This is a genomic window from Janthinobacterium sp. P210006 (assembly GCF_036231885.1).
Lineage (GTDB): Bacteria > Pseudomonadota > Gammaproteobacteria > Burkholderiales > Burkholderiaceae_D > Janthinobacterium > Janthinobacterium violaceinigrum.
Genome location: NZ_JAZARD010000005.1, coordinates 1 through 230,686, shown reverse-complemented (window position 1 = coordinate 230,686; position 230,686 = coordinate 1). Strand labels below are relative to the sequence as shown.

172 protein-coding genes, 3 tRNA genes, 2 pseudogenes and 1 other annotated feature are annotated in these 230,686 nt (G+C 60.7%); of the genes and pseudogenes, 63 read left to right on the top strand and 114 right to left on the bottom strand.

From position 1 onward, the window contains the following. Positions 1–894 precede the first annotated feature (894 nt). The 4 genes from VPH41_RS24250 to VPH41_RS24235 all read left to right on the top strand — a co-directional run bounded on the left by VPH41_RS24250 (position 895) and on the right by VPH41_RS24235 (position 5,837). Positions 895–2,031, top strand: a complete 1,137-nt coding sequence (locus VPH41_RS24250) for a hypothetical protein (protein ID WP_328571773.1) — start codon at positions 895–897, stop codon at positions 2,029–2,031. Beyond that, positions 2,028–2,519 (top strand): three component ABC system middle component, encoded by a 492-nt coding sequence (locus tag VPH41_RS24245; RefSeq protein ID WP_328571772.1) that lies wholly within the window; start codon positions 2,028–2,030, stop codon positions 2,517–2,519. Before VPH41_RS24250 ends, VPH41_RS24245 begins: the two co-directional genes overlap by 4 nt. Next, positions 2,516–4,531, top strand: a complete 2,016-nt coding sequence (locus tag VPH41_RS24240) for a DUF3732 domain-containing protein (protein WP_328571771.1) — start codon at positions 2,516–2,518, stop codon at positions 4,529–4,531. Before VPH41_RS24245 ends, VPH41_RS24240 begins: the two co-directional genes overlap by 4 nt. 514 nt (positions 4,532–5,045) lie before the next feature. Next, positions 5,046–5,837 carry a hypothetical protein gene (locus tag VPH41_RS24235; RefSeq protein ID WP_328571770.1) on the top strand — a complete coding sequence of 264 codons (792 nt, stop codon included), beginning with the start codon at positions 5,046–5,048 and terminating at the stop codon, positions 5,835–5,837. A gap of 252 nt (positions 5,838–6,089) precedes the next feature. Here VPH41_RS24235 and VPH41_RS24230 read toward each other — a convergent pair whose 3' ends face one another. Continuing rightward, the gene (locus VPH41_RS24230) at positions 6,090–6,572 is read right to left on the bottom strand and encodes a hypothetical protein (RefSeq protein ID WP_328571769.1); all 483 of its coding nucleotides are present in this window, start codon (positions 6,570–6,572) and stop codon (positions 6,090–6,092) included. Between the two features lie 362 nt (positions 6,573–6,934). Between VPH41_RS24230 and VPH41_RS24225 the strand changes: the two are divergent. From VPH41_RS24225 to VPH41_RS24205, 5 genes and pseudogenes are all read left to right on the top strand, one after another. Continuing rightward, positions 6,935–7,752: pseudogene (locus VPH41_RS24225) on the top strand (IS3 family transposase); the annotation flags it as partial. Continuing rightward, positions 7,179–7,284: a sequence feature (AL1L pseudoknot), on the top strand. (Overlaps the previous pseudogene by 106 nt.) A 258-nt stretch (positions 7,753–8,010) precedes the next feature. Next, positions 8,011–9,849 carry an Eco57I restriction-modification methylase domain-containing protein gene (locus VPH41_RS24220; protein ID WP_328571768.1) on the top strand — a complete coding sequence of 613 codons (1,839 nt, stop codon included), beginning with the start codon at positions 8,011–8,013 and terminating at the stop codon, positions 9,847–9,849. 50 nt (positions 9,850–9,899) lie between these two features. Beyond that, positions 9,900–12,719: a hypothetical protein gene (locus VPH41_RS24215; RefSeq protein ID WP_328571767.1), complete on the top strand. Its 2,820-nt coding sequence runs from the start codon at positions 9,900–9,902 to the stop codon at positions 12,717–12,719. Next, complete coding sequence (locus VPH41_RS24210) at positions 12,712–16,866, top strand: DEAD/DEAH box helicase family protein (protein ID WP_328571766.1); 4,155 nt, start codon at positions 12,712–12,714, stop codon at positions 16,864–16,866. The genes VPH41_RS24215 and VPH41_RS24210 overlap by 8 nt, the downstream gene beginning before the upstream one ends. 1 nt (position 16,867) lies before the next feature. Beyond that, positions 16,868–19,087, top strand: coding sequence for a hypothetical protein (locus tag VPH41_RS24205; RefSeq protein WP_328571765.1), 2,220 nt, complete (start codon positions 16,868–16,870; stop codon positions 19,085–19,087). 200 nt (positions 19,088–19,287) lie between these two features. Here the strand turns inward: VPH41_RS24205 and VPH41_RS24200 are convergent, their stop codons facing one another. The 7 genes from VPH41_RS24200 to acs form a co-directional block, all read right to left on the bottom strand. Then, the gene (locus VPH41_RS24200) at positions 19,288–19,494 is read right to left on the bottom strand and encodes a helix-turn-helix transcriptional regulator (protein WP_328571764.1); all 207 of its coding nucleotides are present in this window, start codon (positions 19,492–19,494) and stop codon (positions 19,288–19,290) included. Positions 19,495–19,630: 136 nt separating this feature from the next. After that, a complete protein-coding gene (locus VPH41_RS24195) occupies positions 19,631–20,497 on the bottom strand; it encodes a phage integrase N-terminal domain-containing protein (RefSeq protein WP_328571763.1) in 867 nt (288 codons plus the stop codon). A 997-nt stretch (positions 20,498–21,494) separates the two neighbouring features. Beyond that, positions 21,495–21,848 carry a hypothetical protein gene (locus tag VPH41_RS24190; RefSeq protein WP_328571762.1) on the bottom strand — a complete coding sequence of 118 codons (354 nt, stop codon included), beginning with the start codon at positions 21,846–21,848 and terminating at the stop codon, positions 21,495–21,497. A gap of 33 nt (positions 21,849–21,881) precedes the next feature. Then, positions 21,882–22,133, bottom strand: a complete 252-nt coding sequence (locus VPH41_RS24185) for an Arm DNA-binding domain-containing protein (RefSeq protein ID WP_328571761.1) — start codon at positions 22,131–22,133, stop codon at positions 21,882–21,884. Then, a complete protein-coding gene (locus VPH41_RS24180) occupies positions 22,126–23,436 on the bottom strand; it encodes a tyrosine-type recombinase/integrase (RefSeq protein ID WP_328571760.1) in 1,311 nt (436 codons plus the stop codon). The genes VPH41_RS24185 and VPH41_RS24180 overlap by 8 nt, the downstream gene beginning before the upstream one ends. A gap of 231 nt (positions 23,437–23,667) precedes the next feature. Next, positions 23,668–23,758 (bottom strand) — tRNA-Ser (locus tag VPH41_RS24175). Between the two features lie 185 nt (positions 23,759–23,943). Further along, complete coding sequence (acs, locus tag VPH41_RS24170; protein WP_328571759.1) at positions 23,944–25,950, bottom strand: acetate--CoA ligase; 2,007 nt, start codon at positions 25,948–25,950, stop codon at positions 23,944–23,946. Positions 25,951–26,258: 308 nt separating this feature from the next. On the opposite strand from acs, the gene VPH41_RS24165 reads away from it, so the two are divergent. The 4 genes from VPH41_RS24165 (at position 26,259) to VPH41_RS24150 (ending at position 29,642) form a co-directional block, all read left to right on the top strand. Continuing rightward, positions 26,259–26,873 carry a YqhA family protein gene (locus VPH41_RS24165; RefSeq protein ID WP_077400355.1) on the top strand — a complete coding sequence of 205 codons (615 nt, stop codon included), beginning with the start codon at positions 26,259–26,261 and terminating at the stop codon, positions 26,871–26,873. A gap of 106 nt (positions 26,874–26,979) precedes the next feature. After that, positions 26,980–28,521: a fumarate hydratase gene (locus VPH41_RS24160; protein WP_034784516.1), complete on the top strand. Its 1,542-nt coding sequence runs from the start codon at positions 26,980–26,982 to the stop codon at positions 28,519–28,521. Positions 28,522–28,587: 66 nt separating this feature from the next. Next, positions 28,588–29,433, top strand: a complete 846-nt coding sequence (murI, locus tag VPH41_RS24155) for a glutamate racemase (protein ID WP_328571758.1) — start codon at positions 28,588–28,590, stop codon at positions 29,431–29,433. A 133-nt stretch (positions 29,434–29,566) separates the two neighbouring features. Beyond that, positions 29,567–29,642, top strand: a tRNA-His gene (locus tag VPH41_RS24150). A 157-nt stretch (positions 29,643–29,799) separates the two neighbouring features. Here VPH41_RS24150 and VPH41_RS28485 read toward each other — a convergent pair. After that, entirely contained in the window at positions 29,800–29,955 is a 156-nt protein-coding gene (locus VPH41_RS28485; RefSeq protein ID WP_289918121.1) for a DUF4113 domain-containing protein, read from the bottom strand. Further along, complete coding sequence (locus VPH41_RS24145) at positions 29,934–30,185, bottom strand: hypothetical protein (protein WP_328571757.1); 252 nt, start codon at positions 30,183–30,185, stop codon at positions 29,934–29,936. The genes VPH41_RS28485 and VPH41_RS24145 overlap by 22 nt, the downstream gene beginning before the upstream one ends. 309 nt (positions 30,186–30,494) lie before the next feature. On the opposite strand from VPH41_RS24145, the gene VPH41_RS24140 reads away from it, so the two are divergent. The 3 genes from VPH41_RS24140 to VPH41_RS24130 all read left to right on the top strand — a co-directional run bounded on the left by VPH41_RS24140 (position 30,495) and on the right by VPH41_RS24130 (position 33,033). Next, positions 30,495–31,172: a hypothetical protein gene (locus tag VPH41_RS24140; RefSeq protein WP_289918117.1), complete on the top strand. Its 678-nt coding sequence runs from the start codon at positions 30,495–30,497 to the stop codon at positions 31,170–31,172. Positions 31,173–31,376: 204 nt separating this feature from the next. Beyond that, a complete protein-coding gene (locus VPH41_RS24135) occupies positions 31,377–31,655 on the top strand; it encodes a hypothetical protein (protein ID WP_328571756.1) in 279 nt (92 codons plus the stop codon). Between the two features lie 19 nt (positions 31,656–31,674). After that, positions 31,675–33,033 carry a family 43 glycosylhydrolase gene (locus tag VPH41_RS24130; RefSeq protein ID WP_328571755.1) on the top strand — a complete coding sequence of 453 codons (1,359 nt, stop codon included), beginning with the start codon at positions 31,675–31,677 and terminating at the stop codon, positions 33,031–33,033. A 9-nt stretch (positions 33,034–33,042) separates the two neighbouring features. Here the strand turns inward: VPH41_RS24130 and VPH41_RS24125 are convergent, their stop codons facing one another. After that, complete coding sequence (locus VPH41_RS24125; RefSeq protein WP_193317653.1) at positions 33,043–33,489, bottom strand: response regulator; 447 nt, start codon at positions 33,487–33,489, stop codon at positions 33,043–33,045. A gap of 287 nt (positions 33,490–33,776) precedes the next feature. On the opposite strand from VPH41_RS24125, the gene VPH41_RS24120 reads away from it, so the two are divergent. From VPH41_RS24120 to VPH41_RS24110, 3 genes are all read left to right on the top strand, one after another. After that, positions 33,777–35,888: a TonB-dependent receptor family protein gene (locus VPH41_RS24120; protein ID WP_328571754.1), complete on the top strand. Its 2,112-nt coding sequence runs from the start codon at positions 33,777–33,779 to the stop codon at positions 35,886–35,888. A 326-nt stretch (positions 35,889–36,214) separates the two neighbouring features. Next, positions 36,215–36,874: an FxDxF family PEP-CTERM protein gene (locus VPH41_RS24115; protein WP_328571753.1), complete on the top strand. Its 660-nt coding sequence runs from the start codon at positions 36,215–36,217 to the stop codon at positions 36,872–36,874. Positions 36,875–37,134: 260 nt separating this feature from the next. Beyond that, the gene (locus VPH41_RS24110) at positions 37,135–37,584 is read left to right on the top strand and encodes a hypothetical protein (protein WP_328571752.1); all 450 of its coding nucleotides are present in this window, start codon (positions 37,135–37,137) and stop codon (positions 37,582–37,584) included. A gap of 427 nt (positions 37,585–38,011) precedes the next feature. Here the strand turns inward: VPH41_RS24110 and VPH41_RS24105 are convergent, their stop codons facing one another. From VPH41_RS24105 to VPH41_RS24075, 7 genes are all read right to left on the bottom strand, one after another. Next, complete coding sequence (locus VPH41_RS24105; RefSeq protein WP_152258985.1) at positions 38,012–38,395, bottom strand: hypothetical protein; 384 nt, start codon at positions 38,393–38,395, stop codon at positions 38,012–38,014. Positions 38,396–38,557: 162 nt separating this feature from the next. After that, positions 38,558–39,130, bottom strand: coding sequence for a hypothetical protein (locus tag VPH41_RS24100; RefSeq protein WP_328571751.1), 573 nt, complete (start codon positions 39,128–39,130; stop codon positions 38,558–38,560). Between the two features lie 167 nt (positions 39,131–39,297). After that, a complete protein-coding gene (locus tag VPH41_RS24095) occupies positions 39,298–39,624 on the bottom strand; it encodes an energy transducer TonB (RefSeq protein WP_152258987.1) in 327 nt (108 codons plus the stop codon). Between the two features lie 139 nt (positions 39,625–39,763). Further along, positions 39,764–41,530, bottom strand: a complete 1,767-nt coding sequence (locus tag VPH41_RS24090) for a methyl-accepting chemotaxis protein (RefSeq protein WP_226941565.1) — start codon at positions 41,528–41,530, stop codon at positions 39,764–39,766. 520 nt (positions 41,531–42,050) lie between these two features. Beyond that, entirely contained in the window at positions 42,051–42,512 is a 462-nt protein-coding gene (locus VPH41_RS24085; RefSeq protein WP_328571750.1) for a hypothetical protein, read from the bottom strand. After that, positions 42,512–43,531 carry a tRNA dihydrouridine(20/20a) synthase DusA gene (gene dusA, locus VPH41_RS24080; RefSeq protein WP_328571749.1) on the bottom strand — a complete coding sequence of 340 codons (1,020 nt, stop codon included), beginning with the start codon at positions 43,529–43,531 and terminating at the stop codon, positions 42,512–42,514. Before dusA ends, VPH41_RS24085 begins: the two co-directional genes overlap by 1 nt. Before the next feature lie 293 nt (positions 43,532–43,824). Continuing rightward, complete coding sequence (locus VPH41_RS24075) at positions 43,825–44,697, bottom strand: LysR family transcriptional regulator (RefSeq protein WP_328571748.1); 873 nt, start codon at positions 44,695–44,697, stop codon at positions 43,825–43,827. A gap of 283 nt (positions 44,698–44,980) precedes the next feature. On the opposite strand from VPH41_RS24075, the gene VPH41_RS24070 reads away from it, so the two are divergent. After that, on the top strand, positions 44,981–45,865 hold the full coding sequence (locus tag VPH41_RS24070; protein WP_328571747.1) for an endo alpha-1,4 polygalactosaminidase: 885 nt from the start codon (positions 44,981–44,983) through the stop codon (positions 45,863–45,865). A gap of 115 nt (positions 45,866–45,980) precedes the next feature. Here VPH41_RS24070 and typA read toward each other — a convergent pair whose 3' ends face one another. The 14 genes from typA to VPH41_RS24000 all read right to left on the bottom strand — a co-directional run bounded on the left by typA (position 45,981) and on the right by VPH41_RS24000 (position 66,089). After that, positions 45,981–47,813 (bottom strand): translational GTPase TypA, encoded by a 1,833-nt coding sequence (gene typA / locus VPH41_RS24065; RefSeq protein WP_230538709.1) that lies wholly within the window; start codon positions 47,811–47,813, stop codon positions 45,981–45,983. Positions 47,814–48,020: 207 nt separating this feature from the next. Beyond that, positions 48,021–48,956, bottom strand: coding sequence for a tRNA pseudouridine(55) synthase TruB (truB, locus tag VPH41_RS24060; protein WP_328571746.1), 936 nt, complete (start codon positions 48,954–48,956; stop codon positions 48,021–48,023). A 2-nt stretch (positions 48,957–48,958) separates the two neighbouring features. Beyond that, the gene (gene rbfA / locus VPH41_RS24055) at positions 48,959–49,375 is read right to left on the bottom strand and encodes a 30S ribosome-binding factor RbfA (protein ID WP_099665290.1); all 417 of its coding nucleotides are present in this window, start codon (positions 49,373–49,375) and stop codon (positions 48,959–48,961) included. A 111-nt stretch (positions 49,376–49,486) separates the two neighbouring features. Further along, positions 49,487–52,345, bottom strand: coding sequence for a translation initiation factor IF-2 (infB, locus tag VPH41_RS24050; RefSeq protein WP_152284884.1), 2,859 nt, complete (start codon positions 52,343–52,345; stop codon positions 49,487–49,489). 46 nt (positions 52,346–52,391) lie between these two features. Further along, positions 52,392–53,957, bottom strand: coding sequence for a transcription termination factor NusA (gene nusA, locus VPH41_RS24045; protein ID WP_086144982.1), 1,566 nt, complete (start codon positions 53,955–53,957; stop codon positions 52,392–52,394). After that, positions 53,954–54,442 carry a ribosome maturation factor RimP gene (gene rimP, locus VPH41_RS24040; RefSeq protein ID WP_035828693.1) on the bottom strand — a complete coding sequence of 163 codons (489 nt, stop codon included), beginning with the start codon at positions 54,440–54,442 and terminating at the stop codon, positions 53,954–53,956. The genes nusA and rimP overlap by 4 nt, the downstream gene beginning before the upstream one ends. A 343-nt stretch (positions 54,443–54,785) precedes the next feature. Next, the gene (gene rluB, locus VPH41_RS24035; protein WP_328571745.1) at positions 54,786–56,855 is read right to left on the bottom strand and encodes a 23S rRNA pseudouridine(2605) synthase RluB; all 2,070 of its coding nucleotides are present in this window, start codon (positions 56,853–56,855) and stop codon (positions 54,786–54,788) included. Then, entirely contained in the window at positions 56,848–57,642 is a 795-nt protein-coding gene (scpB, locus tag VPH41_RS24030) for an SMC-Scp complex subunit ScpB (RefSeq protein WP_131688802.1), read from the bottom strand. The genes rluB and scpB overlap by 8 nt, the downstream gene beginning before the upstream one ends. A gap of 397 nt (positions 57,643–58,039) precedes the next feature. Continuing rightward, positions 58,040–59,059 (bottom strand): glucokinase, encoded by a 1,020-nt coding sequence (locus tag VPH41_RS24025; protein WP_152281594.1) that lies wholly within the window; start codon positions 59,057–59,059, stop codon positions 58,040–58,042. Between the two features lie 390 nt (positions 59,060–59,449). Then, the gene (locus VPH41_RS24020; RefSeq protein ID WP_152258920.1) at positions 59,450–60,412 is read right to left on the bottom strand and encodes a VTT domain-containing protein; all 963 of its coding nucleotides are present in this window, start codon (positions 60,410–60,412) and stop codon (positions 59,450–59,452) included. Positions 60,413–60,439: 27 nt separating this feature from the next. Further along, positions 60,440–62,131 (bottom strand): ABC transporter ATP-binding protein, encoded by a 1,692-nt coding sequence (locus VPH41_RS24015; protein WP_328571744.1) that lies wholly within the window; start codon positions 62,129–62,131, stop codon positions 60,440–60,442. Between the two features lie 9 nt (positions 62,132–62,140). Beyond that, positions 62,141–63,259, bottom strand: coding sequence for an ABC transporter permease (locus tag VPH41_RS24010; RefSeq protein WP_152281596.1), 1,119 nt, complete (start codon positions 63,257–63,259; stop codon positions 62,141–62,143). A 6-nt stretch (positions 63,260–63,265) separates the two neighbouring features. Next, positions 63,266–64,204, bottom strand: a complete 939-nt coding sequence (locus VPH41_RS24005) for an ABC transporter permease (RefSeq protein ID WP_131374152.1) — start codon at positions 64,202–64,204, stop codon at positions 63,266–63,268. Positions 64,205–64,232: 28 nt separating this feature from the next. Next, positions 64,233–66,089 (bottom strand): ABC transporter substrate-binding protein, encoded by a 1,857-nt coding sequence (locus VPH41_RS24000; RefSeq protein ID WP_287774807.1) that lies wholly within the window; start codon positions 66,087–66,089, stop codon positions 64,233–64,235. Between the two features lie 622 nt (positions 66,090–66,711). On the opposite strand from VPH41_RS24000, the gene VPH41_RS23995 reads away from it, so the two are divergent. From VPH41_RS23995 to VPH41_RS23985, 3 genes are all read left to right on the top strand, one after another. Further along, positions 66,712–69,492, top strand: coding sequence for a TonB-dependent receptor (locus VPH41_RS23995; RefSeq protein ID WP_152281597.1), 2,781 nt, complete (start codon positions 66,712–66,714; stop codon positions 69,490–69,492). 179 nt (positions 69,493–69,671) lie between these two features. Next, a complete protein-coding gene (locus tag VPH41_RS23990; protein ID WP_328571743.1) occupies positions 69,672–72,344 on the top strand; it encodes a TonB-dependent receptor in 2,673 nt (890 codons plus the stop codon). Positions 72,345–72,701: 357 nt separating this feature from the next. Beyond that, positions 72,702–75,548 carry a TonB-dependent receptor gene (locus tag VPH41_RS23985; protein WP_328571742.1) on the top strand — a complete coding sequence of 949 codons (2,847 nt, stop codon included), beginning with the start codon at positions 72,702–72,704 and terminating at the stop codon, positions 75,546–75,548. 77 nt (positions 75,549–75,625) lie between these two features. Here VPH41_RS23985 and aroG read toward each other — a convergent pair whose 3' ends face one another. Next, positions 75,626–76,690 (bottom strand): 3-deoxy-7-phosphoheptulonate synthase AroG, encoded by a 1,065-nt coding sequence (gene aroG / locus VPH41_RS23980; protein ID WP_319633281.1) that lies wholly within the window; start codon positions 76,688–76,690, stop codon positions 75,626–75,628. Positions 76,691–77,198: 508 nt separating this feature from the next. Here aroG and VPH41_RS23975 point away from each other — a divergent pair. Beyond that, a complete protein-coding gene (locus VPH41_RS23975; protein WP_328571741.1) occupies positions 77,199–80,045 on the top strand; it encodes a TonB-dependent receptor in 2,847 nt (948 codons plus the stop codon). A gap of 193 nt (positions 80,046–80,238) precedes the next feature. Here VPH41_RS23975 and tldD read toward each other — a convergent pair whose 3' ends face one another. From tldD to VPH41_RS23960, 3 genes are all read right to left on the bottom strand, one after another. Further along, positions 80,239–81,699 carry a metalloprotease TldD gene (gene tldD, locus VPH41_RS23970; protein ID WP_328571740.1) on the bottom strand — a complete coding sequence of 487 codons (1,461 nt, stop codon included), beginning with the start codon at positions 81,697–81,699 and terminating at the stop codon, positions 80,239–80,241. A gap of 68 nt (positions 81,700–81,767) precedes the next feature. After that, entirely contained in the window at positions 81,768–82,568 is an 801-nt protein-coding gene (locus VPH41_RS23965) for a carbon-nitrogen hydrolase family protein (RefSeq protein WP_328571739.1), read from the bottom strand. Between the two features lie 43 nt (positions 82,569–82,611). Then, entirely contained in the window at positions 82,612–86,781 is a 4,170-nt protein-coding gene (locus tag VPH41_RS23960) for a YhdP family protein (protein ID WP_328571738.1), read from the bottom strand. 260 nt (positions 86,782–87,041) lie between these two features. Here VPH41_RS23960 and glnE point away from each other — a divergent pair, with 260 nt between their 5' ends. The 3 genes from glnE to VPH41_RS23945 all read left to right on the top strand — a co-directional run bounded on the left by glnE (position 87,042) and on the right by VPH41_RS23945 (position 90,914). Continuing rightward, entirely contained in the window at positions 87,042–89,795 is a 2,754-nt protein-coding gene (gene glnE / locus VPH41_RS23955; protein ID WP_442906314.1) for a bifunctional [glutamate--ammonia ligase]-adenylyl-L-tyrosine phosphorylase/[glutamate--ammonia-ligase] adenylyltransferase, read from the top strand. 13 nt (positions 89,796–89,808) lie between these two features. Beyond that, positions 89,809–90,588 carry a YoaK family protein gene (locus VPH41_RS23950; protein WP_152281603.1) on the top strand — a complete coding sequence of 260 codons (780 nt, stop codon included), beginning with the start codon at positions 89,809–89,811 and terminating at the stop codon, positions 90,586–90,588. 137 nt (positions 90,589–90,725) lie between these two features. Then, positions 90,726–90,914 (top strand): hypothetical protein, encoded by a 189-nt coding sequence (locus VPH41_RS23945; RefSeq protein ID WP_328571736.1) that lies wholly within the window; start codon positions 90,726–90,728, stop codon positions 90,912–90,914. A gap of 59 nt (positions 90,915–90,973) precedes the next feature. On the opposite strand, the gene gap is transcribed toward VPH41_RS23945, so the two are convergent. Further along, a complete protein-coding gene (gene gap / locus VPH41_RS23940; RefSeq protein ID WP_152258909.1) occupies positions 90,974–91,984 on the bottom strand; it encodes a type I glyceraldehyde-3-phosphate dehydrogenase in 1,011 nt (336 codons plus the stop codon). 102 nt (positions 91,985–92,086) lie between these two features. After that, positions 92,087–94,084 carry a transketolase gene (tkt, locus tag VPH41_RS23935; RefSeq protein ID WP_152281605.1) on the bottom strand — a complete coding sequence of 666 codons (1,998 nt, stop codon included), beginning with the start codon at positions 94,082–94,084 and terminating at the stop codon, positions 92,087–92,089. Between the two features lie 188 nt (positions 94,085–94,272). On the opposite strand from tkt, the gene VPH41_RS23930 reads away from it, so the two are divergent. Beyond that, positions 94,273–94,998 carry a 16S rRNA (uracil(1498)-N(3))-methyltransferase gene (locus VPH41_RS23930; protein WP_152281606.1) on the top strand — a complete coding sequence of 242 codons (726 nt, stop codon included), beginning with the start codon at positions 94,273–94,275 and terminating at the stop codon, positions 94,996–94,998. A 122-nt stretch (positions 94,999–95,120) separates the two neighbouring features. Here VPH41_RS23930 and VPH41_RS23925 read toward each other — a convergent pair whose 3' ends face one another. Together VPH41_RS23925 and VPH41_RS23920 are read right to left on the bottom strand one after the other, a co-directional pair. Beyond that, the gene (locus VPH41_RS23925; RefSeq protein ID WP_152281607.1) at positions 95,121–97,901 is read right to left on the bottom strand and encodes a TonB-dependent receptor plug domain-containing protein; all 2,781 of its coding nucleotides are present in this window, start codon (positions 97,899–97,901) and stop codon (positions 95,121–95,123) included. Positions 97,902–98,760: 859 nt separating this feature from the next. Then, positions 98,761–101,694, bottom strand: coding sequence for a TonB-dependent receptor (locus VPH41_RS23920; protein ID WP_328571921.1), 2,934 nt, complete (start codon positions 101,692–101,694; stop codon positions 98,761–98,763). Between VPH41_RS23920 and VPH41_RS23915 the strand changes: the two genes are divergently transcribed. Both VPH41_RS23915 and VPH41_RS23910 read left to right on the top strand, forming a co-directional pair. Then, positions 101,624–102,004: a hypothetical protein gene (locus VPH41_RS23915; protein WP_328571926.1), complete on the top strand. Its 381-nt coding sequence runs from the start codon at positions 101,624–101,626 to the stop codon at positions 102,002–102,004. The genes VPH41_RS23920 and VPH41_RS23915 overlap by 71 nt on opposite strands. Before the next feature lie 847 nt (positions 102,005–102,851). Continuing rightward, the gene (locus tag VPH41_RS23910) at positions 102,852–104,483 is read left to right on the top strand and encodes an NAD(P)/FAD-dependent oxidoreductase (RefSeq protein WP_328571735.1); all 1,632 of its coding nucleotides are present in this window, start codon (positions 102,852–102,854) and stop codon (positions 104,481–104,483) included. Between the two features lie 78 nt (positions 104,484–104,561). Here the strand turns inward: VPH41_RS23910 and VPH41_RS23905 are convergent, their stop codons facing one another. The 7 genes from VPH41_RS23905 to glnA all read right to left on the bottom strand — a co-directional run bounded on the left by VPH41_RS23905 (position 104,562) and on the right by glnA (position 115,009). After that, on the bottom strand, positions 104,562–107,378 hold the full coding sequence (locus VPH41_RS23905; protein WP_328571734.1) for a TonB-dependent receptor plug domain-containing protein: 2,817 nt from the start codon (positions 107,376–107,378) through the stop codon (positions 104,562–104,564). A 305-nt stretch (positions 107,379–107,683) separates the two neighbouring features. Continuing rightward, positions 107,684–109,057: a GAF domain-containing sensor histidine kinase gene (locus VPH41_RS23900; protein WP_328571733.1), complete on the bottom strand. Its 1,374-nt coding sequence runs from the start codon at positions 109,055–109,057 to the stop codon at positions 107,684–107,686. Between the two features lie 134 nt (positions 109,058–109,191). Further along, positions 109,192–110,157 carry a magnesium/cobalt transporter CorA gene (corA, locus tag VPH41_RS23895; RefSeq protein WP_131374183.1) on the bottom strand — a complete coding sequence of 322 codons (966 nt, stop codon included), beginning with the start codon at positions 110,155–110,157 and terminating at the stop codon, positions 109,192–109,194. A 139-nt stretch (positions 110,158–110,296) separates the two neighbouring features. Next, entirely contained in the window at positions 110,297–111,784 is a 1,488-nt protein-coding gene (gene ntrC, locus VPH41_RS23890) for a nitrogen regulation protein NR(I) (protein ID WP_328571732.1), read from the bottom strand. Positions 111,785–111,832: 48 nt separating this feature from the next. Next, positions 111,833–112,921 (bottom strand): nitrogen regulation protein NR(II), encoded by a 1,089-nt coding sequence (glnL, locus tag VPH41_RS23885; protein ID WP_287774009.1) that lies wholly within the window; start codon positions 112,919–112,921, stop codon positions 111,833–111,835. A gap of 7 nt (positions 112,922–112,928) precedes the next feature. Continuing rightward, complete coding sequence (locus VPH41_RS23880) at positions 112,929–113,411, bottom strand: DUF4124 domain-containing protein (protein ID WP_152281710.1); 483 nt, start codon at positions 113,409–113,411, stop codon at positions 112,929–112,931. Positions 113,412–113,593: 182 nt separating this feature from the next. Further along, a complete protein-coding gene (gene glnA / locus VPH41_RS23875; RefSeq protein ID WP_029496182.1) occupies positions 113,594–115,009 on the bottom strand; it encodes a type I glutamate--ammonia ligase in 1,416 nt (471 codons plus the stop codon). 385 nt (positions 115,010–115,394) lie between these two features. Here glnA and VPH41_RS23870 point away from each other — a divergent pair, with 385 nt between their 5' ends. Further along, the gene (locus tag VPH41_RS23870; RefSeq protein ID WP_328571731.1) at positions 115,395–115,856 is read left to right on the top strand and encodes a rhodanese-like domain-containing protein; all 462 of its coding nucleotides are present in this window, start codon (positions 115,395–115,397) and stop codon (positions 115,854–115,856) included. Between the two features lie 85 nt (positions 115,857–115,941). Here the strand turns inward: VPH41_RS23870 and VPH41_RS23865 are convergent, their stop codons facing one another. Further along, entirely contained in the window at positions 115,942–117,288 is a 1,347-nt protein-coding gene (locus VPH41_RS23865; protein WP_152281616.1) for a TAXI family TRAP transporter solute-binding subunit, read from the bottom strand. Positions 117,289–117,419: 131 nt separating this feature from the next. Between VPH41_RS23865 and VPH41_RS23860 the strand changes: the two genes are divergently transcribed. Next, on the top strand, positions 117,420–118,025 hold the full coding sequence (locus VPH41_RS23860) for a glutathione S-transferase family protein (protein ID WP_328571730.1): 606 nt from the start codon (positions 117,420–117,422) through the stop codon (positions 118,023–118,025). Here the strand turns inward: VPH41_RS23860 and VPH41_RS23855 are convergent. The 7 genes from VPH41_RS23855 to VPH41_RS23825 form a co-directional block, all read right to left on the bottom strand. Continuing rightward, positions 118,022–118,408, bottom strand: a complete 387-nt coding sequence (locus VPH41_RS23855; protein ID WP_328571729.1) for a hypothetical protein — start codon at positions 118,406–118,408, stop codon at positions 118,022–118,024. The two genes, VPH41_RS23860 and VPH41_RS23855, sit on opposite strands and share 4 nt — an antisense overlap. A 55-nt stretch (positions 118,409–118,463) precedes the next feature. Then, complete coding sequence (locus VPH41_RS23850) at positions 118,464–121,580, bottom strand: transglycosylase domain-containing protein (protein WP_328571728.1); 3,117 nt, start codon at positions 121,578–121,580, stop codon at positions 118,464–118,466. Between the two features lie 364 nt (positions 121,581–121,944). Next, the gene (locus VPH41_RS23845) at positions 121,945–122,730 is read right to left on the bottom strand and encodes a competence/damage-inducible protein A (RefSeq protein ID WP_328571727.1); all 786 of its coding nucleotides are present in this window, start codon (positions 122,728–122,730) and stop codon (positions 121,945–121,947) included. A 31-nt stretch (positions 122,731–122,761) separates the two neighbouring features. After that, positions 122,762–123,589: an EI24 domain-containing protein gene (locus VPH41_RS23840; protein ID WP_152281621.1), complete on the bottom strand. Its 828-nt coding sequence runs from the start codon at positions 123,587–123,589 to the stop codon at positions 122,762–122,764. Further along, complete coding sequence (locus tag VPH41_RS23835) at positions 123,589–124,620, bottom strand: sterol desaturase family protein (protein ID WP_328571726.1); 1,032 nt, start codon at positions 124,618–124,620, stop codon at positions 123,589–123,591. Before VPH41_RS23835 ends, VPH41_RS23840 begins: the two co-directional genes overlap by 1 nt. Further along, the gene (locus VPH41_RS23830) at positions 124,617–125,537 is read right to left on the bottom strand and encodes a polysaccharide deacetylase family protein (protein ID WP_328571725.1); all 921 of its coding nucleotides are present in this window, start codon (positions 125,535–125,537) and stop codon (positions 124,617–124,619) included. The genes VPH41_RS23835 and VPH41_RS23830 overlap by 4 nt, the downstream gene beginning before the upstream one ends. A gap of 10 nt (positions 125,538–125,547) precedes the next feature. Beyond that, the gene (locus VPH41_RS23825) at positions 125,548–126,519 is read right to left on the bottom strand and encodes a YVTN family beta-propeller repeat protein (protein WP_034760259.1); all 972 of its coding nucleotides are present in this window, start codon (positions 126,517–126,519) and stop codon (positions 125,548–125,550) included. A 197-nt stretch (positions 126,520–126,716) separates the two neighbouring features. Between VPH41_RS23825 and VPH41_RS23820 the strand changes: the two genes are divergently transcribed. The 3 genes from VPH41_RS23820 to VPH41_RS23810 all read left to right on the top strand — a co-directional run bounded on the left by VPH41_RS23820 (position 126,717) and on the right by VPH41_RS23810 (position 128,042). Continuing rightward, positions 126,717–127,073, top strand: coding sequence for an FKBP-type peptidyl-prolyl cis-trans isomerase (locus VPH41_RS23820; protein ID WP_034782471.1), 357 nt, complete (start codon positions 126,717–126,719; stop codon positions 127,071–127,073). Positions 127,074–127,269: 196 nt separating this feature from the next. Beyond that, positions 127,270–127,524 carry an acyl-CoA-binding protein gene (locus tag VPH41_RS23815; protein ID WP_034782468.1) on the top strand — a complete coding sequence of 85 codons (255 nt, stop codon included), beginning with the start codon at positions 127,270–127,272 and terminating at the stop codon, positions 127,522–127,524. Positions 127,525–127,571: 47 nt separating this feature from the next. After that, a complete protein-coding gene (locus VPH41_RS23810) occupies positions 127,572–128,042 on the top strand; it encodes a GNAT family N-acetyltransferase (protein WP_328571724.1) in 471 nt (156 codons plus the stop codon). Positions 128,043–128,133: 91 nt separating this feature from the next. Here the strand turns inward: VPH41_RS23810 and proX are convergent, their stop codons facing one another. The 4 genes from proX to VPH41_RS23790 form a co-directional block, all read right to left on the bottom strand. Next, on the bottom strand, positions 128,134–129,186 hold the full coding sequence (gene proX, locus VPH41_RS23805; protein WP_287775783.1) for a glycine betaine/L-proline ABC transporter substrate-binding protein ProX: 1,053 nt from the start codon (positions 129,184–129,186) through the stop codon (positions 128,134–128,136). 9 nt (positions 129,187–129,195) lie between these two features. After that, positions 129,196–130,299 (bottom strand): glycine betaine/L-proline ABC transporter permease ProW, encoded by a 1,104-nt coding sequence (gene proW, locus VPH41_RS23800; protein ID WP_328571723.1) that lies wholly within the window; start codon positions 130,297–130,299, stop codon positions 129,196–129,198. Beyond that, on the bottom strand, positions 130,296–131,531 hold the full coding sequence (proV, locus tag VPH41_RS23795) for a glycine betaine/L-proline ABC transporter ATP-binding protein ProV (protein ID WP_328571722.1): 1,236 nt from the start codon (positions 131,529–131,531) through the stop codon (positions 130,296–130,298). The genes proW and proV overlap by 4 nt, the downstream gene beginning before the upstream one ends. A 592-nt stretch (positions 131,532–132,123) precedes the next feature. Then, entirely contained in the window at positions 132,124–132,408 is a 285-nt protein-coding gene (locus tag VPH41_RS23790; protein WP_152281626.1) for a polyhydroxyalkanoic acid system family protein, read from the bottom strand. Between the two features lie 199 nt (positions 132,409–132,607). Between VPH41_RS23790 and VPH41_RS23785 the strand changes: the two genes are divergently transcribed. From VPH41_RS23785 to VPH41_RS23770, 4 genes are all read left to right on the top strand, one after another. Then, the gene (locus VPH41_RS23785) at positions 132,608–134,008 is read left to right on the top strand and encodes a hypothetical protein (RefSeq protein WP_328571721.1); all 1,401 of its coding nucleotides are present in this window, start codon (positions 132,608–132,610) and stop codon (positions 134,006–134,008) included. Positions 134,009–134,103: 95 nt separating this feature from the next. Beyond that, positions 134,104–134,391: a protealysin inhibitor emfourin gene (locus VPH41_RS23780; protein ID WP_328571720.1), complete on the top strand. Its 288-nt coding sequence runs from the start codon at positions 134,104–134,106 to the stop codon at positions 134,389–134,391. A gap of 332 nt (positions 134,392–134,723) precedes the next feature. Further along, positions 134,724–135,047, top strand: coding sequence for a ferredoxin FdxA (gene fdxA, locus VPH41_RS23775; RefSeq protein WP_010395176.1), 324 nt, complete (start codon positions 134,724–134,726; stop codon positions 135,045–135,047). Positions 135,048–135,322: 275 nt separating this feature from the next. Then, on the top strand, positions 135,323–136,543 hold the full coding sequence (locus tag VPH41_RS23770; protein ID WP_152281629.1) for a polyhydroxyalkanoate depolymerase: 1,221 nt from the start codon (positions 135,323–135,325) through the stop codon (positions 136,541–136,543). Positions 136,544–136,597: 54 nt separating this feature from the next. On the opposite strand, the gene VPH41_RS23765 is transcribed toward VPH41_RS23770, so the two are convergent. The 3 genes from VPH41_RS23765 to VPH41_RS23755 all read right to left on the bottom strand — a co-directional run bounded on the left by VPH41_RS23765 (position 136,598) and on the right by VPH41_RS23755 (position 140,812). Then, positions 136,598–137,293 carry a DOPA 4,5-dioxygenase family protein gene (locus tag VPH41_RS23765; protein WP_328571719.1) on the bottom strand — a complete coding sequence of 232 codons (696 nt, stop codon included), beginning with the start codon at positions 137,291–137,293 and terminating at the stop codon, positions 136,598–136,600. Between the two features lie 42 nt (positions 137,294–137,335). After that, complete coding sequence (locus tag VPH41_RS23760) at positions 137,336–139,900, bottom strand: TonB-dependent receptor plug domain-containing protein (protein WP_328571718.1); 2,565 nt, start codon at positions 139,898–139,900, stop codon at positions 137,336–137,338. A gap of 126 nt (positions 139,901–140,026) precedes the next feature. Further along, positions 140,027–140,812 (bottom strand): substrate-binding periplasmic protein, encoded by a 786-nt coding sequence (locus tag VPH41_RS23755; protein WP_328571717.1) that lies wholly within the window; start codon positions 140,810–140,812, stop codon positions 140,027–140,029. A 319-nt stretch (positions 140,813–141,131) separates the two neighbouring features. Between VPH41_RS23755 and rsxB the strand changes: the two genes are divergently transcribed. Further along, positions 141,132–141,863 (top strand): electron transport complex subunit RsxB, encoded by a 732-nt coding sequence (gene rsxB, locus VPH41_RS23750; protein WP_328571716.1) that lies wholly within the window; start codon positions 141,132–141,134, stop codon positions 141,861–141,863. After that, positions 141,860–142,507, top strand: coding sequence for an endonuclease III (gene nth / locus VPH41_RS23745; protein WP_328571715.1), 648 nt, complete (start codon positions 141,860–141,862; stop codon positions 142,505–142,507). Before rsxB ends, nth begins: the two co-directional genes overlap by 4 nt. Before the next feature lie 54 nt (positions 142,508–142,561). Here the strand turns inward: nth and proB are convergent, their stop codons facing one another. From proB to rplU, 5 genes are all read right to left on the bottom strand, one after another. Further along, positions 142,562–143,680, bottom strand: coding sequence for a glutamate 5-kinase (gene proB / locus VPH41_RS23740; protein ID WP_328571714.1), 1,119 nt, complete (start codon positions 143,678–143,680; stop codon positions 142,562–142,564). A gap of 27 nt (positions 143,681–143,707) precedes the next feature. Then, entirely contained in the window at positions 143,708–144,058 is a 351-nt protein-coding gene (locus VPH41_RS23735; protein WP_226941111.1) for a hypothetical protein, read from the bottom strand. Positions 144,059–144,130: 72 nt separating this feature from the next. Next, the gene (gene obgE, locus VPH41_RS23730; protein ID WP_152281640.1) at positions 144,131–145,240 is read right to left on the bottom strand and encodes a GTPase ObgE; all 1,110 of its coding nucleotides are present in this window, start codon (positions 145,238–145,240) and stop codon (positions 144,131–144,133) included. Positions 145,241–145,354: 114 nt separating this feature from the next. Beyond that, entirely contained in the window at positions 145,355–145,627 is a 273-nt protein-coding gene (rpmA, locus tag VPH41_RS23725) for a 50S ribosomal protein L27 (RefSeq protein WP_070219281.1), read from the bottom strand. A 40-nt stretch (positions 145,628–145,667) separates the two neighbouring features. Further along, a complete protein-coding gene (rplU, locus tag VPH41_RS23720) occupies positions 145,668–145,979 on the bottom strand; it encodes a 50S ribosomal protein L21 (protein WP_034754730.1) in 312 nt (103 codons plus the stop codon). A 304-nt stretch (positions 145,980–146,283) separates the two neighbouring features. Between rplU and ispB the strand changes: the two genes are divergently transcribed. Beyond that, on the top strand, positions 146,284–147,273 hold the full coding sequence (gene ispB, locus VPH41_RS23715; RefSeq protein ID WP_322427377.1) for an octaprenyl diphosphate synthase: 990 nt from the start codon (positions 146,284–146,286) through the stop codon (positions 147,271–147,273). 66 nt (positions 147,274–147,339) lie between these two features. Here the strand turns inward: ispB and arsH are convergent, their stop codons facing one another. From arsH to VPH41_RS23700, 3 genes are read right to left on the bottom strand one after another with little or no spacing between them, the layout of a single operon-like run. Further along, on the bottom strand, positions 147,340–148,077 hold the full coding sequence (arsH, locus tag VPH41_RS23710) for an arsenical resistance protein ArsH (RefSeq protein ID WP_328571713.1): 738 nt from the start codon (positions 148,075–148,077) through the stop codon (positions 147,340–147,342). Position 148,078: 1 nt separating this feature from the next. Continuing rightward, entirely contained in the window at positions 148,079–148,501 is a 423-nt protein-coding gene (arsC, locus tag VPH41_RS23705; RefSeq protein WP_328571712.1) for an arsenate reductase (glutaredoxin), read from the bottom strand. After that, on the bottom strand, positions 148,498–148,872 hold the full coding sequence (locus VPH41_RS23700) for an ArsR/SmtB family transcription factor (protein ID WP_328571711.1): 375 nt from the start codon (positions 148,870–148,872) through the stop codon (positions 148,498–148,500). The genes arsC and VPH41_RS23700 overlap by 4 nt, the downstream gene beginning before the upstream one ends. 122 nt (positions 148,873–148,994) lie before the next feature. Here VPH41_RS23700 and VPH41_RS23695 point away from each other — a divergent pair, with 122 nt between their 5' ends. The 3 genes from VPH41_RS23695 (at position 148,995) to VPH41_RS23685 (ending at position 152,765) form a co-directional block, all read left to right on the top strand. Beyond that, a complete protein-coding gene (locus VPH41_RS23695) occupies positions 148,995–151,088 on the top strand; it encodes an AsmA family protein (protein ID WP_328571710.1) in 2,094 nt (697 codons plus the stop codon). A gap of 54 nt (positions 151,089–151,142) precedes the next feature. Further along, positions 151,143–151,219 (top strand) — tRNA-Pro (locus VPH41_RS23690). A gap of 151 nt (positions 151,220–151,370) precedes the next feature. Then, positions 151,371–152,765 carry a GntP family permease gene (locus VPH41_RS23685; protein ID WP_328571709.1) on the top strand — a complete coding sequence of 465 codons (1,395 nt, stop codon included), beginning with the start codon at positions 151,371–151,373 and terminating at the stop codon, positions 152,763–152,765. Between the two features lie 13 nt (positions 152,766–152,778). Here the strand turns inward: VPH41_RS23685 and VPH41_RS23680 are convergent, their stop codons facing one another. The 4 genes from VPH41_RS23680 to VPH41_RS23665 all read right to left on the bottom strand — a co-directional run bounded on the left by VPH41_RS23680 (position 152,779) and on the right by VPH41_RS23665 (position 156,546). Next, positions 152,779–154,182 (bottom strand): sodium:solute symporter family protein, encoded by a 1,404-nt coding sequence (locus VPH41_RS23680; RefSeq protein ID WP_287775765.1) that lies wholly within the window; start codon positions 154,180–154,182, stop codon positions 152,779–152,781. A gap of 104 nt (positions 154,183–154,286) precedes the next feature. Continuing rightward, positions 154,287–155,102, bottom strand: a complete 816-nt coding sequence (pcaD, locus tag VPH41_RS23675; RefSeq protein WP_328571708.1) for a 3-oxoadipate enol-lactonase — start codon at positions 155,100–155,102, stop codon at positions 154,287–154,289. A gap of 33 nt (positions 155,103–155,135) precedes the next feature. Beyond that, the gene (gene catC / locus VPH41_RS23670) at positions 155,136–155,426 is read right to left on the bottom strand and encodes a muconolactone Delta-isomerase (RefSeq protein ID WP_287775763.1); all 291 of its coding nucleotides are present in this window, start codon (positions 155,424–155,426) and stop codon (positions 155,136–155,138) included. Between the two features lie 10 nt (positions 155,427–155,436). Further along, positions 155,437–156,546, bottom strand: a complete 1,110-nt coding sequence (locus tag VPH41_RS23665; protein ID WP_152281649.1) for a muconate/chloromuconate family cycloisomerase — start codon at positions 156,544–156,546, stop codon at positions 155,437–155,439. A gap of 102 nt (positions 156,547–156,648) precedes the next feature. Between VPH41_RS23665 and VPH41_RS23660 the strand changes: the two genes are divergently transcribed. Next, positions 156,649–157,563 carry a LysR family transcriptional regulator gene (locus VPH41_RS23660; RefSeq protein ID WP_328571707.1) on the top strand — a complete coding sequence of 305 codons (915 nt, stop codon included), beginning with the start codon at positions 156,649–156,651 and terminating at the stop codon, positions 157,561–157,563. Between the two features lie 10 nt (positions 157,564–157,573). On the opposite strand, the gene VPH41_RS23655 is transcribed toward VPH41_RS23660, so the two are convergent. The 14 genes from VPH41_RS23655 to VPH41_RS23590 form a co-directional block, all read right to left on the bottom strand. Next, positions 157,574–157,960, bottom strand: a complete 387-nt coding sequence (locus VPH41_RS23655; protein WP_328571706.1) for a hypothetical protein — start codon at positions 157,958–157,960, stop codon at positions 157,574–157,576. Positions 157,961–158,049: 89 nt separating this feature from the next. After that, positions 158,050–159,393 (bottom strand): PepSY-associated TM helix domain-containing protein, encoded by a 1,344-nt coding sequence (locus tag VPH41_RS23650; RefSeq protein WP_328571705.1) that lies wholly within the window; start codon positions 159,391–159,393, stop codon positions 158,050–158,052. An 8-nt stretch (positions 159,394–159,401) separates the two neighbouring features. After that, the gene (locus tag VPH41_RS23645; RefSeq protein WP_328571704.1) at positions 159,402–161,513 is read right to left on the bottom strand and encodes a TonB-dependent receptor family protein; all 2,112 of its coding nucleotides are present in this window, start codon (positions 161,511–161,513) and stop codon (positions 159,402–159,404) included. Between the two features lie 77 nt (positions 161,514–161,590). Continuing rightward, positions 161,591–161,983 carry a DUF2946 domain-containing protein gene (locus VPH41_RS23640; RefSeq protein ID WP_152281653.1) on the bottom strand — a complete coding sequence of 131 codons (393 nt, stop codon included), beginning with the start codon at positions 161,981–161,983 and terminating at the stop codon, positions 161,591–161,593. Positions 161,984–162,036: 53 nt separating this feature from the next. After that, positions 162,037–162,633: a PqiC family protein gene (locus tag VPH41_RS23635; protein WP_287775758.1), complete on the bottom strand. Its 597-nt coding sequence runs from the start codon at positions 162,631–162,633 to the stop codon at positions 162,037–162,039. Continuing rightward, positions 162,630–164,261, bottom strand: a complete 1,632-nt coding sequence (locus VPH41_RS23630; RefSeq protein WP_328571703.1) for a PqiB family protein — start codon at positions 164,259–164,261, stop codon at positions 162,630–162,632. The genes VPH41_RS23635 and VPH41_RS23630 overlap by 4 nt, the downstream gene beginning before the upstream one ends. Then, positions 164,254–165,549 carry a paraquat-inducible protein A gene (locus VPH41_RS23625; RefSeq protein ID WP_442906313.1) on the bottom strand — a complete coding sequence of 432 codons (1,296 nt, stop codon included), beginning with the start codon at positions 165,547–165,549 and terminating at the stop codon, positions 164,254–164,256. Before VPH41_RS23625 ends, VPH41_RS23630 begins: the two co-directional genes overlap by 8 nt. A gap of 127 nt (positions 165,550–165,676) precedes the next feature. Continuing rightward, positions 165,677–167,035 carry an amidase gene (locus tag VPH41_RS23620; protein WP_328571701.1) on the bottom strand — a complete coding sequence of 453 codons (1,359 nt, stop codon included), beginning with the start codon at positions 167,033–167,035 and terminating at the stop codon, positions 165,677–165,679. A 4-nt stretch (positions 167,036–167,039) separates the two neighbouring features. After that, positions 167,040–167,717: a DUF2848 domain-containing protein gene (locus VPH41_RS23615; RefSeq protein WP_152281658.1), complete on the bottom strand. Its 678-nt coding sequence runs from the start codon at positions 167,715–167,717 to the stop codon at positions 167,040–167,042. Positions 167,718–167,724: 7 nt separating this feature from the next. Next, a complete protein-coding gene (locus VPH41_RS23610; protein WP_328571700.1) occupies positions 167,725–169,059 on the bottom strand; it encodes an MFS transporter in 1,335 nt (444 codons plus the stop codon). A 108-nt stretch (positions 169,060–169,167) separates the two neighbouring features. After that, positions 169,168–169,842, bottom strand: coding sequence for a hypothetical protein (locus VPH41_RS23605; protein ID WP_328571699.1), 675 nt, complete (start codon positions 169,840–169,842; stop codon positions 169,168–169,170). A gap of 158 nt (positions 169,843–170,000) precedes the next feature. Continuing rightward, positions 170,001–170,927, bottom strand: a complete 927-nt coding sequence (locus VPH41_RS23600) for a LysR family transcriptional regulator (protein ID WP_328571698.1) — start codon at positions 170,925–170,927, stop codon at positions 170,001–170,003. Positions 170,928–170,995: 68 nt separating this feature from the next. Next, positions 170,996–172,231: a M20/M25/M40 family metallo-hydrolase gene (locus VPH41_RS23595; protein WP_328571697.1), complete on the bottom strand. Its 1,236-nt coding sequence runs from the start codon at positions 172,229–172,231 to the stop codon at positions 170,996–170,998. Further along, positions 172,228–173,460, bottom strand: coding sequence for a urate hydroxylase PuuD (locus VPH41_RS23590; protein ID WP_328571696.1), 1,233 nt, complete (start codon positions 173,458–173,460; stop codon positions 172,228–172,230). The genes VPH41_RS23595 and VPH41_RS23590 overlap by 4 nt, the downstream gene beginning before the upstream one ends. Before the next feature lie 131 nt (positions 173,461–173,591). Here VPH41_RS23590 and VPH41_RS23585 point away from each other — a divergent pair, with 131 nt between their 5' ends. Further along, positions 173,592–174,530 carry a LysR family transcriptional regulator gene (locus VPH41_RS23585; RefSeq protein ID WP_034754583.1) on the top strand — a complete coding sequence of 313 codons (939 nt, stop codon included), beginning with the start codon at positions 173,592–173,594 and terminating at the stop codon, positions 174,528–174,530. A gap of 73 nt (positions 174,531–174,603) precedes the next feature. Further along, positions 174,604–176,361 carry an allantoate amidohydrolase gene (locus VPH41_RS23580; protein ID WP_328571695.1) on the top strand — a complete coding sequence of 586 codons (1,758 nt, stop codon included), beginning with the start codon at positions 174,604–174,606 and terminating at the stop codon, positions 176,359–176,361. Between the two features lie 310 nt (positions 176,362–176,671). Here the strand turns inward: VPH41_RS23580 and VPH41_RS23575 are convergent, their stop codons facing one another. From VPH41_RS23575 to VPH41_RS23540, 8 genes are all read right to left on the bottom strand, one after another. Then, on the bottom strand, positions 176,672–178,012 hold the full coding sequence (locus tag VPH41_RS23575; protein WP_328571694.1) for a sulfatase-like hydrolase/transferase: 1,341 nt from the start codon (positions 178,010–178,012) through the stop codon (positions 176,672–176,674). Between the two features lie 582 nt (positions 178,013–178,594). Then, positions 178,595–179,830: a Zn-dependent hydrolase gene (locus tag VPH41_RS23570; RefSeq protein WP_328571693.1), complete on the bottom strand. Its 1,236-nt coding sequence runs from the start codon at positions 179,828–179,830 to the stop codon at positions 178,595–178,597. Positions 179,831–179,840: 10 nt separating this feature from the next. Then, positions 179,841–181,232: a dihydropyrimidinase gene (gene hydA, locus VPH41_RS23565; RefSeq protein ID WP_328571692.1), complete on the bottom strand. Its 1,392-nt coding sequence runs from the start codon at positions 181,230–181,232 to the stop codon at positions 179,841–179,843. A 33-nt stretch (positions 181,233–181,265) separates the two neighbouring features. Continuing rightward, complete coding sequence (locus VPH41_RS23560) at positions 181,266–182,750, bottom strand: NCS1 family nucleobase:cation symporter-1 (RefSeq protein WP_152281667.1); 1,485 nt, start codon at positions 182,748–182,750, stop codon at positions 181,266–181,268. Positions 182,751–182,892: 142 nt separating this feature from the next. Continuing rightward, positions 182,893–184,173 (bottom strand): NAD-dependent dihydropyrimidine dehydrogenase subunit PreA, encoded by a 1,281-nt coding sequence (gene preA / locus VPH41_RS23555; RefSeq protein WP_328571691.1) that lies wholly within the window; start codon positions 184,171–184,173, stop codon positions 182,893–182,895. Continuing rightward, entirely contained in the window at positions 184,173–185,540 is a 1,368-nt protein-coding gene (locus VPH41_RS23550; RefSeq protein WP_328571690.1) for an NAD(P)-dependent oxidoreductase, read from the bottom strand. The genes preA and VPH41_RS23550 overlap by 1 nt, the downstream gene beginning before the upstream one ends. Positions 185,541–185,587: 47 nt before the next feature. Beyond that, a complete protein-coding gene (locus VPH41_RS23545) occupies positions 185,588–187,090 on the bottom strand; it encodes a CoA-acylating methylmalonate-semialdehyde dehydrogenase (protein ID WP_328571689.1) in 1,503 nt (500 codons plus the stop codon). Positions 187,091–187,172: 82 nt separating this feature from the next. Continuing rightward, positions 187,173–188,489: an aspartate aminotransferase family protein gene (locus VPH41_RS23540; RefSeq protein WP_328571688.1), complete on the bottom strand. Its 1,317-nt coding sequence runs from the start codon at positions 188,487–188,489 to the stop codon at positions 187,173–187,175. A 203-nt stretch (positions 188,490–188,692) separates the two neighbouring features. On the opposite strand from VPH41_RS23540, the gene VPH41_RS23535 reads away from it, so the two are divergent. The 6 genes from VPH41_RS23535 to VPH41_RS23510 all read left to right on the top strand — a co-directional run bounded on the left by VPH41_RS23535 (position 188,693) and on the right by VPH41_RS23510 (position 193,611). Continuing rightward, positions 188,693–190,150, top strand: a complete 1,458-nt coding sequence (locus VPH41_RS23535) for an aminotransferase-like domain-containing protein (protein ID WP_328571687.1) — start codon at positions 188,693–188,695, stop codon at positions 190,148–190,150. 10 nt (positions 190,151–190,160) lie between these two features. Next, the gene (locus VPH41_RS23530) at positions 190,161–190,838 is read left to right on the top strand and encodes a TetR/AcrR family transcriptional regulator (protein WP_152281673.1); all 678 of its coding nucleotides are present in this window, start codon (positions 190,161–190,163) and stop codon (positions 190,836–190,838) included. Positions 190,839–190,929: 91 nt separating this feature from the next. Continuing rightward, positions 190,930–191,445 (top strand): hypothetical protein, encoded by a 516-nt coding sequence (locus tag VPH41_RS23525; RefSeq protein ID WP_328571686.1) that lies wholly within the window; start codon positions 190,930–190,932, stop codon positions 191,443–191,445. A 140-nt stretch (positions 191,446–191,585) separates the two neighbouring features. Next, positions 191,586–191,855, top strand: coding sequence for a hypothetical protein (locus VPH41_RS23520; protein WP_328571685.1), 270 nt, complete (start codon positions 191,586–191,588; stop codon positions 191,853–191,855). Positions 191,856–192,013: 158 nt separating this feature from the next. After that, entirely contained in the window at positions 192,014–192,436 is a 423-nt protein-coding gene (locus VPH41_RS23515) for a VOC family protein (RefSeq protein ID WP_328571684.1), read from the top strand. An 11-nt stretch (positions 192,437–192,447) separates the two neighbouring features. Beyond that, complete coding sequence (locus tag VPH41_RS23510) at positions 192,448–193,611, top strand: dipeptidase (RefSeq protein WP_328571683.1); 1,164 nt, start codon at positions 192,448–192,450, stop codon at positions 193,609–193,611. Here VPH41_RS23510 and VPH41_RS23505 read toward each other — a convergent pair. The 7 genes from VPH41_RS23505 to xapA form a co-directional block, all read right to left on the bottom strand. Next, positions 193,608–194,819: a nucleoside deaminase gene (locus tag VPH41_RS23505; RefSeq protein WP_328571682.1), complete on the bottom strand. Its 1,212-nt coding sequence runs from the start codon at positions 194,817–194,819 to the stop codon at positions 193,608–193,610. The genes VPH41_RS23510 and VPH41_RS23505 overlap by 4 nt on opposite strands. 7 nt (positions 194,820–194,826) lie before the next feature. Then, positions 194,827–195,237 carry a cytidine deaminase gene (locus VPH41_RS23500; RefSeq protein ID WP_086145111.1) on the bottom strand — a complete coding sequence of 137 codons (411 nt, stop codon included), beginning with the start codon at positions 195,235–195,237 and terminating at the stop codon, positions 194,827–194,829. Positions 195,238–195,343: 106 nt separating this feature from the next. Continuing rightward, a complete protein-coding gene (gene deoA, locus VPH41_RS23495; RefSeq protein ID WP_328571681.1) occupies positions 195,344–196,666 on the bottom strand; it encodes a thymidine phosphorylase in 1,323 nt (440 codons plus the stop codon). A 137-nt stretch (positions 196,667–196,803) separates the two neighbouring features. Further along, positions 196,804–199,185: an aldehyde dehydrogenase family protein gene (locus VPH41_RS23490; RefSeq protein ID WP_442906312.1), complete on the bottom strand. Its 2,382-nt coding sequence runs from the start codon at positions 199,183–199,185 to the stop codon at positions 196,804–196,806. 12 nt (positions 199,186–199,197) lie between these two features. Then, a complete protein-coding gene (deoC, locus tag VPH41_RS23485) occupies positions 199,198–200,157 on the bottom strand; it encodes a deoxyribose-phosphate aldolase (protein WP_152281680.1) in 960 nt (319 codons plus the stop codon). Beyond that, positions 200,154–201,347: a phosphopentomutase gene (locus tag VPH41_RS23480; protein ID WP_152281681.1), complete on the bottom strand. Its 1,194-nt coding sequence runs from the start codon at positions 201,345–201,347 to the stop codon at positions 200,154–200,156. Before VPH41_RS23480 ends, deoC begins: the two co-directional genes overlap by 4 nt. A 120-nt stretch (positions 201,348–201,467) precedes the next feature. Then, the gene (gene xapA / locus VPH41_RS23475; RefSeq protein WP_287775683.1) at positions 201,468–202,307 is read right to left on the bottom strand and encodes a xanthosine phosphorylase; all 840 of its coding nucleotides are present in this window, start codon (positions 202,305–202,307) and stop codon (positions 201,468–201,470) included. 390 nt (positions 202,308–202,697) lie between these two features. Here xapA and VPH41_RS23470 point away from each other — a divergent pair, with 390 nt between their 5' ends. The 7 genes from VPH41_RS23470 to VPH41_RS23440 all read left to right on the top strand — a co-directional run bounded on the left by VPH41_RS23470 (position 202,698) and on the right by VPH41_RS23440 (position 210,808). Next, complete coding sequence (locus VPH41_RS23470) at positions 202,698–203,855, top strand: carbohydrate kinase (RefSeq protein WP_152281683.1); 1,158 nt, start codon at positions 202,698–202,700, stop codon at positions 203,853–203,855. Positions 203,856–203,858: 3 nt separating this feature from the next. Further along, positions 203,859–204,788 carry a pseudouridine-5'-phosphate glycosidase gene (locus tag VPH41_RS23465; protein WP_405002783.1) on the top strand — a complete coding sequence of 310 codons (930 nt, stop codon included), beginning with the start codon at positions 203,859–203,861 and terminating at the stop codon, positions 204,786–204,788. 79 nt (positions 204,789–204,867) lie between these two features. Next, positions 204,868–205,770 (top strand): LysR family transcriptional regulator, encoded by a 903-nt coding sequence (locus VPH41_RS23460; protein ID WP_152281684.1) that lies wholly within the window; start codon positions 204,868–204,870, stop codon positions 205,768–205,770. 379 nt (positions 205,771–206,149) lie between these two features. Continuing rightward, entirely contained in the window at positions 206,150–207,145 is a 996-nt protein-coding gene (locus VPH41_RS23455) for a BMP family lipoprotein (RefSeq protein WP_086145103.1), read from the top strand. A gap of 81 nt (positions 207,146–207,226) precedes the next feature. Next, on the top strand, positions 207,227–208,756 hold the full coding sequence (locus tag VPH41_RS23450) for an ABC transporter ATP-binding protein (RefSeq protein WP_328571680.1): 1,530 nt from the start codon (positions 207,227–207,229) through the stop codon (positions 208,754–208,756). Beyond that, positions 208,753–209,832 (top strand): ABC transporter permease, encoded by a 1,080-nt coding sequence (locus VPH41_RS23445; protein ID WP_034754518.1) that lies wholly within the window; start codon positions 208,753–208,755, stop codon positions 209,830–209,832. The genes VPH41_RS23450 and VPH41_RS23445 overlap by 4 nt, the downstream gene beginning before the upstream one ends. Before the next feature lie 4 nt (positions 209,833–209,836). Then, on the top strand, positions 209,837–210,808 hold the full coding sequence (locus VPH41_RS23440) for an ABC transporter permease (RefSeq protein WP_328571679.1): 972 nt from the start codon (positions 209,837–209,839) through the stop codon (positions 210,806–210,808). A gap of 426 nt (positions 210,809–211,234) precedes the next feature. Here VPH41_RS23440 and VPH41_RS23435 read toward each other — a convergent pair. After that, positions 211,235–211,819: pseudogene (locus VPH41_RS23435) on the bottom strand (NUDIX domain-containing protein); the annotation flags it as partial. Between the two features lie 85 nt (positions 211,820–211,904). Here VPH41_RS23435 and VPH41_RS23430 point away from each other — a divergent pair. Beyond that, positions 211,905–212,669 (top strand): DeoR/GlpR family DNA-binding transcription regulator, encoded by a 765-nt coding sequence (locus tag VPH41_RS23430; protein WP_152256609.1) that lies wholly within the window; start codon positions 211,905–211,907, stop codon positions 212,667–212,669. A gap of 46 nt (positions 212,670–212,715) precedes the next feature. Here the strand turns inward: VPH41_RS23430 and VPH41_RS23425 are convergent, their stop codons facing one another. From VPH41_RS23425 to puuE, 10 genes are all read right to left on the bottom strand, one after another. Next, positions 212,716–213,786, bottom strand: a complete 1,071-nt coding sequence (locus tag VPH41_RS23425; RefSeq protein WP_328571678.1) for a S1/P1 nuclease — start codon at positions 213,784–213,786, stop codon at positions 212,716–212,718. A gap of 8 nt (positions 213,787–213,794) precedes the next feature. Continuing rightward, positions 213,795–215,024, bottom strand: a complete 1,230-nt coding sequence (locus VPH41_RS23420; RefSeq protein WP_328571677.1) for a phospholipase D-like domain-containing protein — start codon at positions 215,022–215,024, stop codon at positions 213,795–213,797. A 19-nt stretch (positions 215,025–215,043) separates the two neighbouring features. After that, positions 215,044–216,732 (bottom strand): bifunctional metallophosphatase/5'-nucleotidase, encoded by a 1,689-nt coding sequence (locus tag VPH41_RS23415; RefSeq protein ID WP_328571676.1) that lies wholly within the window; start codon positions 216,730–216,732, stop codon positions 215,044–215,046. A 156-nt stretch (positions 216,733–216,888) separates the two neighbouring features. Then, positions 216,889–220,338 (bottom strand): TonB-dependent receptor, encoded by a 3,450-nt coding sequence (locus VPH41_RS23410; RefSeq protein ID WP_328571675.1) that lies wholly within the window; start codon positions 220,336–220,338, stop codon positions 216,889–216,891. A gap of 792 nt (positions 220,339–221,130) precedes the next feature. Beyond that, positions 221,131–222,633, bottom strand: coding sequence for an adenosine deaminase family protein (locus VPH41_RS23405; RefSeq protein ID WP_328571674.1), 1,503 nt, complete (start codon positions 222,631–222,633; stop codon positions 221,131–221,133). Between the two features lie 43 nt (positions 222,634–222,676). Continuing rightward, the gene (gene guaD / locus VPH41_RS23400; protein WP_328571673.1) at positions 222,677–223,993 is read right to left on the bottom strand and encodes a guanine deaminase; all 1,317 of its coding nucleotides are present in this window, start codon (positions 223,991–223,993) and stop codon (positions 222,677–222,679) included. A 9-nt stretch (positions 223,994–224,002) separates the two neighbouring features. Next, on the bottom strand, positions 224,003–225,070 hold the full coding sequence (xdhC, locus tag VPH41_RS23395; protein ID WP_328571672.1) for a xanthine dehydrogenase accessory protein XdhC: 1,068 nt from the start codon (positions 225,068–225,070) through the stop codon (positions 224,003–224,005). Positions 225,071–225,079: 9 nt separating this feature from the next. Beyond that, entirely contained in the window at positions 225,080–227,425 is a 2,346-nt protein-coding gene (gene xdhB / locus VPH41_RS23390) for a xanthine dehydrogenase molybdopterin binding subunit (RefSeq protein ID WP_328571671.1), read from the bottom strand. Between the two features lie 10 nt (positions 227,426–227,435). Further along, a complete protein-coding gene (xdhA, locus tag VPH41_RS23385) occupies positions 227,436–228,902 on the bottom strand; it encodes a xanthine dehydrogenase small subunit (protein ID WP_328571670.1) in 1,467 nt (488 codons plus the stop codon). A 99-nt stretch (positions 228,903–229,001) separates the two neighbouring features. After that, the gene (gene puuE, locus VPH41_RS23380) at positions 229,002–229,955 is read right to left on the bottom strand and encodes an allantoinase PuuE (protein WP_328571669.1); all 954 of its coding nucleotides are present in this window, start codon (positions 229,953–229,955) and stop codon (positions 229,002–229,004) included. Between the two features lie 121 nt (positions 229,956–230,076). Here puuE and uraH point away from each other — a divergent pair, with 121 nt between their 5' ends. Beyond that, on the top strand, positions 230,077–230,430 hold the full coding sequence (uraH, locus tag VPH41_RS23375) for a hydroxyisourate hydrolase (RefSeq protein ID WP_287775697.1): 354 nt from the start codon (positions 230,077–230,079) through the stop codon (positions 230,428–230,430). Positions 230,431–230,686: the final 256 nt, after the last annotated feature.

Genomic DNA, 230,686 nt, shown 5'->3' with positions numbered 1-230,686 from the left:
GAAACCTAATTAGAACCACGAACGCGCGCTGCAGGCGCGCGGGGCTGCCGCGCAGCGGCAGCAGTTGGTAGATTCGGAGAGGGCCGGTAGGCCCGGCCCTTCGAATCCCCCGCGCAGGGCGCGCAGGCGCCCTGCTTCTCTCCGCCGGGCACAAAAACAAAAAGGCCACCCGAAGGTGGCCTTTTGCTTTTGTGTCTATGGCGAGAGGGGGATTCAAATCCTAGGTCAGAACTCGCATATATCATAGATTATGGCAATTTGAAATTTCCACATAACCCCAAACATCCCCCTTCTGACATATGCGTCAGCTACTTGGGAAGCTTCTGCTCTACCATTGAGCTACACTCGCGAAGCCTGCATTTTACGCGGGATTCACCGCTGTTGGCAACGTCGCAGCACGTTGCTGTGATCGAAAATGCGATGGCCGATTTCTCCGAGGTGTGATGGCCTGCAGGGGTCCTGCTCCAAAAATCCTATGCTAGGCTATCGGCGGATGCATTCAACTGTAACGAAGTTTTGAGAAAACTTGGTGAAACAGACAAATCCCGAAAATGGATGATTCGTCTTTCGGATTGTATCTTGGCCTTCTTCAAGGCCGACTCACAAGAATGATGAGCGTTCGGATTGCTGGTCGCAGCCTCTGGTCGGCTTGACCTCATAGCATGTGCCACCTACTTTTCACCGTGCATAGTTGTGGCACGAACGGCAAATACTGCCCCTGTTCTACCTTTTTTAATCAATATGAACGAATTTGTGTAGCAAAGAGAATCTTGTTCGTGAACATCTATCTCTGAACTCGATTACATCTTGCAATCAGCTGGGTATTTACACAGTAACCATCAAGTTCATTTCCAGAATACAATTGTTGCTGGCTTCTTAATATCTTTTTCCAACATGGCTACTACTCGTGGGGATGCTACTGCATCCATTGATGCTATCGTCTATCAGCTCGGCGTAGCGGTATCGAAGTGCTTTGAGCTAGACGAAGGCCAAGTTCTGGTGATTGAAGAGCTAGGGGACGTGACAATCGAGGACGTCGTTCAGATCGAAGTGAAGTGCTATGTCGATTCGCTGACGGACGGTCATAAAAACTTCTGGAACACCCTTACCAACTGGATGGACGCTGGCTTCAATCACGCAAAGTATCAGTCTTTAATCTTGTACACGACCCAAGAATTCGGTCCCGAAGGCAACATTTCCAAATGGAACCAGTTCAACGTGGAAGAACGCCTTGCATTCCTAGAGACGGTAAACGTGGATTTTGAGAAAGGATTAAATGACAGGCTGTCCAAGAATCCGAAATCAGAGCCCAGCGCAACGTTACTGCAACAACGCGAATTGCTTATAGCAGAAAAGCGACAGAAGCTTGAGTCTATCGTATCGAAAATTGCAATCGAAGCCAGCTCCCAATCGAAATCTGAACTTTACAGGCATCTGGAAAAGGTGAAATCGAAAGGGATACTACCGAAAAATAAGTCGATGTTTGTTAATGCCTTGATCGGCTTCATCTCCAGGATGGGCCGAGACAAGGGAGTTCGTTGGGAAATTTCGTACGACGATTTTGATAAAGAACTACAGGACCTATATAGTCGGCTTTCAGTTGAGTCTCAGGCGTTTCCGGCCACCTACTACGACTCGTTTAAACCAGAGGACCATACGAAGAAAGATGATCTTTTCATCAAGAAAATCCGTGATATCGACCATAGCAAACATCTCCCACAAGCGATAAAAGAATTTTATTCATCGCTACTGACAACAGGATATGTTTTAGAAAAACACGTAATTTTCAATTCAAGCTTAAATAAATACAGAGATTTAGTAACTAAGAATTTTGAGATGCTGTACGAAAATGCGTGCCTAAAAGGTGATCACTCCCCTGCTGCCACAAAGATATTTTATAATACGACCTGTACTAATTCTCCGCCGGCATTTATTGGATTTGATGATTCACCACATTGGTTTAGAAACGGAATATTACATATCTCAATGAATGATCCTGCTGGTGATTATGAATGGAAATTAAAACCATGACTGAAAAATTATTGGATGAAGAGCGTGAAAGAATAGACCCAATTCGTCACCTTACAACACTACATAACAATCCATTCATATTTTCAAAAGCTTTTTTTGAATTTTATTCCACATTGGGATTAAAAGAAAATTCACTCCTACTGTCATACCTAGTACTTCCACTTACCTTACATAAACCTTGCCGGGACTTTTTGTCGTCTGCCCGTTCAACAAGTAACTTCCATACCATGTCTGAGCGTCAAGGGCTTCTAAATGGTATGCAGCAAAGAGTCTACGAGTACAAAGACCTAACTAATGTAACCCTCCAGTATCTACGAGGATCAAACAAAGTTGAAATCTCCAATCGAATGGTTACTGTCATCAAGGGGGCTAGCGAGGAAGCGCCAAACCCTCAAAAGATGGTCAAGGCTGCCCAACGGCTTGCAGTTTTCTGCCGAATTCCGGAAGTACCAATGATTTACAAGAAACTAGGGATTTACACATTATGAGAGCTAAAATTTTGTTCATTGGTGTGCTTGCTGAAGAAGAAAACGGCGTACATTATGTGGAGTTCAAAGATGGGGTGAACATCGTTACGGGCCGCTCCTCGACCGGTAAAAGCGCATTAATCGAAATCTTCGACTACTGCCTAGGAAGCTCGGATTTTTCAGTCCCGGTTGGAGTAATTACAGAAAATGCAATACTCTATTTCACCGTTATCCAGGTCGAAAATACTGCATTGGTACTCGCACGCCGTCCAGATTCTAAACACGCATTCGTCCGTGAAGAATTCAATTTGGAAATGGTGAAGGCTTTGGACTGGGCAACGATGTCTTACTTTGGTCCAAGCGAATTCTATCCGTTACGAGATTTTTTAAAGATACTGCAGCGTTATTTCAATATAGCTGTTACAGATGTCGATGAAGATCTGGACGAGCGTGAGCGCCGTAATCGACGCGCATCTACACCTAGTATTCGAAGCTTCGCCTCGTACATGCTTCAACATCAGAATCTCATAGCAAACAAGCATGCAATATTTTATCGATTCGATCAAAAAGAAAAACGCGAACAGGCTATCGACCACGCGAAAATTTTCTTTGGCTTTGTTAATCAGCGATATTTCATACTTAAACAACGAGAAAACGAATTGGAGACCCTTATTCGAAGGATTACACGATCTATTCCCAAAGCTGAGCAGGAAGTTAAGGCAAAGAGGACGAGATTGGAGGAAGCAGTTTTCGATTATGTCTCCATCAGCGGGCGGCCGCTCGAAATTGATATTGAACAGGCAATGACAGCGCCGCAGATTCAATTGAACAAACTGCGTAATACAAAAGTGCGTTTTGCATCGGACTCAGATATGCATGTGAAGCTAATGCAGGAAGAGCAAGATAAAAAAGCCATCTTAACCGGCGAACTTAGGGATCGCCAACTTGAGCTTGCCGAAATTGACTCTTCTTTATCTTACGCCCAGAAATATGCAAACTATCGTTCCGAAATTGTGGTACCTAGTAGCGCAAATATCTCACACGCGTCTTGTCCATTTTGCGATGCGGAAACTGACTTAGTAGAGACTAGTGCAAATGATCTTACCGATGCAATTCTTTGGTTGAACTCTGAGTTGGAACGGTCTAGTTATCGTAATTCAGCCCTGGACGAATTGCGTGCTGTGAAAGTTAAAGAAGTCGATGAAGCCAGGAAATTACTGAGGGACTGCACTACTAGGATAGACCGCATATCGAAGCAGATTGCCGACCTTAAAAAAGTTCGCAGCCAATACGAGCTTTCAGTAGGTGCAAAAATGCAGGTGGAAACTGTGCTTCAGGAGATTGTAGATCTAAAAAAACCTGCGAGTGACTTGGACTTGGAGAAGCTAGAAAAAGAACTGAAAGATGTCATTGCCGAACTCAAGGACAAATACAATATTGAAAGCAAGATTCGCAAAGCTGAGGATAGGATCGCTTATTGGATGAAGCATTATAGCGGGAAATTTGACTTCGAAAAATCCTATAGGCCCATTAATCTTAAATTTTCCCTCGAGACGTTTGACCTGTGGCATCAGACTGACGACCGACGCGTATATTTACGTGCGATGGGAAGTGGCGCAAACTGGCTCGCTTGTCATTTAGTTCTGTTCCTGAGTCTACAACGGTATTCGTGCGAGTTGCGTGGAGAATCATCTATACCGTCTATTCTATTTTTCGACCAGCCAAGTCAAGTCTATTTCCCCACCATGCTTGATGGGGCGAAGCAGTTTGCTCCGGAGGACCTTGCCGCTAAAGATACAAGCCGAAATGGCCGTACGGTTGATGAAGATATGCGTGCCGTGACAAACATGTTTGATCAGTTAGTTACGTTCTGCAAAGAGACGCAGCGTGATACGGACATCATGCCTCAAATTATCGTTACCGATCACGCAGATTACTTGCAGTTGACCAGTGGTGTGACGTTTGACTCTTTAGTTCGAAAGCGCTGGCGCGAGGATGATGATGGATTCATCAATATGCGAGGTATAGCTTAACGGGTCTTCTAAAACTGCGTACAGTGCGATCTGCAACCACACTACAAGGAAAATACATGACCACGTATAAAGAATACACCGCAAAAATCGCCGAACTGCAGCAGCTTACGGAAGAAGCACGTAAGAACGAACTCGCAGGTGCAAAAGCATAAATCGCTGGAATCATGAAGCAGTATGGTCTGAGCATCGGCGACCTCCGGGAGACCAAAACGAAGGCTGTTAAAGTTCCAAGTACAGTCGCAGTGAAGTATCGCGATAATGCTACTGGCGAGACTTGAACAGGTCGTGGCCGTCAACCAAGGTGGCGGGAAGATAAGGATAAGAATCATTTTTTGATCAAATAGTTCAATGGGACTGATCAGACTTCATCTGACATCGACTGTAAGATGAAATCTAAAACTGGCTGCTGCCAATTTATTTTTTGTCGACAACGATTATTATTTGATACTTTCCAAAAACAAATTTTAAATATTTTACCATAATCCAAAAAATACAAACCAAATAAAACATTATTATGAAACATATTGGATCCATAAAAAAAGACACCCTTGTTTCAATAATGAATTGGATTGGAATTCCGTTAATTATCTCTTATTTATTTTGCATGATAATTTTCCCATTTTTCGCAGGATGGGGAAATTGGGATTATGTCCAGAAGGTTTGGGATCGCTGGCAAACTATTAATACCGGTTTTTTGGCATTAATTTCAAGCATTATTGCATTCAACATTTCAAAATTTAGTGAGAATCAGCAAAGACAACGTCAATTTTTGGCAGCTCGATCATTTTTGCCGCACGCTCTAAGCGAACTAACAACTTATTGCAGAGATAGCTCAGGAATTTTACGTGAGGCATTAAATAGAACCACAGAGGAGGATTCGGAAAGAGAAACTCCATTATCATCTAAAGCTCCCGATTTGCCAATTGACTATAAAGATATATTTCGTCAATGTATAACATTTGCAGAATCAAATGTGGCAGACAATCTGGCAAATATTCTAGTGCTATTACAGGTTAACAATTCGAGATTAAAAAATCTTGAAAATTCATTTTCCCCTAATAGTCACACGGTACTTTCTCAAATAAACATCATGACATACATATTTAAGCTCGGCGAAATACAAGCAATAATTAATAAAATATTTGATTTTTCCCGAGGTGAAAATGATTTCGATGATTCTTCCCTCATTTTGGATGACTACAGAAATGCATATTCTAATCTTGACTTTAGGATTGACACTATCAATGGGCTAGAAGAATTTACGAAACGTGCAATACTCGCGAAAACGAACATTAACGTTAAATAGATTTTTATATTCAAATATATTCAATATTTTTCGAAAATTTTACTCATTATATATAGCACATATCTAGTCAATATTTTTTCTTAATTTTCAAAAACGCTAGAAACCTATTTTAATGCGTCTAGAATCAATTTAATTCTAAAATCAACACCAAATGCTTCCCTATCAGGTTCCATACGTTAGGGACGTTTCTAGTCGTTTCTAGAGCATGGAAAGGTGCTCTCTACTATTAGATAAAAGATTTGTCGATTTAAATTATCGCAAAGCTCCGGTAAATATAGATTTCACCTTACTTAGTTTACCTACCGAGCTCTTAGATGTAATGGAATGTATTGTAACGTTGCGTTCGCCGCTGTATAAACGCGTAATTTCTGGGATTATCAGTTTTGCATTTCCACACCATTTACTCTCCAAGAGCAACATTTCTATCTTATCACCTTTGAATAAATTATGAAGAATTTCGATGGAATTGTTATTTGGTTCTTTCGTTGGACAAAAAGCTGAAGCGATGTACTTAGCTTTACCATTTATTTTTTCAAATTTTTGCAGTCTATCGAGAAATTCTTTCTCGTACCTGTCTTGATGAAGGTCGTCGTTCGATTGTGGCATCACAAGGAATTGATGCTTTCCGTAACATTGTGGTATTTTCTTATGAAACGTCTTTGTTTCAAATAAATTAGAAAGTAATGTAGTTTTACCCCAATTATTAAACCCGGTGACGAGGAAAACTTTACGCATCGATACTCCAAAAAATAATTAACTATTAATTTACACGACTGATTATGTAGAGATCAAGGAATATAGCATCATTTCCTCGTCAAAACATCACGAAAAATCACTGCTCTACGTTATTAGACAATGCGAAGCAACAAAAGCAGCATTTATTCATCTTGCCGCTCAAAAATCACGTGGATGATGTTGGTAAAAATATCCACGTTGGATGGAGATAGCCTCGCGAGCATATCGGCGATACGCTGAAACGCATTACCAACATGCGGTACGATGCCTAACGACTGAATCGCCCCGGGTTTGAAGGAGGCTCCGACATTTGAGAAAATGGAGCCACCGGGAAAAAATCAGTCCGATATTCCCTCGAAGTGATGGAGCGCGCCGTGCGCATGGTTCAAGAGGACAGCAGCGAGCACGAGTCGCAGTGGGCGGCCATCACGTCCATCGCAGCCAAGATAGGCTGTACCGCCGAAACTCTGCGTCGTTGGGTGCGCCAGCGTGAGCGTGACACAGGTCAGCGTGAGGGCACCACCACCGCCGAAAGTGAACGCCTCAAAGCGCTGGAGCACGAATTCAAGGAGCTACGCAGGCGAACGAAATCCTACGCCTAGCCAGTGTGTTTTTCGCCCAGGCGGAGCTCGACCGCCGCTTCACGTTCATCGACCAGCACAGCCAGGCGTACGAGGCCGAGTCGATTTGCAAAGTCTTGCAGATCGCCCCGTCCGGCTATTGGCGTTACGCCGCGTAGCGGCATAATCCGGCTTTGCGCTGTGCGCGCGCAAAGAGCGATGCGGTGCTGGCTGCTCAAATTGAACGCGTCTGGCAAGCCAATATGCAGGCTTATGGCGCGGAGAAGGTCTGGCGCCAGCTGCGCCGCAAAGGCATAGAGATCGCCCGCTGCACCGTCGAACGCTTGGTGCGCCGCGCCGGCCTGCGCGGCGTGATACGGGGCAAGGTCGTAAAGACCACCGTCGCCAATGTGGCCGCACCTTGCCCTCTGGATCCTGTCCATTGCAAGTTCAAGGCACAGCGGCCCAATCAACTCTGGATGTCCGATTTCACCTACGTCTCGACCTGGCAAGGCTTTGTCTATATGGCATTTGTGATTGATGTCTTTGCACGACGCATCATTGGATGGCGCGTCAGCAGTTCGATGCGCACCGACTTCGTCTTGAATGCCTTGAAACAGGTGCGGTAAGCCCGCCCAGCAGCCGATGATACCAACTCCAACGTTCACTTTGACGGCCGCTCGCGTCGTGCAGCTAGTGCATCGATGTACCAGTTCTGCGTTGTGCAGGTCATTGCCCCTCGGTGAGAATTGGTGTATTTTCCACATGAGCAAGATGCTATCCTTAACAACATTGTTTTAATTCAGCCGAGCAAAAGAATTATTACTTTAAAGAATCGAATTTAAATATCACTTAGCGTAAGTCCAAACTTCATCAGCATGCTCTCCCTTTCCAACAGCGATGAAAAAGCGCCTATCTACCAGAGAGAGGCCTCACTGCGGACAAAATTTCAATCGGGTCTGCCCGAAAAAAACTTAAACCTTACTAAAGTGAAATTACAGTTTTCCCGCCACGTCCGCTCCATAGGTTTACTGAGCAAAGTTCATAATAAAGATTTGAAATACCTCGCCCTAAATATTGGCACGATTGTCATTCTTTGGAGCAATAGACTTGCTCCTAACTTGGACTGTGACGAGTTTGAATCAGCGCCCCCGTTGGCTGAAGCCATCGAGGTAAAACGATTTGTTGATTGGCTATGTGAGCAAAACTTCCTCGACGGTGCATATTGGCTTAGCTCTGCATATTCGATTTGGTCGGGCAATGATTATAGAAAGCAGCTGGCGATGTACTTCACGCCTCCGTCCCTAACAAAACGTCTTTTGGATGACCTAGAGGAAGCTGGCGCATCTTTTGCCTCACACTCATTCTTTGACCCCGCTTGTGGCGGCGCCGCGTTCCTTGCGCCAATAGCACAAAGGATGAGAGCAGCCCTGATTGGGGAAGGTCGACCTTCTGCTGAAATCATTCGCCATGTAGAGGAAAACCTGTTTGGAATAGACCTTGACCCAATACTCTGTAGCATGTCCAAACAATTCCTGAGGATTGTTCTTGCGGATGAAATTGCATGTACTGGCGCAACTCCCTTCTTTCATGTGGCAGTAGCGGATTCACTGACAGAAGCACACAAGCTACACGGCACTTTCGATGTTGTTGTCTGTAATCCGCCCTACCGCAAGATGCCTGCGGCGGAAGTATCGAAGCACCGCTGCGAATACAACCATGTCATTGACTCACAGCCAAACCTGTACGGTCTGTTCCTGACATTAGGTCTCAAATTGCTACGCCCAACTGGTATTGCCGGATTTGTTACCCCTACCAGCTTCATGTCTGGCCGTTACTTCAGCAAATTGCGCACCCACTTATTAGAAAACGCAGATATCACCAGCATCGGCATCGTAAGTGACCGCTTGGGTGTGTTTATCGATGTGGAGCAAGAGACTGCACTGACAATACTGAAGCGGCGCTTAGACTCAGTTTCCACCTACATTTCTCCGAACGTGTCGGTGGTATCGAAACAGGGAAATTTCAAGTCAGTCGGCAGTTGTACACTACCCGGTGGCGGCTGCGCCTGGCCGATCCCTCGCGCAGAGGGCGATGTTGATCTCATTCGTATCATCAGTTCAAGCAAGTACAGATTAGTTGATTACGGATTCGTGCCTCGCACGGGATGTTTCGTCTGGAATCGGGACAAGCGCACGACTTTTTATCACCTGAGCGAGGCTACCGCAGCTGGTGCGGCAGCTCCATATCCCTTGTTATGGTCAAGCGATATTACGACCACCGGTGAGGTCAGGTTCGGCCATAGCAAGAGGGCTATCCAGGAGCCCAGCTATGTAGACATGGTCAGCGAATCCACCACGTCCATCCTTCGCAGGCCAACAGTAGCCATGCAACGCGTCACTTCCAACGATCAGCCGCTACGGCTTGTTGCTGGCGTCATACCGTCTAACGTTATTCAGTTGCACGGAGGGTTTGTTTGCGAGAACCATGTACTAGCACTCGAATCGGCAACCCACAACCCGAAAGTACCCCTGGACTTGCTGGTAACTCTACTAGGATCGCGCCCGGTTGACCGCTACTTTCGCAGCATTTCCGGCTCGACTAACGTTTCGATTTTCGAACTATTGCAGTTACCGCTTCCTGAACCTGCGCGTCTGACCGCGATGCTAGAAAAGGGACTTTCAGTTGATGAGGCTGTTCTCCAGGCATACCTATAACAAAACGCAAAAGTAAGGTCTATCTACTCACGTTCAAGACGGACACGCGCATGCCACCACCACGAGTTACAAAACAGGAAGACCGCGAAGCTGCCGCTGAACGACGCAAGGCGATGGTAGCGCGCGTTCTTTCCGCGCATCGCAACAAGCCCAAAAGTTCAGGGCAGAAGCAAAACATCGTACAGCAGGACTTAGCGACATCTTTCAGCCTGGATGCGGCCGTAAGATCGCAACCAGCCCCGGTTTATGGCTCAGCTGGTATTGCACTTTATCGCGAAGGAGAACAGCTTTCGAGCCGGCCTTCGCCCGCGCTGGTACAGCTAGTCAATTTGTATCTGAGCGTCGCACACAATCGCACTCGCCAGATTGTCCTCGTCTGGCCGACCGCTCCCAAGACCCTGTTGACAATTCATGCGTTGGCAACTCTTGAACGCTGGAAAACGGGAGATAAGCTTGGCATCCGCGGCTCGATCTATCCAGCTAAGTCCAACGTTTTTTATCCGCTCAATCACTTGCACTATGACCGTCAACAAGTGCTGGCGTTAGCAAGTGATCTAGTACAACTCGCTGGCTCCTCCAATGCGCAAATCCCAATTGTGCGCAACCTGTCTGAAAAAGATCCATTCATCCTATCGCTAGGCAGCATCAAGAGCGACTCACAGGAACCATTTAATCCAACTGTGGCAGACCTTTTGCCAACCTATCTGGCTACGGCAGGATTCTCACGATGGGATTCATGCTCGCACACATTGTTAAAACACGTGACTACCCGCTTTAAAAAACGCTCCCATAAACATGCTGTTCGCAACAATTGCGAAACTATTGGCGACCCTAGAAAAGCGCCAGATGCATTCTTCGCGCTTGATGCCCGCATGTCCAAAGACGAGCTACGTAAGGCACTGCAAACACTGGCCTATTGCGGCCCCCCAGACGTAGTGCTGGTCAATGCTACAAGGGCTGTACGCAAGAGCGCGCATGGCTGGGACAAGCACATCACTCGATTCTGCAGTGTGGTGGAAGAGGTTTTCCCCAAGGAGAGACGCCCAGGCATTCTCATCGTCACCGATGAGCCACACGCAGCGCGTGGCCTGCGTGAGCAGCTGCATGGGCTCAATGACAAGTTAAAACAGCATGAGCGCCATTGGAAGGGACACAACACCTATGAGATTGCGGCAGTCTGCAACGGTACGCCTGACGACGCGCTAATGGAGCCCGGACAGGAGAGCATTGAAATGCCATTGCCGCGTGAATTCGATGTCGAAGTCGTTGATGCTGAAGCCAATGCGGTTATATCCAAGCTCTACCGCATAGCGAACGCTCTGGGACGCGTGGAGGCGCAGCCTGTACTGGACGCCGCAGGTTACCTATCGCGTATGGCCGCGCTGCCTTGCGGGGTCGCAACTCTAAGCGAATGGCTATCTCAGCCGACCACTTCCGAGCATTCGCGTCGCGTCTTCAGCTGGTTGACCTACCACACAGCTCTATCGGTGTTTGCCCAGCATGAGAAATGCGGTACCGAGAAGGCGAATATCTTGGAATGTATCGAGGCTGGTACAAGGCTATTTGAAAACTACCAAGTCGCTACTCCCTTTTCCGAACGCCTTGCAAGTCTCGTGGGTCACTATGCGATTACAAAAAAAAGAAAGGTGGCCGTAGTATTTACCAATGCAGTTTATCGGCGCTTAGCGGAACTTTTCTTATCCGAATATACCAATTATTTTAATGAAGCATCGTACAGATCTTTCGCAGCGCAAATCCAATTTTTACCTTCTACCCAACTGGCCAATCGATTGGATCAGTTGGGTAGCTACCAGCTCGTTTTTGCGGGACTCGATGACGAAGGCTTACGGCTGGTAATGACGGATAATCGCGTCGCCAAGCATACGGCGGTCCTGCTGACCACTCGAACAGGCCAGTACCTGAAGGGCACTCTCGAGCCATTGGCGAAGTACTACGACGCGTTTAAGACGCTAAAGCCGCGCATGGAATCTATTCTTCGTCACCTTCGTCATCTTACAGTAGACCGCAGCATACTTTCGCTTGGGGACTATGTCATGCCAACCTTCCACAGCGAACATGCGGCGGGTGCAGATGACGAAGGTAACGCTAGCGACCCGGACGCTTGGAGAATTTCCCTGGAAAACGGCCGGTCCTTATACCGACGCCCAACCCATCACGTCTACCTGTATGACCCTGCCAGCGAGTTCGCGACGGAACGGGGTTTCCGAGTCTGCCAAATATGCGACCTAAAAAGAGGTGACAGGTTGTTCTGCATGTCTCAGGAACTGCGCGAATTAGTTGAGGTCACACTCAAGGCCTCTGGCGTGCCAGTCGCCCACGACAAGTCGTTTGAGACCGACTTGCGCGACTATCACACAGAAGTAAAGAGCCGCCTAAAGGAACGTTTTCCGGGCCGCTCGCGCGCCCAACAAGTGCGTGATTTGCGAATCCATATTTTAGAGAACCTTGAAGCCAGCAATCCAAGTATAGCCGCAGAGTTGCCTGGCGCAGCCGCTGTGGGACGCTGGATTGACTTGGGTGGCGCGGACGCCACTGCTTTCGAGGACTTGCAGCCGCAAGCGCCCCAGCGATTAGAGTACTTTGTTGCATTCGCCCACGCACTAGGATTCAAACCAGTGGAGATTAAGTATTTTTGGCGCGAAGTCATTACACAGATTCGGAATGTGCGCCGAGTGGATGGTCGGCACCTTTCAGAACGATATACCTACATGCTGTTGCATCCTGAGTCAGCCATGCTTAACGTGGGCATCCCTCGGGAAACGATCAAGATGTTATTCAATAAAGCAAAAGATAATGTAGTCGCCATTGATAGGGTCACGTCGACCAAGGAGACCGTGAAAGATGAATAGCCTAGTTTTGCGAGCCAATCCTGCACAAGTGTCGACTACGCTGAAGGAGGCCGTAGTAGATGCCCTGCTTAACATTACACACGCGCATATCAGCGGCGCCGGACAATTTGGCAAACATCTGTATGGCGCGCGTCCCCGCACGTTGCTCAATTCTGGATTCTTGCTCCCTATGCGAGATGAGGCAGGTGACGATGAAGTAACGTCACCAATCTGGATTTCCTCGCATGGCCTGCAACTGCAGTTGGCAAATGGCGTTGGCGGAGAGATTGCTGTGCATCCAAGTCTCTCGGTGTATGTACGCGTACTTCCGGACGAGAGCGACATAAAACGTCCCAACTGCAAACTGAGTTTTCGGCTGCGCCGCGAGGTATTTCTTGCGGTACGCCAAGTCATTCGGGACCGCGAAAACGCAGAATGGGAAAAGATCAAAGGAAGTCATAAGTCTCGCTTCCGGCACCCGGATTGGGCCCGCACTCGTGAAGAAATTCGTAAGCAGGTCTTTACTGAGCGAGGCTTGCCGTGGAATCTGTCAGAACTAAGCAATGATGAGGCCGGAGATAGTGCGACCGGGGATGACGACGGTACCGTGACGATGTCTGTTGACCCCAACGACAACAGCACGCCTATAGTGGGGCGCGACGAAGATTTTGAGCCACTATCCATTTCGCAAAAGTGGCTCCGTCTGGATATCCCGCTTCCCGACCTAAAATTCACTGCGGCCGAGGGCAGTGCAGCCCTTGCCATGCAGGCCGACCAAACCTCAGCGCTGCTCAACACCACTATTTCTCAGTATCTGCAAGCTTGGGCCGAGAGCCCTGAAGGACGCATGTGGGGCTACCGTCGGATGGTCGTCACGCGCAGCCAGTACCAGAACTGGAACATGTTCCTCGACCATGTGCGCGCCTCCGGTAATCCTGTACTTGTTCCTGACATCACGCTTAACTGGAATGTCCAAGTGACTAAGGACTGGCTCAATCCGGATAATCTAAATGTGTTTATTGCACTGGAAAATCGCAGTCAGGAGCCCCGCACACACTCCGAAGATCAAGACCCTGCGGTATTCCTTGTCGAACTGAAGACGAGTCTACCGACGAATCTCCACCGCAATCTCAAATTGGAGCGAGTAGAACCGTCCTACCGCTATAACGCCTACTTGCAATATCCAGCGATAGGTCACAACTGTGGTATTTGCACCGTCGCACGAGATGCCAACCACCTCGTTTTGCGCACTACTTGGACGCCACGTTATGTTCAGCCTCGCATCGTACCAACTTCGAGCGCCGACATTAACCGACACGTACGTTCGCTTAGCCAGCCGGATGGGCTAGATGGGCTATTACCCATCATTCCAGCAATGCAAAAATGGATTGATGAGCAACCTGGAAAGATTGAGCTATCCGTCGGCTTGAGTCCGACCGATGTCGATGCGCTGGAACGCGAAAAAAATAAGTTCAAAGATGACATGCAAAGGTGGCGCGACGAATTAGCTGCCATTCAAGCAGGACTGAGCATTTTGCAGGAGTCCCGCGCCGCATGGAGCGCACGAGGGGTGCAGTCCAATCCACAGGCAGTCGTATATGAGGCCTGGCTATCAATGAATGAGGCGATGGCCAATTTTATGCTGCGCCGCTTCAAGAATGACAATGGTGAGTGGCGCTTGTTCCAGCTAGCTTTCATTGTTGCAAATATCCCGGCGTTGGCATCGCGTGTGCCGGAATTCCGCCATCACTACAATGTCGCACGAGATGATTCGGTCACGCTACTTTATTTCGCCACAGGCGGTGGCAAATCCGAGGCATTCTTCGGCTTGTTGGTATTCAACTTAATGCTTGACCGCCTACGCGGAAAGCACACGGGTGTCACCGCTATGATTCGCTATCCACTTCGCCTGCTAACGATCCAGCAGGCCCAGCGCTGCTCAAAGGTATTGGCCCAGGCAGAGCTGGTGCGCAGGAAGTACAGTTACCCTGGCGACGAGCTATCCATCGGCTTCTGGGTGGGCAGCGGTGGGTCACCCAATAGTCACTCTACGAAGGGCATCTCCAGCTTGCCGGATATCGATTCCAGTCCGCTGTCGCCCATTGCTGAAGAAAAGCTGCGGCATACCGATCAGAAGTACGACTCTGCATGCAAAGCCTGGAACAAAATTCCAGACTGCCCTTTTTGCGGCATGGATACGGCCTTGCGTCGATTCCCAAAACTGGGAGGCACACTAGCGCACGTTTGCACCGATGTCAGCTGCCCCTCCAACATAGGCGGATTCAAGCCCCTCCCCTTCTACATTTGCGATGAAGACATCTATGACCTCGCCCCCTCTGTCCTATTGGGAACAGTGGACAAGTTGGCCCTTATAGGCCATTCGTCCGGTACGATACGCCGGGTCTACGGCATGCTGGGAGCAGCGCCATGGCGCCGTAAGGACACCAACCGTCTTTTCATTCCACAGCACAAGGACTTAACTAAAACGCCTGCCGAGTGCGACTGCGAAGGTCTATGGCCGGCTTACGCCACAGGGGTTAAGCTATTCCACGACCCGTTCCCAAGCCTAATCATTCAGGACGAAGCGCATCTGCTAGACGAATCTTTGGGAACCTTTGCCGGCCTGTTCGAGTCGGCACTGGATGCAGTTTTCCAGTATCTGTACGAGCCGCTCAAAGCTATTGTCGCGCATGACCCGCAACACCAACGGCGACGAGCCAAAGTCATCGCAGCATCCGCGACGGTATCCGAACCTGATCGTCAACTAGAGCACTTGTATCAGCGCCAGACTCCCGCATCGCAGTTCCCGCATCCTGGACCGACATTGTATGACTCGTTTTATGCACAGCCGGAAGCCCCCCTCCCTAGCGAAGTTGATCGCGCGACGCACCAAGACCCCGAAGTTCGTTCACCACAGGCCCGAGTTTATTGCAGCTTCATGACCAATGGTAAACCGCATACGGCCACGAGCGTATCTATCCTATCCAATTTCCATCTATGTATCTCCACCCTGTTCGATGCACTGGTTAATGGCGACATGGCCAAGCAGAAAGAAGTGATCCAGACCATGCAGAATTGCATTAGCCAAGGACCGCTGCAACATCTGCACCAGCAGGCAATCTCAAGCGCCACGGTCGGAGAGATTGCCACACTCGTCGACTTGCACCGCATCGCGCTCACTTATGTCACCAATAAGAAAGGCGGCGACCAAATTATGGCTGCGGAGATGGAGGAGTCGCGCAAGCGTCACTTGAATGCAAATATCCCGCTAGATACGCTCGATACACGCCTAATTACTGGTTCGGTGGATCAGGGCTTGGTGCAGGCAGTAGTGGAAGCCGCACAAAAACGCGATAAGCCGGGGGAGCATTTCACGCCGCTCTCCAAGGTACTACGTTCGGTAATTGCGACATCGGCCATATCACACGGTGTCGATGTGGAAGAATTCAATTCCATGTTTTTTGCCGGCATGCCCTCGGACATAGCTGAATACATTCAGGCTTCGTCGCGCGTAGGCCGCACGCATATCGGCTTTGTGGTACTTGTCCCTACGCCGCAGCGCAGGCGCGACCGTTACATCGTGGAAGTTTTTGACATCTTCCATCGCTTTCTGGAGCGCATGGTGCAACCCGCCGCGATTGATAGATGGGCGGAAAAAGCCGTCGAGCGCGTGTTTCCGAGCATGTTGCAGGCATATTTGGTAGGTGTTGTTCCGAGCCGTGAGCTCATCGCGCTCCCAGAGGATGAAAAGAAAAATACGTCAAATTATTCGTGGGTACCCGATATCAACAAGACCTATAAACTGCGTAAGGATGCATTCATCACCGACATCACGCGCTTCATCGAGTTGGCCATCGGTCTGAGAGCCGGCTACTTCCCGGAAGGCGAAGAGCACTACCGCCGAAGGATTTTCGAGAAAACACGCTTTCTGCTCAATCAATGGTCTACCAGTCCCTTGTATGGCAGCGGCACTTTACGAGACTACTTCCAAGGTCTGTTGAGTACGATGGAAAAGCCAATGACCTCTCTCCGCGACGTGGATCAAGGCGGCGAAATCCGGATGTCCCCGAAAGATGCTCGTGGCAGAACACAGATGGCAAATCAAGTGTTTGCAGTAATGGACTTCGTGCGCAACGGAGTGGCAGAAAACGATGATGACGGGGTCTAACATGAAGCGCGGAGCATACTTCAACGAAGACGAACAGGACCAGAAACAAATCCGGACGCCCATCATGGCGCGTTCACGCAACCAGTTGGCGTCCGCCTATGCGCCGGGTTCTTTCTTCACATTCGAAGGCGGGCTTGGCGCCTGCATTTCGATTCCGGATCAGTCCGCAGTGCCGGACATAGCTAACATCAATATCCAAACGCAAGAGCAAATCGTACTTCGCCTACAGGAAGCTTGGCAAAACTGGTTCACGCGCGCGTATTCAATTAATAGCGACGAGCGCCCGATTGATCCAACTCAGTGCATCGACGGTATGCTGCTCCACGGAAGTGCTCTACTCCCGCTCGGGGCGTCGTATCTACAGTTCGTCAACCCGCTCAAGATGGGCTATGCGCCAGCGCCGCTTTCCTTTGTCTGCAATACCTGTGGCATGTTCAAAGAATACGAGTCGGTTGCTGACGCGGCTAGGAATATTGATGTTTTTTCTCCGATCAACTGCCCGAATCCGAAAAAAAAGTCAGACTGCAAATGGCGCCAGCTGGACGTCGTCTTCGTTCACTGGTCGGGGGACTACATGCCAGCTACCCCGGGTATGTGGGAATGGAGCGAACAGAACCAGGAAGCTTACCTAAAGGGACAGACGTGTGCCAGTTGCGCTAGTAAGGATTTTTTACTGCACACGCATTCGCCGCGTATCGGTGAATGGGGCTTTGAGTGCGCCAACTGTGGGCATCGCGAGCGCGCGACTTGGTTGCAAAACGACAAATTCACTACCGAGGTATTTCGCGATACCGCCCGTGCACCAAGCGAGCGTCGCATGGAGCCGATTTCGTATCGGGCGTCTTCAGCATTTTATGTGCAGTCCGAGCAATTCGTGGTGTTTTCCGACTGCGACCAAAACCTGCTGACACTTCTAATGCCTCAGAACACGAAAGCGTTGGCTTCCTTTATATGTGGCAAATACGGCTATGGCGGCACAGAGCCGACTCCGGAAGAGATGAAGGCAATCTTGTTACAAGGAGGGCATTCGGAAAAATGGCAAACTTACGAGTACCACAAGAAGAACTATGACCGCGCAGTGAAGATGAAAGACGAGGTGTTCATCAAGGAGGTCGATGAAGAGCTCCGCAAGCTCTTCATCGATTGGAGCAGCGGCGAAGCGCCGCTGCTCCCGGTAACAGGCGAATTGCCGGAATTAGTGTACGCCCAATTAGCCCGGCGTGAAGATTTCACCAGCCGCTACGATCCGTTTACGCTCTCAGTCGAGCACGAAGCCCTAATGCGCAACAAAGTACGGGCAACTTCAGAACTCGGTGCTCGAGCTCCATTCGTACGTTTCTATCAACTCGACACTGACTTGGCACCGAAGAACGAGCAGACAAAAATAGCGCAGGAAGCGAGGACTCTAACATTGATGAACATGCTTGGCTTGTCCGAGTTAGGTCTAATTCGCGAGTTTGAACTTTGCCGATTTACCCACGGATACACTCGCGTCAGCGCTAGTCCATTTATTAACAAACGCAATCAAGACATGCCCGTACGCCTGCGTCTGTTCGAGCCTTTAAAGAATGGCAAGCGGCCGATTTACGTGGTCAAGCAGGCTAACGAAGCAATTTATGTCACGCTAAAACCAGAGCTTGTATACCAATGGCTGAAGGAAATTGGCGTCGAGGATTTACCCCATTGGATTCCAGACGGGAAGGTGAAGTTCGGTGGCCCGATACTGGAATCGGCTCAGCCGTTCGGCCAATATTTTTCGCTTTTGCGCCCAAGCGGTGCCACCACTTATCGCTATATGTACACACTGCTGCACAGTTTTGCACACCTTTTTATGAAATCTATAGCGGAGTTCTCCGGCCTGGATCTCGGGTCGCTCGGTGAATATGTTTTCCCGGCGGACCTGTCGTTCGTCGTTTACCGTAACGGCACAACTATGGACTTGGGTAACCTGTCGTCTCTTTGGCGAAATGAGAATAATCAATTCTTGGCTCATCTGCTAGAGCCATCGTCACACCGATGCAATTCCGGAAGTCTTTGCGATGCCCATGGAGGCGCTTGTCCAGACTGCATCATGGTACCGGAAACCTCATGCATCGCCATGAATCGACTACTATCTCGTGCTGTGCTTCGAGGTGGCGAGGCTCCCCGAGAGGACCAAACTCATGCAGGCGGCCGCATCAAAGGCTACCTAGAGGTGGTCAATGGCACGAGTGATATCTGAAGCAATTGTGCTGCCAGGGTCAGGTCTGCCATTCGGACACAGACTGACGTATTGAACGCCGTAAAAGCATACACGAACGCGCGGGGCTGCCGCGCAGCAGCAGCAGCAGCAGCAGCAGCAGCAGTTGGACGATTCGGAGAGGGCCTGTAGGCCCACCCCGTGACGTCTTACGAGGTGGGACGCTTCTAATCCAGCCACTATTAACTCCCACTCAAGCCCCGCCTAGCGTCAATACAGCGTTGTTGCCATTGAGCGATCTCCTCTGCGTCCCAGGCGATGGACTTGGGGCCGATGGGGATAGGTGCCGGCAACACGCCTGCCTTCACCTTGCGCCAGATTGTGGCGCGGGACCAGCCGGTAGCCTCGATCACCGCAGGCAAGCGGAGGAATTTTTTAGTCGTGGTCATAAGATTCTCCTTCGATTGATGAACAGCAAACAATGGAGAGTCATGCCGACTCTCCGCGATCATTCCGGCAGCGCCAGGGCTGCCCCTTCTGCATCTCGTCTATTCCATGCGCTGCGCCCTTGATACAGGTGAACGCTCATCTGCCCAGATAGATGGACGTGACCTGTTCACGGCCATGTCCCATCTCCACTGAAATCTTCAGCCGCGCAGCTTGATCTGCGAGTTTTTGTGAAGCATCCAGTTGTCTGGACGTCGTGCCGCCACATACTGGACTAGGTCGGCCAGTCAACTCGGCATAACGCCGCTGCGCGTACTCATGACGTAGCCCATGCACGCCATGGATGCCAGCCTTGTCGCACTGCGCACGAAAACGGTTCAATTGGTCCCGATACCGCAACTGCGCGGGAATCAGGCTGCCTTTTCCGGCCAGCGCCTTGGCCGCTTCCAGCACGGCGCGCTGCTGCAGGGTGGCAATCGGCACCTCCCGGTATTTGCCGCCCTTGGTCCAGCTATCTCTCAGCCGCAGGATGTTCCCGCCATCGGCCCATCCCGGCCTGATCTTGATGCTTTCCTCGCGCCGCAAACCAAACGCCGCCTGCAGCTGCAGGGACATGCGCGTATACGGATCATTCACGCGGGCCAGCGTGTCGGCGTCCAGCACCTTCGCCTTCGAGACGTTGGTGACAAACACCCGCTCCGCGATGCCATATTCGCCGTTGGTGCGCGCAACGATGTTCTCCTTACCGATCTTCTCGGCCCACCAGCGTAAAGCGCTCATGCGATTCTTGACCGTCCCGGTACTGACGCCATTCTGCTTCCACTTGTCGAGCAGCGCCGCCGCATGCTTCGGCTTCAGACTGTCCACGCTCATATGCTGAAAGCCCCGTTCCGCCAGGTCGTTGGCGCACAGATTTAATATGCGCTCACGGTCGGCCTGCGTCGCAAAGCTGCCATCCCGGTTGCGGTGACACAGTTGCTTGAGCTGGTAGTTCAAGTCGCGCATGGCAAAGTCATCCTTCCGATCATTGGTTTTTACATCGATGCCGCGTGGTGTAATCCTGTCTGGTAAGTGTTTCTGGCCACCCTCACTGCCTCGGCAGGAAAGGTTGAATCAAGGGCCTCGGGACACCACTCCCGTGTATGCGGTTGCTGTTACTGCCTGCCCGCGCCGCATGCGCGTGTGGCACCGCTGCGCGCTCCCGGAGGAAGCTGCCGCAGCGGGGACCAATCACCCAGGGTCCATGGAGTGCACATCGTGCACGGATCAACTTCTACTAATCAGCCCGTAGCGGGCAAAGGACATCGCAAGGCTTGCCTGCGATGGGGGGCGCCTGGCCCCGTCACTGAACAACATCACGCGGTGGAATTCCGCTTGCCGCCTGGGCCTATGCCGTCGGCGGCGCGTCGTCACTGGCAGCACGCCGCCAGTAACGACGCGTGCACGCAGCCATGGCAGGCGACGGCATATAAGCCAGCATCGCACTCGCGGTAACGATACTGGCGACTCTGAAGCACATGCGCTGGCAGCAGCCGCGAGGCATCGCATCGCTGGCATTTCTGCTGACGGTGCGGCTTGCGGCAAAGCCATGCTGTGCTTTATAGGGTTCGCTACCTCGCGGGGCATGCGAACCAATCGGGGCAGGAGTCTTGCTCCTGTTTGAGGAAGCGCCCACCGGGCGCAATCATCCAGGCAATCCGTCTTGCGGACTGTGGGATATGTAGGCGCTGAAGGCAGCGCTTTATCTTGCCGAGATGTGCATGCTTCTGCATGTCCCGGCGATATATCTAGCAGAAACTGCTATGTATCATGGTGGCGGGTAACGACCGCAACGCCTATGCCGCTAAGCATAGGGACATGCTCGAAGCATGCCCTCGTGGGAGCGATTCCCACATAAGAGAGCTTCATTCTATGCCTGATATCGACGTTTGCAAGTGGTTCGTTTCGTCAAGTGCGCTTTTCGTAGTACGCAGAATTGGAACCCGGTCAAAGACTCCGATAGCTACTGCATGTTGTCGCCCTGGCGACGTACCCGCCTCCTTGACTCCTTCATCGCACTAACCAATTGGTCCATGCTCATACCGTTACGTAAATAACTGGCAGCGAGCGCCGTCGCGACACCCTCCAGCTGACGGGAGACGACCTGCAAACCAGCCTGTTCAATTTGCCGAATGGCTGCTTGCTGGATACTGTGCTGTGCTTCACTGATGGAAATGCGCTGCAATGCCGGAAATAAGGCGGTTTCGAGGTGACGGATAGCGAGCAGGGTCGCCCGCCGAATGCTGGTCTGCACATGGCCCCACTCCGGCTCATCGAATATTTCGTCGATTGGAATAGGCTTTGGCAGTGGATGCAATTTTTCTCGATTGAATTCTGTGCGCGGGTCCTGCTACCGCTCCAGCAGCTGATGCGCTGCAAGCCTGTGTTCGCGGGCTTTGGCGATGGAGACTTCGGGATACCTGCCAAAAGTCAGAACGCTTTCGCCACCGCTTTGCTGGAGATACTTCATGCGCCAGACCTTGCTGCCGCTGGGCTGCACTGCGATGTACAGACCAGCCCCATCGGATAGTTTGTATATTTTGTCCTTCGGAGCAGCTTGCTTGATAAGCGCATCCGTGAGGCGCAGTACATACTTAGACATGGTGCCCTCCTGTTCCGCCATCCCGGCTGAACTCACCGCTGACCAGCGTTAATCTGGGCGTCAGCGGCGGCTCTCCCTTGCCGCTGACGGCATCGATGTAGTCGGCCCAATCCTGCATCATCTTGCGCCGTTCCGCCAGGAACTGCGCCCGGTCATAGGCACTGGCCACCTTGTCCTTCGGCGCATGTGCCAGCTGGCGGTCCACGACTTCATGCCGGTAGCCCAGGCGCTCCTTGATGGTGCTCATGGCCAGCGCCCGGAAGCCATGGCCGGTCATCTTGCCCTTGTATCCCATGCGTCCAAGCGCCACCAGTATCGTGTTATTGCTGATCGGCTTTTCGTGGTCGCGCTGATTCGGGAACAGGTACTTGCTGCGGCCCGTGATCGCGTGCAGTTCACGCAGCAGCTCCAGCGCCTGGCGCGACAGGCATACATGATGGTTGGTCATATCCGGATTGACGGTCAGCTTGCCGCGCTTCATGCGTTGCCATGGAATGACCCACTCGCCGCGCTCCAGGTCAATTTCACTCCAGGGCGTCTCGATCAACTCGCTGGTGCGCACAAAGCACAGCAGCATCAGCCGCAGCGCAATGCGCGTCGGCGCGAACATGCGCGCTTCGTTGCGGTCCAGAATGGCCAGGAACTGCGGTAGTTCGTCGGCGTTGATGGCGGCGAAGTGTCCGGCGCGGACGGTCTTCAACACATCCTTCATATCGGTGACCAGATTGCGCTCTGTGAATCCGCATTGAATCGCGTAGCTGAAAATTGACGCACATAGCGCTCTCAGGCGATGGGCGACTTCACTTGCGCCACGCTCCTCGATCTTGCGCAGTGCGGCGATCAGATCGCGGTGCTTTATCTCATCGATCGGCATGCGGCCGATGGCTGGGAAGATGTCCGCTTGCAGGCGCTGGATGGTGTTCTTGGCGGTGCGTTCGCTCCACGTCGGCACTTTGTTGCCGTGCCACTCGCGCGCGATTTTTTCGAAGGTGTTGGACGCCTTATCCTTTGCCAGGCGTTTGGCGTCGTCGCGATGCTTGGCGGGGTCGATTCCTTGCAGCATCAAGCGCCGCGCAGCCAAGCGCTTTTCACGCGCATCCTGCAACGTAATTTCCGGATAAGGACCAAACGTCAGTGCGTTCTCCTTGCCGTTGGCCTGGCGAAACTTCCAGCGCCAGATTCGGGACCCGCTCGGCATGACTTCCACGAACAGGCCGCCGCCATCGGACAGCTTGTATGGTTTTTCCTTTGGTTTGGCGTTTTTGACCTGAAGTTCGGTCAGCGGGACGATGAGCTTTGCCATGGTGGTCTCCTTCGCAAATGCGTCTGGAACCACTATAGGACAGTTATGCGGGAATGGTAGCCAAGAATGGGGGAATCCGGCCCGGCGCATTCCCTCAAAAAAGTTGGATATCCTGATATGCCTTGGCACATCCCGAGACGCTGAAAAACGAAAAAACCGCTTAGAATCAAGGCTCTAAGCGGTTTTTGAGGGACTTCCTGAGACGTCCTGATCTTACTTAATTACTATCCGTGGCGGAGAGAGGGGGATTCGAACCCCCGATAGGCTATGAACCTATACACGCTTTCCAGGCGTGCGACTTCAACCACTCATCCACCTCTCCTGCAGGCAATGCGTCGACTTGCTCGCATTGCGTACTATTTCTCGCTTGTCGCGAAGCCGCAGATTATAGCAAAGATTCTACGGACTGCCAAAGTTATTTACCGTGGGGTAAAAGTTAAAGCACACAGCGACAAGCAGCAGCCCAACAGAGGCCGTGGTCGGCCCCTCGCAGGGACCGACCTTTCATTACGACGCTTCCTTCAACTGCTCCAGGATGGCCGGGTTTTCCAGGGTCGACACGTCTTGCGTGATTGTCTCGCCCTTGGCCAGCACGCGCAGCAGGCGGCGCATGATTTTGCCGGAGCGGGTTTTCGGCAGGTTGTCGCCGAAACGGATTTCCTTTGGTTTGGCGATCGGGCCGATTTCCTTGCCGACCCAGTTGCGCAGCTCCAGGGCCAGCTTCTTCGCTTCCTCGCCCGTCGGACGCGCTTGCTTGAGCACGACGAAGGCGCAGATCGATTCGCCGGTCGTGTCGTCCGGACGACCGACTACCGCCGCCTCGGCCACCAGCGGGTTGGCCACCAGCGCCGATTCGATTTCCATCGTGCCCATGCGGTGGCCCGACACGTTCAGCACGTCATCGATGCGGCCCGTGATGGTGAAGTAACCCGTGTCCTTGTTGCGGATGGCGCCGTCGCCTGCCAGGTACATCTTGCCGCCCAGTTCTTCCGGGAAGTAGCTGGACTTGAAACGGTCCGGGTTGTTCCAGATCGTACGGATCATCGATGGCCATGGACGTTTTACCACCAGGATACCGCCCTGGCCGTTCGGCACGTCCTGGCCCGCTTCGTCGACGATGGCGGCCATGATGCCTGGCAGTGGCAGAGTGCAGGAACCGGGGACCATCGGCGTCGCGCCTGGCAACGGGGTGATCATGTGGCCACCCGTTTCCGTTTGCCAGAAAGTGTCGACGATCGGGCATTTCTCGCCGCCGATATGCTTGTAGTACCACATCCACGCTTCAGGATTGATCGGCTCGCCGACGGAGCCCAGCAAGCGCAAGCTCGTCAGGTCGTAGTTGCTTGGATGGACTTTCGGGTCCACGTCGGCCGCCTTGATCAGCGAACGGATGGCCGTTGGCGCCGTGTAGAAAATGCTGACGTTGTGTTTCTTGATGGTTTCCCAGAAACGGCCCGCGTTCGGGTAGGTCGGGATGCCTTCGAACACCACTTGCGTGGCGCCCACGGCCATCGGGCCATACGCAATGTAGCTGTGGCCCGTCACCCAGCCGATGTCGGCCGTGCACCAGAACACGTCGTCAGGTTTGATATCGAAGCTCCACTTCATCGTCAGCGCGGCCCACAGCAGGTAGCCGCCGCTCGAATGCTGCACGCCCTTCGGCGTGCCGGTGGAACCCGAGGTGTACAAGATGAACAGCGGATGCTCGGCATCGACCCATTCCGGTTCGCATTGCGCGCTCTGGCCTTCGACCAGGTCGTGCAGCCACGTGTCGCGGCCGGCCACCATCGGCAAGTCGCTGCCCGTGCGTTTGTAGACGATGACGTTTTTCACGGAATCGCAGCCGCCCAGCGCCAGCGCTTCGTCAACGATGGCTTTCAGTGGCAGCTTCTTGCCGCCGCGCAATTGCTCGTCGCCCGTGATGACGGCCACGGCGCCCGCGTCGATGATGCGTTCCTGCAGGGATTTGGCCGAGAAGCCGCCGAAGACGACGGAGTGCGTGGCGCCGATGCGCGCGCAAGCTTGCATCGCAGCAACGCCTTCGACGGACATCGACATATAGATAATCACGCGGTCGCCCTTGGCGATACCCTTGGCTTTCAGGCCGTTGGCGAACTTGCAGACTTTTTCGTGCAGTTCTTTATAGGTAGCCTTGGTGACAGTGCCGTCGTCCGCTTCGAAGATGATGGCCGTCTTGCCGCCCAGGCCATTTTCGATGTTGCGGTCCAGGCAGTTGTAGGACACGTTCAGCTGGCCGTCTTCGAACCACTTGTAGAACGGCGCGTCGTCTTCGTTCAAGGTGCGCGTGAACGGCTTTTTCCAGCTCAGGTTTTCGCGCGCCAGCCGGGCCCAGAAGCCTTCGTAGTCCGTTTCCGCCTCTTTCAACATGGCGTGGTACGCAGCCATGCCGGAAATGGTGGCTTGTGCGGCAAAGGCCGCCGATGGTTCAAATACGCGCGACTCTTCTGGTCCTTGCTGCTGCGTGCCCTGTCCTTGGTTTTCTGTAGCGGCCATGCTTGTCTCCAGTGTAGTAATTGTTTGCTAACACGATAAGCGCCGTGTCTTACGGACGCCTTACATTGCGCGTTTTCTGCTGCGTTTTCCTCGCTCCATGCTAACCATAAGCGCCTTCGGCGATGGGCGTCAAGGGGACGCCGTACAGTATTTTCATTGGAGAAATGCCTGGCACGCCGAAGCTTCAATACCACTTTGTATTTCGTCAAACCCAATAATCCAGAGCAAGGCCATGCGCAGTAATCGACAGCAAGTGTAAAATGTCGGGCATGCCAAAAATTGGTATTTACTCCCCCAGGAAACCCCACATGATCGACCACCTACCACCGTCTGCCAAACATACCAAGCTGCATCCTTTGTCCGCCTTCATCTTCATGTCGCGCTGGCTGCAGTTGCCGCTGTACCTGGGCCTGATCCTCGCACAATGCGTGTATGTCTTCCATTTCTGGGTGGAATTGTCCGACCTGATCGGCGCCGTGTTCGGCAATGATGCAGCCCTGCAGCACGTGCTGACGGCCGTCGCCGTGCCCGGCAGCGCCCTGCCGACCAAGCTGAACGAAGCGACCATCATGCTGGTGGTATTAGGCCTGATCGACGTGGTCATGATCTCGAACCTGCTGATCATGGTCATTATTGGCGGCTACGAAACCTTCGTGTCGCGCATGCACCTCGATGACCACCCAGACCAGCCGGAATGGTTGTCGCATGTAAATGCTTCCGTGCTGAAGACGAAACTGGCGATGGCCATCATCGGCATCTCGTCCATCCACCTGCTGAAGACTTTCATCAATGCAAATTCCTACAAGATGGAAGTGATCATCGCGCAAACGGTGATCCACATGGTCTTCATCATTTCCGCCATGGCGATCGCCTACACGGACCGCATCATGACCGTAACTCAGAACCAGGCACGACCGCATTAAACCCTAAGCCCATGGCTGCCAGCGGCGGCCGTGGGCTTTTGTCATTCCAATGCAGTAACCAGTATTAGTAAAGAGTCTTACCCTTCTTATCTACCGCGAGAACACCATGACTGTCATAAAGCAAGAAGACCTGATCGAATCCGTCGCCGCAGCGTTGCAGTACATTAGCTACTACCACCCTGCTGATTACATCGAACACCTGGCGCGCGCCTATGCGGCCGAGCAAAGCCCGGCGGCAAAAGATGCGATCGCGCAAATCCTGACCAACTCGCGCATGTGCGCGGAAGGCAAGCGTCCGATTTGCCAGGACACGGGTATCGTCAACGTCTTCCTGAAAATCGGCATGGGTGTGCGCTTCGAAGGCTTCAGCGGTACCGTTACCGACGCCGTCAACGAAGGCGTGCGCCGCGCGTACAACTTCGACGACAACAAGCTGCGCGCCTCCATCGTGGCCGACCCGCATTTCGACCGCAAGAACACCAAGGACAACACGCCAGCCGTCGTGCACATGGAACTGGTCGAAGGCAACACCGTCGACGTGAAAGTGGCGGCCAAGGGCGGCGGCTCGGAAAACAAATCGAAGATGATCATGATGAACCCGTCCGATTCGCTGGTGGACTGGGTCATGAAGACCGTGCCGACCATGGGCGCCGGCTGGTGCCCGCCTGGCATGCTGGGCATCGGCATCGGCGGCACGGCCGAAAAAGCCATGCTGATGGCAAAAGAGGTGTTGATGGAAGACATCGACATGTTTGAGCTGAAACAACGCGGCCCGCAAAACAAGCTGGAAGAATTGCGTATCGAGCTGTGCGACAAGATCAACTCGCTGGGCATCGGCGCGCAAGGCCTGGGCGGCTTGACGACCGTGCTCGACGTCAAGATCATGATGCACCCGACGCACGCCGCGTCGAAGCCGGTCGCCATGATCCCGAACTGCGCCGCCACGCGCCACGGCCACTTTGTGCTGGACGGCTCGGGCCCTGCCTACATGGAACCGCCATCGCTGTCGTCGTGGCCGGAAGTGCACTGGACGCCGGACACGGAAAAATCCAAGCGCGTCGACCTGAACACCCTGACGAAAGAAGAAGTCGCTTCGTGGACGCCGGGCCAGACCTTGCTGCTGAACGGCAAGATGCTGACGGGCCGCGACGCGGCGCACAAGCGCATCCAGGACATGCTGGCCAAGGGCGAGGAATTGCCGGTCGACTTCAAGAACCGCGTGATCTACTACGTCGGCCCCGTCGATCCCGTGCGCGACGAAGCCGTCGGCCCGGCCGGTCCGACGACCGCCACGCGCATGGACAAGTTCACCGACATGATGCTGGAAAAAACGGGCTTGATCGCCATGATCGGCAAGGCCGAACGGGGTCCCGTCGCCATCGAATCGATCCAGAAGCACCAATCGGCCTACCTGATGGCCGTGGGCGGTGCCGCCTACCTGGTGTCAAAAGCCATCAAGCACGCCAAGGTGCTGGGCTTTGCCGACATGGGCATGGAAGCGATCTACGAATTCGACGTCGTCGACATGCCGGTCACCGTGGCCGTGGATGCGAAAGGCACCTCGGTGCACAACACGGGTCCGAAAGAGTGGCAGGCGAAGATCGAGCAACTCAATAGCGTCAGCAAGATTCCCGTGACGGTCGCTTAAACAGGCTCTACCATTAACGCCGCGCGGCACACTAGCGCGGCGTTTTTTTATCTTCCCCGGTTCCCTATGACTTCTATTGCAAGCACTGCCCGCCCAGACGCGCCCATCGGCATTTTTGACTCCGGCGTGGGCGGCCTGTCGGTGCTGCGCCATATCCGCGCGCAGCTGCCGCAGGAAGACCTGATTTACTTTGCCGATTCCGGCTATGCCCCGTATGGCGACAAGACGGAACAGCAAGTAGTCGACCGTTCGCTGGCGATCACCGCCTTTTTATTGCAGCAAGGCGCGAAGGCGCTGGTCGTGGCCTGCAACACGGCCACCATCGCCGCCATCAAGGCACTGCGCGCGCGCTACCCCGACCTGCCCATCGTCGGTGTCGAACCAGGCTTGAAACCGGCGGCAAGCATCAGCCGCAACGGCAAGATCGCCGTGCTGGCCACGGAACGCGCCTTGCGTGGCGACAAACTGCTGGCCCTGCGCGAGCAGGTCAGCGCCGCCACGGGCGCCACCTTCATCTTGCAGCCGTGCATAGGCCTGGCCGACCGCATCGAGCAGTGCGAGCTGGGCACCGATCCGCAGGACGCCACCAGCGCCATGCTGGAACGCTACATCGCCCCCATGCTGGAACAAGGCGTCGACACCCTGGTGCTGGGCTGCACGCACTACCTGTTCGTACAGGACGCCATCGAGCGCACGGTGCGCGCCCACACGCAGGAACAGATCACCCTGGTGGACACGGGCGACGCCGTGGCGCGCCAGCTGGCCCGCCTGCTGGACGCGGCAGGCTTGCGCCGCCTCGACAACGACGCGCCGCGCCTGCAGGGCTACACGACGGCCAAGGTCGAGGCGCTGGAGAAAGCCTTCGCCGGTTTGCTGGACTTGCAGCCGCCCGTCGAGCACCTGTCCGTATGAGTGAAATGGGCCGTTTTCATGCAATCTTTCGATTCTTTAAAAAAGACTGCATTTAGATTTGCCACTTTGCCGAGTTCTTTGTATAATTCGGCACCTGTTCAGCAAAACAGCTAAACAGGTAAGTAAGACAGTGGTGGCTGTAGCTCAGTTGGTAGAGTCCAGGATTGTGATTCCTGTTGTCGTGGGTTCGAGCCCCATCAGCCACCCCACAGAATGAGTAGGAAAATAAAAGGGTTACACGCTTCGGCTGTAACCCTTTTTTTTTCATTTTCCAACGATTTTTCAAACTTTCCAACGAATACCGTCTCCTCCGGGACATCGAGCCCGATATATTGACTGCGAAATTACTCAGGCAGAGGAAGCCGCCTACTTCGCCAGCACTGTCGGCAGCTCGGCCCAATTGAGGGTGTATCGGGGCGTCCGATTTTCCGACAACATTGCCCAGCACCTGACCCAGCCTGCAGATCCAAGGTGTACGGTATCGCGTCCGAACCGCTCATTTAACGCATCAAGGGCAGCCATCGACCGCACTGATTGAGCCCTGTCCCGGCCAGCATCAAACAAGATGCCCTGGCGCTGGGTATCCGGCTGCAGATCATCAGCATGATCCCGGCCTTCTTGCCCTTGAAGCCCTCGCGGAAAATCATGGCCAGACCGTGCAGTGCGGCGCCGGCCAGGACGCGGTTATCAGCACCGGGCTCTACCAGGGAGACGGTGATGCCATTGCTGTATTGCTTACACCATGCCGTCACCAGCCAGCAAGCACAACAGCAAGGCGCCATATAGCCAGCCAGGCACCTTGCGCACGAGCTTGACCAGCGCACTCACGAAGTATCCGCTGCGCCACCGCGAACAGATCCAAGCGCTCGGCCAGATCGTTCGTGCCGCCGTTGATGCGCCGCGAGACCTTAATCTGCCTGCACAAAATTTTAGCCACGAAAGACGATTTGGACTTGGTGATTGTATAAGGGCAATTGTCGGAATCAAGCTATTGAGAATTTGGGAGGTCACGCATTAGTTGCTGTGTTGTATCATGCTTAAAAAACACTTAAGGATTCAGCATGAAAAAGTTGCTTGGCGTTGGCTTTGTAGTGGTTTGTCTTGCTATTGGCGGCTACTGGGGCTCCATTAAATATCGAGAGTCACAGCTCTTGGCTGCTATAGCACCGCTGGTAAAGAATGGGTCGATCAGAGTCAACGATTCGATATTGGTCGAAGTTGATCCCGGGAATATTACTTTTGGCGAGGCGATTAAAAAGCTGGACGAGAACACGTCGGAGATAGACAAAAAGATTATTGAGTTGCAGAGCTTGGACGCTTCCATCGCTCCAGGAAAGCAAACTTCAGCTGTTGAGTATCTCCGGGTCGGACAAGTCCTGACCCGAAGTTTAGCTGGATTGAGTAAAAAGAGTTTGACTATGAATTCTACGCAGAAACGCTCGGATGAGGAGATGAAAGCAGTACGTGCCGCATCTGGATACGCGATCGAGTATGCCGTTAAGTCGGCACTGCGGGCGAATGAGGCTGCCACTAAAGCCGCAATAGATTACTTTGAACAGTTGCCAGAGATGTGCGAGTCAGCTAAAAAATTCAAGGACCAGCGGCAGAAACTTCTGAACGATGGAATGTCAGAAAATGTTATTAATCCGGAGAATCTTGATAAGCTCGCTAATAAATGTAACAAGGACAAAGAGCAGGATAATGCTGAAACAAAGCCTTCAACCGTGAGGACTAAGTAGAAACGCACATTTGACATTGTGCTGTAACTGAGCTGCACCCAACCGCCTTCGGGCGGTCTTTTTTATTTATATTGATGATGGTGCTCTCAAGGCGCACGCATCAACCGCAAGGCGCCGCGCTACTTGTGGGTGTTTTGTGCAGACGTCTGCATATCGTCGCCTCCAGGGTATCAGCATGCAACGACTCCATTTCAAGAGACCTCGATGCCAACGATTCAATTACAAGGGCTTTCCCAGTTGATGGCGAGGTTGGACGATGCGGGTAAACGGGCATCTGAGCTGGAATATATTTTGGCCGACAAGAAGGGAAGCAAGAGCGAGAAATACAAAGCAGATTCCGGTTTTCGAACCGGGCTTTTTCTATTCCGGCGCCGCTTTTCTTCATTCTCCGATACCGGCCCCGGTATCGCTTCCTGCAAAAAATTCATTAGTGCAAATTCGACCATCGCCCTACTCTGGGGTGCGGCCTGGACCGCCCCATAAAAACAGTACGGAGACAACGATGAAGCAATTCCTGGCAGCACTCTGCCTGATGTTCTGCGCCCATGCGCAGGCGATCACCCTGACGGGCGTGCCCAATGCGCACGACCCCGGTACCCTGACAAAAGACGGCGACACGTATTTCAATTTCACCACGGGCGACGGCATCTGGTATTCCACCTCGACGGACATGCTGAAATGGTCGGCCGGCCCCGGGCCCGTGTTCAGCACGCCGCCGGCCTGGATCGCCAACAAGATCCCCAACTTCAGCGGCTCGTACTGGGCGCCCGACGTGATCCACATGAACGGCTACTATTATCTGTATTACTCGGTATCCACCTTCGGCACGTCCGTATCGGCCATCGGCGTGGCCCGCTCGGCGTCGCTGAAGAATCCGAACTGGACGGACCTGGGCATCGTCGTGCAATCGTATGGGGGCGGAGGGGAAATCAATGCCATCGACCCCGCCCTGTTCCGCGACCATGACGGCAAGGTCTACATGTCGTACGGCTCGTTTTTTGGCGGCATCGGCGTGACGGAGATCAATCAGGCGACAGGCAAGACGAGCGGCAACGTCACCACCATCCTCGGTGGCGGCGGCAAGGATATCGAAGCACCCTACATCACGCACGACGGCGAGTATTACTATCTGTTCGTCAACCGCGGCAAATGCTGCCAGGGCGCCGCCAGCACATACTATGTGGAAGTGCAGCGGGCCAGCAGCGTGACGGGACCGTACAGCGGCACGCGCACGCTGCTCCCCAACCTCGATGGCAAGTACAAGGGACCGGGCCATATCGGCGTGCTCAAGCAGGATGGCTGCAACTACACCTCCATCCACTATTACGACGTGAACGACAATGGCGCGGCCAAGCTCGATATTCTGAAGATGACGTATGGCGATGGCTGGCCCGCCCTGACGCGCAATTTTTCCGTCGCCAGCTGCGGCGGCATCTCGGACGGCCCCACCGTGCTGCGCTCGCGCCTGAGCGGCAAGGCGCTGGCCGTGGCAGGCGCCGGCACGGCCAATGGCGCGCTGGTGCAGCAGCAAACGTACACGGGGGCAAAGCACCAGCAATGGTATATGGTGGGACACGGCGACGGGTATTACAGCCTGATCAATGCGAACAGCCTGCTGGGCCTGGACGACTACAACAACTCGACCACGGCCGGCACCAACATCGCCCAATGGACTTACTGGGGCGGACTGGGCCAGCAATGGCGCTTCGCCAGCCCCGCGTCCGGCTACCAGACGATCAGCAACCGCTACAGCAACCTGACCCTGGACGTCCTGAACCTGAGCACGGCCGAGAATGCGCAGATCATCCAGTGGAATTTGACCAATGCGAACAACCAGCAGTGGTCGCTGAGCCGGCCGTAGGACAGGAACCTAGCCCGCCAGCACCGACTTCACCGTCGTTGCCAGGTCGTCCAGGCGCACGGGCTTGACGAGGAAGTGGCGGAAGCCCACGGCCAGCGCGTCGTCCATGTACATGGGCAGGCTATGGCCCGTGACGGCGATCAGCACGGCGTTGGCCGTCTCGGGATTGTGGTGCAGGCGGCGGCCGATCTCGATGCCGCTGATGCCGGGCATTTCGATGTCGAGGTAGACGGCGTCGGGCACGCACAGCTTGACTTGCTCGACGGCCATCTGCCAGTTGCGCACCACCACCGCGTGGTGGCCCAGCGCCTCGAGCAGCATGGCCAGCGATTCGCCCACTTCCTGGTTGTCGTCGACCACCAGCAGATTGAGTTTGCGCGCAGCACTTGCCGGCTGGTCGCCCTGGCGGCGTTCCACGGGGAAACTGCCTGGTGTCGTTTCAGTTATCTGGCTCATTGTACGTTCACGTCTGACGGCTGCAAAAGCGGGAGTATACAAGAAGCGCGCGCAATGCCGCCGCACCCGAGCAATGGTGCCAAGCGGCAATCCATATCCCCTGCTGTACCGTGCCAGCAACACTTCCCGCCTTTCTCCGGGCAAAGCCCGCCTTACGCAGTTTGCGCAATTGACGGATAAAATGAGAATCATTATCATTCTTATCCCCTTGCGCCGGATGTCCTCGCCACGATGTTGTCGCGCCGCCCGATTGCCCGCGCAACCATCGTCATTACGGAGATTCATGCATGGCCGCCACACTTTCCCCACTGCCCTTTTCGCTGCGCCCGTGCGCGCTGGCCATCGCCCTCGCCTGCCTGGGCACGTCCCTTGCCGCGCAGGCACAGAACGCCAATACAGCCGATGATGCCGGCCCCATCCTGGAATCCATCCAGGTGAGCAGCAACCTGCTGGGCACCAGCATGGCCGCCAGCACGAAAAATTTCGCGGGCGCCCGCACGGTGGTGCAGAAGGACGATATCGAGAACTCGGGCGCGTCCAGCCTCAGCGACGTGATGCGCCGCATTCCCGGCGTGCAGATCAGCGACAACTCGGGCAGCGCCGGCAGCGCCATCTCCCTGAATATTGGCGTGCGGGGCCTGGCCGGGCGCTATTCGCCGCGCAGCACGGTGTTGCTGGACGGCATCCCGATGTCGGTGGCGCCCTATGGCCAGCCGCAACTGTCGTTCGCGCCCGTCAGCCTGGCCAATGTCGAGACGGTCGACGTGGTGCGCGGCGGCGGTGCCGTGCGCTTCGGCCCGCAAAACGTGGGCGGCATCATCAACTTCAAGACGCGCCGCGTGCCCACCACGCCAGGCATCACGGGCGACGCCACCGTACGCTACAACTCGTACAGCGAAGTGGGCCACAATACGCAGGCCAGCGTCTTTGCCGGCACCCAGCTCGACAGCGGCCTGGGCCTGGCCGTGCTGTATTCGGGCATCCGCGGCAGCGACTGGCGCGTGGGCAGCGACGAGAAGGTCAACGACTTCGCCCTCAAGTTCCGCTACGACCTGAGCCCCACGGCCGAGGTGTACGGCAAGCTGTCCTACTACGACGTGACGTCGCGCACGCCGGGCGGCTTGACGGCCGCGCAATACAAGCAGGACCCGTTCCAGAACACGCGCCCCACCGACTTCTGGAGCGGCGAGCGCAAGGCCTTCGACATCGGCTACCTGAATGCCCTGTCGGGCACGCAGGAAGTGGAAGTGCGCGCCTATTACAACAAGAGCTCGCGCGAAAGCACCCTTATCAGCGCCAATCTGAAAGGCCTGGGCCACCAGCCCCGCAACTATGAAACGACGGCCATCGAGCCCCGCTACACGCAGCGTTTCATCACAGGCAAGGTCTCGCAGGACGTCACCGTCGGCTACCGCTACCTGGTCGAACGGGCCGATGAAAGCATCTACAACGTCGTCATCGCCAGCGGCGTACAGCAGGCGCCGACGCGCTTTGCCGACAACTCCACCGATGCCCAGGCCGTGTATATCGATGACAAGATCGCCATCGGCGCCTGGCGCATCACGCCGGGCGTGCGCTACGAACACATCAAGACGGTGCGCTTCAACCACTTGCCGGCCGACCAGAAGATCGAGTTGCTCAACAACAAGGCCCTGCCTTCGCTGAACGTGGCCTACTTGCTCAACAACAACGTCACCCTGTTCAGCAACTACAACAGCTCGTTCGGCGCCGTGCAAAATACGCAGCTCAATGCGCAGTCGAGCAAGAACCCGCTGCAGCCGGAACTGGCAAAAACCGCCGAGCTGGGCGCGCGCTGGAAAAGCGGCCAGCTGTCGGCCGAAGCGACCTTGTTCAACATCAAGTTCGACAACCAGATCCAGTCCGTCGGCAGCGGCGAGAACGTCGTCTTCTACAACGTGGGCGCCACGCATCACCGGGGCCTGGAAACGGCCGTCGACTACCACTTCAGCCAGTCCGGTCCGCTGGCCGGCTTGAACGCCTACGCCACCTACACCTACACCAAGGCCACCTTGCAGGATGGCGTGAACGCGGGCAATGACGTGCCCTTCTATTCGCGCACCACGGATACCATCGGCGCCCATTACCAGCTGGGCGCCTGGGGCTTCGACCTGTCGAGCAGCCACCAGAGCCGCCAGTTCGCCGACGAAGCCAACACCATGGCGGAAAACGCGGCCGGCAACCTGGGCGTGATTCCCGGCTTCCGCACGTGGAACACGCAAGTGAAATGGGCAGTGCCTGGCCAGAAGGGCCTGGAACTGGTCGCCGGCGTCAACAACCTCGCCGACAAGCGTTACTTCACGCGCACGTCGGACGGCAACCTGGGCAAGCTGGTGGGCGCGCCGCGCATGGTTTACCTGCAAGGTCGCCTGGCGTTCTAGTCCCGCACACGCGCCGGCTATTGCAGCAATAGCCGGCGCGCACGCCAGAGGCACATGGAAAACCTGCATCGTTGTTGTTTCGATGCAGGTTTTTTTACGCCCTCATGTCACAAAAATACTCCAGGGCAAGCAGCCTCAGGGCCGCGCTCACCTTGCGGCAGCACTGCAATTGATTCACCATGGAAATTAATGCAATTATGAACACAAATGATTTCACAATTACAAAATTTTTTATCGTGCAGGAGTTTTTTTGGTGAGTTTTAGTGATATTCTTTAAATGTCATTTAGGAAATGAAATTAACTTTTAAATAATAGAACGGACCCACATGAAAATGCCTGCTACCCTCTTCAAGATCGCCGCGCTGGCCTCCCTGATCACCGCCGGCGGCGCCAACGCCGCGACCGAACTGGTCGTCAACGGCAGCTTCGAAAGCAATGCCATCACCACCCCGTTCGCGCAACTGAGCGCCGTGACGGGCTGGACGTCGTCCGTCAGCGGCAATACGGCCTTTGAAATCCAGAAGGGCGCCACGCAAGGCGGCCTGAGCGGCTTCAACCCGGTCGCTGCCGCCGGCACGCAATACCTGGAACTCAACGCCGAGCGCCTGACGTCCGTTTCGCAATCGCTCGCCACCACGGCCGGCGGCACGTATGCGCTGTCGTTTGCCTACTCGGGACGCCCGGGTACGCCAGGCGGCGCGAGCAGCCTGATGAATGTCTACTGGGGTTCGACCCTGCTGACGCCAACGGCCCTGGTCGGCACCACCACGGGCGTGTGGCAGACCTACAGCCAGAACGTGACCGCGCTCGGTTCGTCCACCTTGCTGCGCTTCGAATCGATCGGCCCGGCCTCCGCGCCGACCTACGGTTCCTACCTGGATAACGTCTCGGTGACGACGGCCGTGCCGGAACCGGAAAGCTACGCCATGATGCTGCTGGGCCTGGGCTTGCTGGGTTTCATGGTACGCCGCAAGACCGCCGCCTGAGTCCGGACAGTCGTCGCGCAACAGCCGCCCCGCCACCTGGCCGGGCGGCTTTTTTCATGGGCAGACGACGGTATTATTTCCCGGGAAATGTTGCCAAGAGGAATTAAATTGGCGCTACAATAGCGGGGTATCAAGCAATGCCAAGCATCGCTCCGCCAGGGCCACTACCCCGCCCTGATCATCAGCACGCATTTTTTGAACAGGATGACTGGCGCTGCCGGGCCCGTTTGCGCTCCCGGTACGGCCACCAAACACGCACCATGTCCGCAGAAAAAACCATTACCGAAACCAGCTCCTACGGCAAGGATACGCCCGTGGGACGTCCCGACATCGATGGCCGCGCCGGCATTTTCGTGCCCACGGCGGAATTTGACATCGACAACACCACCACCATCCGCAAGGGCGCGGGCATTGTCGGCTTCGGCAACCTCGATGGCACCCTGACCGTGTATTTCGAAGCGAACCGTTTCGACGAAAGCAATCTGCACAAGTGGGAACACAAGGCGCGCAAGGCATATGACCGCATGGTGATGGGCGCGCCCACCGTGTCGAAGGCAAAGATCGATGCGCGCATGCTGGAACAGGTCGGCATCATCGACGGCATGGGCATCAATCTCAAGCATCCGGAACGCCTCACGCACTGGCTGACGATCTCGAACGTGCCGGACACGGCGCCGGACGAGCCCGTGGTGCGCTGGAAAAACCGCTAAGCGGCCGGAGAGCGAGGCGGGGCGCCGGGGACGAGGTGTTGTCCTACATCGTGGCGGACATTCATCCGATGCCCGATGGCATTAATTCATCCTATGATAAAAACCTGACCACACCCCACACCACTCAGGAGTACGACATGTCCCGCCTCATCCCGATCAGCTTTGGCGCCTTGCAAATAGGTCTGGCAGCGGCGGCGATGTACATCCTGTGCTCGGCGGACGTGCTGCACCAGAGTTCCGTGTATTTCCACTGAACTCCTCTGACGTCACACCATCTCACTCAATGGTAAGGAGCGGCGATAAGCCGTGGGAAGAAGCGCGGCTGTCCATGGTACGGGGCCGGCCGAGGATGGAACCGCCAAGGCAGCGCCTAGCGCGCTGCCCGCGCATCGCGACGCGTAGCGTAGTAATGGTGGTGCGATGCAGCCTAGCGGCGGCCGTAATAGCGTCCGTGCCCGCCCCAGCCGCCACGGTGACCGCCATAGCGCCCAAAACCAAACACGAAGTCCAGCCCGATCGAGACGGGCGGATTGTAATAATACGGCTGCGGCGCATAGACGGGCGCCGGCACATACACGGGCTGCTGCACGTACACCGGCTGCTGCTGCACGTAGACGGGTTCATTCGTGTATTCCACGCGCGGCTCGCTCACCACGCGCGACGATTGCACCGGCTCGGACGAGACCGTATGCCAGTCATAGGGATTGTAGGCTCCCTGTGGCGCGCGCGAACCGTAATAGGCTGGCCCGGGCGGGGCCACGGCGCAGCCACCCAGGGCGGCCAGCGAAATTACTGCCAACAGGGTTTTCATCGCAATTCTCCTCTTGTACCAAACTCTTGTACTACCTCTAATTAAGTACTATAAGAAATTACGCCGTGCTTTGCTGCGCTTTTACCGATTGTTACACCCCGAAGCACGCCGCAACATGAAATGTGGCAAAGCAGCCACACGCGGCCCACGCGGCATGTTTCCTCAGATAAATGGAATCGCACACGTATCGATGGCCTTGCCGGCCGCATCGTAGCGCTGCACGCACACCTGGTAGCGCACGCCGTAATCGAGCTCGACCTGCTCGACCTTGCCATACTTCAATTTCCAGCTGGGCTGCAGCTGTTGCCGGCCAGCCAGCGCGGCCACGTCCTGCGGAATCGCCATCGCCGTCTGCGTCTCGCCCTGGCGCGCATCCTGGCGCCGCGCCACGTCGATGGACACGCTCACGGCCAGCTCGACGCCGCCCTCCGCAAAGCTCAGCGTGGGCGCGCTGCGCTGCGCCCGCATCACGCCCCAGGCGCAAGGCTTGCCGCCCGCCTCGCATTGCTTCAATTGCGCCAGTGGGAAATACTCAGAAGCAATCTTGCCATCCTTGATAGGCCAGCTCGTGCGTACGCCGTCGCGCTTGCCCGTCAAGGGATTGTCCCAGCTCAGGCTATTGACGACGGCCACGGTCTGCCCCGCCTGCAAGCCCGCAGGGGTGCCCAGCGATGCGCAGGCGGAAAGCAGCAAGCCGGTGGCGGCCAGGGAGGAAAGTGTCAGGATGCGCTGCATGGTAGGCCTCTTGTGGTGGGAGAACCCGAAGGTATGGTTTGAGGGTAACAGAATCGGGGGTGACAGCGCCGTTGGCTGGCGCACATAACAATACGGGCGGCACCCTCGCAGGCGCCGCCCGTAGCGGATACGACCATGCCGGGAGTCCCGCTCCCGGCATGCGTGGATCAGTCCAGCTTCCAGGCGTAATCGACCTTGGTCCAGGTTTGCGCTGCAGCGCCATCCTTGGTGCCCGGCTTGAACTTGCATGCGGACAGGGCCTTGATGGCGGCCTTGTCCAGGTTCTTGAAGCCGCTGCTCTTCTCGACTTTCGAATCGGCAACGCTGCCATCGGCATTGACGAGGAAGGACATCGATACGGTGCCCTGCTCTTCGTTCATCAGCGAGGCTTTCGGATACTCGGCCTTGCAGTTCTTGGAATCAAACGACGCTGGCACCTCGGCCGCGAAGGCCGTGGACGAGACGGACACCAGCAAGGCTGCTGCAACACTCATAAAACGCTTATTCTCAAACATGTGCTTCCCCATGATTATCAGATACGGTAATTACAATTTCTTGCCTGCTACGCAGGACGGTGCTGCCGGGATGTCAGCCTCCCGGTGGGCACCTTGCCTTCGTGATGTCGCTTGATGCTTAAAACTCTTCCCACTCGTCATTGCTGGTGCTGCTCGCCGCCGCGGCCTTGCGTGGCGCCGGAGCCGCTGCGGGAGCGGCCGCTTCAGCCTTGCGGGCCAGCGACTTCACCGGGCGCAATGCCGGTGCCGGCTTGCGCGCAGCTACCGGTGCGGCCACAGCTGCCACGGGGGCCGGCACGTACGCTGCCGGCTTCTCTTCGCCCTCGACCAGTTTGAAGATGCTGACCACGTGGGCCAGTTCGGCCGCCTGGTCTTGCAGGCTTTGCGCCGCAGCGGCCGCCTGTTCCACGAGGGCCGCATTCTGCTGCGTCATGCCATCCATCTCGATGATCGACAGGTTCACCTGTTCGATGCCGGCACTTTGTTCCTGGCTGGCACTGGCGATCTCGCTCATGATGTCGGTGACGCGGCGCACGCTGTCGACCACTTCGCCCATCGTCACGCCGGCCTGGCCCACCAGGCGCGTACCGCGCTCGGTCTTCTCGGCCGAGTCGTCGATGAGGATCTTGATTTCTTTCGCGGCGCCAGCGGAACGCTGGGCCAGGTTGCGCACTTCCGACGCCACCACGGCAAAGCCGCGGCCTTGTTCGCCGGCACGTGCCGCTTCCACGGCCGCATTCAGCGCCAGGATATTGGTCTGGAAGGCGATGCCGTCGATGACGCCGATGATGTCGACGATTTTCTTCGCCGATTCATTGATCGAGCTCATGGTGTCAACCACTTGCGACACGACGGAGCCGCCCTTCAGGGCCACGTCCGAAGCGGTGGCCGCCAGCTTGTTGGCTTCCCGCGCATTGTCCGCATTCTGTTTCACGGTCGAGGTCAGCTCTTCCATGGCCGACGCCGTCTTTTCCAGCGCGCTGGCCTGCATTTCCGTGCGCGACGACAGGTCGATATTGCCGTCTGCGATTTCGCGCGACGCCGTACCGATGGTTTCCGTGCCCACGCGTACCTGGCCGACGATGCCCACCAGGCTGTTGCGCATTTCCTTCATTTCCGCCAGCAGGCTGGAATTGTCCGAAGGCTGGGTGTGGATGCCGATCGACAGGTCGCCATTGGCGATGCTGCCGGCGATCGATGCCGTGTAGTCAGGCTCGCCGCCCAGCTGTTTCAGCAGGCCGCGGGTAATCACCAGTGCTGCCGCCACGCCCATCGCCACGGCCAGTACGCCGAGGATGATCATGAACAGGCGCGCACTGTCGAACGCCTTGCGGGCATCCGATTGCATCTGCTCGTTCAGCTTGTCTTCCAGGGTGGCCAGCTGCTCCAGCGCTTCCATCCATTTTTTCTGTACCGGGCGGATTTCCTTGATCATCACGCGCGTGGCGCCTTCCGCATCGTTGGCCATCCACAGGGCCGATGCCTTGGCGATGGCCGGCATGGCGGCCGCCTCGTATTCCTTGATCGAGCTCAGCAGGGCTTTTTCTTCGGAAGTCGACTCGACGGCGAATTTCTCTTCGAGCTTCTTCTGCGTTTCCTGATAGGTGCTGGTCTGCGTCTTGATACGCGCCATTTCCGGCTCCATATCGCTCGCGTCCGTCATCAGGGTCAAAATGCGCAGCGAGGTGATGCGGTCGCTGACGTTGCCACGCATGTCGATCACCAGGCGGGTGACGACATTGTTGACATTGATCACGTGATCGAGACGTTCCTGGATTTGCGCCATGCGCGCGATGCCGAGGACGGTCACGGCCACCAGCAGAACCAGTACCAGGGCGAATCCCAGGCCCAGGCGGGTACCAACCTTCATTTTTGCTAAATTCATTTCGGCTCTTCGTAAATGAAACTATTGATAAGAATTTTTGCCCGGCACGACAAGACGAAGGCTGCGTAACGCCGGTATCCGCCCTTACCCACTGGTATGCTGGCGGTCTCCGGCCGCACGCAGCCTGGGGTACTTCCTGGTCTTTCGCCAGCCCTGTTCAACCCAGTGACTGCGAATGCAAACTTGTTCCACACGCTGAAGTTTTGACACCGTTGATATGAGATCAACATCAAACATTCATATGAGAAATATTTGTCTATAATCAATTATAGGTGTAAATTTTGCCTCAAAGCAAGCAATAAGTACCCGAATAAATGGCAGATTAACTTTCTTCGGGGAAATGGCAACAATGCCGTTTCTTGCCCCTTAGAAATGCCCCAAGGCAGTGCGGCCGTGCGCCGAAACAGCGCATTTACAACACATGGCATAGCCATATGACATCATTCATTGAATGGAATTCAGGGGAAGGGGAAGTGCGGACAATACCACTGCGCCGGGGCAGCGGTATAGACAAGTTGGGTCAGCTGTCCCAGCTGCAATGCATCACATAGGCGTGGCCGTCTGTGCCGAAGATAAAGACGCTCCAGATGGCGCCCAATTGTCCCGCCAGGCTGTGCTGGCCAGACGATACCAGTTGATACCAGTGCGGCTCGCTGCCGAGCAGTTCGGCCAGTTCGCGCACGAAACCGTCATACAGGCGTGCGTCGAGCGGCTGGCGATCAGCCTCGCTCATCGGACGCAGGCGCTCGAGCAGCCACTGGCGCGGCGTGCACGCGGCGCCGCTGCACGCGACCTGTTCCAGCGGCAGCAGGCGCAGGCCGTCCGGCCGTATGTCCAGCGCGCGGCACACGGTATCGAGCGATGCCTGCGGCGCCACCGGCCCCAGATATGAACACAGCAAGTCGCTGCCGTCATCCTTGAGCGCGCTGACGGCTTGCAGATAGCCGTCCAGCTGGCGCGCAAGGCCGTGGAAATCGTCCATTACGCAGGCAGCGACAATCGCGCCGCCGCTTCCAGCAGCAGGCGCGGGTCGCCCGAAGCCAGCTTCTTCGAATCGGACAGGGTCTGGCGGAAGCCGCGCGCGCCGGGCAGGTTTTGCATCAGGCCCAGCATGTGGCGCGTGACGCTGTTCAGCTTCAGGCGCCCCGCTTCCTTCTCCAGCTGCGCACTGATATATGGAATCATCGCTTCGAGCACCTGTTCGCGCGTTTTGACGGGAGCGTCGTCGCCGTAATAGCGCTGGTCGAACTGCGCCATCACGTAGGGGTTGTGGTAGGCCTCGCGGCCCAGCATCACGCCGTCGAGGTGCTGCAAGTGCAAGTCGATCTCGTCGAGCGTCTTGATGCCGCCATTGATGATGAACTCGAACTGGGGAAAGTCGCGCTTCAGGCGGTAGGCATAGTCATACTTGAGCGGCGGCACTTCGCGGTTTTCCTTCGGGCTCAGGCCTTTCAGGATGGCATTGCGCGCATGCACGATAAACGTCTTGCAGCCGGCGTCGGCCACGGTACCGACGAAATCGCGCACGAAGTCGTACGACTCGCTGTCGTCGATGCCGATGCGGTGCTTCACCGTGACGTCGATATCGACCACGTCGCGCATGGCTTTCACGCAGTCGGCCACCAGTTGCGGCTCGGCCATCAGGCAGGCGCCGAACGCGCCCTTTTGCACGCGCTCGGACGGGCAGCCGCAGTTCAGGTTGACCTCGTCATAACCCCACTGCTGGCCCAGTTTCGCGCTGGTGGCCAGGTCCTTCGGATCGCTGCCGCCCAGCTGCAGCGCTACCGGATGCTCTTCCTCGTTGAAACGCAAATGGCGCTCCACGTCGCCGTAGACGAGCGCGCCCGTCGTCACCATTTCCGTGTACAGCCAGGTATGGCGCGTGATTTCGCGGTGGAACTTGCGGCAATGGCGGTCGGTCCAGTCCATCATGGGCGCGACGCTCAAGCGGCGACCAGTCACGACGCCGGATTCTGGGGTTTTCCCTTGTGGGGACTGCATGTTTTGTTGCATTGGTTTATCACTGTCTGGAATATGAATCACCTGACATCACACCGTAGCGCACTATATGGTTGCTAGGGCATGGCGGCGGTAATCAAGGTAGGAGCTCAACTGCGCATGCCAGTGCGGCGCAAGGGTTTTCGGGCTGAAACACGGACCTGCCCGGTCAAGGACTGATCACAGAAAGAGCGGCCACGGCCGGATCGATCATTCTGGCAATAAAATACCAGAAGGTGCGTATCATATCAAAAATGACGCCAGCATCGTTGGACAAGGTCAGCGCCAGAGCGGGCCTAGCCCAATTGCGCCACCAGGAAATCAACCAGGCTGACCAAACGGCGACGCGGATACGGGTCCTGCAAGTAGAGCAGATGCACCGGAACGGGCGGCGGCGCGAATCGGTCCAGCACCACCACCAGCTCACCTTTCGCAATGGCCTCCGCCAGCATGACCTCGGGCTGCAAGAGCAAGCCGGCCCCCGCCAGCGCCGCCGCGCGCAAGGCATAGCCGTCATTCGCCGAAAAGGCCTGCTGAACCGGCCAGGCCAGCAGGCTGCCGTCTTGCGCCACCCACTCCGGGTGCCACGCCTGATGTACCAGGCACTGGTGCATTTTCAGATCGGACCACTGCACCGGCGTGCCAGCACGCGCGAGGTAGGCGGGCGACGCGCAGATGCGGTTCTGAAAAGCGCGCAAGGGACGCGCAATCAATCCCGAGTCCGGCAAGTGTCCAACGCGCACGGCAAGATCGATACCCTCTTCGATCAGATCAACCATGGCATTTGCCAGCACCAGCTCAATTTCCACTTGTGGAAATCGCTGCTGATACTGAACGATCAATGGCGCCAGAATGGCGCTCCCCATCGAAATGGGCGTGGCAATCCGCAACCTGCCACGCGGCTCCCGATTCACATCCTGCGCCATTTCCTGCGCACGGTCCAGATGATCGAGTATGTCCTTGGCGCTGCGGTAGAAATGCAGGCCGGCCTCGGTCAGGTTCTGCTTGCGCGTATCGCGCTTGAGCAGCCGTGTACCCAGCAACTCTTCCAGCTGTCGTATTTGCCTACCGACCATCGCCGTAGTAATGCCCAGCTTGTTTCCGGCCAGTGTGAAGTTTCCCGCTTCGACGACACGCACCAGCGTTTCCATGCATTTCAATTTATCCATCGACGAGCCTTGCCTCGAACACTGGTTACTATTGGTATAAGGAGTTTATCCGGCAGGCCACTTCACCGGACCTGCGTCATCGGCAAAAATAACGGCGGCCGACCTGTCTCTTCTCATGCCAGGTCGCCACCCATGCATTTTTCCACTTCAACCTGAATGAAAAACAGCCTCCATCTCATCCGGAACGACGCCAATTATATTCGCCGGCGATGCCAGACGCCGGCAAGGCATCCATCGTACCTGACCGACGGATCCTGTCGCCCATTCCCTCCAAGATATACACATGAAGAAAATACTGAGTCATACCATCTGTCAGCGAACGATGTCCATCACGGTCATCGCCTGCGCGCTGGCAGCCTGCGGAGGCGGCGGCGACACTGCCGCCGCACCAGTACCCGTCGTATCAACGCCCGCACCGACGCCGGTCCCGGCAGCAGGAAAATGGCAGCTCGCCGTGAACGACACCTGGCAGTGGCAACTGCGGGGCGCCATTAACACCAGCTACGACGCCGCAGTCTATGATGTCGATCTGGTCGACGCGGCGCAGGCCACCATCGACCAACTGCACCGGCAGGGTCGGCACGTCGTCTGCTATTTTTCGGCCGGCTCGTCCGAAGATTTCAGGTCTGATGCCGGCGTATTCAAGCCGACGGACATGGGTAGCAAGCTGGCCGGCTGGGCTGGCGAGCGCTGGCTCGACATACGCTCGGCCAATGTGCGGCAATTCATGGCACAGCGCCGCCTCGATCTGGCCGTCTCCAAGGGCTGCGACGGCGTCGAACCGGACAATGTGGATGGCTATGCAAACAGCACGGGCTTTCCGCTCACGGCCAGTGACCAGCTCGACTACAACCGTTTTCTTGCCACGGAAGCACACCGCCGCAATCTGAAAGTGGGCTTGAAAAACGACCTGGCGCAGGTTGCGCTGCTGGTCAACGAGTTCGACTTCGCAGTCAACGAACAATGTCATGAATTCGGCGAATGCGACAAGCTGCATCCGTTTACGGCTGCGGCCAAGCCTGTCTTCAACGCCGAATACCGCGCTGATTACCGTACCAATGCAGCAGATGCGCGAACCATGCTTTGCGCCGAGGCCAAGGCCGAAAACTTCCGGACGCTGGTGCTACCGCTGGAACTGGACGACACCTTCCGTTACAGCTGCGGCTGAGCCAAGCAATCACGACAGCCGTAAACGACAAACCCGCTGTGTGCATGGCCTGTCAGGCATGCAGCACAGCGGGTTTGACAGCAGCATGGCCAAGCGACCATGCCAGCACTACATATTACGCGTCGCGCGACGCTTTTTTACGCTCGTGCTCTTTCAGGAAGCGCTTGCGCAGACGGATCGATTTAGGCGTGATTTCCACCAGTTCGTCGTCCTCGATGAATTCGACTGCGTATTCCAGCGACATCTGAATTGGCGGTACCAGGCGCACTGCTTCGTCGGTACCCGACGAACGCACGTTGGTCAGCTGCTTGCCCTTGATCGGGTTGACGACCAGGTCGTTGTCGCGCGAGTGGATACCGATGACCATGCCTTCGTAGACTGGGTCATTGTGCGACACGAACATGCGGCCGCGGTCTTGCAGTTTCCAGATAGCGTAGGCAACAGCAGCGCCGTCGTCCTGCGAGATCAGCACGCCGTTGCGACGGCCAGCCATTTCGCCACGGGTGTTGTCGACTGGTGCGTATTCGTGGAATACGTGGCTCATCAGGCCGGTGCCGCGGGTCAGGGTCATGAATTCGCCCTGGAAGCCGATCAGGCCACGTGCCGGGATCAGGTACTCGAGACGCACGCGGCCCTTGCCATCCGATTCCATGTTTTGCAGGTCGCCGCGACGACGGCCCAGTTCTTCCATGACGCCGCCCTGGTTCGCTTCCTCAACGTCAACCGACAAGTTTTCAAACGGCTCGTGGCGCACGCCATCAACCATCTTGAACACCACGCGTGGACGCGATACGGCCAGCTCGAAGCCTTCGCGACGCATGTTTTCGATCAGAATCGTCAGGTGCAGCTCGCCGCGGCCCGATACTTCGAAGATCGTGTCGTCGTCGGTTGGTGCCACGCGCAGAGCAACGTTGGCTTTCAATTCTTTTTCCAGACGGTCACGCAGTTGACGCGAGGTCACGAACTTGCCTTCGCGGCCAGCCAGTGGCGAGTTGTTGACCATGAAGTTCATGGTCAGGGTCGGCTCGTCGACGGTCAGCATCGGCAGCGCTTCTGGCGTGTCCACGGCGCACAGGGTCGAACCGATGCCGATTTCGTCGATACCGTTGATCAGGCAGATGTCGCCGGCGACGGCTTCGTCCACCAGCACGCGCTCCAGGCCCTTGAAGTTCAGCACCTGGTTGATGCGGCCCTTGATCGGGGTCGCGCCTGGGCCATTGATGACCAGCACGTCCTGACCAACTTTAACGGTACCGCGGTTGACGCGGCCAATGCCGATCTTGCCCACGTACGACGAGTAGTCGAGCGAGGTGATCTGCATTTGCAGCGGACCTTCAGGATTGTCGTCGCGCACTGGAACGTGTTCCAGGATGGCGTCGAACATCGGCTTCATGTCGCCGCCGCGCACGTCTTCGGTCAGGCCGGCATAGCCGTTCAGGCCCGAAGCGTAAACGATAGGGAAGTCCAGTTGTTCGTCGGTAGCGCCCAGCTTGTCGAACAGTTCGAACGTCTGGTTGATGGCCCAGTCCGGACGTGCGCCTGGACGGTCGATCTTGTTGACGATCACGATAGGCTTCAGACCCAGTGCCAGCGCTTTGCGTGTGACGAAACGGGTTTGCGGCATCGGGCCTTCCTGTGCATCGATCAGCAGCAGAACCGAGTCCACCATCGACAGAACACGTTCCACTTCGCCGCCGAAGTCGGCGTGGCCTGGGGTGTCGACGATGTTGATGTGGGTGCCTTCGTACTCAACGGCGCAGTTCTTCGACAGAATCGTAATGCCGCGCTCCTTTTCCAGGTCGTTCGAGTCCATGACTCGGGTGTCGACCGCTTGGTTTTCACGGAAGGTGCCGGACTGACGCAGCAGCTGGTCCACGAGGGTGGTTTTGCCGTGGTCAACGTGGGCGATAATGGCGATATTACGAATTGCGCGTTTTGTATTTGACATGGTCGTAGTAGTTACTGAAAAACTGCGGAGTGCGTACAAGATGTACGAGATACCCGAATGCTAATCTATTTCCGGAACCGCGTAGTATAGCATGTTGCGTTGCAACGCTATCTAAAAATGCTGGCGGCTCCCTCAGTCGGGGACGGTTTGTTTAAAAAAGCGACACTGTTTGACGAGTGTCGCTGGGTAATATGACGTTGCTGTGACTTATTGATGCGCTGTCGCGATCAGACGCTCCGGCGCCAGGATGCTGTACTCCTGCAACTGGCCCGTGCCCAGCAGTTTACTGTCTTGATACACGCGCACCCTGCCCGGCTCGGCTGGTACGGCGACGTCTTCCTTGCCCAGCGCGATGCGCTGGCCATGCAGGAAACGCTTGGCCAATTCTTCCGTCAGCTGGACGGCGGGAAAGCTCGACAACAGGGCATCGACGGGCGCCAGCAAGCTTAACGGCGTGGCATGCGCCGTCAGCTCGTCGAGCGTGACGACGCCGTCCAGCGTCAGGTTGCCCACCTGCGTGCGGCGCAAGGCGTTCAAGTGGCCGCCGCAACCGAGGGCATGGCCGATATCTTCGCCCAGCACGCGAATATACGTACCCTTGCTGCACATCACGGACAATTTCAGGAACGGGGCTTCGTAGCCGAGGAACTCGAGCTTGTGGATGGTCACCGGGCGCGCTTCGCGCTCCAGGGTGATGCCTGCCCTTGCATACTCATATAAGGGCTTGCCGTCTCTTTTCAAGGCTGAGTACATGGGCGGCGTCTGCAGGATGGGCCCGCGGAACTGCGCCAGCACGGCTTCGATCTGCTCTACGGTGACGTTGACGTCGCGCGTTTCCAGCACCTCGCCTTCCGTGTCGCCCGTATCCGTCGTCTGCCCCAGGTGCACCAGGGTTTCGTAGGTCTTGTCCGCTTCCAGCAAGTCCTGCGAGAACTTCGTTGCCTCGCCAAAGCACAGCGGCAGCAAACCCGTGGCGAACGGATCCAGGGTGCCCGTATGGCCCGCCTTCTTCGCGTTCAGCACGCGCTTGGCCTTGATCAGCGCATCGTTGCTGGACCAGCCCACGGGCTTATCCAGCAGCAAAACGCCATCGACGAGGTCGCGCACCCGCTTGATGCCGGGCGGTTTCTTCGGACCGGCCACGCTTACTGCTCGTCCGTCTCGGGTTTCGCGTCCGGCTCGGCATCGGCCGCGCGCGTGGCGTTGGCCTTGTCGATCAGCAAGGACATTTCCATGCCGCGCGAGGTCGAGCTGTCGTGCACGAAATGCAGCATCGGCAAGGTGTGGATGTGCAGGCGCTTGCCCAGCAAGCCACGGATGAAACCGGCCGCGGCCATCAGGCCTTCGGTCGTATTCTTGATGGCTTCCTTGCTGTCTTTCAACATCGTGAAAAACACCTTGGCGTGCGCGTAATCGGGCGTGATCTGCACTTCGGTGATGGTGATCATCGTGCCCACGCGCGGATCTTTCAATTCGTAGGCGACGATTTCTGCCAGATCGCGCTGGATCTGGTCGGCCACGCGCAAGCCGCGCGCTGGCATGGTTTTGCTATGTTTAGCCATGATTTTATGCTGTCCTAAGTGCCGCAGGGCGCATGGGTCAAACGGTTGCCCGTTGACCAATGCGCCCCACGTATTTGCGCGGACAAAGTGTCCGCGCCATTACTGCTGTGATTACAGGGTACGAGCGATTTCCTGGACTTCGAATACTTCCAGTGTGTCGCCAACCTGAATGTCGTTGTAGTTCTTCAGCGACAGGCCGCACTCCAGACCGGCGCGAACTTCTTTCGCATCGTCCTTGAAGCGTTTCAGGGAGTCGATCTCGCCGCTCCACACCACGATGTTGTTGCGCAACAGGCGGACGGAAGAAGCACGCTTGACCACGCCATCGGTGACCAGGCAACCGGCAATCGCGCCCACTTTCGAGACCAGGATAACCTGGCGGATCTCGACCTGGCCGATGACCGTTTCGCGTTTCTCTGGTGCCAACATGCCCGACAACGCCGATTTGATCTCGTCGATCGCATCGTAAATGATGTTGTAGTAGCGAATGTCCACGCCATTCGACTCGGCCAGCTTGCGTGCCTGGGCATCAGCACGGGCGTTAAAGCCGATGATGACCGCTTTCGAGGCGACTGCCAGGTTGACGTCCGATTCCGTGATGCCGCCGACTGCCGCGTGAACCACTTGTACGCGCACTTCGGAGGTCGACAGTTTCTGCAACGAACCAACCAATGCTTCTTGCGAACCTTGCACGTCGGTTTTGATGATCAATGGCAAGTTTTTCACTTCGCCTTCGGCCATCTGGTCGAACATGTTTTCCAGTTTCGCAGCTTGCTGTTTCGCCAGTTTCACGTCGCGGAACTTACCTTGACGGAACAGACCGATTTCACGCGCCTTGCGCTCGTCAGCCATGACGACGACTTCTTCACCGGCAACCGGCACTTCCGTCAAGCCCTGGATTTCGACCGGAATCGAAGGACCCGCTTCGGCGATCGACTTGCCGTTCTCGTCCAGCATGGCGCGAACGCGGCCATACGAAGAGCCAGCCAGGATCACGTCGCCGCGGCGCAAGGTACCGGACTGCACCAGGATCGTCGCGACAGGACCACGGCCCTTGTCCAGACGCGCCTCGACTACCAGGCCGCGCGCAGGCGCTTCGACCGGTGCCGTCAGTTCCAGCACTTCGGCTTGCAGCAGCACTTGTTCCAGCAGGTCGTCGATACCTTGACCCGTTTTGGCCGAGACGGGCACGAATGGCGATTCGCCACCGTATTCTTCCGGCACGACTTGTTCGGCGACCAGTTCCTGCGTCACGCGGTCCACGTTGCCACCCGGCTTGTCGACCTTGTTGATCGCCACCACCAGCGGCACGCCGGCTGCTTTCGCATGGGCAATCGCTTCTTTCGTTTGCGGCATCACGCCATCGTCGGCGGCAACCACCAGAATGACGATGTCGGTTGCCTTGGCGCCACGGGCACGCATCGCGGTAAACGCTTCGTGGCCCGGGGTGTCGAGGAAGGTGATCATGCCGCGTGGCGTATCGACGTGGTATGCGCCGATATGCTGCGTAATGCCGCCCGCTTCGCCCGATGCAACCTTGGCGCGGCGGATGTAATCGAGCAGCGAGGTCTTGCCGTGGTCGACGTGACCCATGACGGTGACCACCGGTGCGCGTGGCTTGGTTTCGAAGTGCGCGTGTTCGCCCACGTCGGCCAGCAGCGCTTCCGGATCGTCCAGTTCGGCGGCGAACGCCTTGTGGCCCATTTCTTCCACCAGAATCATGGCGGTTTCCTGGTCCAGCACCTGGTTGATCGTGCACATCTGGCCCAATTTCATCAAATGCTTGATGACTTCGGATGCCTTGACGGACATTTTGTGCGCCAGTTCGGCCACGGTGATCGTTTCCGGTACGTGCACGTCCTTGACGACGGCTTCCGTAGGTGCCTGGAAGTTCGATTCACGGTCGTCATGGTGCGTCGGGCGACGGCCCTTCGCGCCACCGCGCCAGCTGTCACGGCCGCCTGGGCCGCTGTTGCCGCGTGGCTTGGGACCACCGGTGGTGCCGCGTTTTTTCGCGTCATCGGACCAGGTGGACGACACATTGGCCGACTTGATGGATTTCTTGTCTGCAACAGCAGGCTTCTTGTCGCCCGGCTTGTCGCCAGGTTTCTTGTCAGCAGGCTTGTGCAGGGTGCCTTCCGGCGCCTTCGGCTTGACCGGCACCGGTGCTGGCTCAGGGGCTTTGATGGCGCGGCGTGGCGCGTTCATCATGGCCTTGATCTGGGCGACTTCGTCGGCAACGGCCTTGCGTGCACGCTCGGTGGCTTCCGCTTTGTCAGCGGCTTCCTTGGCGGCAACAGCAGCGGCAGCGGCTTTCTTCTTCGCTTCTTCAGCAGCAGCAACTTTTTTCGCTTCGGCAGCGGCATCGTCAACGACAGGCGCAGCGGTGCTGGCGGCAGGCGCAGCAGCAGCCTTGGCAGCCGCTTTCTTCGCTTCCGCTTCCGCTTCTTTCTTCGCAGCCAGTTCAGCCTGTTGCGTGGCTTTCGCCTGGGCTTCTTTTTCCGCGTCGAGCTTGGCCAGACGTTCTTGCTTTTCGCGCAGATCGGCTTCCTGGCGGGCGATCAGTTCAGCCTGTTTACGGGCTTCTTCTTCACGGCGCGCCACGTCGGCGGGATCGATGACCGGTGCGGCAGGCGCAGCCGGCTCGGCTGCGACCGGCGCAGCTTCGTCACGCTGGACGAAAGTGCGTTTCTTGCGCACTTCCACCTGGATGGTGCGCGACTTGCCGGTGGCGTCAGCTTGCTTGATTTCAGTCGTTTCCTTGCGGGTCACGGTGATTTTTTTCTTTTCTGTGTCAGCCGCTGCGCCGTGTGTGCGGCGCAGATGATCCAAAAGCTTGTCCTTATCATCTTTCGACAATGGATCTGACGTCGAACTTTTCTCGACGCCGGCAGAACGCAGCTGCGTCAGCAGCAAATCTGCAGGCATCTTCAGTTCGGTGGCAAATTGGGCTACGTTGTTACTCGCCATTCAGTCCTCTTTTCTATGTGTCGCGGAGATGATAAAGATACTCAAATTAAGCCTTTGCGGATTCGGCCAGACTCCATGCCTTGGCTTGCAACGCCTTGGCACGATCGTCGTATTTCGAGTCAACCAACTTCATCTCATCGTCGGTCACATCTTTAAATTCACTTGTAATCAGTTCACGCGCACGGTCCGCAGACAAGGCCAGGATTGCGCCAAATTCGTCGTATGCCAGTGCTGCAAATGCTTCAACGGTCTTGATACCAGCCAGACCCAGCTTGCCGGCGGTAATGCGGTCCATGCCTTCCAGACCGACCAACGCCTCGTCCATGCCTTCCAGACCCTCTTCCGAAGCAATCGCTTCGGTCACGAGCGCATCACGCGCACGGGTACGGAGTTCATTGACGGTATCTTCGTCAAACGATTCGATTTCCAGCATTTCGGAAATTGGCACGTAAGCGATTTCTTCCAGACTGGCGAAACCTTCTTCCACCAGAATATCGGCCACTTCCTGGTCGACATCGAGCTTTTCCATGAACAGGATGCGCACGGCAGCCGTTTCCTGGGCAGCTTTGTCAGCCGATTCTTCGGCCGTCATGATGTTGATCTTCCAGCCGGTCAGGTCCGAGGCCAGGCGCACGTTCTGGCCGGAACGGCCGATCGCGATTGCCAGGTTTTCTTCATCGACGACAACATCCATCGCGTGTTTTTCTTCATCGACCATGATCGACGACACGTTCGCCGGCGCCAGGGCGCCGATGACGAACTGCGCCGGATCTTCCGACCACAACACGATGTCGACACGTTCGCCACCGAGTTCGCCGGTCACAGCCTGCACGCGCGAACCGCGCATGCCGACGCAAGTACCGATCGGATCGATGCGCTTGTCGGCCGTGTAGACGGCGATCTTGGCGCGCACGCCGGCATCGCGGGCTGCGGATTTGATTTCCAGCATGCCTTGCTCGATTTCCGGCACTTCCAGTTCGAACAGCTTCATGATGAATTCCGGCGCGGTGCGCGACAGAATCACTTGCGGGCCGCGCATGTTGCGGTCGATGCGCAAGATGTAGGCACGGACGCGGTCGCCGATACGCAGATTCTCTTTCGGGATCATCTGGTCGCGCGGCAAACGTGCTTCGATCTTGCCCGATTCGACGATGGCGTCGCCGCGTTCCATGCGCTTGATGGTGCCGGTAACGAGCGAATCGCCGCGTTCCAGGAAGTCGACCAGGATCTGTTCACGTTCGGCGTCACGCACGCGCTGCAGGACGACCTGTTTGGTATCCTGGGCGAAACGGCGGCCGAATTCAACGGATTCGATCGGCTCTTCGATGTGGTCATCGACTTCGATATCGGGAATCTGTTCTTTAGCCTCGAAATGCAGGATCTCCTGATCCGGCAGTTGCAGACCTGCTTCATCGGGCACCACGTGCCAGCGGCGGAACGATTCGAATTCGCCCGTTTCGCGGTCGATCGAAACGCGGATGTCTACCTCACCCTCATACCGTTTCTTCGTGGCTTGCGCCAACGCGAATTCGAGGGCGCCGAAGACGACATCTTTATCGACGTTTTTTTCGCGCGCCAGCGCGTCAACCAATAATAAAACTTCGCGGCTCATGCTTTGCGTCCCTTAAAAACCACCTGCGGCACCAAGCGTGCCTTATCCACATCGGCGAGCGTAAACTCCAACATCGCCGGACCATCCTTACCTTCAAATTCCAACGACAATTTATCGCCCACGGGTTCTTGCAAGATCCCCTGGAACGATTTCCGGTTGTTCGTACCCGGCATCGCCACCATCAGCTTGACGATGATTTCCTGCCCTGCGAAACGGACGAAGTCTTCCAGCTTGCGCACCGGACGATCGAGACCCGGGGAAGAAATCTCGAGACGTTCGTAAGGAACGTTCTCTACCGTCAACACATGCGATAACTGGTGACTCACCGTGGCACAGTCTTCGACCGTGATCGGACCTTTTTCAGCGGCATCGGCGGCGCTGAAATCAATAAAGACGCGCAGCAGTCCGCGCTCGGCACGTTCGACATCAACGAGCTCATAGCCCAGACCTGTAACTGTCTTTTCAATTAATCCCAACTGCTGCAAGAAATTCTCCAGAAATAAGGCCCGTTTTCGGCATGACAGCGCCACATCGGGCGCCGGCAACATGCAAAAACACGCATTCAAGTCATATATGGCCCCTTGCGGAGCCATTACAAACGGTTCAACAAAAAAAAAATGGGCATCTGCCCATCTTCTTGTATTTCCCCAACCAGATGAAAGCACTCCCCACCAAACAACCCTGCGGAGAACTTTTATTAGGCTGCAGATTATAACCTCTTATTAACTTCGCCGCAATGCCGCACACAAGGAGCGGCCCGGCTTACAACAGTAACAAGAGCGCGCGCCCGCGGCAGATTATCGGGCGCGCAAGAAGAAATCCCCTGAATTAACCTTTGCTGCGGCGGCGCGGCATGCCATCCATGCCGCCACGATCCATGCCGCCACGGGGCTGACCACCGGAACGCGCTTGCCCACCGGCACCACCCGCATTGCGGCGCGGACCCGTGTTGGCGAAGCCGAATGCCGTTTGCAGCGGATCGGGCTGGCGCGGACCGCGCTGCGGCGCGCGGCCTTCGCCACCGGGACGGCCCTGGCCCTGGCCAGCGGCGCGCGGAGCACGGCCTTGCGGCGCGCCTTCGAACGATGCCGACGAACGCGGCTGCCCGCCCTGGAACGGACCTTGCGGCTGACCACGGCCTGGACCACGCGCTTCGCCTGGACGGCCGGCGCCGCCAGGGCGGCCCTGGCCTTGCGGACGGGCAAACTGGCCTTGCGGCTGGCCACGGCGCGGCGCGACGGGGAATGGATCGGCGTTGCGGTTGCTCACATCGATGCGGTTGCCATTCGGCTCGTCATCGCGGCTCGCCTTGCGCGCTTCGCGGCCCTTGGCGGCGCCAGCGGCACGAGGATCGCCCGAAGGCGGCATTTTCTTTTCGATGCCGTAGGCGGCCAGCAGGTCGCGCACGGTGTTTTCATCCATCTCTTCCCAGCGGCCGCGCTTCAGGCCGCTCGGCAGGGTCATGGCGCCGTAGCGGGTACGGATCAGGCGCGAGACGGTCAGGCCGATCGCTTCGAACATGCGGCGCACTTCGCGGTTACGGCCTTCGCCGATCACCACGCGGTACCACTTGTTGATGCCTTCGCCGCCGCCATCGGCGATCTTCGAGAACTGCGCCATGCCGTCTTCCAGCTCGACGCCGGCCAGCAGTTTCTGGCGCATACCCTCTTCCAGCTCGCCCAGGGTACGCACGGCGTACTCGCGGTCGATGCCGTAGCGCGGGTGCATCAGGCGGTTGGCCAGGTCACCGGAAGTGGTAAACAGCAGCAAGCCTTCCGTGTTGAAGTCGAGGCGGCCAACGGCCAGCCACTTGCCGGCCTTCATGGTCGGCAAACGGTCGAACACGGATGGACGGCCGTCCGGGTCGTTGTGGCTGACGATTTCGCCGGCCGGCTTGTGGTACACCAGCACGCGCGGCGGCTTCTTGCTGACGCGGCGCTGGATCAACTTGCCGTTGATGCGCACATGGTCGCTCGGCAGGATGCGCTGGCCGATGTGGGCCGGCTCGCCATTGACGGACACGCGGCCCGAAATGATCAGGTCTTCCATGTCGCGGCGCGAACCGAGACCGGCTTCGGCCAGCACCTTGTGCAGCTTCGGCGCATCGTCGTCGGACGTCAGGTCGCGGCGCACGACAGCTTTTTGCGCGCGGCCCGTGCCGCCTTCTTCGCTGTCGAAAGCGTCGGAGGTGACGAACGAGAACACGGCATCGGCATCGCTGACCTTGCCTGGCGCAGCCTGGCGGCCCTTGCCCTTCTTGCGGCTCTTGCCCGCATTCTTGCCGGCGCCCGGCACGTCGTTGCGCGGACCGCGCGGCAGGCGCGGACCGGAAACGAGGTTGCCTTCAGCGTCGAACACATCGGCGACAGGCGCGGCGGCTTGCTCAGCGGCAGGCGCGGCTTCCGCTGCCTGCGGCGCTTCGGCGCGCGGCGGCTGGCGCAGCGCGCGCTCCGCCTGCACGCCACGCATCTGGCGCGGACCGCGCGTCGGACGCGCTTCGGCCGGCTTGTCGGCGACGGCTTCCGGCGCCGTCTCGGCAACGGCGGCAGCGGCCTTGGCGGCGGCGCGGGCGCGCGGCGGACGCGGCGCCGGCGCGGCGACTGCCTCGGCAGCAGCTTCCGCGGCGTCGGCCACGGCTTTCAGGGCCGGCTTGGCGCGGGTTTTCTTGGCGACTGGCGCAGCTTCAGCAGCATCGCCAGCAGCGGCGACAGGCGCGTCGGCGGCCACGTCGGCTTTCGTGCGGCGCTTCGGCTTGGCAGCGACGGTGTCGCCGGCAGCGGCGGCAGCAGTTGCAGCAACGGCGTCAGCTTCGATCTGGGCCTTGGTGCGGCGCTTGGGCTTGGCAACGACGGCTTCGTCGCTGGCGGTTACTGTCTCGGGTGTGTTCGGATTATTCATTCTTCGTTTCTTGGCTGTGCTGACCTGGCGCAGCGTCAACCGTTAGTTCTGGCGCAGGGTCGTGAGTGTAGGCTTCGTCCGTGGGCGAAGCATCGGGGCCGGCATCAAGGCTTGCTGTCACATCTACATCTGTCACAGCCGTATTGCTACCTGCACCAAGCTGGTGGGCAAGCTCATTGCTTGCTTTATCAAAATTTTCCTGCAGGGCCGCTTCCAGGGCTTCGAGCCCATTGCCCTGCATCTCGCTGATTTGCTGCAAAGGCGGCAGCTGGGACAGCGAATGCAAACCCAGGTCATCCAAAAACTGCTTGGTGGTGGCCAGCAAGGCCGGCCTTCCCACCACGTCGCGGTAGCCGATGGCATCGACCCAGCCACGGTCTTCCAGCATCTTGATCGTCTGCGAATTGACGGCAACGCCGCGAATCTCTTCGATATCGCCGCGCGTCACCGGCTGGCGGTAGGCGATGATGGCCAGGGTTTCCAGGGTCGCCCGCGAATACTTGGGCGGCCGCTCGGGCGTCATGCGATCGAGATACATCTTCATTTCCGGGCGGCTTTGAAAGCGCCAGCCCGAGGCCAGACTGACGATCTCGATGCCGCGCCCTTCCCACTCTTGCCGCAACTCTTCCAGCAATTGCTTGATCGTGTCGGCACCGACGCCGACACCACGCACGCGACCATTCTCGTCCGCATCGACGAACAGCTTTTTCAGGCTGTGGATCGTCAGCGATTCACGAGCGCACAGCAACGCGGTTTCGAGGACTTTTTTAGCCTCAATTGTATTCATAGCAATTCTGTGCGGATGTGTGTTGCAATTCGTATGCAGAGAAAGAAATCAAAAACGTTCATTTCAACGTAACAGATGGCAGACATCATGATGACGCCGTGCTGGGTTACTAGTTGAGGCTGTTTTTCCGACGCCTTGGCCGATGCGCGCAAAGCGGGACTAAAGCGGATGCAGTGAAAGTCCTGCCATCCATGGTGCTGGCCTTAAATAACCAGCAATGAAACGAACTCCGGAGCAGCTGCTTCTCCCGTGGCGGCCAATCAGCCAGACCGGAGAGCGACAGTCGTCGTTTCATCCAACGATGCCAATTGTACCTGATAAAAAGCGGAAAAGCGCAAAACCGGGCAAAACACGCGTTTTACCCGGTCCTGGCGCGACACATCGCCCGCTCCCCGCATCACAGGGAGGCGAGTTTCTCCGAGAGAATGGCCGATGCGCCCAGGAAAGCTGGGTACTGCGCCGTGATGACGAAGGTGGGCACTTGCGACACATAATTGGCGAAGCGGCCCTTGCGCTCGAAGCGGGCGCGGAAACCGGAACGGTCGAAGCGCGCGCCCAGGCGTGGCACGATGCCGCCGCCGATATAGATACCGCCCAGCGCGCCCAGGGTGACGGCGACGTTGCCCGCCACCGTGCCCAGCATGCAGCAGAACGCTTCGATGACGTCGTCGCACAGCTGCGATTCGCCAGCCAGCGCGCGGCGCGTGATCTCCGCCGCCGGCAAGTCTTCGGCCGGCACGCCCGCGCGATCGGCCAGGGCCCGGTAGATCAGTTCCAGGCCATCGCCGGAAATCAGGCGTTCGGCCGAGACGTGTTCATATTCGCGCCAGGCAAATTGCAGAATGCTCACTTCCACTTCATTGAACGGCGCAAAGCTGACGTGGCCGCCTTCGCTTTGCAGGGCGATCCAGCCGCCGTGCGACGGAATCAGGCCCGACACGCCCAGGCCCGTGCCGGCGCCGATCAAACCGATGGCCGTGTTCGGACGGGCCGTGCCCGCGCCGATCTGATGCTTCTGCTCGCTCGACAGCTGCGGCAAGGCGCGCGCCAGGGCCGTGAAATCGTTGACCACGTCCAGGGTCGTGAAACCGCACTCTTCGCGCATGGCGCGGATCGAGAACGACCAGTGATGGTTCGTCATGCTGAGGAAATCGCCGTCGACCGGGTTGGCGATGGCGATCATGGCATGGCGTACGGCTTGTCCGCCCGCGGCAGCGATGTGCGGCAGGGCCAGATAGGCTTGCAGGGCGGCGGACAGGCTCGGGTAATCGGCACAGGGCAGCACTTCCACCAGGGTGATGTGGCCGGCGGCCACTTCCAGGGCGAAACGGGCATTCGTGCCGCCCACGTCGGCCAGCAGGCGCGGTCCATCGGCAAAGGCAGAAGTCGGCAATACGGGTGAAGACGAAGCGCTCATGATTTTAAATGATGAAGTGGGACGCATGGGACGCCAAGCTTAAAGGATGAATGCGCCCGGAGGCAAGCAAAGTTTGTAGTTTAAGTACATCAAAACAAGCCTTTATTGGTAGTTCCACTCCAAATGCAACAGGCACGGCCAAAGTTGCTCATAAACAATGATTCATAGTGAGCGCTTGCACTCGGCAGGCGCACGAAAACCATGCTGCACAGCAGCAGGAATCGCCTTGAAAGCAGAGTATGCCGGAGTTTGCGCAAAGCCGCTTTGTCCGTGGCGGTACGGCTGTCGCGCTGCCGTCCGGGCAGCCTGGCAATGGTGTTTTCGTATTATTACTACCGGTTTTTACCGTGGCTTTTTACTGCCAGCCTGGCGTGCCGGCGGCAGTGCGGATCAGGAGGGCAAGCCTTCGCCCAGCAGGCTGGCGGGCGCCGGCTGGTCCGAGCGGTAGGCAGCATTCCACGCGTCGAGGCCGCCATGCAGGGGCTTGGCCCGGTGAAAGCCGTGCTGGTGCAGCAGCTTGGCCACTTGCGCGGCCGTCACGTCGTTGGGACAGCTGCAATACACGATGATGTGGCGGTCCTTGTCCATGGCGATCATGGCCGGCACCGGCTCCTTGCCATTGAAGAACAAGGCGCCCGGCACGGCCGGTTCCAGCGCCTGCGCCGTGGCGCTGCGCGCATCGACCATCAGCGGTTCTTCGCCCTGCTCGATCAGGTCCAGCAATTCATCGATGCCGATGCGCTCGATCTGCAAGGCCTGGCGGAAACGCCGGCGCTCGAGGAATTTATACAGCAGGAACAGGCCCAGCAAGGTAGCCAGCATCAGCAAGGCCGTGCTGCCCATGGTGCTGAGCAAGTCGAGCACCTGCTGCACGCTGGCATGGAAGATCACGCCGACGACGATGCCCGTGCCGCTCCACAGCAAGGCGCCCAGGCCCGCGTACAGGAAAAACTGGCCCGGCGGCGTGCCCAGCGCCCCCGACATGGGTGCGGCCACGGTATTGAATCCCGGCACGAACTTGGAGACGACCAGGGCTTTCGGGCCCCAGCGCTTGAATTTGTCTTCCGTCTGGCTGACGCAGTAATCGGGCGACAGCGAGATGCGGCACAGCAGCCGCAGGATGCGCTTGCCGAAATGGCGGCCCGCGCGGAACCACGTGAAGTCGCTGATCAGGCAGGCGCCCAGCGCGGCGGCCAGCACCAATCCCCCATTCATGTCGCCATCGACGGCCAGCGCCCCCGCCACCACGAGGATGGGAAAGGCGGGAATCGGCAGGCCGAGCTGCTCCACCAGCACGATGCCAAAGACAATCAGGACACCGTAATGTTCGAGCAGGTAAATGAGGTTGGGCATGGGCGCTATCTTACCGCAAAAGCGTGTTTATATTTGCACGCCCTTCGGGATGGCACTCAATAGCGTGCGCGTGTAAGGATGCACGGGATTGCGGTACAGCTCATCCGAATCGGCCAGCTCCACCACCTGCCCCTTGTGCATCACCATCACCTGGTCGGCGATGTATTTCACCACCGACAAATCGTGCGAAATGAAGATGTAGGACAGGCCGAATTCATCCTGCAAGTCCTGCAGCAGGTTCAGCACCTGCGCCTGCACGGACACGTCCAGCGCCGACACGGATTCGTCGCACACGAGAATTTCCGGCTGCATGGTCAGGCAGCGGGCAATCGCGATGCGCTGGCGTTGGCCGCCGGAAAACTCGTGCGGATAGCGGTGGAAAGCCTGTTCCGGCAAGCCCACTTTCTCGAGCAGCCAGTAGGCCTTGGCGATGCGCTCCTTGTCGTCGGCGCCGATCTTGTGGATGCGCATAGGCTCGAGCAAGATCTGTCCCACCGTGAAGCGGGGGTTCAGCGAAGCATACGGATTCTGGAAGATGATCTGGATGCGGCGCTTATACGGCAGGTATTCCTTGTTCGGCATGGCAATCAGGTCCTTGCCGTGGAACATGGCCGTGCCGCCCGTCGCCTGGTGCAAACGCAGCAGGGTCAATCCCACCGTCGTCTTGCCGGAACCGGATTCGCCCACCACGCCCAGCGTCTTGCCGCGTGGCAAAGTAAACGACACATCCTTGACGGCCTGGAATTCGCGCTTGCCGAACAGGCCTTCGCGCGTATAAAAGCTCTTGCTCAAGTTATTCACCACCAGCACGGGTTCGTCGCCCGGCGTGTAGCCGCGCGTGCGCTGTTTGACTTCCACGCCGGGGCCGGCCTTGCCTTCCATGTAGTCGGCGATGACGGGCAAACGCCACGGCCGCTCGTCCAGGGACGGGCGGCAATGCAGCAGGGCCTTGGTATAACTGTCCTGCGGCGCTTCGAAGACCTGGCGCACCTCGCCCGTCTCGCGCACTTCGCCATGGCGCATGACGATCACCTGGTCGGCAATTTCGCCCACCAGGCCCAGGTCGTGGGTAATGAACAGCACGGACATCTGGTGTTTCTTTTGCAGCGCCGCGATCAGGTCCATGATCTGCTTCTGGATCGTCACGTCCAGCGCCGTCGTCGGCTCGTCCGCGATCAGCAGCTTCGGTTCGCAGGCAATCGCCATGGCGATCATCACGCGCTGCTGCTGGCCGCCCGACATCTGGCTCGGGTAGGCGTCGATCTTCGTGGCCGGGTCGGGTATGCCCACTTCCTCGAGCAATTCCAGGGTGCGGGTCCGCGCCTGCTTGCGGTTCATGCCCATGTGCTGGCGCAGCACTTCGGCGATCTGGAAACCCACCGTAAACACGGGGTTCAGGGACGACATCGGCTCCTGGAAGATCATCGAGATATCCTTGCCGCACATGGTGCGCCGCTCGGCGATCGACAGGTCCAGCAAATTGCGTCCGCCGAAATGGATGCTGGATCCGGGATCGATGATGGTGTTATCCGGCGGCAGCAGGCCCATCACGGCCAGGGAGCTGACGGACTTGCCGCTGCCCGATTCGCCCACCAGGGCGACGGTGCTGTTGCGCGGCACGTTGAACGAGATGCCCTTGACGGCTTCGAACGTGGTCTTCTTGTCCAGGCGGAAGGTGACGCGCAGGTCGCGCACTTCCAACAGGTTATTCTGGTCCATGAGCAACTCCTATTTCACTTTGGGGTCGAGCGCATCGCGCAAGGCATCGGTAAACAGCGAGAACGCCGTCACCAGCACGGCCATCGCCGTGGCGGCGGCCGTCAGCTGCCACCATTTGCCCAGGATCAGTTCATTTTGTGCCTCGTTGAGCATGCTGCCCCACGACACGGTACCCACCGGCACGCCAAAGCCGAGGAAGCTCAAAATCACTTCCGCCTTGATGAAGCCCACCACGAGGATGGACATCTGCACCAGCGCCACGTGACTCACGTTGGGGAAGATATGCGAGAACATCTTGCGCCAGTGCGAAGCGCCGATGGCGTCGGCCGCCATCACGTATTCGCGCGCCTTGTGCTTGATGTATTCGGCGCGGATCAAACGGTACGGCCCCGTCCAGCCCGTCAACCCCAGGATCAGCACGATGGTCAGCACGCCCTTTTGCTGCAGCACGGCCGCCACGGTGAGAATCATCAGGATCGACGGAATCGACGTGAAGATGCTGTAGAACCAGTTGAAGAAGTCATCGACCATGCCGCCGAAGTAGCCGGACACGGCGCCAAACAGCGTGCCCAGCACGACGGCCAGCAAGGCTGCCACCAGGCCCACCACGATCGACGTTTCGCCGCCCTTGATGGTTTTCTGCAGGATGTCGTGGCCCCACTTGTCGGCGCCGAACGGCAGTGTCGCCGCCTTGTGCGTGACGAGTTTCTTGGCCTTGCCCATGCCGGCGCGCAAGGCCGTCAAGTCGTCGGCCAGCGGGTCCGTGACGCCATACATGTCGACGCCGGCGGACGGATCGCTTTTCAACTCGGCGCGCAATTCGGCGATGTCGTCGGCCAGCGGATCGAGCACGTTGACGGGCGTGGGCGCGCTGCGCTCGTCGGCCAGGGGAATGGCCCCGTCGCCGGCCGCGGCCGCGTCCTTGTCGGCGCCGACAAACGTGGGTGGCGCATAGCTGACGGCCACTTCATCTTCCCAGTTCGCCGCCACCAGGCCGCTGGCGGACGCCAGCACCAGCAGGAAAAACGCGCCGACCACGGCCAGCGATACCATTGCAATCTTGTCGCCGCGCAAACGGCGCCACGCCAGGGCCCACAGGCCGGGCGAAGTATGAGGTTTCGACATCATCTCTTTCTACTTCAGTTGTACGCGAGGGTCGACCGCCTGGTACAGCAGGTCGGTGAGCAGGTTGAAGAGCATGGTGGCGGCGGCAACATACACGGTGATCGCCTTGATCACCGGAAAGTCGCTGCGCTCGACGGCCAGGATCACTTCACGCCCGATGCCGGGGATGCCGAAGAAGCGCTCGAGCAGGAAAGCGCCGATCAGCAGGGCCGGCAAGTTCGACATCACATAGGTAATGATGGGAATGGCGGCGTTGCGCAGCACGTGCACCCACATGATGCGGCCTTCCTTCAAGCCCTTGGCGCGCGCCGTGCGCACGTAATCCTGGTTCGCCTCGTCCAGCACGAAGGTGCGGAATAGGCGCAGGGTAGGCGCGATGGACACGGCCAGGCCGATCAGGATGGGCAAGGTGGAATAGCGCAGCAGGTTTTCCCAGAAGCTGTCGCCCCAGCCCTGCACGGGGAACAGGCCCAGCTTGTAGGCAAAGCCGTACTGGAAGACGATGATGTAGACGAGGATGGAAATCGACATGCCCACCGTGCAGGCGATCATGACGGCGCGGTCCGTCAGCGAACCGCGCACGAAGGCGATGGCCAGCGCCAGCGCCACGCCGAAAAACGTTTCCAGCACGGTCAGCGGAATCAGCACCATCATGGACGGGCCCAGGCGCGAAGTGATGATGTGCGACACGGTTTCGCCCGTGGCCCAGCTCTGGCCGAAGTCAAAGGTGACGATCTGCTTGATGAAGATCCACAGCTGCACGTAATACGGCTGGTCGACACCCAGCTGGCGGCGGATGTTGGCGATGCTTTCCGCACTCGACATCTTGCCGGCCAAAATGTAGGCGGGGTCGCCGCCCACCCAGTTGAACAGTATAAACACCAGCAGGACAACGCCCAGCATGGTCGGCAGCATCTGCCACAGACGGCGCAGGATATAAGCGAACATAATGATTCCTTGTTGTTATAAGCGCTGCTTATTTATTGGCCGAGGCCGCAGGGGCTGGCGCGGCAACCACGGGCGCGCCCGTGCTGTCGATATCCATGTACGCCCATTCCTGGAACAGGATCGGGTGCTTCTTGTAGCCGAGCACAGACTTTTGCGCCAGCATGTTGCGGTAGCGCGCATAGCCGATCAGGGCGCCCGCATTCACTTCCAGGCGGCGCGCCATCTTGTGGAACAGCTCGTCGCGCTCGGGGCTGGCCGGCATGGCCTGGCTGGCCGCGTACCATTTATCGTATTCCGGGTCCTGGTAGCAGCCGTTGTTGTTCTGGTGCGTGTTCGGGCCATAGAACAGCTGCATGAAATTGTCGCCGTCCGGATAGTCGGCCAGCCACGGCGCCGTGCGCGTCTGCATCTTGCACTGCTTTTCCGTTTTTAAGATGTCGGAAAAGATCATGCGGTCGTTTTCCATGCGGATGCCCAGCGAGTTGTACGTCTTGCGCCACATTTCCGCCTGCAGCACGCCGTTCGCTTCGTTGCGCGAAGCGTAGCGGATCAGCAGCGGCTTGCCGTCAGGCAAAGTGCGCCAGCCGTCGGCGCCCTTCTTGTAGCCGAACTTGTCGAGCAATTTATTGGCCAGCACGGGATCGTATTGCAGCAGGCTCTTGTAGTGCGGATCGTAGCCGACGACACCGGGCGGTATCGGATAGTCGAGGCGCTTGGCCTGGCCATTCCAGATGATGCGGATTTCTTCATCGATATTGTGCGCCATGGCAATGGCGCGGCGCAGCGCGATCTTTTCCTTGCTGAAGCCACCGAGGGTGGGGTCTTCCATGTTCCAGTAGTAATAGCTGATCTCCGGGTCCAGCAGGCGCGACAGTTGCACGCCCTTCTCCGCCAGCTCGGGACGCAGCTTGCCGTTGAGCAGTGCTTTCGGCGCCAGCGGACCGTCGAGCCAGAACACGTCCGTGCCGCCGCTCTGGAAGGACAGCCAGCGCGACTGGTCTTCGATCATCACGGAAATTTCGATGCGGTCGATGGCGGGAATCCGTTTACCCTGCATCTGGCGCACGATGCGCTGGTCGTCCGGGTCGTCGCCAGCCATGAAATTCCACGTCTCGGGCAAGTGCTGCGGATTGCGGTTCAGGACGATGCGGTTGCCGCGCGTCCATTCGCCCAGGGTGTAGTAGCCCGTGCCCACGGGATTCGAGCCCACTTCGCCCTTCACATCGCCATACTTGTCCACCACTTCGCGCGCCACGGCGGCCGTCGGCACGTAGGCGAGGATCATGGGGAAATTGAAATCCGTCTTGGTCAGCGAGATGCGCAAGGTGTACGGGTCGAGGATTTCCAGGCCGGCCACTTTCTTGCTGTAATCGAGCTTGTTCGACTTGGCCGCGTCCTTCGCCAGGTCGTCCAGGCCCACTACCTTGCCTTCGAACAGCCAGCTGTGCGGCGAAGCCAGGCGCGGGTCGAACAGGCGCTTCCACGAATACACATAATCGGCCATCGTCAGTTCGCGGCGCTTGCCGCCGAACGCGGCGTCGGGCGTGAACAGGATGCCTTTTTTCAGGCGGATGGTGTAGGTCTTGCCGTCGGCGGACACTTCCGGCATGGCGGCCGCCGCGCCGGGCACCACCTTGACGGGGCGCGCCAGGTAATCGTAGGTGTACAGGGTGTCGAAGACGGCCTGCGTGATGTGGTTCGAATACAGGTCGCGCGCGGTAGCGGGATCAAAGCCCGTCTCGGCGGCCGGCAGGATATAGCGCAAGGTTTTGACCGGCGCGGCCGCGGCGGCAGGGGCGGCATCCGCAGCAACGGCAGTGGCCGCCAGCGGCAGGGTGGCCAGGCAGGCGAGCAGCGCCACGCGCCGCATCCATGGTGACTTCATGTAATACCCTTCATCTCGATTATCTGTCGCACCGTATTGGTGCGCTTGTACTGGCTTCCCCCTGGGATACAGGATTCCACCGCCAAAACCAGTCCATCCTCGCAAGATCTATGCCTTGTTTTCAGCCAGTCGCGCCGCTGTCCTGGCGAGCTGGAAAAAGGCGTAACGATAACGCATATTCTGTTCGCCGGGCAAAAAGCCGCAGCATGCGTACAACGCGCGGCAAGGATCGCTCGCGGCCTTGCGAACATTTTCCGCAACGCAACATAGCCGGATCGGCGCCACAAAAAAACGTATTGGTAGAAACCCTTACGTCCACGAATGAGCGCCATTTCAATACGCCGGCGGAAAGCATATATCGCAGCGCAGCATTAAAAAAAATGCCATTTTAAAAACATCGCAACATTGGAAAAAACACTGTTGTTTCCATGCTGAAAGGTCACATCCCGGCGTTGACAAGCTTTCTCGGCAAGTGGTCTTATCAATCACGGCAACTCACAAAATGCCGTTTGACCCACAGCGATTGCCGACGCAGCAATCTTTTTTAGCTTAGCGAGGTTGTGTCGCAAACCGGCCAGCCGAACTTACTTTCGGAGTTTTGAGAATGATGATGGAAACAGTTATGTCCCGCTCCGTACGCCTGATCTTTTCAGGTAGCGTAGCAGCGGTCAGCCTTGGCATGATGGCTGTGCCGGCAATGGCGCAAGATGCCAATGTACAACGTGTGGAAATTACCGGATCGAGCATCAAACGGGCCACGGCCGAGACCGCGTCGCCGGTACAGGTCATCAGCCGCGACGACCTGATGAAATCGGGCAAGGCCACCGTGGCCGAATACCTGCAAACCCTGACCGCCGATGGCGCGGGTTCCTTGCCGACGGGTTTCGGCAACGGCTTTGCCGCCGGTTCCACGGCCATCTCGCTGCGCGGCCTGGGCGCCACCTCGACCCTGGTCTTGCTGAACGGCCGCCGCATGGCGCCGTTCGCGCGTGCCGATGACGGCCAGAAAAGCTTCACCGACCTGTCGACGGTGCCGATGCAGATCGTCGAGCGCATCGAGATCCTCAAGGACGGCGCCTCGTCCACCTATGGCGCCGACGCCATCGCCGGCGTCGTCAACATCATCCTGCGCAAGGACTTCGAAGGCCTGACCCTGAAAGGCGACACGGGCATCTCCGGCGACAGCGACGCCAAGCAGCACCGCGCCTCGCTGACCTTCGGCAAGGGCAACCTGGACACGGACAAATACAACTTTGTCGTCAATGCCGAATACACCAAATCGGACATGCTGATGAACAATGAGCGCTCCGGCCGCAAATGGATAGGCAAGGCCGACCTGCGTCCGTATGGCTACGCGATCAACACCCAGTTCGCCGGCGGCTACATCAACGGCACCAACGATGCGAATGCCTCGCCCACGGGCCTGATCCGCGACCCCGTCACCAACAACTATGTGTCGCTGCCCGGCTGCGCCAACTTGTCCGTGTCTTCGCCGCAAGATCCGAAGGGCGGCTGTCTGTGGCACCACGACCAGTTCCGCTCGATGCAGCCAAAGATCGAATCGATCAACCTGTATACGCGCGGCACCTGGCAAGTCAATGCCGACACCCAGGTGTATGCGGAAGCGGGCTACTCGAAGCGCGACACGGCGTTCACGCTGATACCGCCATCGGTCACGCCCACCATCGCGTTCCCGCCCAACGCCACCAGCCCGACTGGCGTGATCAACTACGGTTCTGGCGCCGGCACCACCATCGTGCTGGCCGCCAACCATCCGCAAAATCCCTATGGCGTGCCCGTGCGCGTGCGCTACCAGGCTTTCGACGTGGGCGCCAGCACGCGCCAGGCCAACAATGAGTTCAACCGCATCGTGCTCGGCGTCAAGGGCAATGCCATGGGCTGGGATTACGATGCCGGCTACACGCATTCGGAATCGAAGCTGCACCTCGACTACAGCAACATGCTGAACATGGCCGTCGTCAAGGATGCCCTGGGCAATCCGAACAGCAAATACTTCCCGTACTACATCGGCGCACAGGCAAACAAGAATCCGGCCTCGCTGTACGCGGCCATGGTGACCAACGCCACGTCCGACTCCACGACCAAGCTCGACATCATCGACTTCAAGGCATCGCGCGAGCTGATGCAATTGCCGGGCGGCGCCCTGGGCCTGGCCGTGGGTGCGGAACACCGCCGCGACAAGCTCGACAATCCATCGTTGTCGGGCACGGAAAACGGTTCCATCAACTCCAGCTATGTGGCCGCCAAGGGCGACAGCAAGGTGTCGGCCGTCTTCCTGGAAGTGCTGGCACCCGTGATCAAGACGGTGGAATTGTCCGGCGCCTTGCGTTACGACAAATACGACCGTTTCTCGTCGACCACGCCGAAACTGGGCGCCAAGTGGACGCCCGTCAAGACCTTCGCCGTGCGCGGCACGTATTCGGAAGGCTTCCGCGCACCGGGCCCGGCCGAAAGCAATGCCAATTCGCAATCGACGGGCACCTCGACCGTCAGCGATCCCGTGCGCTGCCCCGGCGGCAAGCAATTGCCTGGCGCCAATGCCAGCGACTGCGAACTGCAAGTGGCGGCCGTCAAGATCGGCGACCCGAACCTGAAACCGGAAAAATCCAAGGGCTACACCCTGGGCATCGTGTGGGATCCGTTCAACGATACCAGCCTGTCCCTGGACGGCTGGAAGATCAAGCGTGAAAACGAGATCAATCCCCTGCCGTACAACGAAGCGGCCGCCCTGCCGACGGCCATCCGCTCCGACAACAACCTGACCATCAACGGCGTTGTCACGCCGAACACGGGCACCTTGCTGATCACCAAGGCGCCGTACCGCAACTCCAGCTACACGGAGATCAAGGGTATCGACCTGGACGTCAAGCAACGCGTGCGCCTGGGCGACTACGGCCGCGCCACGTTCGGCCTGACCTGGACCCACATCGCATCGTGGGTGCGGGCCGAGTCGGCTACCGTGCGCTACCAGTTTGCCGGCACGCACGGCAACTGCGATACGTCGAACTGCGCCGGCACGCCGAAGGACAAGATCAATGTCACGGGCTCGTGGGACTTGGGCAACTGGAATGTCAGCGGCGTGCTGAACTACCGTTCGGATATGAAAAATATCAAGTTTGAAGGCGACCCTTGCGCCTCCAAACTGGCGAACGGCACGCCGGCGCCGAACGGTTGCAAGCTGGCTTCGTTCACCACGCTCGACCTGTCGACCCGTTGGAACTACAGCAAGCAGTTGCAACTGTTTGCCTCGATCAACAACGTGACCGACAAGATCGCGCCGCTCGACCCGCTGACCTACGGCGGCATGAGCTACAACCCGATGGACGCCAGCGGCGCCATCGGCCGCTACTTCAAAGTGGGCGCCAGCTACAAGTTTTTCTAAGCTGACAGCCGTATCCTGACGCAAGGCGGTGAGCAATCACCGCCTTTTTTTTCGTCCCTGACTGTGGCGCCCGCCACACATCCACACACCTCTTGTGCCAGCGCAAACCTTGCCTGCTGCGCGCCTGTAAAACTCCCTTGCAGGCCGCCCGGCCCATGACCATGCGACAGGAGTGTCAGATGATGCAAATCCGCAGTCCCTCCCCTACCTTGCGCCTGCTGTGCGCAGCCTTGCTTGGCGCCCATGGCCAGGCCGCCATGGCGCAGGACGCCGCCGATGCGCCGCCCGCCATGCAGCGCGTCGAAGTGACCGGTTCCTCCATCAAGCGCCTCGTCTCGGAAACGGCCACGCCGCTGTCCATCTTCAAGGCCGAGGACTTTGCCAGACAGGGCTTGACGACGGCCCAGGAAGTGCTGGGCAAGATTCCCGCGAATGCGTCGAGCATGGGCAGCGGCAATGCCGTCGGCGGCAATACCAGCGGCTTGCCCACGGGCGGCCAGGCCAGCGCCGACTTGCGGGGGCTGGGCGGCGACAAGACCCTGGTGCTGCTCAACGGCCGGCGCATCGCCAACCATCCGTACGACGGCGCCAGCGTCGACCTGAACATCATTCCCATCGCCGCCCTGGAGCGCGTCGAAGTGCTGCGCGACGGCGCCTCGGCCATCTACGGCACGGACGCCATCGGCGGCGTCATCAACTTCATCACGAAGCGCTCCGTCAACGCCAGCAATATCACCGCCGAGGTGGTCGCGCCCCAGCACAAGGGCGGCGGCGAGCACCGCATCAACCTGTCGACGGGCTTTGGCCAGCTCGACACGGATGGCTACAATATTTTCGGCGTGCTCGACTATCACAGGCAAAACGTGCTGACCTCGCAGGACCGCGCCTTTTCGGCAACAGGCATCGTCCCCGCGCGCGGCCTGTCCATTACCAGCGGCACGACTTTCCCCGGCAACTACTTTGACGCGGCGGCCAACGGCGGCAAGGGCCTGGCCGGCAATCCCTACGCGGCGGCCGGCTGCAATCCGCCCCTGTCGGTGCCGGCCGTGCCGGCGAACGGCACCTGCCGCCAGGACTATACGCGCCAGATCGACGACTTGCCGGCCCAGCAGCAGCTGGCGTTCTTCGGCAAGGGCGCGTTCAAGCTGGGCGGCGGCCGCCTGGCCACCGTGGAATATCTGCATTCGGAAAACAAGGTCAAGGCGCGCACGGCGCCGCCGCCGCAAACGGGCCTGGTCCTGCCCGGCACCAGCCCATACTATCCTGGCAACGCGGGCGGCGTGCCGGCCCAGCCCGGCTTGTCGGGCCAGCCCCTGAGCGTGAACTGGCGTCCCGTCGAGGCGGGCCAGCGGCAAATCGATTCCGATGGCAAGGCCGACCGCCTGGTGCTGGCCCTGGAAGGCGAGCTGGCCGGCTGGGATTACAAGACAGGGCTGAGCCATGCGATCAGCAAGTCGTCGGAGCAATTCACGAACGGCTATGTGCAGGATGCGGGTTTTGCCGCTGGCGTGCTGAACGGCATCCTCAACCCGTTTGCCGTGCAGGATGCGGCCGGCAAGGCTTACCTCGCCGGCACGGCCCTGCGCGGCGAAGTACAGAACGCCAGGGTCACCACCACGGGCTTCGACATCAAGGGCAGCCGCGAGCTGATGCAGATGGCCGGCGGCCCGCTGGCCATTGCGCTCGGGGGCGAAGTGCGGCGCGAAAAAGCCGACTTCAATGTCAACCGCGACATCGCCGGCCAGGCCGCCAGTTCCGGCTTGTCCGGTTCGCTGTCGAAGAGCGGCTCGCGCACGATCCAGGCCGTCTTCGGCGAAGTCAACATGCCGCTGATCAAAGACCTGGAAATGCAGCTGGCCGCCCGTTTCGACCATTACAGCGACGTGGGCAGCACCACCAATCCCAAGCTGGCCGTGCGCTACCAGGCCAGCAGCGCGCTGGTGCTGCGCGGCTCGGCCAGCACGGGTTTCCGCGCGCCCACCCTGTTTGAAAAGAATGCGCCGCCCTCGAAGAACGATACCAACGACACCTATGACGACCCGATCCTGTGCCCCGGCGGCGTGCCGCAGCCGGGCGCCAACCCCCTGCGCGATTGCGACTTGCAGCAGTTCAAGCTACAAGGCGGCAATGAAAAGCTGAAGCCGGAAAAATCCACCACCTTCGCCGTCGGCCTCGTGCTCGAACCGCTCAAGGAAGTGACCGTCGCCATCGATTACTGGAACATCCATTTGAAGGACAAGATTTCATCGTTGCCCGAGCAATCGATCTACGGCAACTACGAAAAATACAAGGCCTTGTTCCTGCGCAATCCCGACGGTTCGCCCTACGCCATCCTGGACTTGAACGACAACCTGGGCGAAGTGAAAACCGACGGCATCGATGTGAGCCTGAATGCGCGCCTGGCACGGGGCGCATATGGCGATGTCAGCGTGTCGCTCGACGGCACGTGGACCCGCAAATACGACTACCAGAACGAGCGCGGCGGCGACTTCATCGCCAACGTGGGCCGCTATGCGGACAACAACCCGGTGTTCCGCTGGAAACATGCTGCCACGCTGAACTGGCGCAGGGGCAACTGGGGCGCCACCTTGTCGCAATCGTTCAAGTCCGGCTACACGGACCAGAACCTGGTCGCGCCGCCATACCGGCACGACGTGCCGTCGTACAGCCTGCTTGGCGTATCGGGCAGCTATGCACGGCAAGGCTGGCTGCTGACGGCCGGCGTGAAGAACCTGCTGGACAGGGAGCCGCCGTTCTCGAACCAGGGCACCCTGTTCCAGAAAGGCTATGACCCGCGCTACACGGACCCGGTCGGGCGCGCCTATTACCTGCGCGGCAGCTATACGTTTTAAGGGGAAAGGGCGGGAAACGACATCAGACAGGCAGCGCTGGCAGGCATGTGCCAGCGGTACCAAAAGCGGCGCCATCAGCGATGATGTGCGCCGTTTTATTTTACGCATCTGAGCACGGCTGACAAGGGTTCACGATATTTTATTACTGAAGGATTATAAAAAAAGCAGGAAATTGTTGCATTTCGTCCAAAAAATTCGCACGAAATTGACAATCTGAATCGTGAATGTTTTGATGAGGGCCCCGGAAATTTACAGAATTTTTGTTGGTGGATTTGTAAAAAGGCAAATAAATTGTTAGTAAGCAACAAGTTATTTCAAAATAATTGCCGCCTTTATCACAATAACAAGGAATTTAAGATGATGATAGAAAATGTAATATCTCGGTCGCTGCGCCTGATGTTTGCTGGCGGCATGGCCCTGAGCATGCACGCTGCGTATGCACAAGAAGCAACAGATGGCACCATGCAGCGCGTGGAAGTCACGGGTTCGAGCATCAAGCGCATCGCTTCCGAAGCGTCGCTGCCCGTGCAGTCGTTTAATCAAAAAGACATCAAGAAAACGGGCGTCACCACCGTTACCGATTTCATCCAGCAAATTCCTGCGATGCAGGGCTTCTCCGTGGCCGCCGATTCGGTTGGCGGCGGCGGCGGCGGCGTCACCACGGCCTCGATCCACGATATCGGCGCAGCCTACACGCTGGTGCTGCTGAACGGCCGCCGTATTGCCCCATCCAATTCCGGCACCACCATCGACCTGAATTCGATCCCCCTGTCGGCCATCGAGCGCGTGGAAGTGCTGACGGACGGCGCATCGGCCCTGTACGGCGCCGACGCCATCGCCGGCGTGGTCAACTTCATCCTGAAAAAAGGCGCATCGCCGCTGGAAATCAACGCCAAGTACTCGCGTCCTGAAGAAAAAGGCGGCGCCAGCAATTCAATTTCGATCAGCAAGGGCTTCGGCGATATCGACGAAGACGGCTACAGCATCTTCGTGTCGGCCAGCCATGACGAACAAAAATCGCTGAAAGCATCGCAGCGCAGCTTCGCGAAAAGCGGCATCATCAATTTCAACGATCCGAAGACCGGCAAGGCGCTGCAATTCATCAACGGTTCGTCGCGCTCGGCGCCAGGCAACGCCACTGTCGATTACAACCGCACCGATCCGGTAACGGGCCAGGTGGTCATCAATCCAGATACCAACAAGCCCTTCGTCGACAACGTCAACCTGAACCCATATGCACTGGCCCATGGCGGCAAGTGCGCTGCCAGCAACATGGATTTCTATGGCGACGGCAACTGCTATTTCGATTCGCCATCGACCATCGAAATCAATCCCGAATCGAAGCGCGATTCCCTCTTCAGTTCGGGTACCGTCAAGCTGGGCAAGACCGGCTTCCAGGGTTTCTATGACCTGGCCTACACGGAAGCGCGCATCATCGCCAGCATTGCACCGTACCCGGCAGACTTCTCGGTGCCGGTTGGCTCGCCGCTGTTCAACAAGTACCTGGCACCGAACCTGACGCCGGCGCAACTGGCCAACGCCACGGATGCCATCGCCAAGTACCGCCTGTCGGAAATGGGCAACCGCGTGTACGACTATGGCACCAAGGCCACGCATATCGTTGCCGGTGTCGATGGCAATGCATTCGGCTGGGATGTCAACTCGGCCGTGACATACTCGAAAAACAAGCAGACGCAAAAATACGTCAGCGGTTTCCCGCTGGCCGACAAGTTCGACGCGCAAGTCGCGGCCGGCAATATCGACCCGTTCGCCTATCCCGTGGGCTCGATGCCGGACGCCATGCGCCAGGCATTGCTGGGTACGGGTTTCAGCGGTACCTACAACACGCAAACCGTGGAAATGAAGGGCATCGACGGCCGCGCTTCGCGCCCTGTGTTCTCGCTGCCGGGCGGCACCGCCATGCTGGGCGTGGGCGCCGACTACCGCAACACCTCGTTCAAGGTGCAACAGGCGGACGTCGCCAAGCAGGCGCAGATCCTGTTTGACAACCAGCAAGTCGACAGCGAATACGCACGCGACAACGCTGGCGCGTATGCCGAGCTGATGATGCCGATTTCGAAAAAACTGGAAATGACGGGTTCCGTGCGTTATGACCAGATCGGCGCCATCGATGACAAGTTGACGGGCAAGACGGTGGGCAAGAAAGAGAACGCCACCACCTGGAAAGTCAGCGGCAAGTATTCGGCAACCAAGAACCTGATGTTCCGCGCCGCTGCCGGCACGGGCTTCCGCGCCGCCAGCATGCAGGAAATCGCCGGCCCGCTGGAAGACTGGGGCGTTACCGGTGGTAACTACCAATGCCCGCTGACGGCAGCGAACGGCATGGGCGGCCATCCGCTGGCCAGCTACTGCAGCGGCGTGGGACGCCAGCAGTTCGAAGCCTTCCAGGGCGGCAATCCTGACCTGAAGCCGGAAACGTCGAAGCAATGGAGCATCGGCACCGTGTTCGAGCCGATCGACAGCCTGTCGATGTCGTTCGACCTGTGGAACGTGCAGATCAACGACCAGGTGACTGCGGTTTCCGAAGGCTTGATCTTCAACAATCCAGCCAAATACGCCGAGCTGTTCACCACCAAGCACATCAGCTCGACGGGCAAGGACGTGCTGGCCGTCAAACTGCTGCCGATCAACATCGGCAAAGTGGAAAACCGCGGTATCGACTACGACTTCACCCACAAGATGAAGCTGCTGGACGGCCGCCTGACGACTCGCCTGATGGGTACCTACCTGCTGCGCTCGCGCTACACGACGCCAGGCACCAACGATCAATGGGAAACCAGCCTGAACCGCTACGGTTCGAACGACAAGGTCAGCTTCCGCAACATCATCCGCGCCACCAGCACGTATGAGACGGCCAAGTTCACGCATACGCTGAGCGCCAGCTACCGCAACGGCTATACGGACAAGGAACAGACGGCCGACGATTGCGCCGTGATCGTGGCGGGCAGCCCTGGCGAATGCTATGGCATCCAGCTGGAAGTGCCGAGCTACACCACCTTCGACTTCCAGACGGCTTACCGTCCGATGAAGAACGTGGAAATCACGGGCGGCATCTTGAACATGTTCGACCGCAATCCGCCGTTCACCCTGCGTAACACGGGTTCGCACCAAGTGGGCTACAACCCATCGTACTCGAGCGCCCTGGGCCGCCAGTTCTACCTGAGCGGTTCCTACAAGTTCTAAGCTGATCGCATCGGCTGAAAACTGAAAAAGCCCGGAAAGCTTAGCTTTCCGGGCTTTTTTTCATGCTGCGCGCCACCTTATTCGGCGTCGCCCTGCAAGCGGCGCTGCCTGACGGCCGCCGCCAGGTTTTCCAGCACGGCCACGCTGGCGCTCCAGTCGATGCAGCCATCCGTGACGGACTGGCCATAGATCAATTCCTTGCCCGGGATCAGATCCTGGCGCCCCGCCACCAAGTGCGACTCCACCATCACGCCTACGATGCGGCCATCGCCGCCTGCCACCTGGCTGGCGATGTCGGCGCACACGGGAATCTGGTTTTCCGGCTTTTTCGAACTGTTCGCATGCGAGGCGTCGATCATCAGGCGCGCCGCCAGGCCCTGCGCCGCGATGGCCTTGCACGCTTCGTCCACGCTGGCCGCGTCATAGTTGGGGGTTTTACCGCCGCGCAAGATGATGTGGCAATCCTCGTTGCCGTTGGTCGAGACGATGGCCGAGTGGCCGCCTTTCGTGACGGACAGGAAATGGTGCGGCTGCGAGGCGGCCTTGATGGCTTCCACGGCGATTTTCACATTGCCATCCGTGCCATTCTTGAAGCCGACAGGACACGACAGTCCCGACGCCAGCTCGCGGTGCACCTGCGACTCCGTCGTGCGCGCGCCGATGGCGCCCCAGCTAATCAGGTCGGCGATGTATTGGGGGCTGATGACGTCGAGGAACTCGGTGCCGGCAGGCAGGCCCAGCTCATTGATATCGCGCAACAGTTCACGCGCCATGCGCAAGCCATCGTTGATGCGGAAGCTGTTGTCCATGTACGGATCGTTGATCAGGCCCTTCCAGCCCACCGTGGTGCGCGGCTTCTCGAAGTACACGCGCATGACGATTTCCAGTTCGCCGGCGAAACGCTCGCGCTCCTTGACCAGCAGGCGCGCATATTCCATGGCCGCCTTCGTATCGTGGATGGAGCAGGGGCCGATCACCACCATCAGGCGGTCGTCCTGGCCGTGCAGGATACGGTGCAGGGCAATGCGGGCGCTGGCGGCGGTCTGTTCGGCTTGCTCCGAGCAGGCAAATTCGCGGATCAGGTGGGACGGCGGAGTCAATTCCTTCATTTCGCGAATACGCAAATCATCGGTGCGGGGCATTATTTTCTCCAAAATTTAAGGAAGGGTAAAACATCTGGGTAAAAAAAAACCGCCATCGGTGGCGGTTTTTTAGAATTTGCTGGGATCTCGTTTTGCTGCTACGTGAACCGACCGCTACTCCACCGCCTTTGGGTTGGAATTGCTAAAGTAAAAATAAGCGGTAAAAAAGTGGCGAGCGAACATGCGAAGTCATCCGTAAGTGATGAACGACTATAAACCTAAATTGCAAGGCTTGGCAAGCATATTTGTCGGCAAAGCCGCATGGCACCGCCGTTTCACACTGCACAACACGCAAAAAAGCATAAAAAGTTGCGCGCCGTGAATCTCGCTGCACCTTTGAACCCGGGCGCTACCGCTGTGCCCGTCGTGGCAACCACGCCACGCCAGCCATTCTATCGACGACAAGCGGCGCACTCCTTGATCCAGATCTAATCCCGGCGTCGCCGCACGGACAAAACTCGAGGACGTATCGATGCCCTTTGACTGCCTCACCTTTCCGGAGAACCGCATGATTCCTACACCATCCTTACCGTCCGCAACCTTTTCACCACCCAGACTGGGTCTGGCACTGGCCAGTGCACTGCTGAGTCTACCCGTCCTGGCGCAGGACGCCGCACCGATTGCGCGCGTGGAAATCACCGGCTCGAATATCCGCCGCGCGCAGGCAGAAACGGCATCGGCCGTGCAAACCCTGAGCGCGGCCGACATCGAAAAGTCGGGCAAGTCCAGCGTGGCCGAACTGCTGCAAACCCTGGCCGTCGACAACCAGGGTTCCGTCCCCACCACCTTCGGCAACGGCTTTGCGGCGGGCGCCTCCGGCGTGTCGCTGCGGGGCCTGGGCACGGCCTCGACCCTGGTGCTGCTGAACGGACGCCGCGTCGCGCCGTATGGCCTGGCGGACGATGGCCAGAAGGTGTTCGCCGACCTGAACATCATTCCCCTGGAAGCGGTGGAACGGGTGGAAATCCTCAAGGATGGCGCCTCGGCCATCTACGGTTCCGACGCCATCGCCGGCGTGGTCAACGTGATCCTGCGGCGCGACTACCAGGGCACGGCCATCAAGGGCAATTACGGCAAGACGAAAGACTGGGACGGGCGCGACGCGCGCGCCGCCATCACGCACGGCTTCGGCGACATCGATACCGACCGCTACAACGTGCTGCTGAACCTCGAGTACAGCGAAAAGGCCGCCATCTGGAACCGCGACCGGGCCGGGCGCGGCGCCGTCGGCCGCAGCGACTTGCGCGACCTGGGCTTCAGCGCGCAGGAAACCCTCAGCGGCGCGGGCGCCATCACCACCAACAACGCGGCCGGCAGCGCCGTCAACGGCAATGTGCGCAATCCCGACACGCTCGACTACTACAACCGCGGCAACCTGGCCGGCGCGGGTTTTACGCGCACCTTTTCCGGCGCCGCCTGCGGCAACTTCACCACGCATCCGCAGGGCGACCCGGGCGGCGGCTGCCTGACGGACGCGGCGCAGCAGTACGGCCAGATCCAGCCCAAGCAAAAGAACATCAATTTCTTCGGCCGCGCCGCCTGGCAACTGACGCCCGCCCTGCAGACGTATGCCGAACTGAACCTGTATCACAGCGAATCGAATTCCGCCACCACGCCCTCGACCGTCAGCGGCTCGGTGGGTTTTCCGGGCGGCCCCGTCAGCAACGCGGGCGTGGCGTTGGGTGCCGCGCATCCGGACAACCCGTATTTCGGCACAGCGGCACGGCTGCGCTACCTGGCGGCCGACGTGGGCCCCCGCACGTCGGAAGTCGATTCCACCTTCACCCGCTTTGTCGCCGGCATCAAGGGTAGCGTGGCGGGCTGGGATATCGACAGTGCGCTGCTGTATTCGCAGAACAAGGTCTCGAACGACCAGGGCGGCTACCTGCAGCGCGACGTGGCGTTCGCCCTGCTCAACCCCACCGCTGCCAACGTGGCCGCTGCCAGCCTGAACCCAGCGTATGCGGCCTTGCCCGCCGGCAGCCTGTGGCGCATCGCGGAAAACGCGGGCCTCAATTCGGCCGCGCTGTATGCGGCCCTGTCGCCGCGTATCTCGAACGATGCCAAGACGCATATCGCGCAGATCGACTTCAAGGCCAGCCGCGAAGTGGCCAAGCTCGACGGCGGCGGCCTGGGCGTGGCCGTGGGCGCCGAATTCCGCCATGAAGCGACGGAACTCAAACCCACGACGGGTACGGAACGGGGCAATATCATCGGCCTCGGCTATTCCGCCTACAAGGGCAGCCGCAACGCCTCGGCCATCTATGCCGAGGTGCTGGCGCCCGTGCTGAACACTGTGGAACTGTCGGCGGCCCTGCGCGCCGACCATTTCACCGATGTGGGCAACTCCTACACGCCGAAGGTAGGTGTGAAATGGACGCCAGTGCGCGAACTGGCCCTGCGCGGCACCTTCGCCAAAGGCTTCCGCGCACCCAGCGCGGCGGAAAACGGCGTGGGCGGCCTGGCCGCATTCTCCACGGCCAGCGATCCCCTGCGCTGCGCGCTGGGCGTGAGCGCCGCGTGCGATCCGGCCTCCATCGCCGTCATCACCTCGCCCAATCCGAAGCTGTCGCCCGAGCGTTCGCGCAGCTATTCCGTGGGCACCGTGTGGGACCCGCTGCCGCGCACCAGCATTTCCGTCGACCTGTGGCAAATCCGCCGCAAGAATGAAATCAACCAGGAGCAAACGGACACGGCCATTGCCGAAGGCCATGTGGCGCGCGACCCGTCAACGGCCACGGGTATCGCCGGCGATCCGGGCGCCATTACCGCCGTGCTGGCCAACTACGTGAATTCGGCGCAGACGACGGTGCGCGGTATCGATATCGACGCCCGCCAGCGCTTCAACCTGGGCAACGACTATGGCAACCTGGTGTTCGACCTGAAGTGGACGCATTTGTACAAATGGCTGCGCACGGAACAGGACGGCACGCAGCGCGATTTTGCCGGCACGCATGGCAATTGCGATGTATCAAACTGCATGGGCACGCCGGCTGATCGCGTCAATCTGGGCGCCACCTGGGAACGCCAGAACTGGCGCGTCACGGCCAACGTGAACTACCGCGCCCACCTCGACAATGTGCTGTTCAAGAACGACCCCGACGGCTGCGCCACGCACTTCGCCAACGGCACGGATGCACCGCGCGGCTGCCGCATCGCCTCGTTCACCACGGTCGACCTGACGGCCCGCTGGCTGGCCACGCCCAAGCTGGAAGTCTTTGCAACGGTGCAAAACCTGTTCGACAAGATCGCCCCGCTCGACCCGCTCACGTATGGCGCCACGGGCTACAACCCGCTCGATTACGCGGGCGCGGCAGGACGGTTTTTCAGTGCGGGGGTGAAGTACAAGTTCTGAGCAATCCAGCAGCCGGGTCGGCACGGCCGGTGCTATTGGCGTGCTGTTGGCGTGCTGTTGGCGTGCTGGTGATGTCGGGTGACGCGCTTTGCGCTAACCCGACCTACGCGAGCGCCATGCCAGAAAAAAGTAGCTCGGATTCGCCCGGAGAGCGTAATCCGACAATCGCGCTGGCCTCACAGTGTCCGAAAGATCAGGCAGTCCCGCCGACCGTGATGCCATCGAGGCGCAAGGTCGGCTGGCCCACGCCCACGGGCACGCTCTGGCCTTCCTTGCCGCACACGCCCACGCCCGAATCGAGGCGCATGTCGTTGCCGATCATGGAGACGCGGTTCAGCACGTCCGGGCCATTGCCGATCAGGGTGGCGCCCTTCACCGGGTAGCTGAGCTTGCCGTTTTCGATCATGTAGGCTTCGCTGGCCGAGAAGACAAACTTGCCGTTGGTAATATCGACCTGGCCGCCGCCAAAGTTGACGGCATACAAGCCATTTTTTACGGAGGCAAGGATTTCACCGGGGTCCCGGTCGCCGCCCAGCATATAGGTATTCGTCATGCGCGGCATGGGCAGGTGGGCGAACGATTCGCGGCGCGCATTGCCCGTCACGGGCATCTTCATCAGGCGCGCATTCATGGTGTCCTGGATATAGCCTTTCAGGATACCGTCCTCGATCAGGGGCGTGCATTGCGTGGGGTTGCCCTCGTCGTCGATATTGAGCGAACCGCGCCGGCCGGCCAGGGTGCCGTCGTCGACCACGGTGACGCCCTTGGCCGCCACGCGCTCGCCGATGCGTCCGGAAAACGCGGACGAGCCCTTGCGGTTGAAATCGCCCTCGAGGCCATGGCCGATGGCTTCGTGCAGCAGGATGCCGGGCCAGCCCGGTCCCAGCACGATGGTCATGGGACCGGCCGGCGCGGGACGCGCTTCCAGGTTGACCAGCGCCGAATTGACGGCGTCCGCCGCATATTGTTCCAGCACGGCATCGCTGAAATAGTCATAGCTGAAACGCCCGCCGCCGCCGGCCGAACCCGTTTCGCGGCGGCCATTCTGTTCCGCGATCACGGTGAGCGACACGCGCACCAGCGGACGGATGTCGGCCGCCAGCACGCCGTCGCTGCGCAACACCAGCACCACGTCGTATTCGCCGGTCAGGCCCGCCATTACTTGCACCACCCTGGGATCTTTCGCCCGCGCCATCTTTTCCACGCGCTCGAGCAACCGTACCTTGGCCGTGGCATCCAGCGAGGCAAGCGGATCGTTGGGCAGGTACAGCGAGCGACCGCCTTGCGCCAGCATCTGGCCCGCGATCCTGACTTTGCCGGCCCCTGCGCGCGCGATGGTGCGCGTGGCGGCGGCCGCTTCCAGCAGGGCCCGCTCGGAAATATCGTCGGAATACGCAAAGGCCGTCTTGTCGCCGGACACGGCGCGCACGCCCACGCCCTGGTCGATGGAAAAGCTGCCCGTCTTGACGATGCCCTCTTCCAGGCTCCAGCCTTCGCTCTTGGTCGACTGGAAATACAGATCCGCGTAATCGACCTTGTGCGTAAACATCGTGCCCAGGGCTTTCAACAGCTTGTCCTCGTCCAGGCCGAACGGCGTGAGCAGGATATCGCGCGCCACGGCCAGGCTCGACAGATTCGGTTCAAATGGGATCATGGCTTTACACTCGCTAATAATATTCTACGCATTCTCAGTACCTGACAGCAGCTGATATCAGGGACGCCTCACATCGTGCGGTGCGCCAGGGCTGGCAGCGACTCGCGCACGCCGGCCAGGAACACCAGGTCGATCTCGCCGCTCACCACGCCCTCGCCTTCGGGCAGCACGGCTTTCACTTCGCCCCATGGGTCGATCAGCATGCTGTGGCCCCAGGTACGCCGGCCGTTCGGATGCAAGCCGCCCTGCGCCGAGGCCAGCACATAGCACTGGTTTTCGATGGCGCGCGCGCGCAGCAGCACTTCCCAGTGGGCGCTGCCCGTCGTGTGGGTAAACGCGGCCGGCACGACGATCAGCGCGCAATCGCCCATGGCGCGGTACAGTTCGGGAAAGCGCAAGTCGTAGCAGATGGACAGGCCGACCCGGCCGAACGGCATCTCGATCGAGCGCACCTGCGCACCGGGCACGATGGTGCGCGATTCGTTATAGGACTCGGTGCCGCGCGTAAAGCCGAACAGGTGGATCTTGTCGTAGCGGCCGGCCGGCTCGCCCTGCGGGTTGTACACCAGGGTGGTATTGAGAACCTTGCCCTCCTCCCCCGAGATCAGGGGCAAGGTGCCGCCGATCAGCCAGACGCCGTGCTGGCGCGCCATCTGCGCCATGCCATCCTGGATGGGCCCGCTACCAGGCTGTTCCGCATGGGCCAGCTTGTCCGTTTCCCGCTCGCCCATGATGGCCCAGTATTCGGGCAGCACCACCAGCTGTGCGCCGCCGGCGGCCGCTTGCGCCACCAGGCGCCGCGCCGTGGCCAGGTTGTCTGCCACGGACGGCGAGGAAATCATTTGTACTGCTGCGACTGTATGCATCATTTACCCCTACCTTCAAGCGCACGGCGAGCTGACTGTGCGGCACTTATTTAGCGACAGCATCCTGCGCCGCCGCTGCAGCGGCAGGTACGGCGACAGGCTCCAATTTACCACCATCAAGCTTGGTCACGACGGGCGACTTCCACGGGCCGGCAATCTGCATGTGGTAAGTGAGCGCCTTCATCACGGGGGCGCGCAGGAACAATTGCGCCAGGAAACTACCCAGGCCGATGACGGGGTTGACGGCCAGCGCATACACGAGCGGCCCCGTGCCCAGGTTAAATTCCGGGATCACCACCACGTGCAGATTCGTCGTTTCATTGGCGATGTCGGCCGTCCCATCCATCAGCACGGTCGCCGCCACGCCGTGCATCTTGAGGTTGTCGGTGGTCACCACACCGCGCTTGATGCTGGCGTTGGCCGTAATGCCGTCGAAGGCCAGGCCTTCGGAAAACACGTCGTGGAAATCGAGTTTCAGCAAGCGGGGCAAGGCTTGCAGACTGAGCACGCCCAACAGCTTGGCCGCGCCCGGGTCCTGCTTGAGGAACTGGCCCGACTCCACATTCATCTCGATCTGTCCCGACAAGGTGGGAATGTCGAGCGAATACGGCAAGCCATTCCAGGCGATGTCGCCGCTCAGACGTCCCTTGCCGCGGCGCACCGTATCGGCAAAGCCGAAGCGGTCCAGCAGCTTGCCCGCATCGACGATATCGAGGCCGAAACGCAGGCTGGTCGTGCTTTGCCCATCCTTGATCACCCATTTGCCATTGCCGCTCAACGCGCCATCGGGATTGGACAGTTGCAGCTTGCCCACGCGCCACTCGCGCCCGCCCGCCGCCATGGTGTTATAGGCCTGCAATTCCAGCCGGCCGATCTTCTTGTTGAACAGTTCAAATTGCTCGGCCACGATATCGAGCGAGGGGATGGACTGGGCGCCGCTCTTGCCTTCCAGCAAATTCTTCACGTCGTTGGCGGCCGATTCCGGAATGATCAGCGACGACAGCCGCGCCGTCATCTTGCCCAGGCCGGACGGCGTTTCCAGCCACGTCACATAGCCCGACACTTGTTTTGCGTCGATATTGGCTTGCCACACATCCTTTTGATGCGTGGCGCCCACGACCACGTTTTCCAGCTTGCGCTCGCCCAGCATCAGTTCGCTGGCGCGGGCCGCCATCATGTCCGGCACCACGTATTGTGCGATATCGGGCGCGTCGTCGGCACTGCCGCCCGCCTCGGCCGGCGCTGCGGCGCTGCCGGCGATTTCGCTGCCGGCGGCAATCCAGCTGTCCACGTCCAGGGTTTTCATGTTCACGTTGAGCATCATGCCGCTGTCCGGTTCCGGCGCCGGCACGTTCACGCCGATGCCGCCGCGCACCAGGCGCCACGCGTCCTTGCCCTGCTTCTGGCGCTGGTAGCGCGCAGCGATGCCGGAGCCCAGCGCGATGCGGATATCGTCCGTGCGCAGGCCGGCCCCGTTCGCCGCATTGCCCGTCAAGGTAAATTTCACGGGCAGGCTGTCGCCGGCCGGTTTTTTCAGGGGCGCGGGGAAATCCAGGCCCAGGCCCGTCAGCGGCGATTCGACATTGACGATCACCTGGTGGTCGCGCGCCGTGATCAGGCCGTTGTAGCGCGCGCCGCCGCTCAAATGTTTCGCCAGGCGCTGCAGCACGGGCGCCGGATAGGTCTTGCGCAAGCCATCGATGGTCATATTGCCGGCGATTTTCACCTGGATGGAACTGTCCGGTTGCGTGCCGCCCGAGATGGCCAGCGGCCCGCCCAGCAGGTTGCCGTTCAAGCCATTCAGGTTGACGCCTTTTTCGTTGAATTCGATCTTGCCCTGCGTGCCCAGCACGGGCGGCATGTCGTGGAACAGCACCACGTCATTGCCCGCCAGCTGCAAACTGCCCTGCACGGTCGATTCCAGCATGCGCTCGATCGGCAAGTGCAATTTGAGGGCCAGCTTGGCATTGCCCGTCGCCGTCGTTTCATCCGTGAAATGCTCGATCCAGCCCAGCACGGGACTGGCCGTCACGTACTTGAGGAATTCCTGCATGGGGCCGGCCGCGTTGCCGTCAATGTCGAGCAAGGTGTCGAACACGGTCAGGTCGGGGATCACGGCTTTGACGTTCGTCAATGCCACGCCGCCCGTAGTGGCCGTGTCGCCGCGAATTTCCATGCGCGCGCGCTCGAAAATGAAACTGCCCTTGATCTTTTCCGCCTGCGGCCACAGGGGCGCCTTGCCCGCCAGCGGGCCGCTTTCCGCAAATTCGCCGGGCGCATAATTCAAGGTCCCATTCTCGATCTTGCCCGCCACGCGGAAATCGCCGCGGTTGCGCTGGGCCGGGGTGTCGGCCTTGAACGGGAAATGTTCGAGCTCGCCGCGCAGGCGCAGGCTGACGTCGTGCGCCATGCCGCCTTCCAGCGCGCCCGTCAGCCAGTGGCGCAGATGCTCAGGTGTTTGCAGGGGCAGATAGCGGCCGATGGTATTGATCTGGAAATTGTCTATCGTGCCCGTCAAGTCGACCTGGCCCAGGTTCTTGCCATCGAGCGGCAGGCGGTGCGTGCCTTGCAAGGTAACACGCAAACCCTGCTGATCGAAGTCGAGCTTGTCCAGTTCGACTTGCAGCATGTTTTCCGCTTCAAAGGTCCAGCGCGCCTGCATGGCGAATTGTTCGAACGGCAAGGCCGGCTCGCTCAGATACGAGGGGAACTGCAGCACCAGGTCTTGCGCGTCGATATTGATGCTGCCGCCCTTGTCATTGGCGTCGATGCTGCCCGTCAGGTGATCGAAGCCGGGAATGGCCGGCGCGGCCGCCTGTCCGGCACTGGCCGCCGTCTTTGCCACGGCCAGGCGCGCGGGCTGCGCATTCAGGCCCAGATCGATGAGCTTGCCGCGCAAACGGTAGCTGGCGGGCGCGGCCATCTCGCCTTCCCATTGCGCTGAGAAATCCTGCAAGCGCCCGCGCGGCGCCAGGGCGTCGAGACGCTGACGCTGCTGCTCGCCCAGCGGCAGCTTGTCGGCCAGCGCGGCCAGGGTTTGCAAATCGAGGGACTTGGCCGCGATTTCCGTGCGCGACGGTTTGCGTTTAGTCGCGGCAACAAAACGTTCGGACAAGGTCGTGGGCGGCAGGCTGAGGCCATCGCGTGTTTCCACCGCGAAATTCGTCAACTCCACCTGGTGTCCATACGCGCCAAAGGTTGGCTTGCCGTCCGGCACCTGCGCCGACAGCTCTTCCTTGGCAGAAATGCGTCCGCTGACGGACAGCAGGTCGAGCGGGGCGATATGCTGGCCCAACTGGGCCTGCACATCCGTCAAGCCCACGTCGGCCGTGAAGCCGGCCAGGCGCGCATGATCCAGGTTCAGCCAGGCGCGCAAGGCGCCCTTGCCCTGGCTCAGCTCGAACGGATAATCGAGGTAGCGGCGCCAGGCGGCCAGGTCGGCGTTCTTCAGGTCCGCGTACAGCTCGCCCTTCCACATCGACACATCGGAGATGCGCTTGCTGAAAGGCGGATGCGTGAAGTGAGCGCGCACATCGATGGGCGCGGCCAGGCTGGCGGGCGGCGTGGCCTGCAAACCCAGCCGGTGGCTGCGCCAATGGTTGCGCAGCAGCAAGTTGACCTGGCTTAAGGCCAGCTCGGGCGTGCCGCGCACTTCGTCCGTCCAGCGCACCTTGCCGTCGCGGATGATGATCTCATGCTGCGACAGCAGCCAGTCGGCGCCCTTGCCATCGCTGCCCTGGCTGCTGTCGGCCAGCACGCCGGCGACATACAGCTTGCCATCCTTGCTGCGCCGCACGTCCAGGTCGGGCCGCGTGATTTCCAGGGTGTCAAAGCGCACGGAACCGAACACGCTCCACCACGACAAGGTAGCCGATACGCTCGGCAGGCTCAGCGCCTGGCGCCCCGCCTGGTCGCGCAGGGTCACGTCGCCCAGGAAGAGATTCGGGCGCACGCCATGCCAGGAGGCATAAATACGCGCGATACTGACAGGATTGCCCAGCGCGCGGCTGGCCGCCCGCTCGATATCGCCTTTGTAGTAATCGATATTGGGCAGGATGGCGTAGCGCAGGAATAAAAACAGCACGGCGAAGGCGAAATACGCGAGCAGCACCAGTTTGATGGCAAAACCCAGCACATGGTGGGTGGCCAGGTTGGCCATGCGATAGGCGGCACGCAGCCGCTGCCAGCGCAGGGCCAGTGGCACATGTTCTGTCACGCTTGCTTCTGGCGGTTTTTGCATCAATAAGCTAATAAACTGGCCCGGCGTCAAATAATGGCAAAAATCGTCTGCATTCGTGGTGCACGCCTGCATCCTTGCGCTTGCGTCAGAGCAAAGCCTCCCTTACCATCGTCCGGAAGAGCACGCACTGCCGGCGGCATTCGCGCCAGCGGCACAATTTTACCGCATCCCCCGCCGTTCGCAGCCAAGTTAAACAAGAACATGCACGCAGCATCCACGAGACCCTTACCGATACCATGAGCACACAGCCTTTGATCTCCGCCTCCCGTTTCTACCAGCGCTGGCTCAATGCCGCCCCCGAGCGCGCCGCGCAGGTGGCGCAACTGGTGCGCGCGCCGCTGGACGGGCTCGATTTTGCCGCCGCGCTGCTTGAGCAGGCGAACGCCGCCACGCCGCCGCTGCCGGCCGAGCGGGCCATGCGCCGCCTGCGCAACCTGCTCGTCTGCGGCCTGATCGCCCGCGATCTGGAAGGCCAGGCGGACTTGAACGAAGTCGTCACGGCCATGACGGGCTTTGCCGATTTCGCCATCTGCACGCATGTGGACGCCATCATGGCCGAGATGGTGGCCCTGCACGGCATGCCCATCGGCGAGGAATCGGGCGAGGAACAGGCCTTGATGGTGTTGGCGATGGGCAAGCAGGGCGGCGGCGAGCTGAACGTCTCGTCCGATATCGACCTGATCTTTGTCTACCCGGAAGATGGCGACACGCAAGCGACCTTGCCGGGCCAGCGCAGCCTGTCCAACCACGAATTTTTCATTCGCATGGGCAAGAAACTGATCGCCGCCCTGGCCGAGATCACGCAGGACGGCTTTACGTTCCGCGTGGACATGGCCTTGCGTCCGAACGGCAATTCCGGCCCGCTGGCCGCCAGCCTGGGCATGGTGGAGCAATACCTGATCGTGCAAGGCCGCGAATGGGAACGCTATGCCTGGGTCAAGGCGCGCGCCGTGACGGGCAAACCCGAGGATATCGCTGCGCTCGACGCCATCGTGCGCCCCTTCGTCTTCCGCCGCTACCTCGATTTCGGCGTCATCGACGCCATCCGCACCATGCACGGCCAGATCCGCGCCGAGGTCAACCGCCAGGAGCGCTTGCACCCGGACCGCAGCAACAACGTCAAGCTGGGGCGCGGCGGCATCCGCGAAATCGAATTCCTCGCGCAAGTGTTTCAATTGATACGGGGCGGGCGCGACGCCGAGCTGCGCGAGCGTTCCACGCGCGCCACCCTGCGCACGGTGGCAGACAAGGGGCTATTGGAACCGGCCATCGTGGAACAGTTGCTGGGTTCCTACACTTTCCTGCGCAACCTCGAACACCGGCTGCAATACCTGGACGATGCGCAAACGCACACCCTGCCCGCGAACGAGGCCGACCGCCTGACCGTGGCGCAGATGATGGGCCTGCCCGATACGCCTACCCTGCTGGCCCAGCTGGAAGCGCACCGCGTGTTTGTCGCCGGCCAGTTCGACGAGATGTTCAGCGACAAGAGCAGCGGCGTGCCGCCCGCCGACACGGGCATCGACCCGCAGACGTCGAACGACTGCGCCGCGTCCGACCAGCAGGAAGCCATCGAAGCCCGCTTTGCCGCGCTGGGCTTCCATGAGCCGGCCGCCTGCGCACGGCGTTTGCTGGCCACGTGGCAGGCGCCGCGTTTGCAATCGTTGCCCGAGGCGAGCCGCACGCGTTTAGTGGCCCTCGTCAATTCCGCCCTGCCCCTGATTACCGATTGCTCCGTGTCCAACGGCAACGCCAGCCAGCTGGCCACCCTGGGCCGGCTGCTCGATTTCCTGGAGGCCATCGCGCGCCGCTCGGCCTATCTGTCGCTGCTGACGGAATATCCGCACACGCTCGAGCGCGTCGTGCGCATGGTGTGCGCCAGCGGCTGGGCCGCCACCTTCCTCACGCAGCACCCGATCCTGCTCGACGAACTGCTCGATGAGCGCATCCGCAACACGGTGCCGGACCCGGCCGCGCTGGCGCTGGACCTGCAGCGCCAGCTCGACGACGCCCCCGGCGACACGGAACGGCAGATGGATATCCTGCGCGAAACACACCATGCACAGCTGTTCCAGTGCCTGGCGCAAGACCTGGCGGGCGACCTGAGCGTGGAAAAACTGGCCGACTACCTATCGCAGCTGGCCGACATCATCGTCGCCGCCACCGTGCAAGCCGTCTGGCAAACCTTACCCACGCGCCACCGCGACGTGCCGAAATTTGCCGTCATCGCGTACGGCAAGCTGGGCGGCAAGGAACTGGGCTATGTGTCCGACCTGGACGTCATTTTCCTGTTCGACGACGACGACCAGGAAGCGCCCGGCCTGTACGCGAAGCTGGCGCAGCGCTTCATCACCTGGATGACCTCGCACACCTCGGCCGGCATCTTGTTCGACATCGACATCGCCCTGCGCCCCGACGGCGCCTCGGGCATGCTGGTCTCCAGCGTGCAGGCATTCGAGCGCTACCAGGGCAGCGCGGCCTGGGTGTGGGAGCACCAGGCGCTCACGCGCGCGCGCTTTTGCGCGGGCGACGCCGCCATCGGCAAGCACTTCGAACGCATCCGCGACACGATCCTGCGCAAGGAACGGCCGGAAAACGGCCCGCTCAAGGGCGAAGTGGTGGCCATGCGCAAGAAAATGCTGGACGCCCACCCGCCCCGCCCCGGCAGCTTCGACCTGAAACAGGACCCGGGCGGCATGATCGATATCGAGTTCATGGTGCAATACCTGGTGCTGCAACACGCGGCGCAGTATCCGCAGCTGACGGCCAACTCGGGCAATATCGCCCTGCTGCGCCTGTGCGGCGAACTGGGGCTGATCGACGCGCAGCTGGCCGCCCTGGTGGCCGACGCCTACCGCGCGCTGCGCAAGCTGCAGCACCAGCTGCGCCTGCAAGGACAGGACCTGGCCCGGGTGGAACCGGAAAGAGTGCGCGTGCATGCGGACAATGTCATGCGCCTGTGGCAAGCCATCTTCGGCACTGTTGCCTGAGGCCGGACCACACATGCCGCTCCATTACCTGTCCCGCCTGAGCGGCGCGGCGCGCGATACGCAAGCCAACCTGCAGCTGGGCTGCGTGCTGGCGCTGGTGGCCGGCGCCGTGAATGCGGGCGGCTTTCTCGCCATCGGCGGCTATACCTCGCACATGACGGGCATCGTCTCGGGCATGGCCGATGACCTGGCGCTCGGCAATATCACGGTGGCGCTGGCCGCGCTGGGCGCCTGGCTGGCCTTCGTCAGCGGCGCGGCCGTGACGGCCATCATGGTGAACTGGGGCAAGCGGCGCCGCTTGCACAGCCAGTTTGCCGCCAGCCTGCTGCTGGAAGCGGCCCTGTTATTGCTGTTCGGCCTGACGGGTAATTACCTGGCGGCCATGCCCGACGTGCTGGGCCCCGTCACCATCTTGCTGTTGTGCTTTGTCATGGGCTTGCAAAATGCCATCATCACCAAGATTTCAGGCGCCGTCATCCGCACCACCCACGTGACGGGCCTGTCGACCGATATCGGCATCGAACTGGGCAAGATGGCGTATTACAACCGGCGCGCCTTGCCGGACCGCGTGGTCAAGGTGAACCGGGGCAAGCTCAGGACGCACAGCCTGCTGATCGCCTGCTTCTTCATCGGCGGCGTCAGCGGCGCGCTGGCCTTCAAGCACATCGGCTTTCCTGCCGCGACCATCATCCTCGCCGGCGTGCTGACCCTGCTGTCCGGCGTGCCCGTGCTGCGCGACTTGCGCCTGTTGTGGCGCTTCTACCGGCGCCGCCTGCGCGCCTTGCGCCATTAGAAATATTTTTCTTTATGGCAATTATTTATTGGTTTTAATGCTAATATTTTTCTGCATCCGGCGGGCTGATCAAGCCTGCCTGGATGGTCTTTTGATTCGACACCCTACCGTTGTCCAATGATGAAAGCGAAAAAAAAATGATTTCCATTAAAAAAGCCCTGTTTATCTTTGCCATCGCCGCCGGCGCCGCCGCTTCGTTCTCCAGCACGGCCGCCGTGCGCGCATGGATTCCGTCGGAAAACTGCGACTACATCCTCAATATGTGCTACCAGGGTGTCGAGGCGTCGTGCGAACAGTGGCGCAATCAGTGCGAACCGAAGGAATAAGCGGGTAACGGACGAAAAAAAACGCCCCGGAGGGCGTTTTTTTTTATGCGGTCAAAGAATTACTTGGCCGACATCAGTGCAACGGTGGTGTCGAGCATGCGGTTCGAGAAACCCCACTCGTTGTCGTACCACGACGACACTTTCACCAGGCGGCCCGACACTTTGGTCAGGGTCGAATCGAAGTTCGACGAAGCCGGATTGTGGTTGAAGTCGATCGATACCAGCGGTTCGGTCTGGTACGTCAGGATGCCTTCCAGAGCGCCTTCCGAAGCGGCTTTCATCAGCGCGTTGACTTCTTCCACGGTGGTGTCGCGCTTGGCGATGAAGGACAGGTCGACCAGCGACACGTTGATGGTCGGCACGCGGATGGCGAAGCCGTCCAGTTTGCCATTCAGCTCAGGCAAGACCAGGCCAACGGCGGCAGCGGCACCCGTCTTGGTCGGGATCATGCTCATGGTGGCCGAACGGGCGCGACGCAGGTCTTCATGCATCACGTCGGACAGCACCTGATCGTTGGTGTAGGCGTGCACGGTGGTCATCAGGCCCGTTTCGATGCCGATGGCGTCGTTGAGCGGCTTGACCAGCGGTGCCAGGCAGTTGGTGGTGCACGATGCGTTCGAGATGACGGTATCCGTGGCTTTCAGCACGGAGTGGTTCACGCCGAATACGACGGTAGCATCGACGTCCTTGCCGCCTGGTGCCGAGATGATGACTTTTTTCGCGCCGCCCTTCAAGTGAGCGGAAGCTTTCTCTTTGGTGGTGAAGAAGCCCGTGCACTCGAGCACGACGTCCACGCCCAGCTCGCCCCATGGAATTTCAGCAGGGTTGCGCTGTGCGAATACGCGGATCGGATCGCCATTGACGATCATGTTGTCGCCTTCGACGGTCACCGTGCCCGGGAACTTGCCGTGCGCGGTGTCGTAGCGGGTCAGGTGGGCGTTCGATTTGGCATCGCCCAGGTCGTTGATGGCAACGATCTGGATATCCTGTTTCTTGCCGCCTTCATAGAAAGCGCGCAACACATTACGGCCGATGCGGCCGTAGCCGTTGATTGCAACTTTGATCGTCATACTCTGCTCCTGATTGAATAGAAAGTACTAAGCACATTAAAAAAAATCTGCTCGCCGCCGCGCCCATCTGCGGAGCGCTGGCGGCGGAAACGAGTAGGTCGATTAGCCGGCGATGACGGCTTTGACCTTGGCCACGACGTTGTCGACCGTGAAGCCGAAGTGCTTGAACAGCACGCCAGCCGGAGCCGATTCGCCAAACGTATCGATACCGACCACGGCGCCTTCCAGGCCCACGTATTTGTACCAGAAGCTGGTCACGCCCGCTTCGATGGCCACGCGCGGCACGCCCTTCGTCAGCACGCTGGCCTTGTAGGCGGCGTCCTGGCGGTCGTACACGTCGGTCGACGGCATCGACACCACGCGCACGGCGATGCCTTCCGACGCGAGCGCGCTGGCGGCGGCCACGGCCAGTTCCACTTCGGAACCGGTGGCGATCAGGATCGCCTTGGCGTCGGCCACGTCGTTCAGCACATAGCCGCCGCGGAAGATGTTTTCGATCTGTTCGGCGCTGCGCTCCTGGTACGGCAGGTTCTGGCGCGAGAAGATCAGGGTCGACGGGCCATCCTTGCGGCGCACGGCGGCGCCCCAGGCAGCAGCCGACTCGACGGTGTCGCACGGACGCCAGTTGTCCAGGTTCGGGATCAGACGCATCGACGAGACGTGCTCGACCGATTGGTGCGTCGGGCCGTCTTCGCCCAGGCCGATCGAATCGTGGGTGAACACGAAGATCGAACGCAGTTTCATCAGGGCAGCCATGCGCAGCGCATTGCGGCTGTAGTCGGAGAACGTCAGGAACGTGGCGCCGAACGGGATGTAGCCGCCGTGCAGGGTGATGCCGTTCATGATGGCGCTCATGCCGAATTCGCGCACGCCGTAGTTGATGTGGTTGCCAGGCTGGCCCGAACGCACGGCCACGCACTCTTTCCAGTTGGTCAGGTTCGAACCGGTCAGGTCGGCCGAGCCGCCCAGGAATTCCGGCAGGGACGAGGCCAGCGCCTGGATGGCGTTCTGGCTGGCCTTACGGGTGGCGATGTTTTCTTTCTTTTCCACGCAGGAAGCGATGGCGGCGCTCAATGCCGCTTCGAATGCCTGTGGCAGGTCGCCCTGCATGCGGCGGCTCAGCTCAGCGGCTTGCTGCGGGAATTCGCGGCCGTAGGCGGCGAAACGCTCGTTCCAGTCCGCTTCCAGCAGGGCACCTTGTTTCTTGGCATCCCAGGCTGCGTACACGTCGGCCGGCATCTCGAACGGGGCGGCATCCCAGCCGATGTATTCGCGTACGGCGGCGATTTCCTTGTCGCCCAGTGCGGCGCCGTGGACCTTGTCGCCGCCTTGCAGGTTCGGCGAACCCTTGCCGATGATGGTCTTGCAGCAGATCAGGGTAGGCTTGCTGGCGGTCTTGGCGGCGGCGATGGCGGCAGCCACGGCAGCGACATCGTGGCCGTCGACGGCGCGGATGACGTTCCAGCCGTACGCTTCGAAGCGGGCCGGGGTGTCGTCCGTAAACCAGCCTTCGACTTTGCCGTCGATGGAAATGCCATTGTCATCGTACAGGGCGATCAGCTTGTTCAAGCCCAGGGTGCCGGCCAGCGCGCACACTTCGTGCGAAATACCTTCCATCAGGCAACCATCGCCGACGAAGGCGTAGGTGTAGTGATTGACGATGTCGTAGCCGGGCTTGTTGAATTCAGCAGCCAGCAGTTGCTCCGACAGGGCCATGCCGACGGCGTTGGCGATGCCCTGGCCCAGCGGGCCGGTGGTCGTTTCCACGCCTGGCGTGATATCGACTTCCGGGTGGCCCGGGGTTTTCGAATGCATCTGGCGGAAGGCCTTGATGTCATCCATCGACAGGTCGTAGCCCGTCAGGTGCAGCAGCGCGTAGTGCAGCATCGAGCCGTGGCCGTTCGACAGCAGGAAACGGTCGCGGTTCTGCCATTTTGGATTCGCGGGATTGTGGCGATAGTGACCACTCCACAAGGCAACTGCGATCTCGGCCATGCCCATCGGCATGCCTGGATGGCCGGAATTGGCCTTTTGTACAGCGTCCATTGCCAGTGCGCGGATCGCATTGGCCATTTTGGTAGTCGGGAGCGTAGTTGTCATGATGGTGTGGGTCAGTCGCGAGTTTGGAATTCGTTTGCAACAGCGCGGACAGGGAAGCCGGCTGCTTTCTGTAGTCAAGTATTTTACCAGACTGGGGGGCCGCAAATTAGAATTGCGGCGTACTGGCCCGCCAAATGGCTATACTTTGACGTCTTTTCCACCCATATTTCGCCCAATCTAGGATTTGCATGCCGCGTTTTTTCTGCCCCCAGCCGCTCGTCGCCGGCACCACCGTCTCCCTGCCGGAGGCCGTCGCCCACCATATCCAGGTCGTGCGCCTGGCGCCGGGCGACCTGATCACCCTGTTCAATGGCGAGGGCGGCGAAGTGCAGGCCAGCCTGGTGGCGGTGGCCAAGCGCAGCGTGACGGCGCAGATACAGGCGCACGTGGCGCGCGAAGCGGAGCTGCCCTACGCCGTGACCCTGGCGCAAGCGCTGCCGGAAGCGTCGAAGATGGACTGGATCATTGAAAAAGCCATCGAACTGGGCGCGGCCGGCATCGTGCCGCTGTCGGCGCAACGCTGCGTGGTGCGCCTGTCCGCCGAACGGGCCGAGAAGAAATTGGCGCATTGGCAAGCCATCATCGTTTCCGCCTCGGAACAAAGCGGCCGCAACCGCCTGGCGCAGCTGGCGCCATTGCAGGATTTCAATCACTGGAGCAGCCAGCAAGATTTGCACAAACGCATCATCCTGACGCCGCGCGCCGAGCAGTCGCTGGCCGACTGGGCCCGTCACCAGCCGCCGCAGGCGATCACGGTGATGGTGGGACCGGAAGGCGGGTTTTCGGAAGCGGAAGAAAAGGCGGCCATGGCCGCCGGCGCCATCGGCCTGGCTATGGGACCGCGCATCCTGCGCACGGAAACGGCGGGCTTGACGGCACTGGCCACGCTGGGCGCCTTGTGGGGCGGGATGTAAGACGCAACAATCCATAAAAAAAGCGCAGGGCGGTTACCCGCACTGCGCCAGCGGTTCCGCATACCAGGTACGCGGAACCAGATCATCAGGCGGCCCGTTCCGGCGCCGCCCTTCTTTTCCTGTTAGAACGTGTACTCGGCACCCAGTTTCAGGGTACGCGGACGCAGCACATAGCCGTCACGCACGTTGATTGGACGCGCTTGATCGAAGACGTTGTTGATATTCGCCAGCAAACGCAGGTTTTTGAAGCCCGTGTATGCAAAGTTCAGATCGGTACGCACGTCGCTGCCCAAACGGCATGGCAGGTCATCGGTTTTCAACGCAGCGCGGCAACCAGCATCGCCCCAGCGTGCCTCATCCGTCTCGTCGTTGTTCAATGTCGTTCCGGACTTGTAGTTGACGCGTACGCCAGCCGTGACCGGACCGTTACGCCATGCCGTGCTGAATACCGACACGACACGCGGGTTGCCACGCAAGCCGATGGTGTTTGGACGGTATTGGTTGGCATCGATGTCCCAGTAACGCAGCTTCAGGCCGACAGTCGTCGCCAGACCCATCGTCACCGTGCCATATTCACCAGCCGAGAAACGGCCGTTCACGTCGATGTCCACGCCTTGGGTATCGGTCTTGCCGAAGTTTTCATAGCCCAGGAACAGCGATTGAATGCTACCGGCACCCCAGGCGACATTCGCGCCTGGCGACAGTTCGTTGGCACGTGCGGCCAGACGACGGTCGGTATCGCTGATCGGATTACGCGCCAATTTTTCAGCATAGCCAGGCACATCTTCACGGGCCAGCACATACGGTACGTCGCGGGTGCTGATCTCGTCACGGCGCTCGATCTTGAAGTAGTCGACAGCGATGCTGACGTTCTTGATCGGTTCTGCCACGAAGCCCAGCGTCAGGCTGCGCGAGGTTTCCGGTTTCAAGGTCGAGCTCGACGAAATCATGGCCGGAACCGATGTCAGGCAACCCGAGTTGTAGGCGGTGGCCGAATCGGAAACGTCGTTCGCATTACCTTTTTTCAGGATATCGCGGATCGCGGTGGCGGTATTGCAACGTTTTGGATCAAGTATGCTGTTGTAGAAACCGGTCACGCCCACTTTACCCAGTGTTTCCGGGATATTTGGCGCGCGGAATCCACCAGCGATCGTACCGCGCAACATCAGCTTCGGCGTTACCGTCCAGCGCGCAGCCAATTTAGGCGACACGTGGGCCGAGAAACCTGGCGCCTTGTCCATGCGCAATGCGCCGTTCAATTCCAGGCTTTTCAGCACGGGCGCGTTCAACTCCAGGAACGCCGCGCTCAGGTTGCGCTGACCATCGATCCACAGGGAACCCGTATTGATGATCTCGGCATTCATCACCGCGTCGACGGAGCGGATGTACATCTTTTCTTGACGCAATTCGGTGCCGAAAGCAAATGCCAATGGGCCGCCTGGCAAGCTCATCAGTTCACCGGTCAGCTTGGCGTCGATGAAGTTGGTCGACAAGTCGGCATCGGTACCGGCGAGTGGGAACATGCTGTTCAGCAATGCATCGCTATTGCCGCCACCCAACTTGTATTCGCCGCTGACGATAGCGGCAGGCAGGCGGTCACGGTGCGCGCCACGGCTGCGCTGGGTACCCTCGCCGCCGGTACGGCCAATGGTGGCTTCCCAGTCATAGGTGCCGATCGTGCCTTCCAGGCCAGCCATGACGCGGTACTGCGTCGCTTTTGCTGGCGATTTCCAGTCCAGGTTGGAATCCATGAAGCGATAGTCCAGGCCAACGGGGAAGTTATACGGGTTGTAAGGCGAGTTTGCCGGCAATTTAGGTTTCTGCACGGTTTGCGATTGCTTCTTGTTGCCGTCGAACCAGCTCCATGGCGAACCAGCAGCCATGCCGAATGGCAGTGGCGAGTAATCGGTGCGGGTATCCGAATACGACACTTCGGCGAAACCGCGCGTGGTGTCGCTGAGCTTGAAGTGCAATGCGCTGTACAGATTGACGCGTTCGGCGCCATCCGACGACGGGTTAATGCCGTTCAAATCGCTGACGCACAGGCCGGAAGCGTTGAAAGTGGTACAGCCCTTGACTGCCTGACGTACCTTGCGGCCGCTTTCGTTCAGGTTGCCCGGGAACGAGGTCAGGCTAGGGTCGCCGAAGGCGGTGGAAACATATTTTTTGTGCCACTCAGGGTACTCGCGCAGCACTTTGCTGAGTTTGTAGCCTTCGCGCTTGTAGCCTTCGATGTTGAAGAAAACGTTGTAGCGGTCTTTTTCCAGATCGCCATAACCAGCCAGCACGCCTACCGTCGTTTGCTTGCCGATGTTCGGCTCAATGCCTTGCTGATAGTTGGCGCTCGTGCTGACGCCCTGGAAGCTCTTGCGGGTGATGATGTTGATCACGCCAGCCAGCGCATCGGAACCGTAGATCGCGGAGGCGCCGTCCTTGAGCACCTCGACGCGGTCGATCACGTCGGCCGGAATGGAATCGAGGTTGACGAAGGTATCTTTCGCGCCATCGGCGAACGGATAATTGGAAACGCGGCGGCCATTGACCAGCACCAGGGTAGCGCCGGTGCCCAGGCCACGCATCGATGCGCCGGACGCACCGCGTGCAAAGCTGCTGGAGTTGCCATCATCCTTGATCGCGCCCGTATCGAACGAGGTCAGCGTATCGAGAATCTGACGCACGGTATTGGCACCCGTCGCCTTGATTTCATCACGGCGCAAGACGGTCACGGGCGAGGCAGTCTCGGTATCCATGCGCTTGATGTTCGAACCAGTCACTTCAACACGTTGCATCACCGGCTCCGCGGTACCTGCTGTGTTTTGTGCGTGGGCGGAGGCAGCAATGGCGCTCAAAGCAAAAAACACCGCCTTACTGATAGGGCTTAATTTTGGTTTACTCAGCATCATGTTCTAGCAATCTCAACTTGTAATTTTTAATGAAAACCAGGCAACTGGATCACAGTGGCTCATGTGGCACTTTTTTGTATCAAATTTTTTGACACAAGTAAGTATCTGTAACAGGAAAAATATTGTCAATTAACATGGTCGAATCCTTAAGGGATTGCAGAAAAAACTGTCAAATACTCTTTTTTTGTTGTTTTTTAACATTAAAACTGAGCAACGTTACCGTTTTTTCAGCGATTTATCATGCTACAAAGCAACAAAACGGGCGAGTCTCAGCACCGTCATGCCGACCGTTTTCCAGCCTGGCGCCACCCTCATTTCCCCAATGAAAACGCACAGAAAACCGCTTGTTCCAGGCACCGTTTTGCGCGGTAAAACTCCATCACGAAACTTGTCAATAAAGAAATATATTCTCATGGAACAATATTTTTAATGGAAAACGAAGAAACTATCGAAATGAAATGCTGTACTCGCCACGTTTCCCATCAAATATCAATACGCGAACAGCACATTGTTAAATCGGCTGCCTGCCGCGCGCGCCACGCTGCGTGCTGTCGCCAGCCGCGGCAAGCGATCGCGCTGATGCGCGGCTCGGAAAGCGCCATCGGTTGTCCATGGGGCCGCGTCCTGCGCACGACACGGCGGGCCTGGCGGCGCTGTGCACCGTGAGCGTCCTGCGGGACAGCATGCAAGGCATGCGTGACGCCGGCCGGGCAAGGCGTGCCGCCAAAAAAAATACCCCGCGAGCTTTGCAGCTTGCGGGGTATTGAGTGGCATGACTGACCATGCCTGTTGCTATATCCGTCTGTACATTCCAGCCTTCACCGGCTGACAACCGTCAGTCGGTGAAGATGGAATCACATCAGAACTTGTGGCTGTACTGGGCCGACAAGCGCACGGAGCGTGGGCTCGAGTAGGAATTGACCATCAGAGCGGTTGGGCTGACAGCAGTGCCGGCGGCGCTGGTGTTGTAGCCTTCATCGATCGATTGCGCCACTTGACGGTTGGTTGCATTGAGCACGTCAACTTTCAACACGACGCCCTTGATTTGCTCTGGCTTGTAGATGAAGTTCAAGTCCAGGCGCATTTCCGTAGGCAGCGTGCCGAGAGCGCCACGGCCGTTTGCACCGGTTGGGCACAGGAAGAAGATCGAGCCGTATTGCGACAAGCCCAGACCCTGTTGATCCATGGACGCTGGAATATTGCAGGTACGCGACATAGGACGGCCCGTCGCCACCAGCAAGTTACCACCGACGCCAAACTGGCTCGTGAACTCATAGTAACCGTAGGTTTTCAACTGATGCGCACGGTTGTTCGGCAGTAAGCCGCTGCCGTTGAGCATCGTTTCCGGGAAGTCCCAGCTCGAGCTGAAGCCCACGTCGGCCTGGCCGTTATCCGACTTGGTCTGACCTTCCTGATTGCCTTCGCTGCGCGACCAGGTGTAGTTCATCTTGCCGTACCAGCCATTGCGCATCGGATGTTCCAGCATGAATTCCAGCGACGTGTAGGTACGCTTGGCTTGCTCCGGGAAGCCCGCATCGGCAGCCGTGATCGTCACTGCGCGCTGTGCACCATTTGGTCCCACCGGGATCATGAAGGTGTTGTCCTTGCCTGGATTGAACAGGGCGCCGTTCCAGCCATGGTCGTCGAAGTACTCTTTTTCAGCGCCCGTCAGCTTGGCGGAAATGGCGCGTGGATCAGAGTAGTCATCGATCGTGTTTTTCAGCTTGCGATACGTGAACTTGATGCCGCCGTTGAAATCAGGCGTCAGCACTTTCTCGAAGCCCAGGTTGATCTCGTCTTGGAAGTGGGCCTTCAGGTTGGTCGAAGCCAATTCATTGGCGCGTTTTTCCTGGCCAAATTCATTGTTAGCCGAAACGACATTGCTGATCGGGTTCAGGCCCAGCGGTGCGCCCGTGGTCGGATTGACGCCGGTATAGGTGTAGAAGCGGTCCGTATTCAGCGAGGCGCCGGCGAAACGTACTGCCATGTTCGCAGGCAGCTGCATGAAGTAGCGGCCAGCCGTACCGAAGACTTTCAGCGAACCGTCGCCGTACACATTCCAGGCCGCATTCAAACGCGGTGCCAGCATGTTTTTCTGTTCCACGAAGGTTTCGCCGATACCGTTCATGTTCTTGAACGATTCATTGCGCAAGCCCAGGGTCACGACCAGGTTTTCGGTGGCTTGATAACGGTCTTCGATGTACTGTGCCGATTGCACGACGGACGGGGTCGAGCCGCCGCGCTGCAGGTTTTCACGCACGTAGTAACCTTGGGTACCGTAACCGCCGCCCGCTGCCGGGGAGATATTGTGGCCGGACAATACCGTGTTCGGATCGGTTTTCAGGTAAGTCCAGGTACCGCCGCCGGCAGCTTCCGTACCGTTCAGGGCATTGATCTTGTTGTGGTCAAGACCGCCGCGTATCGTGTGCTGTTTGGCCAGTTTGTATTCCAGGTCCAGGCGATAGCCGCGGTTGGTGTCTTGCGCACCGTCGCGCAACAGGGCCGAGCTGAAACCCTGCACCTGGCTAGGCTGGTAATTCAAGCCTGGCACCTGGTTGTCCGGGGAAGCGACGACAGGACGCAAGCCCGGGATGTAGCCGAACGGATTTTGCTCGCGCTGGGTCTTGGCCTGGCCGACCAGGGCTTGCACGGTCAGATCGTCGGTCACATAGCTGGTCAGCTTCAGGATGTCGATGTTCGAACCCTGGGCGGCTGCCAGTGCGGCGCCGGTGGCGTTGAGGAACAGCACGCCAGCCGAATAGTTCTTGAACTTGGCGCCGCCGTTTTGTACATAGCCACGCTTCTTGGTGGCATAGTCAAAGCCGTAGTATTGATCGTCAACATTCGACTCGTCCGAAATATGCGTGTATTCGAGGCGGTTGTTGTCGGTGATATTCCAGTCGATCTTGGCGATATAGCGTGGCACGTCCGATTTTTGCACCAGCCAGCCAGTCTGGCCATTCACGGTGCTGGTCGATCCCAGGCGTGCCGTTTCGCGGTCCATCTTGGTAAATTCGCCACCCAGATAGATGAACAGCTTGTCCTTGATCAGCGGGCCGCTGACATAGGCGTTGTAGACCTTCTCGGTCAGCTTGTCGCCTTCGCGGTAGTTGAAGATCGTGCCATCCGTTTTCGGATTGGCGCCCGTGTTCGGGAACATGATGTTCTTTGCCTTGCCGCGCAGCGAATCAGGCGCGTAGGTAAAGCCGGCACCGAATTCCCAGTTATTGGTACCGCTCTTGGTGGTGATATTGACCACGCCGCCCGTCGAACGACCAAATTCGGCGCCGTAGCCGCCGGTGATGATTTGCGCTTCAGCAATCGAGCCGAACGGCAAGGACGAGTAACCGACCTGGTACAGGCTGTTGGTAACGGGGAAACCGTTGATATACGCCGCATTTTCCGACGCGCTGGAGCCGCCGAAGCTGGCGGCGTTGTTGCCGTAGCGCGAGTCGGCGCGCGTGGTGCCGCCAGCCAATTGCACGATGTTGGCAACGGTAGGGGCCAGTGGCAGGGTAGCCAGTTCGCGGGAATTGAAGGAGGAACCGGAATTGGAACTGGTGACATCGATCGCGCGGCGGCGGCTCGTCACGTTCACGGTTTGCACCTGCTGCAGGGCGACTTCGCTTTCCTGGCCGATGCGCACTTCCACGTCCTGCGTGCTGACGACGGAGGAGCCTTTCAGCAGCGTCACTTTATAGTTGCCAACTGGCAGGGAGGTGATGCGGAACGTGCCATTTGCGTCAGGTGAAATGGTCCGTTTGAAGCCATTGTCTGCACCGACGATCAACACCGACGCGCTGGCATCCGGCGCAATCTTGCCGATGATGTTGCCGGTAGCATTCGACTGTGCCATTACCGCTGGAACAATCGCGGCGCTCAATACCGATGCGCTGAATGCGATCGTTAATGCGCGTGCTATTACAGTTTTTCTCAACATGTCATTCCCTATTATTTATGAGCGTAGTGATACTGCTTTGGTAAAGGAGTTCATCACTCACACTTATGCGTTTTTGAACGCTTTACTCTCATCGCCTTGTTATCCCGTCACACAAGGCATCCTCTCGGTCTCCACTTTGCATACGCAAAATAAAACAGAATGACACATCGAAACATATTGAATCGAGCTGGTCAATAAAATTAGAAAAACTGTTCTGTTGACGCAACACTTCAATTTAGTTAACAAACAGGCGCACAAAATCGCGTCCAGGCTGAATGAAAACATTCGCGGACGAAGGGGCATCTATTGGGAATGCCTGCGGACAGTGGCTTTGCGCCAATGGAATCAAGAACTGCGGAAACAGCTTATTCTAAAAAGATGAATATACAGAGCCGGAGAAATAAATGACATGAAAGACAGAATCATTTTTTCGAGGCAAGGAAAAACATATTACGGAAAGACCCCGCAATAGATGAATCACATTTTCCTCAGAAATACATATCTATGAAAAGAAATTCCTCGCCATATTATAAAAATAAAACATCGCCTTCCATTGGAAAAGCAGCAGCGACAAAAGGCGGCGCTGTCCATTTCCCGAAATGAGTGCGAAACAAAAATACAGGCTTGCTTCGGCAAGAAGCAAAACACTATCAAATCACACGTAATGGCAGGGAGTCAACAAAATCAAGTTGCCGCAACAAAAAAGCAACACAAATTCGCCTGAAAAATAAGGTCCGGATTTGCACTCCCCAACATGGGGCGGCACGCGCACCAGCAACACACCGTTTTGCACCAAAATGTGGCATGCGGCGACAGCCGGAAAACCACTGCGTGCCGGCGCCACGGCACGGTGACGACCATGCCTACCCGAGGTCATATTGCGCCCAAAGAAAGTCCGGACAAACGATACGGTGCGTGATGTGGAGGTAAAATAGCGCCCTGATGCCCTCACGGGGCACAACACACTCTCCGCTAGATACGGAGCCCGGCAATTTTTAAAAATACACACCATGTTGCGACTCAACGAAGTAAAACTCCCCCTCGAACACGACGAAGCGGCCCTGCCCGCCGCCATCCTGACGCGCCTGGGCATCGCTGCCGCCGATTTGCTCGGCTTTACCGTCTTCAAGCGCAGCTATGACGCGCGCAAGCGCAGCGCCGTGGTGTTGATTTACTCGCTGCATGTCGAGATCAAGAACGAAGCGGCCGTGCTGGCGCGCCTGAGCCACGACATCCACCTGATGCCCGCGCCCGATACCGACTACAAATTCGTCGCCGGCGGCGAACAGCTGGCCGGCCACACGAACGAACCGCGCCCCATCGTCATCGGCACGGGCCCGTGCGGCCTGTTCGTGGCGCTGATCCTGGCACAGATGGGCTTGCGCCCCCTGATCCTCGAGCGGGGCAAGCAGGTGCGCGAACGCACGGTCGACACCTTCGGCTTCTGGCGCAAGCGCGAGCTGAACCCGGAGTCGAACGTGCAGTTCGGCGAAGGCGGCGCCGGCACCTTTTCGGACGGCAAGCTGTACAGCCAGATCAAGGATCCCAAGCACTATGGCCGCAAGGTCTTGACGGAATTCGTCAAGGCGGGCGCGCCCGAGGAAATCATGTATGTGAGCAAGCCCCACATCGGCACCTTCCGCCTGGTCAAGATGGTGGAAGAAATGCGCGCGAATATCGAGCGGCTGGGCGGCGAATACCGGTTCAGCAGCAAAGTGGTCGATCTCGACATCGTGCCAGGCGCCGACGGCGGCCAGGTGCGCGGCGTGGTGCTGGACAATGGCGAAACCATCGCCAGCAACCACGTCGTGCTGGCCATCGGCCACAGCGCGCGCGACACCTTCGAGATGCTGCACCGCCGCGGCGTGTACATCGAAGCGAAACCGTTCTCGATCGGCTTCCGCGTGGAACACCCGCAGTCGCTGATCGACAGCTGCCGCTTCGGCCCCAGCGCCGGCCACCCGATCCTGGGCGCGGCCGACTACAAGCTCGTGCATCACGCCAGCAACGGCCGCTCCGTCTACAGCTTCTGCATGTGCCCGGGCGGCACGGTGGTGGCAGCCGCCTCCGAACCGGGCCGCCTGGTGACGAACGGCATGAGCCAGTACTCGCGCAACGAGCGCAACGCCAACAGCGCCATCGTGGTCGGCATCACGCCGGCCGACTATCCGGGCGACCCGCTGGCCGGCATCGCCCTGCAGCGCGAACTGGAAGAGCGCGCGTTTGCCTTGGGTGGCGGCAACTACGATGCCCCAGGGCAATTAGTCGGCGACTTCGTGGCGGGCCGTGCGTCGACGGAATTCGGCAGCGTGGTGCCGTCGTACAAGCCGGCCGTGCACCTGACGGACCTGGCGCCGTCGCTGCCCGAGTATGCGATCACGGCCCTGCGTGAAGCGTTTCCTGCATTCAACAAGCAGATCAAGGGCTACTACAAGGCCGACGCCGTGCTGACGGGCGTGGAAACGCGCACCTCGTCGCCGATCCGCATCAAGCGCCGCGACGACGACCTGCAAAGCCTGAACACGCGGGGCCTGTTCCCCGCTGGCGAAGGCGCCGGCTATGCGGGCGGCATCCTGTCGGCAGCCGTCGACGGCATCAAGGTAGCCGAAGCGGTGGCCTTGTCGATGGCGGCGCGCCGCTAGGCCACGTCCGCCTTCCCCTGCTGCAGGACAAAAAAAACCGGCACCCAGTGCCGGTTTTTTCATGTCTGCGCGCCCTGTTTAAAACTTGTACGAGGCATTCAGGTAGCCCGTCCGGCCGCGCGGATCGTAGTAGCGGTCGTCATAGCCGAACTGCTGGCCGCGGTTCGCGCCCGACGTCGATGGCACGAATGGCGGGCTCTTGTCGGTCAGGTTCAGCACGCCTGCGGTGAAGACCCAGCTCTTGCTTGGCGTCCACACGGTTTGCCAGTCAAGCGTCGAATAGAAGCCCACCTCCATGCGGATCTTTTCCTGGCCCGTCACGGCACCCGAAGCGTCGAGCACGTCAACCGTCGTTTCCTGGTCCTTGTAGCCGGACAGGAAGTTGACCGTCAGCGAGTTGGCCCAGTTGCCCGTTTTCAAGGTATTCGTCCACTGGCCGCGCGTACGGAAAGTTACCGTCCCCAGATCGGCGAAGTTGCCCAGCGCCGAATAGTATTGGCCGTTGCGTTCCAGCTGCACATCCTCGCGCAGCATCCGCGTCGCGTTCAGCTGCGACGTGAACAGGCCGATGCCGGAGCGGTAGCGGCCGCTGATATCGATGTCAACGCCGGTGGCAAACGACTTGCCCAAGTTCTGGTTATCGGCCAGGAAAGCCAGGTAAGTCGTCCCCGTGCCCACGTCCTTGTTGACGCCCCAGGATTTCGGGAAGTTGGCCGGATTGGCGAACACCAGCTGTTCCGTCAACTGGCCGAAGGAATCGCGGATCTGCACATGCCACAGGTCGGCGCCCAGGGTGATGGCGCTGATGGGCTCGTAACGGAAGCCGATGGTTGCCTGCTTCGATTTCTCCGGCTGCAGGTCGCGGTTGCCGCCGGCCAGCTGGTCATACTGGCGATTGCCTGGCTGGCATTGGGCATTGAGGCGCGTGGCGATGGCTTGCAAGGCCGGCGTACACGTGTACTTGTCGCTGGTAACGCCGTAGCCGCGCTGCAGGGCGTTGACTTGCGGCACTGTCGGTGCGTGGAAACCGTTACCGACGGAACCACGGATCAGCAAGGTGGGCGCTGGCGTCCACTTGAAGCTGGCCTTGGCCGTCGTGGCGCCGCCGAAGTCCGAAAATTCGTCGAAACGCAGGGCCGCGCCCAGTTCCAGTTCTTTCAGCACGGGTGCGATCAGTTCGCCAAACACGCCTTTCGACGTGCGGCTGGCGCTGTAGGGCTGGCTGCTGGCCGCGTCGCCGAAACGCTGGTCGCATTCCAGACCCGTCGTGCCGCCGCACAAGGTGCCCTTCACGGGGTCGGCCAGGATACCCTGCGCAAACGGACTCGGCTTGGCGGAGAATTCCTCGCGGTTGATGTTGGCGCCCACGCCCAGCATCATGGCCCCGCCCGGCAAGCGCCGCACTTCCGTCGACGCATTCAAATTGATGGTTTGCAGGCGCGACGTGCCGCCATCCCAGTAGCCGGAGAAGGCGGCCGCCTTGATCGCTTCCTGCGCTGCAGTCGATTGCTTGCCCGGGCCGACGAAAGGATCGAGCAAGCCGCTCGACGTGAGGTTATTGACGGCGATGGCGCCAGGATAACCGGAAATACTGCCTTTTACGCGGCTTTCAGAGAAATTGTACGACGCATTGTAGTCCCAGCCGGCGGCCACGCCGCGCGTGCCGACCACCACGCTGGCGAAGTCCGCCGTATCCTTCGAGGTGCGCTGGCCCATGTCGAACAGCCGGTAAAAAGCCGTACTGTCGCCTGTAATGCCAATTGGCAATAAATATTTGTTATGCAGCGCCGTGCCCGCGTCGACGGCGATGGCGCCCGGCACGGGCGCGATGCGCGACGTCTGCTTGGTGCGCGACAGCAACACGTCCGCATACACTTCTTGGCCGGCGATCTTGAAGGTACCCGAGGCCATAAAGTTGTCGCGTTTGCGTTCCGGATAGATTTCCAGATCCTTTACAAAATCATAGCCGCAGTAATCGTCGACCAGGCCGCTGCCATCGTTATACGGCTCGATCACGCGGAAGGTCTTGTCGGGGCAGGAGCCGTTGGTCTTCTGATAAGGGCTGATCAATTGTCCCTGGTCGTCGGTGGCGTTGGCGGGAATCGGGCTGGCCGAGAATTGCTGTTTCTGATAGCGCTTGCCATTGGCCGAAAACTGCACCTTGCCCGTGCTGGCAAATGAACGGTCGACCGAGCCCAGCTTGTCGCGCTCGTCGTGGCCAAAGGTCAGCACCACGTTGTAGCCATCGTCCTCCAGGTTGCCGAAGCCCTTGGTGGCGCTGATGCGTTTCTCGCGCGCGCCGTTTTTGGGCGCCGAGTAGCCGATGCTCACGTCGCCTTCCGTCGTGTCGTGCTTGGTAATGAAGTTGACCACGCCGGCAATGGCGTCGGCGCCGTACAGGGCGGACGCGCCGTCCGTCAGCAGTTCAACGCGCTGAATGGCGGAAATCGGGATCGAGTTCAAGTCGAAACCGGCGGCAAAGCCCGTCAAGGTCTGGCCGCCGAACTGGGCCAGGCGCTTGCCGTTCAACAAGACGAGCGTACGCGTCTCACCCACGTTATGCACGGAAATACCGGAGAAACCGAAGGTGCTGCCCCCGACCGAGGAACTTTCCGTCGTCGCGCCCTGGGCGGACGAGAGTTTCTTGACCAGGTCGGTGACGGACGTGGCGCCCGAGGTACGGATGGCTTCGGCGGTCAGGATGGTGACTGGCAAGGCGCCTTCGGCGGCGATGCGCTTGATCGACGAGCCGGTGACTTCCACACGCTGTATCTGTGCATCGGCCCCTTGCGCATCCTGCGCGATCGCCGACTGTGACGCGACGGACAGCGCCGCTGCCACGCCACCGGCGCAGACGATGCGCACGGCGTGGGAAATGACGGTTTCTTTAAGCATGGTGAACCCTTCTCATTGTACGTTATACAAGCAGCGGATCTGGTGTCCGCACTGTTGTCGTTCACATCAAGGCACTCTTTGCACCGCACAGTTTTCAAGCCCGGGCTCCGGGCTGGAGCGCCACGCTACCTGCGCGGAAAAACAGATACTGCACAACTAAAAGTTAATTTGGGAATTACATGGAATCACAATGCCAATCCGAGTGTCAACAGAACTCAGCACGTGTATGGCGCGCATACAACATTGCAATAAATATAGAAGTCGGGTAGGCATGCCACCCGGAGATGATGCAAACGCAGGCGTGGTCAGCTGGCCAGAGGCAGCCTGATCTGTATATGGCAGCCGGGTGTGCTGTCGATGGCGCACACCTGGCCGCCCAGTTGCTGCACGATCGTATAGACGATGTGCATGCCCAGGCCGGAGCCGCCCTGGCCCCGCTTGGTGGTGAAAAACGGCTCGAACATGTGTTCGCGCACGGCTGGCGCCAGGCCGATGCCGTCGTCGGAAAACTCCAGCAGCAGCCAGCGCGCGGCGACATCGTCGCCGTCCGCCTCGATGCGCGCGCGTATGGTGATGCGCCCTGGCCCGCCCTGCGGATAGCCGTGGCGGGCGCTGTTCATCAGCAGGTTCGACAGGATCTGCGACAGCTTGCCGGCCGCCAGGCGCACCTGGCAATCGGGCGCGATATCGAGTTCCACGCCCAGCGCCGCCTTGCGCAGTTCCGGGCTGTGCGCCGAGACCAGGCCGTGCACATAGTCGTGCAGCGCCAGGTCGGCCACGTATTCGCTGACCTGGTCCACGGCCAGCTGCTTGAAGTTGCCGATCAGATCGGCCGCGCGCGCCAGGTTGCGCTCGATCAAGGCGGCCGCCCCCTTCAGCGATTCGGCCAGGTCGATCAGCTCGGCGCGGCTGACCTTGGCGCCACCCAGCAGCTGCACCAGCTGGTCGGCATAGCTGCCCATGCTCGACGCGGCCGTGAGCGCCACGCCGATGGGCGTGTTGACCTCATGCGAGACGCCCGCCACCAGCGAACCGAGGGCCGCCATCTGCTCCTGCTCGATCAGGTTGGCTTGCGCCGCCAGCAGCGATTCCGTGCGCACGCGCACGATCTCTTCGAGCTGCTGCGTGCGCTCCTGGTGCTGCAGCTCGGCCGCGCCGCGGGCCGAAAAGATCGACAGCAGCAGCAGCGCCAGCAAGCGCTTGTTTTCATCGATGGGACGCGTGTCGATGGCCGACAGGATGCCCAGGGTCTTGCCATCGGTATCGATCAGCGGCATGCCGACATAGCTTTCCGCATGCATGTCGACGAGGAGGGTATCGAATGGAAAGCGACGCTGGATGTCGCTGCCGTGAAAACACATGCTTTGGCAGGTCACATCCTGGCAAGGCGTGTGCTGCAGGCTGTATTCGATATTCGGCTGGTAGCCGTCGCCGCCCCACAGGGCCAGGGTGCGGATGCCTTCGCTGCCATCGTCCATGCGCACCAGGCGCCCGGCGATCACATAGTGCACATCGAGGGCTTCGGCCAGGTCCTTGACGAGGATGCGCAGGAAGTCGTCGCCACGGGCGTGCGCCGTCGAGGCGGTAATCGAGCGCAGGGCCGCCTCCGCCAGGGTGCGCCGCTGCTCGGCATCGAACAGGGGTTCTTGCGAATTCACATCAAACAACGGAATACTCATGAATGCTCCTGCACGGCACCGGCAGCGCAGGCACACCTGCCGGCGCTGCAACTCTCAGCCATGACCCGCCCCAGCGGACCTGCCGCGATTGTACCCCTGGATATTGTTCAATAATACAGATATACAGGAATTTTTTACAGCCAGCCGGAACGCTTGAACAAGTAATACATATAACCGCAGACACAACTCATCAGTCCCACGGCGACCGGGTAGCCATAATGCCAGTCCAGCTCCGGCATGAACTTGAAGTTCATGCCCCATACGCCGGCAAACGCCGTGAAGACGGCGAAGATGGCCGCCCAGGCCGCCAATTGCTTGTTCACTTCGCTCTCATCGATGGCCACCATCGACAGATTCACCTGGATGGCCGTACTGATGGTATCGCGTATCGTGTCGAGCGTGCCGTTGATGCGCGCCAGGTGGTCGTGCACGTCGCGGAAATACTCCTGCGTATCGTGGCACAGGGGCGGCACGCGCCCGCCGTGCAGCTTGCCCACGGCTTCCATCAGGGGCGCCACCACATGGCGCAGGACCATAACCTTGCGTTTCAGCTGGTACAGCCGTTCGATATTGTCGCGCTCGGTGCCGCGGTCGAAGATGCGGTCCTCGATCAGTTCCAGTTCCGATTCCAGCGCGTCGAGCACGGGAAAATAGCGGTCGACGACGGCGTCCATCAGCGCGTACAGCACGAAGGCCGAGCCCTGGCGCAGCAGGTGCGGTTCGCGCTCGGCACGCGCGCGCACGCCGAGGAAACCTTGCGAGCTGTTGCTGCGCGACGAGAGCACGTAATTGGCGCCAACAAAAATGTCGACTTCGCCCAGTACCAGCTCGTTCTCGACCATTTCCACGGTTTTCACGACGGCAAACAGGGAGTCGCCATATTCCTCGATCTTCGGGCGCTGGTGGCCCCGCTGAGCGTCCTCGACGGCCAGTTCGTGCAGGCAAAACTCGTGCTGCATCTGTTTCAGCTCATCCGGCGTGGCGTCGAGCAGGGCCACCCAGACGAAACAATCGGGGCGCTCGACGTAGTCGCTGATATCGTCGATCGGCAAGTCGGCCAGTTTTTTGCCATCCTGGTAGGCCACGCAGTTTATGAGCATGCTATTCCACAGTTCAAGTTAACACCGGACGAAACAGTCCGGCAGGCGCCAGCTTACCTTATCGCCTGCAGTGCGTGTTGTGGCGTGCGAGGGACGCCGTGGGGAAAAGCGGACGGGGGAGTCCCCGTCCGTTCATGCGTCAATCGTCCTTGGCGCCGTCGATGCCCAGCTCGGAGATCTTGCGCGTGATGGTGTTGCGGCCAATGCCTAGGCGCACGGCAGCGTCGTTCTTGCGCCCGTGCGTATGCTTGAGCGCCGTCTTGATCAGGGCCGACTCGAATTGCCGCCCCAGCACGGCCATGACTTCCTGCTGCCCCGCGCCCAGCATGCTGGCCGCCTGCAATTCCAGCAAGCCGATCCAGCCGGGCGGCGCGCCGTTGGCGGGCGCGGCCGCTTCGAACACCTGGCCGCCGTGCGGATGGGCCACGGCCGGCGGCGCAGCTTCAGCGGAAACGGCAGCGGCGCCATCGCCCTGCCCCTGCGTCAATTCCAGCGGCAAGTCCTTGATTTCCACCGTCTGGCCCGGCGCCATCACGGTGATCCAGTTGCACAGGTTTTCCAGCTGGCGCACGTTGCCGGGCAAATCGAGGTTGCTGAGGAACTGCATCGTCGGTTCGCTCATGCGCTTGGCTTCCACGCCCAGCTGGCGCGCGCTTTGCACCAGGAAGTGGCGCACCAGGATGGGGATATCCTCGCGCCGCTCCCTCAAACTGGGCAGGCGCAGGCGGATCACGTTCAGGCGGTGATACAAGTCTTCGCGGAACAGGCCGTCGCGCACGCGCTGCTCGAGGTTCTGGTGCGTTGCCGTAATGACGCGCACGTTCGCCTTCATGGGCTGGTGGCCGCCGACGCGATAAAAATGGCCGTCGGACAGCACGCGCAACAGCCGCGTCTGCAGATCGAAGGGCATGTCGCCGATTTCATCGAGGAACAGGGTGCCGTTCTCGGCCTGCTCGAAGCGGCCCCGGCGCGTCGTCTGGGCGCCCGTAAACGCGCCCCGCTCATGGCCGAACAATTCGGACTCCAGCAAATCCTTCGGGATCGCCGCCGTGTTCAGGGCGATGAACGGCTGCGCCGCGCGCGGACTGTGCTTGTGCAGCGCGCGCGCCACCAGTTCCTTGCCGGAACCGGATTCGCCCGTGATCAGCACCGTCACATTCGATTGCGACAGGCGGCCGATGGCGCGGAACACTTCCTGCATGGCGGGTGCCTGGCCGAGGATTTCCGGCGTTTCCGACGGGCCCGACTCGACGCTCGTCTCGCGCAGGCTTTCTTCCAGCGCGCGGCGGATCAGCTCGACGGCCTTGTCGATATCGAAAGGCTTGGCCAGGTATTCGAAGGCGCCGCCCTGGAAGGCCGCGACGGCCGAATCGAGGTCGGAAAACGCCGTGATGATGATGACAGGCAAGCCGGGAAAGCGCGACTTGACCGTCTGTAACAGTTCCAGGCCGGACGCGCCCGGCATGCGGATGTCGGACACGAGCACTTGCGGCGTGTCGAATTCCAGTGCGGCGATGGCGTCGCGCGCATTGGCAAAACTCTTGGTGGCGAGATTTTCCCGCGCCAGGGCTTTTTCCAGCACCCAGCGGATTGATTCGTCGTCGTCAACTATCCAGATTGGCTTCATTAGTGTGTGCGTCCCGCAATGGATTTCATGGGTGGGATACTTCCTCGCTTATGGCAAGGGGAGAACGATCCTGAAATCGGTGTATCCAGGCCGGCTTTCGCACTCGATCACGCCCAGGTGCTGTTGCACGAAGGTTTGCGCCAAGGTCAGCCCCAAACCGCTGCCGCCTTCCCTGCCCGACACCAGCGGGTAGAAAATCCGGTCGCGGATCTGGGGTGCGATGCCCGGTCCATTGTCAATGATATGCAAGTCTAATGCCAGGTTGTAACGGACCTTGGCCAGGGTCACCTGGCGCGCCACGCGCGTCTTGAAAATCAGCTCCGCATCGCCCGCCTCGATGCGCTCAGCCAGCGCCTGTGCCGCGTTGTGCGCGATATTGAGCACGGTCTGTATCAATTGTTCCTTGTCACCGCGAAACTCGGGGATCGAGGCGTCGTAATCGCGCGAAATGGTCAGGCCGCTGGGAAACTCGGCCAGGATCAGGCTGCGCACCCTTTCGCACACTTCGTGGATATTCACGTCGCCCACGATGTGCGGGCGGCGGTGCGGCGCCAGCAGGCGGTCAACCAGGGTTTGCAGCCGGTCTGCTTCCTTGATGATCACTTGCGTGTATTCGCGCAGCTCGCTCAGGTGCAGGGCCGGCAATTCCAGCTCCAGCAGCTGGGCCGCGCCGCGGATGCCGCCCAGCGGGTTCTTGATTTCATGCGCCAGGTTGCGGATCAGCTCCTTGTTGACCTGGCTCTGGTCGAGGATGCGCTCCTCGCGGTCGAGCTTTAACTGCTGCACGTTCTCGCGCAGCTCGATCAGCACGCCGTCGCGCGGCGCATCGAGCGCGCTGATGATGCTGTGCACGCGCAGCGGCTCGCGCCCCAGGCGCTCCAGCGTCAGGTCCTGGCGCAAGTCGGAAAACTTGTGCTCGAGCGCCTGCGCGCAAATGCCGGCCAACTCCTCGGGATTGAGGAACAGGGCCGTCAGCTTTTGCCGCGACAGGGCCTTCAATGAGCTTTCCAGCAGGTTTTCCGCCGCCGCGTTGGCATAGCCGATGCGGCCGTCGCCATCGAGCAGGATCACGGCCGAGGCCAGTAAATCGAGGCCGGCCAGGTGGGCGGGACGGGTGGAATGGTGGTCTATGGTCATGGTCTCGTCATCGGATATTGGCAATCTCGCGTTTCAGGGCCTCGACGTTTTGCTGTGTCCGGCTAATGTTGTCCTTCAACTGCGCCACTCTTTCCTGGTATTTCGCATAGTTGCGCTCATTGCCCTGGCGCTCAGGCTGGCCGCCGTTAAATTCCAGGCGCTGCGCCGCCAGTTTCTGCTCTTCGCTGCGCAATTCGTCCTGCAGGATCTGGCGCCGGTCCAGGTCGCGCGCGCGCTGCTCGGCGCCATCGACCTTGGGAAACGCGCCGGCGGCAGGCGCTGCCGTGGCCACCGCCTGCGTGGCGGACCGTGCCGGCGCGCCTGCCAGCGGCGCCGTCTTGCGCGGCGGCTCCGTCATGGCGCCCGGTAAGTCGAGCAGCTGGCAATGCTTGCCAGCACTCCTGTCCGTGTACGTCTTGTGTCCCTGCGCATCGGCGCACACATACAGCTGCCCGTGCGCCTGTGCTGCCGCGCCCAGCAATCCTGCCATCAGCGCCATTCTGTAATGCTTGCTCAATCTTCACTCCTGTCGGCGCATGCCGCAACGTTCCTGGGCCGACTATACAACACCGCCCTGGCGCCGCATTGGGCCGCGGCATAAAAAAACGCGGGCGAGACCATCGCCTCACCCGCGTTTTTATTCACTACCGGCACATTGCCGGCGTGGCGCCATTACAGCGAGTAGTACATGTCGAACTCGGCTGGATGCGTGGTCATGCGCATGCGCTGCACGTCCTGCATTTTCAGTTCCAGGTAAGCGTCGATCATGGAATCGCTGAACACGCCGCCGCGGGTCAGGAACTCGCGGTCCTTGTCCAGGGCGTCCAGTGCTTCTTCCAGCGAAGCGCACACGGTAGGGATCAGTGCATCTTCTTCCGGCGGCAGATGGTACAGATCTTTCGAGGCAGCTTCGCCCGGATGGATCTTGTTGGCAACGCCGTCCAGGCCGGCCATCAGCAGTGCGGCGAAGCACAGGTACGGGTTTGCCAGCGGGTCCGGGAAGCGCGCTTCCACGCGGCGGCCTTTTGGATTGGCCACGTGCGGGATACGGATCGACGCGGAACGGTTTTTCGCCGAGTACGCCAGTTTCACTGGCGCTTCGTAGCCTGGTACCAGACGCTTGTACGAGTTGGTGCCCGGGTTGGTGATCGCGTTCAGTGCCTTGGCGTGCTTGATGATGCCGCCGATGTAGTACAGGGCGAAATCGGACAGGCCGGCATAGCCGTCGCCAGCGAACAGGTTTTTGCCATCTTTCCATACGGATTGATGCACGTGCATGCCCGAACCGTTGTCGCCAACGATAGGTTTCGGCATGAAGGTGGCGGTCTTGCCATAGCTGTGCGCCACGTTCCACACCACGTATTTCAGGTTTTGCGTCCAGTCGGCGCGCTCGACCAGGGTCGAGAACTTGGTGCCGATTTCATTCTGACCGGCGCCGGCCACTTCGTGATGATGTACCTCAACCGGGATGCCCAAGGATTCCAGGATCAGGCACATTTCCGAACGCATGTCCTGGAAGCTGTCCACTGGTGGCACGGGGAAGTAGCCGCCCTTGACGGTAGGACGGTGGCCGCTGTTGCCGCCTTCGATGTCCTTGCCCGTCGACCACGAACCTTCGTCCGAACCGATCTTGACGAAGCAGCCCGACATGTCGATCTTCCAGCGCACGCTGTCGAAGATGAAGAATTCCGGCTCAGGGCCGAAGTAGGCGGTGTCGCCCATGCCCGACGATTTCAGGTAGGCTTCGGCGCGTTTCGCGATCGAGCGCGGGTCGCGGTCGTAGCCCTTGCCGTCCGACGGTTCAATCACGTCGCACTGCATGAACAGGGTCGTTTCTTCCATGAACGGGTCGATATTGGCCGTGTTTGGATCCGGCAGCAAGATCATGTCGGAGGCTTCAATGCCTTTCCAGCCAGCGATCGAAGAACCGTCAAAGGCGTGGCCCGACTCGAATTTGTCCATATCGAAGTGCGACACGGGAACCGTCACGTGCTGCTCTTTACCACGGGTATCGGCAAAGCGGAAATCAACGAATTTGACTTCGTTTTCTTCTACCATCTTCAAGACTTCTGCGGCTGTCATTGCCATGCGTATCTCCTAAATGAATGTGGGGTGAGCCGACCTAAGTGCGTCTGGGCTGATGAAGCGAAGCAAACATTGCGTGCCACCAAAACTCATAAGGATCATAGCAGATTCCATGCCAGCTCCCGGAGCGCCCTGGGGCAGGCAGCAAAATGACTGCCATCCCAGTGAAAGTTTTCCTGCCCGCGATTTCCACGCAGCGTTTGCGTCCAATCAAGAATGCACTAAGCAAGTGCAAAAAACGAATAACGCACCATTATCGTGCATTTTGTGCGAATTCCTGAAAAATGCCTCCTTGTGGTGCGTGCGCCGTGCACCATGGATTCCCGTTTGCGGGGCGCGGACGGCGCACTATAATCGTACACACCTGCCCACTTTCACCGAGGACGCCATGATTACCGCCGCCGACATCCTGACCATCGCCCGCAGCCGGGCCAATGAAGGTACGCCGTATGCCGGCGCCGTGACGCCGCAGGAAGCATATGCGCTGCTGCAAGGCGATGCCGCCGTCAAGCTCATCGACGTGCGCACGAATGCCGAGCGCGACTGGGTCGGCCGGGTCGACATCGCCGATACCCAGCATGGCGCGGTGCAGTGGGCCACCTACCCGGGCGGCGTGCCGAATCCCGACTTCCTCGCGCAACTGGCGGCCCAGGCGGGCAAGGACGAGGTGCTGCTGTTCCTGTGCCGCTCCGGCGTGCGCTCGCGCCATGCGGCCAAGCTGGCAACCGAGCACGGCTATATCAACTGCTTCGACATCCTCGAAGGCTTCGAGGGCGACAAGGATGCCGACGGCCACCGCAAGCAGATCGGCGGCTGGTGCAAGGCGGGCTTGCCGTGGCTGGGCGCCTGACTATCTGAACAGTGTTTGATCTGGCGGGCCGCCGCGCTGGTGGGCCGCAAGCTGTCGATCACCCTCGTTTAAGCGGGTTAAGCGCTCAGGCCGGCTCGCCTGCTTCGGGATGTTCGCCCATCAGGGTCAATATGCGCTTGCGCACGAAATTGATGTGGCTGCGCAAGCCGTACAGGCCATCCGCAAACGACAGCGGTATCGAGATCTGGTTGACCATTTCCTCGATCTGGTCCAGCCGTTTTAATTGCTCGGCATACACGTGCGCACGCTGGTCCTGCGGCACGTCTTCCAGCGCCTGCTCCACCGTGCGCAACTGGCCGTACCAGCGGTACACGCGCGAGCGGATGCGCCACACGTACAGGGGAGGTACCACGCGCGACAGGGGCAGGATCAGGGCGCCCAGGGCCACCACCAGCACCCACATGCGATCGAAGAAATTGGCCAGCCAGAAACTCATATAGCGCTGCAGCACGGGCGCGCCATCCTTGTAGAATTTCAGCGCTTCGGGCGCCACGGGAATTTCCGTGTAGCGCGCGGACGGGAACTGCCCCTGCTGCTGGAACCAGCCCGTGCCCCCGTGGATGCGGGCCGCCGCCTGCACGAACAGGTCGACCAGGGCCGGATGCAAGTCTTCGCGCGCCACCAGGGTGGCCGTCGGCGCGATCAGGTGATAGTCCTGCGGGGGGATGTTCTGCCCCAGGTCGACGATGCCACGTGGCAAGACCACATGCGTGAGGAAGGGCAGGCGCCGCGTGTACGCCTCCGCCTGCGAAAAATCAAACAGCTTGATGCCCGGCGTTTGCAGCAGCATCTGGATCAGCGGCGCTTCCGGCGCCGAGCTGAACACGAGGCCGTCGATGCGCCCTTCCAGCAGCTCCACCGTGGCGGGCGTGTTCTGCAAGTCGCTGACGGTCAGCTCCTTCGCTTCCACGCCATTCACGGACAGCAACTGCCGGAACAGGCTGGGCACGCCCGTGCCTTCCGGCCCCAGGTTGATCTTCATGCCCTTCAATTGCGTCAGTTCCGTCACCGCCTTGTCTTCGCGCATGAACAGCCAGACGGGTTCCGTAAATAGACTTCCCAACGAAATGAGGCCATGGCGCTCGGCATCCGCGTGTTCCGTCGAACCGCTTTGCACGAAGGCGATATCGGTCTTGCCGCTGTTTAAGCGCTGCAGGTTTTCCTGCGAGCCCAGCGATGGCTGCAAGGTCACCTTGATGCCGTGCTTGGCCAGGGTGGCCGCATATTTCTTGCCGAACTCTTCGTACGCGCTATTGTCCTGCCCCGTCGACAAGCTCACCTGGCGCGGCGGCGCCGGGTCGACCAGCCAGTACGCCAGCGCGCAAAATGCGCCCACCAGCAGCAAGGTGGGGCCGGCGGTGGCGAGGAAATCGCGCACGGAAAAGCGGCTGAACGCGAGGATTTTGGACATGTGATGGCGCATAGGTTTCATGGGTGGCTACGATGCCAAGAAAAGCGCAACTATGCAAGGCACTTTCACAGGCGCGGCGTGGTCAAATCCGCTACAGTGGCGGATCAACCACCTGCCCCCCGGAGCCCTGCATGCTGAAAATTCTTGGAAAAGCCGCCTCGATCAATGTCCGCAAAGTCCTGTGGACGTGCGAGGAACTGAATCTGCCCTACGAACGCGAAGACTGGGGCAGCGGCTTTCGCAGTACGGACGACCCGGCCTTCCTGGCCCTGAACCCGAACGCCATGGTGCCCGTGCTGCTCGATGGCGACCTGGTATTGTGGGAATCGAACACGATATGCCGCTACCTGTGCGCCCAGGCGGGCCGCGACGACTTGCTGCCAAGCGCGCCCCGCGCCCGCGCGGAAGTGGAAAAATGGATGGACTGGCAAATGGGCGATTTGAACAACAGCTGGCGCTACGCCTTCATGTCGCTGGTACGCCACAGCCCCGCCCACCAGGATGCGGCGCAGCTGGCGGCGGGTATTGCCGGATGGAACAAGATGATGGGCATCCTGGAGCAGCAGCTGCAGCGCACGGGCGCGTATGTGTGCGGCGAGCAATTTACCTTGGCCGATATCGTGCTGGGCCTGTCCGTCAAGCGCTGGCTGATGGCGCCCATGCAGCGTCCCGACTACCCCGCCATCGCCGCGTATCACGCGCGCCTGGCCGGCAAGACGGCAGAATTTGCCGGTTAATCGAGCTCCACTGCCTCGACCGTGCCGCCGATGACGTAGCAATCGCCATCGCGGCGCACCTCTTCCAGGGTCGCCGGCTCATCGTGCGCATACGTGCCGTCGACATCGACACACCAGACGTCGCCGAAACGCAGCAGCTTCACGCCGCAGCAGATGCGGTTGATGAAGTTGCCCGGCATCCTGACCAGCACTTCCCGCACGTCGCCCACAGTGATGGCCACCTGGCGCCAGACATTGCCTTCCAGCCCATGATTCCGCGCGTACAAGACGATGCGCACGGCCTGCACGCCCTGGGGGCCATACACGTGCCCGAATGATACGAGCGTCCCATCGTCAAAACGGTGATATTGCGCAAAGAGTTGCTGCGTCCTGTCCATCGTCACTCTCCTCCATAAAAAAACCGGCCCCTTCAGGCCGGCTTTTAGTTGCAGCAACGATTTAATTCGTGCACTGCTTGGCCACGCCTTCGGCTGGCGCAGGCGGCTCGATCAGCGGCATCAGGCTCGGCGCCAAGGACACCAGCAATTGCACGGGCAAGGCGCTGGTGAAATCGTAGTGCTTCGATTCCGGCCCCCGCACATACGCCGTCATGCTGCCATAGAAGCGCTCGCCGATATTGAACACAAACGTGGCCGAACGGTTCACATAGCGCGACTCGATCAGGCGGCCGCCCGCGCCATACACGTCGAAGCGCTGGTCGCCCGTCCCCGTCTTGCCGCCCATGGGAATGGGCACGCCGTCGGCGCCCACGAATGCCGTCTTGGCCCGTTTCGCCGTGCCGTCCGACACCACTTCGCGGATGGCCTTGGCCACGGCCTTGGCCACGTCCGGCGACAACACTTGCTCCGCTTCCACCTTGGTACTGCGCTTGACCATGGTGTCGTACGGCGTGTTGGCGGCGAAATGCATGGAATCGATGCGCACGCTGGGTTTACGCACGCCATCGTTGATGATGATGCCCATCAACTCGGCCAGCGCGGCGGGACGGTCGGCCGACGCGCCCAGGGTCGTCGCGTAGGACGGCACCAGCGAATCGAAGGGGTAGCCCATCTTCTTCCACTGGCGGTGGATTTCCAGGAAACCTTCCACTTCCAGCAAGTTGGCGATGCGGCGGTCCTGTGCATGCTTGCGGTGCGTATTGAACAGCCATTTATACACTTCCTGGCGTTCCTTCTCGCTGGCCGCCACCATCTGCGACAAGGTGGAACCCTCGTGCTGGCGCAAGTACGCCACCATCCACAGTTCCAGCGGATGCACATTGGCCAGGTAGCCGCGGTCGGCCAAGGACCAGTTTTCCATCGCGTACTGCTGGTACATCTTGGCCACGCGCTCGGGCGGCACTTCGTTTTGCGACGGCAAGTTAGCGTTGAGGAAATCGCCAAACTCGGCCACCGTGCCCTTCGGATTGATGGTGCGGAAGATGTTCGCCAGGCGCACGGGGGTTGGGCGGATACTGGCCAGCAGGATCTTTTCCTGCTCGTCCACGCTCTTGCCGCGGTACTTCTGGTAGAAGCGGTGCAGGAATTCGCGCCCTTCCTTGTCGGCAAAACGGCTCAGGTACTGGGCGCGGCGCGGATCGTCCGCGTCCGCCAGCAAGGAGGCCGACGAATCGGGGCGCGAAAACATGTAGTAGCGGGCCACGTCGCGCATCAGGCGCACAAACACCAGGTTGGTCGACTGGCGCAGCGCCTGCTGCACCGTCATGATGCGGCTGTCGTCAAGCTTGGAGAAGTTGCCGAAATGGTGCAAACCGCCGCCCGTGAAGAAGCCTTCGCCCGGGTTGCCCGAATACTTGCGCTCCATGGCGGCGGCCAGCATGGCGGGCAGGTTGCGCGCCTCGCCGAGCGGCAATGGTTTCAAGTAAGCAATCGCCCACTGCGACAGCATGTCCTTGGGATCGACGGCAATCTTGCCCAGCTCGGCGGCGCCCATGCTGCTGTAGCGCTGGTGCAGCTGGTCGATGATGTCCAGGTAGGTGACCAGCGTGCGCAGCTTGGCCGTGGAACCCAGGTCCAGCTTGGCGCCTTCGTTGATGTCCAGCGGCTGGTCAAAGTTATCCGTTTGCACGCGCAGCAAGTTGGCTTGCTCGCCCTTTTGCAACAGGGTAAAGCTGTAGACCACGTTGGCGGGGTCGCCATTGCCCAGCATGCCCTTGCCCGTCAAGCCGGCCGCTTTCGCCACTTCCGGGTCGCGCAGCTCGCGCAAGACCTTGGTGACGGCGTTTTGCGCCTGCGCGTCGAGCGTGCTGACCACCTTCAGGTCCAGGCGGTCCAGGTTGTACAAACGGGGATCGCCCAGCATGCTGGCCAGGTGGTTGCGCACGGCATTCGACGCCTTGCGCGTGACGAACGAGGTGGACGCTTCCGATTGCACGCCCGAAGCCGTCGACGGACGCAGCTGCTCGGCGATGGCTGCATCGCGCAACTGCGGCGAAATCACGCCCGCCTGCGCCAGCAGGCGCAGATGGCTGTTGGTCAGCACTTCCAGGTCGGCGCCGCCCGCCACCAGGTAATGCGAGGGACGGCGCTGCGCGATCAACAGGCTCAGCGCCTGCTTGTAGGCCAGCGCACTGCCCGGCTGGTCCATATTTCCTTTGAGCAAAGTCTTCACGTCGGCAAACGGACGGCCATACCAGACCCACATGCCGTCGCCAATGCCGTTGACTTCGCCAAAACCGCTTTTCGCCGACAGCGGCACCGTATTGAGGTAATTGACGACGATCTTGCGCCGCGCTTCCATGGTGTTTTCGCCATCCTGGTACGAGCGCAGGCTGGCCGACAGCATCTGCAGCAGCTTGTCCTGCATGGAGCTGGTGCGGCCGTCTTCCGAATGCCGGTATTTCTCGATCTGCGTGGCCAGGGTGCTGCCGCCGCCGCCGCGGTGGCCGCCGAACAGGTTCAGCGCCTTGTCCAGAATCGCCTTGCTCAAGCGGTCCCATTCCACGGCCGGATTGCGCTGGGGCGTACCCGGGTCCAGCAATTCACGGTTTTCGATGAACAGCAGGCTTTGCACGAGCGCGGGCGGCGCTTCGGCAAAGCCGTCGAACATGCGCTCGGGATAGCTGGCCGCGAACAGGGGCGCGGCGCGGCAATCGAGGATGCTCAGTCCCGCGCGGTTTTTCTCGTGATACGTGGCAAAGATGCCCCGGTCGACCAGTTGCACCATCTTCGGCGACATGCGCGCTTGCGCCGTGACGGCATAGTCGCGCGCGTTCAGCTTGGTGATGAAGTCCGGCAAGCTGGCATAGCCGAGCCGCTCGTCATATGGGCCGTGCTGCGGATAGCGGATGGCGCCCGCCGGTGCGGGACCGGGCTCGACCTTGAACGTCAGTTGGCGGTCCAGGCGCGTGAAAAATTCCGCCTGCAGGGCCGAGGTGCGCACTTCGCGCATGACGAACCATGCCACGCCGGCAATCAGCGCCAGCACAATGATGGCAAAGATGGGCCAGATGCGCGAACGGCGCTTCTTCGGCGGGCTCGCCGGCGGCGGCGCCTCGGCAGCTGGATCAGATGGGGGCCGCTCTTGCGCGGCCAGATTGACGCCTGTGTCTTTCATGGGATGCTGGGGTAAGGTTGGGTTTGGACGGCGCGGGAAATGCGGCAGCGATACCGCTCCGCGCAGGGTAAGACGAGAGCCAGCCAGGGCCGGTCACAACAAAGCTTGCTTAACATGATGTCCATACCGGTAAATCGAAAAAACACGCTACTGCACAGGCAGGCGACCACGCGTTTGACACGCGAGGCCCCTGTTCACCATTCCACCACATCGGCATGAAAACGACTGACGAGCGCGCACAAAAATCTTGCTTCATTGAAGATTTTCGCAAAAAAACAACGTCTTGGAATGTACGCTCGCGTACATAGACGCACGGCGGGCTGGACGCCGGCAAAAAAGCCGCCGGCGCCGGGCTGGCAGCACCTCAGATGGTGGTGTATTCCGCCTGCATGGCGTCGAGCGTGGCGCACATGTCGGCAAAGGCGGCCGCCGCTTGCGCCGGCTCGCCCTTGACGCCCAGTTCGATATGCCGGCGCGTCTGCGCGTCGCCCACGCTGGGCAGGCTGAAAACCTTAATCAACGGGAACTCCGCTTCCAGGCGCACCATCAGCGGCGTGAGCAGCGATTCCGCCGTTTCATACACGAGCAGGGCATGTTCCGCATGCGGCACCTGGTTGAACAGGTGCGTATAATGCGTGTCGAGCACCCATTCGATCATGGGCCAGGACATGATGGGAAAGCCCGGCACGAAATAATGCTCGCGCACGGCAAAGCCGGCAATCTTGTTGTACGGATTCGGAATCAGCTCGGCGCCTTCGACAAATTCCGCCATTTTCAGGCGGTGCAGGTTTTCCGGCGAGTGCAAATCGGCCGGCACGCCCGCCTCTTCGCCCATTTCCGTGATGCGCTGCTGGATATTGATCTTGCCCTGCGGATGCAGCACCAGAGGCAAGCCCAGCGCATCGGCCGCCGCCTGGCGCGTATGGTCGTCCGGCGTGGCGCCGATGCCGCCAAAGCTGAAAACGATGTCGCCGCTGGCGAAGCTGCGCTTGAGCAAGGCGACCAGGCGGGCGGGCTCGTCGCCCACGTATTCCGCCCAGCTCAGCTGCAAGCCCCGCGCCTTGAGCATGTGCACCACTTTCGGGAAATGCTGGTCCGTCCGCTTGCCCGACAGGATTTCGTCGCCGATGATGATCAATCCGATAGCCATGGAACTTCCTCGTTCGATTCAATTAATAAGGTCAGGCGTCCGCCGGCGCCACGTCGGTCATGCCGCGTACGCCCCGCAAACGCGCTAGTGCTTCCAGACAGTAATACTGGAACCACAGCCCCGTGAAGATAAAGATCAGTACGTACAGCCAGATGGCGAACGCGGCCAGGAAGGGGAAGAACACCACCGACATCACGCCGCCCATCCACAGCATGCCGGGCACGGCGCCGGCCGCGCCCGAGACCATGCCGATGGCCAGCAGGGGCCAGCGCTGCGTGCGCATGATGGCGTGGCGCTCGTCCACGCTGGCGTAATCGGCCATGGCGTCGTACGCCATCACGCGGTACGTCAGCCAGCCCCACAGCACGGCCTGGCCCACCAGCGCGGCGGGTGGGAATGCGTACAGGGGCAGCATGAGCACCCAGACGACGATGAACAGCAGGAAGGTGGCCAGCGAGGTGCCGACGCTGCCCAGCAGGCTGCCGCCATGCTTCTTTTCCAGTTGCGGAAAGTGCCGCCCGCCAATGTGGCGGCCGATGGCCGGCATGGCGAACAGGCCCATGAAAATGAGCGCCGTCAAGATCATCAGCGGCAGCAGCATGAACATGGCGATCAGGGGCACGATCACGGCTTTGAGCACGCCCAGGCCGAAGGTAGCCAGCACCTGCCCGCTGGTGCGGAAGAAATCGTACTCGGTAAACAGCGCATGCAGGCTGTCGATCAGCGGCTGCAAGCCCACATACAGCAGAGCACCCCACAGGATCAGCGACAGGATGAAGGGCACGACGCTCAGCAGCAGTATCTTGCCGTGCAATTGCGACAGCAAGGCGCGGCCATACGAATTCAACACATTACGCATCAACGGCGTCCTTTTCGTTTCAATCTTGCAAATTCCACCATGCGGCGCAGGCCCAGCCATTGCTGTTGCCAGAAGCCGCGGCCATAGTTGCGTCCCGGCCGGCCGACACCGTTGCTGTCGATGCGGGCCAGCTGGTCGCGCACGCCCGTGCGCGCATAGCCCGCCGAGAAGTTCGCGGTGCCCAGCAGCATATCCCAAATTGGCAGGACCACGCCGAAGTTGCATCCGCCCATGCTGCCCTTGCCTTTCGACTCATGCCCCACGCCGATGGCATGGTGCGTGCGGTGGAAACGGGGCGAGATCAGCAGCCGCTCGCCGATGCGGCCGAAGTGTATCCTCACATTCGCGTGCTGCAAGCTTTGCAGGATGCGCGAAATCGACACCAGCAGCACATATTGCCCAGGCGGCACGCCGATACCGAGCGCCACCAGCGCCATCACCACGTCGCGCAAGAAGTCATCGAGCAGGTGGTTGCGGTCATCGCTCCACAAGTTCATGTTTTGCTGGCTGTGATGCAGACTGTGCAAGCCCCACCACCAGCCGAAATGGTGCGAGGCCCGGTGGTAGCAATAGTCGACGAAGTCCAGTATCACAAAATAAATGATAAAACTGAGCAAGGGACTGATGCCGGGCAACAACGATTCCAGGTTCAAGGGGTGGATATTGTCGAAACGCAAGGCGCCCGCCAGTGCATCCATCAGCGGATCGAGCGTGAAGAAGACCAGCACGGAAAACAGGCCCACCCGGTGCAGCACGGTATAGAGGAAATCGTTCCAGCGGGCGCGGGGATCCGTGATCTTTTGCGCGGGAATCCAGGCTTCGAGCGGGCGCAGCACGAGAAACAGCAGCACCAGCTCGCACAGGCCGATCAACAGCCACTCCGTGCCCTCGAACGCCTCTTCCGTGAATTCGCCAAAGCCCAGGTGGTACACGAGGGGATTGACCACGGTCTGGAACAGCCAGCCTTGCGCCACGCCAAAGGCGTCGACGACAGTGTCGATGGCGACGCTGGCGATATCCGCGGCGATCATGGCTGGCCCTTCTTCTGCGCGTAGGCAGGATGCTCACGCAGGGTGGCAAAGCAGAAACCCTTGTCCTGCAAGCCCGCGATCAGGGCGTCCAGGTTGGCGGGCGCCCACGCATCCTTGCGCGACCAGATGCCCATGTGAGCAATGAAGATATCGCCGCTGCGCAAGTTCGCCAGCGCTTTCTTCAGCAGCATGGCGTTCGGATACTTGTCGCTGGGTAGCTCATCGCCCGAATAGCCGGCCGGCGCCCAGCCCGCGTGCTGGTAGCCGCAGGCGCTGCCGGCCGCCAGGGTGCGCGGCGACGTGTAGCCGCCCGGTGCGCGCCAGAACGGGTCGAGCTTGCGGCCGGTCAGTTCCTGGAAGCGCGTATCGACGCGGCGCAATTCCTCGCAGAATTGCTGATCCGTAAACGAGGCCAGCTTGCCCCCATCCTTGCCGAATTGAGGCTTGACCTGGATCAAGCCGTTGGCCAGATCCTTCTTCCAGTACACGTGGTCAAACGTATGCGTACCGAATGCATGGCCTTCGGCCACGCGGGCTTTCCAGTACGGCGCCCAGGACGGGTCCAGCGAATAGTCGCCGCGCGTCGTCTTTTCATTGGCCAGGAAGAAGGTTGCCTTCACATGGCGTTTATTCAACACGTCAGCGATCAGTTGCGCCTGCGACTGGCTGCCCGTGTCGAAGGTCATGTAGATGGTGCCCTTGCAGGCGGCCGGGGCTGACGAAGCGGCAGGGGTAACAGGTGCGGAGGCAGGCGTGGCGGCAGACGCTTTGGCAGCTGCGGTGACAGGTGCAGTGACAGCTGCAGTGGCAGATACAGCGGCAGCCACGGTTGCCTGCGCGGGGGCGGGCGACCACATGGCGCTGGCGCACAGCAGCATGGCGGGCGCGTGGCCCGCGAAAATGAAGCGTGTCATCATCAACGGCGCATCACATGCGCGGCGAGTGGGTGGCGAAATACACGCCATGGGGCGAGCGGCCCACCGGTATCGTCTTGATCACCTTGCGCGTGGTCAGGTCGATCACGGCCACTTTCTTGATCCAGCGCAAGGTCACCCACATGGTCTTGCCATCGGGCGTGATTTCCATGCAGTCGGGGCCGCCGGGCACATTGATGGTGCCCACGTTTTCCAGGGTTTGCTGGTCGATGATGTTGATCGTGTTCGACACGCGGTTCGACACAAACGTCATGCGGTTGTCGCCCAGCGCGCGGAAATTATGCGTGCCGGCACCCGCCTTGATGCGCTTGACGGTCTTTTGCGTGCGCCAGTCGATCACTTCCACGTAATCGCTGCCCATGATGCCCACCAGCAAATGCTTGCCATCGGGCGTCATCGTGATGCCGGCTGGCGCGGGGCCGACGGGCATGGTCCACTTCACCGTCTGCGTGGCCAGGTCGATGGCGCTGACCTGGTTGCTGCCCTGCTGCGTAATGAAGGCCATGGTGCTGTCGGCCGTGAACGCCATGTGGCTGGGCAGTTTCGGCAGCGGGATGCGCTTGGCCAGGGTCAGGTTCTTGCCGTCGTAGCGGTACAGGTCGATGCGGTCCAGGCGCAGCGAGTTCGAGATGAACCATTTCTGGTCCGGCGAAAAGCCGATCTGGTACGGGTCGAGGATATTGCTGATGCGGCGCTGGATCTGGCCCGACACGGGGTCGAGGAAAATCAGCTCGTTGCCGACGGAACTGGCGACGATCAGCGACTTGCCGTCCGGCGTCTCCATCAAATGATGCGGTTCCTTGCCGACGGCAAAGGTGGACAGGGGCGCGTAGGTTTTCTGGTCCAGCAGTTGCACCGTAGCATCACGGGAATTGAGCACCACCACCACTTCGGCTTGCGCCGTCGATATTGCGGAAACCAGGCACAGCGAGGAAAAAACAAGGCGGCGTAGACTGCGGAACATGGGAGAAATCACTGTTAAATACAAAACATGCATTTTACGTGGAACACTGTATTTTTTGTATTAAATCCCCCCTTAAATGCGAGCAACAGTCACACATCGCCGTAATCGCCCCTTTTTCCCCGTCCGGGGCCTGGAATGGCGCTTTGCAACTCATTGCTCTACAATCTGAAGCTTTCATCGCCTACACAAGGATTATCATGACCACCACCACTACCGCTTCCGGCCTGCAATACATCGACACCACCGTCGGCGAAGGCGCTGAAGCGCAAGCCGGCAACAATGTTGTCGTGCATTACACGGGCTGGCTGCAGAACGACGACGGCAGCGCCGGTGCGAAATTTGACTCGAGCAAGGACCGCAACGACCCGTTCGAATTCCCGCTGGGCGCCGGCCGCGTCATTCAAGGCTGGGACGAAGGCGTGCAAGGCATGAAAGTGGGCGGCAAGCGCCAGCTGATCATCCCGGCAGCCCTGGGCTATGGCGCACGCGGCGCCGGCGGCGTGATTCCACCGAACGCCACCCTGATTTTCGACGTCGAACTGCTGGGCGTATAAGAAACCGGCCGCGTTCGCATGACCGCGCCAGGCGCCGCCCCTCGTCACCGAGCGGCGGCGTTTTTGTTTTGAGTATGTCCTCTAATGCACGGCGCCCTTTTTTCACTATGATGTCAGGCACTGCAGCACGCACGGTGGCCACTCCGCCGGGCCTGCCGCACTTTTCCAGCGATTCCATCAGCACACAGGAGCCATCATGAGTTTACAAGAGCAATTCGAACAAGCGCAGCTCGATTCCAAGACCCTGTCCGAGCGTCCGGACAATATGACCTTGTTGAAAATCTACGCCTTGTTCAAGCAAGCGTCGAGCGGCGACGCCACGGGCGAGCGTCCTGGCATGACCGATTTCGTCAACCGCGCCAAGTTCGACGCCTGGGCGGCCCTGGCCGGCACCTCGAAGGAAGAGGCGCAACAGCAGTACATCGACCTGATCGAAGACCTGAAGGACTGATCGTCCCTCGCCTGCCCCGGCGCCTGCCGGGGCAGTATAATTTCTGCATGACACCATCACCGATTCCCCAGGTTTCCCTGGCGCACGCCGCCGACCTGCCCCGTTTGTTCGACGTCTGGCACCTGTCCGTACGCGCCACCCACGATTTCCTCGCCGATAGCGATATCGCCTTCCTGATGCCCTTCGTGCGCGACGAGCTGGCCAGGGTCGCCGCCGAAGGCTTGCTGCACGTGCTGCGCGCTGCCGACGGTGTCCCCTACGCCTTCCTCTGCGTCGAGCACGCCAAGATCGAGATGCTGTTCGTCCATCCCGAGCGGCGCGGCAGCGGCGCCGGCCGCAGCCTGGTCCAACACGCCATCGGCAGCCTGCATGCCACGGCCGTCGACGTCAACGAGCATAATACGCAAGCGCACGGCTTTTACCGCCACCTGGGCTTTATCGCGGAAAACCGCTCGGAACGCGATCCGTTTGGCCAGCCTTTCCCCATTTTGCACCTGAAACTGGCCGAAATGGCCTAAAAACTCACGAAAAACCACCAAAACAGGTCGTTAACGCAAAAGTGGCTACCGAATCGGTAGCCACTTTTTCAATGCCGGGTAGCGCTGAAACTTACTTCTTTGCTGCCGCCAGCGCTTGCGCGATCCAGCCGTCAAACGTCTGCTGGTGGAACTTGATCCAGCCGGCCGTGTGGCGGGCGATATCGGCTTGCGTATTTTCGCCGCGGCGCATGCGCTCGTTCTGCGCATTGATGTCGGCCACGGGCAGTTGCATCACTTCGAACAGCTTGGCCGCGGCCGGGTTTTTCTCCGCCCATGCTTTATTCGACACGATGCGCGCCGTGTTGACGGCAAAGCCGTAATCGCTGCCATCGTCGAGGCGGGTATTCACCTTGTCCGGATTGGCCGAAAACGGCACTTTGAGCCAGATCACATCCTTGCCCGGCACCAGCACGCCGCTGACCCAGTACGGCGTCCACGTGTAGTACAGGATCGGTTCGCCACGCTTGTAGCGGCCCAGGGTATCGGCGATCAGGGCCGCATAGCTGCCCTGCACGTGCGTCACCGTTTCGCGCAATTTGTACGCATCCATGTGGTTCTCGATCAACGCTTCGCAGCCCCAGCCGGGGTTGCACCCCGTCAAGTCGGCCTTGCCATCGCCATCGTGGTCGAACAGCTTGGCCAGGGTGGGATCGCGCAACTGGTCGATATTCGTGATGTTGTACTTTTCCGCCGTCGCCTTGTCGATCAGGTAACCCTGCGCGGCTGGCCCCGCATACTGGCCCGTGCGCAACAGCTTGGCGTCGCCGCCAGCATTGTTATAGAAATCCTTGTGCATGGGGTCCCAGTGCACGGCCATGAACGTGGCGTCGCCGTTGGCGATGGCGATATGCGCGGTCGGGTATTCCACTTCCTTGATCGGCTGCACTTCATAGCCGAGCTTTTCCAGCGCCTTGTCGACCAGCATGGTCTGGAAGGTTTCTTCCGCGATCGAGCTTTGCAGCGGCTGCACCTTGACGCCCTTGCCGGGCAGCGCATCGGCGGCCGGCGTCTGCGCCATGGCCAGGCTGGTGGTCAGGGCCAGGGCGGCAATCGCCAGGGCGGAATACAGCTGGAACTTGCGTTGCGATTTTTGCGTCACTTTAAAATGTTCGATTTGATGCATGGGTATCCTTTATTGTGCGTTGGCCAGCGTAGCTTGCTGTTCAACATTATTTTTCTCCGTGTTGCCGCGCACCAGGCGCAGCACGCAACCGACGGGACCCGTCTGGTACCAGTGGCGCACGCCACGGCGTGGCTGGCCCATCGCCTGCGTCAAGCGGTCCAGGGTGATGGCCAGCAGCACGATGCCCAGGCCGCCCACGGTGGCCAGGCCCATGTCCAGGCGGCCAATGCCGCGCAATACCATCTGGCCCAGGCCGCCCACGGCGATCATCGAGGCAATCACCACCATCGACAGCGACAGCATCAGCGACTGGTTGATACCGGCCATGATGGACGGCATGGCCAGTGGAAACTGCACGCGGGTCAGCAACTGCCACGGCGAGGCGCCATATGCGCGGGCCGCTTCGATCAGGTCCGGACGCACCTGGCGGATGCCGAGGTTGGTCAAACGCACCAGCGGCGGCAGGGCAAAGATGATCGTCACGATCACGCCAGGCGCATTCCCGATACCAAACAGCATCACGACGGGCACCAGGTAGACGAAGGCAGGCGTCGTCTGCATGGCATCCAGCAGGGGGCGCAAAATATTCTGTGCGCGGTCGCTGCTGGCAAGGAAGATGCCCAACGGCAAGCCGATGGCCAGGCAGAACGCCAGCGACGTCAATACCAGCGACAGGGTCGTCATGGCTTCCGGCCAGATGCCCAGCATGGACACGAGCAGCAGCGCCAGCACGGTGCCGATGGCCAGGGTGCGGCTGGTAAATTGCCATGCCAGCAAGCCGATGATGGCGATCACCGTCAGCGACGGGGCGGCCAGCAGCACGCCTTCCACGCCGGACAGCACGCTGTCGATCGGCGCGCGCACGGCCTGGAAGAACGGGCGGAAATGCGCGACGACCCAGCCCAGGCCCTGGTTGATCCAGCTTTCCAGCGGCAGCGAGCCGTCGAAGATCTGCGTCAGGTGAAAGCCGGACGCGTGTTCCGGCTGCACGGCAGGCGCGGCGGCATCGAGCCACGCGGTGCTGGCGTCGGTGGGCGGCGTCAGTGCCCAGGGATTGATCTGGGCGGCCTGTTCAACAACAGGTTCTACTGTGGAAACGGTGCTTGGGTTCATGCTTGTCCTTTCTGTTGTTGTGGCTCGGCAATGGCTGGCGTATCGCGGTCAAGGAACTTCAGCAAGGTTGTCTTGCTGATGGCGCCGCGGAAGCTGCCGTCGTTGGCCACCACAGGGACGGCGTAAGGCAGTTGCGCCACCTGGCCGAACAGGCCGGCGACTGGCTCATCTGCATTGATGGTCTGCACGTCGGGCAGATAGGCATGCGCCAGGCCCAGCGGACCCACGTGGCCGTCGAGCGCATTGCGCAGCGAATCGGCCGAGACGACGCCGAGGAACTTGCGCTGCGGATTGACGACATACGCAAACGCGCGATCCTGCTCTTCCAGCATCGACAGCGCGGCGCGCGAGCCGCGACTCGGCGATTCCGACACGACGATCTGGCTCTTGCGGGCAATATCGCTGGCCTTGAAGACGGCCGCCGCATCGACGCCGCGCACGAAGTTGCGCACGTAATCGTTGGCCGGCTTGCGCAGGATCTCTTCCGGCGTCCCCACTTGCACCACGTGGCCGTCTTTCATGATGGCGACGCGGTCGCCGATGCGCATGGCTTCGTCGAGGTCATGCGAAATGAAGACGATGGTGCGGCGCTTGATTTGCTGCAAGCGCAGCAGTTCCGATTGCATTTCCGTACGGATAATCGGATCGAGCGCGGAAAACGCTTCATCCATCAGCAGGATCGATGGATCGCAGGCCAGCGCACGGGCCAGGCCCACGCGCTGCTGCATGCCGCCCGACAATTCGTCGGGATAGCTGGCGCCGTAGCCGTCCAGGCCCACCTGCTCCAGCGCTTGCTGGGCCAGCGCATGGCGCTCGGCCTTGGGCATGCCGGCCAGTTCCATGCCGAAGGCAGTGTTGTCGAGCACGGTGATTTGCGGCAGCAGCGCGAACGACTGGAACACCATGCTGATGTCCTTGCGGCGCAGGGCGCGCAGCTGGGCGTCCGGCAAGGTATTGATGTCGTTGCCGTCGATCAGGATGCGGCCGGCGGTGGGCTCGATCAGGCGGTTCAGCATGCGCACCAGGGTCGACTTGCCCGAACCGGACAGGCCCATGATGACGAAGATCTCGCCCGCTTCAATGGTAAAGGTGGCGTCGAAAACGCCGATGGTGCAGTCGGTCTTGGCCAGGATGTCCTGCTTGCTGGCGCCCTGACGGACGAGTTCAAGTGCTTCTTCTGGCTTGTCGCCGAACACTTTGAACACATGGTCGATAATGATTTGTTTTGCCACGATGTGGTTCTCCCTCGATTTGACGAATGGAATGAAACCCAGCAAGCTGCCAGCTTGCGGCGGGAATCAGCAAACCCTGTTGCGTCGGCTACGCCACGGCGCCAAAAGCGCACGGGAGCGACAGAAAACAGGGGGTGACACGCGTGTGACCAGCGGATGGCCAAAGCCGGTGCCGGGGTGCCGTGTGCGTGCTAAAAGAGGCTGTGGTTCAGGACTTTTAACAACGCTAGCGCCATGCAAATACATGGCACCAAATGTATTTGACCGAAAAAAAATCGACCAAGCTACTTAACTGGATGCGGGTGTAAAACCCGAAGAATTATTCACCACTCAGCGAGTGGGAGTACTGCGAAGCAGAAGGTGAAACGCGGTGTAGCTGTTGTAAATATGACTCAAGTATAACGCAAAAAGCCACCAAAGTCCAATGGCTTTCCAAATAGAAATGTGCTAGCAATGTTCGCCAGCGTACAGTCAAGTGCAAAACAAGGGGGTAAAGGGGCGAAAAGCGGGCTGTCCGCATCGTCTTTTCGCCCTGCACCCGAACACTATCCTTACCACCAAAAGCGGCGGCAGACAAGCGGGTGAAACGCCATCAAACGGGCTCGGTAAACACCTTGCGCATCTTCTCGGCAATCTTGCCTTCGATCGTGGAAGCAAAGGCGCTGAGCATGAAGCCCAGCTTGATTTGCAGTTGCGCCTGCTCTTTCCCCAGGGTCAGCGAACCATCGACGCCACTGCGCTCGAAGCGCAGCACATCGCCATCCCAGGCGCACGCCAGGTCATATTCCTGGGCCAGCTTGTCGGCCACTTGCTGCGCCGCTTCGCGCGCCTTTGCTGCTGTCAGCTTATGTTGCTGAACTATATTTATATCCGCCATCAAACGATCCTTTTATTAAAAACGGGGGCAATACGGCCAGCATCATACCAGCCGCCATGCGGCGGGCACGGCGGCAGGAGGCACCGGGAGGGCGAAAAAACCCGCGCCATCCCGCGCAACGCTTGCGCCGGATCAAACCGGACGCGCCGAAGCGGGACGACTATTCCAGTTCCAGTTGCGCGTGTCTTGGAGAGCTATCATGGACCAGAAAGTCATCGTGCCGGTCGAAGCCGTACTGACCAAATGCGTGTCCCTGCCCGTCGGCTACGTCCCTACCCCATCGGCGCCTTACCGCGAGCACCGCAAGAATGCTCAGCTGACCCTGCAGCCTGGTCCGCCCCGCCTGAGCGAGGCCGCGGCCCGCAATCTGGCCGCCGTCCCCGTGGGGTCGCGCGTGCTGATCTGGAAGCAAGACCCGTCCGTCAGCGAGCTGGGCACGCGCAAGGCCTTCCTGCCCGGGCTGATTCTGCAAGGCCCGCGCGATGCGCGCATCACGTTTGGCGTACCGGGTATTGCGCAGGTGAGCCCGAATGCCTTCGGCGACTTCATCGTCTCGCCCAACACGGACCAGTTCGATGCAGTCCACACGTTTTCCATCGTGCGCATGACGCTGACCATGTACCAGCGCGCGCTGGCCAGCAACGACACGGCGCCGCCCCTGCCCTGGCAATGGAATAGCGCCAGCAACACGGCGCCCCTGAGCGTGTTCCCGCACGGCTTGCCCAACGTCATGAACGCGTATTACAGCCGCAGCGACAAGGCCCTCAAGTTCGGCGACTTCATTCCCAGCGGCGCCACCGAGCGCGTCTACACCTGCCGTTCGCTCGACATCGTCTCCCATGAAACGGGGCACGCCGTGCTCGACGGCCTCAAGCCGAATTGGCTCCTCAGCAACAATCCGCCGCAAACGGGCGGCTTGCACGAATCGTTCGGCGACCTGACCGCCATCTTCCTGGCCCTGTCGCAGCTGGACCAGGTGGAAGCGGTGATCGCCCAGACCAAGTCCGACCTGCACGATAAAACCTTCCTGGCCGACCTGGCGGAACAGTTCGGCCTGGCCCTGGGCCGGCCCAACGGCTTGCGCAATGCGGACAACGACATCAAGCTGTCCGAAGCGGGTACGGAAGTGCATGCCATCTCGCAAGTATTTACGGGCGCCATCTACGACATCCTGGCCGACATCTTTTCCCACGAACGCCAGCCCCAGCTGGAAGACGACGCGGCCGTGCTGCACCGCTGCGGCGACTACCTGCGCAGCCTGGTCCTGCGCGCCCTGCTGGCATCACCCGAGCAAGCGGCCACGTATGCCGACGTGGCCGGCCACATGCTGACGATTGCCCAGGCCGATGGCAACAGCGCCTACCTGGAATTCATACGCAACAGTTTTACCGTGCGCGAAGTGCTCAAGGCCAATGCCATGACGGAAGACGGTCAGATGACATTTTCCGCCCACATCGTCGACGAAGCGGGCGCCGTGCAGGACAGGCGCGCCTGCTGCGGTACCATGAACCATGCGGAATACAGCGAATCGGATCAATTGCTGGAAACGGAACGCGAAGCGCTGGCCGCCTGGTGCCGCAGCTACGGTCCCCGACAATAAACGCCGTGCGCCGTGGCCGCGGGCCCGCCTGCAGCCAGCCGCAGGCAACGGCATGCCGCATCACGTCCCCACCACCATCGACAGCAAGGAGCACCATGAAAATTTCAGCCCGCAGCAGTGGCGGCTTTGCCGGCCTGAGCGAACAATATGACATCGATACGCAAGCCCATCCGGCTGGTCCCGGGCTGGAAGCGGCATTGGCCAGCAGCGGTTTTTTCACGCACCCGCAAGCCACGAGCACACAGGTGGGCGCCGACATCCCCCAATGGCAGATCACCGTCAATGCGCCCACTGCGCGCCGCACCATCACGTTTGCCGAGGATGGCAGTGCTGAAAATGCACATTGGCAACAGTTGCTGAGGCAAATACGCGCCAGTGCCTGATGTTTCTGGCACTTATTTTGTAGCGGTCTTGATTTGAGTAAAACAAAAACACCACACGGCAAGACAGTCCCCCGCCCGCCCGGCACCATGCCGCGGCGGGCGACTGTCGCTTTCTTGCCGCGTTCTTCATGGCAACGTCCCGGATAGTCGCTGAATTGCCCGCTCTGCGCGGCAAGGACAACGCGAAAAAATGAATTTGCTTATATGTATTGTATATAAGCGGGATTTGTGAGAAATAGCGAATTGCCTTAAAATACAATGCTTTGCTTTAGTATGCGCCGCCGCCGTTCCTGCAGGCGCTACAGCACCTCCCCCATATTGATAGGACTGTTATGACCCACGTTGTCACCGAATCCTGCATCGCCTGTCGCTATACCGACTGCGTCGATGTCTGCCCGGTAGATTGTTTCCGGGAAGGCCCGAACTTCCTGGCAATCGATCCGGACGAATGTATTGACTGCGCAGTCTGCGTGGCAGAGTGCCCGGTGAACGCGATTTTCGCGGAAGAAGACGTGCCGGGCGACCAGCAAGCCTTCATCAAGATCAACGTCGATCTGGCCCGCAACTGGCCTTCGATCACCAAGACGAAAGCTGCCTTGCCGGAAGCCGAGCAATACAAGGACGTCAAGGACAAGCTCGACATGCTGGTGCGCTAAGCGCATGGCATCTGCGGCGGCCATTGCGGCGGGGAAACCCGTCCCCGCAGGGGCGTAGCAGCAAAAAAAATCCACAAAAAGCAGCGGAAACGCTGCTTTTTTACTTTTAAAACATCATTGCAGGTCTATCCACGCAAGTGTGGCGCGCTGTCACAGCAATGCGCAAAGCGTGGACCTATGCGCGGTAAAGCACATTTTGTCCTCAACAAATATCGTAAAATTGGATTATGATATTTGAGCCGATATTGGCGCTTGGAATTAAACAAGGACTCTATATGCTTTACCAACTGCACGAACTGCAACGCTCTTTCCTCACTCCGGTGATGCAATGGGCAGACATGTCCTCCAAGTTATTTACCAACCCGGTTTCCCCACTGGCCCACACCCCGTTTTCGCAACGCATCGCAGCCGGCTACGAGCTGATGTACCGCCTTGGCAAAGACTACGAAAAACCACAATTCGACATCAAATCCGTTCTCGTCAAAGGCGAGAGCGTCGACATCCGCGAACACGTTGTCGTGACAAAACCGTTTTGCCGCCTGATCCACTTCAAGAAAGAAGCCACTGGCTTGCAACAGCCCAAAGTTTTGCTGGTTGCCCCCCTGTCCGGTCACCACTCGACCCTGCTGCGCGACACCGTGCGCGGCTTGCTGGCCGAGCACGATGTCTACATCACCGACTGGACGGACGCGCGCATGGTACCGCTGACGGAAGGCCCGTTCCACCTGGACGACTACATTTATTATGTGCAAGAGTTCATCCGCCTGCTGGCGCCGGATTTGCACGTTATTTCCGTCTGTCAACCGACCGTGCCCGTGCTGGCTGCCATCTCGCTGATGGCGACGGCAAAAGATCCGCACATGCCGAAAACCATGACGATGATGGGCGGCCCCATTGACCCGCGCCGCTCGCCTACGCAAGTCAACAACCTGGCGACGGAAAAGAAATTCTCGTGGTTTGAAAACACCGTGATCTACGCAGTGCCGCCGAACTACCCGGGCTTTGGCCGCAAGGTGTATCCCGGCTTCCTGCAACACGCCGGTTTCATCGCCATGAACCCGGGCCGCCACGCGCAAAGCCACCGCGAGTTCTACATGCACCTGGTGACGGGCGACGACGAGCCGGCGGAAGGCCACCGCCAGTTCTACAACGAGTACAACGCCGTATTGGACATGCCGGCCGAGTACTACCTGGAAACCATCAAGACTGTCTTCCAGGAATTCAGCCTGCCGAAGGGCACGTGGAAAGTGGGCGGCCAGCTGGTGCGTCCGCAAGACATCACGAATGTGGCGCTGTTCACCGTAGAAGGCGAACTGGACGACATTTCCGGTGCCGGCCAGACGCAGGCGGCGCATGACTTGTGTTCAGGAATCCCTGCCGACATGCAGCAGGATTTCGTGGCGCCAAAATGTGGTCATTACGGCATTTTCTCGGGCCGCCGCTGGCGCGAAATCATTTGCCCGAAAATCGGCGAATTCATCCAGAAACACGCCTGATAAGCTTCATTTCAACAAAACGCCACGCCAGCTTCAACTGACGTGGCGTTTTTTTCATGCGTGCGACGTTTCGATTTTCACCGTCGGGCGCGTATTGACAAAGATTTGCTCCACTCTCGGCTCGCCCGGCCCCGGCTTTTTCATCGCATAGCCATTCACGGGCTGCGAGCGGTTCACCCACAGCGCGTAATACAAGTGGTCGGCGCGGGGATCTTCCGTATTCGGGTGAATCAAGATCGTCAGCCCCAGGCTGTTCAACTGCAGCCACGGCACGATCACGGGCAACAAGTCATTGGTAAAGCCGAAATAGAACGAAGGCGTCACGTGCGGCCCCCGCGGTTCCAGATTCCAGTCGCCCAATTCGATCTGGAAGCGCTCGGCCGCCCATTTGCGTATCAGCGCCGCCTTCTGGTAGCTGTCTTCGTCAAAATAGATGTGCGCGTGATAGCTCTCGATATCCGTGTAGGCGCGCGGCTTCGAGGGCAAGGTTTCCTCGCCGGGCCGCACGCTGACGGGGCGCGGCGTGGGCGCCGTATCCGTATGTTCGCCCCACGGGCTCTTGCCGGTTGCCGCTGGTTTGACGTCTTTTGCGCGGTTGACGGCCCCGTCCTGCGCGAGGGCGGAGCCCGCAAAACCGGAAGCGGCCAGTGCCGCCACCAGGCCGCCGCCGCGCAAGACCGTGCGGCGTTGCGGCGACAGCAGGTTCGCCCATTCCAGATCGATGGCCGCGTGTTGATTGTTGTCAGACATAGGATTTCCTGTTCTTGATTATCAGTATGGAAAGAAGGCAGATCAAAAGTGCACGGTGGCGCGGGCGTAGTAATAGCCGCCCAATACGCCAAGCGGGCCCGAGTTGTCATACGCGCCCGTGTACTGCGCCAGGCTGGCGGCGCTGCGCGCTTCGCGCGGCACCTGGCCCGGTTTCTGGTCGAAGACATTGTTGGCGCCCACCGTCACGTTGATGCGCTTGCTGATGTCGTAGCCCACGCTGACATCCGTCACGAAGGCCGCTTTCAGCTGATAGTCGCCGCCCGTGATGGCGTTCAGGCGCTTGAGCTTGCCGTAACGCGTCTCGCGCAGGTTGAACGTCCAGCCCGCCTTTTCATACGCCACAGTGACGATTTCCTTGTCGCGCGGCGCCCGGTACAGCAAGTCGTACTCGGCCGATTTGCTCAGGGTGCCGATGTTCGGCAAGCCTTGCAGCACGGCGGGCAATTCCGCCTTGCCCACCAGGCTCGTGTGGTTGAAATTCGCGGCCGCCGTCCAGCGCAGCTTGCCGTCGGCCACGCGCAGTACATCCTCGGCCGTCAAGTCGATGCCGCGCATGCGCGTGTCGCCCACGTTGGCAAAGTAATGCGCGACCAGGCCATTGCCGACTGTCAAGCCCGCCGAGCGCAGCAGGTTTTCAATCACCGTGGCTTGCGCGGCCGTCAGCGGACGGCCGCTGCCGTCGAGCGCCACGCCCGAGCTGCGGTCGATGCCGATGTTCGACGACACACCCAGGCGGTCGCTGACCTTGATTTGATATGCGTCAACGGCAAAGCGCAGGGTGGACGTAGGATTGAAGGTCAACCCGGCCGACAGATTCGTCGATTTTTCCGGTTTCAACGCTTGCGCGCCCAGGGCCCGCGCGGCGGCCGAATTCGGCTGCGCCAGGGTGTAGGGCACGCCCGCATGATCGGACGTATTCGAATACGATTGCGTCACCAGGCTGGGCGCATGGAAACCATTGCTGACGGTACCGCGCACGGCCACGGCGGGCGTGACGTCATAACGGGCGGACAGCCGCCCCGTCGTCTTGCTGCCGAAATCCGAATATTTTTCGGCACGCAGGGCCGTATCGAGCAGCAATTGCGGCGTCAGTTTTGCGCCCAGGCCCACGTACGCCGCGTAACTGTGGCGCGCCGTATCGGATGCATCGACGGGCAGGTAGCCGGCCAGCGCCGACGAGCCGCTGCCCTGCCAGGAAGCGGGTTCGCCGGGGCTGCGCTGCTGCGTTTCATGCGAGTACTCGAGACCGACGCTCAGGTCGGCCGGCTCGCTCAATCCCAGCGATACGGGACGGCGCGCGTCGGCGTTGGTGGTCGAGCGGCTGTAGCGCTGATTGCCGATGCGGAAGTCGGTCTTGCCACCCGGATAGGTCAGCGAGTAATTGGCCGAGTTTTCCACGCCCACATCGATATCGTCGCGGCCGTAGGTGCTGCTGACATCCCAGCTCCAGCCCGCCGTCTCGCCCTTGATGCCACCTGTCAGCGCAAAATCGTTTTCGCTTGTCGTTTCATACGGCGTGAAGCCGTCCGGATACACGGACAGCAAGCCCCTGTTGTTATTGAAAATGATATTGGGCAAGCGGAAATTCTGCGCCGAACGGGCATTGCGGTGGGCGTAGGTGCCGAAGCCGTACAGTTGCACGTCGTTCGACAGGTCATAGCCGAGGTTGGCGCTAAAGGAGGCGGTGGTGCTTTGCGGCACGCCCGTATTGCGCCACGGATTGCTGTTGCGGTTCGCTTCGGCCGGGTTCGGCGAAGCGCCCGCAGGCAAGCTGTTGTTCGCGCCCAATTTCACCAGTTGGCCATCGCTGTTGCGCACGGCCGGATACGACAGATAGCCGGGATTCAGGCCGAAGTTGCGCACGGCAATGCCCTGGCGCTGGACTTCGGCGCCGAAGTGGGCAAAGCCATGCTTGCCCAGGCGCGTGCCGCCGTCGATACGCGCGGAACCGTTGGTGCCGTCGCCATCGTAGGTGGAGCCGAGCTGCGTGCTGAAACTGCCCTTGTCATCGGATTTCAGGATGATGTTGATGACGCCCCCAATGGCGTCGGAACCGTAGATGGCCGAAGCGCCATCGCGCAGGATTTCCACGCGGGCAATGGCCCCCGTGGGAATCAGGGCCAGGTCGGTCGCGACGGATCCGGGGAAGCCATCCTCGTTGACGATGGCCGTCGTATGGCGGCGCTTGCCATTGACCAGCACGAGGGTATGCGAGGGGTCGAGGTTGCGCAGCTGCCCAGCGCGTACGATGCTGCCCAGGTCCGGTTGCACGCGGGCGGGCAAATTAAACGATGGCAAGGCCGTGTCCAGCGCGTCGAGCAAATTCAATTTGCCCGTGGCCAGCAATTGCTGCGCGCTGATCACGTCGATGGGCGCGGCGCTGTTGGTCACCGTGCGGCCCGTGCCGCGCGCGCCCGTGACGATGACGGTATCGGACGGGGTGCCAGCCAGCGCGCCAGCGCCGTCCGGCGCGGCTTGCGCAGACGCTGCGCCCGGCACTCCCAGCAGCAGTACGGCGGCCGAGACGGCGTGCACCAATTGCCGCAGGCGCGGAGCAGGATCTTGCTTGTGAATCGGTTCCAGCATACGAAAACATCCTTTCAAAGTCGTCAACACAGTGGCTGCAGACTAAAGGATGGACAAACAAACAAGAACGAATGGTTTCGTATTTAGATATTTCGTTTTGGCAACTAACAACAGGGGCGCGGGGTGTCAGGAACCGGGAGGTGCCGTCGCCAGGCTCTGGTCGAGCCGTTTCCAGTAGTCGCGCTCCAGCCTGGCCATGTCGATATCGCGCGCCGCCTCGTTGAAGCGCTTTTGCTGCGCGGCACCTTCGTCATCGCGCTTGAAGCACACATGCACGGGGCGCTCCTTGAAGACGGTGTCGATGATCGCGATGCGCTCGCGCTCGGCCTTGCTGAAGTTGCGCCCCATCAGCAGATGCTGCAGGACATGGCGCTCGATGACGATCACGCGGTAGCGCTTGATGAACAGCTTCTTCAGGTTCGTGGCGTCGTTCAAGCCCTCTTCCGTCTTCAGCTCGCCGCGCGCCACCATGCCATCGAACTGTTCCCCGTTCGAATAGCCGGCCACGGTGCCGATGCGCAGCTTGCCCAGCTCCGCCAGGGTAGCGCCAGGCGCGCCATCCTCTTTCAGGTAGGCCAGCACGCCCTGCGTGTTGCCAACGGGAGCAGAAAAGTGGCAAAGCTTTTCCCGTTCCGGCGTACGCCAGACGGCCAGGAAACCCGCGTAGCGGGGACTGGCCAGGCCAAACTGCATGGCGCGCTTCCAGGGGAAATATTCATACTTGACCGTATAGCCGAGACGCTCGAAGACGGCGCTGACCATGGCGCCCGACATGCCGTCGGCAGGCAGGCTGCGGGAAATGAAGGGCGGCCAGTCTTCCGCCGCGAAGCGGACGATGCGCGAGCTGGCCGCACCCGGCGGCGCCATGGGAGAGCCAGCCTGCCCGTGCGCCACGGCAAGTGTAGAGTGCATGAACAAACAGAAGGGCAAACCAACTGTCCGGAGGAAACGCATGTTTTGCTCCTATGGCCTGGCGCGCCTTGCAGTGCAGGCGCGGTAACAGGACTGGCGGTCGGCTTTTTTGATTACAGACTTGATCAAAATCATGCTCCCACAAAAAAAAGGAATTGCAAAGTTGTTTATTTGAACTTTGACATTCCCAGGGGAAATAAAATACGATTGCGGCGCGCCCGCAACAGCCCGCCCCGGCAGGTGCTATCCCCTCCCAGTCAACAGGTTTTTACTTGTGCGCGGCCCAGATGGCCGATAATGACGTTTTACCGTATTGAAGATGACCGTGCCGCATCCCGCCTCTCCCTCACTTGCCGACCAGATCGAAGACTTGCTGCCGCAAACGCAATGCACCAAATGCGGCTACAACGGCTGCCGCCCATATGCGGAAGCGATTGCCGCAGGCAGCGCCGACATCAACCAGTGCCCACCGGGCGGCGCGCAAGGCATCATGCGTCTGGCCGGATTGCTGGGCAAGAAAGTCATTCCGCTCAATCCCGTCAACGGCCTCGAACGTCCGCGATCGGTCGCCTACATCGACGAATCGCTGTGTATCGGCTGTACCCTGTGCATCCAGGCTTGCCCCGTGGATGCCATCGTCGGCGCCGCCAAGCAGATGCATACGGTGGTAACGAGCTTGTGCACGGGCTGCGACCTGTGCGTGGCGCCCTGCCCCGTCGACTGCATCGTCATGTATCCGGTCAGCGGCGACGCCACGGGCTGGGATGCCTGGAGCCAGGCAGAGGCCGACGACGCGCGCGCGCGCCACGATTTCCGCACGCAGCGCCTGCGCCGCGAAAGCGAGGCCAACGACGCCCGCCTGGCTGCCAAGGCCGTCGCCAAGATGCAGGAAGTGACGCAGGAAGTGCCCGTCACGCCAGATGAACTGGCCGAGAAAGAGCGCAAGCGCGCCATCATCGCCGCCGCCATGGAGCGCGCGCGCGCCAAGGCCGCGGCCGCCAGCACGGATACCGCCCAGCCAGCCCCCACCACCCCGAAAAAAGACGCATGAACGCCGCCAAACGCCTGGAAATCTTTACGCGCTTCCGCGCTGCCAATCCTTCCCCGAAAACGGAACTCGAGTACACGACGCCGTTCGAGCTGCTGATCGCCGTGCTGCTGTCGGCGCAGGCAACGGACGTGTCCGTCAACAAGGCGACCCGCTTGCTGTATCCGGTCGCCAATACGCCGGCCAAGATACTGGGCCTGGGCGTCGACGAGCTGGCCAGCTACATCCGCACCATCGGCCTGTTCCGCACCAAGGCCAAGAACGTCATCGCCACCTGCCAGATCCTGCTCGAGCAGCACGGCGGCGAAGTGCCGCGCGACCGCGCCTCGCTGGAAGCCTTGCCCGGCGTGGGCCGCAAGACGGCAAATGTGGTCATGAACACGGCATTTGGCGAACCGACCATGGCCGTGGACACGCATATCTTCCGCGTCTCGAACCGTACCGGCATCGCGCCAGGCAAGAATGTCGATATCGTCGAGCAAAAACTGCTGAAATTCATCCCTAAGGAATTCCTGCACGACGCCCACCACTGGCTCATCTTGCACGGCCGCTACACCTGCACGGCGCGCAAGCCCCAATGCTGGAACTGCATGATTGCCGACCTGTGCGACTACAAGGACAAGTCGCCGATGCCGGCCGTGGTGTAAGGCAAAAAAAACGGCCCGCAAGGGCCGTTTTTGTCATTCGCAGCAAGCGGACGCCTACAGCAAGACCATATTGTCGCGGTGGATCAGTTCATGGCCTTCCATGTAGCCGAGAATCGTTTCAATCTCGGTGGAAGGCTTGCGCATGATGCGGCGCGCTTCGCCGCTCGTGTAGTTGGACAGGCCGCGCGCCACCGGGTGGCCGTCCGCGTCCACGCAGGTGATCACGGCGCCGCGGCCGAATTCGCCATTCACGCCCGTCACGCCGATCGGCAACAAGGATTTGCCTTCCTGGCGCAGCTTTTGCACGGCGCCCGCGTCCAGCACGACGGCGCCTGCCGTATGCAGATGATCGGCCATCCACTGCTTACGCGCCGTCAACTGCCCCGTTTGCGCCCGCAACTCCGTACCGATCGCTTCGCCCTGGGCGAGACGGCTGAGTACGTCGCTATCGCGGCCCCAGGCGATGATCGTATGGGCGCCGGACTTGGCGGCGCGCTTGGCGGCGAGGATTTTCGTCAGCATGCCGCCACGGCCCAGGCTGCTGCCGGCGCCGCCGGCCATCGCTTCCAGCGCCGGATCGCCGGCGATGCCTTGCGTAATCAGGTAAGCGTTCGGGTCCTTGCGCGGGTCGGCCGAGAACAGGCCGTGCTGGTCCGTCAGGATCACCAGCGCATCGGCTTCGATCAGGTTGGCCACCAGGGCGCCCAGGGTATCGTTGTCGCCGAACTTGATTTCATCGGTGACGACCGTGTCGTTTTCATTGATGATCGGCACCACGCCCAGGCGCAGCAGGGTCGTCAAGGTGGAGCGGGCGTTCAGGTAGCGTTCGCGGTCGGCCAGGTCGGCGTGCGTGAGCAGCACTTGCGCCGTGCCCAGCTGGTGGGCGCGGAAGCTGCTTTCATAGATTTGCGCCAGACCCATCTGGCCGACGGCGGCACAGGCCTGCAATTCGTGGATATCGGTGGGGCGCTGCTCGAAACCGAGGCGCAGCATGCCTTCGGCAATGGCGCCGGAGCTGACGAGCACGACTTCCTTGCCCAGAGCGCGCAAACCGGCGATCTGCGCGGCCCAGCGGGCGATGGCGGCATGGTCGAGTCCGCGGCCATCGTTGGTGACCAGCGAGGAGCCGACTTTGATGATGATGCGGGTAGCTTTTTGAATCACGGAATCCATGGGGCGGCGCTCTTCACTTAATAGACGTCAGCGCGCAGGACGCAGCAGCAGCAAGGCCAGCCCCGCCGTCAGCTCCATTGCGCACATGAACAACACAAAACCCTGGGGCAAGCCGAAGCTGATGGCCGCGAACAAACGGCCGGCGGGCTGCGCCAGGACCAACATTGCAGTGATATCGCCGAGGACAGGCGGTTCGCCCTGCCGTGCTGCGAACAGTGCCAGCAGCGCGGTAGCGCCCCAGACACCGACATGGGAAGCGTAGAACTGGCTGTAGCCATTGACGCCATTGAGGAAGATGCCCATGCCGGCCGCCATCTCATCGGCGAACAGCAGGCAGGCGACCGCGCTCAGCCCGTAAGCATACGCGATCAGATGCAATACACGGCGCTGCCACGCTTGCTTGCGCGATGGCGCGACAGCGGCCGCCTGGTATGACATCGGGGTAAAGCCTTAGTCGATGATCTTGAAACGCGGATCATCCGGGTCGATCGACGAGATACCGCGTGCTTCTTCGGTCATCTGCGTTTCTTCGGCACGGCTTTCGCTGTGTTTCTTCTCTTCCAGATGCTGGTAGATCGCATTGACCAGTTCCGGGCAACCCTGATGGTTCAGCGCGGAGATCTCGAAGACGGGACCTTTCCAGGCGAAACGCTTGAGGAAGTCCTTGACGATCTTCTTGCGCTCTTCTTCCGGCACCATGTCGAGCTTGTTCAACACCAGCCAGCGCGGCTTGTCGACCAGCGACTCGTCGTATTTCTTCAGTTCCTTGACCAGCGCCTTGGCTTCCTTGACTGGATCGACGTTGGTTTCGAACGGCGCCAGGTCGACGATGTGCAACAGCAAGCCCGTGCGCTGCAAGTGGCGCAGGAATTGATGGCCCAGGCCCGCGCCTTCGGAAGCGCCTTCGATCAAGCCGGGAATATCGGCGATCACAAAGCTCTTCTCGTGCGATACGCGCACCACGCCCAGGTTCGGGTGCAGGGTGGTAAATGGGTAATCGGCAATTTTCGGGCGCGCGTTCGACACGGCCGAAATGAACGTCGACTTGCCCGCGTTCGGCATGCCCAGCAGGCCCACGTCGGCCAGCACTTTCAGTTCCAGGCGCAGTTCGCGGCGTTCGCCTTCCTTGCCCTCGCCTTTTTGGCGTGGTGCGCGGTTGGTCGAGGACTTGAAGTGGATATTGCCCCAGCCGCCTTCGCCGCCCTTGGCCAGCAATTCGATCTGGCCGTGTTCGGTCAAATCGGCCAGGATTTCGCCGCTCGCGTTGTCGATGATCAAGGTGCCCACAGGCATGCGCAGGTGGATGTCATCCGCGCCCTTGCCATAGCAATCTGCGCCACGGCCAGGCTCGCCATTGCGAGCCTTGTGCATTTTGGAAAAACGGAAATCGACGAGCGTGTTGATATTGCGGTCGGCGACAGCCCAGATGGACCCGCCCTTGCCGCCATCGCCGCCATCGGGACCGCCGAAAGGCCGGAATTTTTCACGGCAGAAAGATGCGCAGCCGTTGCCGCCATCGCCCGCGATGACTTCGATTTTTGCTTCGTCGATAAACTTCATAATTTTGCCGCCATAAAACTAAAAAGGCTCTACCTTGGGCAGAGCCTTTCGATTGAAGGCTTGCGCCTTACATCATGCGATCATTGCGGAGCGAACTGGCGCTCCACGTATGAATTACGCTGGTACTGCTTCGTTTGGTACAACGGTCACGAATTGCTTCGAGCCAGCACCTTTGACAACGAACTTCACTTTGCCCGCGATCAGCGCGAACAGCGTGTGGTCCTTGCCCATGCCTACGCCTTCGCCGGCGCGCACTGGGGTGCCGCGTTGACGAATGATGATGCCGCCAGCATTGATAGCTTGGCCGCCGTAGACTTTAACGCCCAGACGTTTTGATTCTGAATCACGGCCGTTTCGCGTTGTGCCGCCGCCTTTTTTATGTGCCATTTAAGACTCCTTGATAGCTGATTAATTCAAACAGCGGCGATTAGCCGTTGATCGAAACGATTTGGATTTCGGTAAAATTCTGGCGATGGCCTTGATGCTTTTGGTAGTGCTTACGACGACGCATCTTGAAAATTTTGACCTTATCATGGCGACCATGCGCCACAACCGTAACCAGTACCGTTGCACCTTCGACCAATGGAGCACCAAACTTGATGCTGTCGCCCGCGCCTACTGCGAGAACTTGATCGATGGTGATTTCGGAACCAATGTCTGCCGGTATCTGTTCTACTTTAAGTTTTTCGCCAGCGACAACTTTGTATTGTTTGCCACCGGTTTTTATGACCGCGTACATGATTTGAAACCTCATCAAATGTTGAAAGAATTTGTCCCATTGCCGTGCAAAGCGAGCCGTACACAACAGGGGGAACCAGCGATTATACACGGACTGAGAAATTGCGTCAAAAAGTATTCACAAAGCTTGACGATCGTGGTATGTCGACAACCTGACCATCGTGTCAGGCTTGCGCCAGGCGGACAGAAAAGCGCGCGCCGATGCCAACCAGATCAATCAATTGCTCTACAGCCATAGGCAAACGTCACGCACGCGCAAGCCTTGTCGTATAATCGCGGCACCCACAATCTAATGCAGGTTCGCCTTGTCTGACGCTAACAAACACGTTAACCAAAACACCATCGTGCAAACGATTGCCGCCGATATGGACGCAGTCAATACGGTGATCCGCCAAAAGTTGCACTCCGATGTGATTCTGATCAACCAGATCGCTGAATACATCATCAGCGCGGGCGGCAAACGCATCCGTCCCGTGCTGATTTTGCTGGTGGCCAATGCCCACGCCTATCGCGGCACGGCGCACCATGAACTGGCCGCCGTGGTCGAATTCATCCACACCGCCACCCTGCTGCACGACGACGTCGTCGACGAATCGTCGATGCGCCGCGGACGCCAGACGGCCAATGCCCTGTTCGGCAATGCCGCCTCCGTGCTGGTGGGCGACTTCCTGCACTCGCGCTCGTTCCAGCTGATGGTCTCGCTGAACAATATGCGCGTCATGCAAATCCTGTCCGACGCCACCAACGTGATCGCCGAAGGCGAAGTGCTGCAGTTGTTGAACATGCACGATCCGGACGTGACGCAAGAGAGCTACCTGAACGTCATCCGCTCGAAGACAGCCAAGCTGTTCGAAGCGTCGGCGCAACTGGGCGCCCTGATCGCCGGCGCCAGCGAAGACGATATCGAAGCGGCTGCCGAATATGGCCGCTCGCTGGGCACGGCCTTCCAGCTGATCGACGACGTGCTCGACTACGCAGGCGACGCCGCGGAAATCGGCAAGAACGTGGGCGACGACTTGCGCGAAGGCAAACCGACCATGCCGCTGATCTGGCTGATGGAGAACGGTACGCCAGAGCAACGCGAACTGGTGCGCAGCTGCATCGAGCAGGGCGACGAGCAGCATTTCGACGCCATCCTGGCCGCCATCACCAATAGCGGCGCCCTCGACTACACGCGCAAGCAGGCGGAAATCGCCGGCCAGCGCGCCGCCGACGCCATCGCCGGCTGGCCGGACAGCGTCTACAAGCAATCCATGCTGCAACTGTGCTCGTTTGCCGTGGACCGCAATCACTGATCGCGATTGACCTTGCAGCAAAGACAACGGCGCCGATGGCGCCGTTTTTTATGCACTGCCGAACAGCTAGGTGCGCTCGTGTTCCATTGCCGCGCCCGCCAACTCCTGCACGATGGCCGGCTCCGCTTCCAGCCGTTCGCTGTAGCGGCTGCCCAGGTAATCGCGGCGGTCGCGCACCAGCAGGGTGAATTTGTAGAGCTCTTCCATCACGTCCACCAGGCGCTCGTAATACGGCGACGGCTTCATGCGGCCGTCATCGCCGAATTCCTGGTAAGCCTTGGCCACCGACGACTGGTTTGGAATGGTGACCATGCGCATCCAGCGCCCCAGCACGCGCAAGCCGTTGACGGCGTTGAACGATTGCGAGCCGCCCGACACTTGCATCACAGCAAGAGTTCGTCCCTGCGTGGGCCGCACGCTGCCCGTTTCCAGCGGCAGCCAGTCGATCTGCGACTTGAACACGCCCGTGACGGCGCCATGGCGCTCGGGGCTGCACCAGACCTGCCCTTCCGACCACAGCGACAGCGCGCGCAGCTCCTGCACTTTCGGGTGTTCGGGCGACACGCTGTCGACCATGGGCAAGCCGTGCGGGTCGAACACGCGCGTGTCGGCGCCAAAGTGGCGCAGGATGCGTTCCGCTTCCAGGGTCAGCAGCTTGCTGTACGAGCGCTCGCGCAAGGAACCATACAGCAGCAGGATGCGCGGCGCGTGGCTGGACACGCTGGCCGGCGCCAGCTTGTCCAGGTCCGGCACGTCCAGGTGCGCGGCGCTGATGTTGGGCAACTCGTTGGCAAGGTCCGCCATCTCAGGCCACCGGCTTGCCGTCGGCGCCCACGACGGCCTGGCCGTCTTCCTTGGCAAATGCGCCCTGCTGCGGCAGCGGCAGGATCTCCAGCACTTTTTCCGACGGCCGGCACAGGCGCACACCCAGTTCCGTGACGACGATGGGGCGGTTGATCAAAATAGGATGGGCTTGCATGGCATCGAGCAGGGCCGCATCGGGCAAGTCCGGATTGGCCAGGCCCATCTCGTCGTACAGGGCCCCCTTGTCGCGCATGACGGCGCGCACGGACAGGCCTGCGCGGGCGATCAGGTCCAGCAATTGCTCGCGCGTGGGCGGGTTCTTGACATAGTCGATGATGACGGGTTCGACGCCCGTGTTGCGGATCAGGGCCAGGGTATTGCGCGAGGTACCGCACGCCGTGTTGTGGTAAATGGTAATCGTCATGTCGTGGTTTCCTTCGATAAAGTGGTGATGTCCGGCACGCAGCAAGGCACGCCCGCGCAGCAGTTTTCCGTCAAGAAGGCCAGCAAGCCATTCATGCCCGCATAGTTGGCCGAGTAGATGATGGAGCGCCCCGCCTTGCTGGCCGCCACCAGGTTGGCATGCGCCAATTCCTTCAGGTGGAACGACAGCGACGAGGGCGCAATGGCCAGCGCCTCGGCGATTTTCGTGGCGGCCATGCCTTCCGGTCCCGTCTGCACCAGCAGGCGGAACACGGCCAGCCGCGATTCCTGCGCCAGCGCCGCTAGGGCCGCGATGGCTGCCGTACTCGTCAGTGGCGCAGCCTGCGCTGCGCTTGTAGTTTCGTTTTCCATACTTCAATAATACTCGAATTATGGAATCAATGCCAGCGATCGCGCTGCGTACGTAACCTAGCGCACCGACCGATATGGCCTATCGGTCTACCTTGATGAAAAATTACTGCGATCGGCATCCCATGACACGCTCGACACCCCTGAAAATCCTCGGCTGGAGCCTGGCCGCCCTGCTGGCCCTCATCGCCATCGTGGTCATCCTTGTGCTGACCTTCGACTGGAACCGCGCCCGCCCCTATATCAATGAGAAGGTGTCGGCAGGCACGGGCCGTACCTTCGTCATCGGCGGCGACCTGCGGGTGCAATGGCGGCAGGGCCTGAAGACGGAACCGGGCTGGCGCCGCTACGTGCCGCGCCCCGTCATCAGCGCCCAGGACGTGCGCATGAGCAACCCGGATTGGGCGACGGCCGGCCCGCAGATGGCCAGCGCGCAACGCATCGACGTGGCCCTCCATCCCCTGCCCCTGCTGCAGCACAGGGTGGTGCTGACGGACCTGGCGCTCGAGGCGCCAAACATTGCCCTGCAGCGGCGCGCCGACGGCAGCAACAGCTGGACCTTGAAGGACAACGGCCCCTCGCCATGGGAAGTGGAAATCCAGCGCATGGCCTTCGGCGACGGCGCCATCCGTTACCTGGACGAGGGCATCGCGCTGGACCTGCGCGCCAAGGTCAGCTCGACGGCGCCCGACGCCACGCCGGGCGATGCGCCAGGCAGCGCGCCCGTGGAAAAGTATGGCATCGCATTCACCCTGGGCGGCACCTATCGCAAGGCGCCCGTGACGGGCGGCGGCAAGGCAGGCGCTATCCTGTCCCTGACCGACAACAACACCGTGTATCCCGTACAGGCGCACGCCGTGCTGGGCAAGAACAAGGCCAGTATAGCCGGCACCCTGACGGACCCGCGCTCGCTGTCCGGCATCGATTTGCAGCTGAGCCTGGCCGGCGCCAGCATGGCCGACCTGTACCCGCTGACGGGCGTGCTGCTACCGGAAACGCCGGACTACGCCACCAAGGGCCGGCTGCTGGGCAAGAAAGATGGCGCCAGCTGGGACTGGACCTATCAGGATTTCAAGGGCAAGGTGGGCCAGAGCGACTTGGCCGGCACCTTGCAGTACTTGCCGCGCCAGCCCCGTCCCTTGCTGCGCGGTGAAGTGACGTCGCAGCAGCTGCGCCTGGAAGACCTGGGCCCCACCATCGGCGCCGACAGCAATGCGCAGAAACAGGCGCGCGGCAAGGCCCCCGTGCAGCCGGACAATAAAGCGCTGCCCGTGGAACAGTTCAACACGGCCAAATGGGATGCGCTCGATGCCGACGTGAAATTTACAGGCAAGAAACTGGTACGCACGCACGACATTCCATTCAACGACATCGTCGCCAATATCCATATGAAAGACAAGGTGCTGAGTTTGACGCCGCTCAACTTCGGCATGGCCGGCGGCGACATTACCTCGAATATCACGCTCGACGGCCGTCAAAAAACCATCGCCGCGCAAGCCAAGGTGGCGGCGCGCCACCTCAAAATTCGCGAACTGTTTCCCAAGCTGCAATCGATGCAAGCGAGTTTCGGCGAAGTGTACGGCGACGCAGCCCTCACGGGCCACGGCAACTCCGTCTCGGCCATGCTGGCCAGCGCGAATGGCGAACTGGCGGCCACCGTCAGCGAAGGCTCCGTCAGCCAGTTCATGCTGGAACTGGCCGGCCTGAACCTGGCCAATGCCGTCTTCGTGAAAATCTTCGGCGACAAGCAGGTGCACCTGAACTGCATGGCCAGCGATTTCGCCGTCACGAACGGCCAGGCCGACGTGCGCCGCTTCGTGCTCGACACGGACAGCGCCGTCGTCAACGTCACGGGTAACGTCAACCTGGCAAATGAAACCCTGGACCTGGACGTGCGTCCCCGCACCAAGGGCGCCCGCATCATCACCCTGCGCACGCCGCTGTACGCGAAAGGCACGTTCAAGAACCCGGACGTGGGTCCGCAAAAAGGCCCGCTGGCCCTGAAGGCGGGCGCCGCCGTGGCGCTGGCCACCGTCGTCACGCCGCTGGCCGCCCTGCTGCCGCTGGTCAGCGTCGACAAGGCGCCCGACACGGACTGCGCCGCCGTCATGGCGCAAGCAAATGCCACGCGCAAGGCGCCCACTTCGCCGGCGACGAATGCGCCAGCCAAGAAAGTGAGCGAAGCGGACATCAGAAAGGCGCAGCAGGAAAAGAAATAGACCTTGATGCAGCCGCTTGAAACCCGTTCCGCCATCTGCTGTAATGAAGGAAAGCGGGGTGTGGCTCAGCCTGGTAGAGCGCTGCGTTCGGGACGCAGAGGCCGGAGGTTCGAATCCTCTCACCCCGACCAGCACGCCCTCTTCCCTATGAAATAACGGGCCGATAATCTGCGCCTGTGCAAGCTGCTCAAACCTTGACCCACGCGTTGGCGTGTTGCTGGGAAGTATGATATTAATTGAACAATTGGTATCCTATACACTTCTCGGCGAGGTCCTGGTCTTATGTCTTTCCTGATAGTCCTGGCCGCACTGGCCTTCCTGATGCTGGCCGCCTACCGCGGCTACAGCGTGATCCTGTTTGCACCGGTCGCCGCGCTGGGCGCCGTGCTGCTGACCGATCCCTCGGCCGTGCCGGCCGTGTTCAGCGGCATCTTCATGGAAAAGATGGTGGGTTTTATCAAGCTGTATTTCCCCGTCTTCCTGCTCGGCGCCGTGTTCGGCAAGCTGATCGAGCTGTCCGGCTTTTCCCAGTCCATCGTCGTGGCGGCCATCCGCTACATCGGCAGTTCGCGCGCGAATGCCGTGATCGTTGCCGTCTGCGGCGCCCTCACCTATGGCGGCGTGTCGCTGTTCGTGGTGGTGTTTGCCGTGTATCCGTTTGCGGCTGAGTTGTATCGCCAGAGCAATATCCCCAAGCGGCTGATGCCGGGCGCCATCGCCCTGGGCGCGTTCTCGTTCACCATGGATACCTTGCCCGGCACGCCGCAGATCCAGAACATCATCCCCACCACCTTTTTCAATACAACGGGCTGGGCCGCGCCATGGCTGGGCACCATCGGCGCCGTGCTGACGGTGGTCATGGGACTGGCCTTCCTCGAATGGCGCCGGCGCTCCGTCATGGCGACGGGCGAAGGCTATGGGGCCGAGGCCGAACAGGCCACGGCCGGCGTGGGCGACTTGCCCCATCCGCTGCTATCGGTGGCGCCGCTGCTGCTCGTCGGCGTGGCCAATTACGCGCTGACCCGGCTGATTCCCCACTGGTACGGCGCCAGCTACTCGCTCACCGCCGAGGCACTGCCGGGTTTGCATGCGCCCGTGACCACGTCGATCGCTTCCGTCACCGGCATCTGGGCCGTGGAAGGCGCTCTATTGCTGGGCATCTTGCTCGTCTGCGTGACGGCCTTCGGACGCATCCGCGCCGCCTTTGCGGAAGGCACCAAGGCAGCCGTGGGCGGCGCCCTGCTGGCAGCCATGAATACGGCGTCCGAATATGGCTTCGGCGGCGTCATCGCCGCGCTGCCCGGTTTTCTTGCCGTCAGTAACACCTTGCGCAGCGTGCCCGATCCGCTTGTCAACGCGGCCGTTTCCGTGACGACCCTGGCCGGCATTACGGGTTCGGCCTCGGGCGGCATGAGCATCGCGCTGGCCGCCATGTCGGACAGTTTTATCCAGGCAGCGCAACAGGCGCACATTCCGCTGGAAGTCATGCACCGCGTGGTGGCCATGGCCAGCGGCGGCATGGATACCCTGCCGCACAACGGCGCCGTGATCACCCTGCTGGCCGTCACGGGCCTCACGCACCGCCAGTCCTACCGCGACATTTTCGGCATCACCATCATCAAGACCGTGGTCGTGTTTTTCGTGATTGCCATCTATTACATGACGGGACTGGTGTAAGGACGGGCGTCCACTACGGCCGTGCGGACGACGCCGGCTTGACGTCCCCTTGCGCCGGCTTGAACAAATGGCTGATGCCCATGGTCAGCAGCGGACCGGCCAGCGCCAGGTAGGAACTGTCCACGCCGTACGGATTGCCCGCGAGGAACCAGCCTATCGTGGCGATCACCGAGACGATCACGCCGACAAAGGCGCCGCGCGGCGTGCCGAATTTCGGCGCATAAAAGGCCATCAGCACCAGCACGGCCAGGGTGGCGCGCAAGGCCTTGCCCAGGAAGGCGATCATCAGCAGTTTTTCCGCATACAGCGCCAGCACCAGCGGCAGCAAGCCTGCCACGACGATGGCGATGCGCAGGAACATCAGCGATTTCGCATCGTTCTTTGCCTTGTTGTACCAGGGATCATAAAAGTCCTTCATGGCCAGGGTGGCCGATGCCAGGGTAGTGGCGGAAATGCCGCCGAACAGGGCGCCGGCCAGGCCCACGATCATGATGCTGGCGGAAAAGGCCGGCATGTGGGCGATCAGCGTGGGAAACGCGTCGATCGACTTCATGCCCGGATACAGGACGGCGCTGCACATGCCGATCAGCGCGGCCATCAGGCCGAACGGAATCATCAGCGAAGACACGTAATAGCAGGCGCGTCTGGCCACGGCCGGGTTGTCCGTGCTGACCAGCGCCTGGATCACGTATTGCGTGGCGAAGATGGAACCGATGCCGCCGATCATCCAGGCGATGATCTGGCCCCAGCCGATCTCGACCCAGTTGAACATCTTGGCCGGCAACTGTGCCTGCAGTGCGCCGATGCCGCCGCTCGCTTCCAGCGCATACGCAAGCGCCAGGATCACGCCCAGGTATTTGACGATGGAGTGGGCGAAGTTGGTGTACACGACCGAGCGCATGCCGCCCAGGCTGACATAGATCACGGTGATGGCGCCCACCAGCAAAATGGCCACCGTTTTATTGATGTGCAGCACGGCCGCCAGCACGGCACCGCCGCTCGCGTACAGGGCCACGGCCACGATACCCAGCGCGACGATGGTGAGGATGGATGCCGCATAACGCACGGGTTCGCCATACGTCTGCGCCAGGATGCCGGAAATCGTCGACTGTCCGCTTTCCTTGTATTTCTTCACCAGCACGATGGCCAGCAGCAAAAAGCCCAGCGACAGCGCCACCAGGTTCCAGGCGGCGGAAATGCCCAGCTCATAGCCCTTTTGCGCCGTGCCGATGCTGACGGAACTGCCGATGAATTCCGACAATAACAGCGCGCCGATCAGGTAGGCGGGATAGTTGCGCCCGCCCGCCGTCATGCCTTCGGCGCTGTTGGCGTGCTTGCGCACGCTATAGGTAATGTACGACATGAGGGCGAAATAGCCCACCGTGATCGCCGCGATGATGATCAATCTGTTTTCCATCTGTCTACTCCAAGTTTGCTTTTTTTCTTATTATTTTTTCAAAAAAGCTTCCCCTGCCGCATGCCGGCCTTGCCGGTGGCGGTGCTCAGGGGCAAAGCGAAATCTTACCCTGCCGGCGACGATACAAAGGCGCGCAGCCGGGCCGTGAATGCCTGCGCCGCCTCGACATTCGACAAATGCGACGCGGGCACCTGGGCCAGCTGTGCGCCTGCCACCTGCCGCTGCAGCCAGCGCGCATCGTCCACCGTGGTGACGGGATCGTGCTCGCCGGCGATGAGCAGGGTGGGCACCGCAATCGTGGCCGCCTGTGCGCGCAAGTCCGCCTGCGCCAGCGCCGCGCAGCAGGCCGCGTAGCCTTCGGCATCCTGCCCGCGCAAGGTGGCGATCATGCGCGCCACCGTGGCCGCTTCCCGCGCGATGAACGCTGGCGTGAACCAGCGCGCGGCGGCGCCGTCGGCCACCGCATCCATGCCGTCGCGGCGCACCTGTTCCGCACGCGCCAGCCACGCGTCGGCCGCGCCGATGCGCGCCGCCGTATTTGCCAGCACCAGATGCGTGAGGCGCTGCGGCTGGTGGATGGCCAGCCACTGCCCCGTCAAGCCGCCCATCGAGATGCCGCAGAACGCGGCGCGGGCGATCTCGAGGTGGTCGAGCAGCGCCACCACGTCCAGGCCCAGGCGTTCGATGCCGAACGGCGCGCTGCCGCTGGCCGAGCGGCCATGGCCGCGCGTATCGTAGCGCACGACATAAAAGTCGCTGGCCAGGTCTGCCGCCTGGGCATCCCACATGGACAGGTCCGTGCCCAGGGAATTCGACAGCAGCAGGCATGGTTTGCCCCTCTCGCCATCGGTGCGGTAATGCAGCAGCGTATCGTCCCCGTTCCAGGTGGTCACGACGATTCCCGTATCCGTGTGTTTCATGGCCTCTCTCCTTTGCTCGTGCCGCAGCGCGGGTCAGGCATCGCCGTCGCGCACGGACGAAGGATGGCGGCACAGCGGCATCACGTCGATCTGCATGTAGGGAAACAAGGGCAGCGAAGTGAGCAAGTTGTGCAGCTCGTCCACGCTGTCCACATCGAAAACGCTGACGTTGGCGTACTGGCCGGCGATGCGCCACAGGTGGCGCCACTTGCCCTCGTGCTGCAGCCGCTGGGCCAATTCCTTTTCCGTCTGTTTCAGCTGCGCTGCCTGTTCCGCCGGCATGCTGACGGGCAGGTTCACGTTCATGCGTACATGGAATAACATGTTGTCTCCTTTATTGACGCTGCATGGCACGCAGCTTGTCGGTATCAATCTCCACGCCCAGGCCCGGCCCCGTCGGCACCTGCAGCATGAAGTCGCGGTACACGAGCGGCTCGCGCAAGACTTCCTGCGTCAGCAGCAGTGGCCCGAACAGTTCCGTGCCCCAGGCCAGTTCCGCGAACGTGGAACAGACGTGGGCCGTGGCTGCCGTGCCGACGCCGCCTTCGAGCATGGTGCCGCCGTACAGGCCGACGCCGGCCAGGCGCGCCACGGTGGCCACTTCCAGCGCGGGCAGCAAGCCGCCCGACTGCGTGATCTTCACCGCGTACACGTCGGCCGCATCGGCCTGCGCCAGCGCCAGCGCATCGGCGGGACCGTGCAAGGCTTCATCGGCCATGATGGCCACGTCGAAGCGCTGTTTCAGGCGCGCCAGCGCGGCGCGGTTGCCCGCCTTGACGGGCTGTTCGATCAGGTCGATGCCGCCCGCTTCCAGCGCGGCGATGCCGCGCACGGCGTCCGTCTCGCTCCAGGCCTGGTTGACATCGACGCGCACGCTGGCGCGCTCGCCCAGCGCCCGCTTGATCTCCAGCACATGGGCCACGTCATCCATCACGTCGCGCAGGCCGATCTTCAGCTTGAAGATGCGGTGGCGGCGCAATTCCAGCATTTTTTCCCCTTCCGCGATATCGCGGACGGTGTCGCCGCTGGCCAGCACCCAGGCCACGGGCAGCGCATCGCGCACCCGGCCGCCCAGCAATTCCGACAGCGGCACACCCAGGCGACGCGCCTGCGCGTCGAGCAGCGCCGTCTCGATCGCGCACTTGGCGAAGCGGTTGCCCTGGATGACCTTGCGGACCCTGGCCATGGCCTTGGCCACTTCGCTCGCTTCCATGCCGACCAGCAGGGGCGCGATGTAGGTATCGATATTCGTCTTGATGCTTTCCGGGCTTTCGCCGCCATAGCTCAAGCCGCCGATGGTGGTGGCTTCGCCCCAGCCCGTGATGCCGTCGGCGCAGCGCAGCCGCACCAGTACCAGCGTCTGCGTATTCATGGTGGCGACGGACAGCTTGTGCGGACGGATGGTGGGCACATCGACCAGGAAGGTCTCGATATTTTGAATCATATTTATTCCGTATAATTCTGTGGAGTGGTGACACGATATGCCCCCAAAGTCCCCACGTCCAACACCGAGTTGGTATGGAACCTATACCTGAAAGGTATGAAGATGGAATTACGCCACTTGCGCTACTTCGTTGCGGTTGCCGAAGAAAAGAACTTCACACGCGCCGCCGCGCGCCTGCATATCGCGCAACCGCCGCTCAGCCGGCAGATGCAGCAGCTGGAAGAAACCCTGGGCGTGGCGCTGATCGAAAAGGGTTCGCGTCCCTTGCGGCTGACGGAAGCGGGCGAGTTTTTCCTCGCCCACGCGCGCCCGCTGCTCGACCAGGTGCGCGACCTGAAGGCGATGACGCAGCGCATCGGCAAGCTGGAACGCACCCTGTCGATCGGCTTCGTCGCCTCGACCCTGTACGGCGAATTGCCCGATGTCGTGCACCGTTATTGCGAGCGCCACCCCGAGGTCGACGTGACCCTGCATGAAATGACGACGGTGGAGCAGATCAAGGCCTTGAAGGAAGGCCGCATCGACGTGGGCTTCGGGCGCCTGAAAAGCGAGGACCCCAGCATCCGCCGCATCCTGTTGCGCGAAGAGCGCCTGGTGGTGGCCCTGCCGCCCGGGCACCGGCTGGCCCATGGCGAGGGCGGCCTGCGCCTGGCGGACCTGATGCATGAAACCCTGCTGGTCTATCCGAAAGCGCCGCGCCCCAGCTTTGCCGACCAGGTGCTGGCCATGTTCAGCGACGGCAATGTCACGCCCGGCCCCGTCACGGAAGTGCGCGAGCTGCAGATTTCCATGGGACTGGTGGCAGCCGGCCAGGGCATTTCCATCGTGCCCGAAAGCGTGCAGGCCATGCATCACCGCAACGTGGTGTACCGCAAGCTGGACGACAAGCATGCGTTCTCGCCCATCCTGTTCAGCATGCGGCACATGGACCGCTCGCCCGAGCTGGAAAACATTCTCGCTGCCGTGTATTCGATCTACGATGAACACGGCATTGCGCACGTCAAGGAAAGCCTGTGACAGGCACCTGCTACAGCGGCGCGTCGGCCAGCAGTTCGGGGCGCAGCGCGCGGATGCGCAGTTCCGTGAAGTAGCCGCCCGCCTCGTTGTAGCGCAGATAGTGGCGGCCGCAATTGAGGCAGCGGGCCACCTGGCTCAGGTTGGCGGGATAGAAGCGCGGCGCGATGGGCGCGTCCACGCTGTCGTAGCGCGTGCCCTGCGGGTGGTACTCGTCAAACGTGGGTTCTTCGTACGGGTCTTCGCGCAGGGTGCCGACTTCTTCGAAGCGGTCCAGCTCCAGCGAGGTGGGCAGGCGCTGCCAGGCGTCCAGTGGCACGGTGCAGCAGCTGCATTTCTGGGTAACCGCGGCCGACGCGGCGGCCAGGGTGGACAGGGCGGGAAAATCGATGAATACCATGGTTCAGCCTATGCAAGGGGCGGCCCATGGCAACGAGCCTGGCCGCGCCCTTGCATTCTAGCCCAGCCAGCGCCAGGCCATATGGTCCGTCATCGCGCAAGCCGGCGCCGGCGGCCATGGCGCGCCAGTCCCAGCTCCAGCAGCATCAGCAGGCTGCCGGACAGGAGCAGCAGCGGCATCAGCGCGCACATGCCCGCCGCCGTCAGCCAGGCCAGGGCCGAGGGCGACGTCCAGGCGCCCGGCAGCAGCTTGGGCAAGCCCAGCGAACCTGGCAGGCGCCGCTTGAAGAACATCACCCAGCCCGATACCAGCGAGAACAGCACGCTGGCGCCGAACACGAGCAACAGCGCCTGATTCCACCAGCCGAATTCGCCCCGGTGGAAGGGGATGCCGATGGCCGTGGCTTTGCCGAACGCCGTCTGCGCATCCCAACCCGCGTAGTACAGGGGCTTGCCGCTGTAGGCGTCGAACTGCAGGTCGAAGCGCAAGGTGGGCCGGCTGCGGTCGGCCATGGTGGCGCGCCACACGTCGTCCTGGCTGGCGGGCGCCGTCAATTGCACGGCGATGGCGGGCGCATGGCTGCGCGCCACCTGCCAGGCGCCCTGCCAGTCGAGCGGAGCACCTTCCTCGCGCGAGTGCAGACCGCGCGGCGCAGGCGGCGATGCCTGGCCGCTGACGTCGCGCAGCGCGCGGATGCGCGCGCCCGCCTGCTGGCTCCACGTCAGTCCCGTCGTCAGAATCACGACACTCACCAGCCCCAGCGCCACGCCCAGGAAGGCATGCCACTGGCGCCAGCCATTGCGCCCGCGCGCGCCCCGCTTCGGCAAGCCCGCTTGCGCGCCGCGCGGCCACCACAGGACCACGCCCGTCACCAGCATCACCATCAGCCAGCTGGCCGCCAGTTCGATCATCCAGCGCCAGCCATCGTCTTGCAGCAGCCGCGAATGCAGCTTCTTCGCCCAGTTGCCGAAGCGTTCGCTGCTGGCCAGGCTGCCCAGCACGCGCGCATCGTAGGGGTTCACATACACGACGACGGCTTGCGCCGGCAGGCCGAATTTCGGCTTGGCTGCGGCGGCATGCCCGCCGTGGCCCGCATGTTCAGCATGGTCGCCTTGCGCGCCGCCAGGCGGCGCAAACGCCACCTGCACCGCGTCGTCCTGTTGAAACGGCGGCACCACGTGCTGCACTTCCCAGCCACGCGGCGCCGCCCGTTCCGCTGCCGCCACGGCGGCGTCCAGCGACCGCATGGCGCCCTGCGGCGCCACATGATCGAGGTGGGCGTACAACGCCGTTTCGATCTGCGGCGTGAACACGTACAGGATGCCCGTCAAGGTCGCCAGCAAGGCGAACGGCGAGGCGATCAGCGCGGCCCAGAAGTGGATGCGCCAGTACAGGCTCTTACGCCGGGCGATGAGAAAGGTGAAATCGTCCATGGCCATCCTCACAGGGCGTTGTAGGTGTAGGACAGGCCCAGCATCACGCTGCGCGGCGCGCCGGGCGTGTACTGGTTCTGCGTATTGGCCACGTAGCTGCCCGCGCCCGAATAGCTGCTGCTGGCCGAATCCGCATAGCGCCTGTCCGTCAGGTTGCGCACCTGCGCCCAAGCCTCCAGCCCGCGCGCAATCCGATAGCTGGCGCGCAGGTTGAACAGCGCGTGTCCGCCATACTCCACCGTGTTGGCATTGTTCATCCAGTAGCGGCCCTGGTGCACGGCTTCGAGCGCCACCCTTGCGCCGGCCACGGGCTTGTAGCCGATCTCGAACGAGGTGATGTCGCGCGGCGCCTGCGGCATGTCGCGCCCGCTGTAATCGAGGCTGGCGGATACCTGGTAGCGCAGGTAGCGGTGGCGCGCGATGGCCGTCGCAAAGCGCGCGTCGAACGGGCTGCTGTCGTAGGTCAGGCCAAGCTCCAGCCCTTCGCTGCGCGTGCGCCCCGCATTGCGGTTTTCGCTGTTCCCCGGCGACAGCGTGTAGCTGACGATGGTGTCGCGCCCGTCGAGCCGGTACACGGCCGTATCGAGTTTCAGGCGTCCCTGCAGGAAGGCCCAGCGCAAGCCCAGTTCATAGTTGTTGTAGACCGACGGCTGCAAGTCGGCGATGCCCGTCTTGCCATACAGCTGGCTCACTTCGGGCGGCGTGAATCCCTGGCTGACATTCGCATACACGCTGCCCGCATGGCCGATGGCGTAGGTGGCGCCCAGCTTCGGGCTGGCGTGGGAAAAGCTGCGCGACTCGTCGGGCGCGCCGTAACTGACGCTGCCGCCGGGCGCCAGATTGTTATGGTAGTCGTAGCGGATGGCGTCCGAGCGGCCGCCCAGCACCACGCGCGTGCCCGCCAGCGGAGAAAATTCCCATTGCGCGAAGACGGCGGTGTTCAGGATGTCCGTCTGGTAGTCGCGCACGCCCAGCGGATTGGCGGCATTGGCCAGGGTGTAGGACAGGTAGCGGCCCGTGGCGGCATCGCGCACGATAGACAGGTTATCGCTGACAAAAGGATTGTCGCTCTTGTCCACATACACGCCGGCGACCAGGCGCGAGTTCAGCCACGCAAAATTCTGCTGGTGTTTCACGTCCAGGCCCAGCGAATCGACATGGTTGTTGTTGATGACGCCCTTGCACAGCATGCCCGCGCAGCTGCCGATGGAATAGGCGGGAATTTGCCCATGGTCGTTCTTGCGCGTAAACACGGTGACGGTGCTCGTGCCATTGGTCGTCGTCTCGCCCTCCCACGCCAGATTCATGCGCGTGGTCTTGTCCTTGCGGTAGGTGAACGTGTTCAGGCTCTTGCCCGGGTCATTGCGGTAATCGTTCTCGAACAGGCTGCCCGTCATGGCCGCATCGAGATCCGTGTGGACGATGGTGGCGCGCAGCTGCGACGTGGGACTGAGCGCATAGTCGGCGCGCAGCGAAAACGAATCCTTGTCGCCATAGCTGTACTCTTGCCAGTTGTCGCGCGAACGGCGCGAACTGTAATGGGAAAAGCGCAGTCCCAGCGGCCCCCACGTATCGCTGGCGGACGTATCGTAGCGCGTGTAGCCGCCCGTATTGTCGCGCCGCACGCCCACCGTGGCCGTCGGCGTGGCGCTGGCTCCGGCCGTGAGGAAATTGACGGCGCCGCCCACGGCATTGCTGCCATACAGCGAGGAAGCGGCTCCCTTCACCACTTCCACGCCGCTGGCCCCGGCCATGTTCATCTCGTTGAGCGAGTTGTGGTTGAAGACGCCCAGCGGCCGGATGGGAATGCCGTCTTCCAGGTACTGGTACACGGCATTCGTGCCGATGGGCTGGCGGATGCTCATGCTGTGTTGTTCGTTGCCCAGGTCATTCCAGTACACGCCGGCGATGCGGTTGAGGATATCGCCCATGGTCTTGGGCTTGTCGCGTTCCAGCATTTTGGCATTGACGACGCCGATGGCCTGCGGCGTTTCGGACAGCCACGACTGCGCGCGCGAGCCGGAAACGACGACGGTGTCGATGGTGTGATCCGATTGCGCCTGCGCGCAGGGGTAAGCCACGGTGATGGCCGCGGCCAGCACCAACAGTTTCTTGTTCATGTGATTCTCGTTTAAGTGTGCGGATGCGGCCTGTCCCACCGCAAGGCGGACAGCGCCAACATTGAAAATGCAAGGACTTAGACGAGTGCGGGCGGCGCGCGCGATTGCGCGGTGGACCAGATGAACAGCGGGGACGGCGACTGGTAGTACAGGGCCGGGAAAATGGCCGTGCCGCCGGCGACGGGCAGCGGCAGCACGGGACTGGGCGGCAAGCCCACGGAACCCGCATGCGTGGAACAGAAGGCGCAATGCTCCATCTGCATGGCCTTGCCGCCGGACTTGCCGTCGGCGCCGCCATCATCGTCGACCTGGACGAAACGGATGCCGGCCACCGAGCAGATTTCCGCCCAGCCGGAGCCGGACTCCTGCTTGGCATTGGCGACGGCCTGGGAAACCGATGGCGCGAGCGCCGCCAGCAGGATCGCGAAACAGGCGATCCAGGCGGCGCAGCGGCGTGTGAAAGAGGTCATTCCCATGGCCGCATTTTACCAGCGGCCGCCGGGACTGGGTAGCGGAAAGCGGCTCAGGCGGCCGGACAGCCAGCGTTGCCGCCGTCAAAACCACGCACGACGCTCGCCGTATCGGCGGCGATGCGGCCGACGGCGCGGCGGTGGCCCAGCACCAGTTCATCGTAGCCCGCACCCACCTTTTCATTGGCTATCGTGCGGCAAGTCACCACCTTGTTGCTGGCCAGCTGGCGCACGCTCCACACGGCATCGATCAGCGCATACTGGCCCATCACGGACTCGAAACGCTGCACATTGGTGCTGATGCGGTACACGGGCAGGTTGTCCGGATGCGGCGTGCGGAACACATCGATGGCGCCCAGCTCGTTCGTCACGGCCGTCGACAAGGCCTGGCCGATCTCGCCGGCCAGCGGCCCGGCCCAGCGCTGCTGCTCCAGCAACTCGATGCGGCCCGACGGCGCCGTCACGACGAACTGGTTACGGCTCACCTGCTGCGGCACGCTGACGGCCAGCACCTCGACATAGTATTTGACGGGCTTGGCCGGCTGCGCGTCGGCGCCGCCGCTGAGCGTATAGAAATGCTCGGGCTGGGGCGTGGAGCATCCGCCCAGCAGGATGGCCGTCATCACAAGCGCAAGAATTGGCTGCTTCATTTTTTCTCATCTCCTTTTTTACCGCGGATCAGGGACTCCGGATGACGTTCCAGGTAATCCGACAGGGCATTGAGCGATTGCAGGGTTTGCGTCAGCTGCTGCAAGGCCTGGCGCACGTCCGACTGCAGCGGCGAATCCTTTTGCAGCACCTGTTCGGCCGTGCCGAAGGTCTGTTTCGCCGCCGTCAGGGTATCGCGCATTTCCGGCACCACCTGGCCATCGAGCTGCTTGAACAGGGTATTGGCCTGCTTGATGGTGGCATTCAGGTTGTTGCCGATCTCCGCGTACGGCACCTGGTCGAGCTTGCGGGCGATGCTGGCAATCTGCGTCTGCAATTCGTCGAGCGTGTTGGGCACGGTCGGCACTTCCAGCGGATATTTGTTCAGCTCCAGCGCCACCTTCGGCGCTTTCGGGAAGAAGTCGAGCGCGATGTACAGCTGGCTGGTCAGCAGGTTGCCCGTGCGTAGCTGGGCGCGCAAGCCACGGCTGACCATGCGTTCGAGCAGCTGGTGGCCGGCCGAGCCTTCCGCATCGTCGACGGCCGTCTTGAAACGCATGCCCAGGCGGGCTGGATACAGGCTGACGGTGACGGGCATGCGGAAGTTCTTCTTCACGGGATCGAATTCGATGCCCACCGAGCGCACCTCGCCCAGCACGATGCCGCGGAAGTCCACCGTGGCGCCGGGCTGCAAGCCGCGCAGGGACTGGTCGAAATAGAACACGGTGGTAATGGCTTCGCCATCGGGCTCGCGCATGGCGCTGGCCTCGTCGGCGGCCAGGCGGTAGCTGGTGCCAGCCGGCGCAGGGTCTTCCGGCTTGCGGCCATTTTCCGCCTCGAAGGCGATGCCGCCCACCAGCATGGCGGCCAGCGACTGCGTATTCAGCTTGAAACCGTTCGAATCGAGGCGCACGTCGACGCCGCTGGCATGCCACCAGCGCGCATTCTTGCCGACGAACTGGTCGTACGGCGCGTTCACGAACACCGACATGGTGATGCCGTGGCCATCCTTGTCCAGCGCGAAGCTGACCACCTTGCCCACCCGCAGGCGGTGGAAGAACAGGGGCGAACCGACATCGACGGATCCCAGGCTGTCCGCATGCAGGGTGTACAGCTTGCCCTTCTGGTCGCCGGCCACGGCGGGCGGGTCTTCCATGCCGACGAAACTATCCTTTTTGGCTTCCGACTTGCCCGTGTCGACGCCGATGTAGGCGCCCGACAGCAAGGTGCCCAGGCCCGTCACGCCGCTGGCGCCGATCTGCGGGCGCACCACCCAGAAGCGCGAATCGGCGGTGGCGAAACGGCGTGCTTCCTTGCTCATGTCGATCGTCACCAGCACCTTGCTCAAGTCGTCGCCGAGGGTGATGGCGCGCACCTGGCCGATATCGACATCCTTGTACTTGACCTTGGTCTTGCCCGGTTCCAGGCCTTCTGCGCTCTTGAAGCTGACCGTCACCGTGGGGCCCTGGTCCAGGATGGACTTGGCGGCCAGGCCGGCGCCGATCAGCGCAGCGAGCAAGGGAATGAGCCATACCAGCGATGGCAGCCAGCGGCTGCCCTGTTCCACATCGGGCTCGGGCAATGGCCGGCCACCCGTTTCGGCAAGGTCGCCTGCTTCTTTGTCAGACATGCTGTTCTCCAATCACTGTATTGTTTCCGGTATTTGTCGTCACCACCACGGGTTCTTCCTCGCCTGGCACCTGCTCGTCGACGGGGTCCCAGATCAGGCGCGGGTCGAACTGCATCGCCGCCAGCATGGTCAGCACCACCACGGCGCCAAAGGCCAGCGCGCCGGGACCGGCCGTGATCACGGCCAGCGACTTGAAACGCACCAGCGCCACCGTCAGGGTGACGACAAAGATATCGAGCATGGACCAGCGGCCGATGAATTCGACCATGCGGTACAGGACGGTGCGCTGGCGCGGCCGCCAGCGCGAACGCCGCTGCGCGGTGAATGCCAGCAGCGCCAGCACGCCCAGCTTGAGCATGGGCACGACCACGCTGGCGATGAAAATGATGATGGCCAGGCCTTTCGAGCCGCTGGTCCAGAACAGCACCACGCCGCTCATGATGGTGTCGTCCTGCGCACCGAACAGCGACTGCGTCACCATCACGGGCAGCAGGTTGGCGGGAATGTAGAGGATCATGGCGGCGATCAGCAAGGCCCAGGTGCGGCTGATGCTGTTTGGCTTGCGCACATGCAGGGCCGAGCCGCAGCGCACGCAGCGCAGGTGTTTTCCATGGCCCAGGGGCGGCGCCACCAGGCCGCAGGCATGGCAGGGCACCATCTTCGCACCGGGCGCGAACGCCTTGTAGCGGATGCCGGGCAGCGCTTGCCGGGTCAGGTCGTCGCCCAGGTTCCACAAGGCCTTGGGGTCGAACGAAACGACGATGGCCAGCAGCAGGGTGAGCGCGCCAAACGCGAACAGGCCCGGTTGCGGCAGCACGGTGGCCAGGCTGGTCATCTTGACGACCGTGATCAGGATGCCGATCATCAGCACTTCCGTCATGCCCCATTCGCGCGCCGTCTGCACGGCGCGCAGCACGCGGTTAAAGCCGGGCACCTTGACGCCGCCGCGCAGACCCAGCGCCACATACAGCAGGGAGCCCAGTTCGATGGCGGGAAAGAGGATGGTAAACAGGAAAACCATCGTCGCCACCACCTGCATCTGCTCGGACCACAGCACGCGGATGGAACCGAGCAAGGTGGCGCTGGAAGTCAGGCCATTGACATCGAGTTCGACGATGGGGAAGAACTGGGCGATCAGGAAGACCAGGGCGGCGCCCAGGGTCAGCGCCACGACCTTGTCCAGGCCAGCGGAAGCGCCGCGGCCCGAGGCGGCCCGGTACAGCACCGAGCGGCAACGGACGCAGCGCGCCTTTTCGCGTGGACGCAGCGGACGTTTGCGGTACAGCACGCCGCAGTCATGGCAGCTAATCAGGTCGTATCGGTGCACAGTGTGAAGTTTGCCGGCGCGCAAGCGCGACTATCCCATATCAATGCCAGCAATCATGACAGAGTTGGCATTTTCCTGCACTACAGCATTATTCTTTTGCATTCCCCCGCAGCAACGCTTCCACGGCGCGGCCGATTTGCAGCACCGTGTCGTCGGCGCCCGCCAGGCCGCAGATACCCAGCCCCACGGGCAATTCGCCGTCCGCATGGCACGGCAGCGACAGCGCGCAGCCGTCGAGGAAGTTGATCACGCTGGCATTGCGCAGCACCAGGCCATTCGTGGCGAAGAAGGTGGCGTCGTCCGCTTCCAGCGGGGCCACTTCCGGCGCCACGATGGCCACGCTGGGCATCAGCCACGCATCGAATGGCGCCAGGCGCCGCCGGGCGACGCCGATCAGGCGCGCGCGCGCATCGAGCAAATCGATGTAGTCGGCTGCGCCCTGCTGCTGGCCGCGGCGGATGCGCGCCGCCACGCGCTGGTCGTATTGCACGCCCTTCTCCTCGAGCAGCGCGCGGTGCCAGTGCCACGCTTCCGCCGCCACCAGGCCGCCGCCGCCATTGATCGTCGGCAGTTCCAGCAGTTCCGGAAAGTCGAACTGTTCCACCTGCGCGCCGGCCGCGCGCAATTCGTCCAGCGCACGCGCGTAAGCCTGCTGCACCTGCGGCTCGACATTGGCGCCCACGTAGTCCAGGGTAAAACCGAAGCGCAAGCCTTTCAAGGCTGGCGCGTGATCGGCAATAGTGTGGCCGGACAGCGCCGCATGCAGGATGGCGCAGCAATCGACGCTGTGCGCGATGGGACCGGCCGAGTCGAGGGAGCGCGACAGCGGCACCGTGCCCGCCAGCGACACGGCAGCCGCCGTCGGCTTGAAGCCCGTCAGGCCGCAAAAGGCGGACGGGATGCGGATCGAGCCGCCCGTGTCCGTGCCCAGCGCGCCGGCCGCCATCCCCAGCGCCACCGTGACGGCGCCGCCCGAGGTGGAGCCGCCCGCCACGCGCGCGCGGTCGTGCGGATGGCGCGGCGTGCCGTAATGGGGATTCAAACCCAGGCCGGAGAACGCGAATTCGCTCATGTTGGTGCGGCCCAGCAGGATGGCACCGGCCGCGCGCAGGCGCGCCACGGCACCGGCATCGGCAACGGCGGGCGGCGCCTCGGCCAGCGCCAGCGAGGCGGCGCGGCTGACCTGCCCCTTGACGTCGAACAGGTCCTTGATGGACAGGGGAATGCCCGCCAGCGGCGAAGGCACCAGGCCGGCCGCGCGCGCCGCATCGCTGGCGCGCGCTTCCATCAGCGCCTGTTCGCCATCGAGGCTGACATACGCATGGCCGCCCTGCGCCCGGTGCGCCTCGGCGCGCGCCAGCATCTGCTCGGTCAATGCCACGCTGGTGGTGCGGCCGGCGGCCAGGTCGGCCGCCAGGTCGCGGATGGTCTTGGTCAACTGGGTCATGCTCTTATCCTTCCACGGGCAGGGTTTGCACGGCATAGCGGTGCTGCAGGCGGCGCTGCAAGGCAGGATCATACAGCTCCAGCTCGAACGCGTCGCCATGGCCCATTTCACCGATGATCGGCTGCGTGCCGCAGAACATGGCGCTGCCCACGGGCAGGCTGGCCTGCCCCGTGTAGCGCAGGATCAGGTCTTCCGGCGACAGCATGCGCGTCACGGGGCCATCCTGGTACAGGGCCGGCACGCCGGCCCGTTCGCGCCAGGAGCGCATCTGCAGCTGGTCCCAGTGGCCGGCCACGTCGGCATGGCGCCATAGGGTATCGCCCACGGGCTTGCCGCACATCTGCTTCGAGACCGTCACGCCATAGCTTTCCACCTTGCGGTCCGTGTGGTCGGAACCGATGCCCACCAGCAGGCCGTATTCGGTGGAGAACAGCACGAATTCGGCCTCGCCGGACGAATCGCGGCCCGGCACTTCGATGGCCGCATCGCTGGACAGCAGCGCCGCCGCCACGCGGTAAAACGTCGGCACGCTTTTCGGGCGCGCCACGCCGATGGCTTCCAGTTCGGCGATATGGTGTTCGACCATCGCCATGTCGCGGCCCGTCCAGCCGGCGATGATCAGATTGTCGATGTCGAAGGTGACGGGGCCGTGGCCGGCCAGGTTGAAGGTATGGGTGCTCATGATTTCCTTATTCCTCAAGAGGGCCGCGGCCCGTTTCTCTGGCCGCCAACACGGCGGCGCCGGTGATCAGCAAGGCTGCCGCCACGTACAGCGAGACGGCCATGGTGCTGCTGTATGAGCGGTACAGGCTGGCGATGACGAGGGGCGCGAAGCCGCCGCCGATGACGCCGGCCAGCGTGTAGGCCAGCGAAGACCCCGCATAGCGCACCTTGGTAGGGAACTGTTCGATGACGAAGGCCGCCTGCGGACCGTACATGATGGCGTGGATGACCAGACCCACCACGACGGCAACGACGATGGCGGCAGGGCTGGCCGTATCGAGCAGGGTAAAGAAGGCAAACGCCCACACCAGGCCCAGGGTGGCGCCCAGCGCATACACGGGACGGCGGCCGATCTTGTCCGACAGGGCGCCAAAGACGGGTACCGACAGCGCATTGCAGGCCGTGCCGATCATGATGGCGGTGAGCGCCAGGGTCGACGACAGGTGCAGTACCGTCGTCACGTACGTCAGGGTGAACACCACCACCAGCGCATACAGCACGTCCGAGCCGATGCGCACGCCGCCGGCGATCAGCAGACGGCGCCAGTAGATGCGCAGCACGTCGCCGATCGGCGCTTCCGCCTTCGCATCCTGCTGGTCGAGTTCCTTGAACAGCGGGGTTTCCTCGATGCCGCTGCGTATCCACATGCCGAAGGCCACCAGCAGCAGGCTGGCGATGAACGGCATGCGCCAGCCCCAGTCCATGAACGCTTCATGCGGCAGCAGATACGTGATCAGGCCGATGCAGCCCGTCGCCAGCAGGGTGCCGAACGATGGCCCCACCTGCGTCCACGAGGCATTGCGGCCCCGCTTGTCCGCGGCCCCGTGTTCGACGGAGATCAGCACGGCGCCTGCCCATTCGCCGCCCAGCGCGATGCCCTGCACGAAGCGCAGCGCCACCAGCAGGACCGGGCTCCAGATGCCGGCCGTCGCATATGTGGGCAAGAGGCCCATCAGGCCCGTCGTCACGCCCATCAGCATCAGGGTCACCACGAGTACCCAGCGGCGTCCCAGCTTGTCGCCCAGGTGGCCGAAGATCACGCCGCCGATCGGGCGCGAGATATAGCCGACGGCATACGTGGAAAAGGCCAGGATGGTGCCCGTCAGCGGATCGAATGAAGGGAAGAACAGGTGATTGAAAATCAGCGCCGCCATGGTGTTGTAGACGGTGAAGTCATACCATTCCAGGGTCGTGCCGACCATGCTGGCCGTGGCCAGGCGTCCCGTCTTGGGCTTCCCGCCTGCTGCGGGCGCATGCGATTCCCGCTGCGCAGTGGTGCGCGCCGTGGTGTGTGTGGTCATAGCCTACCTCTCTCGTCAGTTTTATTGCAGGCCCGGCGCAGGATGCTTTGCCCTGCGCCGTGGCCCGTGTCTCGTGTTATCGGTGCCGGCAAGATGCGCGTGCCCGCGTCAGGCCGCTTGCAGATCCGCCTCGCGCAGCTGCCAGGACAGTTGCAGGATGGCCGCCTGTTCGCCGTCGAGACCCAGCGCCGCGCCGGCTTCGTTCGCCGCCGCCACGGCGGCGCTTTCCGACGACGCGTCGATCAGGAAGATGGGATCGAGCACGCGGCCTTCCTTCTGCTCCGCCGGCAAGGGACCGGACAGATTGGCGTCGGGCGTGAGCAGGCGCGTGGAAATCACGCCATCGATCTGCAGCAGCTTCGTCCCCAGCGCCGCCATGCCGGCCACCGCTTGCGCGTCCTGGCCGATGGCTGACGCCCCCAGGCGCAGCACGGCCAGCCAGGCGCCGGTGCCCATGCCCGTTTCCGCCTCAATGGCGCAGACCCGGCGCATCGGATCACGCATGCGCTGCAGGTTCGCCACCGACCATGGCGTCTGCTGGCCGAAGGCCTTGAAGTAGTCCGGCGTCTGGAACGCGTCGAGCGAGAAGGTGCGGTACAGGCCCAGGTATTTGCGGGGACCGCGCACGCTCTGGTAGCGCGTGCCGCTGACAAAACCGGGAATGCGCACGCGCTCTTCCACGTGCTCGCGGTCATACCAGCGGTTGAAATCGAGTTCGTGCTCAGGGTCGGCGCTGGTCCAGACAAACAGGATGCCGGGCAAGGTAGTGGTGGACGTCGTCATGATGGTTCCGTTGTGCGTTGTAAGTGGTGTGCCAACCCAGAATAGGCGGCACGCCATCACTTGGCAAACGGGTTATTCTGAACGCGACTGATAAGTTTTTCTTGTGGGTCGCGGCGATTACAGCAACTTAATTGTCACGCCAATTGTCACGCTAATTGTCACGTCCGTGCACCGGCGCCATACTCCTCGCCCAGCCCCAGGGTGAACCTGGCCGCCTCCTCGCAGGCCAGCATGGCCACCAGCTGGATCGCTTCCGTGGTGATGTCTTCGCTGTAGCTGATGACGATACGCTGCGGCGCCAATACGCTGGCGCATGGAATCAGCGCGATGTTGCCCTGCTCGATTTCCTCGCGCAGGGGCGCCAGCGGCAGCACGGCGATGCCGAAGCCCGCCTTCACGAGGCGCACGATGGCCGAGATCGAGCTGACGCAGTGCACCCTGCCCAGCTGCACGCCTTCGTCCTGGCACAGCGCTTTCAATGCGGAATGGGGCTGCGAACCCCGGTTCATGGTGATGATCGGATGCTGCGCCAGTTGCGCCACGGTGAACGGTTTGCCCGTGTCGGGCCAGTCGGCCTTCCTGCCCGCCCAGCCCATGGCGATGGCGCCGCTGCCCGTGCTGCGGATATGGTCGCCCGTCAGCATGTCCGTCTGCAGCGCGATATCGAGTTCGCCCTGCTGCAGTTGCTCATGCAGGCGGCGCGTCGATTCGGACGTCAACTGGATCTCGATGCCCGGATAGCGCTCCTGCACCCGCTGCAGAAACGGGATCAGCCAGGTATGGACGATGGTTTCGATGACGCCGATGCGCACTTCGCCCGTGATGTGCGCGGGCGAGGAATTGGCCGCATACATGTCGCGGCACAGTTCCAGCATGCGCTCGGCGTACACGAGCAGGTTGCGCCCGGCGAAGGTCAGGCGGATTTCACGCGCATCGCGGTCGAACAGCCGCGTGCCGAAGTCCTGCTCCAGCGAGGCGATGCGGTTCGAGATGGCCGCCTGCGTGATGTGCAGCTTGTCGGCCGCCGTGCGGAAGCTGCCCAGCCGCGCAGCCCAGACAAACGCTTCGAGAAAACGGGTATTCAATGGAGCTCTTCTTCACCTAGAGTATGGTCGCCCCATTGTAAGCCAAACTGCCTTGCCTTATTTCCGCCCTATTTCTTGCCCAGGAAATCGAGCAAGGTCAGGGCGACGATCTTGCTGGCCTTGCGCAGATCGTCGAGCGCCAGGCGTTCATCGGCCTTCTTCGCATTCGATTCGGGCACCGTGCGCGGGCCGGCGCCATACAGCACGGCCGGGATGCCCCGTTCGCCATACAGGCGCGCATCCGCATACAGGGGCGTGCCGACGGCGGGAATCGTCTCGCCGAGGATGGCTTGCGCATTCTTTTGCAGGCTGCCCACCAGCTGCTCGGAACCGGGCAAGGGGCGCAGCGCATGCGACAGCAGCAGGCGGCGGATCTCGAGGCGGATGCCCGGTTCGCCCCGCACCGCGTCTTCGATCAGGGCCCGCACCTGCGCCTCCACCGCCACCGGGTCTTCTTCCGGGATCATGCGGCGGTCCATCTTCATGACGACTTTTCCCGGTACCACATTGGTATTCGTGCCGCCATCGATGCGCCCCACCAGCATGGTGGGCGAGTCGATGCCGGCGACCTTGGACTTGATCTTTTTCAGCTCCGGCAGCTGGCCGTAGATGGCGTTGAGGATCTTGTTGGCCGCCTGCAGCGCGTCATGCCCCGTCTCCGGCATGGAGCCGTGGCCCGACTTGCCGTGCACGGTGATTTCCAGCTGCAGGCAGGCGTTGTGCGCGGTGACGATGCCGTAGCTGAAACCGGCCGCGATGACGAAATCGGGCTTCGTCAGCTGCTGTTCCAGCAGCCAGCCTGGCCCCAGCAAGCCGCCGAATTCCTCGTCGTACGTGAAGTGCAGTTCCAGCTGGCCTTGCAGTGGAATGCCCAGCGCTTCGAGCGCGCGCGCGGCAAATACATAGGTGGCGAAGTCGCCTTTTGAGACGGCCGTCGCGCGGCCGTAGATATAGCCGCCGTCGATCTGGCCGCCATACGGCGGATACGTCCAGTTGTCGCCGGGCGGCACCACGTCGCCATGCGCATTCAGGGCCACCGTCGGACCGCCTGCCGCATACGGCCGGCGCACGATCAGGTTGGTGATGCTCTGCATGCCATACGCCTCCACCTGTTCTTTTGGCACGGCATGCTGTTCCGCCTGCCAGCCGTAGGCCTGCAGCAGCTGCGCCACCAGTTCCGCGTGGGGCGCGTTGTTGCCGGGTGGCGTGTCCGTCGGCTGCTGCACCACCGTCTGTAAAAATGCGACTTCCTCGTCGAAGTGTTCGTCGATCCAGGCCGTGAGGCGTTCTGCGTGCGTTGTCATTTTGTTCCTTGCATGGTCTGTTGCAGCCAGACACCAAGTTCACTGCGCTCGGCGTCCGTCATATTGGTCAGGTTCCCGATCGGCATGGCTTTGAGCTCGATGGCCTGCTTGTAGATTTGCGCCGCATGCTGGCGGATTTCCGTTTCATTATCCAGCATCATGCCGGCCGGCGCCGTGGCGAAGCCCGGCTGCGTGGGCTGGGCCGAATGGCAGGTGGCGCAGCGCTGGGCGATGATGGCATGCACGTGCTTGAATTGCGCTGCGGGGTCCGCGGCCGGCGCGGCCGCCACGGCCACGGGCGCTTTCGGCGCGATGGCCACGGCGACGGCCACCAGCAAGGCCACGCCCAGGGCCGGATAGCGCCACTCGACCCGGCCCTTGTGGCGCAGGTTGAAGAAGTGGCGGATGAAGACGCCGGCCGCCATGATCAGCGCCAGCACCAGCCAGGCGTGATCGTTGCGGTAGGTCATCGCGTAGTGGTTGCTGATCATGATGAACAGCACGGGCAAGGTGAAATAATTGTTATGCACGCTGCGCTGCTTGGCTTTCAGGCCGTGTTTGGGGTCGGGCAGCTTGCCGGCGGCCATGGCTTCAACCATCTTGCGCTGGCCGGGAATGATCAGCATCAGCACATTGGCCACCATGATGGTGCCGATCATGGCGCCCACGTGGATGTAGGCGGCGCGCCCGCTGAGCAGGTGCGTGAGCACATACGCGGCGCCGACGATCAGTGCAAACACGGTCACGCCGAACCACAGCTCGTATTGCGCCAGCTTCGAGCGGCACAGCAGGTCGTACACGGTCCAGCCGATGACGAGGGTGGCGATGCCGATGCCGATCGCCTGGCCGCTGCTGATGTCGGCCACGGCCTTGTCGATCATCATGGCCTGCGCATTGAAGTAGTAGGCAATCGTCAGCAGCGCGAAGCCGGATAGCCAGGTGGAATACGCTTCCCACTTGAACCAGTGCAGTTCCTTCGGCAGTTCCGCGGGCGCCACCAGGTATTTTTGCGGGTTATAGAAGCCGCCGCCGTGCACGGCCCACAATTCTCCCGACACGCCTTTCTTTGCCAGCTCGGAACCGGGCGCGGGCGGGCGGATCGAGTTGTCGAGCCAGACGAAATAAAAGGAAGCACCGATCCAGGCGATGCCCGTGATGACGTGCAGCCAGCGGACGATCAGGTTCAGCCACTCCAGGCCGTACGGAATCAGGTAGGCAAATACTTCCATAAATTTCCTCTAGTCAGACCGAACCAATATTCGTGCCAATCTACACAAGATAAACGGATTTACCGCCCATCACATGAAAAATATCGTATATTTGACATATTCAAATCGATATACAACAGAGCCGCCGCCACATGTCCAGCCTGCCGCAACACCTCGACCTGCACTTGATCCGCATCCTCTATCTGCTGCTGGTGGAAAAGAATGTCTCGCGCGTGGCGCTCAAACTCAATCAGCCGCAGCCTTCGATTTCCGCTTCCCTGCGCAAGCTGCGCGAACTGACGGGCGATCCGCTGCTGGTGCGCGGCGCGCGCGGCATGGTGCCCACCCAGCATGGCGAAAGCCTGCTCAATCCGGCCAAGCGCATCCTCGACCAGACGGAGAGCCTGTTCGTCAAGAAGACGCCGTTCGTGGCGCAGGAAGAAGCGCGCACCTTCCACATCGCCGCGCCCGACTATCTGGACAGCCAGTTCCTGCCCAACGTGGTGGCCCTGCTGCGCCGCGGTTCGCCGAAGAGCCGCGTGGTGCTGCACAGCCTGGGGCCGGGCATCGACCATATCCGCCAGCTGTCCGACGGGGGGCTGGACCTGGTGATCGCCAACTGGGACGAGCCGCCCGCCCATCTGCACATCTCGAAGCTGTTCGAAGACCCCATCATCTGCGCCATGCATGCGGAAAACGCGTATGCGCGCCGCACGGCCAGCGACGCCATGACGCTCGACGATTATCTGAGCCTGCCCCATGTGGCGCCGTCGCAGATGATGCCGGGCTACCACGGCGTGATCGATTCCTTCCTGGAGCGCCAGAACCTGCAGCGCAACGTGGTGGTGGAATCGGCGTATTTCGGCCTGATTCCCTACATGCTGACGCAGACCGACCTGGTGCTCACCACGGGCCGGCAGTTCATGCGCTTCTATGAAAAGACCCTGCCGCTGAAAACGTATACCGTGCCATTGAAATTCCCGCCCATGCGCTTTTACCAGCTGTGGCACCAGCGCGTGCACCAGGCGCCCGAGCACAAATGGCTGCGCGACCAGGTCAGCGCGGCCGCCAAGGCGCTGGTGCAGCGATAGCCGCTATCAGCGCGCGCATATAATGGATGGCGGAACAGGGCGCTATCATCACCGCTTGCATGATCGGAAAACCATGACCACCCTTTCAGACCTGAACGCCGGCAGCCAGGCCGATTTTATCGCACACCTGCATGGCATCTATGAACATTCGCCCTGGATCGCCCAGCGCGCGGCCGCCGCCCGGCCGTTTACCAGCCTGACGGCAGTCAAGACGGAACTGCAGCGCGTGCTGGCGCAAGCCTCGCCCGAAGAACAGCTGGGGCTGATACGCGCCCACCCGGAGCTGGCCGGCAAGGCCGCCATCGCGGGACAGCTGACGGCGGAATCGACGCGCGAGCAGGCCAAGTCCGGCCTGAACCTGTGCAGCGCTGACGAATTCGCCACCTTGCAGCGCCTGAATACCGAGTACAACGCCAGGTTCGGTTTTCCCTTCATCCTGGCCGTCAAGGGCCCGACGGGCGAAGGCTTGACGCGCCAGGACATCATCGCCACGTTCGCGCGGCGCCTGAAAAACCGCCACGCCGATGAACTGGCCGAATCGCTGCGACAGATCAAGCGCATCGCCGAGCTGCGCCTGAACGACCTGTTCGACGTGCGCCTCGATTTCGGTCCGGGCATCATGCAGCATGCGGAAATACTGGCCGGCTGGAGCGACAGCGATTACAACCTGACGTGCGCCTACCTGACGCCGGCGCACCGCAAAACGGCGGCGCAGCTGGCCGACTGGATGCGGGAAGCAGGCATGCAGGTGCATATCGACGCCGTCGGCAATGTCGTCGGCCGCTATCTGTCCGACGTCCCCGGCGCAAAGACCCTGATGACGGGATCGCACTACGACACGGTGCGCAACGGCGGCAAATACGATGGCCGCCTGGGCATCGTGCTGCCGATCGCCGTCGTGCGCCATTTGCATGAGCGGGGCGAAAAACTGCCGTTCCACCTCGAGATCGTCGGCTTCGCCGAAGAGGAAGGCGTGCGCTTCAAGAGCACCTTCCTGGGCAGCACGGCCGTCACGGGCAAGTTCGACGTCTCGCTGCTGGAGCAGCTCGATACGGATGGCGTGAGCATGCGCGACGCGCTGGCCGCCGCCGGCCATGCAGCGTCCGCCATCGGCGCCATCGCGCGCGATCCCGCCGATTTGCTCGGCTATGTGGAAGTGCATATCGAGCAGGGCCCCGTGCTGCTGGAGCGCGACCTGCCGCTGGGGATCGTCACGGCGATCGCCGGCAGCTCGCGCTACCTGGTCAATCTTGGCGGCGTGGCCAGCCATGCGGGCACCACGCCCATGAACATGCGCAAGGATGCGGCCAGCGCGGCCGCCGAAATCATCCTGCTGGTGGAACGGCGCTGCAACCAGGGCGAGGCGCTGGTGGGCACCGTGGGGCAGCTGCACGTGCCGAACGGCTCCGTCAACGTGATCGCCGGCGCCTGCACCCTGTCGCTCGACATCCGCGCGGCCGTTGACGCCGTGCGCCAGGCGGCCGTCGACGATATTCTGGATGGCATCGCCGCCATCTGCGCGCGGCGCCAGATCGACTACGAGCTGGAACTGCTGCTGTCGGCGCGTGCCGCACCGTGTGCGCCATGGCTGATGGCGCAGCTGGCGCAGGCCGTGGAATCGGTCGGCGTCGAACCGTACGCGCTGCTGTCGGGCGCCGGCCACGACGCCATGGCCATGGCCGCCATCACCGACGTGGCCATGCTGTTTACCCGCTGCGGCAATGGCGGCATCAGCCACAACCCGCTGGAAACCATGACGGCCGACGATGCCGACATCGCGGCGCGCGCGCTGCTGGCCTTCCTGCGCGAGTTTCAACAAAAAGAAGTTTAGTCCGCCCGCCCTTGCTATCGATAACAAGGTCGAACGAAACCATGACGGACTGAAAAGGCGGGCTGCAAGCAAACTGTCATGGCACGGCAGGCATTGCAGCTCTCCCATACTCCAGGCATGGCAATCCGGGAAAGGGAGCAAGCGCACCGGCAAGAGAATACCGTTGCCCAGTAACAACAATGGCTTGTTGAAGTGGGGCTCAGGCAGAGGCGTGCGCCACCCCAAAGGACTGCGGCACCTGTGTCAAGCTGCCACAGCACGTCTGCCAGCGACAACCATGCTTTCTGCTTATCGCTACCTGCAGCAATATCTAGCCGTGGCAATTAAAGGACATGCGGATATATGGCACCTGATGTGCCTGAAGCTGATCACTGTTACCCATGGAAGGTGGCTGGTGATCGCCTACGACGTATGCCTCGGTACAACCGAGTTGAGGCTTATTACTCAAGGCCGCCACCAACGTTCCCACGGCATTGCGCGCGACAATTTGAGACTCGTTCACCGCAGATATATTCTGAAAATACTGCGTTGACATATGCAGCATGGAAGACGCCACGGGTTCATGGCTCGACAGCGATAACATGTATAAAAACACCTTGTCTTTCCCGGCGATTAAGTCAACGCCATACCGAATCAGCTCTTCGTCGCAAACACCAGAGAAACGTCCTGGACACGTCTTCAACTGATTCAAATCCGTCCGGAAGTAAGAATTATCGATGCCCAACTCTTTCCAAACAGACTTTCTGGCATAAAACATCTGCAGATAGCCGTGCAAGCCCAATACCTCATAGCCTTTTTTCTTCATGTAAGCCGGAGCGCAATCACCAGAAAATGAAGAGAAATTTGGGCGAGCATCCAGCTTGATATATTGAGAACATAATTCACGGACTTCTCCCTGCAGGGTCGAGCCGTGATAATCAGTAAAACCCGCCTCAATAATATTGCCGCCATTCTGCGCGATGTTTTTCTTCACCTCAGACAGGGAAGCCTGACTCTCTCCCCACGACTCAACCACCATCAAGACGATCTTGGCCGGGACTTCACGGGCGCTCGTGAGATGGTTTAAAAATGTCGGCGCATTTGTCGGCCCCAGGAACTTATTATCTTTAGATTGAGCATCAAGCACCAGCACCTTGAATACAAATGGCGATGATGCAATGATATTTCTCCTTATCATGCCATCACTCTGGCCGAGAACAGGCATCATGAATTTCATAAAAATGAAACATCCGCCGATGACCAGGATACTTTTTTTAAATCCGGCAGAAGTTTCTCGATAAGGCGCCGAAAACAAAAAAATACACATCAGAAAAACAAAAATGCAACAGGCAAATACAACCTGAAGAGGAGCCCCTCCCATCAGGATCAAAAAATAAAAATTATACGCTGCCGGGTAGATATTCCAACTAGCTAACATTGCTATCAAGAAAACAAATATCCAGAGAATCTTGAGCCCAAATGACACTTTTGGATTAAGCCGCTTTTCGATAAAAGGAAAAACAAAAGGCTCGGCACAAAAATAGAATCCACCGAAAACAAAACTCCATATCACACTTGGCAACAACAACCATAAAAGGCAGCGAATATAGACAGCTTTTCCTGACAAAAACGAGAAATGCGGCGATTCTTTATATGCAGAAAATACATTCATGAATTGAAACATAGGAGCTATGAAATCCGGCAATCGGCAATAAACCAGAGGAGATCGGGGAAGGTTTTATGTTGAATTATTCTTTCATGCATTTTAACACGTAGCCCACGGCCATCTGCCAGTACTCTGAGAGAGTCCCCATATGCAAGGACAAGCTACATAAAAGCATAAAAGTATTTTCAATGTCATTTAGTCAATAATTTGTTTGAGGCGGTCATGTAGTAATAATAATTACCATGCCGGCACGACCTGCGATAAGTCGCAGGGATTGCTAACTCCGTGGTAGCGCTTGGTCCAGCAGCCAGCGATCATGATTGAGGCCGTCCAGCCCTGACTCCAGCAGCTGCGCTGGAAGGGGAAACTGGAGGCATCGTTGAGCGAAAAGAGCGGTATGCAGCAGTCCCCAGGGAAGGCATGCGCTGGCACCTGCATAAAGTAGCCGGCGCTACATGCACCGTGATGCAGCTGCCTGGCAGCGCCAGTGCATGGCCGCCTCCCGTCTCCACAACGCCGGCAACAAGCCTGCATGCAGTTTGAGTCGGCGAGCCCGGGAAACCCGAAGCGTTCAGGCGACAGCGCGCCCTACACAGCCACGGCCCGCTCCAGCATCGCGTGCAGCAGCACATTACAGCCCGCTTCCAGGTGCTCGGGCTTGGCGTCCTCGATTTCATTGTGGCTGATGCCATCCTTGCACGGCACGAAGATCATGCCGGCCGGCGCCAGCCGGGCCGCATAGATGGCGTCGTGGCCGGCGCCGGAGACCACGTCCATCACGGAGTAGCCCAGCTTTTCAGTCGCGTTGCGCACGGCGCCCACGCAGTCGGGGTGGAACGGGCATGGCGGGTAGTAGGAGACGCGCTCCAGCGTGATGCCCAGCCCAGTCTTGTCACGCGTGGCATCGATAAAAGCCGTGATTTCGCCATGCATGGTGTTGAGCAGTTCGTCGTTCACATTGCGCAGGTCGATGCTGAATTTGACTTCGCCGGGGATCACGTTGCGGCTGTTCGGGAACACCTGCACCATGCCCACCGTGCCGCGCCCGTACGGCGGGTAGCGGTTGGCAATGGCCACCACTTCCTGCATGATGGTGGTCGCCACCTGCAGCGCATCCCTGCGCAAGCCCATGGGTGTGGGGCCCGCATGCGCTTCCATGCCCGTCACCACGCAGTCGTACCACGACAGCCCCATCACGGCCGGCACCACGCCGATCACCTTGTCCGCGTCTTCCAGCACGGGGCCCTGCTCGATATGCGTCTCGAAGTAGGCGCCGATGGGATGGTCGCCCGGCACCTGGTCGCCACGATAGCCGATGCGCGCCAGCTCCTCGCCCACCGTTTTGCCTTCCGTGTCTTTCGCCGCGTACGCGGTTTCGAGCGAAAAGGCGCCGCAGAACACGCCCGAGCCCATCATCACGGGCACGAAGCGCGAGCCTTCCTCGTTGGTCCAGAAAGCCACTTCGATGGGGGCCTGCGTCTTGATCTTCAGATCGTTCAGGGTGCGCACCACTTCCAGGCCCGCCAGCACGCCGTAGTTGCCATCGAACTTGCCGCCCGTGGGCTGCGTGTCGATATGGCTGCCCGTCATCACGGGCGGCAGGGTATTGTCCACGCCGTCGCGGCGCATGAAGACATTGCCGATCTGGTCGATGGTGATACTCATGCCCGCTTCACGGCCCCAGCCCACCACCAGGTCGCGGCCCTGCTTGTCCAGGTCCGTCAGGGCCAGGCGCTTGACGCCGCCCTTCGCCGTCGCGCCGATCTGCGCCAGTTCCATCAGGGCTGCCCACAGGCGGTCGCCATTGATACGCAATTCATCCATCGTCAACTCCTTATGCGGTGGTGGCGGAAAACGCGGGGCGCTCGATATAGCGCCCCGCGCCCTCGACGGCCGTCAGCTCGCCCTGGTGGAACACCACCTTGCCGGCGGCAATCGTGGTGCGGGGGATGCCGCGCACGGTGCGCCCTTCGAAGACGTTGAAGCCCCCTTTGGCGAACTGCGTGGCGGCGGAAATGGTGCGCGTGCCCTGCGGGTCCCACAGCACGATGTCGGCGTCGCTGCCCGCGGCGATGACGCCCTTGCGCGGATACATATTGAAGATCTGCGCCGCATTGGTGGACGAGACCTTGACGAATTCGGACGGCGTCAGCATGCCGGAATTGACGCCCGCATCCCACACCACGGCCATGCGTTCCTCGACGCCGCCGCAGCCGTTCGGGATGCGCGTGAAGTCGTCTTTGCCCGCCGCCTTCTGTTCCGCGCAAAAAGTGCAGTGGTCGGTGGCCGTCGTGTGCAGGTTGCCGCTTTGCAGGCCGTGCCACAGGGCCGCCTGATGGTGCTTGCCGCGGAACGGCGGACTCATGACGTGGCCCGCCACGTAGTCGAAGTCGTCGCTCTGGTAGACGCTGTCGTCGATCACCAGGTGGCCCGCCAGCGCTTCGCCGTACACGCGCTGGCCGTTCGCGCGGGCCCGCGTGATGGCGTCCAGCGACTCGGCGCACGACACGTGCACGATGTACACGGGGGTATTGAGCACGTTGGCAATCGCGATGGCGCGGTTGGCCGCTTCCGCTTCCACGGCCGGAGGACGCGACAGCGGATGCGCCTGCGGCCCCGTGATGCCCTTTTTCAGCAAGGCTTGCTGCAATTGAAAAACCAGCTCGCCGTTTTCCGCATGCACGGTGGGCAGCGCTCCCAGTTCCAGCGAGCGGCTAAAGCTTTTTACCAGGGTTTCATCGTCGGCCATGATCGCGTTCTTATACGCCATGAAGTGCTTGAAGCTGTTCACGCCATGCTCGCGCACCAGCACTCCCATCTCTTCATGTACCTGCTCGCTCCACCAGGTGATCGCCACGTGGAAGGTGTAGTCGCCGGCCGCCTTGGCCGACCATGCGCGCCACTGGTGATAGGCCTCGATCAGCGACTGCTTGGGCGCGGGGATGACGAAGTCCATGATGGTGGTGGTGCCGCCAGCCAGCCCAGCCGCCGTGCCCGTGAAAAAATCGTCGGACGTCACCGTGCCCATGAAGGGCAGATTCATGTGCGTGTGCGTGTCTATCCCGCCCGGCATCACGTACAGGCCGCCCGCGTCGATCAAGGTGGCGCCGGATGGCACGGCGAGGTTCTCGCCGACGGCGGCTATCGTGCCGCCCTCGATCAGCACGTCGGCGCGGAAGGCGCGGTCGGCATTGACGACGGTACCGCCACGTATCAGTGTAGTCATCTTGTCTCCTTTACTCGAACAGACTCGAACAGCTCAGGATTGCGGCGCCTGCTGCACGCGCGCCGTCACCTTGCCCTTCATCATGATGCCGTAGACGACGGCGGCGATGGCCACGCCCACGAACCAGGCGTAGGTATAGATGGTTTTAAATCCTGCGGCCACGTCCGGGAAGGCCGCGGGAAATGCCGCGTTCAGGAAGCCCGGGATATTCGGCAGCACGGCGATGACAAAGGCGATCAGCGCCGCCATGTTCCAGCCGCTGCCATACGAATAGACGCCATCGTCGCGGTACAGCTGCCTGACGTCGAGCTGCGTCTTGCGCACGAAGTAGTAGTCGACGATGAGGATGCCGGCGATGGGACCCAGCAGGGCCGAGTAGCCGATCAGCCAGGTGAAGATATAGCCCTGCGTCGATTCGAGCACCTTCCACGGCATCATGACGATGGCGATGAAGGCCGTGATATAGCCGCCCATCTTGTACGAAATCTGCTTTGGCGCCAGCGAGGAAAAGTCATAGGCGGGGCCCACCAGGTTGGCCGCCAGGTTGACGCTGACCGTGTCGATGAGCAGGATGATCAGGGCGATCAGCACGGCGGCGCCCGTCATGCGGCTGGCCAGGTCGACGGGGTCCCAGATGGCCTTGCCGTACATGACCACGGAACCGGCCGTGACGATGACGGCCAGCATGGCGAGTAAACCCATGGGCACGGGCAGGCCGATCGACTGGCCGATCACCTGGTCGCGCTGGGTCCTGGCGAAGCGCGTGAAGTCGGGAATGTTCAATGCCAGGGTCGCCCAGAAACCCACCATGGCCGTCAACGATGGCCAGAAGACGCTCCAGAACTGGCCCGCCTTCTTGCCGCCGGGGATGAACTGCGATGGCTGGTCCAGCAGGCTGGCCACGCCGCCTGCCTTGCTGTGCACCCAGTACAGCAGCACGAAGCAGATGAGGATTTTCAAGGGGGCCGTGTAGGTTTCCAGTTTGCGGATCGACTCCATGCCGTGCAGGATGTAATAGAACTGGATGGCCCAGAAGGCCAGGAAGCACAGCAACTGGCTGCCATTGATGCCCAGGCCAGCGATCTTCTCGCCGCCCAGTTCATGGCCCATCAATACGCCCATCAGGGTATAGATCATCTGCCCGCCGAACCACGTCTGGATGCCGTACCAGCCGCAGGCGACGATGGCGCGCATCAGGGCCGGCAAGCGCGCGCCCATGGTGCCGAACGAGGCGCGCGCCAGCACCGCATACGGGATGCCGTACTTGGTGCCCGCATGGCCGATCAGCAGCATGGGCAGGAGCACGATGGCGTTGGCGAGAAATACCGTGAGCACGGCCTGGTAGCCGGACATGCCGCTGTCGATCAGGCTGGCCGACAGGGTGTAGGCGGGAATGCACATGACCATGCCGACCCACAGCGCGGCGAAGTGATACCAGCGCCAGGTGCGCTGCGCCGCCGTGGTGGGCGCCAGGTCTTCATTCCAGAGTTGCGTGTTGCCTGAGTAGTCGTGGTTCACAGGGTTGCTCCATCGGTTAGACCGCTGGCGCGCGAAGGCGCCAGGGATACGGCAATGTGGAAACGGCTCGGCTTTTAAGTAATCTAGCTTACTGCAAAGACGCGCCGCTGTTTATAAAATAAACGCACGCAATAACCGTGCCCTATGCCGTCTCCGCCAACGCGCGGGGATTCCTGGGATCCTGCGTCCAGTTCATGTACGGCTTGCCCGTGACCTGCGGCACCATCGTGATGCAGCCCTGCACCGGACAGGTGATTTCGCACAGGTTGCAACCCACGCATTCTTCCTTGATCACCTCATAGGTGCGCATGCCGGCGGCGTCGATCAATTGGGCGATCGACTGGTGCGACGTGTCTTCGCAAGCCACGTAGCACTTGCCGCATTTGATGCAGTCGTCCTGGTTGATGTGCGCGATGACCTGGTAATTCATGTCCAGGTATTTCCAGTCCGTCGTGTTGGCCACGGCCTTGCCGGCAAAGTCGCCGATGCGTTCATAACCCTTTTCATCCATCCAGCGCGACAAGCCATCCTTCATCTCTTCGACGATGCGAAAGCCATGCAGCATGGCGGCCGTGCACACCTGCACGCAGCCGGCGCCCAGGGCGATGAATTCGGCCGCGTCGCGCCAGTTGCCGATGCCGCCGATGCCGGATATGGGCAAGCCCCGCGTCTGCGGATCGCGGGCGATTTCCGCCACCATGTTCAGCGCAATGGGTTTCACGGCCGCGCCGCAGTAGCCGCCGTGCGTGCTGGCGCCGCCCACGATGGGCAAGGCCACCATGCGGTCCAGGTCCAGCGAGGTGATCGAGTTGATGGTGTTGATCAGCGAGACGGCGTCCGCGCCGCCCGCCTTGGCCGCGCGCGCCGGCATGCGCACGTCCGTGATGTTGGGCGTCAGCTTGACGATGATGGGCAATTTGCTGTGCTTCTTGCACCAGGCGGTCACCATCTGCACGTACTCGGGCACCTGGCCCACGGCCGCGCCCATGCCCCGCTCCGGCATGCCGTGCGGGCAGCCGAAATTGAGCTCGATGCCGTCGGCCCCCGTGGCCTCGACCTTGGGCAGGATATCGGCCCAGTAGTGCTCTTCGCACGGCAGCATCAGAGAGACGACGATGGCGCGGTCCGGCCAGTCCTTTTTCACCTGCGTGATTTCACGCAGGTTGATGTCCAGCGAGCGGTCGGTAATCAGTTCGATGTTATTGAAGCCCACCACTTCGCGGTTCTTGCCATACAGGGCGGAATAGCGCGACGAGACGTTGACGGCGGCCGGGTCTTCACCGAGCGTCTTCCACACGACGCCGCCCCACCCCGCCTCGAACGCGCGCACCACGTTATAGGCCTTGTCTGTAGGCGGCGCGGAGGCCAGCCAGAAGGGGTTCGGCGACTTGATGCCGCAAAATTCGATGCTGAGATCAGCCATTATGCAGCCTCCACTTTGGAAAGAAGATCGGCATGGATGGCCAGTGCGGCCAGCTTGCCATGCTGGACGGCCTGCACCGTCAAGTCCTGCCCCGGCGCCACGCAGTCGCCGCCCGCGTAGATCCCCGGCAGCACCGTGCGAAACAGCGCATCGACGGCGATCTTGTCGCCCTCGCGCCGCAACAGCGACGCCATCGGGTCATGCAGCACTTCCGTGTCGAGGCTCTGGCCGATGGCCTTGAAGATGGCGTCGGCAGCCACGTCGAACGTCTCGCCCGTGCCCGCCAGACGCGTGCCCTGCATGGAGGTTTTTTCGAAGCGCATGCCAGTCACCTTACCCTCGCTATCGAGCAGCACCTGCTGCGGCTGGGCCCACGTCAGCATGCGCACCTGGTTGGCCTTGGCGATTTCCTGTTCATGGTGGGTGGCCGTCATGGCGTCGAAACCGCGCCGGTAGACCAGGGTGACTTCCTCGGCGCCCAGGCGCTGGATCTGCACGGCCATGTCGATGGCCGTATTGCCGGCGCCGATCACGATGGCCCGCTTCGGCACGGGCAGCGCAGCCAGGTCGTCGGCCTGGCGCAGCGCGCTAATGTAGTCGACGGCGGCCAGGAGACCCGGCGCATCCTCGCCCGTCAGGCCCAGCTTGCGGCTGGCACCCAGGCCCAGGCCCAAAAACACGGCATCGTACTGCGCGTGCAGGTCGCGCAGCTGCAGGTTCTCGCCCAGCACCTGGCGACATCGGATCTCGATGCCGCCTATCTGCAGCAGGAAGTCGATTTCCTTTTGCGCGAAGTCGTCCGTCAGCTTGTACTTGGCGATGCCGTATTCATTCAGGCCGCCCGCCTTGCCTTCCTTTTCAAACACCACCACGTCGTGGCCCAGCATGGCCAGGCGGTGCGCGCACGACAGGCCGGCCGGTCCCGCACCGACGATGGCGATGGTCTTGCCCGTGGCGGCCGCGCGCCGGAACGGGTGCTGCGCAAAATGCATGTGGTCGACGGCGTAGCGCTGCAGCAGGCCGATCTTCACGGGCTGGCCTTCGGCGTCGTGGTTGCGCACGCAGACGTCCTCGCACAGGATTTCCGTGGGACAGACGCGGGCGCAGCTGCCGCCCAGGATATTCTGCTTCAGGATGCCGGCGGCGGCGCCGTTGATGTTCTTGTCGTGGATATTGCGGATGAAGCTGGCCACGTCGATTTCCGACGGACAGATGCGGCTGCACGGCGCGTCATAGCAGTACAGGCAGCGGGCGCTTTCGATGGCGGCCTGGCGCGCGTTCAAAGGCGGCGCCAGGTCCGTGAAATGGCCCGCCAGTTCCTCGTTGGGCAGGGTGGGATGCGGCAAATAGTTCAGGGACTCGATCATCGCTGTTTCCTTCTTTGATCCTGCGGTGGATTTGTCGTGTGAAACCGTCACTTCATCTGGGGAAAAGCAAATTCCACACCAGCGCTTGCCGTATTGGGCCAGCGCTGCATCACGGCCTTGTGGCGCGTGTAGAAACGCACGCCTTCGGGGCCATAGGCGTGGTGGTCGCCGAACATGCTGCGCTTCCAGCCGCCGAAACTGTTGAAGGCCATGGGCACGGGCAAGGGGATGTTGACCCCCACCATGCCGACCTGGATCTGGCGCACGAATTCGCGCGCCACGCCGCCGTCGCGCGTGTAGATGGCCACGCCGTTGCCATACTCGTTGGCGTTGATCAGCTCCACCGCCTGCACCACGTCAGGACAGCGCAGCACGCACAGCACGGGACCGAAAATCTCTTCCTTGTAGATGCTCATGTCGCGCGTCACATGGTCAAATAAAGTACCGCCGACGAAGAAGCCGTTTTCGCGGCCCGCCACCACATGGTTGCGGCCATCGACCACCAAAGTTGCACCCTGCTCCACGCCCGAAGCGATCAGTTTTTCGATGCGCTGCTTGGCGGCCAGCGACACGACGGGCCCCATTTCCGCACCATCCTCCATGCCGTCGCGCACTTTCAGTGCGGCCGTGCGCGCTGCCAGTGCATCGAGCAATCTGTCGCCCGCGTCGCCCACGGCCACGACCACGGAGATGGCCATGCAGCGCTCGCCCGCCGAACCGTAGGCCGCGCCGATCAGCGCATCGACCGTCATGTCCATGTCCGCGTCGGGCATCACCACCATGTGGTTCTTCGCGCCGCCCAGCGCTTGCACGCGCTTGCCGCTGGCGCTGCCGCGCGCATAGATGTATTCGGCAATCGGCGTGGAGCCCACAAAGCTGATCGCCTGCACGACAGGGTGGTCAAGCAAGGCATCGACCGTCACCTTGTCTCCCTGTACCACGTTGAAAACACCGTCGGGCAAGCCTGCTTCCTGCAGCAGTTTCGCGTGCAGCAAGGAGGCCGACGGATCGCGCTCGGACGGTTTCAGGACGAAGGTATTGCCGCAGGCGATGGCGACGGGGAACATCCACATCGGCACCATCACGGGAAAATTGAATGGCGTGATGCCGGCCACCACGCCCAGTGACTGGCGCATGGACCAGGCGTCGATGCCGCGCGAAATCTGGTCCGTGAATTCGCCTTTTAACAATTGCGGAATGCCGACGGCAAATTCCACCATCTCGATGCCGCGCGCCACCTCGCCCTGCGCATCGGCGAAAGTCTTGCCATGCTCGCGCGTGAGCATGGCGGCAAAGTCGTCCGTGTGCTGCTGGCACAGCTGCAGGTAGCGGAACAGGACCCGCGCGCGCGTCAAGGGCGGCGTCGCCGACCAGGCGGGAAAGGCGGCGGCCGCCGCCTGCACGGCTGCGTCCACGTCTTCCACTGTGCCCAGCGCCACCCTGGCGACGGGTACGCCCAGCGCGGGGTTGTAGACGTCGCCATAGCGGCCGCTTCGGGTGTCGACTTTGGCGCCGTTGATGTAGTGGGTGATGGTGTCGAGATCGTTCATGGTGTTCCTTTTTCAAACCCAAAAACAAGTGCCGGGGTCGGACCCTCAGGGTCCGACCCCAGGTTTTGCTTGGGGTCGCAGTTCAATCGAGATTTTTGAGTACCTTGGCCAGCTTGCCGAACAGTTCGTCGATATGCTGCTTTTCCAGCACCAGCGGCGGCGACAGGGCGATGATGTCGCCCGTCGTGCGTATCAGCACGCCGTCCGCAAATGCCTGCTTGAAGGCGTTGAAGGCGCGCGTGCCCGGTTTGCCCGCGATGGGATCGAGTTCGATGCCGGCGATGAGGCCGATGCTGCGCAAATCGATCGCGTGCGGCAAGCCTTTCAGCGAGTGCACGGCATCGCTCCAATACGCCTGCATCGCTTTGGCGTGGCCCAGGATGTCCTGTTCCTCGAACACTTGCAGCGTCGCCAGCGAGGCGGCGCAGGCCAGCGGATGGCCGGAATACGTGTAGCCGTGGAACAGTTCGATCCCGGCCGGCGCGTCCATGAAGGCGTCGTGGATATACTGTTTGCTGAAGACGGCGCCCATGGGCACCATGCCGTTGGTCAAGCCCTTGGCCGTCGTCATCAGGTCCGGCTCGACGTCGAAATAGTCGGCAGCGAACGGCGTCGTCATGCGGCCAAAACCCGTGATGACTTCATCGAAGATCAGCAGGATGCCGTGCTTGGTGCACAGTTCGCGCAAGCGTTTCAGATAGCCTTTCGGCGGGATCAGCACGCCCGTGGAACCGGCCACCGGTTCGACGATGACGGCGGCAATCGTCGATGCGTCGTGCAGGGCGACGATGCGTTCCAGTTCGTCGGCCAGGTGGGTGCCGTATTCGGGCTCGCCCACCGTATAGGCGTTCTTGTCCAGGTTGTGCGTGTGCGGCAGGTGGTCCACGCCCGGCAGCAGGGGGCCGAAGGTCTTGCGGTTGCCGCCGATGCCGCCCACGGAAATGCCGCCGAAGCCCACGCCGTGATAACCGCGTTCGCGGCCGATCAAACGCGTGCGGCTGCCCTCGCCGCGCGCCCGGTGATACGCGAGCGCGATCTTCAGGGCCGTGTCGACGGCTTCGGAACCGGAATTGGTATAGAAGACATGGCCGAACTTGTGGCCCGTGTAGTCCATCAGTTTTTCGGCCAGATCGAAGGCGGCCGGATGACCCATCTGGAAGGTGGGCGCAAAATCGAGCTGGCCCACCATCTCGCGGATGGCGCCGACGATTTTCGGCTGCGCATGGCCGCAGGGCACGCACCACAGACCGGCCGTGCCATCGAGGATGCTGTTGCCGTCGACGTCCTTGTAGTACATGCCTTCGGCCGAGACCAGCAGGCGCGGATGGGACTTGAAATCGCGGTTGTTGGTAAACGGCATCCAGAATGCCGACATCGATTCCGGCCTAGTTTCGTTCATGACCTTCTCCTTGGAATGGGCTGGCGCGGCGCCAGGATCGTTTTTGACGAAGCGTAAAATAATTTACCAGTTGGCAAAAAGCTGATGTAATAATAGACAGGCCATCCCCAACGGCACAGATACACAAACGGCAAAGTATCCCAACCGTACAGGTCGAAAAACCACTACAGTTTTTTTGTGCAAGGCAGCATAAGGAGCCACCGGTGACGCACAACGTGAAGCAGGACGAAGGCGAAGCTAACGCCAGCGGCTGGCCCGTGCTGGACATCGACCGCCAGAAAAAAGGCGGCCTGGTCGAGCAGATCGTCGTCGCCATCAGCGTCATGGTGGGCAGCCGCGCCCTGCGCATCGGCACGCGCATGCCGTCCGTGCGCCAGTTCGCCCGCTGCAATGGCGTGTCGACGTTTACCGTCGTCGAATCGTATGACCGCCTGGTCAACCTGGGTTTGCTGTCGTCGCGGCGCGGCTCCGGCTATTTCGTCGCGCGCCACGATATCGCGGCCTCGCCGCAATTGGCTGTGCACGCCAGCCCCAGCGCCATCGACGCCCTCACGCCGGACCTGTATTCGGGCGTGTCGGATGCGCTGCCCGTGGGGGCGGGCTGGCTGCCGCCCGAGATGTATGGCGAAGCGACCGTGCTCGATGCCGTGCGCCAGGCCATGCGCATCCCCGCCAGCCGCCTGCGCGGCTATGGCCACCCGCTGGGCTTTCCTTCGCTGCGCCAGCACTTGGCGACGAGCCTGTCGGAAGAGCTGTTCCAGGTGGAGCCGGACCAGGTCTTGCTCACGCATGGCGCCACGCACGCGTTTGACCTGATCCTGCGCAGCCTGACCAAGCCGGGCGACACGGTGCTGGTGGAAGACCCCGGCTACAGCAACCTGCAGTCGCTGATCCGCCACCACGGCTGCATCCCCGTGGGCGTGAACCGCGGCGAAGCGGGCCTCGATCTCGATGGGCTGGCTGCGGAAGCGGCGCGCAGCCAGCCCAAGCTGATGTTCGTCAACACGGTGCTGCAAAATCCCCTGGGCACTTCGCTCAGCCAGGCGCAAACGCACCGCCTGCTGGCACTGGCCGAGCAATTCGATTTCTGGCTGGTGGAAGACGATATCTACCGCGAACTGGCGGCGCGCGGCGAAGCGTCGCTGGCAGCGATGGATGGCTTGCGCCGCGTGATCCGCGTGGGCAGCTTTTCCAAGACCCTGTCGCCCGTGCTGCGCGTCGGCTCCATCTGCGCCTCGCCTTCGCTGGTGGCCGAACTGGTGCGCGTGAAAATGCTGGCAGGGCTGACGACGTCGGAAATCAACGAGCGCGCCGTCTACCACGCCATCTCTGCGCGGCCCTACAAGCGCATGGTCGAGCGGCTGGTGGCGCAGCTCGATGCGGCCCGCGAGCGCAGCATCGACTGCCTGGCGCAAGCGGGCATGGCGCCCGTGGCGCGGCCCCGCGGCGGCATGTTCGTCAGCGCGGGCTGGCCCGACATCCAGACGCCGGAATGGAACGGCAAGATCGTCGCCGACATGGCTTTGAAGGCGGGCATCCTGCTGTCGCCGAACGAATTTTTCATGCTGCGCGCGCCCGAGACGGTATGGTTCCGCTTCAACGTGGCCTACACCGATACTCCCGTGCTGCACACCTTCCTGCAATCGATCCGTCCACGCTAAAGAACCCGCCATGGCCAGCGACAAATCCCCTGCCCTTCCCGTGAAAAATGCCGGCGGCCGGCGCCTGCAAAACCGCGACCGCCTGGAAGCGGACATCCTGGAGCAAGCCGTGCGCGTGTTCGCGGAAAGCGGCTACGAGGGCGCGTCGATCGCCACCATCGCCGAACGGGCCGGCCTGTCGAAGCAAAACCTGATGTATTACTTCCCATCCAAGCAGCTGCTGTACCAGCGCGTGCTCGACGATGTGCTCGACGACTGGCTGGCGCGCATGGAATCGCTGGCCAATGAACACGATGCACCGCGCGACGTGCTGCGCGCGTATATCGGCGCCAAGCTGCGTTTTTCGCGCGAACAGCCATGGGCTTCGCGCGTGTATGCGCTGGAAGTGATCAATGGCGCGCCCCTGTACGGCAACCAGATACGCGACCGGGTCGTGCCCCTGCTGCGCAAGGATATCGCCGTCTTCGAAGCCTGGATCGCCGCCGGCAAGATGGCGCCCGTCAACGCCACCCACCTGATGTTCGCCATCTGGGCCATGACGCAGTCGTATGCGGATTTTTCAGCGCAGATGGCCCTGGTGCTGGAACGCAAGCAGCTCACGCGCAAGGATTACGAGGACGCCGAAATCCTGATCGCGCACATGGTGCAGGCAGCCATCGCCCTGCCGGCGGCGGCACCCGGCACGTAATGAAATTTCCAACGAGCAAACGAGCAGTGATAGCATGGCGCGCTGGAGCGTTTGCACGGGCGGCGCGATACCCACAGGATAAGGAACAGGCATGAAACAATGGTCATCGGCGCGCACCGCGTCATTGCTGGGCAAGGCGACCTGCGCGGCGCTGCTGGCAGTGGCATCCACGGCACAGGCGCAGACAATCGGCATGATAGACAACCAGCCGCTCAGCGAAACCTGGCTCAACGCAGGCTTTTATTCGTATCACTTTCAGCGCGACAAGAACCTGAACGACAGCAATCCGGGCCTGGGCGCCGAATACCGTTTTTCCACGGTTGCGTCGGCCACGGCCGGCCGCTTCTACAATAGCGACCGCGCCTATTCGAACTACCTGGGCGTGTACTACCAGCCCATCAAGGTGGGCCCGCTGCGCGTCGGCGCCGTCGTTGGCGGCTTCAGCGGCTATCCGAAGATGCGCGACGGCGGCTGGTTCCCGGCCCTGGTCCCCACCATCAGCTATGAATACCAGCGCGTGGGCGTGAATATCGCCATCGTGCCGTCCTACAAGGACCGCCTGTACGGCGCCCTCAGTTTCCAGCTGAAACTCAAGGTATTCGAATAACCGCTTGTCCCGGCCTGTCGCCGTTCGATCCGCCATTTCTGCCATTCGTCGCATACGCCATGATCGGCAGCCAGGTTTTGCCTATAGTGGATACATCGCCAGCCTGCATACGGCAGCGGCATCCACGACAGGAGAACAGCATGAAAGACATCAATCCGGCACCGGGCAGCAATTCCTTCAGCGCATTCTGGAGCGAGCTGTGCGCTTACGCGCGCCAGGGCATGGCAGCCATGCGCGCCATGTCCTGGCCCATGCTGCTGGGATGCTGCCTGGGCCTGGCGTTCCTGATCACCATCCTGCCGCTGGCCATCATGCTGTTTGCCCTCGTCATGCTGCTGCGCTGGGCCAGCAACAGCGACGATACGAGCACGGACACGGAAGCGGCGAACTCGTCCCGGTCACCGCAATAAATTTGCGCCGTGGCAAGAGTGTAACGATGGTTCTATGGCACTATGGATGCGCGCAGCATTGACGGGCATCAATACCATCCCGATGGATGGTATTGATACGGAACACCGCGCACGACAGACGATCGAAGCTACTCCCCATCTGCCATAGGAGTTTTCTGATGACCACGACAGCAAAAGCCACAACAGGCACGACCATTCCCTGCCTGCGCTACCGCGATGCCCCCGCCGCCATCGAATGGCTGTGCAACGCCCTCGGTTTTGAAAAACAATTGATCGTGCCTGACGGTAACGGTGGCGTGGCCCATGCGCAACTGAGCTTCGGCAATGGCATGGTCATGGTGGCGCCGGCCCTCGACAGCGACTATGGCCGTCTGATGAAGCTGCCTGGCGAACTCGGCGGCGCCAACACGCAAAGCTGCTACCTGGTCGTCAGCGATGCCGATGCCGTCTACCGCAGCGCGCGCGAAGCGGGCGCCGAGATCTTGCTCGACATCAAGGATGAAGATTACGGCGGACGGGGCTTTACCTGCCGCGATCCGGAAGGCCACATATGGAGCCTGGGCACCTACGACCCATGGTAAAACGGAGAACAATGATTATCGGTACCCTCGCCGCCGCCGGCCTTACGCTGGCTGGCGGTTTCCTGTCCGCTCCCGTCCTCGTCGACGAGCACCTCAACCGCGTGCATGCGCCGTCCGGCAAGGCGCCGTCGGCGGCCACCCTGGCCCTGCACCAGAGCCTGTGGATTGCCGACCTGCACGCGGACAGCCTGCTGTGGCAGCGCAAGCTGGCGCGCGACAGCCAGCGCGGCCATGTGGACTTCCCCCGCCTGCAGCGGGGCAATGTGGCGCTGCAAGCCTTTTCCGTCGTCACCAAGACACCGCGCAAGATGAATATCGAGCGCAACGACAGCGACACCGACAACATCACGGCACTGGTGGTGGCGCAGGGCTTGCCGCCCGCCACCTGGAACAGCCTGCTGGCGCGCGCCACCTACCAGGCCAGGGAGTTACAGCAGCAGGCGGCCGGCAGCCATGGCAAGGTCCGCGTGATCGGCAGCCGCGCCCAGCTGCGCAGCTTCCTCGCCGCGCGCGAACAGGACCCCGGCCTGCTGGCCGGCTGGCTGACCCTGGAAGGCGCGCATGCGCTCGAAGGCAAGCTGGACAACCTCGATACCTTGTACCGGGCGGGCTTCCGCATGGCCGCGCCCACGCATTTCTTCGACACGGAACTGTCCGGCTCCCAGCACGGCATGCAAAAAGGCGGCCTGACGCCGCTGGGCAAGCAATGGCTGCGCGCCATGGAGCAGCGCAGGATGATCGTCGACCTGGCGCACGCCTCGCCGGCCACCATCGACGACGTCTTGAGCATGGCGAAGCGCCCCGTGATGGTGTCGCACACGGGCGTGCGCGGCACTTGCGCCAACGGGCGCAACCTGAGCGACGCACAATTGAAACGCATCGCCGCCCAGGGTGGCCTGGTAGGCATCGGCTTCTGGAATACGGCCGTCTGCGGCAAGGACGTGGCGTCGATCGCGCGCGCCATCAAGTACACGGTCAACCTGATCGGCGCCGAACACGTGGCCTATGGTTCGGACTTCGACGGCGCCGTCACTACCGCCATCGATGCGGCCGGCCTGCCGCGGTTGACGCAGGCGCTGCTCGACGCGGGCCTGTCGGAAGCGCAGATCCGCCGCGTCGCCGGCGAAAACGTGCGCGACTTTTTACTGAAAAACCTGCCCGACGACGACGCCTAGGCCAGCGCGTCGATCAATGCCCGGTCCGCCACCTGGCGCGGCCGGATCCGGATCAGCTTGCGGTACAGGGGCGGCATGGCGTCGCACAGCGCCAGCAGCGCGTCTTCCGCCATGGTCGGGCGCACGTACTGGAATTGTGCGGGATTATTTTCCGGCAGCGCCCCCTCCATCGTGGAGCCATAGGCGCCCAGGGTCATGAAACTGGCGGCACTGTCGTCCGGGCCCATGGCCAGCACGAACGTGCCATGCTTGGGGTGCCCCAGATAACGCTTGATTTCTTCCTGCAGCGCCGGCTCGGCGCCGGCCATCAATTCATAGCGCAATTGCGCATACTGGCGCGTGCATTCCATGAACGGCGTGCGGATGAGGGAACGCGCCAGCTGGCCCGGCATGCACAGCAGCAGGTTGCCAAAGGAGTCGAGCAAGGCGGCCGCGTCGCCCTGGCCGCCGTCGCGCGCGTCCTGCTCCATGGCCGCCTGCAGGAATGGCGCCAGGCCAGCATCGGGTGCATGCGGGTCGCAGCGGTAGGTCAGCGCGTCGGGATAGCGGCGGCGCAAGGCGCGCACCACGGCATGCTCGGACGGCAAGGTGGCCGGATCGCGCAACTGCACGTCGTCGCCCGCGTTCAGCAGCTGCATCACCTGGGCCGACGTTGCTTCGAACACCAGCGAGCACAGTGCCTGCGTCGCCTCGTGGATGCTCTTGCCGATGAAAAAAGACTTGGGCGCGGCGCCGGACGGCGCGCGCGCATACTCGGTGGCGCCGCGCACGGCCGGATAGCAAAAGCTGCGGCCCGCCTGCGCCCGCAGCGGCGCCGGCAAGGCCGTGAAACTGGCGGCGCCATCGTAATTGATGCCCGCCTTGACGTCGGGTGCGGCCACCACCACGTTGAAACCGGCCGCCAGAATCGCGCCCGTGCACATGCAGCACGGGTCGAGCGAGGTGACGATGGTCAGTTCGCCCGGCGCCGGCAAGGGCGTGCCCTTGGCCCGTTCGGCAAAATACCAGTCCACCAGCTGGCGCTCGCCATGCGCCGTGGGGTCGAACACCAGTCCCTGGCGCACGACGTTGTTGTGCATCGATTGCAGCACGTTGCCGGCGCCATCGAGCAGCACGCCGCCCACGCCGAAGGTGCCCTGCGTCTTGGCGGCCATGGCTTCGGCCGCGGCAATCGCCACGGCGGCCTGGATGTCGATCGTCTTGTTCAAACCAGCCCTATGGTTTCATGTCCAGGTCGGAACTGCCGAAACCGTGCGGCAGCAGCCAGCCCGCCGTCACTTCCATGACATCGTTTTTCAGGTTCGTCAGGATCACGGGCAGGTCGGCGCCGCCCATCTCGAATATCACCTGGCGGCAGGCGCCGCATGGTGAGATCGGTTCGGCCGTATCGCCCGTGACGGCCAGCTTGGCGAAGTCGCCCGGCTTGCAGCCATGCGCGATGGCGCTGAAAAACGCCGTGCGCTCGGCGCAATTGCACAGGCCATACGCGGCGTTTTCCACGTTACAGCCACGGAAGACGCGGCCATCCTTGCACAGCAGCGCCGCGCCCACTTTGAAGCGCGAGTATGGCGCATAGGCCAGTTCACGGCCGGCGTTGGCTTCGGCGATCAGTTCTTGGTTGTTCATTTTTTCTGCAATACCTTTGAAATCATTAAGGCCGGGGTCAGACCCTCAACACCGCCGACACATAGTTCAGCGCTATCGCAAACGGGGGTCTGACCCCAGTTGTACATTACGGACGAATGGTACGGTAAATCACCGGATTGGCCGTCAACGCCACCGCGCTGATGGCATACGCATCCTGGATTTCCTTGACGGCTTGCTGCGCCGCCGCTTCCGTGCGCGCGTGCACCATGGCCAGCGGCTGGCCTACGGACACTTGCTCGCCCAGGCCCACGAGGTCCGTCAGGCCGACGACGAAATCGATGCTGTCGCTCGGGCGGCGGCGGCCACCGCCCAGGGCGACCACGGCCAGGCCGATGCCGCGGCAATCGCGCACATTGGCAAAACCGGCGGACAGCGCCGGCGCCGGCACGATGAACGGCGCCTTTTCCAGGTGCTTGTCCGGGTTCTCGATCAGATCCGCCGGGCCGCCCAGCGCGGACACCATGCGCGAGAAGCGCTCGGCCGCTTCGCCCGAATCGAGGGCCGCCATCAGCTTGACGCGCGCCTCCTCTTCGGTGGCAGCCAGGCCGCCCAGCACCAGCATCTCGGCGCACAGCGCCAGCGTGACTTCGTGCAGGCGCGCGGGACGCGAACGGCCCGTCAGGTAATCCATGGCGCCCCGCACTTCCAGCGCATTGCCGGCGTACGGCGCCAGCGATTCGTTCATATCCGTCAGGATGGCCGACGTCTGCATGCCCGCGCCATTGCCGACGGCGACGATGCTCTCGGCCAGTTCCACCGATTTGTCGTAGGTGGGCATGAAGGCGCCCGTACCCACTTTCACATCCATGACCAGCGCGTCCAGGCCTGCCGACAGTTTCTTCGACAGGATGGAGCCGGTGATCATGGCCACCGATTCCACCGTGGCGGTCACGTCGCGGATGCTGTAGAAGCGCTTGTCGGCCGGCGCCAGCTGCGCCGTCTGGCCGATGATGGCCACGCCAATCTCCTGCACCACCTTGCGGAACAGTTCATTGTCCGGCACGGTGCAGTAGCCGGGGATGGCGTCGAACTTGTCGAGGGTGCCGCCCGTGTGGCCCAGGCCGCGGCCCGAGATCATCGGCACGTAGCCGCCGCACGCGGCCACCATGGGGCCCAGCAGCAGCGACACCACGTCGCCCACGCCGCCCGTCGAATGCTTGTCGACGACAGGCCCCGGCAGGTTCAGCGCGCGCCAGTCCAGCACGTGGCCGGAATCGCGCATGGCCAGGGTGAACGCCACGCGCTCGTCCATGTTCATGTCGTTGAAAAAGACGGCCATGCCCAGCGCCGCGATCTGGCCTTCGCTGACGCTGCCGTCAGTAATGCCGCGCACGAAAAACTGGATTTCCTCGGCGCTCAGCACGCCCTTGTCGCGCTTCTTGCGGATGATTTCTTGGGTTAAAAACATGATAGCTCCCGATATGAGGTACTGTTCCAATCCAGCGGCGCCCGATGCCTGCGCCCTGCTGGTGAAAGCAACTTGGGGCCGGCGCCCCGGCGCATCGCTGCGCGGAAGATCCGGCCCCACCGTCCTGCTCTACAACCTTAGACGCCGTAAGGAATCCACACGTTTTTCACTTGCGACGCATGCGCCAGCACGGCGCGGCCGCCGCTTTGGGCCGCACTGTACCAGTCGCGGCCCTTGGCGCCGCCGACCCAGGTGCGCTTCAGGGTGCCGGCCGACAGGCGCTCGACTTCCGCGCAGCCTTCGGCGGAACCGTCATGGCGCCACACGGCGTCGATGTCGGCGTGCGTGGCCAGCGTGCGCGCCAGTTCATCGGCGTTGCCGCTGATGATGTTGACGACGCCACCGGGCAAGTCGGACGTATCGAACACCTGGTACAGGTCCAGCGCGGAGAGCGGATGCGCTTCCGACGGCACCACCACCACGCGGTTGCCCAGCGCGATGGCCGGTGCCACCAGCGAAATGAAGCCCAGCAAAGGCGCTTCGTTCGGGCAGACGATGCCGATCACGCCGACGGCTTCATTGAGCGCCACGGTGATGCCCTTCGTTGGCGGCTGGTGCGCCAGGCCATCGTACTTGTCGGCCCAGGCCGCGTAGTAGAACAGGCGTTCGATCGATGCCTGCACTTCCTTCTCCGGGTTCTTGTTGCCCGTCATGGCGGCGATGCGGGCGGCAAATTCGTCGGCGCGCGCAGCCAGGTTCTCGGCGATGTAGTACAGCACTTGCGCGCGGTTGTGCGCCGTGGCGCCGGTCCAGCCGGATGCCTTGTGGGCCGCTTCGACGGCGTTGCGGATATCCTTGCGGCTGCCCACGCCCACTTCGGCCAGCAAGGCGCCGTTCGCGCCGAACACGGGAGCGCTGTAGGCGCTGTCAGGGCGCGCCTGCTTGCCGCCGATGTACATCTTGGCCGTGCGGTCGATGGCGAAAGGATCGGCGGCTGCCGGTTTCGCATTGCCCTTGGCTTTCGCTTCCACCACCGGCAAGGCCGGACGCGCATCTTCGGCCAGGGCCGTCATGTATTCCAGCATGCCTTCGCGGCCGCCTTCGCGGCCGAAGCCCGATTCGCGGTAGCCGCCGAAGCCGCAGGCCGCGTCGAACTGGTTGGCGCTGTTGATCCACACCACGCCGGCCTTGATGGCGGGAGCGATGTCCAGCGCCAGGCTGATCGACTCGGTCCACACGCTGGCGGCCAGGCCGTACACCGTGTTGTTCGCCAGCTGCACCGCTTCAGGCGGCGTGCGGAAGCTCATCGCCACCAGCACGGGGCCGAAGATCTCAGCCTGCGCCACGGCGGCCGATGTCGACGCGCCCGTGATCAGGGTCGGCGGGAACCACGAACCGTCCGCCGGCAATTCGCACGCGGGCTGCCATACGTCGCAGCCTTCGGCACGGGCCGAATCGACCAGCGCGGCGATGCGCTGGCGCTGTACCGGGTCGACCAGCGCGCCCACGTCCATCGATTTGTCCAGCGGCGAGCCGAGACGCAGGTTTTCCATGCGCGCGCGTACCTTGTTCAGGAAGCGCTCCTGGATCGATTCCTGCACCAGCAGGCGCGAACCGGCGCAGCACACTTGGCCCTGGTTGAACCAGATCGAATCAACCAGGCCTTCCACGGCGCCGTCCAGGTCTGCATCTTCAAAGACGATGAATGGCGACTTGCCGCCCAATTCGAGGGACAACTTCTTGCCGCTGCCGGCCGTCGCCTCGCGGATCAGACGGCCCACTTCCGTGGAACCCGTAAACGCGATCTTGTCGACGCCAGGATGGTTGACGATGGCCGAACCCACGCGGCCGTCGCCGGTGACGATGTTGACCACGCCGGCCGGCACGCCCGCCTGCACGCACAGTTCGGCGAACAGCATGGCGGTGAGCGAGGTGAATTCGGCCGGCTTGAAGACCACCGTGTTACCGGCGGCCAGGGCCGGGGCGATTTTCCACGACAGCATCAGCAGGGGGAAATTCCACGGCACGATCTGGCCCACCACGCCCACGGCGCGGTAGTCGGCGAATTCTTCCGATTGCAGCTGCGCCCAGCCGGCGTGATGGTAGAAGTGGCGCGCGGCCAGCGGCAGGTCGATATCGCGCGTTTCGCGGATGGTCTTGCCGTTGTCCAGGGTTTCCAGCACGGCGAACAGGCGCGAATGCTTTTGCAGCAAACGGGCCAGCGCGTACATGACCTTGGCGCGGCCATGGCCGCCCATGCCTTGCCACACGGGCAGCGCGCGGCGCGCCGCTTCCACGGCGCGTTCCACGTCCGCGTCAGTGGCTTGCGTCAGTTCGGCCAGTTGCGCGCCGTCGGCAGGATTGGTCGAGGCGAACAGCTCGGCCGGCTCGCTCCAGGCGTTGTCGATAAACAGGCCGAACTTGCGCTGGTGGCCGTCGAGCCACGCCTGTGCTTCTTTTTGACTTTCGGGAGCTGGGCCGTAGTCCATAGTAGTGAGAATCTCGTTAATTGTAGGCATGACGAATGTTCTTTAAGGTTGTGCGTGACGATGATTGGCCGAGTAGCTGCCGGTGACGTAGTGCTCGAGCTGGCGCTCGATGTCGGTCAGCAGGCTGGAAGCGCCGATGCGGAACAGGTGCGGCTGCAGCCATTCATTGCCCAGTTCTTCCTTCATCAGGGTCAGGTATTGCAGCGCGCTCTTGGCCGAGCTGACGCCGCCGGCCGGCTTGAAGCCCACCTGGAAACCCGTCTGCTCGTGGTATTCGCGGATCGTGCGCACCATCGTCAGGGCCACGGGAATGGTGGCGTTCACGCCTTCCTTGCCGGTGGACGTCTTGATGAAATCGGCGCCCGCCATCATGCAGACCCACGACGCCTTGGCCACGTTTTCCATCGTCAGCAAGTCGCCCGTGGCGAGAATCGCCTTCACGTGCGCTTCGCCGCAGGCCTTGCGGTAGGCCAGCATTTCGTCGTACAGCACTTGCCAGTTGCCGTTCAGGACATGCTGGCGCGTGATGACGATATCGATTTCCGAGGCGCCCGCGGCGACCGACAGTTCGATCTCGCGCAGCTTCGTTTCCATGCTCGTCAGGCCGGCCGGGAAACCCGTCGACACGGCAGCGATGGGCAAGCGGCCCTGGATGACTTGCACGGCCGGGGCGATCATCTCGTGGTACACGCACACGGCGCCGGTGCTCAGTTCCGTCAGGCCCAGTGCGGCCATCAGGTCGGCGCGCAAGGGGCGCATGGCCTTCATGCACAGGCGTTCCACGCGGCCCGGGGTATCGTCGCCGCCCAGGGTGGTCAGGTCGATCATCTGGATGGCTTTCACCAGCCAGGCGGCCTGGTATTCCTTTTTCACCGTACGGCGGTTCGCCAGGCTGGCCGCGCGGCGGTCCGTCGCGGCGCGGTTGACGCGGATCTGGTTGATCCAGCCCAGGTCGAGGCCAACGGCCTCGTTACGCTTGAATTCGGGGTGCATGAGTGTCATAACAAGCTGGTTCCATTAGCAAGTGGTGGTACGCCAAGGTGCTTGGCGAGGGTTTGGCCAATATCGGAGAAGGTCTCGGAAATACCCAGTGCGCGCGGGGCGACGCCGGGACCGAAGAAGATCATCGGAATGTGTTCGCGGGTGTGGTCGGAGCCGTGCCAGGTGGGGTCGCAGCCATGGTCGGCGGTGATCACGACCAGGTCGCCTTCCTTCAGCTTGGCCATGAATTCCGGCAGGCGCGCATCCATTTCGCGCAGCGCATCGGCATAGCCCTCGACGTTGCGGCGGTGGCCGAAAGCCTGGTCGAAATCGACGAAGTTCACAAAAGTGAGCGACTTGTCCTGCACTTCATCGGCCGTCTTCAGCAGCGCTTCGAACAGCGCCATGTTGTCGACGCCCTTCACGACGCGCGAGATGCCCTGGGTAGCGAAGATGTCGCTGATCTTGCCCAGGCCGACCACTTCGCCGCCCGCATTCTTCACGTGGTCGAGCAGGGTCGGCGCGGGTGGCGCGACGGCGTAGTCGTGGCGGTTGGAAGTGCGCGTGTAGTTGCCGTTGCTGCCCGTGAACGGGCGGGCGATGACGCGACCGATGTTGTACGGTTCGACCAGCTTGAAGGCCATTTCGCACACCTGGTACAGGCGTTCGAGGCCGAACGATTCTTCGTGCGCGGCGATCTGCATCACCGAGTCGCCCGACGTATAGATAATCAGCTTGCCCGTGGCGACGTGCTCGTCGCCATGCTTGTTGATGATGTCCGTGCCCGAGGCATGGCAGTCGCCCAGGAAGCCGGGCACGCCCGACATGGCCTTGAGCTTGTCGGTCAGGTCGGCAGGGAACGACGGCGTCGTGCGGGGGAAGTAGCCCCAGTCGAATTCGACGGGCACGCCGGCGATTTCCCAGTGGCCGCTCTGCGTGTCCTTGCCGGTGGAGCGCTCGCGCGCCGCACCGTAGGCGCCGGTAAAACCGTCGCGCTGGTCGAAGCCCGTGGCCCATTCGCCGCTGGCCAGGTGCGCGGCGGCGCCCAGTCCCAGGCGTTCCATGTTAGGGAGTTTCAAGGTCTTGCCGCTTTTGGCGACAGTGCTGGCAATGTGGCCAAAGGTATTGGCACCTGCGTCGCCATACTTGGCGGCGTCTGGCGTCGCGCCAAGGCCGAAGGAATCAAGCAGGAGGATAAATGCGCGTGACATGATAAGGCTCGCTCTATGAAGGTAATGCGGGATGATGCGAACAGTGTAGGCCGGAATTTCCCGGCCTGCCGCGCGGCTGCGCCAGTGTGTGGCGCGCCGCTACTGCGTAAAGAAGAATGCTTAGGCTTGCGGCTTTTCAGCTACCTTGGAGAGGAAAGCCAGGATCAGCTTGACCAGGTCTTTCGCGCCGATGGCCGCGTACTTCAGGGTTTGTTCGTGCGACAGGGCGAATGGCGACATGCCTTCGGCCAGGTTGGTGATGACGGACACGCCCACCACTTTCAGGTCGCAATGGCGGGCCGACACCACTTCCGGCACCACCGACATGCCGACCGTGTCGGCGCCCAGGCGGGCCATCATGCGGATTTCGGCGGCCGTCTCGAAGTTCGGGCCAGGGTAGGCGACGAACACGCCTTCGTGCAGGGTGATGCCGTTCGAAGCAGCCGTGTCCTTGACCAGGTTGCGCAGGTCCGCATCGTAGGCATTGGCCATGCTGAAGAAGCGCGGGCCGAAGCGGTCGTCGTTCGGGCCGACCATCGGCGTGCCTGGCAACAGGTTGATATGGTCGCTGATGGCCACCAGACTGCCGGCGTCCACTTCGGGGCGCAGGGAACCGGCAGCGTTGGTGACGAACAGCATTTCGCAGCCCAGCAGTTTCAGGGTGCGGATGGCGCTCGTCATCACGCCCATGCCATAGCCTTCATAGAAGTGGCCGCGGCCCTTCATGCAGACGACGGCGACGCCCGACAGGGTGCCGACCACCAGTTCGCCGGCATGGCCGTGCACGGTGCTGATCGGGAAACCTGGCAACTCGTCAAAGCTGATGCTGACGGCGTCCGTCATCTGCTCGGCCAATACGCCCAGGCCGGAGCCGAGGATCATCGCCACGCGCGGCTTGAAATTTTCTGGGGCGCGGGCACGGATGATTTCGGCGGCGTGGAAAGGGGCGTTGTTCGACATGGTTATCCTCTGAGTGACTAATGATGATGGTTGCTGCCTGCGCGATCGTGTCCGGGTGGGGACTGCGGCCCAGGTATCGGGTATGCATGGGTGTTGCTGGACTATCCAGATGCGTATTGCCATTAATTGCCGCCACTATGCATCAAACGGAATATGTATGGCAAATACCATTTTTCTTGCCCATTTATACAATTCAAATATAAATGGCCGATATTATAGTCCAGGCAAGCGCTCGCCCGCCAGCGGCGGCCACGCCCTTGCAATGCCCCGTAAATCCATGCATACAAGCTCCATACGAGCACTTTTCGCGCACGCCCGGCACGCGCTTGACACGATCAAGACAAATGTTTACAGTTTAAGACAAATGTTTAAACCTCCTGCGAACACCTTGTGACCGATACCAATAAAAAAGACCAGTTGTACACGCTGATCCGCAACAACCCCTTCATCTCGCAGCAGGACCTGGCGAACGAACTGGGCTTGTCGCGCTCGGCCGTCGCCGGCCATATCGCCGGCCTCATACGCGAGCGGCGCCTGCTGGGACGCGCCTACGTGCTGCCCGACAGTCGCCCCGTGCTGTGCATAGGCGCCGCCAACCTGGACCGCAAGATGCGCACCCTGGCAACCTTGCAGATGGGCACCTCGAATCCCGTGCGCTCGGAAGAGGTGTTTGGCGGCGTGGGCCGCAACATCGCGGAAAACCTGGCCCGCCTGGCCATCCCCGTGGCCCTGCTGACGGCCCTGGGCGACGATGCGGCCGGCCACGCGCTGCAGACGCACGCGGAAGACGCAGGCATCGACATGCGCGGCAGCTTGCATTTGAGCAACACCAGCAGCGGCACCTACACGGCCGTGCTCGACGAACATGGCGAAATGCTGCTGGCGATGGCCAATATGCAACTCTACGAACAGCTGACCCCCGCCTTCCTGCACAGCCGCCAGCCCCAGCGCGCAGCCGCCGCCCTCACCGTCTGCGACCTGAACCTGGGCCACGACAGCGTGCAGGCGCTGCTGGCCGATGCGCGCCAGGACGCCGCCCACGCGACGCCGCTGGTCATCGTTGCCGTCTCGCAGCCGAAGATGGCGCACCTGCCGCAAGACCTGGCGGGCTTGCACCTGCTGATCCTCAACCGTGGCGAACTGGAAACGCGCGTGGCGCGGGCCTTGCCGACGGCGTTCGACGTGCGCGCCGCCTGCCGCGAAGTGCAGCGCCAGGGCGCGCGCCAGGTGATCGTCACCTGCGGCGGCGAAGGCGTGTATTTCACGGACGGCGACGGCGTGGACGCGCCTGTCGAGCACTTGGCCGCGCGCGAAGTGGACGCCGTCGACGTGACGGGCGCCGGCGACGCGTTTTCCGCCGCCGTCTGCTGGTCGCTGTACCACGACAGCGGCGACTTGAAACTGGCGTGCCGGCGCGGCCTGAAGCTGGCCGCCATGACCCTGGAATCCGATGCCACCGTCTCGCCCCTGGTGTCGGCCGGCGCGCTCGACGACATCGACGACGCCGACCTGGCGCCACCTCCCCCTACCCTCTTTCAACAGGACTGACACATGACGCAATTGAATACCTTCCTCTCGTTCTCGCAAGAAGTGCTAGCCGCGCGCGCCGCCGGCAAGGCCATCGTGGCGCTGGAATCGACCATCATTTCGCACGGCATGCCGTATCCGCAAAACGTGGAAATGGCGCGCGAAGTGGAACAGATCATCCGGGACGGCGGCGCCGTGCCGGCCACCATCGCCATCATCGACGGCAAGATCTGCGTGGGCCTGTCGCCCGAGCAGCTCGAATTGCTGGGCACCTCGCCCGACGCCATGAAAGTCAGCCGCCGCGACCTGCCGTTCGTCCTGTCGCAAGGCAAGCTGGGCGCCACCACCGTGGCCGCCACCATGATCTGCGCGGAACTGGCCGGCATCGCCGTGTTCGTCACGGGCGGCATCGGCGGCGTGCACCGGGGCGCGGAAACGAGCTTCGATATTTCCGCCGACTTGCAGGAACTGGCGCACACCTCCGTGGCCGTCGTCTGCGCGGGCGTCAAGTCGATTCTCGACATCGGCCTGACGCTGGAATACCTGGAAACCCATGGCGTGCCCGTCATCAGCGTGGGCCAGGAAGGTTTTCCCGCCTTCTTCACGCGCGAAAGCGGCTACAAGGCCGATTTCCGCCTCGACACGCCAGCGGAACAGGCTGCCTTCATCGGCACCAAGTGGCAGCTGGGCTTGAAAGGCGGCGTGGTCGTCAGCAACCCCGTGCCAGCCGCGCAAGCGATGCCCAAGGAAGAAATCGATGCGATCACGACGCAAGCGCTGCAGGAAGCGGACGCGGGCGGCGTGAAAGGCAAGCAAGTGACGCCATTCCTGTTGTCGCGCATCAAGCAACTGACGAATGGCCGCAGCCTGGCGACGAATATCGCGCTGGTCAAGCACAATGCGCAAGTCGGCACCGCGCTGGCCATTGCCATGCAGGCAGTGGTGGCACGATAATAGGACTGCTGTAAAGAAGCGCGCGGCCGTTCACGGCGGCGCGCCGTTCCCGCTTAGCATCAGGTAATGCAAGGAAAGCATGTCCATCGATCTGAAACAGTTAAAGTATTTTCTTGCCGTTGCCGAGGAGAAAAGCTTCAGCCGCGCCGCCGAGCGCCTGCATATCTCGCAGCCGCCGTTGAGCCAGCAGATCATGAAACTGGAAAGCGAACTGGGCGTGCGCCTGTTTGCGCGCACCACGCGCACGTTCGAGCTGACGGTGGCGGGCAAGGCCCTGATGAACGAGGCGGCCGACCTGCTGGCCAAGATGCGCATGACCATCGACACCATCCGCCAGATCGACCGCGGCGAAGTGGGCCGCTTGCGCGTGGGTATCGTGGGCTCGGCCATGTGGGGCCCCATTCCCAGCCTGCTGGAAGAATTCCAGACCAAATTCCCCCGCGTCACCTGGACCATCCATGAATTCGGTCCCACGGTGCAGTACGAAGCCTTGCGCGCCAAGCAGATCGACGTGGGTTTCTGGCGCGAACCCAAGCTCAACGACGACGACTTGCGTCACGATAATTTACGCCAGGAACTGTGCTTCCGCGAAAATGTGTGCGTGGCCGTCAATGAACACCATCCGCTGGCGAAAAACACGGCCATCGAACTGATCGACATCGCCCACGAACCGATGCTCACCCTGAACCTCGATAAATCCGCGTTTCCCCGCTATTTGGTGCAATGCTGCATCAATGCGGGTTTCGAACCCGTGATCTTCCAGGAAGCAAGCGAGCCGCAAACCCTGCTGGCCATGGTGGGCGCGGGCCTGGGCGTGACCCTGGTGCCGGAAACGACAAGCCGCATCGGCTGGCCCGGCGTCGTGTTCCTGCCGATCAAGACCAATCCCCCCTCGGCCAATCTGTACATCAGCTACACCACGCTCGACGACGCCCCCGTCGTGCGGGCCTTTTTGAATATCCTGAATCCTCCCGCCGCTTGACGCCCAATTTATATGACTTTCATATAAATAATTAAACAAAAACGTATTTGTCATACATATCTGGCATGATGCATAGTGATTCGGACGCCCATCGTGGCGCCGGTCCTGTGCCTGCCCTGCCCGTCCACTGACGGCGCATCCCAGCCCGTTCCGGCACCGCCATTCGATGTTGTAAGCATAAAAGAGACGCGGCGCGACTGTTGCATGAGCATCACACTGACGACATAAAATCATACAAGGCCAGCAATGATCTTGTGCAATACAGTGCAATGTTGATAAGGAATTATCACCTCGTGCATCAAAAACAGGCTAAATCGGCCCCAAATTATATGTTTCACCTATAAAAAATATACAATATCGATCTTCCAGGAGCCAATTCATGAAACTTACACAATTTAGTTTGACGATCGCAGCCGTATTTCTGACTGCTCAAGCGTCCGCGGCTACCCCAAAACTGGGTGTCGTGTATGACGCGGGCGGCAAGTTCGACAAGTCGTTCAACCAATCCGCTTTCGAAGGCGCATCGCGCTTCAAAAAAGACACAGGCATTTCCTTCATCGAAGTACAGGCATCGAGCGATACGCAGGCTGAACAAGTCATGCGCGGCCTGGCCCGCAAGAAACTCGACATGATCGCCGCCATCGGCTTTGCGCAAACGCAAGCCGTGCAAAAGGTCGCCAAGGAATTCCCGAACGTGAAATTCGTGCTGATCGACGGCCAGGCCGCCGGCAGCAACGTCAATTCCGTCGTCTTCAAGGAAGAAGAAGGCTCCTATCTGGTGGGCGTGGCTGCGGCCATGGCCAGCAAGAGCAAGAAGGTTGGCTTCATCGGCGGCATCGATATTCCCCTGATCCGCAACTTCGCCTGCGGCTACGCGCAAGGCGTCAAGGCAGTGAATGCGAAGGCGGAAATCACGCAAAACATGGTCGGCACCACGTCCGGCGCCTGGAATGACCCGGCCAAGGGTGGCGAACTGGCCCGCTCGCAATTCGAGCGCGGCGTCGATGTCGTCTTCGCCGTCGCTGGCGGCAGCGGCATGGGCACCTTGCAAATGGCCAAGGAAAAAGGCAAGCTGGCCATCGGCGTCGATTCGAACCAGAACCATCTGTATCCAGGCAGCATCCTGACCTCGATGGTCAAGCGCGTCGACAACACGGTCTATGACAGCTTCATGGAAGTCAAGAACGGCACCTGGAAGGGCGGCGTCAGCTATAAAGGCTTGAAAGAAGGCGGCGTGGACTGGGCGCTCGACGCGAACAACCGCAAACTGATTACGCCAGAAATCGAAAAGCGCGTGTTGGGTGCGCGTAAGGACATTATCGATGGCAAGATCAAAGTGATCGATTACCGCGTCGGCAGCAGCTGCCCGGTTTAATTTTTCTCCGTATCTTTTAGCGCGCCGCCGGGGCCTGTCTCCGCGCGGCGCGTTTCCATGAAACTATCCAGTTATGAACCTATGCAGCCAGCAGTAGAATTTCGCAGCATTTCCAAGCAGTTTGGACATGTGAAGGCGAACGCCGACGTCAGTTTCTCCATCGCCAAGGGCAGTATCCACGGCCTGGTGGGGGAAAACGGCGCCGGCAAATCGACCTTGATGAGCATCCTGTACGGCTACTACCGTGCCGACGGCGGGGAAATCCTGCTCGACGGAAAAGTACAGCCTATCCGCAACAGCCAGGAAGCGATCAACCTCGGCATCGGCATGGTGCACCAGCACTTCATGCTGGTCGAGAACTTTACCGTCCTCGACAATATCATGCTGGGCACGGAAGGCGGTTTTCGCCTGGCCAGCCACCGTACGGAAGCGGAAGCCAAATTGCGCGAGATTTGCGCGCGCTACCGCCTCGACGTCGACCCGCTGGCGAAGATCGAAGACCTGTCCGTCGGTGCGCAGCAGCGCGTGGAAATTCTCAAGCAGATTTACCGCAGCGCCAATATCCTGATCCTCGACGAGCCGACAGCCGTGCTGACGGCCCAGGAAACGGCGTCCCTGTTTGAAATCCTGCGCCTGTTCAAGGAACAGGGCAAGACCATCATCCTGATCACGCACAAGCTGCAAGAGATCCTGGAAATCACCGACAACGTCACCGTCATGCGCGGCGGCACGGTGGTGGGCGCCGTGGCGACAAACGGCACCTCGAAGGAAGAGCTGGCCAACATGATGGTGGGCCGCCCCATCCAGAGTCATCTGCCCCGCGCACCGTACAATCCGGGCGCCACGGTGCTGGAAGTCGATGGGCTGCAACTGGCCGACGAGCAACAGGTCAAATTGCTGGCCGACATAGGCTTCAACTTGCGGGCCGGCGAAATCGTCGCCATCGCGGGGGTGTCGGGCAATGGCCAGAGCGAGTTGCTGGAAATCCTGTCGGGCATGCGCCTGCCCACCTCGGGCACCTTGCGCTTCCAGGGCAAGGACTTGCCGTTTGCCAAGCGCCACGATGCTGACGGCTTGCCGCTGGCCTTCCGCGACCTGGGCATCGCCCACATTCCGGAAGACCGCTTGCGCGATGGCGTGGTGAAGAATTTCTCCGTCATGCAGAACACCATCCTCGGCTACCAGGACCGCCTGAAAAACCGCTGGGGCTTGTTCAACTTCAAGGCCATCGGCGCCCGCTGCGCGGAATTGCTGAAAGCCTTCGACGTGCGTCCGGCCAATCCGGATCTGCGCATCGGCCTGCTGTCGGGCGGTAACCAGCAAAAGGTGGTGATCGCGCGCGAAGTGCTGGCCAAGCCGAAACTGATGCTGGTGGGCCAGCCCACGCGCGGCGTCGACATCGGCACCATCGAAAGCATCCATACGCAATTGCTGGCCCTGCGCGACGCGGGCGTGGCGATCCTGCTGGTCTCCGTCGAACTGGAAGAAGTGCGGGCGCTGGCCGACCGCATTCTCGTCATGTGCGGCGGACGCATCACCGGCGAACTGAAAATTGAAGAATTCGATACCACCCGCATCGGTCTGTTGATGGGGGGAATGCACAAATCATGAATAACGACTTGCCACGCTGGGCGACAGCCTTTGTCATGCCCATGTTAAACCTGCTGTCGGCCTTGCTGGTCGCAGCCCTGGTGATCTATATGCTGGGCGAAGACCCGGCCGAATCGCTGTCGATCCTCGTCCACAGCGCCATCCTCAATCCGGAAGGCTTGAGCTACACCCTGTTCTACGCCAGCACCTTCATTTTCACGGGCCTGTCCGTGTCCGTGGCGATGCAGGCCGGGCTGTTCAATATCGGTTCCGAAGGCCAGATGTATATCGGCGGCCTGGGCTTGACTGTCGCCATGCTGGCCTTCGACCAGACCCTGCCCGCCTGGCTCCTGATTCCGGCCGCCATGATCGGCGCGGCCCTGTTCGGCGCCCTGTGGGGTTTCCTGCCCGGCTACCTGCAAGCCAAACGGGGCAGCCACATCGTGGTCACCACCATCATGTTCAACTTCATCGCCGCCAGCCTGATGAACTTCATCATCGTGAAGTACCTGATTCCGCCGGGCGAGCAGAATACGGCCAGCCGCGTGTTTGCGGAAAGCGGCGAAATGCCGCGCCTCTCCACCTGGTTCCCGTCGCTGGGCGACACGCCGCTGAACATCAGCTTTATCCTGGCAATCGCTGCGCTGGTGATCTATGGCGTGATGGTCTGGCGCTCGTCGTGGGGCTTCAAGCTACGCGCCACGGGCCTCAACAAGCATGCGGCCCACTATGCGGGCGTGTCGATCAGCAAGATGATCATCATCGTCATGCTGATCTCGGGCGCGCTGGCGGGCCTCGGTTCCGTCAATTCCATCATGGGTTCGACGCACTACCTGTCGCTGAACTTCGTGGGCGGCGCCGGCTTCATCGGCATCGCCATCGCCCTGATGGGCCGCCAGCATCCGGTCGGCATCTTCCTGTCGGCCGTGCTGTTCGGCGCGCTGATCCAGGGCGGCTTCGACCTGTCGCTTGAAAAACCGAATATCCCAACGGAAACTTTCATTTTCATCCAGGGCTTGATCATCCTGTTCTGCGGCGCCATGGAAAACTTCTACGCACCGGCCATTTCCGCCCTGCTCAAGCGCACCAAAGGCTAACACCATGACACTCGACGACTTTCAATTCGCCAGCATCCTGGTATCGACCGTGCGCAATGCGCCCGTCCTGATCTTTGCCGCCATGGCCGGCCTGTTTGCCGAACGCAGCGGCATGATCGACATCGGCCTGGAAGGCAAGATCCTGGCCAGCGCCTTCGCGTCCGCCGCCGTGGCCTACACGACGCAAAGCCCGTATTACGGCATGGCTGCCGGCATGCTCGTGTGCGTCGCCCTGGCCCTGCTGCAAGCGTATGTCAGCATCACACAAAAAGGCAACCAGTTGGTGGCCGGCATGGCGATCAACATCGCCATGAGCGGACTGACGTTTGTGCTGGCGCAATTTTTCTTCCAGCAAGGCGGCCGTACGCCCGACCTCGGTTCGGCGCGGCTGTTCGACGTGGTCTTGCCGGGCACGCAATATGTGGAACATATCCCCTTCATCGGCTGGGTGTATGCCCATCTGATCGGCGGCCATTCCATCCTCGTGTATGTCGCCTTCCTCCTGATCCCGCTCGTGCACTGGCTGCTGTACCACACGCGCTTCGGCCTGCGCCTGCGCGCCTGCGGCGAAAACCCGCATGCGGCCGACTCGGCCGGCGTGAGCGTGGAAGCGACGCGCTACCTGGCCATGCTGGTGGCCGGCATCCTGTGCTCGTTCTCGGGTGCCTACCTCGCCATCGTGCAAAGCGGCTTCTTCCTGCGCGACATGTCGGCCGGCGCCGGCTACCTGGCCCTGACGGCCATGGTGTTCGGCAACTGGCGCCCTGTCTATACCTTCCTCGGCTGTCTGATGTTCGGCTTCTTTGCCGCCATCCAGATCCAGATCGAAGGCGTGGACTTGCCCGTTGTCGGCCGCATCCCCGGTTCGCTGATCCAGATGGTGCCGTATGTGGTCACGGTGATCGTGCTGGCGGGCCTGATGGCCAAATCGGTCGCACCGAAAGCCATCGGTATTCCATTTGTGAAGTCCCGTTAAGCCTGGCGTTGACTTGACGCAAAAAAAAAACGAAGCCCGCAGGCTTCGCTTTTTTTACGCCTGTGCAATCTCGTCCAGCGAGAAATACACGGCCAGCCCCAGGCTGCGCGCCACGGCCACCATCTGGTCGGCGCCCTGGGACGCGCCGCCGATACGCAGCACGGCATCGCAATGGCTCAATAGACGCGTCGCGTGCGTGTGGAACAAGTCTTCATACACGGCATCGCCCACCCGGGTGGAGCCGGCCAGCGCCAGCATGGGCAAGGCCAGCCATTCACCGAGCACGGGCATGTGGCCGGCTGCGTACAAGGGCAGGCAGACGGCTTGCATGGCCGCCACATTCGCCGCCATCAAGGCGGGATCGTCGCCCGTGCCGGAACGATACGGTCCAGCCACTAAAATCTGCAGCCCCCGCTTGCGCGGCATCAGGTGCAGCTGCGCATGCTGCAGCAGCATGATGGTCTTGCCGTCGCAGATGCGGCCATCGGCCACCATCTGCAGCGCCTGCGCCAGGGGCAGCTCCAGCACTTCGATATCCTCGCCTTCATGCACGAGGCCGCCGCCGTCGCCGATGCGGCTGGCCGGATCGTATTCCGCCACGAAGAAATGCACGCGTTCCGTCACGGAACCGGGACTCATGAAGGCGTCGAACACCTTGTGCACCTGGCCCACGCGGTAACCGGTTTCCTCTTCCACCTCGGCGCGGATGCGCTGTTCCGGGCTGGCTTCTTCCAGCAAGCCGGCCGCCGTCTCGATCAGGAAGCCGTCATGGCCTGCGCGATACGTGGGAAAGCGGAACTGGCGGATCAGGATCACCGTGCGCCTGATTTTGTTGTAAAGCAGGATGGTGGCGCCATCGCCGCGGTCGTAGGTTTCCCGCGTCTGCGTCTGCCACTGGCCGTCGTGGCGCAGATAGTCGAACGTGGTTTTCTGCAATAGATACCAGTCGTGCGACAGGGTCTGCACCTGCTGGATGCGGACCCGTTCCTGCTTCGTACTTTCTTCACGCATAGTGTCTCCTTGTGTCTGCATATGCTTGCCTTCGCCGACTTTATCATGCAAACTCGTGCAATATCAAGAATTAACGAGATAAATCATGCTCACACAGCAACGCAAACAATACCTGCTGGACTTGCTGCAGCGCGAAGGCCAGCTCGTCGCCAAGGCCGTCAGCGACACCCTGGGCTTGTCGGAAGACACGATACGGCGCGACCTGCGCGAGCTGGCCAAGGAAGGCTTGCTGGAGCGCGTGCACGGCGGCGCCCTGCCCTTGCTGTCCCGCTCGCCCGCGCTGGTGCCGTTTGCGGCCCGCGAGCAGATTTCGCCGCAAGCCAAGCCCGCCATCGGCCGGGCGGCCGGCGCCATGATACAAACGGGGCAGGTGGTGTTTCTCGATGGCGGCACGACGGCCGTGCAACTGGCGCGCCAGTTGCCGCGCGAGCTGCACGCCACGATCGTCACGCACAGCCCGTCGATTGCCGTCGAGCTGGTCAACCACCCGTCGATCGAGGTCCTGATGCTGGGCGGGCGCCTGTACAAGCACTCGATCGTGGGCGTCGGCGCGGCTACCGTGGAAGCCGTCGGCCGCATCCGCGCCGACCTGTATTTCATGGGCGTGGCCAGCCTGCATCCGCAAGCGGGCATCACCACGGGCGATTACGAGGAAGCGTGCGTGAAACGCGCCATGAGCGAGGCGTCCAGCCGCACCGTCGTGCTGGCTTCGCCGGAAAAATTCAACACGGCCTCGCCATTCCAAATTGCTCCCTTGAGCCAGGTCAACGACATCATCGTGCACCGCGACGTGGAAGACGCCCTGGTCGCGCCCTACCGCGACATGGGGATTGCCGTCACCCTGGCGTAAAAAAACGGCCCGCAGGCCGTTTTCCATTCATTTCGTTGCGGCCTGCTTATTGCGGCCAGATCGCCTGCAGCACGGCAGCCAGGTGGTAGCCCGCCTCGGTCAGCTGCTGCTTGGCCAGCGCCGAGCTGGGCACGGGATAGTTATCTGGCACCGTCAAGGCCCACACATTGTAGACCTCGGCCTTGCGGCTGGTCTGCTGCGTGGCCGGACCCGCCACCACATCGGTGAAAGCCATCTTCGACGCCGCCAGCGATGCATCGGCCCACTGATAGGGCCACGTGACGGGGTCGCCGCTGTTGCCGCTCACCATGGGCGCGCCGGCGATCACGGTACGGGCAAACTGCTGCGGGGTGCGCGTGCTCAGGCGGCGCATGGCGTAATCGACCACCGTCGTATCCCAGTACGAATGCAAAGGCTTGGTGAGCGACTTCGGATAGCTGCCGGCCGGCTTGGCCGCCCCCTCTTCCGCCGGCAGGGGCGCGGGGATCACGGCATCGGACAGCGCCGTCATCTTTGCATCGTCGAGCAGCAAGTCGTTGCCGCCCCGCGCATTGAAAATGGCGATGTCGTCGATCTGCGCCTGCGTGGCGGGCACGAAAAACTGGCCATCCTTGCCCACAAACGCATTGCCCACATGCAAAGGCTGGTGGATATCGCCCACCAGGTGGGTGATCAGGATCAGCGCTTCGCGCTGGCTGAAGCCATGCGGATTGCTGGCTGCATCTGCCTTGCCCTGCAATACCAGGATCGCCTGCTTGAGCGTCTGCACGATATCGTCGTCGGCCGTGCCCACGCCATGGTCGTGGTAGTGCGCGTTCTGGAACGGCACGTTCGTGTAATGGTATTCGCCATGCTTGGGGTTGGCTGCCACATACGCGAGCATTTCCGGCGATTGGGGGCCGCAATACGTCCCTTTCACGCAATCAGGCCAGTTGGCGATCTTTTCCAGGCTTTCGCCAGGCAACAGCAAGGCCGCGATCTGCGCCTGTGCCGCGCTGCCCTTGAGCAATTGATCAGCGATGGCGCCCACGGCGCGGTGGCCGTCGTTGCCCCAGGCCAGCACATTGCCGGAAGCGAAAGCGGCGCCCAGCGCCAGCACACTCAATAATTTCTTCATGTTCACCGTTATTCCTTGCCTTGCGGCGTCGCTTTCGCCGGCTTCGGATACTGTTTGTTGATGTCGATGGGCTGCGCGTACGCCGAGCTCCACGTCTGCTCATGCAGCGCGGCAATACGCTGCGCCATGGCATCGTTGCGCAGCACCACTTCCAGGTTGCGCGACAAGTCGAAATAACCGCCCGCCCAGTTGCTCGTGCCGACCCAGGCCAGCTTGCCATCGATACTCATGGTCTTGCTGTGGATCACGCGCGCGAACGGAATGAAACCGGTCGAGGCGGCAGGAATCGTCACGATGCGGATTTCCACGTTCGGCACCAGGGCCAAACTCTTCAGGTAAGCTATGGCCGGCGCTTCCGTATTCCAGGCGGACACCATCAGCTTGATCTTGACACCGCGCTGGGCGGCTGCGCGCACGGCGTTGTCGATCACGGCGTAGTACGGACGCGTACGGTTCGGGCCGTAGGACAGCGGCGCATAATCGAGCAACTGGATGCGCACTTCGCTTTTCGCGTCCGCCAGCAAGGCGGGCAAGCCCGTTTCCGAGTCGCCCACGCCGACCGGGTTGTAAGCATTCGGGCTGGCCAGCAGGAAAGCGTTTTGCGCGTAGTTCGCGGGCACGACCTTGCTGTTGAGCACCGTGGCGCGCCCGCCCTGCGACGTCAACGCCTGGGCTTGCCAATCCTGCTCAAAGATGGCTTGCACCTGGCTCACCATGGCCGGCTCCGTGATCTTCAAGCCCGTTTCATGGATGTGCTCGAACGAGCGCCAGTCAAAATTCTGACTGCCGATATACGCCACCTGGCCATCGACGGCCAGGTATTTCGCGTGCACGATGCCATTGCCCGTGACTTTATTGAAATCGATGAGGCGCAAGTCCAGGTTCGGAATCGCCTTGATCTGGGCGATGGTGGCCGCTTCCGACAGGCCCACGCCCTTCTGGTCCAGCAGGAAGCGGATCTTGACGCCGCGCTGGCCCGCGGCCGTCAAGCTGGCCAGCACTTTTTCGAAGGCCGTGCCCGGCTTGCTGACGGCATAGAACTGAGCGATGACGATTTCCTTTTTTGCCGCATCGAACAGCTCAGTCCACACGGCAACGGGTTCGCGCAGGTCGGGATTCGTCAAGCTGGTTTCAACGGGCGACGTGTGCACGAGTTCAAAGCCGGGAATGGTGAAATCGGCGTGGGCCGTGCCCGCGAACAGGCTGCTAAGTAATACGGAAACAAATAAGCGACGCATGGTTATTCCTTGTAATGTGTTATTTGACACGCACGATGCGGCCCGCCGCCGTGGCGCTGCCGGCCGGCTTGCCGGCGCGCGCGCGGGCAATCAGGTAATCGCTGAAGGCATCGATATCGCGCACGCCCGTGTCGAGCCGGCGCGTGCCGGCCGCCAGCACGGTAAAGCGGTCGCCGCCGCCGGCGAGGAAACTGTTGGCGGCGACACGGTATTGTTGATTATCGTCAATGACCTTGCCATCGAGCATGATGCTGCCCGGCAGCACGCGCTGGCCTTGCGGCTGCGTGCTGTCCCAGCGGTAACTAAAACCTTCGGACACTTGCAGCAGATTGTTGTCCTCCGCTACGCTGCCCGGCCATTGCTGCTCGAGCAAGGTACGGATTTGCGCGCCGGACAGGCTGACGACGATCAGCGTATTGCCGAATGGTACGACGGCCTGGTTCTGCCCCACATTCGTCATCAGGTCGGCGCCCGCTTCCAGGTCCTTGCGGATGCCGCCATTATTCATCAGGCCAATCTGCGCGCCGGCTGCGCGCGCGCCAAACAGGGTGCTGTCGGCCACCAGGTCGCCCAGCGCGGAAGCGCCGCTGCCCTTGGTGCTGCGGCCCACGTTCGGCACGGCGATGGCGGCCACGGGACGCGACAATTCTTGCGCGCTGCGCTGCTTCACCGATTCCAGGTAGGCTGCCACGGCAGGGTCCGGTTCATACATGCCCGGCAGCATGACGACGTTTTGTGCGCTGGCATCGATCAAGGCATTCTTGACGGGATCGACCTTGAGCTTGATGCGCGTCAACATGTGTCCGCCCATCTGTGCTTGCGTCACCAGCCGGCCATCGACGCGGCACAAATAGCCTTGATGCGAATGGCCGCTGATGACCAGCTGAATCGCCGGATCGAGGCGTTTTACCACGTCCACCACGTCGCCCTTCAGGTGGCTGCAATCGGGCTGGTCGACGGCTTCTTTCGTCTCGCCGCCCTGGTGCAGCAACACGACGAACACGCCCACGCCCTGCGCGCGCAGCTGCGGCAAGGTGGCGTTGATGGCGTCCGCTTCGTCGCCGAACTGCAGGCCGGCAATGCCGGCAGCCGTCACGACGGACGGCGTATCTTTCAGCACGGCACCGATCAAGCCCACCTTGACGCCATGCGCCTCTTCGATGCGGTAGGCGGGCAGCAGGGACTTGCCCGTTTGCGTATCGATCACATTGGCCGCCATATAGGTGTAGCTGGCGCCCTTGAAATCGGGCGTGAACTTGCACGCCTTGTCGGCGCGCGAGGACTCGCAGCCGCCGTGCTGCTGGCGCAGCAACTCCGCCTTGCCCTGGTCAAATTCATGGTTGCCGACGGAACTGGCCTTCATGCCCAGCATGTTCATGGCCACGATGCTGGGCTCATCGGCCCACAGCGCCGACATGGCAGGGCTGGCACCGACCAGGTCGCCATTGCCGACAAAAATCAGCTGCGCATCTTCGCGGCGCCATGCCTTCAATGCGCCGGACAGGGTATCGATGCCGCCCGCCTGCACCGTCTTGCGCTCGGCATCGGCAACGCTCGTGTACGTGAATTTGCTGCGGTCGAGGTTGCCGTGGAAATCGTTCAGGGCGACCAGGTTGATATCGACGGGCGGTGCGGGAGGCGTGGCGCAGGCGGCCAGCAGCAAGGTCAGGGCCGCGGCGGCGGCCAATGGTGTCAGATGATGTTTCATGGTCCCCACATGGTTATCAGTATTCAAAAAAGCGTTCTCATCCGGGGGGACGCCGTGCGCCGCAAGCCCGTCCGAGCATGACAAGAAAACAGAACATAAACGAAAAAACGGCCGGTGTCGCCACCAGCCGTTTATAACTTCAATCAAGCGTCGAGATTAGAACTCGTACTTGACCGTAGCCTGGATTGCCCATTGGGACTCACCCTTTTGTTGACGCACGGTGTAGTCATCCACCTTGTCACGCACTTGGTAGATATAGCGGCCCTTGTCATCGAGGCCGACAAAGTCAACAAAGCTGCGGGTTTGACCACCAGCCGAGCGGAAAGCCATTTCATTGATACGGCCCCACTTGCGGTTGATCATGTTGCCCACGTTGAAGAAGTCCATCGTGAACACGCCTTTGTTACCTTTGAAGAAGCCTGGGACTTCCTGGCTGACACGCATGTCGAAGCTGTTGGTCCATGGCGAGAAGCTGCTGTTACGCTGCGTCACGCTGCCGGCTGCACTGCGCAGGTCGGCATTCCCGTTGACAACTGCCCAGAAGCGATCTTCGTTGGCATGGTTGCTTGCCGTATCACCACGGAAGACCACTTCACCCGAACCTGGTTTCGATGGAATGTACAGCAAGTCATTGCCAGCTACGCCATCGCCGTTCAAGTCATTGTTAACAGTCCAGCTGTATGGCTTGCCCTTGCGACCTTCATAGAACAGGCCGAAGCTCGTCTTGTAATTGTCGAAGAAGCGCTTCTGGAAGTTCAACACTGCATTGAAGCGGTCTTTTACCAGGTAGCTGGAATTGGCTGCAATGTTTTCATTCGGATTGAAAATCGAACGGGCGTTGAAGTTGGAGTTCGACACCGACGAGGTCAGCGGCGAGACTTCCGTTGCATCGGTATAGGTGTACGCTACCGACCAGCCAAAGCCTTTGGTCATAGGCTGGCTGACCGACAGGGTCACCAGATTGCCCGTGCCCTTATCCGTTTTCTTGGCAATCAGAACGTTGTTGTAGTTCGGATTTTTCAATGCCTTGGCAACGGCACCGCCACAGACAGCGTTGCTCGACGTGGTCAGACCACCGGCATCACTCCAGCACAATGGATTGTAGGCATTGGCCGAGTAGTACAGATTGCGGCCATCGGTACCGGTACGCGTGGCTTGTCCCAGATTCAGGTGCTCATAGTAAATAGCGTCCTTGTTCTGGGTACGCAGGTACTCCGCACCAAACACCAGGCCCATCCATGGCAATTCATGTTCGAATGCCAAATTGCCTTTCCAGATCGATGGTTGACGCAGATCGGACGACAGGAAGTCCACGTTGGCCGCAGGCGCGGCGTCAGGGAAGTTCGTCGGCTGTTTGGTCGGATCAGGATTGAACAAGCCACCAACGGTTGGGCAAGACTTGAAGCCGCTGGTGCCGCAACCGACGATACGGGTCGCCACGCCAGGATTGGCAAACGGATTCGACATCCAGACCGTCGCTGCCGCGCCTTGGAACAGGCCGAAACCGCCGCGCAACTGGGTCGGACGAGCACTGTCAAACTTGTAGTTGAAGCCCACGCGTGGCTGCCACAGTGTCTGACCATCGATGGTTTGCGTATTGTTCAGGCCAAAACCGCCACTTTGCTGCGTGCCGCCCAGTGGTTTGCTCAGATCGACGCTACCGGCAATTGTTGGTGCCGCCGCCGCCGCGTTATACAGTGGACGATCGCTGATGCCAGCCTTGTCGATACGTACACCATATTGCAAGGTCAGGTTTTTATTGACAGTCCAGACATCTTGCACAAACAGGCCGTAGTTCTTCAGACTGAAGTCGGCAATCGCATTTTCCAGCGATCCACCGGCAGCTGCCACTTGAACCTGGTACGAGCTAGGACGTCCGATACGGAAGTTTTCCAGTACGGCTTGTTCGATCAAGGCTGCAGGCGAAGCATTCACACCGCTACACACCACGCTGCCGAACGAATATTTGTAGGTGGCCGAACTGTTAGTACAGTTGAACGTGTAATTACCGTTTACGTTTTGCAAGAAGGCATTGTAAACATCATTCTTGCTGAAGTCGGCGCCAAACTTGACTTCGTGATCGCCCAATGCCCAGTTAGCGCCCAGGTACGCATCCTTGGTCTTGGTACGCAGGATATTGTACTGATACGACTGATCGGTACCGAAGTTCAGGAAGCGGCTGCCGGTCGACACGCTCGAAGGCGTGCCAGCCGGTGTCGGTCCCGTAAACTGCAGGGCCATGGTCGGCAGATTCGAATTGTTCTTCGGCAGACTTTCATAGTCGCGCGACGATACCTTGAATTCCGTCGAGAAATTCGGCGTCCAGTCGGCAAACCACTGGCCGACAATGGTCTCGATCGACTTGTTTTGCGAACGCCAGGCCGAGTTCAGGGCGATGCCGCTAGCCGTTACACCGGTAAACATCGGCTCGGACTGATCGGTTTTGGAGTAACGGACCATCGCGCGATGGTTGTCGTTGATGTTCCAGTCCAGTTTCAGCAGGACGTCGTCTACCGTCAACTTCGTGTCAGCAGGCACAGCCGTGGTGCCGATAGGAAGGTTATAGGTGTTTTGAGCGATCGCTTGTGCACCGGCAATAGCCGATTCCGTCACGCCGACGTTCGTCATCGAGCTGCCAATCGGACCAAAGTTTGGCGCAGTGCGAGTGCTTTCCAGCTTTTCCTTGTTGGCGAAGAAGAACAGTTTGTCCTTGATCAGCGGGCCGCCGACGGAAACACCCTTCGTCGTTTCACGGAACGGCGCTGGCGCGTAATAGCTGTCTTTCAGGTTGTCATAGCGGTCGCCGGCCATCTTGTCATTACGGAACACGTAATAGACGCTGCCCTTGAATTCATTGGTACCGGACTTGGTCACGGCATTGATATTGGCGCCCGTATAGCCTTTTTGCGTCACGTCGTAGTTGGCGACGTTCACTTGCACGGACTGGATGGCATCGATCGAAATCGGTTGCTTGGCAGTCGGGCTGCCGTTCGATTCCAGGCCGAAGGTGTCGTTCACCGCCACGCCATCGATGGTCATCGAGTTGTAGCGCGAGTTTTGACCGGCAACGGACAATTCGCCGCGCTCTTTGTCGGTTTGCGAAACACGCGGGTCGGAACGGGCGTAATCTTGCAGATTGCGCTGGATCGACGCTTGCATGGCCAGCTCATTGGCGCCGATGTTGGTGCCGGCACCCATATTGCTGCGGTTAAAGATCTGTGCGCGTGCGCCCGTACCGGTCACGTTCACGACTTGCATCTGGGCGCCTAGGGTGGCGTCCACATTGGCCGTTTCGGCCAATTCCAGGAACACGCCTTCGCGTTTTTCAACTTCACCATTCTTGGTGATGGTGATGGTGTATGGACCGCCAGCGCGCAAGCCGCGGGCGACGTAACGGCCTTCCGCATCGGTCGTCACATTGCTGACGGAACCCGATTCGGTGTGCACGATGGTAACAGTGGCGCCAGCTGCCGGCTTGCCGTCGGTAGCCGAGATACGGCCGCCAATGGAAGACGTAGTGTTCTGTGCGAACGATGGTGCCGCCGCCAGTGCAATAGACAGGCTGAACGCGATTTGCGTTAGCCGAAGTCGCTTGTGATTGATCATCTTTAACCCCAGAAAAGACTATTATTTTTGAAAATCCTGGATTGCCCACCATCCGGCTGCGCCGCACAGCAACACAAACACAACATTTCCTCTTTACGATGCTGCAACTGTTACGCCGGCTGGACTGGCTGCGGTCCTGACAAGACCATCACAAAACGCCGCTCCACACATCACAACTCTTCCTATTCAGACAATAACGGCGGAAAAAACTGCAACCGATCCGTACGACCCAGGGCGCTAGCTCCTGTGTCATTCACCCGACAGGCTTACCCGGCGAACATGGCAAGCCGCGAGTGTAATTGTTAAATATTTCAAGACTGTGACACGGCGGCAAAATGCAGAGGAATGTCGTCATTTAGTTGCGCGACTGTTTGTTTCACTCTGCATCTCACCTTTATTTACTGCTAATACCCATCTTCATACGATATCGTTCATATGAATTGTGACTTTTTAATATCACACTCATCCCACTATGCATCATCAAAAAATGGATGACAAATACGTTTTTTTTTACATATTTATATATTTAAAATATAAATAGCATGGGGTAACGCGCTGGATTGATATCGTGCTGACAGCGTCCGGGCTTATGGCGCGAGATTATAAATGAGCAATATGTACTTGAAATTGATTCATCCAGGAAATTGGATAAAGTCGTGCATCTGCCGTTAATTGTGTCGCATGGCTGCCACAAAATTGGCAAAACAACATCGCGGTGATTTGCTGCGGGGAATGGAAAACGGCCGGAAGATCCGGCCGCCCTGAGAGTATCAGTTTTGAACGTCGTGCAACTTACGGTTTGCTGCCTTTAACGCCCCGGTCGGCGGCGGCAATGTCCGCTTCAAAGCGGGTGAAACGGGCATCGAGTGCTTTCAGCAAACGTTGTTTATCCGCTTCCGCCAGGAAGGAGTACCGCAGGCTGTTGTACGACAGCTTTTTGATTTCCGCATAATCGGTCTTGTACTGGCTGGCAAACAGCACGTATTCATTCGACAAGGTATTGCGCGACACGCCCGCATCGTCGGTGGAGATCACGAAGGGCACGCCATACTTGCGGTACAGGGTAATCGGATGGGCCTGGCCCTTGATGCCAAGGATGTAATCATTGCTGGTCAGGTTCACTTCCACGGGGATGCCCCGTTCGCGCATCTTCTGCATGGTCGCCAGCGCATTGTTTTCGTATGCGATATCCATGCCATGGCCAATCCGGTTGGCGCCGGCCACGTCGACGGCTTCGGCAATATGGAACGTCATGCCTTCCGGCGGCACCATGCCCAGCGCCAGTTCGCCCGCGTGCAGGGCGATTTTGACGTTCGGATATTTTGTTTTGAGGAACTTGAACATTTCCATGTGCAGGCTGTAGTCGCGCATGGACACATTCACGCTTTCCTGCCCCACGATGTTCACGCCCACCAGCAGCGGATTCAGGCTGGCTGCCTTGAACGCGGCCACCATGGACGAGAACACTTGCGATGGCGACAGGAACCGCAGCACATACGCCTGGTAACGCATGGTGAAATTGGCGTCATCGATGCCGGCGCTGCTGGCGTTCACGTTGTCGTTGTAAGCCGTGATGCTTTTCTGGAAGCCGGCATCCTGCTCCAGGCTGCCCGTCCAGTTGGCCAACACGGCTTGCAACGCTGCCGGCGTCAAGCCCGGTGCCAGCACCTGCTGGTCGAACTGCGCGTTCTGCACGAATGGCGACAGCTCGAAAATCGTTTCGATATAGCTCAGATTTTCCGCGATGGCGCGCTGCTTCAGGGTTTTCAAGCCATCGGCCGTGTTGCTCGATGCGACAGGACCGAAGTAGCCGAAGGTATCGAAGAAGGTCCGGTCCGGCGGCGTCTGCATGGCGCCATGGTTGTAGAAATCCTTGGTCGACCAGCGCTGCAGCAGTTCCGCATACAGGCCCGCATCGGCAAACACTTCCGTGGACGACAGGCATCCACGCTGCGCGGGCGGCTTGGCGCGCTCGGCTGCCACCACCTCCTTGTTGCTTTCGATGCGGTAGGTCGTCTTGTTGACGCAATAGTTTTCCTTGTCGACCCAGTCGAGGAATTGCTCGGCGTAAATGGCACCAGAGTAATGGTGATGCAGATCACCGCCTTTGGGCATCATGGAAAAGAACAGGCTCAACTCGGCTGTCTTTGGCTGCGCGCCCGCAACCAGGGCGGCAAAATGGCGCGCCGTGGCCGCTTCATTGGAAGACGGAGAGGCAACGATCTTGGCGGCCTGCGCCGTTCCAGTCAATGCCAGCGCGGCGCCAAGCGCCAGACTGGTGAGTTTATTGTGCATACGCGTTCTCGCTCAGGGTGGTTCGTGTGGAAAAACGGGTAGGTCAGCCCTGCTCACGCACATGCACGCACTGGCCGCCCGAATACGTGGCAGCCACGGCCCGGTCGTCGCCCAGCAAGGCAAAGGCAAACAGCAATTCCTCCAGGCTTTGACAGCCGGCCGTGCGGCGCGCCAGCAGCGGCGTCGACTGTTTATCCAGCACGATGAAGTCCGCTTCCGTGCCAACCGTGAAATTGCCCAGGGTGCCTTCCAGTTGCATGGCCCGCGCAGCGCCCAGGGTCGCCAGGTAAAACATGCGCAAGGCGGGCAGATAGCTGCCTTTCAAGCGTGCTACTTTATAGGCTTCGTTCATGGTTTGCAACATCGAGAACGAGGTGCCGCCACCCACGTCCGTCGCCAGCGACAGCAGCACTCTTGCCGCATCGGCCCGCTCGAAATCGAACAGGCCGCTGCCCAGGAAGAGGTTTGACGTAGGACAAATGGCGGCCGCCGAAGACGTTTCCGCCATGCGCGCGCGATCGCGCTCATCGAGCCAGATGCAATGGCCAAACATGGCGCGCGGGCGCAGCATGCCGTACTGGTCATACACGTCGAGGTAACTGCGCGCCTGCGGATGCAATTCACGCACCCAGCGGCACTCGTCTTCGTTCTCCGACACGTGGGTTTGCAGATAGGTATCGGGATAGGCGCGCGCCAGCTCGCCCGCCAGGTGCATCTGTTCATTGGTGGACGTCGGTACGAAACGGGGCGTGATCGCATACAGCGAACGGCCCCGCTTGTGCCAGCGCTGGATCAGGTCTTCGCTTTCGCGCGCGCCGGACTCGGCCGTGTCGCGCAGGAAGTCGGGGCAATTCCGGTCCATCATGACCTTGCCCGCCACCATGCGCAAGCCGCGCGCCTCGCTGGCGCCAAAGAAAGCATCGACCGATTGCGGATGCACGCTGCCATACACCATGGCCGTCGTGGTGCCGCAGCGCAGCAGTTCATCAAGGAAAAACTCGGCCACGTCGCGCGCGTGGACAGGGTCTTCAAACGCGCGTTCGGTAGGAAACGTATATGTCTCCAGCCACGGCAGCAAACCCGGAGCGGGCGAGGCGATCATTTCCGTCTGCGGAAAATGCAGGTGGGTATCGATGAAACCTGGCACGATCAGCTTGCCCCGGTAATCGACGATATGCGTGCCGGGAGGCAAAGTCGCCTGCAGTTGCGCGTAATCGCCGGCGGCCACGACCTTGCCATCGGCCACGATCAGCAAGCCATCGGCATGCCAGGCGTGCGCCTCCTCGGTGAAAGCGGGATCGGCGTGGAAGTGCAGCAAGCTGGCACGGTAAGCTTGCAATGTGGCAGGAACAATCGGCATGACTTCTTTCTATAACGGATGAATGGCGGCGCGCTTCTTGCGCCGCGGTGGCGCGCTGGCAGGTACCAGCCGCAGCGGTGCAGCGAGGGCCGCCGCGGCGGCTTCCTCCCACACCATCAATAACTGACAGGCAACGGAGGCGGCAATCACGGCCGGTGCCTTGTTGCGGATGCCGGGCATGCCGATCGGGCAGACCATGGCGGCGATGCGCTCGTCCGGCACACCACGCGCCTGCAGGCGGTGCTCGAACTGCTTGCGTTTCGTTTGCGAACCGATCAGGCCGAACCAGCCCGCGTCCATGCGCTCCATGATGGCTTGCGTCAAGCGCTGATCGAGCGCATGGCTATGCGTCATGACCAGATAGCTGCCGCCCGGCGGCGCCATGGCGACGAATTCTTCGGGTGTGTCGGTGGCGGCGATGCGCACATTATCCGGTAGTTGCGCGGGAAACATGTCTTCGCGTTCATCCACCCAGGTCACGTTGCAGGGCAAGTGGGCCAGTGCGCGCACGATAGCGGCACCCACGTGGCCGGCCCCAAACAAGGTCAGGTGCGCGCGCGGGGCCAGGCAGGGATCGACCAGCCAGCGCCGGCCGCTACCATCCTGCGCCACATGCGTACCGCGTTCGCGTGAAAACGTGTCGGGCGCCTGCGCCGCCGTTCCGGCAATCAGGCTGCCCGCCGCATCGAACAGCGCCGAGACGGGTTCGCCATCGAGCGCCGTCAACCGCCAGCTGTCTTGCTGGCGCCGCTCGCGCAAGGCGTGCAGCACTGCCGCCAGCCTGGCGTCGACGGGCTCAAAGGCAAGGTAGACGACGCCGCCGCAGCATTGTCCCAGGCTGGGACCCAGCGCAAAACGCTCGAACCGCGCCTGAGTGTCGCCCGTGACCAGCATGGTCTTGGCGATTTCCACGGCGCGCAATTCCAGGTGGCCGCCGCCGATGGTGTCCACCTGACCATCGAGGCTGACGCGCATCTTCGCGCCCGCCTCGCGCGGCCCGGAACCTTCCACCAGGGCGACCGTCACCAGCACGCATGCCTGCGTGTCGTTCTCCATCGCTGTCAGCCAGTCGCTCATCGTCTGCTCCTAGACAGCCACGCCGGCCGCCTGCACGGCCATGACCGCCTTGAGGATTTCCTCGCTGGTCGCGGGGGCGTTCAGCGGCGGCTGCACGGCATGATGACCCACGCTGGAAATGGCGTCGCGGATGGCAAAGAACACGGAAAACGGCAACAGCAGCGGCGGCTCGCCCACGGCTTTCGAACGGTGGATACTGTCTTCCACGTTGCGATTCTGGAACAGCTTGACGCGAAAATCTTCGGGGCAATCGGAAATGCCGGGAATCTTATACGTCGATGGCGCATGCGTCATCAGCTTGCCCGCCGCATTCCACCACAGCTGCTCCGTCGTCAGCCAGCCCATGCCCTGGATAAAGGCGCCTTCCACCTGACCCAGATCAATCGCGGGATTGAGCGATTGTCCCGCATCGTACAAGGCGTCCGCGCGCAGCAGTTTCCATTCGCCCGTCAGGGTATCGACCACCACTTCGGCCACGGCCGCGCCATACGCGTAATACGAAAACGGATGGCCCGTCATCGTCTTCGCGTCCCACGACAGGCCGGGCGTGGCATAGAAACCGTCCGACCACAGTTGCACCCGCGCCAGATACGCTTTCTGCACCAGTTCGGCAAACGGCACGACGTGACCATGCACGTGAATATGGTTGTCGAAGAAGCGCACGTCAATCGCTACGCCGCCGTACAGTTTGACCGCGTAATCGGCCAGGCGTTCACGGATCTGGCGCGCCGCATCCTGCGCCGCCTTGCCGTTCAGGTCGGCGCCCGTGGACGCCGCCGTAGCGGACGTGTTCGCCACCTTGCTGGTGTCGGTGGCCGTGGCCCGCACCCGCTCCAGGCCCAGGCCAAGCTCGTGCGCCACCACCTGCATGACCTTGGTATTGATGCCCTGCCCCATTTCCGTTCCGCCATGGTTGACCAGCACGGAACCATCCACGTACACGTGCACGAGGGCGCCGGCCTGGTTCAGATGCGTGACGTTGAAGGCGATGCCGAATTTCAGCGGCGTGAATGCCAGCCCCTTCTTCAAGACCGGGCTGGCCTCATTAAAGGCATCGATGGCGCGGCGGCGCGCCCGGTAATCGCTGCTCTCTTCCAGTTCGGCAACGAGTTCATGGATCACGTTGTCGACGATTTTTTGCCCGTACGGCGTGACGTTGCGTCCTTCCGCATCGTTGCGGCCATAGAAATTGAGCAAGCGGATATCGAGCGCATCGCGTTGCAAGTGGCGGGCGATTTCATCGATCACATACTCGATGGCAATGGCGCCCTGCGGCCCGCCGAAACCCCGGAAGGCCGTGTTCGACTGCGTATTCGTCTTGCCGCAGGCGGCGTGGATATCCACGTCGGACAAATAGTAGGTGTTGTCGAAGTGGCAGACGGCGCGCGTGGCGACGGGGCCGGACAGGTCGGCCGAATAGCCGGCGCGCGTGGTCATGTCGACCTTGGCGGCAAGGATACGGCCCTCGTCGTCGTAGCCCACTTCGTACTCGTAGTAAAAACAGTGGCGCTTGCCCGTCACCAGCATGTCGTCGTCGCGGTCGGCGCGCAGCTTGACGGGACGCTTCAGCTTGGCCGCCGCGATGGCCGAGGCCGCCGCCCACAGGGCCGACTGCGACTCCTTGCCGCCGAAACCGCCGCCCATGCGCCGGCATTCGACCGTGACGTTATGCGAATGCACGCCCAGCGCATGCGCCACCACATGCTGCATCTCGCTCGGATGCTGAGTCGAACACAGCACCAGCATGCCCTGCGCTTCCTTCGGAATCGCGTAGGAAATCTGTCCTTCCAGGTAAAACTGCTCCTGGCCGCCCACATACAGCTGGCCCTTGACCACATGCGGCGCCTTCTCGAATGCCGCCTGGCAGTTGCCGCGCGCCAGGTGCATGGGCGGCAGCACATACGATTGCGCCGCCTTGGCCGCCTGCGGGGTCATGATCGCGGGCAACTCCTCGTACGACACTTGCGCCAGGCGGGCGGCGCGGCGTGCATGGTCATGCGTATCGGCCACCACGATGAAGATGGGCTGGCCTACGTATTGCACCAGATCTAAGGCCAGGATGGGATCGTCGTGAATGATGGGACCGCAATCATTGGTGCCGGGAATGTCCTGCGCCGTATAGACGGCGACGACACCCTGCGCAGCGCGCACTGCCGATAAATTCATGGCCGTGATGCGCGCGTGCGGCTTTTGCGACAGGCCCAGCGCCGCATGCAAGGTGCCTTGCAGTTCGGCGATATCGTCCGTGTACGTGGCTTGCCCCAGCACATGTAATTGCGCCGACTCATGGGGGCTGGGGTTGCCCACGGCGGCCCAGGCGACCGCTTGCAATTCGGGCGTGGCAGGATGGTTCATGCTGGTCCTTTCAGGCGCGGCAAGCGTAGGCGTTGACGGCAGTGCGCAGCAGCGGCGCACCGGGGCGTGTTTCCAGCCAGAAGCGGCGCAACAGGTTTTGCGCCGTCGTCATGCGGTAGGCAGTCGAGGCCCGCATGTCGGACAGCGGCGCGTAATCGTCGGCCAGCAAGCGCATGGCGATGACCAGATTTTCCTCACTCCAGGCTTGTCCGCGCAGGAACGCTTCCGTCTGCGCCGCGCGCTGGGGCGTGGCCGCCATGCCGCCAAACGCGATGCGCGCATCGACGATGCGTTCGCCGTCGAGCTCAAAGGCAAACGCGGCGCACACGGCCGAAATATCCTGGTCAAAACGCTTGGCCAGTTTATACGTACGGAAATGCACACCGGCACGCGGCAAGGGCACGCGCACGGCTTCGACGAATTCGCCGGGCAGCAAGTCTTTCTTCTGATAGCCGAGATAAAAGTCTTCCAGCGGCATGATCCGCTGGCCGCCCGCGCCGCGCAGCACGATCTCGCTGCCCAGCGCAATCAGCCACGGCATCGAGTCGCCGATGGGCGAACCATTGGCCACATTGCCGCCCAGGGTGCCGGCATTACGGATCGGCAAGGAAGCAAAACGCTGCCACAGTTCCGACAATTCCTTGGGGTAATGCTGGCACAGCGCCCCGTAAGCATCGTTGAGGCTGGCGCCGGCGCCGATGTGCAGCTTGCCGTCGTCCACGGCGATGGATTTCAGGGCTGCTACGTTGCCGAGATAAATGATGTCACCCAGGTCGCGCAGTTGCTTGGTGACCCACAGGCCCACGTCGGTGGAGCCGGCCAGCAGGCAGGCTTGCGGCTTTGCCGCGCGCAGCGCCACCAGTTCGTCGATGCTGCGCGGCGCGTGGAAGTACTGGCCCCCGTGTTCATAGGTGCTCGCGCTGCCGCGCTGCAGCGCCTGTAGTTGCTGCGCCAAGGCAGCGCGGTCGAAAGTCACATGGGGCAATTCGCCCATGCGCCTGGCAGCATCGATGATGGGGCGGTAACCCGTGCAGCGGCACAGATTGCCCGACAGCGTATCGTCGATTTCGCAGCGCGTGGGTGTCTCGCCGTTTTTCTTCAGGTACATGCCCCACAAGGACATGACAAAGCCGGGCGTGCAAAAACCGCACTGGGAACCGTGGCACTCGACCATCGCCTGCTGCACCGGATGCAGGGCGCCGTCGGGCTGCTGCAAGTCTTCCACGGAGAACAGGGCCTTGCCATCGAGGGTGGGCGTGAGCTGGATGCAGGCATTGACGGCTTTCATCTCGACCTGGCCATCCACCAGGCTGCCGATGACGACCGTGCAAGCGCCGCAATCGCCTTCGGCGCAGCCTTCCTTGGTGCCCGTGCAATGCAAATCCTCGCGCAGGTGCTGCAACACAGTCTGCGTTGGGGCGGCGTTGCGTACTTCCTGTACGGCACCACGGTAATAAAAGCGGATCGGTTCTGACATGCTGGCCTCGGTATAGTCCCAGTATAGGAGATTAACACCGGCTTATGAGACAACTATATGCAAAGACTGATTTTACTTATCATCCTATATCAATAAAACTCAGACCTGGAACGGATGCGTCGCATGCCAGTGTTCGGCGATATCGATGCGGCGCGTGATCCATACGTGCTCATGGCCCTGTACATAGTCGAGGAAGCGCGCCAGCGCCGCCGCGCGTCCCGGGCGCCCCACCAGCCGGCAATGCAAGCCCACCGACAGCATCTTCGGCTGATTCAAGCCGTCCGGATCGCCTTCCGCGTACAGCACATCGAAGGCATCCTTCAGATAATCAAAAAACTGCGTGCCCGAATTAAAACCTTGCATGGCGGCAAAGCGCATATCGTTCGTGTCCAGGGTGTAGGGCACGATCAGCTGCGGCTGCACGGCCGGCATGCCGGCCGCATCCGTGTACGCCACCTTGTCCCAGAAGGGCAAATCATCGCCGTAATAATCGGCGTCGTAGCGGAAACCGCCATGCTCGACCACCAGTTTGCGCGTGTTGGGCGAATCGCGCCCCGTGTACCAGCCTTGCGGCGCGGAACCCGTCAATTCGCGGATGATCTGCACGGCTTCGCGCATGTGTTCGCGTTCCGTCGCTTCATCCATGTTTTGATAGGAAATCCAGCGCAAGCCGTGGCAGGCGATTTCATGCCCTAGTTCCTGGAAGGCAGCCACGGCTTCCGGATTGCGCTTCAGGGCCATCGAGACGCCAAACACGGTCAGCGGCAGGCGCCGCTCCTCGAACATGCGCAGCAAGCGCCACAGCCCGGCGCGCGAGCCGTATTCATAGATCGACTCCATGCTCAGGTGCCGCGCAGGAAAAGCGGCCGCACCGATCATTTCCGATAAAAACGTTTCCGAGGCGGGATCGCCATGCAGCACGCTGTTTTCCGCTCCTTCCTCGTAATTGAGGACGAATTGCAGGGCGATGCGGGCCTTGCCCGGCCATTGCGGATGGGGTGGCGTGCGGCCATAGCCGATCAAGTCGCGTGGATAATGTTCGTAATTGTTCATGCGGAGGCGCACCTATAGGAGGACAATGTTGGCTATATGCCCAATCATATAGCCCGGCGCAGTCGCCAGTATATGATTTGCACAATAAGCACATTCACTCACCCTATATACAGGATAGCAAATGGGAAAACTCAGCACGCATGTACTCGATATCGCCCACGGCAAACCGGGAGCCGGCGTCAAGGTAGCCCTGTTTTCAGTCGCGCCGGAAGGCAAAGTGTTATTGAAGATGGATATGACCAATAGCGACGGGCGCTGCAGTACGCCATTGCTGGAGGGCGACAGCATGAAGGCGGGCCAGTACGAGTTGGTGTTCAACGCAGGCGACTATTTCGCCGCCCAGGGCGTCGACTTGCCTACGCCCCGCTTCATCGACCTGGTCACCCTGGCCTTCGGCATTGCGCATACCGATGAAAATTATCACGTGCCGCTGGTGGTATCGCCGTGGTCGTATTCGACTTATCGCGGAAGTTAAGCGACGTTAGATGACAAAGGCAGCGTGCAGCGCTGCTTTTTTTTCGCCTGTTATCGGAGCTGACGTAAGTCGGATGAGTGCGCAAGCGCATCATCCGGTATCCGCATCAACGTCAGCAACAAACCGCCAGACGAAAAAAACCCCGCCATTGCTGACGGGGTTTTTCTCTACTGCGAATAACAAGCCTGACGATAACCTACTTTCACACTGGTTGCAGCACTATCATCGGCGCAAAGTTGTTTCACGGTCCTGTTCG

Bases quoted from the DNA above. Each gene is read 5' to 3' on its own strand.
- VPH41_RS24250 (WP_328571773.1), top strand. From the start codon at position 895: ATGGCTACTACTCGTGGGGATGCTACTGCATCCATTGATGCTATCGTC.
- VPH41_RS24245 (WP_328571772.1), top strand. From the start codon at position 2,028: ATGACTGAAAAATTATTGGATGAAGAGCGTGAAAGAATAGACCCAATT.
- VPH41_RS24240 (WP_328571771.1), top strand. From the start codon at position 2,516: ATGAGAGCTAAAATTTTGTTCATTGGTGTGCTTGCTGAAGAAGAAAAC.
- VPH41_RS24235 (WP_328571770.1), top strand. From the start codon at position 5,046: ATGAAACATATTGGATCCATAAAAAAAGACACCCTTGTTTCAATAATG.
- VPH41_RS24230 (WP_328571769.1), bottom strand. From the start codon at position 6,572: ATGCGTAAAGTTTTCCTCGTCACCGGGTTTAATAATTGGGGTAAAACT.
- VPH41_RS24220 (WP_328571768.1), top strand. From the start codon at position 8,011: ATGCTCTCCCTTTCCAACAGCGATGAAAAAGCGCCTATCTACCAGAGA.
- VPH41_RS24215 (WP_328571767.1), top strand. From the start codon at position 9,900: ATGCCACCACCACGAGTTACAAAACAGGAAGACCGCGAAGCTGCCGCT.
- VPH41_RS24210 (WP_328571766.1), top strand. From the start codon at position 12,712: ATGAATAGCCTAGTTTTGCGAGCCAATCCTGCACAAGTGTCGACTACG.
- VPH41_RS24205 (WP_328571765.1), top strand. From the start codon at position 16,868: ATGAAGCGCGGAGCATACTTCAACGAAGACGAACAGGACCAGAAACAA.
- VPH41_RS24200 (WP_328571764.1), bottom strand. From the start codon at position 19,494: ATGACCACGACTAAAAAATTCCTCCGCTTGCCTGCGGTGATCGAGGCT.
- VPH41_RS24195 (WP_328571763.1), bottom strand. From the start codon at position 20,497: ATGCGCGACTTGAACTACCAGCTCAAGCAACTGTGTCACCGCAACCGG.
- VPH41_RS24185 (WP_328571761.1), bottom strand. From the start codon at position 22,133: ATGTCTAAGTATGTACTGCGCCTCACGGATGCGCTTATCAAGCAAGCT.
- VPH41_RS24180 (WP_328571760.1), bottom strand. From the start codon at position 23,436: ATGGCAAAGCTCATCGTCCCGCTGACCGAACTTCAGGTCAAAAACGCC.
- acs (WP_328571759.1), bottom strand. From the start codon at position 25,950: ATGGCCGCTACAGAAAACCAAGGACAGGGCACGCAGCAGCAAGGACCA.
- VPH41_RS24165 (WP_077400355.1), top strand. From the start codon at position 26,259: ATGATCGACCACCTACCACCGTCTGCCAAACATACCAAGCTGCATCCT.
- VPH41_RS24160 (WP_034784516.1), top strand. From the start codon at position 26,980: ATGACTGTCATAAAGCAAGAAGACCTGATCGAATCCGTCGCCGCAGCG.
- murI (WP_328571758.1), top strand. From the start codon at position 28,588: ATGACTTCTATTGCAAGCACTGCCCGCCCAGACGCGCCCATCGGCATT.
- VPH41_RS28485 (WP_289918121.1), bottom strand. From the start codon at position 29,955: ATGGCTGCCCTTGATGCGTTAAATGAGCGGTTCGGACGCGATACCGTA.
- VPH41_RS24140 (WP_289918117.1), top strand. From the start codon at position 30,495: ATGAAAAAGTTGCTTGGCGTTGGCTTTGTAGTGGTTTGTCTTGCTATT.
- VPH41_RS24135 (WP_328571756.1), top strand. From the start codon at position 31,377: ATGCCAACGATTCAATTACAAGGGCTTTCCCAGTTGATGGCGAGGTTG.
- VPH41_RS24130 (WP_328571755.1), top strand. From the start codon at position 31,675: ATGAAGCAATTCCTGGCAGCACTCTGCCTGATGTTCTGCGCCCATGCG.
- VPH41_RS24125 (WP_193317653.1), bottom strand. From the start codon at position 33,489: ATGAGCCAGATAACTGAAACGACACCAGGCAGTTTCCCCGTGGAACGC.
- VPH41_RS24120 (WP_328571754.1), top strand. From the start codon at position 33,777: ATGGCCGCCACACTTTCCCCACTGCCCTTTTCGCTGCGCCCGTGCGCG.
- VPH41_RS24115 (WP_328571753.1), top strand. From the start codon at position 36,215: ATGAAAATGCCTGCTACCCTCTTCAAGATCGCCGCGCTGGCCTCCCTG.
- VPH41_RS24110 (WP_328571752.1), top strand. From the start codon at position 37,135: ATGTCCGCAGAAAAAACCATTACCGAAACCAGCTCCTACGGCAAGGAT.
- VPH41_RS24105 (WP_152258985.1), bottom strand. From the start codon at position 38,395: ATGAAAACCCTGTTGGCAGTAATTTCGCTGGCCGCCCTGGGTGGCTGC.
- VPH41_RS24100 (WP_328571751.1), bottom strand. From the start codon at position 39,130: ATGCAGCGCATCCTGACACTTTCCTCCCTGGCCGCCACCGGCTTGCTG.
- VPH41_RS24095 (WP_152258987.1), bottom strand. From the start codon at position 39,624: ATGAGTGTTGCAGCAGCCTTGCTGGTGTCCGTCTCGTCCACGGCCTTC.
- VPH41_RS24090 (WP_226941565.1), bottom strand. From the start codon at position 41,530: ATGAATTTAGCAAAAATGAAGGTTGGTACCCGCCTGGGCCTGGGATTC.
- VPH41_RS24085 (WP_328571750.1), bottom strand. From the start codon at position 42,512: ATGGACGATTTCCACGGCCTTGCGCGCCAGCTGGACGGCTATCTGCAA.
- dusA (WP_328571749.1), bottom strand. From the start codon at position 43,531: ATGCAGTCCCCACAAGGGAAAACCCCAGAATCCGGCGTCGTGACTGGT.
- VPH41_RS24075 (WP_328571748.1), bottom strand. From the start codon at position 44,697: ATGGATAAATTGAAATGCATGGAAACGCTGGTGCGTGTCGTCGAAGCG.
- VPH41_RS24070 (WP_328571747.1), top strand. From the start codon at position 44,981: ATGAAGAAAATACTGAGTCATACCATCTGTCAGCGAACGATGTCCATC.
- typA (WP_230538709.1), bottom strand. From the start codon at position 47,813: ATGTCAAATACAAAACGCGCAATTCGTAATATCGCCATTATCGCCCAC.
- rbfA (WP_099665290.1), bottom strand. From the start codon at position 49,375: ATGGCTAAACATAGCAAAACCATGCCAGCGCGCGGCTTGCGCGTGGCC.
- infB (WP_152284884.1), bottom strand. From the start codon at position 52,345: ATGGCGAGTAACAACGTAGCCCAATTTGCCACCGAACTGAAGATGCCT.
- nusA (WP_086144982.1), bottom strand. From the start codon at position 53,957: ATGAGCCGCGAAGTTTTATTATTGGTTGACGCGCTGGCGCGCGAAAAA.
- rluB (WP_328571745.1), bottom strand. From the start codon at position 56,855: ATGAATAATCCGAACACACCCGAGACAGTAACCGCCAGCGACGAAGCC.
- scpB (WP_131688802.1), bottom strand. From the start codon at position 57,642: ATGAATACAATTGAGGCTAAAAAAGTCCTCGAAACCGCGTTGCTGTGC.
- VPH41_RS24025 (WP_152281594.1), bottom strand. From the start codon at position 59,059: ATGAGCGCTTCGTCTTCACCCGTATTGCCGACTTCTGCCTTTGCCGAT.
- VPH41_RS24020 (WP_152258920.1), bottom strand. From the start codon at position 60,412: ATGCCCAACCTCATTTACCTGCTCGAACATTACGGTGTCCTGATTGTC.
- VPH41_RS24015 (WP_328571744.1), bottom strand. From the start codon at position 62,131: ATGGACCAGAATAACCTGTTGGAAGTGCGCGACCTGCGCGTCACCTTC.
- VPH41_RS24010 (WP_152281596.1), bottom strand. From the start codon at position 63,259: ATGATGTCGAAACCTCATACTTCGCCCGGCCTGTGGGCCCTGGCGTGG.
- VPH41_RS24005 (WP_131374152.1), bottom strand. From the start codon at position 64,204: ATGTTCGCTTATATCCTGCGCCGTCTGTGGCAGATGCTGCCGACCATG.
- VPH41_RS24000 (WP_287774807.1), bottom strand. From the start codon at position 66,089: ATGAAGTCACCATGGATGCGGCGCGTGGCGCTGCTCGCCTGCCTGGCC.
- VPH41_RS23995 (WP_152281597.1), top strand. From the start codon at position 66,712: ATGTCCCGCTCCGTACGCCTGATCTTTTCAGGTAGCGTAGCAGCGGTC.
- VPH41_RS23990 (WP_328571743.1), top strand. From the start codon at position 69,672: ATGATGCAAATCCGCAGTCCCTCCCCTACCTTGCGCCTGCTGTGCGCA.
- VPH41_RS23985 (WP_328571742.1), top strand. From the start codon at position 72,702: ATGATGATAGAAAATGTAATATCTCGGTCGCTGCGCCTGATGTTTGCT.
- aroG (WP_319633281.1), bottom strand. From the start codon at position 76,690: ATGCCCCGCACCGATGATTTGCGTATTCGCGAAATGAAGGAATTGACT.
- VPH41_RS23975 (WP_328571741.1), top strand. From the start codon at position 77,199: ATGATTCCTACACCATCCTTACCGTCCGCAACCTTTTCACCACCCAGA.
- tldD (WP_328571740.1), bottom strand. From the start codon at position 81,699: ATGATCCCATTTGAACCGAATCTGTCGAGCCTGGCCGTGGCGCGCGAT.
- VPH41_RS23965 (WP_328571739.1), bottom strand. From the start codon at position 82,568: ATGATGCATACAGTCGCAGCAGTACAAATGATTTCCTCGCCGTCCGTG.
- glnE (WP_442906314.1), top strand. From the start codon at position 87,042: ATGAGCACACAGCCTTTGATCTCCGCCTCCCGTTTCTACCAGCGCTGG.
- VPH41_RS23950 (WP_152281603.1), top strand. From the start codon at position 89,809: ATGCCGCTCCATTACCTGTCCCGCCTGAGCGGCGCGGCGCGCGATACG.
- VPH41_RS23945 (WP_328571736.1), top strand. From the start codon at position 90,726: ATGATTTCCATTAAAAAAGCCCTGTTTATCTTTGCCATCGCCGCCGGC.
- gap (WP_152258909.1), bottom strand. From the start codon at position 91,984: ATGACGATCAAAGTTGCAATCAACGGCTACGGCCGCATCGGCCGTAAT.
- tkt (WP_152281605.1), bottom strand. From the start codon at position 94,084: ATGACAACTACGCTCCCGACTACCAAAATGGCCAATGCGATCCGCGCA.
- VPH41_RS23930 (WP_152281606.1), top strand. From the start codon at position 94,273: ATGCCGCGTTTTTTCTGCCCCCAGCCGCTCGTCGCCGGCACCACCGTC.
- VPH41_RS23925 (WP_152281607.1), bottom strand. From the start codon at position 97,901: ATGATGCTGAGTAAACCAAAATTAAGCCCTATCAGTAAGGCGGTGTTT.
- VPH41_RS23915 (WP_328571926.1), top strand. From the start codon at position 101,624: ATGCGGAACGTGCCATTTGCGTCAGGTGAAATGGTCCGTTTGAAGCCA.
- VPH41_RS23910 (WP_328571735.1), top strand. From the start codon at position 102,852: ATGTTGCGACTCAACGAAGTAAAACTCCCCCTCGAACACGACGAAGCG.
- VPH41_RS23905 (WP_328571734.1), bottom strand. From the start codon at position 107,378: ATGCTTAAAGAAACCGTCATTTCCCACGCCGTGCGCATCGTCTGCGCC.
- VPH41_RS23900 (WP_328571733.1), bottom strand. From the start codon at position 109,057: ATGAGTATTCCGTTGTTTGATGTGAATTCGCAAGAACCCCTGTTCGAT.
- corA (WP_131374183.1), bottom strand. From the start codon at position 110,157: ATGCTCATAAACTGCGTGGCCTACCAGGATGGCAAAAAACTGGCCGAC.
- ntrC (WP_328571732.1), bottom strand. From the start codon at position 111,784: ATGAAGCCAATCTGGATAGTTGACGACGACGAATCAATCCGCTGGGTG.
- glnL (WP_287774009.1), bottom strand. From the start codon at position 112,921: ATGACCATAGACCACCATTCCACCCGTCCCGCCCACCTGGCCGGCCTC.
- VPH41_RS23880 (WP_152281710.1), bottom strand. From the start codon at position 113,411: ATGGCAGGATTGCTGGGCGCGGCAGCACAGGCGCACGGGCAGCTGTAT.
- glnA (WP_029496182.1), bottom strand. From the start codon at position 115,009: ATGGCAATGACAGCCGCAGAAGTCTTGAAGATGGTAGAAGAAAACGAA.
- VPH41_RS23870 (WP_328571731.1), top strand. From the start codon at position 115,395: ATGATTACCGCCGCCGACATCCTGACCATCGCCCGCAGCCGGGCCAAT.
- VPH41_RS23865 (WP_152281616.1), bottom strand. From the start codon at position 117,288: ATGTCCAAAATCCTCGCGTTCAGCCGCTTTTCCGTGCGCGATTTCCTC.
- VPH41_RS23860 (WP_328571730.1), top strand. From the start codon at position 117,420: ATGCTGAAAATTCTTGGAAAAGCCGCCTCGATCAATGTCCGCAAAGTC.
- VPH41_RS23850 (WP_328571728.1), bottom strand. From the start codon at position 121,580: ATGAAAGACACAGGCGTCAATCTGGCCGCGCAAGAGCGGCCCCCATCT.
- VPH41_RS23845 (WP_328571727.1), bottom strand. From the start codon at position 122,730: ATGGCTATCGGATTGATCATCATCGGCGACGAAATCCTGTCGGGCAAG.
- VPH41_RS23840 (WP_152281621.1), bottom strand. From the start codon at position 123,589: ATGCGTAATGTGTTGAATTCGTATGGCCGCGCCTTGCTGTCGCAATTG.
- VPH41_RS23835 (WP_328571726.1), bottom strand. From the start codon at position 124,620: ATGATCGCCGCGGATATCGCCAGCGTCGCCATCGACACTGTCGTCGAC.
- VPH41_RS23830 (WP_328571725.1), bottom strand. From the start codon at position 125,537: ATGATGACACGCTTCATTTTCGCGGGCCACGCGCCCGCCATGCTGCTG.
- VPH41_RS23825 (WP_034760259.1), bottom strand. From the start codon at position 126,519: ATGTTCCGCAGTCTACGCCGCCTTGTTTTTTCCTCGCTGTGCCTGGTT.
- VPH41_RS23820 (WP_034782471.1), top strand. From the start codon at position 126,717: ATGACCACCACCACTACCGCTTCCGGCCTGCAATACATCGACACCACC.
- VPH41_RS23815 (WP_034782468.1), top strand. From the start codon at position 127,270: ATGAGTTTACAAGAGCAATTCGAACAAGCGCAGCTCGATTCCAAGACC.
- VPH41_RS23810 (WP_328571724.1), top strand. From the start codon at position 127,572: ATGACACCATCACCGATTCCCCAGGTTTCCCTGGCGCACGCCGCCGAC.
- proX (WP_287775783.1), bottom strand. From the start codon at position 129,186: ATGCATCAAATCGAACATTTTAAAGTGACGCAAAAATCGCAACGCAAG.
- proW (WP_328571723.1), bottom strand. From the start codon at position 130,299: ATGAACCCAAGCACCGTTTCCACAGTAGAACCTGTTGTTGAACAGGCC.
- VPH41_RS23790 (WP_152281626.1), bottom strand. From the start codon at position 132,408: ATGGCGGATATAAATATAGTTCAGCAACATAAGCTGACAGCAGCAAAG.
- VPH41_RS23785 (WP_328571721.1), top strand. From the start codon at position 132,608: ATGGACCAGAAAGTCATCGTGCCGGTCGAAGCCGTACTGACCAAATGC.
- VPH41_RS23780 (WP_328571720.1), top strand. From the start codon at position 134,104: ATGAAAATTTCAGCCCGCAGCAGTGGCGGCTTTGCCGGCCTGAGCGAA.
- fdxA (WP_010395176.1), top strand. From the start codon at position 134,724: ATGACCCACGTTGTCACCGAATCCTGCATCGCCTGTCGCTATACCGAC.
- VPH41_RS23770 (WP_152281629.1), top strand. From the start codon at position 135,323: ATGCTTTACCAACTGCACGAACTGCAACGCTCTTTCCTCACTCCGGTG.
- VPH41_RS23765 (WP_328571719.1), bottom strand. From the start codon at position 137,293: ATGTCTGACAACAATCAACACGCGGCCATCGATCTGGAATGGGCGAAC.
- VPH41_RS23760 (WP_328571718.1), bottom strand. From the start codon at position 139,900: ATGCTGGAACCGATTCACAAGCAAGATCCTGCTCCGCGCCTGCGGCAA.
- VPH41_RS23755 (WP_328571717.1), bottom strand. From the start codon at position 140,812: ATGCACTCTACACTTGCCGTGGCGCACGGGCAGGCTGGCTCTCCCATG.
- rsxB (WP_328571716.1), top strand. From the start codon at position 141,132: ATGACCGTGCCGCATCCCGCCTCTCCCTCACTTGCCGACCAGATCGAA.
- nth (WP_328571715.1), top strand. From the start codon at position 141,860: ATGAACGCCGCCAAACGCCTGGAAATCTTTACGCGCTTCCGCGCTGCC.
- proB (WP_328571714.1), bottom strand. From the start codon at position 143,680: ATGGATTCCGTGATTCAAAAAGCTACCCGCATCATCATCAAAGTCGGC.
- obgE (WP_152281640.1), bottom strand. From the start codon at position 145,240: ATGAAGTTTATCGACGAAGCAAAAATCGAAGTCATCGCGGGCGATGGC.
- rpmA (WP_070219281.1), bottom strand. From the start codon at position 145,627: ATGGCACATAAAAAAGGCGGCGGCACAACGCGAAACGGCCGTGATTCA.
- rplU (WP_034754730.1), bottom strand. From the start codon at position 145,979: ATGTACGCGGTCATAAAAACCGGTGGCAAACAATACAAAGTTGTCGCT.
- arsH (WP_328571713.1), bottom strand. From the start codon at position 148,077: ATGGCGGACCTTGCCAACGAGTTGCCCAACATCAGCGCCGCGCACCTG.
- arsC (WP_328571712.1), bottom strand. From the start codon at position 148,501: ATGACGATTACCATTTACCACAACACGGCGTGCGGTACCTCGCGCAAT.
- VPH41_RS23700 (WP_328571711.1), bottom strand. From the start codon at position 148,872: ATGGAAAACGAAACTACAAGCGCAGCGCAGGCTGCGCCACTGACGAGT.
- VPH41_RS23695 (WP_328571710.1), top strand. From the start codon at position 148,995: ATGACACGCTCGACACCCCTGAAAATCCTCGGCTGGAGCCTGGCCGCC.
- VPH41_RS23685 (WP_328571709.1), top strand. From the start codon at position 151,371: ATGTCTTTCCTGATAGTCCTGGCCGCACTGGCCTTCCTGATGCTGGCC.
- VPH41_RS23680 (WP_287775765.1), bottom strand. From the start codon at position 154,182: ATGGAAAACAGATTGATCATCATCGCGGCGATCACGGTGGGCTATTTC.
- pcaD (WP_328571708.1), bottom strand. From the start codon at position 155,102: ATGAAACACACGGATACGGGAATCGTCGTGACCACCTGGAACGGGGAC.
- catC (WP_287775763.1), bottom strand. From the start codon at position 155,426: ATGTTATTCCATGTACGCATGAACGTGAACCTGCCCGTCAGCATGCCG.
- VPH41_RS23665 (WP_152281649.1), bottom strand. From the start codon at position 156,546: ATGATTCAAAATATCGAGACCTTCCTGGTCGATGTGCCCACCATCCGT.
- VPH41_RS23660 (WP_328571707.1), top strand. From the start codon at position 156,649: ATGGAATTACGCCACTTGCGCTACTTCGTTGCGGTTGCCGAAGAAAAG.
- VPH41_RS23655 (WP_328571706.1), bottom strand. From the start codon at position 157,960: ATGGTATTCATCGATTTTCCCGCCCTGTCCACCCTGGCCGCCGCGTCG.
- VPH41_RS23650 (WP_328571705.1), bottom strand. From the start codon at position 159,393: ATGGACGATTTCACCTTTCTCATCGCCCGGCGTAAGAGCCTGTACTGG.
- VPH41_RS23645 (WP_328571704.1), bottom strand. From the start codon at position 161,513: ATGAACAAGAAACTGTTGGTGCTGGCCGCGGCCATCACCGTGGCTTAC.
- VPH41_RS23640 (WP_152281653.1), bottom strand. From the start codon at position 161,983: ATGACCTCTTTCACACGCCGCTGCGCCGCCTGGATCGCCTGTTTCGCG.
- VPH41_RS23635 (WP_287775758.1), bottom strand. From the start codon at position 162,633: ATGAAGCAGCCAATTCTTGCGCTTGTGATGACGGCCATCCTGCTGGGC.
- VPH41_RS23630 (WP_328571703.1), bottom strand. From the start codon at position 164,261: ATGTCTGACAAAGAAGCAGGCGACCTTGCCGAAACGGGTGGCCGGCCA.
- VPH41_RS23620 (WP_328571701.1), bottom strand. From the start codon at position 167,035: ATGACCCAGTTGACCAAGACCATCCGCGACCTGGCGGCCGACCTGGCC.
- VPH41_RS23615 (WP_152281658.1), bottom strand. From the start codon at position 167,717: ATGAGCACCCATACCTTCAACCTGGCCGGCCACGGCCCCGTCACCTTC.
- VPH41_RS23610 (WP_328571700.1), bottom strand. From the start codon at position 169,059: ATGACCACACACACCACGGCGCGCACCACTGCGCAGCGGGAATCGCAT.
- VPH41_RS23605 (WP_328571699.1), bottom strand. From the start codon at position 169,842: ATGACGACGTCCACCACTACCTTGCCCGGCATCCTGTTTGTCTGGACC.
- VPH41_RS23595 (WP_328571697.1), bottom strand. From the start codon at position 172,231: ATGACAACGCACGCAGAACGCCTCACGGCCTGGATCGACGAACACTTC.
- VPH41_RS23590 (WP_328571696.1), bottom strand. From the start codon at position 173,460: ATGGAAGTATTTGCCTACCTGATTCCGTACGGCCTGGAGTGGCTGAAC.
- VPH41_RS23585 (WP_034754583.1), top strand. From the start codon at position 173,592: ATGTCCAGCCTGCCGCAACACCTCGACCTGCACTTGATCCGCATCCTC.
- VPH41_RS23580 (WP_328571695.1), top strand. From the start codon at position 174,604: ATGACCACCCTTTCAGACCTGAACGCCGGCAGCCAGGCCGATTTTATC.
- VPH41_RS23575 (WP_328571694.1), bottom strand. From the start codon at position 178,012: ATGAATGTATTTTCTGCATATAAAGAATCGCCGCATTTCTCGTTTTTG.
- VPH41_RS23570 (WP_328571693.1), bottom strand. From the start codon at position 179,830: ATGGATGAATTGCGTATCAATGGCGACCGCCTGTGGGCAGCCCTGATG.
- hydA (WP_328571692.1), bottom strand. From the start codon at position 181,232: ATGACTACACTGATACGTGGCGGTACCGTCGTCAATGCCGACCGCGCC.
- preA (WP_328571691.1), bottom strand. From the start codon at position 184,173: ATGGCTGATCTCAGCATCGAATTTTGCGGCATCAAGTCGCCGAACCCC.
- VPH41_RS23550 (WP_328571690.1), bottom strand. From the start codon at position 185,540: ATGATCGAGTCCCTGAACTATTTGCCGCATCCCACCCTGCCCAACGAG.
- VPH41_RS23545 (WP_328571689.1), bottom strand. From the start codon at position 187,090: ATGAACGATCTCGACACCATCACCCACTACATCAACGGCGCCAAAGTC.
- VPH41_RS23540 (WP_328571688.1), bottom strand. From the start codon at position 188,489: ATGAACGAAACTAGGCCGGAATCGATGTCGGCATTCTGGATGCCGTTT.
- VPH41_RS23530 (WP_152281673.1), top strand. From the start codon at position 190,161: ATGGCCAGCGACAAATCCCCTGCCCTTCCCGTGAAAAATGCCGGCGGC.
- VPH41_RS23525 (WP_328571686.1), top strand. From the start codon at position 190,930: ATGAAACAATGGTCATCGGCGCGCACCGCGTCATTGCTGGGCAAGGCG.
- VPH41_RS23520 (WP_328571685.1), top strand. From the start codon at position 191,586: ATGAAAGACATCAATCCGGCACCGGGCAGCAATTCCTTCAGCGCATTC.
- VPH41_RS23515 (WP_328571684.1), top strand. From the start codon at position 192,014: ATGACCACGACAGCAAAAGCCACAACAGGCACGACCATTCCCTGCCTG.
- VPH41_RS23510 (WP_328571683.1), top strand. From the start codon at position 192,448: ATGATTATCGGTACCCTCGCCGCCGCCGGCCTTACGCTGGCTGGCGGT.
- VPH41_RS23500 (WP_086145111.1), bottom strand. From the start codon at position 195,237: ATGAACAACCAAGAACTGATCGCCGAAGCCAACGCCGGCCGTGAACTG.
- deoA (WP_328571681.1), bottom strand. From the start codon at position 196,666: ATGTTTTTAACCCAAGAAATCATCCGCAAGAAGCGCGACAAGGGCGTG.
- VPH41_RS23490 (WP_442906312.1), bottom strand. From the start codon at position 199,185: ATGCCTACAATTAACGAGATTCTCACTACTATGGACTACGGCCCAGCT.
- deoC (WP_152281680.1), bottom strand. From the start codon at position 200,157: ATGACACTCATGCACCCCGAATTCAAGCGTAACGAGGCCGTTGGCCTC.
- VPH41_RS23480 (WP_152281681.1), bottom strand. From the start codon at position 201,347: ATGTCACGCGCATTTATCCTCCTGCTTGATTCCTTCGGCCTTGGCGCG.
- xapA (WP_287775683.1), bottom strand. From the start codon at position 202,307: ATGTCGAACAACGCCCCTTTCCACGCCGCCGAAATCATCCGTGCCCGC.
- VPH41_RS23465 (WP_405002783.1), top strand. From the start codon at position 203,859: ATGACGCAATTGAATACCTTCCTCTCGTTCTCGCAAGAAGTGCTAGCC.
- VPH41_RS23460 (WP_152281684.1), top strand. From the start codon at position 204,868: ATGTCCATCGATCTGAAACAGTTAAAGTATTTTCTTGCCGTTGCCGAG.
- VPH41_RS23455 (WP_086145103.1), top strand. From the start codon at position 206,150: ATGAAACTTACACAATTTAGTTTGACGATCGCAGCCGTATTTCTGACT.
- VPH41_RS23450 (WP_328571680.1), top strand. From the start codon at position 207,227: ATGCAGCCAGCAGTAGAATTTCGCAGCATTTCCAAGCAGTTTGGACAT.
- VPH41_RS23445 (WP_034754518.1), top strand. From the start codon at position 208,753: ATGAATAACGACTTGCCACGCTGGGCGACAGCCTTTGTCATGCCCATG.
- VPH41_RS23440 (WP_328571679.1), top strand. From the start codon at position 209,837: ATGACACTCGACGACTTTCAATTCGCCAGCATCCTGGTATCGACCGTG.
- VPH41_RS23430 (WP_152256609.1), top strand. From the start codon at position 211,905: ATGCTCACACAGCAACGCAAACAATACCTGCTGGACTTGCTGCAGCGC.
- VPH41_RS23425 (WP_328571678.1), bottom strand. From the start codon at position 213,786: ATGAAGAAATTATTGAGTGTGCTGGCGCTGGGCGCCGCTTTCGCTTCC.
- VPH41_RS23420 (WP_328571677.1), bottom strand. From the start codon at position 215,024: ATGCGTCGCTTATTTGTTTCCGTATTACTTAGCAGCCTGTTCGCGGGC.
- VPH41_RS23415 (WP_328571676.1), bottom strand. From the start codon at position 216,732: ATGAAACATCATCTGACACCATTGGCCGCCGCCGCGGCCCTGACCTTG.
- VPH41_RS23410 (WP_328571675.1), bottom strand. From the start codon at position 220,338: ATGATCAATCACAAGCGACTTCGGCTAACGCAAATCGCGTTCAGCCTG.
- VPH41_RS23405 (WP_328571674.1), bottom strand. From the start codon at position 222,633: ATGCACAATAAACTCACCAGTCTGGCGCTTGGCGCCGCGCTGGCATTG.
- guaD (WP_328571673.1), bottom strand. From the start codon at position 223,993: ATGCCGATTGTTCCTGCCACATTGCAAGCTTACCGTGCCAGCTTGCTG.
- xdhC (WP_328571672.1), bottom strand. From the start codon at position 225,070: ATGAGCGACTGGCTGACAGCGATGGAGAACGACACGCAGGCATGCGTG.
- xdhB (WP_328571671.1), bottom strand. From the start codon at position 227,425: ATGAACCATCCTGCCACGCCCGAATTGCAAGCGGTCGCCTGGGCCGCC.
- xdhA (WP_328571670.1), bottom strand. From the start codon at position 228,902: ATGTCAGAACCGATCCGCTTTTATTACCGTGGTGCCGTACAGGAAGTA.
- puuE (WP_328571669.1), bottom strand. From the start codon at position 229,955: ATGAACAATTACGAACATTATCCACGCGACTTGATCGGCTATGGCCGC.
- uraH (WP_287775697.1), top strand. From the start codon at position 230,077: ATGGGAAAACTCAGCACGCATGTACTCGATATCGCCCACGGCAAACCG.